At 58.4% G+C, this 230,686-nt stretch carries 177 protein-coding genes, 6 tRNA genes and 3 pseudogenes (1 of these 186 cut by a window edge); 127 read left to right on the top strand and 59 right to left on the bottom strand.

The genetic code is table 11. The features are described from left to right. Nucleotides 1-267: 267 nt before the first annotated feature. A complete protein-coding gene (locus CQ012_RS00010) occupies nucleotides 268-1,908 on the bottom strand; it encodes an ABC-F family ATP-binding cassette domain-containing protein (RefSeq protein WP_105661061.1) in 1,641 nt (546 codons plus the stop codon). A gap of 83 nt (nucleotides 1,909-1,991) precedes the next feature. On the opposite strand from CQ012_RS00010, the gene CQ012_RS00015 reads away from it, so the two are divergent. The 5 genes from CQ012_RS00015 to CQ012_RS00035 all read left to right on the top strand — a co-directional run bounded on the left by CQ012_RS00015 (nucleotide 1,992) and on the right by CQ012_RS00035 (nucleotide 7,550). After that, complete coding sequence (locus CQ012_RS00015) at nucleotides 1,992-2,357, top strand: ArsR/SmtB family transcription factor (RefSeq protein ID WP_105658020.1); 366 nt, start codon at nucleotides 1,992-1,994, stop codon at nucleotides 2,355-2,357. Nucleotides 2,358-2,384: 27 nt separating this feature from the next. Next, nucleotides 2,385-3,629, top strand: coding sequence for an MFS transporter (locus CQ012_RS00020; RefSeq protein WP_105661062.1), 1,245 nt, complete (start codon nucleotides 2,385-2,387; stop codon nucleotides 3,627-3,629). Between the two features lie 310 nt (nucleotides 3,630-3,939). Beyond that, nucleotides 3,940-5,175 carry a CaiB/BaiF CoA transferase family protein gene (locus tag CQ012_RS00025; protein ID WP_105661063.1) on the top strand — a complete coding sequence of 412 codons (1,236 nt, stop codon included), beginning with the start codon at nucleotides 3,940-3,942 and terminating at the stop codon, nucleotides 5,173-5,175. After that, entirely contained in the window at nucleotides 5,172-6,053 is an 882-nt protein-coding gene (locus CQ012_RS00030) for a hydroxymethylglutaryl-CoA lyase (protein WP_286134517.1), read from the top strand. The genes CQ012_RS00025 and CQ012_RS00030 overlap by 4 nt, the downstream gene beginning before the upstream one ends. Before the next feature lie 93 nt (nucleotides 6,054-6,146). Beyond that, the gene (locus tag CQ012_RS00035; protein ID WP_105661065.1) at nucleotides 6,147-7,550 is read left to right on the top strand and encodes a 2-hydroxycarboxylate transporter family protein; all 1,404 of its coding nucleotides are present in this window, start codon (nucleotides 6,147-6,149) and stop codon (nucleotides 7,548-7,550) included. Nucleotides 7,551-7,631: 81 nt separating this feature from the next. Here the strand turns inward: CQ012_RS00035 and CQ012_RS00040 are convergent, their stop codons facing one another. After that, nucleotides 7,632-8,276, bottom strand: a complete 645-nt coding sequence (locus tag CQ012_RS00040) for an IclR family transcriptional regulator (protein ID WP_105661066.1) — start codon at nucleotides 8,274-8,276, stop codon at nucleotides 7,632-7,634. Between the two features lie 210 nt (nucleotides 8,277-8,486). Between CQ012_RS00040 and CQ012_RS00045 the strand changes: the two genes are divergently transcribed. Both CQ012_RS00045 and CQ012_RS00050 read left to right on the top strand, forming a co-directional pair. Beyond that, complete coding sequence (locus CQ012_RS00045; protein ID WP_105661067.1) at nucleotides 8,487-9,581, top strand: isocitrate/isopropylmalate dehydrogenase family protein; 1,095 nt, start codon at nucleotides 8,487-8,489, stop codon at nucleotides 9,579-9,581. 10 nt (nucleotides 9,582-9,591) lie between these two features. Continuing rightward, on the top strand, nucleotides 9,592-10,584 hold the full coding sequence (locus tag CQ012_RS00050; protein WP_105661068.1) for an NAD(P)-dependent oxidoreductase: 993 nt from the start codon (nucleotides 9,592-9,594) through the stop codon (nucleotides 10,582-10,584). A 68-nt stretch (nucleotides 10,585-10,652) separates the two neighbouring features. Here CQ012_RS00050 and CQ012_RS00055 read toward each other — a convergent pair whose 3' ends face one another. From CQ012_RS00055 to CQ012_RS00075, 5 genes are all read right to left on the bottom strand, one after another. Then, nucleotides 10,653-11,315, bottom strand: a complete 663-nt coding sequence (locus tag CQ012_RS00055) for a phosphoribosyltransferase (protein WP_105661069.1) — start codon at nucleotides 11,313-11,315, stop codon at nucleotides 10,653-10,655. 200 nt (nucleotides 11,316-11,515) lie between these two features. Then, nucleotides 11,516-11,962: an HD domain-containing protein gene (locus CQ012_RS00060; protein WP_181148970.1), complete on the bottom strand. Its 447-nt coding sequence runs from the start codon at nucleotides 11,960-11,962 to the stop codon at nucleotides 11,516-11,518. A 187-nt stretch (nucleotides 11,963-12,149) separates the two neighbouring features. Further along, the gene (locus CQ012_RS00065) at nucleotides 12,150-13,658 is read right to left on the bottom strand and encodes a carboxyl transferase domain-containing protein (protein WP_105661070.1); all 1,509 of its coding nucleotides are present in this window, start codon (nucleotides 13,656-13,658) and stop codon (nucleotides 12,150-12,152) included. Then, nucleotides 13,655-14,884, bottom strand: coding sequence for a CaiB/BaiF CoA transferase family protein (locus CQ012_RS00070; RefSeq protein WP_286134265.1), 1,230 nt, complete (start codon nucleotides 14,882-14,884; stop codon nucleotides 13,655-13,657). Before CQ012_RS00070 ends, CQ012_RS00065 begins: the two co-directional genes overlap by 4 nt. Nucleotides 14,885-14,928: 44 nt before the next feature. After that, complete coding sequence (locus CQ012_RS00075; protein ID WP_105658024.1) at nucleotides 14,929-16,290, bottom strand: SLC13 family permease; 1,362 nt, start codon at nucleotides 16,288-16,290, stop codon at nucleotides 14,929-14,931. A gap of 153 nt (nucleotides 16,291-16,443) precedes the next feature. On the opposite strand from CQ012_RS00075, the gene CQ012_RS00080 reads away from it, so the two are divergent. From CQ012_RS00080 to CQ012_RS00090, 3 genes are all read left to right on the top strand, one after another. Beyond that, nucleotides 16,444-17,154: a FadR/GntR family transcriptional regulator gene (locus CQ012_RS00080; protein ID WP_286134518.1), complete on the top strand. Its 711-nt coding sequence runs from the start codon at nucleotides 16,444-16,446 to the stop codon at nucleotides 17,152-17,154. A gap of 465 nt (nucleotides 17,155-17,619) precedes the next feature. Beyond that, nucleotides 17,620-17,949, top strand: a complete 330-nt coding sequence (locus CQ012_RS00085; RefSeq protein ID WP_105658025.1) for a PadR family transcriptional regulator — start codon at nucleotides 17,620-17,622, stop codon at nucleotides 17,947-17,949. Nucleotide 17,950: 1 nt separating this feature from the next. Further along, the gene (locus CQ012_RS00090) at nucleotides 17,951-18,946 is read left to right on the top strand and encodes a permease prefix domain 1-containing protein (RefSeq protein WP_105661071.1); all 996 of its coding nucleotides are present in this window, start codon (nucleotides 17,951-17,953) and stop codon (nucleotides 18,944-18,946) included. Nucleotides 18,947-19,375: 429 nt separating this feature from the next. On the opposite strand, the gene CQ012_RS00095 is transcribed toward CQ012_RS00090, so the two are convergent. Then, entirely contained in the window at nucleotides 19,376-20,272 is an 897-nt protein-coding gene (locus CQ012_RS00095; protein ID WP_105658027.1) for a LysR family transcriptional regulator, read from the bottom strand. Nucleotides 20,273-20,398: 126 nt separating this feature from the next. Here CQ012_RS00095 and CQ012_RS00100 point away from each other — a divergent pair, with 126 nt between their 5' ends. Together CQ012_RS00100 and CQ012_RS00105 are read left to right on the top strand one after the other, a co-directional pair. Continuing rightward, nucleotides 20,399-21,814 carry a M20 family metallopeptidase gene (locus CQ012_RS00100; RefSeq protein ID WP_105661072.1) on the top strand — a complete coding sequence of 472 codons (1,416 nt, stop codon included), beginning with the start codon at nucleotides 20,399-20,401 and terminating at the stop codon, nucleotides 21,812-21,814. 9 nt (nucleotides 21,815-21,823) lie between these two features. Continuing rightward, the gene (locus tag CQ012_RS00105) at nucleotides 21,824-23,137 is read left to right on the top strand and encodes an MFS transporter (protein ID WP_105658029.1); all 1,314 of its coding nucleotides are present in this window, start codon (nucleotides 21,824-21,826) and stop codon (nucleotides 23,135-23,137) included. Nucleotides 23,138-23,216: 79 nt separating this feature from the next. Here the strand turns inward: CQ012_RS00105 and CQ012_RS00110 are convergent, their stop codons facing one another. Continuing rightward, complete coding sequence (locus tag CQ012_RS00110) at nucleotides 23,217-24,212, bottom strand: helix-turn-helix transcriptional regulator (protein WP_105661546.1); 996 nt, start codon at nucleotides 24,210-24,212, stop codon at nucleotides 23,217-23,219. Between the two features lie 94 nt (nucleotides 24,213-24,306). On the opposite strand from CQ012_RS00110, the gene CQ012_RS00115 reads away from it, so the two are divergent. After that, nucleotides 24,307-24,672, top strand: a complete 366-nt coding sequence (locus tag CQ012_RS00115; RefSeq protein ID WP_105661073.1) for a VOC family protein — start codon at nucleotides 24,307-24,309, stop codon at nucleotides 24,670-24,672. Nucleotides 24,673-24,798: 126 nt separating this feature from the next. Here CQ012_RS00115 and hpaD read toward each other — a convergent pair whose 3' ends face one another. From hpaD to CQ012_RS00135, 4 genes are all read right to left on the bottom strand, one after another. Next, on the bottom strand, nucleotides 24,799-25,896 hold the full coding sequence (gene hpaD / locus CQ012_RS00120; RefSeq protein ID WP_105661547.1) for a 3,4-dihydroxyphenylacetate 2,3-dioxygenase: 1,098 nt from the start codon (nucleotides 25,894-25,896) through the stop codon (nucleotides 24,799-24,801). A gap of 63 nt (nucleotides 25,897-25,959) precedes the next feature. Beyond that, nucleotides 25,960-27,453 carry a 5-carboxymethyl-2-hydroxymuconate semialdehyde dehydrogenase gene (gene hpaE, locus CQ012_RS00125; RefSeq protein WP_105661074.1) on the bottom strand — a complete coding sequence of 498 codons (1,494 nt, stop codon included), beginning with the start codon at nucleotides 27,451-27,453 and terminating at the stop codon, nucleotides 25,960-25,962. A 78-nt stretch (nucleotides 27,454-27,531) separates the two neighbouring features. After that, nucleotides 27,532-28,191 carry a GntR family transcriptional regulator gene (locus CQ012_RS00130; protein ID WP_105658033.1) on the bottom strand — a complete coding sequence of 220 codons (660 nt, stop codon included), beginning with the start codon at nucleotides 28,189-28,191 and terminating at the stop codon, nucleotides 27,532-27,534. Further along, nucleotides 28,191-29,714 (bottom strand): fumarylacetoacetate hydrolase family protein, encoded by a 1,524-nt coding sequence (locus CQ012_RS00135; RefSeq protein WP_181148971.1) that lies wholly within the window; start codon nucleotides 29,712-29,714, stop codon nucleotides 28,191-28,193. The genes CQ012_RS00130 and CQ012_RS00135 overlap by 1 nt, the downstream gene beginning before the upstream one ends. A 547-nt stretch (nucleotides 29,715-30,261) precedes the next feature. Between CQ012_RS00135 and CQ012_RS00140 the strand changes: the two genes are divergently transcribed. Beyond that, nucleotides 30,262-31,890 carry a magnesium transporter CorA family protein gene (locus CQ012_RS00140; RefSeq protein ID WP_146112863.1) on the top strand — a complete coding sequence of 543 codons (1,629 nt, stop codon included), beginning with the start codon at nucleotides 30,262-30,264 and terminating at the stop codon, nucleotides 31,888-31,890. 189 nt (nucleotides 31,891-32,079) lie between these two features. On the opposite strand, the gene CQ012_RS00145 is transcribed toward CQ012_RS00140, so the two are convergent. From CQ012_RS00145 to CQ012_RS00155, 3 genes are read right to left on the bottom strand one after another with little or no spacing between them, the layout of a single operon-like run. Further along, complete coding sequence (locus tag CQ012_RS00145; RefSeq protein ID WP_105661077.1) at nucleotides 32,080-33,315, bottom strand: ABC transporter permease; 1,236 nt, start codon at nucleotides 33,313-33,315, stop codon at nucleotides 32,080-32,082. Next, nucleotides 33,312-34,019 carry an ABC transporter ATP-binding protein gene (locus CQ012_RS00150; protein ID WP_105658038.1) on the bottom strand — a complete coding sequence of 236 codons (708 nt, stop codon included), beginning with the start codon at nucleotides 34,017-34,019 and terminating at the stop codon, nucleotides 33,312-33,314. The genes CQ012_RS00145 and CQ012_RS00150 overlap by 4 nt, the downstream gene beginning before the upstream one ends. Further along, nucleotides 34,009-35,088, bottom strand: coding sequence for an efflux RND transporter periplasmic adaptor subunit (locus CQ012_RS00155; RefSeq protein WP_105661078.1), 1,080 nt, complete (start codon nucleotides 35,086-35,088; stop codon nucleotides 34,009-34,011). The genes CQ012_RS00150 and CQ012_RS00155 overlap by 11 nt, the downstream gene beginning before the upstream one ends. A gap of 835 nt (nucleotides 35,089-35,923) precedes the next feature. Here CQ012_RS00155 and CQ012_RS00160 point away from each other — a divergent pair. Beyond that, on the top strand, nucleotides 35,924-43,828 hold the full coding sequence (locus CQ012_RS00160; protein ID WP_146112864.1) for an LPXTG cell wall anchor domain-containing protein: 7,905 nt from the start codon (nucleotides 35,924-35,926) through the stop codon (nucleotides 43,826-43,828). A 167-nt stretch (nucleotides 43,829-43,995) separates the two neighbouring features. Here CQ012_RS00160 and ilvD read toward each other — a convergent pair whose 3' ends face one another. After that, a complete protein-coding gene (gene ilvD, locus CQ012_RS00165; protein ID WP_105661080.1) occupies nucleotides 43,996-45,915 on the bottom strand; it encodes a dihydroxy-acid dehydratase in 1,920 nt (639 codons plus the stop codon). Between the two features lie 85 nt (nucleotides 45,916-46,000). On the opposite strand from ilvD, the gene CQ012_RS00170 reads away from it, so the two are divergent. After that, entirely contained in the window at nucleotides 46,001-46,780 is a 780-nt protein-coding gene (locus CQ012_RS00170) for a helix-turn-helix transcriptional regulator (RefSeq protein ID WP_105661081.1), read from the top strand. 119 nt (nucleotides 46,781-46,899) lie between these two features. Beyond that, a complete protein-coding gene (locus CQ012_RS00175) occupies nucleotides 46,900-48,891 on the top strand; it encodes an ATP-dependent nuclease (RefSeq protein WP_353616141.1) in 1,992 nt (663 codons plus the stop codon). 88 nt (nucleotides 48,892-48,979) lie between these two features. Here the strand turns inward: CQ012_RS00175 and CQ012_RS00180 are convergent, their stop codons facing one another. Then, nucleotides 48,980-49,729, bottom strand: coding sequence for an alpha/beta fold hydrolase (locus CQ012_RS00180; RefSeq protein WP_181148972.1), 750 nt, complete (start codon nucleotides 49,727-49,729; stop codon nucleotides 48,980-48,982). A gap of 116 nt (nucleotides 49,730-49,845) precedes the next feature. On the opposite strand from CQ012_RS00180, the gene CQ012_RS00185 reads away from it, so the two are divergent. From CQ012_RS00185 to CQ012_RS00205, 5 genes are read left to right on the top strand one after another with little or no spacing between them, the layout of a single operon-like run. After that, nucleotides 49,846-50,571, top strand: a complete 726-nt coding sequence (locus CQ012_RS00185; protein WP_105661084.1) for an NUDIX hydrolase — start codon at nucleotides 49,846-49,848, stop codon at nucleotides 50,569-50,571. Nucleotides 50,572-50,622: 51 nt separating this feature from the next. Continuing rightward, entirely contained in the window at nucleotides 50,623-51,906 is a 1,284-nt protein-coding gene (nadA, locus tag CQ012_RS00190; protein ID WP_105661085.1) for a quinolinate synthase NadA, read from the top strand. Then, nucleotides 51,903-53,546: an L-aspartate oxidase gene (nadB, locus tag CQ012_RS00195; RefSeq protein WP_105658046.1), complete on the top strand. Its 1,644-nt coding sequence runs from the start codon at nucleotides 51,903-51,905 to the stop codon at nucleotides 53,544-53,546. The genes nadA and nadB overlap by 4 nt, the downstream gene beginning before the upstream one ends. Beyond that, the gene (gene nadC / locus CQ012_RS00200; RefSeq protein ID WP_181148885.1) at nucleotides 53,543-54,409 is read left to right on the top strand and encodes a carboxylating nicotinate-nucleotide diphosphorylase; all 867 of its coding nucleotides are present in this window, start codon (nucleotides 53,543-53,545) and stop codon (nucleotides 54,407-54,409) included. Before nadB ends, nadC begins: the two co-directional genes overlap by 4 nt. Then, nucleotides 54,406-55,548, top strand: coding sequence for a cysteine desulfurase family protein (locus CQ012_RS00205; protein WP_105658047.1), 1,143 nt, complete (start codon nucleotides 54,406-54,408; stop codon nucleotides 55,546-55,548). Before nadC ends, CQ012_RS00205 begins: the two co-directional genes overlap by 4 nt. 65 nt (nucleotides 55,549-55,613) lie before the next feature. Here CQ012_RS00205 and CQ012_RS00210 read toward each other — a convergent pair whose 3' ends face one another. Then, complete coding sequence (locus CQ012_RS00210; protein ID WP_105661086.1) at nucleotides 55,614-57,041, bottom strand: D-alanyl-D-alanine carboxypeptidase family protein; 1,428 nt, start codon at nucleotides 57,039-57,041, stop codon at nucleotides 55,614-55,616. Between the two features lie 449 nt (nucleotides 57,042-57,490). On the opposite strand from CQ012_RS00210, the gene CQ012_RS00215 reads away from it, so the two are divergent. Together CQ012_RS00215 and CQ012_RS00220 are read left to right on the top strand one after the other, a co-directional pair. Further along, nucleotides 57,491-58,000, top strand: coding sequence for a GNAT family N-acetyltransferase (locus CQ012_RS00215; RefSeq protein WP_181148973.1), 510 nt, complete (start codon nucleotides 57,491-57,493; stop codon nucleotides 57,998-58,000). A 69-nt stretch (nucleotides 58,001-58,069) separates the two neighbouring features. Beyond that, a complete protein-coding gene (locus tag CQ012_RS00220) occupies nucleotides 58,070-58,546 on the top strand; it encodes an SRPBCC domain-containing protein (protein ID WP_105661088.1) in 477 nt (158 codons plus the stop codon). 13 nt (nucleotides 58,547-58,559) lie between these two features. Here CQ012_RS00220 and CQ012_RS00225 read toward each other — a convergent pair whose 3' ends face one another. The 5 genes from CQ012_RS00225 to CQ012_RS00245 all read right to left on the bottom strand — a co-directional run bounded on the left by CQ012_RS00225 (nucleotide 58,560) and on the right by CQ012_RS00245 (nucleotide 62,063). Continuing rightward, nucleotides 58,560-59,153, bottom strand: coding sequence for a dihydrofolate reductase family protein (locus CQ012_RS00225; RefSeq protein ID WP_105661089.1), 594 nt, complete (start codon nucleotides 59,151-59,153; stop codon nucleotides 58,560-58,562). Nucleotides 59,154-59,262: 109 nt separating this feature from the next. Next, nucleotides 59,263-59,946, bottom strand: a complete 684-nt coding sequence (locus CQ012_RS00230; protein ID WP_105661090.1) for a GIY-YIG nuclease family protein — start codon at nucleotides 59,944-59,946, stop codon at nucleotides 59,263-59,265. 122 nt (nucleotides 59,947-60,068) lie between these two features. After that, complete coding sequence (locus CQ012_RS00235; RefSeq protein ID WP_105658053.1) at nucleotides 60,069-60,527, bottom strand: MarR family winged helix-turn-helix transcriptional regulator; 459 nt, start codon at nucleotides 60,525-60,527, stop codon at nucleotides 60,069-60,071. Then, nucleotides 60,511-61,644 (bottom strand): LLM class flavin-dependent oxidoreductase, encoded by a 1,134-nt coding sequence (locus tag CQ012_RS00240; RefSeq protein WP_105661548.1) that lies wholly within the window; start codon nucleotides 61,642-61,644, stop codon nucleotides 60,511-60,513. The genes CQ012_RS00235 and CQ012_RS00240 overlap by 17 nt, the downstream gene beginning before the upstream one ends. Before the next feature lie 185 nt (nucleotides 61,645-61,829). Next, complete coding sequence (locus CQ012_RS00245) at nucleotides 61,830-62,063, bottom strand: hypothetical protein (protein WP_105661091.1); 234 nt, start codon at nucleotides 62,061-62,063, stop codon at nucleotides 61,830-61,832. Nucleotides 62,064-62,150: 87 nt separating this feature from the next. Between CQ012_RS00245 and soxR the strand changes: the two genes are divergently transcribed. Next, nucleotides 62,151-62,660, top strand: a complete 510-nt coding sequence (gene soxR, locus CQ012_RS00250) for a redox-sensitive transcriptional activator SoxR (RefSeq protein WP_105661092.1) — start codon at nucleotides 62,151-62,153, stop codon at nucleotides 62,658-62,660. Here soxR and CQ012_RS00255 read toward each other — a convergent pair. From CQ012_RS00255 to CQ012_RS00260, 3 genes are read right to left on the bottom strand one after another with little or no spacing between them, the layout of a single operon-like run. Continuing rightward, nucleotides 62,641-63,195, bottom strand: coding sequence for a response regulator (locus CQ012_RS00255; protein WP_286134521.1), 555 nt, complete (start codon nucleotides 63,193-63,195; stop codon nucleotides 62,641-62,643). The two genes, soxR and CQ012_RS00255, sit on opposite strands and share 20 nt — an antisense overlap. After that, a complete protein-coding gene (locus CQ012_RS17805; protein WP_286134522.1) occupies nucleotides 63,153-63,317 on the bottom strand; it encodes a helix-turn-helix domain-containing protein in 165 nt (54 codons plus the stop codon). Before CQ012_RS17805 ends, CQ012_RS00255 begins: the two co-directional genes overlap by 43 nt. Before the next feature lie 15 nt (nucleotides 63,318-63,332). Further along, on the bottom strand, nucleotides 63,333-64,682 hold the full coding sequence (locus tag CQ012_RS00260) for a sensor histidine kinase (protein WP_181148974.1): 1,350 nt from the start codon (nucleotides 64,680-64,682) through the stop codon (nucleotides 63,333-63,335). Nucleotides 64,683-64,822: 140 nt separating this feature from the next. Between CQ012_RS00260 and CQ012_RS00265 the strand changes: the two genes are divergently transcribed. Together CQ012_RS00265 and CQ012_RS00270 are read left to right on the top strand one after the other, a co-directional pair. Beyond that, a complete protein-coding gene (locus tag CQ012_RS00265) occupies nucleotides 64,823-65,746 on the top strand; it encodes an ATP-binding cassette domain-containing protein (RefSeq protein ID WP_105661094.1) in 924 nt (307 codons plus the stop codon). After that, a complete protein-coding gene (locus tag CQ012_RS00270) occupies nucleotides 65,743-66,537 on the top strand; it encodes an ABC transporter (protein ID WP_105661095.1) in 795 nt (264 codons plus the stop codon). Before CQ012_RS00265 ends, CQ012_RS00270 begins: the two co-directional genes overlap by 4 nt. A 71-nt stretch (nucleotides 66,538-66,608) precedes the next feature. Here CQ012_RS00270 and CQ012_RS00275 read toward each other — a convergent pair whose 3' ends face one another. From CQ012_RS00275 to CQ012_RS00285, 3 genes are read right to left on the bottom strand one after another with little or no spacing between them, the layout of a single operon-like run. After that, nucleotides 66,609-67,046, bottom strand: coding sequence for a DoxX family protein (locus CQ012_RS00275; protein ID WP_105661096.1), 438 nt, complete (start codon nucleotides 67,044-67,046; stop codon nucleotides 66,609-66,611). Next, a complete protein-coding gene (locus CQ012_RS00280) occupies nucleotides 67,039-67,461 on the bottom strand; it encodes an organic hydroperoxide resistance protein (RefSeq protein ID WP_105661097.1) in 423 nt (140 codons plus the stop codon). Before CQ012_RS00280 ends, CQ012_RS00275 begins: the two co-directional genes overlap by 8 nt. A 34-nt stretch (nucleotides 67,462-67,495) precedes the next feature. Next, entirely contained in the window at nucleotides 67,496-67,948 is a 453-nt protein-coding gene (locus CQ012_RS00285; RefSeq protein WP_181148975.1) for a MarR family winged helix-turn-helix transcriptional regulator, read from the bottom strand. A 219-nt stretch (nucleotides 67,949-68,167) separates the two neighbouring features. On the opposite strand from CQ012_RS00285, the gene CQ012_RS00290 reads away from it, so the two are divergent. The 3 genes from CQ012_RS00290 (at nucleotide 68,168) to CQ012_RS00300 (ending at nucleotide 69,980) form a co-directional block, all read left to right on the top strand. Beyond that, nucleotides 68,168-68,608: a DUF6153 family protein gene (locus CQ012_RS00290; protein WP_105661098.1), complete on the top strand. Its 441-nt coding sequence runs from the start codon at nucleotides 68,168-68,170 to the stop codon at nucleotides 68,606-68,608. Nucleotides 68,609-68,701: 93 nt separating this feature from the next. After that, a complete protein-coding gene (locus CQ012_RS00295; RefSeq protein ID WP_105661099.1) occupies nucleotides 68,702-69,307 on the top strand; it encodes a DUF305 domain-containing protein in 606 nt (201 codons plus the stop codon). A gap of 34 nt (nucleotides 69,308-69,341) precedes the next feature. Continuing rightward, nucleotides 69,342-69,980, top strand: coding sequence for a CueP family metal-binding protein (locus CQ012_RS00300; protein WP_105661100.1), 639 nt, complete (start codon nucleotides 69,342-69,344; stop codon nucleotides 69,978-69,980). Nucleotides 69,981-70,067: 87 nt separating this feature from the next. Here CQ012_RS00300 and CQ012_RS00305 read toward each other — a convergent pair whose 3' ends face one another. Then, on the bottom strand, nucleotides 70,068-73,415 hold the full coding sequence (locus CQ012_RS00305) for an efflux RND transporter permease subunit (RefSeq protein ID WP_105661101.1): 3,348 nt from the start codon (nucleotides 73,413-73,415) through the stop codon (nucleotides 70,068-70,070). A gap of 250 nt (nucleotides 73,416-73,665) precedes the next feature. On the opposite strand from CQ012_RS00305, the gene CQ012_RS00310 reads away from it, so the two are divergent. Then, the gene (locus tag CQ012_RS00310; protein ID WP_105661102.1) at nucleotides 73,666-73,944 is read left to right on the top strand and encodes a hypothetical protein; all 279 of its coding nucleotides are present in this window, start codon (nucleotides 73,666-73,668) and stop codon (nucleotides 73,942-73,944) included. A gap of 70 nt (nucleotides 73,945-74,014) precedes the next feature. Here CQ012_RS00310 and CQ012_RS00315 read toward each other — a convergent pair whose 3' ends face one another. The 3 genes from CQ012_RS00315 to CQ012_RS00325 form a co-directional block, all read right to left on the bottom strand. Continuing rightward, nucleotides 74,015-75,508 carry a malate:quinone oxidoreductase gene (locus CQ012_RS00315; RefSeq protein WP_286134275.1) on the bottom strand — a complete coding sequence of 498 codons (1,494 nt, stop codon included), beginning with the start codon at nucleotides 75,506-75,508 and terminating at the stop codon, nucleotides 74,015-74,017. A gap of 72 nt (nucleotides 75,509-75,580) precedes the next feature. Then, complete coding sequence (locus CQ012_RS00320) at nucleotides 75,581-77,425, bottom strand: ABC transporter substrate-binding protein (RefSeq protein WP_181148976.1); 1,845 nt, start codon at nucleotides 77,423-77,425, stop codon at nucleotides 75,581-75,583. Nucleotides 77,426-77,575: 150 nt separating this feature from the next. Continuing rightward, nucleotides 77,576-78,508 carry a 2-hydroxyacid dehydrogenase gene (locus CQ012_RS00325; RefSeq protein ID WP_105658069.1) on the bottom strand — a complete coding sequence of 311 codons (933 nt, stop codon included), beginning with the start codon at nucleotides 78,506-78,508 and terminating at the stop codon, nucleotides 77,576-77,578. A gap of 173 nt (nucleotides 78,509-78,681) precedes the next feature. Here CQ012_RS00325 and CQ012_RS00330 point away from each other — a divergent pair. The 6 genes from CQ012_RS00330 to CQ012_RS00355 all read left to right on the top strand — a co-directional run bounded on the left by CQ012_RS00330 (nucleotide 78,682) and on the right by CQ012_RS00355 (nucleotide 80,868). Further along, a tRNA-Lys gene (locus CQ012_RS00330) sits at nucleotides 78,682-78,754 on the top strand. 49 nt (nucleotides 78,755-78,803) lie between these two features. Continuing rightward, nucleotides 78,804-78,876, top strand: a tRNA-Lys gene (locus tag CQ012_RS00335). Between the two features lie 506 nt (nucleotides 78,877-79,382). After that, nucleotides 79,383-79,455 (top strand) — tRNA-Lys (locus CQ012_RS00340). A gap of 66 nt (nucleotides 79,456-79,521) precedes the next feature. Continuing rightward, the gene (bcp, locus tag CQ012_RS00345) at nucleotides 79,522-80,013 is read left to right on the top strand and encodes a thioredoxin-dependent thiol peroxidase (protein ID WP_105661104.1); all 492 of its coding nucleotides are present in this window, start codon (nucleotides 79,522-79,524) and stop codon (nucleotides 80,011-80,013) included. Between the two features lie 92 nt (nucleotides 80,014-80,105). Beyond that, a tRNA-Leu gene (locus CQ012_RS00350) sits at nucleotides 80,106-80,190 on the top strand. 117 nt (nucleotides 80,191-80,307) lie between these two features. Further along, complete coding sequence (locus CQ012_RS00355) at nucleotides 80,308-80,868, top strand: MarR family winged helix-turn-helix transcriptional regulator (protein ID WP_105658071.1); 561 nt, start codon at nucleotides 80,308-80,310, stop codon at nucleotides 80,866-80,868. Nucleotides 80,869-80,888: 20 nt separating this feature from the next. On the opposite strand, the gene CQ012_RS00360 is transcribed toward CQ012_RS00355, so the two are convergent. Beyond that, on the bottom strand, nucleotides 80,889-82,337 hold the full coding sequence (locus CQ012_RS00360; protein ID WP_286134523.1) for an SDR family oxidoreductase: 1,449 nt from the start codon (nucleotides 82,335-82,337) through the stop codon (nucleotides 80,889-80,891). 11 nt (nucleotides 82,338-82,348) lie between these two features. After that, the gene (locus CQ012_RS00365) at nucleotides 82,349-83,107 is read right to left on the bottom strand and encodes a TspO-related membrane protein (protein WP_105661106.1); all 759 of its coding nucleotides are present in this window, start codon (nucleotides 83,105-83,107) and stop codon (nucleotides 82,349-82,351) included. Nucleotides 83,108-83,292: 185 nt separating this feature from the next. Here CQ012_RS00365 and CQ012_RS00370 point away from each other — a divergent pair, with 185 nt between their 5' ends. The 10 genes and pseudogenes from CQ012_RS00370 to CQ012_RS00410 all read left to right on the top strand — a co-directional run bounded on the left by CQ012_RS00370 (nucleotide 83,293) and on the right by CQ012_RS00410 (nucleotide 90,121). Continuing rightward, the gene (locus CQ012_RS00370; RefSeq protein ID WP_181148977.1) at nucleotides 83,293-83,781 is read left to right on the top strand and encodes a MarR family transcriptional regulator; all 489 of its coding nucleotides are present in this window, start codon (nucleotides 83,293-83,295) and stop codon (nucleotides 83,779-83,781) included. 12 nt (nucleotides 83,782-83,793) lie between these two features. After that, entirely contained in the window at nucleotides 83,794-84,897 is a 1,104-nt protein-coding gene (locus CQ012_RS00375; RefSeq protein WP_286134524.1) for a polyprenyl synthetase family protein, read from the top strand. A gap of 5 nt (nucleotides 84,898-84,902) precedes the next feature. After that, nucleotides 84,903-85,847, top strand: coding sequence for a phytoene/squalene synthase family protein (locus CQ012_RS00380; RefSeq protein ID WP_105661109.1), 945 nt, complete (start codon nucleotides 84,903-84,905; stop codon nucleotides 85,845-85,847). Beyond that, nucleotides 85,838-85,906: pseudogene (locus CQ012_RS17955) on the top strand (hypothetical protein); the annotation flags it as partial. The gene CQ012_RS00380 and the pseudogene CQ012_RS17955, both read left to right, overlap by 10 nt. Nucleotides 85,907-85,909: 3 nt before the next feature. Then, entirely contained in the window at nucleotides 85,910-87,436 is a 1,527-nt protein-coding gene (crtI, locus tag CQ012_RS00385) for a phytoene desaturase family protein (RefSeq protein ID WP_353616142.1), read from the top strand. Further along, on the top strand, nucleotides 87,433-87,795 hold the full coding sequence (locus tag CQ012_RS00390) for a lycopene cyclase domain-containing protein (RefSeq protein ID WP_105661111.1): 363 nt from the start codon (nucleotides 87,433-87,435) through the stop codon (nucleotides 87,793-87,795). The genes crtI and CQ012_RS00390 overlap by 4 nt, the downstream gene beginning before the upstream one ends. Then, entirely contained in the window at nucleotides 87,785-88,105 is a 321-nt protein-coding gene (locus tag CQ012_RS00395) for a lycopene cyclase domain-containing protein (protein ID WP_105658079.1), read from the top strand. The genes CQ012_RS00390 and CQ012_RS00395 overlap by 11 nt, the downstream gene beginning before the upstream one ends. After that, entirely contained in the window at nucleotides 88,102-88,965 is an 864-nt protein-coding gene (locus tag CQ012_RS00400; protein ID WP_105661112.1) for a prenyltransferase, read from the top strand. The genes CQ012_RS00395 and CQ012_RS00400 overlap by 4 nt, the downstream gene beginning before the upstream one ends. 26 nt (nucleotides 88,966-88,991) lie before the next feature. After that, nucleotides 88,992-89,516: an isopentenyl-diphosphate Delta-isomerase gene (gene idi / locus CQ012_RS00405; protein WP_105661113.1), complete on the top strand. Its 525-nt coding sequence runs from the start codon at nucleotides 88,992-88,994 to the stop codon at nucleotides 89,514-89,516. 80 nt (nucleotides 89,517-89,596) lie between these two features. Then, entirely contained in the window at nucleotides 89,597-90,121 is a 525-nt protein-coding gene (locus CQ012_RS00410; RefSeq protein WP_133834691.1) for a hypothetical protein, read from the top strand. A gap of 81 nt (nucleotides 90,122-90,202) precedes the next feature. Here CQ012_RS00410 and CQ012_RS00415 read toward each other — a convergent pair whose 3' ends face one another. Then, nucleotides 90,203-90,664 (bottom strand): hypothetical protein, encoded by a 462-nt coding sequence (locus CQ012_RS00415; RefSeq protein WP_105658083.1) that lies wholly within the window; start codon nucleotides 90,662-90,664, stop codon nucleotides 90,203-90,205. Nucleotides 90,665-91,283: 619 nt separating this feature from the next. Between CQ012_RS00415 and CQ012_RS00420 the strand changes: the two genes are divergently transcribed. From CQ012_RS00420 to ilvC, 3 genes are all read left to right on the top strand, one after another. Continuing rightward, nucleotides 91,284-93,167, top strand: coding sequence for an acetolactate synthase large subunit (locus tag CQ012_RS00420; protein ID WP_105661115.1), 1,884 nt, complete (start codon nucleotides 91,284-91,286; stop codon nucleotides 93,165-93,167). Nucleotides 93,168-93,170: 3 nt separating this feature from the next. Next, the gene (gene ilvN, locus CQ012_RS00425; protein ID WP_105658085.1) at nucleotides 93,171-93,689 is read left to right on the top strand and encodes an acetolactate synthase small subunit; all 519 of its coding nucleotides are present in this window, start codon (nucleotides 93,171-93,173) and stop codon (nucleotides 93,687-93,689) included. 122 nt (nucleotides 93,690-93,811) lie between these two features. Next, nucleotides 93,812-94,843 carry a ketol-acid reductoisomerase gene (gene ilvC / locus CQ012_RS00430; protein WP_013348730.1) on the top strand — a complete coding sequence of 344 codons (1,032 nt, stop codon included), beginning with the start codon at nucleotides 93,812-93,814 and terminating at the stop codon, nucleotides 94,841-94,843. A gap of 115 nt (nucleotides 94,844-94,958) precedes the next feature. On the opposite strand, the gene CQ012_RS00435 is transcribed toward ilvC, so the two are convergent. Beyond that, nucleotides 94,959-95,615 (bottom strand): sunset domain-containing protein, encoded by a 657-nt coding sequence (locus CQ012_RS00435; RefSeq protein ID WP_105661116.1) that lies wholly within the window; start codon nucleotides 95,613-95,615, stop codon nucleotides 94,959-94,961. Nucleotides 95,616-95,779: 164 nt separating this feature from the next. On the opposite strand from CQ012_RS00435, the gene CQ012_RS00440 reads away from it, so the two are divergent. Beyond that, on the top strand, nucleotides 95,780-96,484 hold the full coding sequence (locus tag CQ012_RS00440; protein WP_131087980.1) for a class I SAM-dependent methyltransferase: 705 nt from the start codon (nucleotides 95,780-95,782) through the stop codon (nucleotides 96,482-96,484). Nucleotides 96,485-96,540: 56 nt separating this feature from the next. Here CQ012_RS00440 and rfbA read toward each other — a convergent pair whose 3' ends face one another. Continuing rightward, complete coding sequence (rfbA, locus tag CQ012_RS00445; RefSeq protein ID WP_105658087.1) at nucleotides 96,541-97,458, bottom strand: glucose-1-phosphate thymidylyltransferase RfbA; 918 nt, start codon at nucleotides 97,456-97,458, stop codon at nucleotides 96,541-96,543. A 105-nt stretch (nucleotides 97,459-97,563) separates the two neighbouring features. Here rfbA and rfbB point away from each other — a divergent pair, with 105 nt between their 5' ends. The 11 genes from rfbB (at nucleotide 97,564) to CQ012_RS00500 (ending at nucleotide 119,312) form a co-directional block, all read left to right on the top strand. Then, nucleotides 97,564-98,580 carry a dTDP-glucose 4,6-dehydratase gene (gene rfbB, locus CQ012_RS00450; protein ID WP_105661550.1) on the top strand — a complete coding sequence of 339 codons (1,017 nt, stop codon included), beginning with the start codon at nucleotides 97,564-97,566 and terminating at the stop codon, nucleotides 98,578-98,580. Then, on the top strand, nucleotides 98,580-100,001 hold the full coding sequence (gene rfbD, locus CQ012_RS00455) for a dTDP-4-dehydrorhamnose reductase (RefSeq protein ID WP_105661118.1): 1,422 nt from the start codon (nucleotides 98,580-98,582) through the stop codon (nucleotides 99,999-100,001). The genes rfbB and rfbD overlap by 1 nt, the downstream gene beginning before the upstream one ends. A 435-nt stretch (nucleotides 100,002-100,436) precedes the next feature. Beyond that, nucleotides 100,437-102,965, top strand: a complete 2,529-nt coding sequence (locus CQ012_RS00460) for a helix-turn-helix transcriptional regulator (protein WP_181148978.1) — start codon at nucleotides 100,437-100,439, stop codon at nucleotides 102,963-102,965. Then, nucleotides 102,962-105,649 (top strand): helix-turn-helix transcriptional regulator, encoded by a 2,688-nt coding sequence (locus tag CQ012_RS00465; RefSeq protein WP_105661120.1) that lies wholly within the window; start codon nucleotides 102,962-102,964, stop codon nucleotides 105,647-105,649. Before CQ012_RS00460 ends, CQ012_RS00465 begins: the two co-directional genes overlap by 4 nt. Nucleotides 105,650-106,217: 568 nt before the next feature. Next, entirely contained in the window at nucleotides 106,218-107,747 is a 1,530-nt protein-coding gene (locus tag CQ012_RS00470; protein ID WP_105661121.1) for a sugar transferase, read from the top strand. A gap of 627 nt (nucleotides 107,748-108,374) precedes the next feature. Next, nucleotides 108,375-108,908: a hypothetical protein gene (locus CQ012_RS00475; RefSeq protein ID WP_146112301.1), complete on the top strand. Its 534-nt coding sequence runs from the start codon at nucleotides 108,375-108,377 to the stop codon at nucleotides 108,906-108,908. After that, on the top strand, nucleotides 108,905-110,170 hold the full coding sequence (locus tag CQ012_RS00480) for a hypothetical protein (protein ID WP_105661122.1): 1,266 nt from the start codon (nucleotides 108,905-108,907) through the stop codon (nucleotides 110,168-110,170). The genes CQ012_RS00475 and CQ012_RS00480 overlap by 4 nt, the downstream gene beginning before the upstream one ends. 33 nt (nucleotides 110,171-110,203) lie before the next feature. Beyond that, nucleotides 110,204-115,660, top strand: a complete 5,457-nt coding sequence (locus CQ012_RS00485; RefSeq protein ID WP_181148979.1) for a PKD domain-containing protein — start codon at nucleotides 110,204-110,206, stop codon at nucleotides 115,658-115,660. A gap of 244 nt (nucleotides 115,661-115,904) precedes the next feature. Beyond that, nucleotides 115,905-116,648: a CDP-alcohol phosphatidyltransferase family protein gene (locus tag CQ012_RS00490; protein WP_105661124.1), complete on the top strand. Its 744-nt coding sequence runs from the start codon at nucleotides 115,905-115,907 to the stop codon at nucleotides 116,646-116,648. Nucleotides 116,649-116,724: 76 nt separating this feature from the next. After that, nucleotides 116,725-118,017, top strand: coding sequence for a Wzz/FepE/Etk N-terminal domain-containing protein (locus tag CQ012_RS00495; RefSeq protein ID WP_146112867.1), 1,293 nt, complete (start codon nucleotides 116,725-116,727; stop codon nucleotides 118,015-118,017). A gap of 2 nt (nucleotides 118,018-118,019) precedes the next feature. Continuing rightward, a complete protein-coding gene (locus CQ012_RS00500; RefSeq protein ID WP_105661126.1) occupies nucleotides 118,020-119,312 on the top strand; it encodes an O-antigen ligase family protein in 1,293 nt (430 codons plus the stop codon). Nucleotides 119,313-119,390: 78 nt separating this feature from the next. Here the strand turns inward: CQ012_RS00500 and CQ012_RS00505 are convergent, their stop codons facing one another. Then, on the bottom strand, nucleotides 119,391-121,937 hold the full coding sequence (locus CQ012_RS00505) for a right-handed parallel beta-helix repeat-containing protein (RefSeq protein WP_181148980.1): 2,547 nt from the start codon (nucleotides 121,935-121,937) through the stop codon (nucleotides 119,391-119,393). Nucleotides 121,938-122,334: 397 nt separating this feature from the next. Here CQ012_RS00505 and CQ012_RS00510 point away from each other — a divergent pair, with 397 nt between their 5' ends. The 5 genes from CQ012_RS00510 to CQ012_RS00530 all read left to right on the top strand — a co-directional run bounded on the left by CQ012_RS00510 (nucleotide 122,335) and on the right by CQ012_RS00530 (nucleotide 129,884). After that, nucleotides 122,335-123,522, top strand: a complete 1,188-nt coding sequence (locus CQ012_RS00510; RefSeq protein WP_105658099.1) for a DUF1972 domain-containing protein — start codon at nucleotides 122,335-122,337, stop codon at nucleotides 123,520-123,522. Between the two features lie 109 nt (nucleotides 123,523-123,631). Next, nucleotides 123,632-124,072: an FAD synthase family protein gene (locus CQ012_RS00515; protein ID WP_105658121.1), complete on the top strand. Its 441-nt coding sequence runs from the start codon at nucleotides 123,632-123,634 to the stop codon at nucleotides 124,070-124,072. Between the two features lie 19 nt (nucleotides 124,073-124,091). Continuing rightward, nucleotides 124,092-124,844 (top strand): hypothetical protein, encoded by a 753-nt coding sequence (locus CQ012_RS00520; RefSeq protein ID WP_105661128.1) that lies wholly within the window; start codon nucleotides 124,092-124,094, stop codon nucleotides 124,842-124,844. Then, on the top strand, nucleotides 124,841-128,368 hold the full coding sequence (locus tag CQ012_RS00525; RefSeq protein WP_105661129.1) for a PKD domain-containing protein: 3,528 nt from the start codon (nucleotides 124,841-124,843) through the stop codon (nucleotides 128,366-128,368). Before CQ012_RS00520 ends, CQ012_RS00525 begins: the two co-directional genes overlap by 4 nt. 70 nt (nucleotides 128,369-128,438) lie before the next feature. Next, on the top strand, nucleotides 128,439-129,884 hold the full coding sequence (locus CQ012_RS00530; RefSeq protein ID WP_146112868.1) for a glycerophosphodiester phosphodiesterase: 1,446 nt from the start codon (nucleotides 128,439-128,441) through the stop codon (nucleotides 129,882-129,884). Nucleotides 129,885-129,909: 25 nt separating this feature from the next. On the opposite strand, the gene CQ012_RS00535 is transcribed toward CQ012_RS00530, so the two are convergent. Next, the gene (locus tag CQ012_RS00535; RefSeq protein ID WP_181148981.1) at nucleotides 129,910-130,995 is read right to left on the bottom strand and encodes a glycosyltransferase; all 1,086 of its coding nucleotides are present in this window, start codon (nucleotides 130,993-130,995) and stop codon (nucleotides 129,910-129,912) included. A gap of 435 nt (nucleotides 130,996-131,430) precedes the next feature. Here CQ012_RS00535 and serA point away from each other — a divergent pair, with 435 nt between their 5' ends. The 4 genes from serA to CQ012_RS17350 all read left to right on the top strand — a co-directional run bounded on the left by serA (nucleotide 131,431) and on the right by CQ012_RS17350 (nucleotide 138,839). Beyond that, entirely contained in the window at nucleotides 131,431-133,026 is a 1,596-nt protein-coding gene (gene serA / locus CQ012_RS00540) for a phosphoglycerate dehydrogenase (RefSeq protein ID WP_105661132.1), read from the top strand. A 575-nt stretch (nucleotides 133,027-133,601) separates the two neighbouring features. Further along, on the top strand, nucleotides 133,602-136,088 hold the full coding sequence (locus CQ012_RS00545) for a glycosyltransferase family 2 protein (protein WP_105661133.1): 2,487 nt from the start codon (nucleotides 133,602-133,604) through the stop codon (nucleotides 136,086-136,088). Nucleotides 136,089-136,212: 124 nt separating this feature from the next. Next, nucleotides 136,213-137,877 carry a class I SAM-dependent methyltransferase gene (locus CQ012_RS00550; RefSeq protein ID WP_146112869.1) on the top strand — a complete coding sequence of 555 codons (1,665 nt, stop codon included), beginning with the start codon at nucleotides 136,213-136,215 and terminating at the stop codon, nucleotides 137,875-137,877. Beyond that, on the top strand, nucleotides 137,874-138,839 hold the full coding sequence (locus CQ012_RS17350; RefSeq protein ID WP_146112870.1) for a hypothetical protein: 966 nt from the start codon (nucleotides 137,874-137,876) through the stop codon (nucleotides 138,837-138,839). Before CQ012_RS00550 ends, CQ012_RS17350 begins: the two co-directional genes overlap by 4 nt. 286 nt (nucleotides 138,840-139,125) lie before the next feature. On the opposite strand, the gene CQ012_RS17520 is transcribed toward CQ012_RS17350, so the two are convergent. Together CQ012_RS17520 and CQ012_RS00560 are read right to left on the bottom strand one after the other, a co-directional pair. Continuing rightward, nucleotides 139,126-139,302 carry a hypothetical protein gene (locus CQ012_RS17520; protein WP_181148982.1) on the bottom strand — a complete coding sequence of 59 codons (177 nt, stop codon included), beginning with the start codon at nucleotides 139,300-139,302 and terminating at the stop codon, nucleotides 139,126-139,128. A 468-nt stretch (nucleotides 139,303-139,770) separates the two neighbouring features. Further along, complete coding sequence (locus tag CQ012_RS00560; RefSeq protein ID WP_146112871.1) at nucleotides 139,771-139,983, bottom strand: hypothetical protein; 213 nt, start codon at nucleotides 139,981-139,983, stop codon at nucleotides 139,771-139,773. 274 nt (nucleotides 139,984-140,257) lie between these two features. On the opposite strand from CQ012_RS00560, the pseudogene CQ012_RS00565 reads away from it, so the two are divergent. From CQ012_RS00565 to CQ012_RS00575, 3 genes and pseudogenes are all read left to right on the top strand, one after another. Next, nucleotides 140,258-141,729: pseudogene (locus CQ012_RS00565) on the top strand (IS3 family transposase). 118 nt (nucleotides 141,730-141,847) lie between these two features. After that, nucleotides 141,848-142,858: pseudogene (locus CQ012_RS00570) on the top strand (integrase core domain-containing protein); the annotation flags it as partial. Nucleotides 142,859-143,145: 287 nt separating this feature from the next. After that, nucleotides 143,146-143,859 (top strand): DUF6270 domain-containing protein, encoded by a 714-nt coding sequence (locus tag CQ012_RS00575; RefSeq protein ID WP_105661137.1) that lies wholly within the window; start codon nucleotides 143,146-143,148, stop codon nucleotides 143,857-143,859. Nucleotides 143,860-144,085: 226 nt separating this feature from the next. On the opposite strand, the gene CQ012_RS17355 is transcribed toward CQ012_RS00575, so the two are convergent. Both CQ012_RS17355 and CQ012_RS00580 read right to left on the bottom strand, forming a co-directional pair. After that, on the bottom strand, nucleotides 144,086-145,924 hold the full coding sequence (locus CQ012_RS17355) for a hypothetical protein (protein WP_146112872.1): 1,839 nt from the start codon (nucleotides 145,922-145,924) through the stop codon (nucleotides 144,086-144,088). 614 nt (nucleotides 145,925-146,538) lie between these two features. Further along, nucleotides 146,539-147,435 carry a hypothetical protein gene (locus CQ012_RS00580; RefSeq protein WP_146112873.1) on the bottom strand — a complete coding sequence of 299 codons (897 nt, stop codon included), beginning with the start codon at nucleotides 147,433-147,435 and terminating at the stop codon, nucleotides 146,539-146,541. 499 nt (nucleotides 147,436-147,934) lie between these two features. Between CQ012_RS00580 and CQ012_RS00585 the strand changes: the two genes are divergently transcribed. The 9 genes from CQ012_RS00585 to wecB all read left to right on the top strand — a co-directional run bounded on the left by CQ012_RS00585 (nucleotide 147,935) and on the right by wecB (nucleotide 161,454). Beyond that, complete coding sequence (locus tag CQ012_RS00585) at nucleotides 147,935-148,942, top strand: NYN domain-containing protein (protein ID WP_105661139.1); 1,008 nt, start codon at nucleotides 147,935-147,937, stop codon at nucleotides 148,940-148,942. Nucleotides 148,943-148,999: 57 nt separating this feature from the next. After that, nucleotides 149,000-150,550, top strand: coding sequence for a methionine--tRNA ligase (metG, locus tag CQ012_RS00590; protein ID WP_181148983.1), 1,551 nt, complete (start codon nucleotides 149,000-149,002; stop codon nucleotides 150,548-150,550). 211 nt (nucleotides 150,551-150,761) lie between these two features. Continuing rightward, nucleotides 150,762-152,018, top strand: a complete 1,257-nt coding sequence (locus tag CQ012_RS00595) for a nucleotide sugar dehydrogenase (protein ID WP_105661141.1) — start codon at nucleotides 150,762-150,764, stop codon at nucleotides 152,016-152,018. Next, on the top strand, nucleotides 151,981-154,791 hold the full coding sequence (locus tag CQ012_RS00600; protein WP_181148984.1) for a glycosyltransferase: 2,811 nt from the start codon (nucleotides 151,981-151,983) through the stop codon (nucleotides 154,789-154,791). Before CQ012_RS00595 ends, CQ012_RS00600 begins: the two co-directional genes overlap by 38 nt. A 32-nt stretch (nucleotides 154,792-154,823) precedes the next feature. Continuing rightward, nucleotides 154,824-156,029 carry a hypothetical protein gene (locus CQ012_RS00605; protein WP_146112874.1) on the top strand — a complete coding sequence of 402 codons (1,206 nt, stop codon included), beginning with the start codon at nucleotides 154,824-154,826 and terminating at the stop codon, nucleotides 156,027-156,029. A 42-nt stretch (nucleotides 156,030-156,071) separates the two neighbouring features. After that, the gene (locus CQ012_RS00610) at nucleotides 156,072-157,268 is read left to right on the top strand and encodes a glycosyltransferase (RefSeq protein ID WP_105661144.1); all 1,197 of its coding nucleotides are present in this window, start codon (nucleotides 156,072-156,074) and stop codon (nucleotides 157,266-157,268) included. Then, nucleotides 157,265-158,944 carry a glycosyltransferase family 4 protein gene (locus tag CQ012_RS00615; RefSeq protein WP_105661145.1) on the top strand — a complete coding sequence of 560 codons (1,680 nt, stop codon included), beginning with the start codon at nucleotides 157,265-157,267 and terminating at the stop codon, nucleotides 158,942-158,944. The genes CQ012_RS00610 and CQ012_RS00615 overlap by 4 nt, the downstream gene beginning before the upstream one ends. Before the next feature lie 68 nt (nucleotides 158,945-159,012). Beyond that, nucleotides 159,013-160,251 (top strand): UDP-N-acetyl-D-mannosamine dehydrogenase, encoded by a 1,239-nt coding sequence (wecC, locus tag CQ012_RS00620; RefSeq protein ID WP_105661146.1) that lies wholly within the window; start codon nucleotides 159,013-159,015, stop codon nucleotides 160,249-160,251. 3 nt (nucleotides 160,252-160,254) lie between these two features. After that, a complete protein-coding gene (gene wecB / locus CQ012_RS00625; RefSeq protein ID WP_105661147.1) occupies nucleotides 160,255-161,454 on the top strand; it encodes a non-hydrolyzing UDP-N-acetylglucosamine 2-epimerase in 1,200 nt (399 codons plus the stop codon). A gap of 55 nt (nucleotides 161,455-161,509) precedes the next feature. On the opposite strand, the gene CQ012_RS00630 is transcribed toward wecB, so the two are convergent. Both CQ012_RS00630 and CQ012_RS00635 read right to left on the bottom strand, forming a co-directional pair. Continuing rightward, a complete protein-coding gene (locus tag CQ012_RS00630) occupies nucleotides 161,510-162,202 on the bottom strand; it encodes a response regulator (RefSeq protein WP_105661148.1) in 693 nt (230 codons plus the stop codon). A gap of 7 nt (nucleotides 162,203-162,209) precedes the next feature. Further along, nucleotides 162,210-163,430: a sensor histidine kinase gene (locus CQ012_RS00635; RefSeq protein WP_286134527.1), complete on the bottom strand. Its 1,221-nt coding sequence runs from the start codon at nucleotides 163,428-163,430 to the stop codon at nucleotides 162,210-162,212. Between the two features lie 195 nt (nucleotides 163,431-163,625). Between CQ012_RS00635 and CQ012_RS00640 the strand changes: the two genes are divergently transcribed. The 10 genes from CQ012_RS00640 (at nucleotide 163,626) to thiL (ending at nucleotide 176,142) form a co-directional block, all read left to right on the top strand. Next, nucleotides 163,626-164,684 carry a 3-isopropylmalate dehydrogenase gene (locus CQ012_RS00640; RefSeq protein WP_105661150.1) on the top strand — a complete coding sequence of 353 codons (1,059 nt, stop codon included), beginning with the start codon at nucleotides 163,626-163,628 and terminating at the stop codon, nucleotides 164,682-164,684. Nucleotides 164,685-164,799: 115 nt separating this feature from the next. Next, nucleotides 164,800-165,894, top strand: coding sequence for a branched-chain amino acid aminotransferase (locus CQ012_RS00645; protein ID WP_105661151.1), 1,095 nt, complete (start codon nucleotides 164,800-164,802; stop codon nucleotides 165,892-165,894). Between the two features lie 357 nt (nucleotides 165,895-166,251). Further along, a complete protein-coding gene (locus CQ012_RS17360; protein WP_146112875.1) occupies nucleotides 166,252-168,219 on the top strand; it encodes a PQQ-binding-like beta-propeller repeat protein in 1,968 nt (655 codons plus the stop codon). Nucleotides 168,220-168,349: 130 nt separating this feature from the next. Further along, nucleotides 168,350-169,114 carry a fumarylacetoacetate hydrolase family protein gene (locus CQ012_RS00655; protein ID WP_105661153.1) on the top strand — a complete coding sequence of 255 codons (765 nt, stop codon included), beginning with the start codon at nucleotides 168,350-168,352 and terminating at the stop codon, nucleotides 169,112-169,114. Nucleotides 169,115-169,215: 101 nt separating this feature from the next. Beyond that, nucleotides 169,216-170,721 (top strand): glutamate--tRNA ligase, encoded by a 1,506-nt coding sequence (gene gltX / locus CQ012_RS00660; RefSeq protein ID WP_105661154.1) that lies wholly within the window; start codon nucleotides 169,216-169,218, stop codon nucleotides 170,719-170,721. Nucleotides 170,722-171,414: 693 nt separating this feature from the next. Continuing rightward, nucleotides 171,415-171,486: transfer RNA gene (locus CQ012_RS00665), tRNA-Gln, on the top strand. A gap of 48 nt (nucleotides 171,487-171,534) precedes the next feature. Then, nucleotides 171,535-171,610: transfer RNA gene (locus tag CQ012_RS00670), tRNA-Glu, on the top strand. A 99-nt stretch (nucleotides 171,611-171,709) separates the two neighbouring features. Then, entirely contained in the window at nucleotides 171,710-173,476 is a 1,767-nt protein-coding gene (locus tag CQ012_RS00675) for a dynamin family protein (RefSeq protein ID WP_105661155.1), read from the top strand. After that, complete coding sequence (locus tag CQ012_RS00680; protein ID WP_105661156.1) at nucleotides 173,476-175,119, top strand: GTPase; 1,644 nt, start codon at nucleotides 173,476-173,478, stop codon at nucleotides 175,117-175,119. Before CQ012_RS00675 ends, CQ012_RS00680 begins: the two co-directional genes overlap by 1 nt. 75 nt (nucleotides 175,120-175,194) lie before the next feature. Further along, nucleotides 175,195-176,142, top strand: coding sequence for a thiamine-phosphate kinase (gene thiL / locus CQ012_RS00685; RefSeq protein WP_105661157.1), 948 nt, complete (start codon nucleotides 175,195-175,197; stop codon nucleotides 176,140-176,142). Between the two features lie 27 nt (nucleotides 176,143-176,169). On the opposite strand, the gene CQ012_RS00690 is transcribed toward thiL, so the two are convergent. Further along, nucleotides 176,170-176,895, bottom strand: coding sequence for an IclR family transcriptional regulator (locus CQ012_RS00690; protein WP_105659150.1), 726 nt, complete (start codon nucleotides 176,893-176,895; stop codon nucleotides 176,170-176,172). A gap of 122 nt (nucleotides 176,896-177,017) precedes the next feature. On the opposite strand from CQ012_RS00690, the gene leuC reads away from it, so the two are divergent. The 6 genes from leuC to CQ012_RS00720 all read left to right on the top strand — a co-directional run bounded on the left by leuC (nucleotide 177,018) and on the right by CQ012_RS00720 (nucleotide 183,613). After that, a complete protein-coding gene (gene leuC, locus CQ012_RS00695; protein ID WP_041649644.1) occupies nucleotides 177,018-178,457 on the top strand; it encodes a 3-isopropylmalate dehydratase large subunit in 1,440 nt (479 codons plus the stop codon). A 14-nt stretch (nucleotides 178,458-178,471) separates the two neighbouring features. Continuing rightward, a complete protein-coding gene (leuD, locus tag CQ012_RS00700) occupies nucleotides 178,472-179,077 on the top strand; it encodes a 3-isopropylmalate dehydratase small subunit (protein WP_013348787.1) in 606 nt (201 codons plus the stop codon). 257 nt (nucleotides 179,078-179,334) lie between these two features. Further along, nucleotides 179,335-180,654: a UDP-N-acetylglucosamine 1-carboxyvinyltransferase gene (murA, locus tag CQ012_RS00705; RefSeq protein ID WP_105659152.1), complete on the top strand. Its 1,320-nt coding sequence runs from the start codon at nucleotides 179,335-179,337 to the stop codon at nucleotides 180,652-180,654. Nucleotides 180,655-180,749: 95 nt separating this feature from the next. Continuing rightward, the gene (locus CQ012_RS00710; protein WP_105661158.1) at nucleotides 180,750-181,433 is read left to right on the top strand and encodes a lysophospholipid acyltransferase family protein; all 684 of its coding nucleotides are present in this window, start codon (nucleotides 180,750-180,752) and stop codon (nucleotides 181,431-181,433) included. Between the two features lie 33 nt (nucleotides 181,434-181,466). After that, nucleotides 181,467-182,501: an NAD(P)H-dependent glycerol-3-phosphate dehydrogenase gene (locus CQ012_RS00715; protein ID WP_286134529.1), complete on the top strand. Its 1,035-nt coding sequence runs from the start codon at nucleotides 181,467-181,469 to the stop codon at nucleotides 182,499-182,501. After that, nucleotides 182,501-183,613, top strand: a complete 1,113-nt coding sequence (locus tag CQ012_RS00720) for a D-alanine--D-alanine ligase family protein (RefSeq protein WP_105659155.1) — start codon at nucleotides 182,501-182,503, stop codon at nucleotides 183,611-183,613. Before CQ012_RS00715 ends, CQ012_RS00720 begins: the two co-directional genes overlap by 1 nt. 77 nt (nucleotides 183,614-183,690) lie before the next feature. Here CQ012_RS00720 and CQ012_RS00725 read toward each other — a convergent pair whose 3' ends face one another. Beyond that, nucleotides 183,691-184,140, bottom strand: coding sequence for a DUF3515 domain-containing protein (locus CQ012_RS00725; RefSeq protein ID WP_105661160.1), 450 nt, complete (start codon nucleotides 184,138-184,140; stop codon nucleotides 183,691-183,693). 141 nt (nucleotides 184,141-184,281) lie between these two features. Here CQ012_RS00725 and CQ012_RS00730 point away from each other — a divergent pair, with 141 nt between their 5' ends. From CQ012_RS00730 to rsmD, 4 genes are read left to right on the top strand one after another with little or no spacing between them, the layout of a single operon-like run. After that, nucleotides 184,282-185,328: an LCP family protein gene (locus CQ012_RS00730; protein ID WP_105661161.1), complete on the top strand. Its 1,047-nt coding sequence runs from the start codon at nucleotides 184,282-184,284 to the stop codon at nucleotides 185,326-185,328. 23 nt (nucleotides 185,329-185,351) lie between these two features. Beyond that, nucleotides 185,352-186,320 carry a DAK2 domain-containing protein gene (locus CQ012_RS00735; protein ID WP_105661162.1) on the top strand — a complete coding sequence of 323 codons (969 nt, stop codon included), beginning with the start codon at nucleotides 185,352-185,354 and terminating at the stop codon, nucleotides 186,318-186,320. After that, nucleotides 186,313-188,499 carry an ATP-dependent DNA helicase RecG gene (locus tag CQ012_RS00740; protein ID WP_105661163.1) on the top strand — a complete coding sequence of 729 codons (2,187 nt, stop codon included), beginning with the start codon at nucleotides 186,313-186,315 and terminating at the stop codon, nucleotides 188,497-188,499. The genes CQ012_RS00735 and CQ012_RS00740 overlap by 8 nt, the downstream gene beginning before the upstream one ends. A gap of 19 nt (nucleotides 188,500-188,518) precedes the next feature. Then, a complete protein-coding gene (gene rsmD / locus CQ012_RS00745) occupies nucleotides 188,519-189,103 on the top strand; it encodes a 16S rRNA (guanine(966)-N(2))-methyltransferase RsmD (protein ID WP_105661164.1) in 585 nt (194 codons plus the stop codon). Here the strand turns inward: rsmD and CQ012_RS00750 are convergent. Together CQ012_RS00750 and CQ012_RS00755 are read right to left on the bottom strand one after the other, a co-directional pair. After that, nucleotides 189,080-189,862, bottom strand: coding sequence for a spermidine synthase (locus tag CQ012_RS00750; RefSeq protein ID WP_286134530.1), 783 nt, complete (start codon nucleotides 189,860-189,862; stop codon nucleotides 189,080-189,082). The genes rsmD and CQ012_RS00750 overlap by 24 nt on opposite strands. Next, on the bottom strand, nucleotides 189,859-191,070 hold the full coding sequence (locus tag CQ012_RS00755; protein ID WP_105661165.1) for an aminotransferase class I/II-fold pyridoxal phosphate-dependent enzyme: 1,212 nt from the start codon (nucleotides 191,068-191,070) through the stop codon (nucleotides 189,859-189,861). The genes CQ012_RS00750 and CQ012_RS00755 overlap by 4 nt, the downstream gene beginning before the upstream one ends. Nucleotides 191,071-191,180: 110 nt before the next feature. On the opposite strand from CQ012_RS00755, the gene coaD reads away from it, so the two are divergent. The 10 genes from coaD to CQ012_RS00805 all read left to right on the top strand — a co-directional run bounded on the left by coaD (nucleotide 191,181) and on the right by CQ012_RS00805 (nucleotide 200,307). Then, nucleotides 191,181-191,651 carry a pantetheine-phosphate adenylyltransferase gene (gene coaD / locus CQ012_RS00760; RefSeq protein ID WP_105661166.1) on the top strand — a complete coding sequence of 157 codons (471 nt, stop codon included), beginning with the start codon at nucleotides 191,181-191,183 and terminating at the stop codon, nucleotides 191,649-191,651. A 55-nt stretch (nucleotides 191,652-191,706) separates the two neighbouring features. Beyond that, entirely contained in the window at nucleotides 191,707-192,609 is a 903-nt protein-coding gene (gene galU / locus CQ012_RS00765; RefSeq protein ID WP_105661167.1) for a UTP--glucose-1-phosphate uridylyltransferase GalU, read from the top strand. A 210-nt stretch (nucleotides 192,610-192,819) separates the two neighbouring features. Beyond that, nucleotides 192,820-193,794 carry an LCP family protein gene (locus CQ012_RS00770; RefSeq protein ID WP_286134531.1) on the top strand — a complete coding sequence of 325 codons (975 nt, stop codon included), beginning with the start codon at nucleotides 192,820-192,822 and terminating at the stop codon, nucleotides 193,792-193,794. 136 nt (nucleotides 193,795-193,930) lie between these two features. Further along, nucleotides 193,931-194,779 carry an ABC transporter permease gene (locus tag CQ012_RS00775; RefSeq protein ID WP_105659227.1) on the top strand — a complete coding sequence of 283 codons (849 nt, stop codon included), beginning with the start codon at nucleotides 193,931-193,933 and terminating at the stop codon, nucleotides 194,777-194,779. Then, complete coding sequence (locus CQ012_RS00780) at nucleotides 194,769-195,656, top strand: ABC transporter ATP-binding protein (protein ID WP_286134532.1); 888 nt, start codon at nucleotides 194,769-194,771, stop codon at nucleotides 195,654-195,656. Before CQ012_RS00775 ends, CQ012_RS00780 begins: the two co-directional genes overlap by 11 nt. 7 nt (nucleotides 195,657-195,663) lie before the next feature. Next, nucleotides 195,664-196,701 carry a glycosyltransferase family 2 protein gene (locus tag CQ012_RS00785; RefSeq protein ID WP_105661169.1) on the top strand — a complete coding sequence of 346 codons (1,038 nt, stop codon included), beginning with the start codon at nucleotides 195,664-195,666 and terminating at the stop codon, nucleotides 196,699-196,701. 2 nt (nucleotides 196,702-196,703) lie between these two features. After that, a complete protein-coding gene (locus tag CQ012_RS00790; RefSeq protein WP_105659235.1) occupies nucleotides 196,704-197,522 on the top strand; it encodes a CDP-alcohol phosphatidyltransferase family protein in 819 nt (272 codons plus the stop codon). Nucleotides 197,523-197,607: 85 nt separating this feature from the next. Beyond that, nucleotides 197,608-198,453, top strand: a complete 846-nt coding sequence (locus tag CQ012_RS00795; protein ID WP_353616143.1) for a glycosyltransferase family 2 protein — start codon at nucleotides 197,608-197,610, stop codon at nucleotides 198,451-198,453. Between the two features lie 66 nt (nucleotides 198,454-198,519). After that, the gene (locus tag CQ012_RS00800) at nucleotides 198,520-198,981 is read left to right on the top strand and encodes an FAD synthase family protein (RefSeq protein ID WP_105659212.1); all 462 of its coding nucleotides are present in this window, start codon (nucleotides 198,520-198,522) and stop codon (nucleotides 198,979-198,981) included. A 48-nt stretch (nucleotides 198,982-199,029) separates the two neighbouring features. After that, on the top strand, nucleotides 199,030-200,307 hold the full coding sequence (locus CQ012_RS00805; RefSeq protein WP_105661171.1) for a CDP-glycerol glycerophosphotransferase family protein: 1,278 nt from the start codon (nucleotides 199,030-199,032) through the stop codon (nucleotides 200,305-200,307). Between the two features lie 84 nt (nucleotides 200,308-200,391). On the opposite strand, the gene CQ012_RS17720 is transcribed toward CQ012_RS00805, so the two are convergent. After that, on the bottom strand, nucleotides 200,392-201,234 hold the full coding sequence (locus CQ012_RS17720) for an IS3 family transposase (RefSeq protein WP_219844341.1): 843 nt from the start codon (nucleotides 201,232-201,234) through the stop codon (nucleotides 200,392-200,394). An 8-nt stretch (nucleotides 201,235-201,242) separates the two neighbouring features. After that, nucleotides 201,243-201,563 carry a helix-turn-helix domain-containing protein gene (locus tag CQ012_RS17725; RefSeq protein WP_219844342.1) on the bottom strand — a complete coding sequence of 107 codons (321 nt, stop codon included), beginning with the start codon at nucleotides 201,561-201,563 and terminating at the stop codon, nucleotides 201,243-201,245. Between the two features lie 484 nt (nucleotides 201,564-202,047). On the opposite strand from CQ012_RS17725, the gene CQ012_RS00815 reads away from it, so the two are divergent. Next, nucleotides 202,048-205,560 (top strand): CDP-glycerol glycerophosphotransferase family protein, encoded by a 3,513-nt coding sequence (locus CQ012_RS00815; RefSeq protein WP_146112877.1) that lies wholly within the window; start codon nucleotides 202,048-202,050, stop codon nucleotides 205,558-205,560. Between the two features lie 76 nt (nucleotides 205,561-205,636). On the opposite strand, the gene CQ012_RS00820 is transcribed toward CQ012_RS00815, so the two are convergent. After that, the gene (locus tag CQ012_RS00820) at nucleotides 205,637-206,845 is read right to left on the bottom strand and encodes a CDP-glycerol glycerophosphotransferase family protein (RefSeq protein WP_146112878.1); all 1,209 of its coding nucleotides are present in this window, start codon (nucleotides 206,843-206,845) and stop codon (nucleotides 205,637-205,639) included. A gap of 427 nt (nucleotides 206,846-207,272) precedes the next feature. Here CQ012_RS00820 and CQ012_RS00825 point away from each other — a divergent pair, with 427 nt between their 5' ends. From CQ012_RS00825 to mutM, 4 genes are read left to right on the top strand one after another with little or no spacing between them, the layout of a single operon-like run. Next, complete coding sequence (locus tag CQ012_RS00825) at nucleotides 207,273-207,794, top strand: YceD family protein (RefSeq protein ID WP_181148963.1); 522 nt, start codon at nucleotides 207,273-207,275, stop codon at nucleotides 207,792-207,794. A 2-nt stretch (nucleotides 207,795-207,796) separates the two neighbouring features. Next, nucleotides 207,797-208,000 (top strand): 50S ribosomal protein L32, encoded by a 204-nt coding sequence (gene rpmF / locus CQ012_RS00830; RefSeq protein ID WP_013348816.1) that lies wholly within the window; start codon nucleotides 207,797-207,799, stop codon nucleotides 207,998-208,000. Between the two features lie 3 nt (nucleotides 208,001-208,003). Continuing rightward, nucleotides 208,004-208,702, top strand: a complete 699-nt coding sequence (gene rnc / locus CQ012_RS00835; RefSeq protein WP_105659217.1) for a ribonuclease III — start codon at nucleotides 208,004-208,006, stop codon at nucleotides 208,700-208,702. Nucleotides 208,703-208,712: 10 nt separating this feature from the next. Beyond that, nucleotides 208,713-209,642 carry a bifunctional DNA-formamidopyrimidine glycosylase/DNA-(apurinic or apyrimidinic site) lyase gene (mutM, locus tag CQ012_RS00840; RefSeq protein WP_105661174.1) on the top strand — a complete coding sequence of 310 codons (930 nt, stop codon included), beginning with the start codon at nucleotides 208,713-208,715 and terminating at the stop codon, nucleotides 209,640-209,642. Between the two features lie 26 nt (nucleotides 209,643-209,668). Here the strand turns inward: mutM and CQ012_RS00845 are convergent, their stop codons facing one another. Next, nucleotides 209,669-210,529 carry a serine hydrolase domain-containing protein gene (locus tag CQ012_RS00845; RefSeq protein WP_286134533.1) on the bottom strand — a complete coding sequence of 287 codons (861 nt, stop codon included), beginning with the start codon at nucleotides 210,527-210,529 and terminating at the stop codon, nucleotides 209,669-209,671. A gap of 104 nt (nucleotides 210,530-210,633) precedes the next feature. On the opposite strand from CQ012_RS00845, the gene smc reads away from it, so the two are divergent. Both smc and CQ012_RS00855 read left to right on the top strand, forming a co-directional pair. After that, nucleotides 210,634-214,206 carry a chromosome segregation protein SMC gene (gene smc / locus CQ012_RS00850; protein WP_105661176.1) on the top strand — a complete coding sequence of 1,191 codons (3,573 nt, stop codon included), beginning with the start codon at nucleotides 210,634-210,636 and terminating at the stop codon, nucleotides 214,204-214,206. 74 nt (nucleotides 214,207-214,280) lie between these two features. Continuing rightward, nucleotides 214,281-215,726: a glycosyltransferase family 2 protein gene (locus CQ012_RS00855; RefSeq protein WP_105661177.1), complete on the top strand. Its 1,446-nt coding sequence runs from the start codon at nucleotides 214,281-214,283 to the stop codon at nucleotides 215,724-215,726. A gap of 136 nt (nucleotides 215,727-215,862) precedes the next feature. Here the strand turns inward: CQ012_RS00855 and CQ012_RS00860 are convergent, their stop codons facing one another. After that, on the bottom strand, nucleotides 215,863-217,932 hold the full coding sequence (locus tag CQ012_RS00860) for a cell wall-binding repeat-containing protein (protein ID WP_181148985.1): 2,070 nt from the start codon (nucleotides 217,930-217,932) through the stop codon (nucleotides 215,863-215,865). Between the two features lie 285 nt (nucleotides 217,933-218,217). Continuing rightward, entirely contained in the window at nucleotides 218,218-219,453 is a 1,236-nt protein-coding gene (locus CQ012_RS00865) for an MFS transporter (protein ID WP_105657693.1), read from the bottom strand. A 176-nt stretch (nucleotides 219,454-219,629) separates the two neighbouring features. Between CQ012_RS00865 and ftsY the strand changes: the two genes are divergently transcribed. Together ftsY and CQ012_RS00875 are read left to right on the top strand one after the other, a co-directional pair. Continuing rightward, nucleotides 219,630-220,811: a signal recognition particle-docking protein FtsY gene (gene ftsY, locus CQ012_RS00870; protein ID WP_105657694.1), complete on the top strand. Its 1,182-nt coding sequence runs from the start codon at nucleotides 219,630-219,632 to the stop codon at nucleotides 220,809-220,811. Nucleotides 220,812-221,249: 438 nt separating this feature from the next. Continuing rightward, complete coding sequence (locus CQ012_RS00875) at nucleotides 221,250-223,382, top strand: acyltransferase family protein (RefSeq protein ID WP_146112879.1); 2,133 nt, start codon at nucleotides 221,250-221,252, stop codon at nucleotides 223,380-223,382. A gap of 64 nt (nucleotides 223,383-223,446) precedes the next feature. On the opposite strand, the gene CQ012_RS00880 is transcribed toward CQ012_RS00875, so the two are convergent. Further along, entirely contained in the window at nucleotides 223,447-224,121 is a 675-nt protein-coding gene (locus CQ012_RS00880; RefSeq protein ID WP_105661180.1) for a DNA-3-methyladenine glycosylase, read from the bottom strand. Nucleotides 224,122-224,230: 109 nt separating this feature from the next. Between CQ012_RS00880 and CQ012_RS00885 the strand changes: the two genes are divergently transcribed. The 5 genes from CQ012_RS00885 (at nucleotide 224,231) to CQ012_RS00905 (ending at nucleotide 230,538) form a co-directional block, all read left to right on the top strand. After that, entirely contained in the window at nucleotides 224,231-224,890 is a 660-nt protein-coding gene (locus CQ012_RS00885; RefSeq protein WP_146112880.1) for a hypothetical protein, read from the top strand. A 261-nt stretch (nucleotides 224,891-225,151) separates the two neighbouring features. After that, nucleotides 225,152-226,372 (top strand): ammonium transporter, encoded by a 1,221-nt coding sequence (locus CQ012_RS00890; RefSeq protein WP_105657853.1) that lies wholly within the window; start codon nucleotides 225,152-225,154, stop codon nucleotides 226,370-226,372. A 234-nt stretch (nucleotides 226,373-226,606) separates the two neighbouring features. After that, nucleotides 226,607-228,709 carry a catalase gene (locus CQ012_RS00895; RefSeq protein WP_105661182.1) on the top strand — a complete coding sequence of 701 codons (2,103 nt, stop codon included), beginning with the start codon at nucleotides 226,607-226,609 and terminating at the stop codon, nucleotides 228,707-228,709. A 120-nt stretch (nucleotides 228,710-228,829) separates the two neighbouring features. After that, nucleotides 228,830-229,960, top strand: a complete 1,131-nt coding sequence (locus CQ012_RS00900) for a YihY/virulence factor BrkB family protein (protein WP_105661183.1) — start codon at nucleotides 228,830-228,832, stop codon at nucleotides 229,958-229,960. A gap of 101 nt (nucleotides 229,961-230,061) precedes the next feature. Next, the gene (locus CQ012_RS00905; protein ID WP_105661184.1) at nucleotides 230,062-230,538 is read left to right on the top strand and encodes a pyridoxamine 5'-phosphate oxidase family protein; all 477 of its coding nucleotides are present in this window, start codon (nucleotides 230,062-230,064) and stop codon (nucleotides 230,536-230,538) included. A 116-nt stretch (nucleotides 230,539-230,654) separates the two neighbouring features. Here the strand turns inward: CQ012_RS00905 and CQ012_RS00910 are convergent, their stop codons facing one another. Continuing rightward, nucleotides 230,655-230,686 carry the end of a CsbD family protein gene (locus tag CQ012_RS00910; RefSeq protein WP_105657701.1) on the bottom strand. 160 nt of this gene lie beyond the right edge of the window, so 32 of the gene's 192 nt are visible here — the last part of the coding sequence; its start codon lies off the right edge, out of view — the gene reads right to left on this strand; the stop codon is at nucleotides 230,655-230,657.

The raw sequence follows: 230,686 nt of genomic DNA on the forward strand, positions 1-230,686 counted from the left end.
ATGCCCAACCCGAGATAGTGCCCGCGGCGGCGGCCGACCAGTCCAGCTTCGGTGACCAGCTTCTTGACGTGGAAGAAGCTCTTGGGGTCGCCCGGCTTGACCGTTGGCCCTTGGGGATGGAGTGTTGCAGTGCTGCTCAAGAAAATATCCTTGGGTACTAGGCGTCGACCTCGCAGTCGAAAGAACTGAAAAACTCGGCTCCCATAGTGCCAATCCTACGTTGGATAGCTGTGAACTTGCCAGTGCAATAAGTGCCCAAGTGAGGCCCTAGAAATGGGCCGTTAGTTGACCCTGTGCAACTTCCCATCGGGCGTCCAGTCGCACATTCTCCAGCAAGCGCCGATCATGGGTGACCAGCAGCAGTGCTCCGGTGTACGCTTCCAGGGCTTCTTCGAGCTGTTCGATGGCCAGTACGTCCAGGTGGTTGGTCGGCTCATCGAGCACCAGCAGGTTCACCCCGCGGGCCTGGAGCAGCGCCATGGATGCGCGGGTTCGCTCGCCGGGGGAGAGCGAATCCACCAGGGCCGAGGACTGGTCGGCCTTCAAGCCGAACTTGGCAAGCAGGGTGCGCACCTCCGCGGCGGAGTACTCGGGCACTTCCAGTTCGAAGGCTTCGCCCAGTGGCAGGTCGCCGGGCAGCTGGGTGCGCGCCTGGTCGATTTCTCCGATATTCACCGAACTGCCCAGGGATGCCGAGCCGCTGTGCGGGGCCAGCTTGCCCAGCAGCAGGTTCAGCAAGGTCGACTTGCCTGCTCCGTTCGGGCCGGTGATGCCAATCCGGTCCCCGGCGTTGACCTGCACCGAAACCGGTCCGAAAGCGTAGTCCCCGTGGGATACCGAGGCCTCGTTGAGCGTGCACATCACCGAGGACCCGCGCTCAGCCGCGGCGATGGAGAACTGCAGGACCCATTCCTTGCGCGGTTCGGCCACTTCGTCGAGCCGGGCGATGCGCGATTCCATCTGGCGCACCTTGGCGGCCTGCTTTTCCGAGGACTCGGAGTTGGCCCGGCGGCGGATCTTGTCGTTGTCCGGCGCCTTGCGCATGGCGTTGCGCACGCCTTGCGAGGACCATTCGCGCTGGGTGCGGGCGCGGGAGACCAGATCGGCTTTCTGGTTCTCGAACTGCTCGTAGGCCTCACGGGCATGGGTGCGGTTGATGGCCCGTTCGGCAAGGTACGAGTCGTAGCCGCCTTCATAGGTGGCTACCTGGTTCTGGGCCAGGTCCAATTCGATGATGCCGGTGGTGCAGCGGGAGAGGAACTCGCGGTCATGCGATACCAGGATCACCGGCGCGCGCAGGGAATTGATGAAATGCTCCAAATGCTCCAGGCCCTCGAGATCGAGATCATTGGTCGGTTCATCGAGCAGCACCGCATCGAAGCGGGAGAGCAGCAGGGCTGCCAGAGCCACGCGGGCTGCCTGGCCGCCGGACAGGGCAGTCATCTCGGTTTCTACCGGGAGGGTGAAGCCGAGCTTGGCCAGCACCTCGGGGATGCGGTCTTCCAGATCCATGGCGCCACAGGCCATCCAGTGGTCGAATGCAGCGGTGTAGGCGTCATCCGCACCGGGCTTGCCGCTGCCAAGTTCTTCGGCGGTGGATTCCATGGCGGTGGTGGCGGCGGCGCAACCGGTGCGGCGGGCCAAATACGCGGTGATGGTTTCACCTGGAACGCGGTCGTGTTCCTGGGGCATCCAGCCGATGAACGCAGAATCCGGGGCGGTGCTCACCGTTCCGGCCTGCGGGGCCGCGGCCCCGGCAAGCAGCGAGAGCAATGTGGACTTGCCAGCGCCGTTGGCACCCACTACGCCGTAGACATCACCGGGTGCGGCGGTGAAGTTCAGATTCGAGAAGAGGGTTCGGTGGGCGTGGCCGCCAGTCAGGTCCTTGGCCACGAGCGTTGCAGTCATGGCTCCAATTCTAGTTCCAGTCGGACGCGGAATATTTCCGGTGTGCCCTAGGCAATACCGGGCGAGAGTATTAGTCTATTAGCATGCATGCAGATAATAAGATTTATGCTCCGGATCCTTCCTCGGATTTCGTGGAGCTGGCCGCGGAAGTCTTCGGCTTGCTGTCCGATGCCACCCGGATCCGGATTGTGCTGCATCTGCGCCGTGCCGGTGAGCTCTCGGTCAACGCGCTCGCGGAACTGGTCGAGAAGAGCCCTTCGGGGGTATCCCAGCACCTGGCCCGTTTGCGCATGGCGCGCATGGTGACCACGCGCCAGGACGGAACCAAGGTCCTGTACAGCCTCACCGATGAGCACCCGGCGCGCCTGGTCAGCGAAGCGATCAAGCAGGCGGAGCATTCGGTATCCAACGGCCAGCTGCCGCTGCACCACGAAGCCCCGCAAGGCTAGCGGCAAAAGATACGGGAGTCGGCAAAGATGCTCGCAGTACTCAGGGACCAGGCGTACGCCAAGCTTTTCAGCGCCCAGATGATTGCGCTGCTGGGCACGGGCCTGCTTACCGTTGCCCTGGGCCTGCTGGCTTTCGATATTGCCGGCAGCAACGCGGGATTAGTGCTTGGGCTGGCTTTGACTGTGAAGATGGTCGCCTATGTGGCCGTTGCTCCTGTGGCCAATGCCCTGGTTTCCCATATTCCGCGCAAACCCGTGCTCATCGGGTCCAACATCATTCGTGGACTAGTGGCGCTCTGCCTCCCATTCGCCAGCGAAGCGTGGCAGATCTATGTGCTGATTTTCGTACTGCAATCAGCATCGGCGACCTTCACCCCCGCGTTCCAAGCGGTCATTCCCTCGATCCTGCCCGATGAGCGGGATTACACCCGGGCCTTGTCGCTGTCGCGGCTGGCCTATGACATGGAGTCGTTGGCCAGCCCGATGCTGGCGGCCGCGCTGCTGACCGTCACCAGCTACCACAACCTCTTCGCCGGGACCGTGCTCGGCTTTGCCGCGTCCGCTCTGCTTGTTGCCGCGACGCGCTTCCCGGCGATCCCGCCGCCCCAGAAGTCGCTCTTCTTCCATCGCCTCACCGGGGGAACCCGGGCATTCTGGGCGGCACCGGAACTGCGCAGCCTGATGGCGCTGAATCTGGTGGTCGCCGCGATCTCCGCCATGGTCATCGTCAACACAGTGGTGCTGGTGAAGGGGGATCTGGGCCGTTCGCAGGTGGATGTGGCGCTGCTGCTCGGAGCATACGGTGCAGGTTCGATGGCGGTGGCACTGGGCATGCCGGGGTTGCTGGAGCGATTCGAAGACCGCAGCGTGATGCTCGCAGGCGCCGTGATGGTGCCGCTGCTGCTGTTCGTCGGTGCCGCTGTGATCGGCTGGGGCGAGGGTTCTGGCCAATGGGCCGGGCTCCTTGGCCTGTGGCTGGCCCTGGGTGCGGCGACCGCAACTATCCTCACGCCCTCGTCGAGGCTGCTGCGCCGCAACAGCACCGAGCAAAACCGCCCCGGTGTTTTTGCCGCGCAATTTTCCTTGTCCCATGCCTGCTTCCTGTTGGCCTATCCGGTGGCCGGCGCCCTGGGCGCTTCGATCCGCCTGTGGGGTGCGGCTCTGGTCCTGGTCGGCATCGGAGTGGTCGGTACGGTGCTGGCATTTGCCTCGTGGCGCCCGGAAACGGTTTCGGCGCACCAGGCTGATCCGATACCCAACGCCAATTCTTGAGCTGTCGTCTTCGGGATTTATGCGCGGCTGCACGGCAACAGGCCGGTGGATCGTGTTCCAAGTACCGTGCAGCGGCGGAGCGGTGCGCTCATCCTGCCACCGCCGGTCGGCCAATTACTAGCTGGCGAGGCACGGGCGCCGATGACAGGATGGTTGCCGTGTCTCGCGGGACGGTGAGATGAATCCACTTATTTCAAAAAGTTCTTGCTGTGTTGTGGCTCACTTGCTACAGTCTTACCGCTAAAAGGGATTCCGATCCCATTCAGTGGGAACACTTACCTTCAGATTAACATGAAAAGGGGTCATTCTGATGGACGATCAGCTGAACCTCGGCGAGAACAACCTTCCGTTAGCAGGCGTGCGCGTGCTGGAACTTGGAAACTTCATTGCTGCTCCCTTCGCTGCCCGGATCTTTGGCGATTTCGGCGCTGAAGTAATCAAGATCGAGCGACCTGATGGGGGAGATGAACTGCGCGACTGGCGCAAGGCCCGCGGTGAAACCTCCATGCTCTTCCGCACTATCGCGCGCAACAAGAAATCTGTCGAGCTCGATTTGCGCAGCGAGCTAGGTGCGAGGGCAATTAAGGAAATCATCAGGACCACAGATGTGCTGATCGAGAATTTCCGTCCTGGCACTTTGGAAAAGTGGGGGCTTGGCCCTGAGGTGCTCAGTGTAATCAACCCTGAACTGGTGATCGTGCGTATCTCGGGCTACGGTCAGACTGGACCCTATAAGGACCGCGCCGGATTCGGCAGTTCTGCTGAATCATTTGCCGGATTGCGCTACATCACCGGCGAACCCGACCGTCCCGCAGGACGGGCCGCCGCCTCCTTGGGTGATACCGTCGCAGGTCTCTACGGAGTCATCGGCGCCTTGATGCTGATGCTCAACAAGGCCAAGGGAGGGAGCAACCAGGAGCAGAACGTCGTTGATGTGGCACTGTACGAAGGTGTCTTCTCGCTGCTCGAATCACTGGTCCCGGACTACGATGCCTACGGCATGGTCCGCGAGCGTACCGGCGGCCGGCTTCCAGGAGTGGTGCCTACCGGCTCCTATACTTGCCAGGATGGCCTGGAGGTGGTTATCGGAGGGAACTCCAACTCGGTATTCACCAGGTTGATGCGCGCTGTCGGGCGCGAGGACCTGGCCAACGACCAGTCCCTTTTAACCACCGAGGCTCGCGGTTCCCGCGAGGCAGAGCTCAACGGAGCCATCGAGGCATTCACCGGATCCCTGCCGCTGCCGCAGGTGCTCGACGCGTTGGATGCGGCCGGGGTTCCGGCGGCTCCGGTCTACGACGCTGCCTCCATCGCCCAGGACGAGCACTACCTTGCCCGCGGCATGATCGAGACCCACGAAGTGAAGGTCGACCAGGAGCCCGAACTGATCCGCTTCCCGGGCGTGGTGCCAAGGATTCCCGGCCACCAGGGCGAGGTCAAGTGGGTCGGCCCGGACCTGGGGGAGCATACAGAGGAAGTCCTCAAGGACCTGGCTGGCTTCGATGAAGGGCAGATCCGGGCCATGGGCAACAAGGCGGTGAAATGATGCGGATCGAAATCACCGACGTGTTCTTGCGTGACGGATTGCAGGACGAACCGGTCATCGTTTCCACGGCCGACAAGGTGAAGATCGCCCGAGCCACCATGGACGCAGGTGTCGAGCGCATGGAGATCGCGTCATTCGTCAACCCGAAGCGCGTGCCGCAAATGGCCGACGCCAGCGACGTGTTGTCCGCGCTGTCCATGGAATCCAGGGTGCGTTTCACGGTCCTGGCCCTGAACGGCCAGGGCATCGCCCGGGCGGCAGCTGCCGGAGCGCGCGAAGTCCAGGTGGTGGCGTCGGCCAGCCAGGCGCACAGCAATGCCAACGCCGGTGCTGGCATCGAGAAGTCACTGGCCTCGCTCGCGGGCGATGTCGCAGCCCACCCGGAAACCGGATTCCACGCCGGGATCTCCACCGCCTTCACCTGCCCCTACGAGGGCGAGATCGACCCCTCTCGTCTCCTGCAACTGGTACGCGCCTTCAAGTCCATGGGCATCACGGACATCGGGCTGGCTGACACCCTCGGAACCACGCCACCGCAACGCCTGATCGACAGCGTGAAGCACATCCAGGACGCTGAACCCGACCTGGCCTACTCGTTGCACCTGCACAATGCCCACGGCCTGGCCCTGGACACGGTGAAATTGGCCATCGATGCGGGCATTACCCGCTTCGATGCCGCACTGGGCGGCTATGGGGGCTGCCCATTCGCTCCGGGCGCGGCAGGAAACCTGTCCACAGAAGAGCTCGTGGATTTTCTGCACGCCGAAGGGCACATCACAGGAATTGATCCTTCAGGGCTCGCAAAGGCCACCGATCTGGCCCGCGCAACGATCTCCAACGCACCACCTGTCCAAACAGATTCCCTCTCCATCCACTAGGCAACCAGGCCTGCCTTCACGGCTGGCCATGCAACGGCCTTCCGCGCAAAGACGCCGGTAGCCTTGCAAGCCACGAAACATCGGGAGAATACGATGTCAAAGACCAACCAGGAAGCCCAGCTTCCGCGTTCCATCCAGGGTGAAGACCAAGACCTTCTGCGGCGGCTGAACGAAAAGGCCCAGCTGCCCAAGGGCGCCCACCACGCCAACCCCCGGCACTTCGCCATCTCGGGCCTGCCGATCTGGCTTTACCTGACCATGGCCGCGGTAGTGCTCATCGCAGCCGTGACCGGCAAGCTTCCCGGCGGCATGTTGCCAGGCTTCGCCGTCGCGATGCTGCTGGGCGGCCTGCTGATCTGGTTCGGCAACCTGTTCCCGATAGTCCGTGACTTCGGGCTGCCGACGATCCTGTGCACCTTCGTCCCGGCGCTGGTGATGTTCTACGGGTTCATGCCGGAGGCGATCATTACCGTGGTCACTGACTTCATCACCACCCACGGGTTCCTTGACTTCTTCGTGGCTGCGGTGATCGCCGGCTCGATCCTCGGCGCGCCGCGCGCCCTGCTGCTCAAGGCAGGTCCGCGCTTCGCGATCCCGCTGGTTTCCTGCATCCTGATCTCCTTTGCTGCAATCGGACTGATCGGAGCCGTAGCAGGATTCGGTTTCTGGAACGCGATGCTCACCGTAGCGGCCCCGATCATGGCTGGCGGCCTGGGCCTGGGGGCGGTGCCGATGAGCGAAATGTACGGCGCCCAGACCGGGCAGGATTCCTCGGCATTCATGGGCGACCTGATGTCGGCTGTGGTCGTCGCCAATGTCTTCTGCATCCTCTTCGCCGGAATCCTCAACGGACTGGGCAAGCGCAAGCAGCTGTTTATCGGCTTCAGCGGCAACGGCGACCTGATGCGCGTGAAGGGAACCAGCAAGGAGCTGTCCAACCCGCCCAAGCGCACCATGGCGAGTTTCCTCACCTTGGGCAAGGGACTGGTGCTGACGGCAGGGCTCTACGTGCTGGGGGAACTGCTCGGCGGGTTCTTCGCATTCCTGCATCCCTACGCCTGGATGATCATCGTCGTGGCCGCGCTGAAGATCTTCGGGTTGCTGCCCAAGGATATCGAGGAAGCCACCACCGACTGGGGCGAGATGATCACCTCGGTGCTGGTCCCGGCGCTGCTGGTGGGCGTGAGCATTTCCTACATCGACATCAACGAGGTCTTGGCTTCGCTGGGCGACCCGATGTTCATCGTGCTGGTGGTCATTACCGTGCTGATCGCCGGACTGAGCGCCGGAATTGTGGGCTGGCTGCTGAAGTTCAACTTCGTCGAAGCGGCCATCACCCCGGGCCTGGTCATGGCCGACACCGGCGGTTCGGGCGACGTGTCGGTACTCAGCGCGTCGGAGCGCATGCACCTGATGCCGTTCGCGGCCCTTTCCAACCGCATCGGAGGGGCCTTCGTGCTCTTCTTGACTACACTGCTGGTGCCATTCATGGGCTAGCGAACCGCGGCGTGCTCGCCAAGGATCCGGTCCACGCATCGATGGCGGGGCCGGATCCTTTTGGTGATTGCCGGGGTGGCGCTACCTCTGGTCGCTGAAGGCCGCGGAGATCCTCGCTGCGGTGCCCGCTACCAGCTGGCCGTGATCGGTGCCGGGGGAGACTTCGCATCGCGAGAGCGGCATGGCCAGGCAGATCGAAGCAATGATGTGATCACTCTGGAGTACCGGTGCGCTCACCGATCCCAGCCCGGGAGTGCGCAGCCCCACGGATTCCACCCAGCCGTGGCTTTCGATCGAGGCCATGGCCTCCTGGTCGAAGGCCAGCAGCCGTCCGCTGGAACCATGCGGCAGGGCGAGGCTTGCTCCTGGGGGCAAGGTCGCCTTCAATTCGTGCCGGGAATCCACGGAGCTGATGCAAACCCGATGATCGCCGCGGCGAATCCATAGTTGCGCCGTCTCACCGGTCGCATCGCGCAGTTCGGTGAGGTGTCCGAGTCCGACCAGTTCAAGCCGGCTGCGCACGAACCGCCTCCCCAGGCTGTAGTTGCCCGACGGCTCGCGCTTGAGGAAGTCGTACTCGACTAGGCTCAGTGCCAGCCGGTGGGCGGTGGAAGTGGACAGTCCGGTTTGGCGGGCCAGCTCGCTGGCCGTTGCATCACCGAATTCGAGCGCGTCGAGGAGCTGGCAGATGCGTTCCAGCTGCCGATTGGTCGTGGGTTCAGTCATGGAGCGGGCCTTTCAGGGTAACGGGTAAACGGGCGGTGGCGTGGTCGGTGCTCGGGGATTGAATCAGTGATTCCTACTGTATGGGAAGTGGATTTCGCTGGCCAGTAATGAATACTGCCCTGGGGTCTAGTGATCCTCGATACATACTGATATTGTATTCCCGCTGAATAGCAATTGAATCCCACTACATAGGAATATCAGGAGGTTGTCATGGCCAATTACAGGATTACGGTCATTCCCGGTGACGGGATCGGGCCGGAAGTCGTCGACTCGGCGCTGAAGTTGCTCGGAGAGGTCCAGGAGCAGTTCGGGTTCACCCTTGACTACGTCACCTACGATTTCTCAGCTGATCTGTACCGGCGCACCGGGCGCAAGATCACCGCTGCCGACATGGACGAGATTGGAAAGAGCGACGCAGTGCTCTTCGGGGCCATGGGGCTGCCCGACGTGCGAGACGAAGAAGGCCTGGAACTTGGAGCGCAGGTCGAGATGCGCGCCCACTACAAGCTGTTCGCCAGCCTGCGTCCGGTCAAGCTCTTCAAGGGTGTTCCGAACGCGGTACGGGCTGAGAACATAGACATGCTGGTGATCCGTGAGACCTCCGAGGGCATGTTCGCAGGTCTGCACGACAAGCATGAACCCAGCGATGTGGAAGCCACCGACCGGATGACCATCACGCGGGCGACCTGTGAAACGCTCTTTGCTGAGGCCTTCGACCAGGCCCGGTCCCGCCGCAAGCGCGGTACCCCCGGCCGGGTGACCCTGCTGCATAAGTCCAATGCCCTGCGCAGCAACGTGCTGATGGAAAAGGTCTTCGACGAAGTCGCAGCGAAGAATACCGACATCGATAGCAGCAAGTACTATATTGACGCCGGTTCGATGTACATGGTGACTGATCCGGGGCGGTTTGACGTGATCGTCAGCGAGAACATTTTCGGCGACATCACTTCGGAAATTGCCGCCGGTCTAGTTGGCGGACTGGGCGTGGCACCTTCGGCTGATGTGAGCCGGACCCACGGGGTCTTCCAGCCGTCGCATGGCAGCGCGCCGGATATCGCCGGCACTGGCAAGGCCAATCCCACAGCAATGATCCTCTCTGCCGCCATGATGCTCGACTGGCTGGGAGAAAAACGCGAGGATGAAGCGCTCGTCTGCGCTGCACGCAGCATTAACTCCGCTGTCCAAGAGGTGCTCGCCACCGGTCCGCGCTCGGCCGATCTGGGCGGGAATGCCAGCACCGGGGAAGTGACCGACGCGGTACTCCGCGCCCTGCAAGCCTCCGCAAGTATCCCGGCCGGATCCTGAAAGGATAATCATGACCTGGAAAGTCCTATTCATCAACCCATTAAATGACTACATCGACGGCCTGAAAGCATCGACTCCCGAAGGGTTCGAGCTGGTGGTATTGCCAGCTGGCACCAGCGTGGAGGAGCTGGTAGCCGAGGCAGCTGACGCAGACTTCATCATTTCGGGCATCGAGGTCCCCGAAGAAGTCTTCCGTGCAGCCACCCGCGCGAAGTTCATCCAGTACATGAGCTCGGGTTACGGCCAGCTGCCGTTGGGGGTGCTCAACGACCTGGGCATTCCCGTGGCGCAAATGAAAACCCATTCGATCTCGGTGGCCGAGCACGCGGTGAGCCTGATCCTTAACTTGTTGCGCCGTATTCCGTCCTCGATGCAGCTTTTGCGCGAGGGCAAATGGCGCCAGGACCTGGATGAAGCCTCCTATGCGGAACTGTATGGCAAGACCGTGGGAATCGTAGGCCTGGGAAATATTGGGCGTTGGGTTGGCAAGGTGGTGCACCATGGCTTCGGTGCCAACGTCGTCTACTACGACACTGCCCAGATCCCGCTGACAGTGTCCGAGCTGATCTCGGCACGGGCGGTGTCATTGGAGACTTTGATGCGCGAATCCGATGTTGTCTGCGTAAGCCTTCCGCTGAATCAGGGGACCGGCAAGCTCATTGGACGCGAGGAACTGGCCATGATGAAGGCGTCCGCCGTGCTGGTCAATGTCGGTCGCGGCGAGGTCATCGATGAAGAGGCATTGATTGACGCCTTGCGCACCGGGAGCATTGCCGGTGCCGGGCTGGATGTCTTCGAACTGGAGCCGCTGGAACTGGGCAGCGAGCTATTGAGCCTGGACTCGGTGATCTGCACGCCCCATATGGCGGGGGTGGGCTGGGAGAATGTGCAGCGGAGGCTGGCCACAGTTTGGGACAACATCGATGCCGTTTTGCGCTCAGAAGTTCCTCTTGGGGTCGTCACCGAAACCAGGCGCGTCCCGATAAGCGGTGCCGTAGGTTGATCCGCCGGTTGGCCAGGCCTGTCTATCCTGAACAGGAAGACCGGTTTGGCTGACTAGGTCCTGGGACCTCACCGCGCGGAGCGCAGCATTTCCAGGACCTGGTCCTGGCCCACTTGCCCGAAGTCCTCGTAGAAGGCTCCGACGGCAGTGAAATTTTCCGGGGTGAGCAGTTGGCAGATGCCATTGACCCGGGGTGCCAATTCGGCAGCCGTTCCAGGCGAAGCCACCGGAACTGCCAGCGTGATGGAGGCGGGATCCAGGTCCTGGATAAGATCCAGCGCGGCCTTCATCGTGGCGCCCGTGGCCATTCCGTCATCGCAAAGCAGCAGGTCGCGCTCGGCCAGATCGGGGCAGTAGTCCTTGAAGGTGCTGGCCAGAGCCAGCAGGTCGGCACCGGTGCCGCGTTCCAGGGATTCGAGTTCGTCCTTGCCGAAATACTGCAGAGCCCGGCGGTAGATCGCCTCGTTGATGTGGCGAGCGCTGCTAATCCCGTACCTGGCAATGGCGCCGAATGCCAGTTCGGGATTGCGCGGCACCCCGAGCTTGCGCACTGCCACCGCGCCCAGTGTGGCCCCGAGGGCCTTGGCCACTTCATGGGCGATGGGCACTCCGCCGCGCAGCAAACCCAGCACGGTGTATTCGCCGGCGGGCAGCAGGGTGGACAGCTTCATGCCCAGCGCGGCGCCGGCATGGCTGCGGTTTTCGAACACTGTGCTTCTGCCTGTTGCCATAGTCCAAGTCTTGCCCAATGGCGCCCGATTGCAAGGGGGCTGCGGGAAATATCCAGCATTCCGAGTTCTGCGCGGTGATCAGGTGCCGCCACCGGATGCCGGCGAAGAAGTGCTGGCCGTGCGTGGCGGGGATCTTGAATGTTTATGGCCAGGAACTATTTCCGGGCAGACCCGGGTTGGACCCAGGATTCCGGGCGCTGCTAGAGACCCAGGAGGGACCGGGTGCGCTGGTATTTCTTGGCCAGCCGCTGCCGGGTAGCCTGATCCAGCTGGCTTGTGCGTTCCGGGTCGGTGTTATCGGCCAGGTCCGCTTCCTTGACCAGCAAGGCCAGCGCATTGCCGCGTACCCCGGCGCAATATTCTTCCAGGCTCTGCCCGGGCCGCTTGCTCAGCAGTTCCACCGCCACGATGACCGTGTCGGGAATGCCTGCGGCACGCAGGTCCGCCGCGCTCACGTCGCAATCCTCGATCACATCATGCAACCAGGCGGCTGCGATGGCTTCTGGCGAACCGCCGAGGTCGCGGGCGTGCCCGGCCACTCGTGCCGGATGCCCGATATACGCGGCGCCGAGCTTGTCGACCTGTCCTTCGTGGGCGCCGGACGCGATGTCCTTGGCCGTATCGATCATCGATTTGCGCTCGCGCATCGTCCGCCTCGCTGGGTAGTTCCTGTCGAGTCCCACTCTACGCATGGCGGCCGGCATTTGGGGAGGTAGCCTGATCCTTGAACTTCCACGTGCCTGCAGGGTGCAGCCGGCCGGCCCGGCGAGGGCAGCCGAGCCAAGGGCCGGTCCAGCAGCCGTTGCCGGACCGGCCCGGTGTCCCAGTGCGGAACTAGCTGGAGGCTTGTCCCAAGTTCTGGAACTTTTTCTGCCGGCGCTCCAACCGATCTGCTTCGGGAATGGCAAGGGCCAGGGAGATTTCCGCAGCAATAGCCGTTCCGAGTTCCTGGCAGAACTCGCGCGGCCGGGTGGCAGCGTCATCGAACTCGTCCACCACGTGGTCCACCAGGCCAAAGTCGCACAGCGAAGCAACGCCGATCTTCTGCTGGCGGGCCATATCCGGGGCATGGCTGGTACTGCGGTGCATGATGGCGCTGGCGCCCTCGGGCGGCAACGGCGAGAGCCAGGAATTGCGGGCTGCGATGGTCCGGTCCGCCGGCAGCAGCGCCAGTGCGGCGCCGCCGGTACCTTGGCCGAGGAGCACCGACACCGAGGGGGACCGCAAGCCGATCAATTCGCTGAGCGAACGGGCAATCTCTCCGGCCAACCCGCCTTCCTCTGCCTGCACCGAGAGCTCGGCGCCGGTGGTGTCGATGATGGTGACCAGCGGCAGGCCGAGTTCCTGGGCCAGTTGCATCCCGCGGCGGGCCTCGCGCAGCGAGGCGGGCCCGAGGCTGGCCGTGTCCGGGTGCCGCGGCCGCTGCTGGCCGAGCACCACGCAGCGCTGTCCTGCGAACCGCGCCAACGCCAGCATCAGCCCGGGGTCTTTCTCTCCCTGTCCGGTTCCGTTCAAGGGCAGCGCGTCGTCAGCTGAGGCCAGCAGCATCCGGGTGTCCGGTCGGCGCGGGTTCCGGCTGGCTTGCACAGAGCGCCAGGCGTCCTCGTCCGCACTGCACGAGATGCTGCCCACCGGTGCCGGGAAAGCGCCGGAATCTCGTACCGGCTGCAGGATCTGCAGTGCCCGGTCCACTAGCTGCGGAAGGTCCTGCGGCGGGACAACCGCGTCGATCAAGCCCTTGCGGAACAGGTTCTCCGAGACCTGGACGCCCTCCGGGAAGTCCTGTCCGTAGAGTGCCTGGTAGACCCGTGGACCCAGGAAACCCAGCAGCGCCCCTGGCTCGGCAACGGTGATGTGCCCCAAAGAGCCCCAGGAGGCCATGACACCGCCGGTGGTGGGATGGCGCAGGTAGACCAGATAGGGAAGTCCTGCCGCCTTGTGCCGGCGGACCGCATCGGTGATGGCGACCATCCCCAGGAAGGCCAAGGTGCCTTCCTGCATGCGGGTGCCCCCGGAAGCGGGCCCCGCCAGCAGCGGCAGTCCGGCCGCCGTTGCGCGCTCGATGGCCGCGACAATGCGCTTCACGGCAGCCTGCCCGATGGAACCGGCCAGGAAGTTGAATTCCGAGACGATCACCGCCACTTCGCGGCCCTGGATCAGCCCCTTGCCCGTGAGCACCGATTCATCGGTGCCGCTTTTTGCGCGGGCGGCATCGAGGTCGGCCGCATAGGATTCGCTGAGCTCGGGCTGCTGCGGCTGGCTGTCCCAGGACTCGAAGGAGTCTTCATCCAAGACGATGGACAGTAGCGCCGACGCGTCAATCCGTTGGGTTCTGGTGCTCATGACTGGTCTTCCTTCTGCTCTTCGAGCCAGCGGTCCACGTCCGCTGCATCAGCATTGAGCAGGGGCGGAGCGGTATGCGCCTTGCGGGTGGTCTCCTTGCTGGTGGCGGCATCGAAGAAACGCAGGGGAGGGCCGGGCAGGCTGACCCTGCCCAGCACTTCGTGCTCCACCTCCACGACGAGCCCTTGGGAGTGGACCTGGTCCCAGTCATAGACCTCCTCGATGGAGCGCACCTTTCCCGCTGGAATGCCGGCTGCGTCAAGGGAGTTGAGCAGCTGCGCCGCATCGTATGCGCTAAAAGCCCGTTCGATCAGCTCATTGAGCGCCGCGCGGTTCTCCACGCGCTGGGAGTTGCTGGCAAAGCGGGGATCCCCGGCGGGCAAGCCGAACCGGGAGGCGAAGGCCTGCCAGAGCTTTTCGCTGCCGATGCTGATCTGCACTTTCCCATCGGCACAGGAATACAGGCCGTAGGGTGCAATGGAGGGATGGTGGTTGCCGATGGCTTGGGGATTCTCCCCGGCCACGGTCTGCCGGGTGCCCTGGAAGGCATGTACCCCGATGATCGAGGCCAGCAGGGAGGTGCGGACCACTTGGCCACGACCGGTCCTTTCGCGTTCCAGCAGCGCTGCCAGCGCCCCGTACGCTCCATACATCCCCGAGAGCAGATCCGCGATGGGCACCCCGACCTTCTGCGGATCCTCCGGGCCGGAGCCGGTAATGGACATCAGCCCGGCCTCGCCCTGCAGGATCTGGTCGTAGCCGCTGCGGTGGGATTCGGGGCCGTCGTGCCCGAAGCCGGTAATGGACAGGATCACCAGCTGCGGATTCAATTCATGGAGCACCTCGACGCTGAAGCCGAGCCGGTCCAGCACGCCGGTGCGGAAGTTCTCCATGAGCACATCAGAGTTCCTGACCAGGTCGGCCAGCTTGGCTTGGTGCGCGGAATCCTTCAGGTTCAGCGCAACAGACTGCTTGTTGCGATTGCATGACAGGAAGTAGGTGGCCTGCCGGTTGTCTTCCGGCCCGACGAAGGGTGGGCCCCAGCCGCGGGTGTCGTCCCCGGTGCCCATCGCTTCGATCTTGATGACCTTGGCACCCAGGTCGCCCATCATCATTCCGGCATGAGGCCCGGCCAGTGCACGGGTCAGGTCAAGGACCACGTAGCCGCTCAGGGGGCCGGTGCCGGTGGCCAGGGTTTCTTCGGGTTGGACTGTAATCGAGCTCAAGAGATACCTCCTAGGAGTGGAAAGATTGGCGGTTCCGCTGGTGCCTACAGCCAGCCGGGCAAGACCAGCAGCGCCCAGGCCAGGACAGGGCCGGCCAGGACGATGATGCCGCCGTAGCCCAGGACCTGCTTGTAGAAGCGGTCCTTGTCGGTGCCTTCCGGGGCGTTGGCAAGGACCAGGGCGCCGTTGGTGGAGAAGGGCGAGACATCCACGATGGTAGAGGCGATGGCCAGCGCGCAGATCAATCCGGTAGCGCTGATCGAGCCCGAGCCCAGGAACGGGATCGCCAGCGGGATGAGCGCGGCCAGGATGGCAGTGGATGATGCGAAAGCCGAGACAACGGCGCCGATGTAGCAGATGAGCAAGCCGGCAAGCAGCGGTGCTCCCAGGGTCGCCACGGCGTTCGAAGCGTATTCGATGGTGCCGGCTTCCTCCAGGACTCCGACGAAAGTGAGCATGCCGCAGATGAGCAGGACCGTGGACCAGCTGATCTTGTTGACCGCCCCCTTCTGGGCAGCGGGGTTGACCAACGCCAGGACGACAGCGATGGTGATCGAAACGAAGCCGACGTCGACCTTGAAGCCCAATGCGATCACGGCCAGGGCGACCAGGCCGAGGATGGTCATTGCCTGGCCGAAGCGCTGGCCCGGGGCATGCGGCGCGGCGCCGTCGCCGGCAGGATCGCGGGGACCGTAGGTTCCCGAGCCGCTGCCCTTGAAATCGACATCGGCTGCCTGCGAGCCCACGGAGACCGACAGGCGGGCCTCGGCAACGCGTTCGGCGATGGCGCTGGCCCGCTGGCCAGCCAGTTTGCGCCCGCCCAGGACCAGGAACAGCACGATGGCGATCACCAGGTTGAAGGCGAAGCTGGTGAGGAACAGGGCGGTGGGGCTGAAGGCGAACCCGGCTTCCTGGATCAGCCCATTGACGATCACGCCGTAGACGGCGATCGGGGAGAAGCCGCCGGCTTGCGCGCCGTGCACGATCAGCATGCCCATCATGAGCGGGTTGATCTCGTATTTCTGCGCGAAGCGCAGGCCGATCGGGGCGATGATCGCCACCGCTGCCGGGCCCAGGGCGCCAATGGCGGTAATGGCTGCGGTGATGGCGAACATGACCCAGGGGATCAGCGAGATCCGGTTGTCGACAAGTTTCACCGCCCGGTCAACCAGGATGTCGATGGTGCCATTGTTCTGGGCTATGGCGAAGAGGTAGGTGACCCCGACCAGGGTCAAGAACAGCCCTCCGGGGAAGCTGGCGAGAATGTCCTTGGCATCCATGCCGAGGAATATCGTGCCGAGCAGGAAGGCGCCAACGAAGGCCAAGGCTCCCATGTTGATCGGGAACATCGTGGCAATTATGAACATCACCGCCAAGACGATGATGGAGACGAGTGCGACAGACATGGGAAATCCTTTTCGGGAGGCTTTGCACTGAATGGTTTTGATGTGGCGGGTGTCACTGGCTCACTGGCCTAGCCTCCTAGACTCTCGGTGTCTTGTCAAGGTAATTTTCGGTGTAAGTTTGAGGAAGAACACATTTTCAGGTGGGGAGTGGTTGTGGCAGAAGCCAAGAAGGCCAGGGCGTTCGCGAAGGTGCAACGCCCTCGGCTCTATGAGCAGTTGATGCAGCAGATCCTGGCTTTCGTCGAGGCTGAGCAGTTGGGGCCCGGTGACCATTTGCCGGCCGAGCGCGAGCTGGCAGAGCAGCTCGGCGTCTCGCGAGCGACCCTGGCCCAGGCCCTGGTGGCGTTGGAAGTACTCGGGGTCATCGACGTGCAGCATGGAACCGGCGCGGTGCTCGTGCACCGTCCGAGCGTCGCCACGGTGCTGCGCGAACTGCGCGAGCACAAGAACCGGTTGCCGGATATCGTCGAGGCGCGCAGTACCTTGGAGGTCAAGCTGGCCGCGCTGGCTGCCGAACGCCGCACCGAGGCTGACCTGCGCAAAATCGATCACGCGCTGGGGGTGATGGCCGCGGAAATTGGCGAGGGCGGCCGTGGCGAGCGCGGTGATGAGCTTTTCCACGAGGCAATTACCGCTGCAGCCAAATCAGCGGTTTTGCAAAAACTCATGACGTTTATCGCCGAGATGGTGCTCGAAACCCGCATCGAATCGTTGGGGCAGCCAGGACGCCCGGAGCGTTCGCTGGAGTCGCACCTGAAAATCGCCGATGCGATTCGCCGCGGCGATTCCACGGGTGCCGCCGCCGCGATGGGCGAGCATATAGAAATGGTCTCCGACGTGGCCCTGCTCAGGGACGGCAGGTAGCCGCAAAGCCGTTCAGCCAATTGCTGCCGGGCGAGGCTGGCCCTTTTCCGCTGGAGCCGTTTTCTTCAATGTCCGGGCGGCTCGAGGTGCTGCCGGCCGCTGGCTTTTGCTATTCTCCCGCGCGCAGTGCGCGGAAGGCCGCCGTGGCTGGAGGTTAGCCTGTTGCGGCAAATTCGCAGTTATCAAAAGGCGATGGGCGATGGGCCGGGCTGGAAAAGCGCGGCCACTGCCGACTATGGACCACGCTGCGCTGGAATTCAACTGATCTTGGCACTCCAGTCCAGTCGCCAGTCCTGCCGCTACGCGATGCGTTACTTGCTGGTTTGCTTGTGCGGGCTCAGCGCCACCGCTCACTTCCGGCTGCAGCCCCCAGTTCTGCAACGAATAGCATTGAACACCCGTTCTCATCTTGTGACAGTAATGTGTGATTGACGATAGTGTGTGGCGCACGGTAATGTGAGCGGCATGGAAGAGTTCGACACCCAACTGCAAGAGCTGCGACGCGGCACCGTTGTGCTCGCTTGCCTGCAGCTGCTGCGCAGTGCAGGATACGGCTACAGCCTGCTGGAGCAGCTCGACGACCACGGTTTCTCCACCGATGCCAACACCTTGTATCCGCTGCTGCGGCGTCTGGAGAAGCAGGGTTACCTCACCAGCGAGTGGAACACCGAGGAGGCCAGGCCACGCAAGTTCTACCGAACCTCGCCTGACGGTATCCGTCTTGCCGACACGTTGACCACGGAATGGCGATCACTGGCAACGGCGATCGCCTCGCTCACCGAAGAGGAGCACTGACATGACTGCCACATTGACCGAACGCTACATCTCGGCCACGATCCGCAGCCTCGAGCCCGGGATGCGGAACGACATCCGCGCCGAACTCGAAGCCTCCATTGCCGACGCCATCGAGGCGCGCGTAGCCCAAGGCGAAGCCGCGCAGCAGGCGGAACGCCGAGTCCTGGCCGAACTCGGCGACCCCGGCATCCTCGCCGCCGGCTACGCAGACCGGCCGCTGCACCTGATCGGGCCGAAGTACTACCTGGCTTGGTGGCGCCTGTTGAAACTGCTGCTGTGGATTGTGCCGCTCTGCGTGGCAGGAGCAATGGCGCTGGGTTTGCTGGTCTCTGGACAGGACGTGGGCGAAAGCATCGTCCAGTCGCTTACCGTCGGACTGCAGATCATCGTGCACGTGGGCTTCTGGACCACGCTCGTGTTCGTCGTGCTCGAGCGCACCGGCGCGGCCACTGGCGTGAAGTGGGATGTCGACCAGCTGCCGGAAATTCCCGAGGATGGCGCGGGCCGCAGCGAGTTGATCGCGTCGCTGGTATTCCTGGGCATCGCCGCCGGCGCGGTGGTATGGGACCTGGTCCGAGGATTCTTCCCCACAGGCGGTGAACCGATCCCGATCCTCAGCCCGGGGCTGTGGCCGTGGTGGATCGGCATCCTGTTCGCACTGATCATCCTCGAGGCCGTCTTCGCCGTCGCGCTGTTCCGCCTGCGTCGTTGGACAACTGCCATGGCGGTGCTGAACACCGTGCTCGCCTTGGCCTTCGCGGCCTGGGCGCTGATCCTGCTGTTGCGCGGCGAGCTCGTCAACCCGGAATTCCTCTCGTTCGTTGCGGTTGCCGGAGGCGACGGGTTCGCCGCCGGAAACGCACAGGCCGCTGGCAATGGCGGCATCTTCCGCATTCTCGCCGTGCTGCTCGGGTGCGGAATCGCGGCCGGCATTGGCTGGGATATCGTTGACGGCTGGCGCAAGGCCGTGCGGGAACGGGGCACAGCCCGGGGCTGAACGCGCTGAATGGCAGGTGGGAGTCCGTGCCACCGTGTCCAGCGCCGAGCTGCCTGCCGGCAATGATACGAGCTCGCGGGTCACTGCCCCCGGCTTGTGTTCCGGCACGGAAGCCCCTCCATCAATTGGGCAGACAGTTGCTCGAAAGGCACCTAGGAAAGCACGTCATCACGATCAGGAAGAGCGCCGTCAACCACGACTGGTCCGAACGCTTCCGGCGCTCGCTCGGCTCCGCCTGCGCAAATACTCGCCGTTCGAATCCCGGGTGCACCCGACGAGTGAAGCCTCCGGCAATCAGCGATCCCTCGGAGGGGCCATCACGGTACATGCGACTGCCTCCGTGCCGCACCGCCACCCATTAGCTGGGGCCGCTGTTCGGCCAGTAGAATCCCATGCCGGCCCCTGCGGCGAGGCCGTCTTCTTCCCGGATCAGTATTCCTGCATCAGGGCCGTGATCTGCTGGATCAGCGCACTGACCAAGGCTGGTTGCCGGCGTCGCGGCATGGTGAGGATCTGTGCGCTGCGTTCGGCCAGAGCCGGATGGTCAATCGGGATGAACCTCAGCCCTTGGCTCAGCCCATCGCGACGAGCGAAGCGGCTGAGCAAGGTCACCCCCGCGCCGGAACGCGCGAACTCCATGGCCGGATTGATGTGATCGGTAGTTAGCGCGATCTTCGGCGTGAGTCCGGCCATGGAGGTGGCGATGTCAAAAAGCTCGCGCTGGGTGATGCCCTTGGCCGGCATGGACATCGGGTACTCGCAGAGCTCGGCCAGCGACAGCTGCGTCCGCTCAGCCAGGGGGTGGTCGGCGCAAACCACGGCATAAGCCGGAGCTGGGCAGGAATGCTCGACGGTTACATGGCGCTGCGGGCCCAGGGCAAAGATCGTCGCGAGATCCGCAGTGCCTTCGATAACCTGCCTGGTGGCCTCGGCCGAGGGCAAGACGCTCAGGTGAACCGTCACCTCGGGATGTTCCTTGCAGAACGCGGAGACGGCGCGAGGAGTCACCGAGGCAGCAAGTCCTTCCGAGCTGGCCACCTCGATGACTCGTGAAGCCCCCGAGGAGAGCTCGCTCAGATCCTGAGCCAGTTGCTCGCCTTCGGAGAGCATGCGGCGGGTATGGGCCAGCAGCAGCACCCCGGCATCGGTCAATTCCATGCCGCGGGCATGGCGGCGGAAAATTGCCGCGCCGACGTGGCGTTCGAGCTGGCTGATCTGCCGGCTGATCGCCGACGCGGAAACATGTTGCGATTCGGCGGCATCGGAAATAGATCCCGTGCTAGCCACCTCATGGAAGTAGCGCAGCGCCGTTGGCAATGTTTGCATTCTCTTGTTCCCGTTCGATCAGCATTTTGCATTTAACTCAAACCTGATGCACGAAACGGCACTGGTTCCCGTCGCGCCCATCTCCTAATGTGATCTACAGTACAACACGCCGAGCGGGGAGAAATCATGCCGAATAGAGAAGATTTGCTAGTAGCTGCGGACAAGTATGTCGACTCGGGGGAGCTGTTCGAGGACTTGTCCGAGCTGGTTGCCTGCCCGACAGTCAGCACCGACCCCAGCCAGAGGGTTGCAACGAACTCATATCTGGATAAGAACTTACGATCGAGGCTCGAAGGCATGGGCTTTACTGTGCGGCTTGATCTGGACTGGCGGGGATCGGGCAATTCTTTCCTGCGCGCGGTTCGCACAGAACATCGGGATTACACTACGGTGCTGTGCTACGGGCATGCCGATGTGGTTGACGGCCAAGCGGGGCAATGGGAGCAGGGGCGCGATCCTTTCGTGCTGGATGCCCAGGGCGAGCGCTGGTACGGACGCGGCGCGGCGGATAACAAGGGCCAGCACCTGGTGAACCTCAAGGCCTTCGAGATGCTGCTGGCCCAGCGCGGGGAATTGGGATTCAACGCGGTCTTCCTGTTCGAAGCCGGCGAGGAAATCGGGTCCCCGCAGCTGGATGAATACGCCGCGGCGCACCGCGAAGAACTCGCCGCAGATCTCTTCATCGCCTCGGACGGCCCCAGATTGTCAGCCCAGGAACCCACGATATTTCTTGGCGCACGGGGTGGGGCGACCTTCGAACTCAGCATTCCGCTGCGCGCGGGCGGCTATCATTCAGGGAATTGGGGCGGCCTGCTGCGCAACCCCGCAACCACGCTGGCTGGCGCGATCGGTGCACTGGTCGATGGGCATGGGCGTATCCAAGTACCAGGGCTGCTTCCCGACGAACTGCCCGACTCGGTGCGCCAAGCGCTCCAATCGGTGCAGGTGGGCGGAGGAGCGCAGGACCCGCAATTGGCCGACGGCTGGGGCGACACCAGCCTGAGCGCGGCAGAACGGCTCTACGCCTGGAATACCCTGGAGGTGATCGCCCTGCAATCGGCCGACGTCGCCCGGCCGGTCAATGCCATCCCGGGTGAGGCCCGGGCGGTCCTGCAACTGCGCTTCGTCGTTGGAACGGATCTGGCGGGGCTGGAAGCGGCGATCCGGCGGGCACTGGACGAGGCCGGCTACCCGATGGTGCAGCTGGCCATGGGACAGTGCTTCCCGGCCAGCAGGACCAACCCCGACAACCCCTGGGTGCGCTGGGCCAGCGAGTCCATCCAGCGGAGCACCGGCGTGCCCGCGGTGGTCTTGCCCAATATCGGCGGTTCGCTGCCCAATGCGGTCTTCGAATCGACGCTTGGCCTGCCGACCTTGTGGGTCCCGCATTCCTATCCGGGGTGCCAGCAGCACGGGCCCAACGAGCACGCCCTGGAGCCGGTGCTGCGCCAAGGACTGAAAATGATGTGCGGGCTCTTCCATGACCTGGCAACGAACACGACCTTGCCGCGCACGGTAGCGGCTAGCAGCGAGAAGATCTAGGACTCCAGCATGGAAAATCAGCAATTACCAGTTAAAGACCAGACAGCGCCGGCCCGACGCCAGTCCACCGCTCGCGGTATCGCCGCAGCCACCATTGGCAATGCGCTGGAGTGGTACGACATGGCCATCTATGCGCTGTTGGCAATCTATATCGGCCACAACTTCTTCCCCTCGGAAAATCCGGCAGTAGAGGTCATCCAGGCTTTTGCGGTCTTCGGTATCTCCTACCTGATCCGCCCTCTAGGTGGACTTGTACTCGGATCCTATGCGGACCGCAAGGGCTTGAAAAAGGGGTTGATCCTCACTATCAGGCTGATGGTAGTGGGTACGGCGATCATTGCACTGCTGCCGGGCTACGACACCATCGGCATCTTCGCTCCGCTGGGGCTCATCCTGGGGCGGCTCATCCAGGGCTTCTCCGCCGGTGGCGAGTTCGGTGCCGCCACCTCGTACCTCTTGGCGCAGGACAAGGGGCGCAAGGGATTCCTGGGCAGCTTCCAGTTCGCAAGCCAAGGCCTGGGCGCGATGATGGCTGCCATCACGGTGGTCGCTTTGACCAGTATCTTCACGACGGAGCAGATGAACGACTGGGCCTGGCGCATACCGTTCTTCATCGGTCTGCTGGTGGGCCCTGCCGGCTGGTGGATCCGTCGCCACGTCGATGAAGCGCCGCTGCCCGAAGCGGCCCCGGGGGATCGGCACAGCGCCAAGAACGCGGTGCATGCCCCGGTGCGCGAGCTGTTCCGCTCGAACAAGGCCTCGGTGTTCATCGCCGGCGGAGCGCTGGCTATTTCGACAGCGCTGAACTTCGTGCTGCAGTACATGCCGACTTTCGGCATCAGCCAATTGGGCATGAGCCCTACCGTTTCCTTCTCCTCGCTGATTATCTCCGGGGCGATCTTGACCTTCGCCACGCCAGTGGTGGGCCACCTTTCGGACCGCTTCGGACGATTGCGCATCATGATTCCCGCCGCGCTGGCGATCATGCTGCTGACCATCCCGCTGTTCCTCTGGTTGATTGCGGGCAAGACCTTCCTGGTCCTCGCGGTCGTAATGGTCATCCTGGGATTGCTCAAGGCTTTGTACTTCGGTGCGCTGCCGTCGGTTATGGCTGATGTCTTCAGCGATTCGTCGCGGGCCACGGGCCTGTCCTTCAGCTACAACACCTCTGTGGCGATTTTCGGCGGATTCACCCCGATGATTTGCGCCTTCCTGATCGAGGCCACTGGCCAGCCGATTGCCCCGGGCTACTACCTGGCGGTGCTGGCCATCGTGAGCATCGCGGCGCTGGGCTCCGCCTTCCGTTTCCGGGCGGTGCGCTGACCCCGCCACTGGTGAAGCAGCGCAGGAAGCACAAGGCCGGCAACCGCAGCGGTTGCCGGCCTTTGCGCGCTCGCGACGATCACGAGCGATCCGGCTCTCGGGGCACCGGTGCGGCGGATGGATCCTGATGGCGCGAAACCAGATCGGTGGCCAGCGCGCGAATCATGTCACGTGCCGCTGGGGGACCAGTTACGTGGATATGGTCGGCAAATTGGAGCAGTTGGCGCACGTCTTGGATTTGCCGGAACACGATAGTGATCGGGTACCACCCTCCTTCGGCTGCGTCCACGTCCCGGAGACGCTCGCCCAAGATTCGCCGGGCCAAATCCAGTCGAGTTGCACGCAGGCGGGCCGTGATCATCACGTCCCCGGGTGCCTCTGTGCGTTCCTTGAGCGAGAGCCACACCGTGCGCAGGGTGGCATCGACCTGCAAGTTTGCCGGCGCCTGCAGGATTTCGAATGAGTAGAGCCGCTCCAACGAGAACAGCCGCTGCTCACCTTGCTGTTCGGCGACGAGATACCAGCGACCGGACTTGGCCACGAGTCCATAGGGATCCACGAGCAGGAACGCTGGGTGCGCCTCGGTACTGCGCCGATACTTGATGCGCAGCTGGCGCCGAAGCCGCAACGCGGTTGCCAGATCCGCGATATCGACCAGCAGGCTCCGGCCCGACATCCAGGCAGAACTATCCACCATGACAATATCGGCCAACGTAGCCCGGGGATGGGCCGCTGGAGCTGCGTCCTGCTTCAGCGCGACCTTGCGCGCCGCCGTAGCATGTGCGTCCCGCAAGCCCAGAAGTTCCAAATGCCGTTCATCGAGCCCCGCCACGGACAAGGCTTCCAGCTCCGGCGGCTCCAGATGGGCCAGATTCAATCGGGAGCCCGGCAGCAAGGCGATTCCTCCGTGGCGCCCGCGCTCGGCGTAGACAGGGACGCCAGCCATGGACAGCGCTTCGACATCGCGCAGGATGGTCCGTCGCGAGACCTCCAGCGTCTGGGACAGTTCCGAGGAGCTGATGCGCTGACGAGTCTGCAACAGCAAGAGCAGGTGCAACAGCCTGGAAGCTTTCATGACCTCCAAGTATCCCAGAAAAGAAGACATGTTCTGTCGTGATTTTCTGGTGGACTGCTAATGTCCACTAATTCATTGATCCCAGGAGTCCCCGATGCCCCGCCCGAACCTGTTCCTCGTTTATGTCATAGATGCCCGGAAAGCTGCCGAATTCTATGGCGATTTGTTCGATATGGATCCCGTCTTCGTCTCGCCGCGCTATGTGGCATTCGCCCTCAGCGAGCAGGTGAGCTTCGCTGTGTGGTCCGGCAAGAATGAAGATGCGGTCCCGGAAACCCCGCGCACCAGCGAGGTGGGTTTGATGGTCCCCGGCTCCGGCGGTGACGTTGACGAAACTTGCCGCCAATGGTCCGCCAAGGGAGTGCGCATCGTGCAAGAACCTTACGACGAAGTCTTTGGCAGGACCTTTGTTGCCGCGGATCCAGATGGCAACCTGATCAGGGTCTCGCCGATGGACTAGGAATTAGCGTGGCCAATAAAAGCAGAATCCCGGGGCATCGGCGAAGAAATTCGCTGATGTCCCGGGATTCTTGTGTTGCAGCTCAGGGAAGCTGCCAAGCTCTGGGTCTAGAAGAGCTTGCCTGGCTTAGAGCTGGTTGCCCAGCTTGAAGCCCTTGGAAGCCTGGCCATGGTACGAGCCGTCTTCGTCACCGGCACGGGTGAAGGAGAAGCCGTCGGCGCCAATGGTGACTTCCAGTTCGGAGTCATCCGTGCGCTCGATGACTTCCTGCACGTTGCCATCCAGGTCCAGGACCTTGGAAGCTTCGGTGTACCACGATGGAACAACCGGGTTGCCCCACCAGTCGCGGCGCTGGTTGTCGTGCACGTTCCAGGTGATGGTCGGGTTGTCCGGATCGCCGGTGTAGTAATCCTGGGTGTAGATCTCGATGCGGTGGTCATCTGGATCCAGGATGTACAGGTAGAACGCGTTGGAGACGCCGTGGCGGCCGGGGCCGCGCTCGATGCGGTCCGAGATGCGCAGTGCGCCCATCTTGTCGCAGATCTGGATGATGTTGTGCTTCTCGTGGGTGGAGAAGGCCACGTGGTGCAGGCGCGGGCCGTTGCCGCCAGTCAAAGCGGTGTCGTGCACGGTGCCCTTGCGGTGCATCCAGGCTGCGTAGGTGGTGCCTTCGTCGTCCTGGATGTCCTCGGTGACGCGGAAGCCCAGGTCCTCGAGGTAGGCGCGCCCGCGCGGCACGTCCGGGGTGACCTGGTTGAAGTGGTCCAGACGGACCAGTTCGCCGGCCGAGTACAGGTCGTAGCGCATGTGCAGGCGCTCAACGTGGGTGGTCTCGAAGAAGAACTCGTACGGGAAGCCCAGTGGATCCTCGACGCGCAGTGCATCGCCGATGCCCTTGACGAAGCCTTCCTTGCGGCGCTCGGTGCGGCAGCCCAGTTCCTTGTAGTAGGCCTCGGCCTTGTCGACCTCTTCGGCGCTGCGCACACGGAAAGCCATGGCCTTCAGTGCTGCCACCGGGCCCTTGGTCAGCACCAGGTTGTGGTGGATGAATTCCTCGAAGGAACGCAGGTAGATCTGGTTCTCGTCTTCGTAGGATACGTGCAGGCCCAGTACGTCCACGTAGAACTTGCGCGAGCGCTCCAGGTCGGTGACGACCAGTTCAGCGTAGGCGCAGCGCAGGATATCCGGTGCTGGAACCGAAGGGGTTGGGATCGGGTTTGCGATCTCTTTGCTCATGATTTGCTCCTTTGCAAGCAAGAAAAACTAGGGGCGGGAAGCGCGTGCTTCCTAGACGCCGAACTTAGGGGAGTGCGCTTCGTTCAGGGTGATCTGGATGGACTGCTGGGTGGTGTAGAAGTCCACCGAGCGGTAGCCGCCTTCGCGGCCCAGCCCCGAAGCCTTCACGCCGCCGAATGGGGTGCGCAGGTCGCGGACGTTGTTGGAGTTCAGCCACACCATGCCCGAATCGATCTGGTGCGCGAAGTTGTGCGCGCGCTTCAAGTTGCTGGTCCACACGTAGGCTGCCAGGCCGTACTTGGTGTTGTTGGCCAATTCCAGTGCTTCCTCGTCGGTGTCGAACGGGGTGATGGCAACAACCGGGCCGAAGATCTCGTCCTGGAAGATCTGCGCATCCGGGGCAACATCGGCGAAGACGGTCGGAGCAACGTAGTTGCCCTCTTCGAAGCCTTCGGCGCGGCCGCCGCCGGCCAGCAAGCGGCCTTCGGTCTTGCCGATCTCGATGTAGCCCATGACCTTCTCGAAGTGGTTAGGGTGCACCAGTGCACCGACTTCGGTCTTCGGGTCACTCGGCAGGCCAACGCGGATGTTCTTGGCGCGTTCTGCGAACTTGGCTACGAAATCATCGTAGATATCGCGCTGGACCAGCACGCGGGAACCGGCGGTGCAACGCTCGCCGTTCAGCGAGAACACGCCGAACACGGTGGCGTCCAGGGCAGCTTCCAGATCAGCGTCGGCGAAGACCACTGCAGGGGACTTTCCGCCCAGCTCCAGGGACAGGCCCTTGAAGAATGGCGCAGCCGCGGTGGAGATGGTGGCGCCGGTGGAGGAGTCGCCGGTGAAGGACACCAGCGGCACATCCGGGTGCTTGACCAGGTAGTCGCCGGCCACGCCGCCGGAACCGAAGATCAGGTTGAAGACGCCCTCTGGCAGGCCGGCTTCGCGGAAGATTTCTGGCCACAGGCCAGCGGAGAGCGGGGTGTAGCTGGCAGGCTTGAGGACCACCGAGTTGCCGGTGGCGATGGCCGGAGCCAGCTTCCAGGATTCCTGCATGAATGGAACGTTCCACGGGGTGATCAGCGCGGCGACGCCAATGGGCTTGCGGTTCACGTAGTTCATCTGGCGTCCTGGGACGCGGAAGGAGTTATCCACCTGCGCGACGATCAGGTCGGCGAAGAAGCGGAAGTTCTCCGCGGCGCGGCGGGCCTGGCCCTTGGCCTGGGTGATCGGCAGGCCGGAGTCGTAGGACTCGAGCAGCGAGAGCTCTTCGTCGCGGGATTCGACGATGTCAGCGATCTTGTGCAGCACGCGGGAACGCTCGCGTGGCAGCATCTTGGCCCAAGGGCCTTCCTTGAAGGCCTTGTTGGCGGCGGCAACTGCCAGGTTCACGTCTTCGGGCTGTGCCGAAGCCACGGTGGCGTAGTTGGTGTTGCTTACCGGTTCCTGCACGTCGAAGGTTGCTCCGCCGATGGAGTCAACGAATTCGCCGTTGATGTAGTGCTGCAGGTGGGTCGGAAGGTTTTCCGGTACGAAGTGCTTGCTCATGGCAGTTCCTTTCGTGCTGTTCCGGTGTTTTCACCGGATGGGTTGTGGCAAATCTATGAAAGTTCTCGGTGCTGCTGGCTAGATGGCGCTAGGTGCCATGCCGGCCGCTTTCAAATAGGCGTTGAGCGTATTCGAGCGGTGGTCCCGGCAGGCGGCTTCGATCTGCGCCGGGGTGGCATGGTTGCCGATCAGATCCAGCAGCGCCTCATGCTCCTGAACCGAGGCGCGAGCCCGGTTGGGAATGTGGGTGAAGCTGCTGGCCCGCATGGCCGCCAGCCGGCGCCATCCGCGCTGGACCAGGTCCAGGATGTGCGGATTGGGGCACTGGCCGTAGAGCAGCTGGTGGAATTCGGTATTCATCCGGGTGAAGGCCACCGGATCGAAATCCTCCAGGCACTGGCGCATGTTCTCGTTCAGCGCCCGTGCCTTGGCAAGCCAGGCGGCATCCATGGCATCGGCAGCCAGCGCGGTAGCGGCCGGCTCGATGACCATCAGGGTCTGCATGGTGTGCAGGTACAGGGTGGAATCCACGTGGGCCACCGTCGCCCCGACGTTGCGGGTGAAGTGCACCAGGCCCTCGGCCTCCAGCCGGCGGATCGCCTCGCGCACCGGAACCACGGAGCAGCCCAGCTCATCGGCAATGGTGCCCAGCACCAGCCGGTAGCCGGGGGAGTATGCCCCGTTGACGATGCGCTCGGATACCAGCTGGTAGGCGGCTTCGGACTTGGAGGCGGTCATTACAGCGACCATGAGTCCAGATCCGGGCTGCCTGCGTCCTTCCAGGCGTTGTACTTGCTCTTCCACGCATCATTCATCGGGAACAGGCCCTCGATGCCGTGGCCGCGCTGGACCATGGCGAAGATGAATTCGTCATTGGATTCGGTCACCGCGGCTTCAGCGGCCACCTCGGCCACCATTGCTGGCGGGATGACCACGATGCCATCGGAGTCGGCCACGATCACATCTCCTGGCTGCACCGATACGCCGCCGCAGGCCACGGTGATGTCCTTGTCCCAGGCCACGTGCTTGCGGCCGAGAACCGCTGGGTGGGCGCCGTTGTAGAAGACCGGGATCTGCAGGTTGGACACGGCGTCCAGGTCCCGTACGCCGCCATCGGAGATGATGCCGGCGGCGCCGAGCTGCTGGGAGCGCAGGGCCAGGATGTCGCCCAGGGTGGCCGAGCCGGTCTCGCCGCGGGCTTCCATGACCAGGATCTCGCCGTCATTGAGCGAGTCGATGGACTGCTTCTGCATGTTGTAGCCGCCGCCGTGGGCCTTGAACAGGTCCTCGCGGTTGGGGATGTAGCGCAGGGTGCGGGCGGTGCCGATCACGCGCTGCATGCCCTTGGTGGCACCGGGGACTTCGATGTTCACGTTGTTCAGGCCGCGCTTGCGCAAGGTGGCGGACAAGGTGGCGGTAGCCACCGAAGCCAGCTGCTCGCGGACCTTGTCGGTCAGCACGTCCTTGCCGGTGATGATCGGGGCCATGCCGGCGGTCTCGCGATCGCCGTAGGCATCTTCCTTGTCCTTGTCGGTGACCTTTGGCTGGTTGCCGAAAGCGGCGAAGGCCGCGGTGCCCTCGACGGCGGTGGTCTCCAGCTTGCCGGTCGTGGCGCCGGAGACCAGATCGGTGACCTCGACCTCGACAACGTCGCCGGGGAAGAAGACGGTGGAGCCGGCCGGGGTGCCGGTGAGGATCATGTCACCTGGCTGCAGGGTCATCTGCTGGGACAGGTCGGCGATGATGGTTGCGAAGGAGAAGAGCAGCTCGGAGGTGTCGGCGTCCTGGGCGAGCTTGCCGTTGACCCAGGTCTGCACGCGCAGCTTGGCAGGATCCAAGGTGGCAGCATCCAGGGCGTTGGGACCCACCGGGGTGTAGCCGTCGCCGGACTTGGAGCGGATGTTCGAGCCCTTGTCCGCGTACTTCATGTCGTGCACGCCGAGGTCGTTCGATGCGGTGACCTGCCCGACGTAGCCCCAGGCTTCGTCTACCGAGACGCGGCGAGCGGTCTTGCCGATGATCAGTGCGATCTCGCCCTCGAAGGCGAGCAGCTCGGTGCCAGCTGGGCGTTCCACGGTGGAACCGCTGGCGGCCAGCGAGCTGGTGGCCTTCATGAAGTAGCTGGGGAACTTCGGGGTGCGTCCGCGCTGCGCTGCACGCGAGGAGTAGCTAAGGTGTACGGCCAGGATCTTGCCTGCCTGCGCGAAGGTCTCTTCGGTTACTGGGACAATATTGCTCACCGTTGATCGGCCTGCTTTCATCGAACATCATCTCGTACATCAAATCGTATACGATCAGTGTGCGCCGAATCTCAAACGGTGTCAAGCGGGCTTTGGAAATCTTTGGAAATGATTACCGTGAAGGCCTGGGAATCCGCAAGATCACGCGGAATTCTCCGGGAGCGGGAATGTTTCGAAATGGACAATTGCGGGGCGCCGGAACGGATGTACTGCAGCACACAATCGATAGCTGGAATCCTGGCTAGCCAGTCGATCTGATGCCGGATTCCCTGCATGGCCATCGTTGCCCTGTAGTCGGCAAAGGATGCCCGACCGGCGCTATCCTCTTGCCAGCTGGGCGGCAGTGGCAAGCTCGCTCGCGAACCGAAGCCGAGCTACGGCAGGCGCTCTTTTGCCGTTCGTGGAAATAGGCCATTTCACTGAGGGTGAGGGCAAGTGGAGTCATGGATTGTTCACGAGAAATATTCCGTTGCTTCCTCCTGCATGCCGGGTAATTGTAGATAGCCTGTATTTATGGGGAGTGTATTTAATATCCGAAACTCGCTGAGATGAGAGCGCAAGGAAAAAGATGTCTTCAGGTCAAAACACAGGCGTGATTGATTCGACGCTGCCGTCGCACCCCACCGAGGTCCACGCAAATAGCTGGATGTGGGGATCCGTGGCGTTGGTCGCCAGAGTTCCGGCATCTTCGATCACGGAACCTGATGGAAACTTGTGGTGGGTCCCGTCGAATGCCGCGGATATCACGTGGAAGATGTTCTGCAAAGATCTGCAAAGCGAAACTTCTGAGTTTCTCCAAAACGACGCGGGAAATCTGCATAAAGCATCAAAAAGCTGGTTCGACAAGACTTCGGTCGGACCTCATTTCCTGGCCATGACTGCCGACGCGAAGCAAGCACTATCGGGTGCTCCAACGTTTGCTTTCGACAACCAGAAGGTAATCAGCAAGCTGACCGGCGCCGGTATCCGGATCGCTGGAATTTCACGTTCTCGTAGTGAGGCGGAAACAGGAGCCGGCAACGCTGAATACGTCGCCTTGCACCTGAAGCTTTCGAAAGAGGCATTGCAAACCCCCGGTTGGGTGACCTCTGCGTTGCACCGGCCGACTCGTGCTGGGCTACTGCCGGGCACAAACATCGATGGCAAGGACTTGCGAGCGGGTGTAAACAACGCCTTGCGTTCAGCAGGCTTGGCAGTAGAACTGAATAATGGCGGCGCTCTGCAATCAAAAGACAAGCAGGATCCATGGGGGAACATCTATACGATCTCCACTTTTATTCCGCAAGACAAGATTCCTCAGTGCCAAAAACACTGGCACGGACCGAGCGCGATGGACAACCCTGCAGTGCGCTGGGCGCATGCACTGAGCATTGCTCAAACCGCCACGCCTAAGCCAACTTTGAGCGACTGGTCCGACCTCGGAGTTAGCAAAGCCCAAGTCTCCCTTGGCCCGTCAATTGGTTGGTGCAGTGATCGGGGGATGGGGATTGTTGCCCAGTCCCGTCCGGATGGCGATCCTGAACACTGGATCGCAGAGACTGGGCATACGGTGGCCTTAGCGCATTCAGTCTTCGTCGATTTGGCGGTCTTGACGATGCAGCAAGATGAATTCTTGACCCAGCGCGCGGCACACCTGGCCAATCTAGCGGCAACCGGAAACCTTGAGGATTCCGCTGCTTCGCTTAAGCGATACAAGGACATTCAAAAAAGGTTTATCGAGTTCCACGGCAAGCGCTGGTTGCAGGAGATACCCGGACGTGAATCTGCAACTCGGGTGCTGCAAGCCATGCAGAACGTGCGCATGCTGGAAGAAAGAATCAAGCATTCACTGATCGAACAGAAATCCATCATGGATTATCTGGAAGCCAACCAGCGCGCCGAAGAAGAGCAGGTGAATCGCGAACGAGCCGAACAACTGCGCGAAGAGGCGGTTAAGCGTGAGAAGTTCAGTCACCGAGTGAATATTTTTGCGTTTATATTCCTGCCGGCCACACTGATTTTCACCGTTACCGGAGGTCTGGGGATCCAGTTATCCACACTTTGGGGAACTATTTGGATCGGCATCGCTGCTGTCACTACTATCGGGTTGATTGCTTGGATGAAGACGGAAGATGGAAAGAGGAAGAAGGATAGAAAACGCGCGTCCGGAGGCGCATCGCGCAGCGACGAATCCCTCCCTGCCGTGAGCAAGGGATAAACAGATCAGCTCAACACAGTTCGCGGCCACTGAGCTGGAGAAGAACCTCTTGGTTTGAGACCTCGGCGACGGAGGCTTTCTCAACGGTCCTCGGCTACCGCAGTTAATCAGCCGACTCACCAGAGGTACGCAGAAGGCGCTGGAACGGAAGTCATGCTTCCGTTCCAGCGCCTTAGCGGCATCTGCATATTAGACGCGAATAGCATCCACAATCTTGACTCGGGCTGCCACCAGCGCGGGAAGCACACCGGTCAGTGCGCCTACGGCGATGGAAACTCCCATGCCAAGTACGGCCGCACCGATAGGGAATGCCGGCATCTGGTCCAGCTCGGTAGCCATCACCATATTCAGCAGATTCTCGTTGGAGACCAAGGCAACGGAGATGAGCACGCCAATGCCACCTGCTACGGCCGTGGCCACGACGCTTTCCATCATCACCGAGAAGAATACGCGTCCGGTTGTTGCACCGAAGCTGCGTCGGATACCCACTTCGCGGATACGCTGCTTCATGGTCACCATGGCAACATTGAGCAGACTCAGGGAACCAAGCAGCAAGATGATGATTGCGATCCCGGCAACCACCATGGTCAACATCTTCAAGCTCTCATCAGCACCCCACATCAGATAATCTTCGCGGTGCGCATCAACTGTGAGACCAGGAAGTTCTGCCTGCATTTGCTGGCCGAAGTGCATGGCCAGCTCTTCGGATCCCTCGATGGGCACCCACAGCTTGTAGCTGACCTCATTGAGCGGAGCTTGCATGCCGAACCAGTGCTCATAGGTGGCCGGCAGCATCCACAGCTTGCCGCCCATGCCGTAGCTAGATGCTTTGGTGGTTCCGATGACCGTAACTGAGACGGTGTTCCCATTGCTCATCAAATCCACGGTTAAAGGCAGTCGCTGGCCTTCCAGTCCCAATTCTTTGATGAAGGTGTGGTCAACCACCGCCGCTGGGGCAAGATTCTGTGCATCTTCGGCTTCCAGCCAGCGGCCGTCAGTAACAACTAACCGGTGCATTGGAGCGTAGTCGGGATCAACCACCATGATCTCGGCATCAAGGCTCAGCCCTTGGGCTGAAGCTTTCTGGTCGTAGCTGCGTCCCATCATGGTGGTGTACTCGACCTTGAACCGGTCAATGGTCTTTTGAAAGGCCTCATCGATTTGGTCGTTGCCCGCAGGACCAGCATCCGAGTTCGGGTCGTAGGCGTAGACAACAATCATTGCTGGCCGACCCTCGCTTTCAAGGCTTTCGGTCATCATCTGACGCGCCATGCCAGCTCCGGCCAATGCCGTAGTCAACGAGGCCACCGCAATGGTGACACCAACCAAGGAGAGCAAGACGCGCAACTTGTGAATACGCAGTTCCTGCCATGCCTCCAGCAGCGCAGCAACAAAACCGGTTCCTAAGCGAGTTAAGGATTTCATCTTGCCGCCACCTCACTGAGCGGATGCAGCCGCCCGCCATCCAACTGCAGCTGTTCTCGGGCCAAGGCCGCAACATTGCTGTCGTGCGTGATGGTGATCAGGGCAGCGCCGGAATCAACCGTGGCGGAATCCAAGAGATCCATCACCGCACGTCCGGTAGTGACATCCAAGGCACCGGTGGGCTCATCGGCCAGTACGACTCGTGGCCGGCGGACCAGCGCGCGAGCGATGGCCACACGTTGCTGCTCACCACCGGAGAGGGTCTGGGGCATTGAATCCAAGCGTTTGCCCAGTCCCACGCGCTCCAAGGACTCGGTTGCTAGCTTGCGCCGATTCCAGAAGTCGCGTCCACCGGCGTACATCAGTGGAGCCATGACATTTTCCAGGGCAGTGCGTCCTGGCAGGAGGTTGAACTGCTGGAAAACGAAACCGAGGTCGCGCCCGCGTGCATGGGCCGCCTGTTTGGCGCTCAGCCGGGTCGCATCCTTGCCTCGCCACAGCAGGCTACCGTTGGTGGGCCGATCAAGCAGGCCAAGGATATTCAGCAGCGTGGACTTGCCCGTACCCGAACGGCCGACAATGGCTATGTGATCGCCTTCGGACACCGTGAGATCAATCCCGTTGAGGATATGCAGCTCGCTGTCGTCGGGCAGCAGGACGCTGCGCGTGACATTCTCGAGCTTCAGCAATGGCTCACCACTCATCTGAGTAGGACTCCATATCCATCATTTCTTCAGGTGCCGGGGTGGATCCTGGGACGAAGCGGAGAATTTCCGTCTCATCCTTCAGTCCTGAAATCACCTCGATGACCTTTCCGTCGGTCACGCCAAGCTCTACCTCGGTGCGGATTTCCTTGCCGTTTTCATCCAGCCTCCACACCGCACCCTGGCCAACCAGGCCGCGAACAGCCGATACCGGTACGGTCAATACGTCCTCGGCGGTGCCTGCATCAATTTCCATGTTCATGCTCAGGCCGTCGAAAACCACGATGTCTGCAGGTACGGCACAAGAAATCTCGCTGCCCGAAGAGCTCTCCGTGGATTCTCCGGATGCCATTGGATCCACCTGCGATACCATGTCCTGGTCGGCGGAGCCGGCGCTGGTTTTCTTCGAAGCGCTGTCACCGACAGACAGGTCCTTGCAGGTGAATGGCTCCGGTCCGCCGTCAATGGTGATCGTTGCTTCGAGGCTTTCATCGAGCAACCGGTAGCGGTCCAGCGGATCGATCGAACCGGCGGCCAAGAATTCTTGGGGCTGGATCGCGCCGAGTCCTGTGCCCTTGGTGACGTCATCGCCAACCTCGATCTGGAAAGCGCCGACCTTGCCTGTGGCCGTTGCGTAGACGTCGTGGTACTTCACCACTGGCGCAGCTTCCTGCGGTTGCTGCTCGTCTTGTGAACCTTCACTATCCGAGTCGTTGGCCTCAACGCTCTCTGGCTGGGATTCGGCGCGGACCTGGAAGATTCGATCGCCGAGGGAGACATTGTCGCCTGGCTTGACGAAAGCCCAATTGACAACGCCGTCCACGGGCGCATTCAGCTCTTTCGATTCGGTGAGCTTAATGGTTCCGGGAATGGACAGCTTGTTCTCTACCGTGGCTTTCTCAGCAAAGATGGTCTCTGCCGGGATCTCTCCGGTGGGGAACAGGTCATCGTCGGCGCTGGCAGTGCCGCCGGCAAACGCGAGTTTCACGAGGCTGACGGCGATCAAGGCGCCGATAACTAGCCATGCAGCGGGAAGGAATATGCGACGGAACGCGCGTCGTTGGCTCATAGGGTTGCTCTTTTCACCATTCAATGATTACCAAAGTGTTCAGCAACTACCAAGCTCAAACGGAGAAAACACGCAACCTTTATCAGATTGAGATTTATTTTTACTTTGCAGGTCAGACCGGGTACTCAAATTAGTAGTTGAAGGTCGTAGTGAATCTTCTCGACGTCCCGGGGTGAGGCGGGGCAGTCTCCGGGGCTCGATGCCGCGGAGCTCTTCGGTGGATGTGGAGCTCCCGAGGCGCAGTGCCATTGCTTCTGTACTGGCCCCGGGGTCGGCAGGATTGTTCCAGGCCGGTTTCTGCCAAGCCTTTCGGGTGCCGCGGGCGAGCGGGGGTGCCGAAGCCGCTGTCGCAGAGCATCGACCTTCATTGCTGTCCGCTAGGGCCTGAATCGTGAATTTGGCAGGTGACAAGCACGTTTAATCCATGGGCAAAGAAGTGCACCGATTGCTTCATTTTCAGCCAAATTTATTTCCTTCCATTTGCTGGCACAAAGCCGAATGCCGGCGTAGGATGTCGGCATATCGTTGTCTTGAATTGGGGGATTTAAAGACGAATTGAAACACTCGCATTCATTTCGCATCTTTAGATGCATTGGGGAACTTATCCTGAGCAGTTGAGCCACATGGGGTGGCTGAATCATGGGCCAGGCTTTCATTATCTGAGGTCAAAGCCTTACTATAGCTCGCTCTTTTTCGGGTGGATCGCTCCTGCACGCCGCGCGATCCACTCAGGACATTCTTGTATGGGGGAGAAATGTCTAGGCATCAAAGGCGTGGCACTTTTGTGCCAAATTTGCGCCGTAAAACAGCTTTAAACAGATTATTAAAAGGATGCTTGGCGATAATTTCGTCGATTTCCTTGTGCTTTGTCATGACCATTCCGGGCATGGCAGTTGCTGCCGAAGCTTCTGTTGGGGAAGAAGTCGAGGCCAAACAGCAGGGGACTGAACCGGAGAACTCTGAATCGGTCCTGGCCACCGGCTCGGCCGAGGAAACCAAGGCCGAAGCCGACGAATCGTCCACGGCTGACACGGGGGAAGAACAGCCAGCTGCCGAAGCAGTAGACAGCGCCAAGACCTCGGCGCCAGAGGAAGAAGCAGCGGCCGAACCCGAGTCCGCCCCTGCACCGGCACCGGCAACTCAGAAGCCAGAAAAGCCAAAAGCTGTGGAAACCACGCAGCCGGCACCCGAAGCGCAACCTGTGGAATCAGCTGCGCCCAAGACAGAGAAGAAGCCAGTGGACAAGGCTTCACCGGAACTTGCGCAGCCGAAGGCCGAAGTTTCGGAATCGGAAGATTCTACCGGGTCCTCGACAGCGGCCCGCGAGCCGATCACGGCCGCTGCCCTTGAGTCAGGTGCTCCGCGGATTTGCGAGTACAACGAAGGAGACGGCTCGGTCGACACCTTCATGCAGAAGTCCGATGAGATGCCCACCTTCGCCAACGGCAATGTCCACGACGGGCTCTATGAGGGCGGTGTGGTTCACCAGCGCTTGGAAATGACATTGCCCGCAGGCGAAAACGAGCTGGTCATCAATTACCAGGTCAAGCAGGCCGGCAAATGGGCCTATGACTATTTGCTCAACGAGACAGTGGACGGCGCGAACATCACCGGCTGGACTGTCGATGAAGGCGCCGGGAACGACCGCGTCGACACCGTCTTCATCACATTGATGGTCGACGGAGAAGAAGGCGACGAGTCAAGCGTCACCCTCTACTTCGATGCGCATATCGCCTCGGAGCTGGATCACGGCCCGGGTACCGGCGCTTCCTCAATCAACGGTTCGCCGTACCACGTCCTGATCTCGTCGTTGAACTGCAAGTCCGTTGGCCAACGCGATAACCAGATCCAGGCCGGGGCGGTCCAAGCAGGTTTCGTGACCGTCATCAAGGACGCGGTTCCTGCCGATGGCACTGATTTCGGGTTCACCCTCGCCGAGGACCGCTTCGGTGACTCGACGGCATTCAACCTCGATGACAGCGCCGATTCCGATACCGGTGCGAGCCTGCCAGATCGCGTTACCTACACCGTGGCGCCATCTACGGTAACCATTACTGAAGTAGACCTGCCAGCTGGCTGGAATCTTTCCTCGATCGCCTGCACCGGCGCCGCCGCCATCCGCAGCGGTTCGGCCATCACCTTCGAGCTGGGCGACAACGATGAAGTCACCTGTACCTTCACCAATACGAAGACCACCTACGACGAGCTCACGGTCCACAAGGATGTGCAGGCATCCTATGACCGCGACTACGACTGGGATCTGGACAAGTCGCTGGCCCAGGGCCAGCAAGCCACAGTGAAGGCCACGGCCACCGGAGTGGACGTCGACTACAACGTGGTCGCCACCGCCAGCGAGGCCCAGGACAGCAACTTCCAGCTCTCCGGCACCATTACCGTGATGAACCCGAATGACACAGAGATGTCCGGGATCACGCTGGCCGACCAGCTCGATGGCGCCAATTGCGTCATCTCCGCTGGCGGATCGCCGATCGCCAATCCGGTGACCATCCAGCCCGGCGAGAATTCCTTCACCTATGAATGCGACCTTCCCGAGGGAACCAGTGCCGCCAGCGCCGGCACCAACACGGTGAGTGCAACCTGGGACCCGGAGGCCTACTATGGCACCGATGGCCAAGCCAGCGCCTCGGCCGACTACGATTTCGCGTCCGTCTCGCCAACGGTGACCGACGATGAAGTCACCGTTACCGATAGCGAAATCGACCTTTCGGGCATCGCCGGCGGTAACACCGTTACAGCCGGGGAAAGCCCGAAGTCCTTCGCGTACACCATCGAGTGGGACGGCGTGCTCGGAGAATGCACCGACTACCAGAACATCGCCAGCCTCGCCGCAGACGACGGCGAAACGCTGACCGACAATGCCACCGTGGAAGTCTGTATCGGCCAGGACCTGGCCATCGAGAAGCTGGTCGTGTCCAGTTTCAACCGCAGCTACGACTGGAGCATCGCCAAGGACGCAGTAGGCGAGCAGCCATTCACCGCGGATCCGGAAACCGGCGAATTCACCGCGCAATACTCCGTCACTGTCACTCCCGAAAGCTATTCGGACAGCGACTGGGCCATGAGCGGAACCATCACGGTATCCAACCCGAATGACTGGCAAGCCATTGACGTGACCGTCACCGACCAGGTCGATGTGGGCGGGGACGCAACCTGCCAGGTGGTCGGCATTGCCGGCGAACCGGACACGCTGGACGCCGATCCGGTGGCACCGGGCTTCCAGGCAACACTGGATGCCTCCCAAACACTGACCTTCAGCTACAGCTGCACCTTCGGATCGCAGCCGAATTACGAGGGCAGCAACACCGCCGAAGTGACGTGGTCCTCCAGCGAGGCCTCCACCGCTTCGGGCAGCGCCACCGAAGTTGTACCGGTGGATGCAGGCGACTGGACGCAGACACCACTGAACCAGACGGTGACCGTGACCGACCCGCTGCATGAATTCGATCCGGCCTGGACCATCAATTACTCCGATGGACCGCAGACTCGGACCTATGAATACACCTGGACGGTGGAGGAAGCCGGCAAGTGCCAGAGCTTCATGAACACCGCCACGATCACCGGAAGCAACCAGCTGGTCAAGAGCGATGACGCCCAAGTCGAAGCGTGCCGCCAGGCAGGGCTGACCGTCACCAAGGACGTGACAGCCTCCTATGACCGCACCTATTTGTGGAGCATCGACAAGCAGCTGGCCGAGGGCCAATCGCCAGATGCCGTCGTCGAGGAAGACGGAACCGCCACCGTTCACTACACGGTGCTGGTGGACAATACCGGCTACGAGGATTCCGGGCAGCAGCTTTCCGGGTCCATTACCGTGGCCAATCCCAACGAATTCGAAGACCTCGAAGTGACGATCAGCGACGAGAATACCCTCTCGGCCGCCTGCACCATCATTGCCGAGGACACGAATCCGGGAATGGAAGGCATGCAGCAGGTGGTGCCGCGCAGCGGCTCGATCACCGTGGACTACAACTGCGATGCATCGGCCGTGGCGGAGGCCGACTACACCGGCCACACCAACACCGCGGTGGTCACCTGGGGTGATGGGCTGCAGGCTGAGAGCCAGCCGGTACCCATCGAATTCACCCTGGATGAGAGCACCGATGAATCAGTTGGCGTCTGGGATGACCAGGCTGATCCTTCCGGGGACCCGGTACTGCTGGGCACGGTCCACTACGCCGACGCCCCGCAGAGCTTCAGCTACGAGATCACCTACGAAGTGCCGCGTGATGAATGCCTGGTCTTCACGAATACCGCGTGGGTGGATCTGGCCGGCGAGGACATCGAGGACTCGCAGGACGTGGGCATCTGCGACCAGAAGAATCTGGTTATCACCAAGGACGTGGACGCCAGCTACGCACGCGACTACGACTGGTCGCTTCACAAGCAGGTGGACCGCAGCGAATTCACGGTCGCCGGCAACGGCACGGTCACCGCGCACTACACGGTAGTGGCCACCGCCGGCGAAGCGCAGGACAGCGCGAAGCAGGTGTCCGGGACCATCACCATCAGCAACCCGAACACGCAAGTCGGGGACCTGGCGGCCACGGTCACCGATGTGCTCTCCATCCCGTCGGCCAGCTGCACCATCGAGGGCACCGATGCGGATGGAAGCGCCGGCGGTTTCCAGCTCGTGCTCGGTGACAGGGAAAGCACCACCCTGGGCTACAACTGCCAGGTCCCGGCGGACACCGACATCACCGCCCAGTACACGAACACCGCAACCGTGGCCTGGGGCCAGGAGCGCCAAGCTGAAACGGACGTCGATTTCGGGTTCGAGCAGGCCCTGCTGACCGACGGCGAAGTCGCCATCACCGATGACCAAACCGTAGAAGGCCAGGAAGTGGTGCTGGGCACCGCGATGGCCGGGGAATCGCCGAAGGCCTTCGAATACGACCTGGAACTGCAGGGCGTGGCCGGAACCTGCACCGAGTACACCAACACCGCGGTGCTCGATGAGGCCACCGGCGAGGGCAAGGAGAACACGGCTTCGGCCAGCACCACGGTGTGCGCCGGAGCAGATCTGGATATCGCCAAGAACGCCGTGACCTCCTTCGACCGCTCCTACCTGTGGTCGCTGGACAAGGAACTGCTCTCCGGGCAACCGCTGGCAGCCAACCCGAATACCGGCGAAGCCACCGCGAACTACCGGATCACCGTGACCCCCGAAGGCCACGAGGACGGCAATTGGGCAATGAGCGGAGAAATCACGCTGGCCAACCCGAACGACTGGCAGGACGCGCCGGTCACGGTGCAGGACTTCGCCGATGTCGGCGGGGACGTGGCCTGCACGATCACCGGGGTGCAGGGCGAAGCGGTGGCTGACATGTCCGCCGAGCAAGCCGGCTTCCAGACGGTGATCCCCGCAGGGGCCCAATGGGTGATGGCCTACTCGTGCACCTTCGCATCCCAACCGGACTACGAAGGCAGCAACACCGCCACCGTGGACTGGGACGCCCAGGCGCTGAGCACGGCCAATAGCCAGGACTCGGACACCGTGGGGATCTCGGAACAGGACTGGAACCAGACGCCGCTGAACGACACGGTCACCATCACGGACAGCGCCCACGAGTTCGATCCGGCGTGGACAGTGGATGTGGCCGATGGGCCGCAAAGCCGGGACTACTCGGTGACGTGGAACGTGGAGGAGGCAGGCACCTGCCAGGTCTTCGAGAACGTCGCCACACTCACCGGCGATGACGGCTTCACCGCGACGGACAATGCGCTCGCCGAAGCCTGCCGCGAGGCGGCCTTGGAGATCAGCAAGACCGTCGAAGCCGCGTACGACCGCACCTACCAATGGCAGATCGACAAGTCCTTGGCCGAAGGCCAAGACCAGGAGATCACCACCAACGGGGCGGCCAGCGAACCGGTGGACTACGTGGTCAAGGTGGAGAACACCGGGTATGAGGATTCGGGATGGGTGCTGGAAGGCCAGATCACCATCACCAACCCGAACCAGTACACGGGCATCGACGCCACGATCCAGGACGTGGTCGATCTGGACGCGGTCACCTGCACCACCTCTGAATCGCTGGTGGGCATCCCGGCCAACGGGACGATCACCGTCGGCTACAGCTGCGATGTCTCCGCGGGAGTCGATCCCGGCTCCTACAGCGGCGGCACCAACACCGCCACGGTCAGTTGGGGCGATGACCGGGCATCGAGCACGCAGGTGCCCATCGAATTCGCCATTGATTCCCACATCGATCGGCAGGTCGAGATCTGGGATGACCAGTCGAATCCCCAGGAGCCGGTGCTGCTGCGCACCGTGGACATCGATGATTCGCCGGTGCTCATCGAGTACCAGCTGGAGCATGATGCTCCGGCCGGTGAATGCATGAGCTACACGAACACCGCCTGGGTCGATATCCAGGCAGGGGAGGATCCGAGGGATGAGGCGACCGTGCAGCTATGCGGCTTGCTCGATCTGATGATTGCCAAAGATGCCGAAGCCAGCTTCGATCGGACCTACCTGTGGGACCTGGAGAAGAAGGTTGACCGCACCGAAACCATCGTTGCCGAGGACGGCACCGCCGACTTCTCCTACACCGTGTCGGCCATCCCGGACGGAGCGGAGGATTCCGGCCATGAAGTGCACGGAATGATCGTGCTGGTGAATCCGAACCGCTTCGCAGCAGCCTCGACGGTAGCCACCATCACCGATGAGATCAGCATCGAAGGGGTCACGTGCACCATCGACGCCGAGGACGCCGATCCGCAAACCGGGGGCCTGCAAGTCGCGGTCCCGGTGGGCAGCGACGGAACCGGCGCCACGGTGCAGCTGCCTTACAGCTGCTCGGGCACCCCCGGCCAGCTGCACGGCAGCAACACGGTTACGGCAACCTGGGGCGAGGGTTCGGTGGCCACGTCAACCGCACCGGTGGACTACCTGCTGGATGCGGAAACCGATCAGCAGGTCACCGTCATCGATGACAAGACCAATCCCGAGTCGCCGGTAGTGCTGGGCGAAGCGATCTGGAATGCCGAAGGCACCCCGGTCGACTTCGACTACACCCTGCGCCACCAGGCCCAGGCCGGCACCTGCACCGAGTTCACCAACACCGCGGTGATCCAGCAGACCGGGGCCGAGGATTCGACCACCGTCACCCTCTGCGGACAGAAGGCCCTGGGCCTGCAGAAGACCGCGCAGGGACTGGTGGATCTGGATTACGAATGGGAGGTGGAGAAGCGGATCGACCAGAGCAAGCTCACCGCGAACGGGGATGGAACCTTCACCGCGCACTACTGGGTTCAGGCTCGCAACACCGCAGCCGTTGAGCAGAACTTGCGGCTGGCCGGTGAAGTGATGGTGCAGAACCCGAATGATTTCGGTTCCATCACCGCCACCTTGGAAGACCGGAGCGATACCGCTGGCACCAGCTGCCGGATCGATATGGAAGATGCCGATGAAGCGGCCGCTGGATTGCAGGTCGTGCTCGATGCCGGGGAGAACTTGGGGGCCCGGTATGAATGCGACCTCGCTAGCTGGCTCTCCACCGATGCCTTCGAAGGAGCAGTCAATACGGTGATTGCCACCTTCGATGACCGCGAAGTGCGTGCCGAGGCACCGATCGGCTTCACGATCGATGCAGTCACGGACGAATCGGTGAGAGTCACCGACGACATGATGGATCCTGGCGCCGAACCGAAGGTGCTCGGAGAAGTCCACGTCCAGCAAGCTCCCATGCAGTTCGAATACGAACAGGTGCTGGAACCCGAAGCGGGAACCTGCACGGTATACACCAATACCGCGGCAGTGCATGAGAGTACCGACGGCAACGGCAAGGACGAATCCTCGGTGGACCTGCAACTGTGCATTGAGCAGGGCCTGATGATCGCCAAGAGCGCCGCCGCCCAGTACGTCAGGGACTACGATTGGTCGGCCCGCAAGGAGGCGAAGGAAACGAAGTTCGAGGTTGACCCGGACGGGCAGGCCACGGCCAAGTACACGGTCCAGGCGATGCTGGAGGGCTACGAAGACCAGGACTTCACCGTCACCGGTGAGATCACCGTGGCCAATCCGAATGACTTCAAGGACACGCAAGTGCTCCTGGAAGACAAGCTATCCATCGCCGGGGCCAGCTGCTCCATCGAAGGATTGGCGGAGGGGAAGCTGGAGCTTGCGGCCGGGGAAACCCGCACCGTGAAGTACAGCTGCACCTTCGAAACACCTGTTGCCGAGGCCGACTACACCGGCCACGAGAACACGGTGAACGCCAGCTGGACCGACGTGGAGGGGACAACCCGCACGGTCAGTGCCAAGGCTCCGCTGGAATTCGAGGCGGCAACGGCCACCGATGAAATGGTGACGGTCTTCGATGACTACACCAATCCCGGCCAGCCGCGGGAACTGGGCACGGCCAAGGCCGAAGAACAGAGCAAGAAGTTCACGTACGAACTGGTCTTGGACGGCGTAGCCGGCAAGTGCCAGACGATGACGAATACGGCCTCGATACCGGAGAAGTCCGGCGAGGATGGGAACAATTCGGATTCGGCGGACGTGGAAGTTTGCTCCGAGGCTCCGCAGGCAGCGCCACCGGCACCACCGGTTCCTCCGGCTCCGCCAGCGCCGGCAGCGCCGGCAGCACCACCTGCCCCGCCAGCACCGCTTGCGGCAACCGGCCTTGACCAGGGCTCGTTGTGGCTGGCAGGGGCTGCAGGGATGGTGATTATCGCCGGAGCATTGATCCTGCTTCGGTACCGTCGCCGGAACCCATAGTCCGCGCGCCAACTGGATGCCGGTCTTGCCTTTCGGGGCAGGGCCGGCATTCGGCGTGCGGGGAACAATCCCTGCTGCTTCGGGGCTAGTGCCTTGGAAACAGAACAGGCCCGGTCCGCTTATTCGCATAAGTGGTCCGGGCCTGTTGCCATGGTCAAGCCTTCTGGCTAGATTTGGGCTGCGCTTTGGGCTGCGGCTTCACGCTCATCGGCTTCGCGCATGGCACGTTCTACGCGATCCACGTCGCGGACTGCACCCTTGTCAGCGGACAACGCCATGGCGGCGTAGGCACGCAACGCAGGGGAGACCACGCGCTCGCGGCTCTTCGGGCGGTAGCCGGTGGTAGCGATCAAGCGCTCGCGGCGTTGTGCCAAGACCTCGTCAGAGACGTTCAGGGTCAGCTCGCGGGTCGGGATATCGATGGAGATAGTATCGCCATCTTCCACCAGGGCGATCATGCCGCCCGAAGCAGCCTCCGGGGAGACATGCCCGATGGACAGGCCCGAGGTACCACCAGAGAAGCGGCCATCGGTGATCAGTGCGCAGGCCTTGCCCAGGCCGCGGCCCTTGAGGAACGAGGTGGGGTAGAGCATTTCCTGCATGCCCGGCCCGCCCTTGGGACCTTCGTAGCGGATGACTACTACGTCGCCTTCCTTCACCTGCTTGTTCAGGATCTTCTCGACGGCTTCATCCTGTGATTCGCAGACCACTGCCGGGCCGGAGAAGGTCCAGATCGAAGGGTCAACGCCAGCGGTCTTGACCACTGCACCGTCCACGGCGATGTTGCCGCGCAGTACGGCCAAGCCGCCGTCCTTGGAGTAGGCGTTCTCAACCGAGTGGATGCAGCCTTCTGCATCATCGGTGTCCAGCGCCGCCCACCGCTCGGACTGCGAGAATGCGGTGGAGGAGCGGACGCCGCCCGGGGCCGCGTGCCACAGGTCGAAGGATTCCTCCTTGGCCTTGCCACTGCGGATATCCCAGTCATCGAGCCATTCGCCCAGGGTTGCCGAGTGAACCGTGTGCACGGTTTCATCCAGCAGGCCGCCGCGGCGCAGCTCGCCGAGGATTGCGGGGATGCCACCGGCACGGTGGACATCTTCCATGTAGTAGATGGTGCCGTTGCCGGCAGCGTTGGGTGCAACCTTGGCCAGGCACGGGACACGGCGGGACACTTCATCGATCTCATCGAGGCCGAATTCCACGCCGGCCTCGCGGGCGGCGGCCAGCAGGTGCAAGATGGTGTTGGTGGAACCGCCCATGGCGATATCCAGCGCCATGGCGTTGCCGAAGGCCTTCTTGGTGGCGATGCTGCGTGGCAGGACCGTCTCGTCGTCTTCGCCGTAGTAGCGGTTGGCGATATCGACTACCAGCTTGCCGGCGTTTTCATACAGGTCCTTGCGGGCCGTGTGGGTAGCCAGGGTGGAGCCGTTGCCCGGCAGGGACAAGCCCATGGCCTCGGTCAGGCAGTTCATCGAGTTGGCGGTGAACATGCCCGAGCAGGAGCCGCAGGTTGGGCAGGCCGACTCTTCGATGCGCAGCAGGTCTGCATCCGATACGTTCTCGTTCACGGCCTCGGAGATGGCGTCCACCAGGTCCAAGGTGCGCACGGTGCCGTCAACCAAAGTGGCGCGGCCGGCTTCCATCGGTCCACCGGAGACGAAGACCGTAGGGATGTTCAGGCGCAATGCGGCCATCAGCATGCCCGGGGTGATCTTGTCGCAGTTCGAGATGCAGATCAGCGCGTCGGCACAGTGGGCATTGACCATGTATTCCACGGAGTCGGCAATGAGGTCGCGCGATGGCAGCGAGTAGAGCATGCCTCCGTGGCCCATGGCGATGCCGTCGTCCACGGCAATGGTGTTGAATTCGCGGGGGATGCCACCGGCGGCGGTGATGGCGTCGGAGACAATGCGGCCTACCGGCTGCAGGTGGGTGTGCCCTGGAACGAATTCAGTGAAGCTGTTGGAGACAGCGATAATCGGCTTGCGCCCGAGGTCAGCGCCGTTCACGCCGGCTGCGCGGAACAGTGCGCGAGCGCCGGCCATATTGCGGCCATGGGTGACAGTGTGTGAACGAAGTGTGGTCATACCTAAAATCTCACCATATATTTGCCCTCAAACCCAGACGGTGACGATACTAGTAGTACTACTACCATGCAATGAGGTTTACCCCGTGACTCCAAGTCAAAGACGTCGCGAAGAACTCGCCGCGTTCCTCAAGGACCGCCGGGCCCGGGCTGACAGGGCTTCCCATGGACTGCCGGAGATCGGACGCAGCCGGGTGCGCGGCCTGCGCCGCGAAGAAGTCGCCACCTTGGCCGGCGTTTCTGTTACCTGGTACACCTGGCTTGAGCAGGCCCGCGACATCAATCCCTCGCGCCAGGTTCTGCAGTCCTTGGCACGGCTGTTCCGGCTCACCCCGGTGGAATCCTCGTACCTGTTTTCTCTGGCAGGGCACGGTGAGCTTGACCCGATTGGCACCGGCGGCATGACTCCAGCCCTGCAGCGTTTGCTCGATGCTTTGCAGTTCCCGGCCTTCCTGCTCTCCGCCGACTGGACCATCCTGGGCTGGAATGAGGCCTATGAACAGCTGTATCCGCGGGTGGCTTCACTGGACAGCGAAGATCGGAACCTGTTGTGGCTCGTTTTCACCGATGCGCAATTGCGTGAGATGCTCCCGGATTGGGAAGTGCAAAGCCGCGGTTTTGTGGGAAGCTTCCGTGCCGAAACGCGTGGATGGCTCAGCCCATCGGGGGACAGCGGCATTGTTGCCCGGGTCTCGGCGGCCTCCCCGGAATTCGCCGCTATCTGGAATGAACGGGACGTTGCCGGTTTCCGTACTGGTGAACGGGTGTTCCGGCACCCTAAATTGGGGCTGACGCGCTACGAGCAGCACAACCTGACGCCGACGGAAGCCACGGACTTGACCCTGTTGATGTACACGCCGCGGTAATTCGACAGCATTCAAGGATTAATTTCCAATATTTCATGATCAAGGACCAGATTGGCCATTTATTGTACCATTTAATAAAATGCCGAATTATTCTATGGAAATTTTAGGAAGGTGTGAGCGTGCGAATTAGATGGTTTGAGATTGATAATTATAGGGGAATTAGAAATGCCAAGGCCGAGAACCTTGACGAGAGTCCTTTGGTGCTCATAACTGGGCGAAATGGTACCGGGAAAAGTCTGGTTCTGGAAGCAATCGCAGCCGTATGGTCTGGAAATATTAATCTTCCGGATTTGGTGGGACCATATGGGGCTAGTCTCCGAATAAGAATTGCCGTGAAACTAGAACAATCTGAGAAAGTGGCAATCGACTCTTGGCGAGATGCAAGGGGGATGAGCCGAGCGGAGCATAAGGCTGAACACCTTCTAGAAGTTATGTCTTTGAACTCTGAGGAATCTGGCTTCTACTCGGAGCAAGATGAAGTTCTGGAAACACTGATGAATCCAGTCTTTTCTCGATCACATCCTTTTACTAGTATCGATCTCCTTTCGGCCAGACGGCAAGTTTCCATTGATACAAGTACATCTGTAGATCTCAAAATGCTAGATCGTACATCGGTAGCTGATGACCGTCGAAGGATGTACGAACAGGAAATCCGGTGGAAATCTTCCATGCAGATGCCGGATATTGGCACATATCTCACGTCACTGGATTACAGGGATTTCATTGCAGCGCGTGATGGTCATGCCGAGCGTGGAGAGTATGACCGGCTCGCGGAGATCTTTATGGAAGCAACTGGCAAAGGCATTCTTAAACCTAAGTTTGATCCGATGGCAGTTGAAACCTTCATTAACGTTCATTTGACGTCCGGTGCAACTCACAGGCTCGAAGACCTATCGAACGGTGAACGTGAGATGTTGGGAATGCTGTACTATGTGAGCCAGCTTTCCGCGAACGGCGGGGTGCTGTTGTTGGATGAGCCGGAGAAGCATTTGCATCCATCGCTTCAGCTCGCAGTGCTAAAAGCAATGATGCATGTAGCTGATAGGGGGCAGCTACTGGTAGTGACGCATTCAGCTAATCTTATTTCCGCGGCACAGATGGACAAGGTGCTTGTGGTAGAAGGTGCTTGGAATGTCCCTGGTAATCAAATTACGAAGATTATGGATGCCGATGACACGGCCGGATTGCTCGCGGAGCTTGGCGTCACTAAGCGAGAGCTATTCCAATTTGATTTCATGGTAGTGATCGAAGGGGAGCATGATAAAGCTCGCTTGAGCTTGGCTTTCCCTGACTACTTCGCCCGGGCGAAGGTAATCGTTGCGGGGAGTAGGGAAAACGTGTTGAAACTACACGGTTCAATGGAAGCATTAGGACTCCCGATACCTTGGATATGTATTATTGACCGTGATTTTTATCTAGAAGCTGAATATCGATCCCAGTCAAACAAGGATAATTTGTTTATCTGGAATTTCCGAATGTTTGAAAATGTCTTCCTTGACGCTTCTCTTATAGCGAAGGTTTTGGAGCCCACAGGTGCCGAGATTGGAGACGTAGAGAGGTTTATGGAGCAACTTGCCGAACAGAATAAAAATGCCTCGTATGATCAATTTGTTGAATATGGAATCCGCCGCCTACAGGTCAGTTCAACATCAAGTGAAACTCCCAGGAAGGCGATTGATAGGGTTCATGGAAGACTAATTGCTCAGTTCGATGATTTGAGTTTTAGGGTCGATAATTATTCGGTTATGCGAGGCGAAATTGAAGAATTTATCGATGAACTCTGGAATGATGACTGGCGAAAGGTAGTTTCCGGGAAGAAGATTCTTGCGGGTGTGCAGAAAAAATGGAATGCATTCAGTAGTGCCGCACTACTGGTGAACGCCGTCCTGATTAAGTCAAGAGAATCAAGCGAAATGATGCCGTTGGAAATGACACGTTTATCAGAAAAATTCAAAGAACTTAGCTCCGCCAGAGAGCAGACGGGTAACGTGATTAGTGTAGTTGAAAACGTGGAGTTGGATGAATTAGTCAATTCGCGATCTATGTCAATAATGGATCGACCGAAAGGGCTGAACGGAGATGACGAATTCAACAATTCTTACGGTTGCTGATTTGCAGATGGTTGGATGCATTTCAGGTGTTGATTGAATTGGTTTCAGGGCGCACCTATAGGGCAGCTAAATGGTTTTGAAAATGCGCCTAGGACTTCGCGAACTCAAGGGCTCTCTCTTTGAACTCGCGACTGGTCACAGCGTTGGCGTGATTGCGACCTGACAGCCACAGCACTTCATTGCGTGTTCCTACGTCTTTCAGGAGGCGACGCAAATGCGGCATGGTCGTCGCGAGATCGTCCTGGTCTCCGGCGACCAGCAAGGTTGGAACTGACGGCACCTTGGCTGCCGGATCGTAAGGCTCGGATTTGATTGCTTCTATCAGCTCAAAGAGCGCTGATAGATCATTGGACGGTTCAGCCTCGGCAATCCGCATGATGGCGGCGGTGTAGTCGTCATGGATCTTTTCGCCCGTCTCGACGTAGGCGCGGGCCTGGCCCAATTCGAAGGCGGCCAGCGGATCACCGGCTCCTGGACCCCCGATGACCAGATGATTCACCAAATCCGGATTGAAAGCGGCGAACTCCCAAGCCAGCCGGGAACCCAAAGAGTAGCCGATGACGTCTACGGGACCATCATCCAGATCCATCACGATGGCAGCGAGGGCCTGGCGAATCTGGCTTGGCGCCCAGCTGCCGTCATTGCGGCGAGGATCTTCTCCATGGCCGGGCAAGTCAACCAGAAGGACATCTCGTCCTGCATCAGTGAAATATTTCAGCCAACGCGAGCGGTCCCAATTCAGTTCGCCGGATGAGGCGAAGCCGTGGATGAAAAGCACGGATGGGCTTTTCACCTCAGTGTTTGCGCGAACCACTCGAAGATTCAGATCCAATGTCATGCCATTGATCATAGGCCATTCTCCCTCGAAATGTGGTCTGGGCTAGCGCCTGAAGAGCGTTAATGTCAGAATGACTCTAACGAATCCGAATGTGCTGAAAACGAGGCAAATAAGAAATGTCATCCGTACCGGGTTGGGCGAATGTCGACGAACGCCGCAACCTCCCACCCGCTCTTGCGGTCTCCACTGTGATCCTGGGAATCCGTGAAGGCAAGGATGGCGGACCCGACAAACTCTGCTTGCCAGTGGTACGCCGCATTCGCCAACCCCACACCGGAATGTGGGCGCTGCCAGGCGGACCCGTTGATCCGCGCGAATCCCTCGGCCAAGCGGCCGGGCGCAACCTTGACGAAACCACGGGCCTGCGCCCCACCTACCTGGAACAGCTCTACACCTTCGGCGATATCGACCGCTCGCCAACCCACCGCCTAGTCACCATCGCCTACTTTGCGCTGCTGAACGCAGATCAAGTGGGCGCCACCGTCCAAGACGACAACGTGGCCTGGTTCGATATCGATGACCCGCAGATTGCCCAGATGGCTTTCGACCACCGGGAGATCTTGGACTACGCCATGTGGAGGCTGCGCAACAAAACCGAATACGGGCAGATAGCCCATCGGCTGCTCGGCGAACGCTTCACCCTGGCGGCCCTGCGCGGAGTCTATGAAGCCATCCTCGGACGCCGTCTGGACCCTGCGAACTTCCGCCGAACGCTCAAGAGCACGGCATCCATTGAGGAGACCGACGAATATCTGGCTGGCGGACAGCACCGGCCACCACGGCTATACCGCTACGTTGGCCACGGACCTGACCCGTTGGAAGTCGACCCGCTGCACGACTAGCAAGCACCATCCATACTTTTCACCGTCATCCTGCAAGAAACGGACGAACCCATGAGCACCCAAATCACTGACAACGCCAACGCCTCGGTAGCCCAGAACATCGCTCGGCTCAATCTGCTGGCTCCGGCTTCCACCTGTTCCACCGACCTGGCCTCCAACCCGTGGGACACCCCCGCAGGCTACGGGCCAGGTGCCTCCCAAGCGGATTCGATTCCAGCGGGTTACCCGGTGCAGGGTTCGATCCCGGAGGAATACCTGGAGGCCAGCGACGCAGAGCTTGATACCCGCATCAGGGCAGCCAAGGAAACCCTGGGGGACAGGGCAGTGATCCTCGGGCACTTCTACCAGCGCGATGAAGTCGTGAAGTACGCAGATTTCGTGGGTGACTCCTTCCAGCTGGCCAACGCCGCATTGACCCGCGACAAGGCCGAAGCCATCGTGTTCTGCGGGGTGCACTTCATGGCCGAAACGGCAGATATTCTCAGCCGTGAGGACCAGTCGGTGATCCTTCCGAATCTTGCAGCAGGCTGCTCCATGGCGGACATGGCAGACGGTCCGAGCGTGCAACAGTGCTGGGAAGAGCTCACCGCCCTGTATGCAGATGAAGCCGATGACGGGCGGATGCCGGTCATTCCCGTGACTTACATGAACTGCTCTGCAGAACTCAAGGCCTTTGTCGGTCGCAACGGAGGACTGGTCTGCACATCCTCCAACGCTGCAACTGTTCTTCAGTGGGCTTTCGAGCGGGGACGCCGAGTCCTGTTCTTCCCGGACCAGCACCTTGGACGCAACACCGCTAAGGCGATGGGCATTTCCCTGGAGCAAATGCCGATGTGGACCCCGCGCAAGGAATTAGGCGGGAACGAAGCCACCACCCTGCTCGATGCCAAGGTCATTTTGTGGCACGGCTTCTGCTCCGTGCACAAGCGCTTCAACCCCGCGCAGATCGCCAAGGCGCGTGAGGATTTCCCCGGCGTGCGCGTGATTGTGCATCCCGAATGCTCCATGGAAGTTGTGGACGCGGCAGATGAAGCAGGCTCTACCGACTACATCCAAAAGGCTATTGCCGCTGCTACCGAGCCAACTGCTTTTGCCATCGGCACCGAAATCAACATGGTCAACCGGTTGGCTGCCCAGTACCCGCAGCACAACATCTTCTGCCTGGACCCGGTGATCTGCCCCTGCTCCACGATGTACCGAATCCACCCGGGCTACCTTGCCTGGGTGCTCGAAGAGCTGGTTGCCGGACGAGTGGTCAACCAGATTTCCGTGCCGAAGGAACAGCAGGGGGATGCAAAGATCGCCCTGGAGCGCATGCTAGCTGCCAAGCCATGAGCCAGGGGCAACAAGAACCGAAGAAGCTGGTGATCGTCGGCTCCGGTGTGGCCGGCCTGTGCGCTGCCTTGCAAGCCGTAGAGCTGGGCATCCAGCCGGTATTGCTGACCAAAGGCAAACTGGGGGACTCGAACTCCGAGCTCGCGCAGGGCGGGCTATCAGCTGTTACCGGAGCATCCATGGCCCAAGGCGACTCCGTGTCCAAACACGTTGCCGACACGCTCAAAGCTGGCGCTGGCCACTGCGGCGTGGGGCCGGTGGAACACCTGTGTACCTCAGGCGAAGAGCTGGTGCAGGCTTTGGAATCCTATGCAGTGGCCTTTGACCGCGACGCAGACGGTTCCTACCAGCTTGGCCTTGAAGCCGCGCACAGCGCGCACCGGATTCTGCATATCAACGGGGATGCCACCGGCGCTTCACTGGTGCAAACCCTGGTTGGTGCCGTGCGCCAGCTGGAGACTGCCAAGAAGCTCAGTATTATCGAGGACGCGCTTGCCACCGAACTGCAGCTGCAGGACGGAAGAGTCTCAGGGGTGCACTACTTGCGCCACGATGCACAGCAGCTGCTCCCGTCCAGCGCAGTACTGCTGGCTACCGGCGGACTGGGCCAGTTGTACTCAGCGACCACCAATCCCCGAGGAGCAACCGCCGACGGCCTGGGACTGGCTGCCCGGGCAGGTGCCGTCATCGCGGACGCCGAATTCGTCCAGTTCCACCCGACACTGGTTGACCCGGCCCGATATCCCGAAGCCGGGATGGTTTCCGAAGCCGTCCGTGGCGAGGGCGCCATCCTGGTCAATGACGCAGGGCAGCGGTTCATGCCTGGAATTCACCCGGATGCTGAGCTGGCACCTCGTGATGTCGTGGCCCGAGGCATCCATGAGCAGATCCAAGCCGGACACCAGGTGTACCTTGATGCGCGGGCCGTGGAAGAAACGCGCGGCTCCGGATTCCTCGCTCGCCGTTTCCCATCCATCACCGCCAAGCTCGCGAATTGCACCGTGGGCGGCTCCGGCCTGGACATGGCTCATGACCTGATTCCGGTAGTAGCGGCCCAGCACTACTTCATGGGCGGGATCTACACCGACACGTCAGGACGAACCTCTGTCCCCGGTCTTTATGCGGCCGGCGAATGCGCCAACACGACAGTCCACGGCGCCAACCGCCTAGCCAGCAATTCCTTGCTGGAGGCCATGGTTTTTGCGCGGAACGCCATTGCCGCCATGGCCGGCGAAGCTCCCGACACCGGGTGCGATATCAGCAGGCTGGTGGTCCAGGAGATCAGCGCGCCAAGCCCGGAAGCACCCCTGGATCTTGAACAGTTGCAAACGGCAGCCAGCAGCAAACTTGGTGTCTACCGCACCGGCGTGCAGCTCGAAGAAATGGTCCAGCTGCTAGCAACGAGCGCGCCTGTAGCTGCTACTGCCCGCGAGCAATCGGAACTGCGCAACCTGTGGACCACCGCACGGATCATCGCCGCAGGTTCCATGGCACGCACCAAAAGCCTGGGTGCGCACCATCGCTTGGATTCAACCGAATTCACCAGCAGCCAGCCAGATGAGGGTGTGCGCTATGGCTGGACTCTGCACCCAAGCGAGCTGGACAATGAAAACCTTTTGAGCAAGGAATTGAACGCGTGAACACTTCGACCCATCCGGTACCGAAAGCGGCCATGGACCGCATCATCGAGCTGGCGCTCGCCGAGGACAATCCCCGCGGCGACATCACCGCGCTGACCATCGTTCCCGAAGGTGCGACAGCGACTGCTGTGGTGCAGGCCCGCCAACCAGGCGTACTCTCCGGAGGTGCGGTATTCACCCGGACAATGCAGCTAGTGGATCTGCAGCTGGAGGTGGAACAGCTGATTGCCGACGGAGACACGTTTGCCGCCGGTGACAGCCTGCTCAAGGTCACCGGGCCGGCGGCGAGCTTGCTGACCGCTGAACGCGTGGGGCTCAATCTCCTGCAGCGCATGAGTGCCATCGCCACGGCGACCGCTGAGCTCGTCTGCCTGGTTGCGCATACCAAAGCCCGCATTGTCGATACCCGGAAAACAACGCCGGGACTTCGCGTCCTTGAACGCTACGCCGTGCGCTGCGGTGGAGGAGTCAACCACCGTGACAACCTGTCGGATGCTTTCATGGCCAAGGACAACCACCTGGCTTTGCTGGATAACGGAGAGCAGCTTACCGCTGCCCTGAAATCCGTACGTGCGCGGCTGGGGCACACCACGTCGATGGAAGTTGAAGTGGATTCAATTGCGCAGATTCCAGCAGTGCTCGCCGCCGGGGTGGATATCATCATGCTGGATAACTTTGATCCGGCAGACATTCCCGCAGCCATTGAACTGATCAACGGGCAAGCAGTGGTCGAAGCCAGCGGAAATATCAACGCCGCAACAGTCGTGGCTGTCGCTGAAGCTGGTGTTGATGTCATTTCCTCGGGGGCCATTACGCACTCGGTGAAAGCGATTGACCTTGGACTGGATATGGTTATTGCATGATCTACATGGATGCCGCATCCACTGCGCCGCCTCGCCAAGACGTACTCGACATGCTCAATCCGTTGCTGACCAAAGATTTCGGCAATCCGGCATCATTGCATGAAGCAGGCCAGCAGGCCAAGCGGGCTAACGACTGGGCAAGAACCCAGGTGGCTAGCCAGCTGGGCGTGGCAGCAGAGGAAGTCTATTTCACTTCCGGCGGCACCGAGGGGGCCAATGCCGCCGTGATCGGGGCGGCCTTGGCCAACCCCCGCGGACGCGTGGTGGTCTCCAGTTCCATTGAGCATCCAGCGGTACTGGAAGCCTGCAAGTACCTTGTTGAATTCCACGGATTCGAACACCGCATCATCCCGGTATCGGCCACGGGGCTGGTCGATCTGGATGCGGCCGGCCAGCTGATCGATGCAGCTGTTGCCGTGGTTTCGGTGATGGCAGCGAACAACGAAGTCGGCACCATTCAACCGGTAGTGCAGGTTGCCCAACTGGCCCGCAACGCTGGGGCGATCATGCATACGGACGCCGTGCAGGGCGCCGGCTGGATCGATCTCAAGCCGTTGTGCGCCGCAGTGGACGCATTGAGCATTTCCGGGCACAAGCTCGGCAGCCTCAAGGGCAGCGGAGCACTGTACCTGTCCGCCAAGCATCGCTTTGTGCCGCTGCTGCACGGTGGCGGACAGCAGGGCGGAATGCGTTCGGGAACCGAGAACCCGGCCGCTGCCGTGGGCATAGCCGCGGCATTGCAGGCAGCGACCGCACAGCGCGAAGCAGGACTGGGCGCAAGCTTTGGCCCGTACCTGGTTGAACGGATTCTCAAGGAACTCAATGCCAAGCATCCGGGCAGCGTCCAGCTGACAGGGGATCCGGAACATCGTGTTGGAGGCATAGTCTCCTTCGTTTTCCCGAAGACCGCCGGTGAAACTGTGCTGATTGAATTGGCCCGCAGGGGAGTCCTATGCTCTTCAGGTTCTGCATGCGCAGCAGGCTCGACCGATCCTTCGGCGGTACTCACTGCGATGGGCTATGAAGAAGAACTGGCCCATACTGCTGTCCGTCTTTCGTTCATGCGCACCGCAAAAGAAAATGAGATCAGCCAGGTGGCCTCGGCTGTAGTTTCCTGCGTCTCCGGGCTCTTAAGCTGAAAATCCTGCTTCCCGGAACAGAAAAGTTCTTGGAAGCAGGACTGCAGCCAGCCGATGCCGGCGCCCTAGCGCAAGTACGTGCCGGAGACCCAGCCGTTCTTCCCGGCATACTTCACCGGGTACCAGCCGGACTTCTTCGAGCCGCGGATGGTCACCGTCTTTCCTTTGGGAATAGTGAGGATGACACGCTTGCCTGTTCCCGCACCACTGCGCATGTTCAGGTTCGCGATGGTCTTCTTGGACGAGGACTTTGAGCTCTTGGGATTGGTGGTCTTCGGCGCAGTCCCGGAGGAGGAGAAATTGCTCAGGTAGGTGCCCGAGACCCAGCCATTCTTCCCTGCGTACTTCACCGGGTACCAGCCGGACTTCTTTGCGCCGCGAATGGCGAGCTTCTTGCCATTCGGAATAGTCAGCACGACGCGATGGCTGGTGCCTGCCCCGGCACGCATATTCAAGTTCGCAGTGGTCTTGGCAGACTTGGCATTGCTGGTGCTCTTCTGAGGCGAGCTCTTCTTCGAATCCTTCTTCGGTGCTGCCGGCATCGAGATGTTCTTCAGGTACTTGCCCGATACCCAACCGGTTTTCGAGCTGTAGCGAACCTGGTACCAACCGGACTTCTTGGATCCGGTCAGCTGGACGCTCTTGCCTTTCGGGATGGTCAGCAACAGTCGGTTTCCGGCGCCTGCCCCGGTGCGCATATTCAGATTCGCGGTGGTCCGCGCGGTGCCCTTGGACTGCTTGGGAGTGCTCTTGGCTTTCTTGCCAGAAACCCCATAGTAGGCTTCGAGGCTCTTGGCGCCAGAGTTCTTCACGCTCTTGGCCAAGGAGGTACCCAGGTAGCGGAAGTGCCACGGCTCGTAGGAGTAGCCCGTGACAGATTCCTGGCCCTTCTGGTAGCGCATGATGAAGCCGTACTTGTGTGCGTTCTTGCCGACCCACTTGCCCACGGGAGTGTTGGCGAAGCAGGCCTGCAAACCGCAAGCGCCGTTGGCATTTCCCACGTCAATGGCCAGGCCAGTCTGGTGCTCGCTGGTGCCCGGTACAGCGGAGATGCGTGATGCGTAGCTCTTGCCATAGATGCGGGTGTAGTAGTTGAACAGCTCAGCCTGGCGGTTGTATGAACGATAACCGCTGACAGCCCGGATCTTGACACCGTCCTTCGCAGCTGCCTTGGCCATCTTGCTGTAGGCCTTGGCCGCCGAGGACTTCAGCCGGACGTTGGTGCCCTTGACCGCTACCGTCTTCGGTGCGTACTTAACGGGACTGAGCGGGTACTTCTTGTTGACGAAGACGTCATCCTTGCTCGGATTGCGCTGGATTTTCTTGGCGGCAATCTGCAGTCCGCCATCAACTGCCAGTGCCTGAGCCTGTACCGCTGAAGTTGCTGGAGCAGGGGCTGCGGCTAGTGCCGGGGTTGCCGGAAGCACTGTTGCAAGCAGTGCGGCCGACAGGACGGCAGCCATTGAAGTCTTGAACGCCCGAGGCAGTTTCATGGAACTCTCCGATAGAGGTGACAAGCGATGCGACCATCATTCCATCATCTATCCATGACTCGTTCAAGACGTTACTGCAAACGTTAGAGAAGGAATAGTCTCGTTGGGCGCATCTTTTGAATCAACTAGCGCGGCAGTTCCGCACTTGGCGCCAGAGGCCGGCAACCAGTTGCTGCTGGCGGTGTGGATATGGATAAACGGCCTCCCACTTGAGCCACCGCAAGTATTCCATGGGCCGTGGCCGCAGGGTCTTCGCAACTGGGTTTTCCAGTCGGCCAGGCGTGCCGCAAGGAGCACGGCCTGGGAAAATGCTCGCTGAACTTTGCTTGCAAGAAGTCGCAATCCTCACGCCAGCCGCCAGGAAAATGCCCCGTTCCTGGAGTCAAGTTGGTGGAAGAACACGAAGGGCCAATTTTTCTAGCTCGGCGAGATTTGGTAGGTTTGCGTGCATGCGTATCCGTCCAGAAGTCTTCGATGACCGAGCTGCGGTGTATGCAATAACCCATGCTGCGTTCTCCGGCATCGATCCGATGGTTGAGCCTGAGGAAGTCGGACTGCTGCAGCGTCTATTCGACTGCGACCAGTACGATAACCGTTTCTCAATCGTTGCCCTGGATGACACAACGGTCATTGGGCACGTCATCGCTACATGGGGAGAAGTGAATGGGGAACCCTTGCTGGGACTTGGCCCGCTAGCTGTCGCCCCGGAATACCAGCACCGAGGTGTCGGGTCGATCCTGATGCAAGAAATTCATGACAGGGCCGAGCAAGAAAGCATCAGCGGTATCGTTCTGCTGGGCGCCCCTGGCTACTACCGCCGCTTCGGCTACGAATCGGCGCAAGGTCGCGGGATCCTGCCTACGCGCACCTCATGGGGCGAGCACTTCATGGTGCGGGTCTTCGACGATAACCGCCTGCCGCGCGGCAACTACCGCTATGCCAAGCCGTTTGGCGTCTAAGCGCTAATTTTCGCTGGGAATTTTCCCATATCTATTGTCACTAGTGCTCTTCGGGCGTAAACCTGTCTTATGGAACCACATGAAGAGCTTCGCGAACTGTCCTTCACCGTGTCGGGAATCATTTCCAAATCGATCAGGCAAGTATACGAAGCTGTGGCTGATCCAGAACAGCTTTCCCATTACTTCACTACCGGCGGAGCATCCGGGCACATGGAAAACGGTGCCACCGTGACCTGGGACTTCCATGATTTCCCCGGCCCGTTCCCGGTCAAGATCGTGGAAGTGGAAGAGCCAAAGCGTATTGTCCTGCAATGGGGCGGCCAGCAATCCACTGTTGCCGATGGCATGAATACCGTGACGTTCGAATTCGCTTCACTGGAAGACAGCACCCGAACCAAGGTGACCATCAGCGAGGCCAGCTGGGTGGCGACCTCCGAAGGAGCCAAGGCTGCCTTTGGGAATTGCGAGGGCTGGACCGGGATGCTGGCCGCGATGAAGGCGTGGCTGGAATACGGGATCAACCTCCGCGAGGGGTTCTACAAATAGCCGGGATTGGCAGCTAGCGGCGGCGCTGGTAGTATACGTGCGTGGCAAGCGTCGTTTCGCGCCGTGACACGCGGTCCATATGCGTTTCTATGTCTTCAACGCTGATCGGTTCGCCATGCCCGAGGCGGATGGGCGCGATATGCAGCCGCAGCTCGTCAATGAGGCCGGCTCGCAAGAACTGCACAATGGTGTTTGCTCCACCGGCGATGGCCACTGGATTCTCTCCCGCCGCTTCCTGGGCTTCGGCGAGGGCTTCCTCGATCCCATCGGGGACGAATTGGAAGCTGGTCCCGCCCTCCAGGCAGAGCATCGGCTTCGGATGGTGGCTGAGCACGAAGACCGGGGCATGGTACGGAGGGGTCTCTCCCCACCACCCGATCCAGTCGGCGTCTTCCTCCCCGGCTGGAGGGCCGAACATCTTGCTCCCCATGATGAAAGCCGAGGCCTGGGTAATAGCGGAAATTTCCGCCTGGTTCTCTTCGAGGCGCTCAAACTGCCAGCGGTGCAGGGCTTCGGCTCCTTCGCCCAGCGGATTATCCATGCTCTGATTGGGTCCAGCGCAGAATCCGTCCAGGGAGACGGTGACATCGCAAACTACCGAGCCCATGGCAAATGCCTCGATTCAACCTACATGCCGGCGGGAGAGTGGCTACTCCTACAATGAACCTGCCCGGAGGCAGAATCAAGCCCAGGTTCGGGACAATGCACCCAGACGCCTAGCTCTCCACGTCTTTTGGCGCACCGGCAACATTCCACAGCGACAAGTGGTATTTCCGGATCAGCGCTGCTTCCAGGAGCAGGGCCGCCTTGCGGTGGATGCAGGTGACCCACCGGCCTTCAAGATTCAAGCGGTCAATGGCCAGGCGTGCCACTTGCTGGATTGAGCGGGATTCACCGCGGTCCGCCTCGATTGCCAGGTCCCGCAGCCACTGGGGATCCGCTAGTCCTTCGTCAAAAGCGTACTTGCCCATGCCGGAGGTCGCGCCCTGGCCGCTGGAATAGATCTTCAGTCTTCCGCGAAGTCCCTTGCCGCTGCGTTCACCAGCCTGGCCCACGTAGATTGGCTCATGGTCCGAGGCGCCCGCGCGGCGGAACATGTAGACGCCCGGGGCCACTGGCGCCGAGTCGGCGGTGGCTTCAAAGGAGTCCCACGGCGACCAGTCCAGGGATTCAATGACCTGGTCGTCAATGGGCGTGAGGGAAATTTCCAGCCCCGGCGCGCCGGCGAACTGAAGCTGGGTCTGCAAAGCGGCGGAGACATGCCAGTTGCCACCTGGCTGAGGCGGCTTCTGGATGGCGCCCTTGGGACGATGCTGGCGCAGATAGCTGCGCAACTCCTTGGTTTCTACGCCAAGGGTGCTGGCAGCTTCTTCCAAGCTGAATAGCTTTTCGTCCTTCAAGAGTGTTCTGCCTTCTGTGCGCCGGGATTGAACAGTTGATGCTGAATCAATTTAATCCCATGGAATGCCCGGGAGCCCGGAAGGAGCTGCCTATGGCATGTCCTTCCGGGCTGGGGCAAACGCTACTGCACCGCTTCACGCAGTTTGGTGCTCAAGCGTTCCAACTCATGGAATTCTTCTTCGGTCAGTGCGGTGCCCAGCAAATTGTGCAGATGCTTGACGTGTTCCCTTCCGATTTCCTGCTGGAGCTTGCGGCCTGCCTCGGTCAGCGAGAGCTGCATGGCACGGTGGTCATCCGGGTCGGCCTCGCGAACTACCAGCCCCTGGTCTTCCAATCGGGTGACCATGCGGCTGAGGCTGGGCTGCGAAATCAGCAACTGCTTGTTCAGGTCTACCATCCGGCTTTTGCCGCCGGGGCAGGTGCGCAAGTTGAACAGCACGTCGTACTCGCGCATGGACAGCTTGCCGAACTCCGGCATTGCGGTGATCTGGCGCATGACCGCCACCTGTGCCCGGAAAAGCGCCTCCCAGGCATCGGTGGCGACCTTCAATGAGGCTGCTGGATTACTGGTCCCGGTCACTTGCTACAGGCTCCTTGGTGTTTGCTTGCTCAGCTTCCAGTTTAGCGTCGCGAGCAGCAACCAATCCCGCATGGGTAGGAGCCGGGGTAAGGTCCTTCGGTGCCCGGGAATCCATTTCCTTGCGCAGTTCAGGCAGCACGTACTCGCCGAACAGGTCCAATTGGTTCAGCACGGTCTTCAGCGGCAGGCCGGCATGGTCGATGAGGAACAGCTGGCGCTGGTAGCTGCCGAAGTACTCCTGGAAGGACAGTGTCTTCTCCAGCACCTGCTGCGGGGAGCCAACGGTCAGCGGGGTCTGGGAGGTGAAGTCTTCCAGCGACGGGCCATGGCCGTAGACCGGGGCGTTATCGAAGTACGGGCGGAATTCCTTGACTGCCTGCTGGGAATCCTTGGCCATGTAGAACTGGCCGCCCAGGCCAACCACGGCCTGGTCGGCGCGTCCGTGCCCATAGTGCTCGTAGCGCTCGCGGTATAGGTTGATCAGCTGCTGGTAGTGCTCCTTTGGCCAGAAGATGTTGTTGGCGAAGAAGCCGTCACCGTAGTAGGCGGCGATTTCTGCTACCTGCGGGGTGCGGATCGAGCCGTGCCAGACGAATGGTGCCACGTCATCGAGCGGGCGCGGGGTGGAGGTGAAGTTCTGCAGCGGGGTGCGGAACTTGCCTTCCCAGTTCACCACGTCCTCATCCCACAGGCGGCGCAGCAGGTGGTAGTTCTCCACGGTCAGGTTGACCGAGTCCTGCATGTTCTTGCCGAACCATGGGTAGACCGGCCCGGTGTTGCCGCGGCCCAGAACCAGGTCCACTCGTCCATCTGCCAGGTGCTGGAGCATGGCGAAGTCCTCGGCGATCTTCACCGGGTCATTGGTGGTGATCAGCGTGGTCGTGGTGGAAAGGATGATGCGCTCGGTCTGGGCGGCAATGTAGGCCAGCGTGGTGGTAGGGGAGGAGGAGAAGAACGGGCGGTTGTGGTGCTCGCCGATGGCGTAGACGTCCATGCCGATTTCTTCGACCTTCTTGGCGATCGCCACCGATGCGTCGATGCGCTCTTTTTCGGTAGGGATGCGGCCGGTAGTCGGGTCGCGGGTGATGTCGCTGACTGAGAATACTCCGAATTGCATGTCCACTCCTGTTTTCCTGGTGCAAGCGTTATGTCCTGCCACCAATTTATATGCGTATGCATGTAATAACAAGTTGATGCGTCAAATATTCCCGGGCTCCTCGGAGATCTTTCTTCCTGGGGTGCACCGTCCGGCGGGTGCCCGCCGCACTGCCGGCAACGTGCAACGAGTCAATGGGCAATGAGTCAACGGCGGGTGGGGATGAAACCTGCACCCCAGAACAAGTTGCCTTGCTCGTGGGCCGGTTCCAAAGAGGGCTGCCCTGGCGCGCACCGGCAATTGCGCCTGTGCTTGCGCAACTGGCGCAAAGCCCGTCGCAGCTGGCGCGCAGTCAGCGCGGATCCGGTATCCGTACCGGACTGCTGCTCCTGGATGCGAGCGAGCAGGATGGTGCATGGCGGAATCTGGGTTGCGGTCATGAGTTGGCCTTTCGTAGAAGTTCATACGACAGCCAACAGGCTCCAGCTAACTTGAGGTCAAGCGGCCGGACCTGAATAATTCCTCATATGACATCCTCCAGCCAGTCCGCAGTTCCAACAAGGAAAAGCCAATTAGGCATCGGGGATCTCGCTCGGCGCGCGGGGGTATCAGTGGCGGCGATCAGGTACTACGAGTCGCGGAACCTGATTTTCTCCACGCGGACCAACGGGAACATGCGCGTGTTCCCCAAGCACACGCTGCGCAGGCTGGCGATTATCGCTGCTGGCCAGCGCGTGGGCCTGACCCTGGCTGAAATCGCCGGCACGTTGGGCGAGCTGCCCGAGGACCGGGCGCCACGGCAGAACGAATGGGAACAGCTCAGCATGCATTGGAAGAAGATCATCGATCGCCGCATGCTGCAGCTCGAATCGCTGCGGGATTCGCTGGATGGATGCATCGGCTGCGGATGCCTGTCGATCAAGAATTGCTCGCTGGTCAACCCCGGAGACGAGGCCGCCGCGGAAGGCGAAGGCTCTCGCTGGATCCGCAAACTCGATGCGAACTCCAACCACGGGGTTACCGGCGCCGTGGAGTGACGATTCCGCCCTGATAGGCAATCAGGGCGGCCTCCACGCGGTTGCGGGCACCGAGCTTGAGCAGGATCGCGGTCATATGCCCCTTGACTGTCGCCTCGGTGAGCACCAGCCGGGCGGCAATCTCCGCATTGGACAGGCTCTGGCCCACCAGCGCCAAGACCTCGCGTTCGCGCACGGTCAAGCCGTGGACCAGGGACCGGGCCCGGGACTGCGCGGCGGTGTCGATCCCGCGCACCTTGTCGATCACCCTCCGGGCAATGCGCGGGGAGAGCGCTGCTGCGCCTTCGGCCACCGCGTGGATGGCGCCAAGCAGTTCCTCGGGTCCCGAGCTCTTGAGCATGAATCCGCAGGCTCCGCCGGACATGGCCCGGTCGATGTATTCCTCCTCACCGAAGGTGGTCAGGACCAGCACCTTGGTTTCCGGAGCCTGGCCCAGGATGGCTTCCATGGCTCCCAGTCCGTCGAGCTGCGGCATGCGGATATCCATCAGGATCACCGAGGGGTCCAGGCGCGCGGCCAGTTCGATGGCGCGCACCCGTTCTCCGCTTCCCCGGCAATGAAGATGCCCGGGTCGCTGGACAGGATCGCGCGCAGCCCGGCGCGGATCAGCGCATCGTCATCCACTAGCAGGACGCTGACGGGGGTGTCCATGCTCATCTGCAGTTCCTTTGGCTAGCCGGCGGGGTAGAGGTGGTCGGTGGAAACCAGTACGTTTTCGGTGAAGCACAGGCGGAACATCTCGCTGCCCAGATCCAGCAGCCCGGTCCGGGCCGCATAGTAGCGGCACTGCGCATCCCCTGGCGGTGCCGGCTCGTCGATCACGGGAAGCGGCTCATCCAGGCCCGGGGCGTGGACCAGCGAAGCAACCTGCCGTGCGTCCATGCCCACCGAGAGCTTCTGGAAGTCCGAGGGGTGCGGGGCGGTGGCCTGGTAGGTGGCATGCTGCAACAGCAGCAGGGCCGCGGCAATCACCGTGACGGCGAGGGCCGGCATCAGCACCAGCATCGAGGTGCTCGTGCGCTTCACCGGCGGCTGCACCCCGGCAGGCGCCTGGCGCGGGGATGCCTGGGCAATGGAAGCGCGCAGTTCGAAACGCTCCTTGGTGCGGTGCACCGCCAGCGAGCCTCCGGCAGCTTCGAGGGTGCCGCGCAGCGAAGCTATCCCGGTGGCCCCAACCCGGCTGGGAAGCAGGGGGCCATGCAGCGGATTGGAAATGCTCAGCACCGCCTGCTCCGAGCGCGTATCGAGCTCGAGGTCCACCTCGGCGTGCGGCGCGTACTTCGCCGCATTGGTCAACGCCTCCTGGGCCACCTGGCGCAGCACCGCGGCCCGCCGGATGGACCCGGGAGCCTGGGGCGAGGGGCCCTTCCGGGAGAAATTGATCTTCATGCCCTTGGCCCGGGCCTGTTCGACCAGCTGCTCCAGCGATGAACCTGCCGGGCCCAGCGGCGCTTGTTCGCCGTCCTCGTGCAGCACCCAGATGATCTGGTGCAGATGCTCGATGGACTCATCGGCCTGCTCGCGGATCCGCTTTGCCTGTTCGTAGGCCGGCATGCCCTGTTCCAAGGACACCTGCAGCCCGCCGGTGGACAGCGCCAGCAGCGCCAGATCATGGCCCAGCTGGTCATGCATGGCTTCGGCAATGCGCGCCCTTTCCCGCAGCTCGGCTTGCACCACCACATGCCGGCGCTCCTGGCTGCGGAACAGCACCGCATTGCGCCGCGCCCGGCCCGCCCACCAGGGCAGCAGTGCAAAGAGCACCAGGCCGGTAAGGATATTCAGTGCGAAGGCCAGCAGGCTCAGGTGCGAGGACCATGCCAGCGTCACCCCGGAGGCCAGCGTCCCTGCCCCGAGGGCCAGCAATCCATGGGCCAGCGCGGAAACATGCCGTCCGGCCAGGTAGCTGCAGGCCGCGGCCAGGGGAGCGAGCACAACCCAGGCCCCGTTCGTGGAGATGGGAACCAGGTAGGCGCACAGGGCCAGCAGCAGCAACAGGACCGGCTGCTTCCACGAGGTAGTCATGATCAACATGCTACGCAGAATCGGCGCAGCCAGACACCGACCAAGGTAGGGGTTCGGGGCCGCGCGTTGGCCGACTTCCAGCCGGTGCGCGGCGGCCCGGGCGAATCCTAGGGTTGAGCGCAGAACCAAAGGAGCACACCATGATCGCACTTGAAGCGCTGAGCAAGGACTTCGGCGCCACCCGGGCCGTCAATGCGCTGACCGCCACCATAGAACGCGGGCAGGTGACCGGATTCCTCGGACCCAACGGGGCCGGCAAATCGACCACCATGCGGATGATCCTCGGACTGGACGCGCCCAGCAGCGGGCGGGCACTGGTCAATTCGGTTCCCTACGCGCAGCTGCGCTACCCGCTGCAGGTTCTCGGAGCGCACATCTGCGGCACGGCGGGGCACCCGGGGCACACCCCGCGCACCTTCCTCGCATCCCTGGCGCAAAGCAACCGGATCCCGGCAACCCGGGTGGATGAGGTGCTGGCCGACGTCGGGCTGCAGTCCGTGGGCGCCCAGCGGATCGGCGGATTCTCGCTGGGCATGCGCCAGCGCCTGGGCATCGCCGCGGCGCTGCTGGGCGACCCCGAGATCCTGGTCCTGGACGAGCCGATGAACGGGCTGGACGCCGAAGGGATCGTCTGGATCAGGCAGCTGCTGCGCGCCCGGGCGGATCGCGGCGGGACCGTCTTCGTCTCCAGCCACCTGATGAGCGAGGTGCAGCAGGTCGCGGACCAGCTGATCCTGATCGGCCGCGGAGAGCTGATCGCCCAAGCCCCCACCAGGGAGCTGATCAGGCAATTCACCCAGCAGGTCATTACGGTGCGCTCGCCGCAGCTCGCGGCGCTCGCCGGGCTCCTGCAGCAACAGGGCATCGAGCTGAACACTGCCGAGGACCGGCTGGAGGTCATCGGCCTGCCGCTGGAGAATATCGGCGCGCTGGCCTTCGCCCATGGCATCGAGTTGCATGAACTGAGCGTTGCCCACGGATCGCTGGAAAACGCCTACAACCAATTGACGCATGGCATGGTGGAGTACTCCGCCGAATCAGCTAGGGGAGCGGGAAGCAAATGAGCACGCTGCAGATCAAAGAGTCCGCATCCGGATACCTGGGCGCAGAGCTGCTGGCGGCGGCCCGCGCCGAGGCCGCTAAATTCTTCGGGCTGCGGTCGCTGCTCTGGCTTTATGCCTTGGGAATCGCATTGTCCATCGCCCTGGGGTGGCTGCTGGGTGCCAGTGCGAAAGCCAGCGGGGACAATGGCTTCGACGCGGCGATGCCTGCCCCGCTGATGGTTTTCGCAACCCTGCAATTCGGCCAGTTGTTCTTCGCTGCCGCCGCGGCCCTGCACATCACCAGCGAGTACTCCAGCGGCACCATCACCACCTCCTTGCAAGCGGTACCGCGCCGCGGGCTGCTGCTGGCAGCGAAGGCGCTGCTGCTCTCCGGGCTCGGTTTCGCTGCCGGAGTGGCGTTGATCGGCGTGGGCACCATTCCGGCAGCGCTCAGCGCGGGGCCGTACGGTACCTTCACCTTCTCCGATCTGGTTTCGGCCTGCCTGGGCGCCGGAACCTACCTGGCGCTGCTGAGCTTGATGGTGCTCGGGCTCGGGTTGCTGTGCCGGAACTCGGCCGGGGCAATCGTCTCGGCGATCATGCTGGTCATCGGGCTGCCGCAGATCCTGCAGCTGATTCCTTTCCAGTGGGTGCAGACGGTGGCCGACTACCTGCCCAGCAATGCGGCGACGTTCATGGCCACCGGCGCCACCGAACCCTATGGGCCGGCAGCCGCGCTGCTGGTGCTGGCAGGCTGGGCGGTGGCCCTGCTCGGAGCCGGATATGTTTCGCTGAAGCTGCGCGACGCCTAGCCGCAGGCAGCGCACAGCGGGGTATCGGGCGTGATGCCCGATACCCCGCTGTGCGCACGTGGCTGGCGTTGCTAGGCCTTGGACCGAAGCTGGGCCCGGTCGCGCCATGCGGCGGTGCTCCACAGGGCGAGCGCTACCAGCGCTGGCTGGAAGAAGAGCCGGGCAAGCCGTTTCCCGTCGGTGTCCAGGCCGAACGCATCGCGTCCCTCCTGCCACTGGGCGAGATTGCCGGGGAACACCGCGACGAAGAAGAGCGCGGCGATCCAGCCCACGGCGACCCGCTTCTTGAGCAGCGCCAGCAAGGAAAGTCCCAGGCCGATTTCGGCGACACCGGAAAGGATGACCGTCAGGTCCGGATCCAGCGGGACGAAGTCCGGGACCTGGGCGCGGAATTCCTCGCGGGCAAAGCTCAGGTGGCTGACCCCGGCGAAGCCCAGGAATGCCCCGAGCGCACTCCGTGCACCGTGCCGGGCGATTCCCAGGGGTTTCGCCGCGGGAGACCTAGTCATCGCTGACGCTGACCAGGACATCGATGTTGCCGCGGGTGGCGTTGGAGTAGGGGCAGACCTGGTGGGCCGCGTCAGCCAGTTCCTGGGCCAGCGCAGGTTCCATGCCGGGAATGATGACTTCCAGCTCAACCGAGAGCTTGAACCCGTTCTCTCCCTCGCGGTTCAGGTGGACTCGGCCTCCGACGCTGGAGTCCTCGATCTTGACCTTGCGGCCACGCGCCACCATATTCAATGCCGAGTGGAAGCAGGCGGCGTAGCCCGCGGCGAACAGCTGTTCCGGGTTGGTACCGGCTCCCGAACCGCCCAGTTCTGCCGGGGAGGCCAGGGCCAGATCGAGCTTGCCGTCCGGGGTCTGGACGCGGCCTTCGCGGCCTTGGCCGGTGGACAGGGATTCAGCGGTGTACAGGGTTTCCATGAAACTGCCTTTCGATGAGGGGGAAATCTGGTAGCTATTGTCCGGAGGCTTGGTCCGGAGCGGGGATTTGCTGCATGGAGGCGGTGATGCGGTGCAGGGATGCCAGCAGCTCTTTGGCGTTTTCCATATCCGACAACCCGGTGCCGCAGGCAATCTGCGCCGGGATATGCGCCAGTTCCTTGCGCAGGGATACGCCAGCGGGGGTCAGGCGGACGTTGACGACGCGGCTGTCCTGGTCATCGCGTTGGCGTTCGATGAAGTCCTTTTGTTCCAGCCGGCGCAGCAGCGGGGACAGGGTCCCGGAGTCCAGCTGGAGCATCTCGCCGATTTCGCGCACCGGCTTATCGCCTTCGGACCACAGTGCGACAAGCACCAGGTACTGGGTGTAAGTCAGCTGCCAAGGGGCGAGCAGCTCGGTATATGCGCGGGTGGTGGCCCGGCTGGCCGAGTAGAGGGAGAAGCACACCATGTCGTCAACTATTGCCATGGAATAATGATTGCACGCAATTCAATTGTGCGCAACTTAAATTATCGATTCGCCAGGCGTGGCGCTGCGCGGACCGCAGGACGGGGGCTTTGAATTCGAGCCGGACCGGCACTGGAATCGGGGGACAGTGACGGGCCGGAGCACCGGCAGGGATCTTGTCCCGCCGGCTGATGGGGGCATGTTTCGCGCCCTTGCGTTGGCGTCGCTAAGCTGGGATCCATGAGCATCGGCAACTACCTGGCGAAGGCCGGAGGGCGCACCTGCCCCCGCCTGGCGGTAGTCCGCTCGCTGCTGCTGATCAGCGCGGTGCTTTTCGGCTTGTTCTCGATGCATGTGATGCATCATGGAGCCTCGGCGCAATCCCCGGCCCCAGCCCCGGTCGCGCAGGCGCATCCGGCTCACACCCAGCCCGCGCACCATGCTCCGCCAGCCGATGCGGGCGGCGGGGAGCAGGGCTGTACCGACTGCCCGATGGGCCATGAGATGGCCGCCGCCGGTTGCGTCTTGGCGTTGCTGGCCATGCTGCTGTTCCTGCAGCCGCCGCAGACCGTAGCCGTTCTCCGGGCGGTGTTCCCGCTGACCTTGTGCGTGGCATCGGAACTGCGGGGGATCGCGCCGGATAAACCTGATCTGGTTGCGTTGGGGATCTGCCGAACGTGAGAACTTGGCCGGTCGATGCACTGGCCTCCAGCTAGTTCCAGCGCCGCCGCAGGCGTACGCCGCTCACGTTCCAGATCCACTAGGAGAATCACCATGAACAAGCAGACCCTCATTTCCAGCGCCCTCGTACTGGGTGCAACGCTCGCCCTCGCCGGATGCGCAGGGGAACCAGCAAGCACCGAGGCGCCGAGCGCCTCGGCCTCCGGTTCGCATTCCGGGCATTCCATGGACCAGTCCGCGTCGGCCAACGACGCCGATATGGCCTTCGCCGCGGGCATGAAGGTGCACCACGAACAGGCGATCGAGATGTCCGGCATCCTGCTGGGCAAATCCGGGATTCCCGCCGAGGTGGCATCCCTGGCCGAAAGGATCCAGGCTGCGCAAGGCCCGGAGATCGAACGCATGGACCGCTGGCTTTCCGAGTGGAATATGTCCGGCGGGATGGATCACGGGAGTATGGACCACGGCGACGGGATGGTCCCGGAAGAGGGGATCAAGGCGCTGGAAGACGCGACCGGCTCCGACGCTGCCCGGCTCTTTCTCGAGCAGATGATCATGCACCACGAAGGCGCCGTGGAGATGTCCAAGACCGAGATCAGCGAGGGAAGCTACCCGGCGGCCCTCGACCTGGCCCAGCAGATCGTTGATTCCCAGACCAGGGAAATCAATGAGATGAAGCAGCTGCTTGAGACGCTGTAGCCCGGAATTGGAGACAGGAAGGTTGGGAGTGGCCATGTCTGGAATATTTGCCGGCGGCAAGAGCTACCGTGCCCGCATTGCGGCCACGGGCGCCGGTTCGCTGCTCGCGCTGGCCGTGCTGGCCGGATGCAGCACCGCTGCGGCACCCGTTGCGCAGCCCGAGCCTACGGTGGTTGCAGCAGAGGACACCGGTCAGTTCCTCGCCGACCTTGGACTGGAAGGACTCGACGCCAAGGCGGCCATCGACCGGCTCGATCGCTTGCCACAGGAGCAGCGGCCGGAGAACTTCACTGCCATGGTGCAGCCAACGCAGCTGGTGCTGGCCGATGCGTCGGGACGCACCGCGAACCTGCCGCTGCCGGAAGGCCAGTACTATCTTTCGGCCGCGCCCTATGTGGACCAGACGCACAGCTGCCATTTCCATAGCCTCACCACCTGCCTTGGGCAGCTGCAAGGCAAGGAAGTGGGGGTCAAGGCCGTGAACGCCGAGACCGGGGAGGTGCTGGTGGACCAGGGCATGGAAACCTTCGACAACGGATTCATCGGCCTCTGGGTTCCGCGGGGAATCACGGTGGACCTTGAATTCATCTACCAGGGGAAGAGCGCCAAGACCACGGTGTCCACCGCCGGGCAGTCCAGCGCAACCTGCCTGACGGAGCTGCGGCTGGTCTAGGGCCAGCGGCCGCGGACAGCGCGCAAACGGACTCGGGCCTGCAACCACGAAGGTGGTTGCAGGCCCGAGTCATGGCGTCGCCAAAGCCTAGTCGTTGGGCTTGGGCGGTGCCTGCTTCATCAGCTCTTCGAAGGCCCGGCGTTCCTTGCGCGAGACCGGGATCTGGCCGGTCAACGGGTTGACGACCTGGCCAGCGGCTTCGGCAGGCGCGGGCTTAGCCGCGGGGCTCTTCCCGGCATCTGCGGTCTTCGAGGCCTCCGTGGCCGCGGCTTCTGGCGCAGCGCCCGGAACGATCTTGGCGCTGGCGCTGTCCATCGCCCGGGACAGGTCCTGGGCAGCGATATGCTGCTGCGCCGAATGCTTGCGCGCGCGGCGGGCCTTGGCGTTCTTCTCCTTGCGGGACTCGACCAAGCGGTAGAGCACCGGCACCAGGATCAAGGTGAGCACGGTGGACGAGACCAGGCCGCCGATCACCACCACGGCCAGCGGCTGGGAGATGAATCCGGACTGGCCGGTCAGGCCCAGGCCCATCGGCACCAGCGCGAAGATGGTAGCCAGGGCGGTCATCAGGATCGGGCGCAGGCGCTGGCGGGCGCCGTGCATGATGGCATCCTCCAGGGACATGGCCGGTCGCTCGGCGCTGTCCTGGCGGTACTGGTTGATCAAGTCGATCAGCACAATCGCGTTGGTCACCACGATGCCCACCAGCATCAGCATGCCGATCAGCGAAGGCAAACCCAGCGGGATCCCCGAGATCAGCAGCAGGCCGATAGCGCCGGTCGCCGCGAAGGGAATCGAGACCAGCAGGATCAGCGGCTGGATCAGCGACTTGAAGGTGGCCACCATGATCACGTAGACAATCGCGATGGCTGCCAGCAGCGCCAGGTACAGCTGGTTGAAGGACTCGGCCTGCTCGGTTGCCGCGCCGCCGATCTCCGCGGTGGCGCCCTCGGGCAGCTGCACCGAGTCCAGGCTCGCGGCGACGTCCTTGGACACCTCTCCGAGCATGTTCTCCACCGGAGCCAGGGTGACCGTAGCGATACGCTCGCCGTTGGAGGTGGTGACCTGCTGGACCACCTTGGCACGCTCAACGGTGGCCAGATCCTGCAGTTCCCTGATGCCGGTGGCGGTAGGGATCTGCAGCTCGCGCAGCTTCGCCAGGCTGTCCAGATCCATCCCCTCGCCGATCTGCACCGTCATGTCGGTGTAGTCCAGGCGCAAGGTGCCTGCCGGAACAGGGGAGACCTGCGAAGCGACCATGCCAGCGAGCTGAGTCTCGGTCAATCCCGCCTCGGCAGCCTTCTGCGCATCGATATCGATGGACACCTGCTCGCGTTCGGCAGAGAGGTTATCGGAGATTTCGGTGACGTTCGCGGTACCTTCCAGTGCTTCGCGCATCGTGGAGGTCGCCTCGCGCAGGATCCCCTCGTCCGGGGCCTTGATCTCGATGGTGACATCGCTGGACATCATGGCCGAGGAGTTCGAGCCGAAGCTCAGGTCCAGGTCCTCGGCCAGGTCCAGGCCTTCCACCTGCTCGCGAACCGTGTTCGTCAGCGCTTCCTGGTCGGCATCGGCATCGGTGATCACGGTGAAGCTTGCGGTATCCGAGCCGGAGGAGAACATGGCAGCCATGCCGCTGGCGGTGCCCACGGTCAGCTGGACATCTTCGATTCCCTCGATATCAGCGAGCCCGGTCTCGATCTTTGCCGCTTGCTTTTCGGTGGTTTCCATGGAGGTGCCCGAAGGCATCTTGGCGGTGATGGAAATGGAGTTCTCGCCGGTGGAGCCCAGCAGGTTGGTGTTCAGCAGCGGGGTCATGGCCACGGTGCCGGCAAGAACCAGCACCGATGCCAGCAAGGTGATGACCGGGTGCTTCTGGGTCCCCTCCAGCACCGGAATGTAGGCACGCTGCAACCACGACTTGTCTTCGGCCACATGCACGGTATGGGTTTCGCCGCTGCCCGGGCGGTGCGGCAGGAACCAGTACGCCAGTACCGGAACAATGGTCAGCGATACCAGCAGCGACGCCAGCAGCGCGATGGTCATGGTCAGCGCGAACGGGCTGAACAGTTCGCCGGCCATGCCGCCCACCAGGGCGATCGGCAAGAAGACCGCCACGGTGGTCAGGGTCGCCGCGGTAATGGCGCCGGCCACTTCCTTGACCGCCAGCAGGATCGACTGAGCCTTGGATTCGCCATGGGACAGGTGGCGCTTGATGTTCTCGATCACCACAATCGAGTCATCCACCACGCGGCCAATGGAAATGGTCAATGCGCCCAAGGTGAGCATGTTCAGCGTGTATCCAAAGGCATTCATCCCGATGAAGGTGGCCATCAGGGACAGCGGGATGGAGATCGCGGTGACCAGGGTGGAGCGTACCGAGAACAGGAACACCAAGATGATGATTACCGCGAAGCCCAGGCCCAGGGCGCCTTCCAGCGCCAGGTGCTTGATCGAGTCCTCGATGAAGGGTGCCTGGTCGAAGATCGTGGTCAAGGTGGCCTTGTGGCCCAGCTCTGACTCCAGCTCGGCAAGCATTGCGGTGACCGCGTGCGAAATGGCTACCGTGTCTCCATCGGGAGTCTTGGTGACCTGGATGGACAGGGTCTCCTCGCCGTTGGTGCGGGTAATGCTGGTGGCCTCATCGGCCTTGACGGAGACCTCGGCGACGTCCTTGAGCAGCACCGGACCGCCATCGGTGACCAGCGGGATCTCCTTGATGGCCTCCAAACTGTCCGGGGTGGAGCCGGCGATGACCGGCAGTTCCAGGCCATCGACGTCCATGTTGCCAATGGGCATGGGGGAGCCGGCGTTCTCGATGCCGTCCTTCAGATCCGTGACGGCCAAGCCGGCATCGCGCATCTGGTCGTCTTTCGGGATCACCGCAATGTGCTGGGAGGCGCCACCGGAGACCGAGGCCTCGCGGACCCCCTCGATCTTCTGCAGCTTGGGCAGGGTCAGGCGCTCCACGTCGTCGTTGAGCGCTTCCAGGGACTGGTCCGAGGAGACGGCCAGGGCCAGGACCGGGAAGTCCGCGATGGAGCCGGCGAAGGCGGTAGGCTCGACATCCTCGGGAAGCTGGGCCTTGGAATTGGCAATGGCCCGTTCCACCTGGGTCCGGGCACGGTCCATGTCCGTGCCGTATTCGAAGGTCAGCGAGATGCGGGTGAAGCCGGTCTGCGAGGTAGCGGTGGAGGATTCCAGGCCCTCAACTGCCTGCAAAGCGGTTTCCAGCGGTTCGGCCACCTGCTCGTCGATCACCTCGGGGCTGGAGCCCATTTGGGTTGCCATGACCGAGATCTGGGGGAATTCCAGGGCGGGGATCAGCTCCTGCTTGAGCGATCCCATGGAAATCACGCCGAAGACGGCGGCGAAAACCGTGATGAGCGCAATGAGCGCCCGGTTTTTCAATGACAAGATGGCCAAGCGCTGCATGCGGGTGTGGTCCTAGCTGTGTCGCAGTGGGAGGGGCTGATCTCAACTTTAGTTGGTTGCCATTGCTCAACAGTCACCGGGAGATGTAAAGCACGCAAAATCATCCCAATGGATTACCCCGAAGCTGCCTGGGGCCCGCCCGCCCGCACGTGCCCATGCTGCCGATGGCGCGGCGCGCGCAGCGCTGCTGGAGCGCCTGCCCGATTCTTAGGGAAGGCGGTGGCTGGTGGCCGCATGGAATACTGGGGACATGAGTCTGCAGATGCCGATTGCGGTGCAAGCCACCGCGCAGCAAGGGATCCGGCGGCTAATCAGGATCCGGTACCGCTATTTCAGCTACGCCCTGCGCTACGCCGACGGGCGGGAAGTCTCCGGCCTGGGCTGGGCCGAGGCCGATAAATTGCTGCAAGGGCACCGGTATCCCGCCGATGCCTCGTGCACGCGCCACGGCGCCGAACGCCATTGCCCCGACCTTGGCGCCGGTGCCTGGGTGGACTACCCCTACGGCGAGCCGCTGGACCGGCCATAGCCCGACCAGTGCCCGAATACGCGAGAACCGCCCACCAAAGCTGGTGGGCGGTTCTCATTGTGCTTGGTGCCTACAGTCCCAGGGACTTGTCGGTGGCTGCCTTGACCTCAGCGTAGAGTGCTGGGTTCTCGTTCAGCTTCTGGCCGTAGGAAGGAATCATGTCCTTGAGCTTCGACTCCCAGCCTGCGAACTGCTTGGGGAAGCAGCGCGACAGCAGCCCGACCATGATCGGGGTAGCGGTCGAAGCGCCTGGCGAAGCGCCGAGCAGGCCGGAGATCGAGCCGTCCGAGGAGGTGATGACCTCGGTGCCGAACTGCAGCACGCCGCCCTTCTTGGCATCCTTCTTGATGACCTGCACGCGCTGGCCAGCGGTGATCAGCTCCCACTTGGAACCATCTGCATCCGGGAAGTACTCGGCCAGCGCCTCGTCCTTCTTGGAGCGGGACTTGAGAACTTCCTTGATCAGGTAAGTGGTCAGATCCAGGTTGTCCTTGCCTACAGCCAGCATCGGGATGATGTTGTGCGGACGCAGGGACAACGGGAGATCCAGCTGGCCGGTGGACTTCAGGAAGTTCATCGAGAAGCCGGCGTAGGGGCCGAACATCAGCGAGCGCTTGCCGTCGACAAAGCGGGTATCCAGGTGCGGTACCGACATGGGAGGAGCGCCCACCGAAGCCTGGCCGTAGACCTTGGCGTGGTGCTGGTTGATGACGGTCTCATCGGTGCAGCGCAGGAACTGACCGGAGACCGGGAAGCCGCCGAAGCCCTTGATCTCGTCGATGCCGGCCTTCTGCAGCAGCGGCAGTGCGCCACCGCCGGCACCGACGAACACGAACTTGGCCTTGACGTTCTTGACTGCGCCCGAAGCGTTGTCCTTGACGCTCAGTTCCCAGCCGGCGCCCGAACGCTTGATGCCCTTGACCTTGTGGCCGTAGTTCACCGAGGCGCCAGCGGCGCCCAGCGAGTCGGTCAGGTCCCGGGTCAGGCGGCCGAAGTCGACATCGGTACCGGAGGCAACGCGGGATGCGGCAACCTTCTGCGAGGCATCGCGGCCCTTGGCCACCAGCGGGGTCCACTGGTTGATGGTGTCCAGGTCGTTGGTGATTTCCAGTTCCTCGAACAACGCATTGGGCTTCAGTGCCTCGTAGCGGGTCTGCAGGTACTTGGAGTGGTCCTCGCCGATGACGAAGGACATATGCGGCAGGGCGTTGATGAAGCTGTTGTCGGCAACGCGGTTGTTCTCGACGGCCCACGAGTAGAACTGGCGGGAAACCTGGAACTGCTCGTTGATGCCAATGGCCTTGGCCGGATCGACCGATCCGTCAGCCTTGGCAGCGGTGTAGTTCAATTCGCACAGTGCCGAGTGGCCGGTACCTGCGTTGTTCCAAGGGGAGGAGGATTCCTGCCCGGCCTTGTCCAGGTTCTCGAAAAGACCAATGGACCAGGTTGGTTCCAGCTGGTTGATCATGGTGCCAAGGGTGGCACTCATGATGCCGGCACCGATTAGTACTACGTCAAAAGATTCGGTTGACGTTTCAGAAGGCACGAGGATCTCCATCGACAGTGATACTTTGCTCTCTCCCAGAGTAGACCTATATCCCCGGGGGTTAGAAATCGTTAACTGGGTTAACGGTCACTAACTTGAGATAGACGGCGAGTTTGCCATCTGCACATCCGCGTAGCACTCATTGAGCATCGGCGAGGGCGGATAGAAGGTGACGTTGCCGTTAAACGCCAGCGCAGAGATCGGAAAGACCAGTGGGAGCGCGGGCAGATCCGCGTTCAGGGTCTTGAGGATATCGGCATAGGCGGCGGTCCGTTCCTCCCCGGAAGGGATGGAACGGGCCAGCATGATCTGTGAGTCAAGTAACGTCGAGGTGTATCCGAACTCATTCTCCTTGGCCGCCAAAATGCCGGAAAGGAAGTCGTCTGCCGAACGGTAGCCGCCGGAGAAGCCCAGCAGGTGCAGTCCCTCGAAGTCCTTGGACTGCACGGTCTGCACGTAGCCGTCGGTCCATGCAATCGGGCGCGGCTTGATGCGGATCCCCACTGCGGCGAGGTCCTCGGCGATCTGCGCGAAAGTGCGTTCAGGCAGCGGCAGGTAGTTGCGCGAAACCTGCAGCGGGTAGGCGAACTCGATCTGTTCGCCCTTGTAACCCAACTCGGCCAGCAAGGTCTTGGCCTTCGACGCATCGTGGTTCGGCGTATCTTCCGGTGCCGGAATGCTCAAGGCAGAGGGCAAGAGGGTCGAAGCGTGCTTGGACCCTTGCAGGAACAGCTTCTCAGCCAGCGAGCTGCGGTTGACCGCGTGCGCAATGGCCATGCGGAATTCCGGCTTGGCCAGCCACTTATTGCGCTGGTTCATGCCGAGGTAGAGCACGGAGAAGGGATCGCGCTGGACAACCACCTTGGCATTGCGCACCAGGGTGCGCATGATGTCCACCGAGACCATGTCGAAGCCGTCGATTTCATCGGCCAGCAGCGCGCCTTCGCGGTTGTAGGGCGAAGGAACAGCAGAGATCAGCGCAACCTCGGGATGCGCGGTGTTATTGGACAGCCGCGGTTGATTCCAATAGTCCTTGAAGATCTCCAGACGCACCACATTGTCCTCATGGGAAACGAAAGTGTATGGCCCGGTACCCACCGGGTGGGTGGAGAGCGACTCGGCCGGGTTCTGCCCGGGACCGCCGGTCAACGCGCTGGGCGCGGCAATGGCCATGCCCGGCAACGTCAGCGCTTCGATCAGCCCTGGCAGCCGGCGGCGCAGATTCAAGGCGACCAGGTACTTGCCGGTTGCCTTGACTGATTCGAAATAGCTTGCGGAACCGGCTGCGGACTTGCCCTCGAAGAGCTTGGTGTCGAACTTCTTGGTCAGCTCTTCAAGCTGCTTGGTGCGCAGCTGCTGGGTGGCCAGTTCCTCTTCGCTGGCGTCGGCAGCGCTCTTGAACTCTTCTTCAAGTTCCTTAGCCGTTGGAAGCTTGGGGATGTCGCTGTCGAAGTGGAAAACATTGGCAAAGCCCTGGCTGGATGAAGCGCGCAGCTGCGGAGACAAGTTTTCCCAGCGGTTGAAGTTGGCGACAACTGCTTCTGCGGTCAATTCGGTGCCGTCGTGGAAGAGCACGCCTTCGCGCAGGGTGAAGGTGTAGCGCAAGCCATCAGGGCTTTCGGTCCAGGATTCGGCCAGGCCCGCTACGGCGCCACCGGTATCGGGATCGATATCGACCAGCGTCTCGTACACCTGGCGGGTGATCCGGAAGGATTCGTTATCCGCCACGATGGCCGGATCGAGCTTGACCGGGGGAGCGGCTGCTGCCAGGCGCAGGGTCCGGGGAATGCGCGGCGCACTGGCCGAGGCTGAGGGCGAAGCGGAAGCCGCGGGCCCTGGCTTTCCGGTGCAGGCGGTCAGTGCCAGTGCGGTAGTCGCCAATGTACCGGTCAGCAATGCGCGTCGTGATACGAGTTTCAATGGCAATTCGGGCACTGGGATGACTCATCTTCCTATGGCAGGCGGTACTGCTTCGCGCAGGGAACAAGCAAGTAAATGTGCGCAAAGGTATTTATCAAAGATAGCGCACCACGGCCACGGCTCCGGGAGCCAAAACTCCCGGAGCCGTCAACTGTCGCTAAATTGTTAGCTGCGGTGCACGAGGTTCTCGCCGTCGTTGCCCGCGGCCCAGGCCTGCACCTGCTTCTTGAGCAACTTCACCATGCGCGGGAAGAACGCCTTGGTGTTGCCGCCGTTGTGGGGAATGACCAAGGCATTAGGGTGCTGCCACAATGGGTGATCGGACGGCAGGGGTTCTGGATCGAATACATCCGATGCCATATTCAAGCGGCCCGAAGCGACTTCTGCCACGATTGCCTCGGTATCCACCACCGGGCCGCGAGCGACGTTGACCACGGTTGCACCGTCGGGAAGCTGGGCCAGCAGATCAGCGTCAACCAGATGATGGGTGGAATCGTTGAGCGGCACGATCAGGATCAGCACTTCGATCTCCGCCGCGCGCGCTGCGAGATCAGAAGTTGCGAAGACCTCGCCATGCTCATCGGTGCGGGCCGTGGAGCCGAAGCGCAGGAGGTTGACCTCGAAGGGCTCCAGGCGCTTGCGGATCTCTTCGCCGATGCCGCCCACGCCAACCAATGCCACCGTCCGATCAGCCAAGCCGGGCCACTGCTGGGGATTCCATCGGCCCTGCTGCTGATCTCGGACCGCGTGCGGGTAGCCGCGCAGGGATGCGATGGCCAGGCCGATGGCCATCTCGGCGGTAGCCGCCGCGTGGACGCCGGCCGCGGTATTGATATCTGCGCGATCGCCAATCAGGTCAACCATTCCGTCGAAGCCGGTGGTCTGCGTCTGGACGATCTTGACGTTCGGTGCCTTGCGGATGTTCTTCAGCGTCTGGGGATTCGACATATAGGGAAGAATGGCAATGTCGATTTCTTCCAGCGCAGTTCCGGGGGTGCTCTCCAGGTCCCAGAGCACAGCTTTGAGGTTTTCCGGGATCGGACCGACCGCATCAATCAGATCTTGTGTCGGGAATGAAATCGTTCGTTGGGTGCTCATGGAAACACTGTACAAACCCCATCCGCGCTTTGGTAGTAACCCCTAGTCATGTCCTGTAATGAAGGTCACCGCAGAATACTGGCCCCCGAATTTGCGCTGAGGGAAATTGCTGGTAAAGTTTTATCTCGTTGCGAAAGCGCGAAGCCCGAAAAGCTTCTAGAACATCGCAGCGGGCGCCTCTAGCTCAATTGGCAGAGCAAATGACTCTTAATCATTAGGTTCCGGGTTCAAGTCCCGGGGGGCGCACGAACAATTTGTTCGGTTCACCAGACAACTTGTTTTCATAAATAAATACGCGCTTTTAGCTCAATTGGTAGAGCAAATGACTCTTAATCATTAGGTTCCGGGTTCGAGTCCCGGAGGGCGCACAAAACAAAGGTCAGGCTTCGGTCTGGCCTTTTTTGTTTGTCCCGGTGGACCAGCCAGCGCTTGACGCGGAACCACTTTGGCCTGTGGTCGCCGGTAGGCTGGCCCGCGCCGGAGCCGGGAGGGGATCGGGGAAAGGATTCGAGGCCACTGGCGGGAAATTGACCGGCTGGCGGCTGGTCCTTCGGGCGACGCCGCATTGCGGTTTCGTGGAAATCATTGCTGCAGGTGCGCCCGGAGTGCTGTGCGGACCGGAGCCGAGCGGGAGTGCTGGCCGCGAGTGGCAAATCCCGGATTTGCCCCGCCGGTGGATAGTGAGGTCCGGATCGGAAAACTATGTGTGTTTTAGATTACTTTCAAGCCGGACAAATGTGATATCATTAATCTGACTTGGACTTTTATGTTCTCAGGTCGGGTACTGGCCGATTTTTGCTTTCGCATCATTTCTGCCTATGATTGTCTACGTCGCAAAGATGAGTTCTGAAAAAGAACTAGTCAGAGCGAGGAAGCGCTTTTAGCTCAATTGGTAGAGCAAATGACTCTTAATCATTAGGTTCCGGGTTCGAGTCCCGGAGGGCGCACAGTAGATCCGATCTGATTCGTCAGGTCGGATTTTTTGTATACCGCAAAGAAAAGAGGATCAGCTCATGAGTGCTTCCGAAAAGACGAACCGTCTGTCCATCGGTGACCAGGCCCCTGATTTCACCTTGCAGGACGCTGCTGGCAAGTCTGTTGCCTTGGCCGATTACCGCGGCAAGAAGACCATCGTGTACTTCTACCCAGCCGCATCCACCCCGGGCTGCACGAAGCAGGCCTGCGATTTCCGTGATTCGCTCGAATCCTTGCAGTCCCTGGGGTACGCAGTTCTGGGCATTTCCCCGGACAAGACCGCCAAGCTGGAAAAATTTGTCGCCAAGGAAGAACTGAACTTCCCGCTGCTCTCCGACGAGGACCACGCAGTAGCTGAAGCCTACGGCGCCTGGGGAGAAAAGAAGAACTACGGCAAGGTCTACGAGGGCCTGATCCGCTCCACAATCGTGCTCGATGAAGAGGGCAAAATCGCGCTGGCGCAGTACAACGTTCGCGCCACCGGCCATGTAGCCAAGCTGCGCCGTGACTTGGGCATTGATCCCAAGTAGACCCCTTGTTTGGCTGATTTCATATCAGGCAGAACTTCCGCTACACTAAATGAGGTCGCCTTCGAGGAAACAGTGTTTCCGGTGTAGCGCTAGCGAGTATGGCGGAATTGGTAGACGCGCTGGATTTAGGTTCCAGTGTCTTCGGACGTGAGAGTTCAAGTCTCTCTACTCGCACCAACTGAACCCTGCGGTCTGATTCCATCGGCCGCAGGGTTTTTGCATGCATCCGCAGCGGTTGACCAAGCGTATGATCCAAATAAGGCAAGCGGCCGCGATCCGAGGAGGAGGGGCACCATGGCAGCCAAGGAACTGCCCACCATGTATGGGCTTTCTGAATCCGATCCTGGCCAGGACCTGATCAAGCGGGCGGGCATAGCCCCTGCCAATCTGGAGCAAATCGACCGCATCATGGCTGAAATGGGCCGGATGCGCCAGATCGAACGCCGCATCATGCGCAGCTCCCAGCAGTTCATGAAACTGAACGAAACCGACATGCGGGCGATCCGCAAGATGATCTCCGCCAAGCATGCGGGCCAATCCGTCACCCCGGGTGCGCTGAGCCAGTATCTGGGAATTTCCAGCGCATCGGTCACCAAGATGATTGACCGCTTGGAAGCCCACGGCCATGTGCGGCGCACCAGGCATCCAACCGACCGGCGTTCGCAATGCGTCGAGGTCACCGAGGAAACCCACCTGGCAGCACGGGAGCAAGTGGGGCGGCACCATGCCAAGAGATTCGAAGTGGCCAACGCGATGAGCCCCGAGGAGCGGGACGTAGTGATCCGGTTCCTTGCCGGGACCTCCGATGCCTTGGAAAGCAGCCTCGATTCAACGACTGCCGGCGAAGCGGACTAGTACCGGGACGTGCTGGATCCTCAGCCAGCCGCCTGCTTTTCCGCATCGCGCACAATGTTCTTGATGGTGACCGGGAAAATGGCCCCATGGAACGGGTATACCGCCCACCAGTAGCAGCGTCCGGCCAAGCCCCGCGGGAAGAACACCGCTCGCTGGATCAGTTCGCTTCGCCCGTCAGCTCGCTTGTCGATCCGGTAATCCAGCCATGCCTGGCCCGGGGCACGCATCTCCGCGCGCAAGCGCAGCAAGCTGTTTTCCTCCAGGGCTTCCACGCGCCACCAATCCACCACATCTCCTAGTGCCAGCGTGCTGTGCGAGCGGCGTCCGCGCCGCGACCCCACGCCGCCTGCCAGTTTGTCCATCAAGCCGCGCAGCTTCCACAGGGCGGGGAAGGCGAAATACGGTGATTCCCCGCCGAGCCGATGCAGCACGCTGAAGAGCTGCGCCTCGGTTGCCGTGGTGCTGATGCGGCGGATGTCGGTGTAGGCCTTGCGCCCTGACCAATCCGGATCAGAGGGCAGCGGTTCGGCGGGTGCCGAAATCGGCTGGGCGGTAGCCCAACTGGTTTGCACCGCGTCGGCATCCATCTTCTCCAGTGCCAGCTGCACCGCTCGCGGATAATCGCACAAGCCCTGGGCCGGCGGGGCAATCAGCTTATCGATGTCCCGCGAGCCCATGACGCAATCATGCTGCAGCGACTGCACCAGCGCGGAAGCCAGGGTGTGCGGCAGCGGCGTCACCAGATTCACCCAGTGCGAAGCCAGCCGCGGGGTGAGCAGCGGCAATGGCCAGACTTTCGGCTCGCGCAGGCCGGCCACCTGGGCATAGATCTTCATCAGCTGCGCGTAGCTGTAGGTGCCGGGGCCGCCGATGTCATAGGTTCCCTGCGCGGGCTGCGCCAGCTCGGCGCAGGCCGCCAGGTAGTGCAAGGTGTCGCGGATGGCGATGGGCTGGACCTGGTTCAGTACCCAGCGCGGGGCCGGCATCACCGGCAGCACATCGCTCAGGTGCCTGACCATTTCGAAACTGGCCGAGCCGGAGCCGATCACCAGGCCCGCCTGGAGCACCAGGGTGCTGGCGGCCGCTGACAGGATCTGCCCCACGGCCACGCGCGAAGCCAGATGCTCGCTGAGTTCACCTGCAGGATGCAACCCGGAAAGGTAGACCAGCTGGCTGACGTCCTGTTCGCGTACGGCCTGCGCCATGACCTGCGCGCACGCTTTTTCCTGAGCCGCGAAATCCCGGGTCCCGGACATCGAATGCACCAGGTAGTAGAGCAGGTCCGCGTCCTTGCAGAGCTTGGCCACTGCGTGCTCATCTTGCAGGTCGCCCTCGACGATCTCGACTTGGCTGCGCCACGGGGTATCGCGCAGGCGCTGCGCGTCACGGGTGAAAACCCTGACCTGGTGCCCGTTGCGCAAGAGCAGGGGCACCAGTCGTCCGCCGATATATCCGGTTGCTCCGGTCACTGCTATCAGGCTCATGGAGTTCGAACACCGCGCTTGCGCCAGGCGATCACCATGGATCCGAGCAGGAGCAGCGCGGCGCAGCCCAGCGCGGCGTACCCGGCCAGTTCAGACTGATTGGTTCCGGACAGCCGGCTCACGCCGATCCAGCCCAGGCCCCAGGCGATGGCCAAGGCGGTGAAGATCCTGCCCGAGTAGGCGGTGGTGCCCAGCCCGATGGCCGCTGCGACCACCAGCAGTGCCACTGCCGCTCCTGGTGCCCAGGAGGCGTCCTGGCCAAAGCCCAGGGAGAGCAGCCATGCGGAGGTGTTGGCGATGCTGGCTACGCAGACCCAGCCCAGGTAGATGCCGAAGGTCAGCCACATGATCCAGTATTCGGTGCGCGAAGACGGGGTGCCTGTCACCATGATGGTCAGCATCCAGGCCAAGCACGCGACGAGGATGAAGATCACCGCGACGCTGGCCCCCAGCCAGCCCAGCTGGACCACGGTAATCCATGCGGCGTTCAGCAATGCGGAAAGCAGCGCGGGAATCCGCAGCTTGGCAGCCCAGGCCGAGCGGCGTCCGGCGGGGGTGAGCTGGAAGATGCCGTAGACGGCCAGCCCGGCGTAGATCACGCTCCAGATGGAGAAGGCCGGACCCGCGGGGGCCAGCAGCGTCGAGTCAGCGCCCAGATAGCCGCCGGCTGCCTGCTGGACCGGAGTTCCGCCCAGGGCCCCGCTTCCGATGAATGAAACGGCAATGGCCAGGACCAGGGCAATCGCCGTGAACACCGGCAGTGCCCAGGATGTTGCTGACGCGGGGGCTCGACAGGGAAAATTCGGGGAATCCGTGGAACTGCTCATCGTGTGCTCCTGATGTCGGTTGAAAATTTTCCCGCTTCGAGTCGACAAAACGAGATAGTTAAACCATGATGTATCTAGAAAAGCTAAATATCAACTACGCGAGAGAAGTTATCATGGATTGTTCACGTCCGCTGATTGCCTCGGAAGTGTTCCGGTTGTTGCTCAAGCTCCAGCGGTCCTATGCACTGAGCGAAGCGCGCCTGCGCCACAGCCTTGACCTGAACGATACAGATTTGCGTGCGGTGAACCTGCTGCGTTCCATGCAAACGCCCAGCTCCGGGGAACTGGCCCGCGAACTGGGAGTGTCATCGGCAGGAATCACCTCGGTCCTGGACCGGCTCGAAGTCCGCGGGATGGTTGAAAGAAGGCACCATGCCGCGGACCGGCGGCGCACCCTGGTAGTCCCGGGGCGCAATTTCCCGGTGTCCACCGGGCCAGGGCAGGTGCTGCTGCGCAAGCTGCACACGTTCTACGCGCAGCTGGACGAGCCGTCCCGCAGGAATCTGGGCGCCCTGCTCGAAGAAGCCCGGCGAGAGCTGGAAACGCGGGACACCGTGACCAGCGAAGAGAACCAAGCAAACCCCACCACATCCTTTCAGTAGGGAACCATGAGAATGCACACCACCACACACCAGGCCCCGCAGGCCGCAGCGGCTGGCGCGCCAGCCTCAGGCGGGCTCATCGATGCACCCACCCGGCGCGCCATCAGCGATCGGCTGGAACTGCTGGCCACGCAGGCCCAGCGCCGCAGCGCCGCCTACTCCGCGCAGACTGCGCTGCTCTGGTCCCGGATCTCCGAACGGCTGGCTACCGGCAAGCTGATGCGCCCGGGGCTGGTAATGCTCGGCTACCGTGCCTTCGGCGGCCGCAATGAGGCCCGCGCCATCGACCTGGGCTGCGCCTTCGAGTTGCTGCACGCCGCCTTGCTGATCCACGACGACGTGGTGGACCGCGACTTCGTGCGCCGCGGGGAAAAGACCATCTCGGCGCTCTACCGCGACCACGCCATCGCCAGCGGCCGGAACCGGGCCGATGCCGAGCATGCGGGCAATTCCGTGGGAATCATCGCCGGGGACCTGCTGATCAGCGAAGCGATCAAGCTTGCGGCCAGGGCCTCGGCCGGAAGCGACAGCGAGGCCGGGGTCCAGCAGGCCTTCTTCCAAGCCATCGAGCAGGCAGGGGCCGGAGAGCTCGAGGACCTGCTCTACTCGCTGGCCCCGGCTCCGGCCACCACCAGCCAGGTGCTGCGCATGGAACAGATGAAAACCGCGGCCTACTCCTTCCAGCTGCCGCTGCAGGCCGGAGCGCTGCTGGCCGGGGCGCACCCCGGGCAGGCCGAGGCCCTCGGTGCAGTGGGCTGCCAGCTCGGGGTGGCCTACCAGATCATCGATGATGTGCTGGGCACCTTCGGTGACCCGGCACGCACCGGCAAGCCGGTGGAATCGGACTTGCGCGAATTCAAGAGCACCATCTTGCTGGCCCTGGCCAGCGAGCAACCCGAATTCGCCAAGCTGCTGGGCGGATTCCGCGAAGGAACAGTGGATGCCGGCCGGATCCGCCAGGAACTGGCCGCGCAGGGGGCCGAGCGCTTCGCCCGGCAGCTGGCCCAGCAGCTGTGCTCGCGGGCCACCGGCTCCGCGGCCTTCCTGGACCTGCCCGAGGAAGCCCGGACGCTGCTGCGCGAATGCACCGGCCTGATCCTGGATCGAAGCAGCTGAACGCCATGAATCCTGACAATTCCCCAAACAGCACCGCAGGCACCGCCGCCTTGGAGCACTATTCGCGCACCGCCCAGCGCAGCGCCAGGGTGGTGCTGGGCGAATACTCCACCTCGTTCTCGCTGGCCTGCAGGCTGCTGGATGCCGCCAGCGCCCGGCACATCGCCAATATCTATGCGCTGGTGCGCCTGGCCGATGAAATCGTGGACGGGGTGGCCTGCCAGGCCGGCCTGGACAACCAGGCCATCGCCGCCTGCCTGGACGAGCTGGAAGCAGAAACCCTGCGCGCCATGGAACGCGGGTACAGCACCAACATGGTGGTCCACGCTTTCACCATTTCCGCCCGGGCCACCGGCATCCACGCCGAGCTCACCGCCCCGTTCTTCGCCTCAATGCGCGCGGACCTGGGCACCGGGCAGCATGATGAGCGCAGCTTGCAGGACTACATCTACGGCTCGGCCGAAGTCATCGGGCTGATGTGCCTGCAGGTCTTCCAGGCGATGCCCGCCGCGCCGGACTTGACGCCTGCCCAGGCGCAGCGCGCCAAGCACGCCGCCCGCAGCCTGGGCGCGGCCTTCCAGAAGGTCAACTTCCTGCGCGACCTGGCGGAAGACAGCGAAGATTTGGGACGCAGCTACTTTCCCGGCCTGGACCCGGCAGGATTCGATGAGCCAAGCAAGGCGAAGCTGGTTGCGCAGATCGAGCAGGACCTGGCCCAGGCCCGTGCCGGCCTGCCCTACCTGGCCCCGTCCGCTGCCCGGGCGGTGCGCCTGGCCCATGACCTGTTCCGCGAACTGAACTCCCAGCTGGATAAGGCCCCGGCCTCCCAGCTGCTGCGCACCCGCATCTCGGTCTCCGCCCCGCGCAAGGCGCTGATCGCCGCCCGCGTGCTGCTGGGCACCCGGGGCACCACCGGCCGCAAGCCAAGAATGGAAGTAGCAAGCAGATGAACCACGCACAAAGAGAAGTCGTAGTCATCGGGGGCGGATTCTCCGGCCTGGCCAGCGCCGGGTTGCTCGCCGCCCGGGGCTGCAAGGTCACCTTGATCGAGCAGCAGCCGCATCCAGGCGGTCGCTCCGGACGCCTGGAGCGCGACGGGTTCCGCTTCGACACCGGCCCCTCCTGGTACCTGATGCCCGAGGTCTTCGAGCACTGGTTCAAGCTCATGGGCACCAGCGCCAGCGAACAGCTGGAGTTGCGCGAACTGGCCACCGGCTACCGGACCTTCTTCCAGGACCGCGAAGAACCGGTGGATGTCGGAACCGGCGCTGCGGCCAGCGGACTCTTCGAAGCCCTGGAACCGGGCAGCGGCCCAGCCTTGGAGCGGTACCTGCGCACAGCGAAGGAGGGTTATGAATTGGCCTTGGAGCATTTCCTCTATGACGATTTCAGCTCGCTCACCTCCCTGCTGCACCCAAGGATCCTGCGCCGGACCCCGCAACTGGCCCAGCTGCTGGCCTCCAGCCTGGAAAGCCATGTCGCCCGGCGCTTTTCGAGCAACGAGATCCGCCAGCTGCTCGGATACCCGGCGGTGTTCCTGGGCTCCAGCCCGAGCCGCACCCCTGCGCTCTACCAGCTGATGAGCCACCTGGACCTCACCGACGGGGTGAAATACCCGATGGGAGGCTTCGCTGCCGTTGCCGATGCCATGGCCGAACTGGCACGGAAACACGGCGCGGCCATCCATTTGGGCGCCACCGCAACGGCCATTGAAACCAGCGCAGGAAAAAATCCACGGGTCAGCGCGGTGCGCTGGATCGACGCGCACGGCAGGCAGCAGCGCACCCCGGCGACCCATGTGATCGCAGCCGCCGATGTGCGCCACCTGGAAGGCCATTTGCTGCCCGAGGAGCTGCAGACCCATACCGCCAAGAGCTTCCAGCGCAAAGACCCCGGCCCCAGCGCGGTGCTGCTCTGCCTGGGCATCAGCGGCAAGCTGCCGCAGCTGGAGCACCACAACTTGCTGTTCACCACCGATTGGAAAGAGAATTTCTCGCGGATTCGCCAAGGGCGGATGCTGGAGGCGGAAACCAGCATCTATGTCTGCAAGCCCAGTGCCACCGACCCCTCGGTGGCCCCGGAAGGCTGCGAGAACCTGTTCATCCTGGTTCCGGCTCCGGCCATGCCCGAATGGGGGATCGGCGCAGCCGATGGGGCAGGAGATGCCGCGGTGGAAGCGGTGGCCGACGCGGCCATCGACCAGCTGGCCGCATGGGCTGGCATCAAGGATCTTCGCGAGCGGATCGTAGTGCGCCAGAGCATCGGCCCGGGGGACTTCCTCCAGCAGTACGGCGCCTTCAAAGGCGGTGCGCTGGGCCTGGCCCATACCCTGGGGCAAAGCGCCATGCTGCGTCCGGGCAACCGCAGCGCCAAGGTGGGCGGGCTGCACTATGCCGGCAGCACCGTGCGCCCTGGAATCGGCGTGCCGATGTGCCTGATCAGCGGGGAACTGGCTGCCAAAGCGGTGCTCGGGATCAAGGCCGCGGGGCCCATGGACGAAAACTTCGCGGCCACGGTGCGGCAGGAGGCAGGAGCATGATCTACCTGGGCATCTTGCTGGCACTGCTGGCCTGCATGGGGCTGCTGGACGCGAAGGGAAAGCTCTTCATCTTCCGCCACCCGGTGCGCGGGATCCTGGCCCTGGGGCTGGGCACCGGATTCTTCGTGCTCTGGGATGTGCTGGCCATCAGGCAGGGCATCTTCCTGCACAAGGAATCAGAGCTCATGACCGGAATCATGGTGGGCGAGCAGTTCCCTGTGGAAGAAGTCTTCTTCCTGGTCTTCTTGTGCTATTGCGCCATGATTGCCTTCACCGGGCTGCCAGTGCTGGCCGGAATGCTGCGCAACCGGAACCAGAAAGCACCCAAGCGCACGTTAGGGGAGAACCATGTTCCTTGAATTGAGCTTCTGCTTCCTATTTGCGGCCATGGCCGTCTTTGCCGCCGGTCTGGCCGCCAGCAAGCAGCGCCTGCGCTCGGTCGCCAAGCCGCTGGGCGCTGCCATGGCCTTGATGCTCGTGCTCACCGCGATCTTCGACAACCTGATGATCTACGCCGGGCTGTTCGGCTACGGCAGCGGGACGCTGTCCGGGGTGCATCTGGGCCTGGCCCCGATTGAAGACTTCTTCTACGCCGCCTGCGCGGTCTTCCTGGTTCCCGGGCTGTGGTGGCTGCTCGGTGCCCGCAGCCACAGAAAGGACGCTTCATGATCCGCGGAATCGTATTGAGCTCACGCCCCATCTCCTGGGTGAATACCGCCTACCCGTTTGCCGCCGCCTATCTGCTGGCCGGCGGCGGGATCGATTGGCGTTTGGTCCTGGGCACGGTGTTCTTCCTCTTCCCCTACAACCTGCTGATGTACGGCGTGAACGATGTCTTCGACTACGAGTCGGACCTGCGCAATCCGCGCAAGGGAGGAATCGAGGGGGCGCTGCTGTCCAGGCAGAGCCATAAGGCGCTGCTCGTCGCCTGCGTCCTGTGCGCCGCGCCGTTCCTCGCGGTGCTCGTGGCGGCCGGGGATGGCGCAGCCAACCTCGTTCTGGCCGTGTCCATCCTTGCGGTGCTGGCCTACTCCGCACCGCGGCTGCGTTTCAAGGAAAGGCCCGGGCTGGACTCGCTGACCAGCGCGGTGCACTTCGTCTCTCCGGCGGTCTACGGGTGGGTGCTGGCTGGCGCCAGCGTGCAGGCCGAACAGTGGCTGGTCTTCGGCGCGTTCCTGCTCTGGGGGATGGCCAGCCATGCCCTGGGCGCAATCCAGGATATTGTTCCCGATCGCCAAGGCGGGCTCTCCTCGATCGCCACCGCCTTGTCGGCCCGCACGACCATCTACCTGGTCTTGGCCGCCTACCTGCTGGCCGGAGCGCTCGTGGCGGTGGGCCTGTCGGGCCTTGGCCGCTGGGCGGCGGTGCTGGCCCTGGCCTATGTGCTCAACGTCCTACCCCATCTTGGAATCAGCGATGCAAGCTCGGGTACGGTTAATCGAGGATGGAAGAGATTCTTGTGGATCAACTACCTGTGCGGTTTCCTGCTGACCATGCTCCTGATCTTTTCGGCACTTTTCACCTACTAGACCCGGATGGGGATTCAAGGATTTCAATGGACGTCATTTTGCTTTCGGATCAAGGCCAGCCTATTGGCACGCACCCGAAAGAATTGGTTCACACCACGGATACCGTGCTGCACCAGGCATTCTCCTGCCATGTGCAGAATCAAGCTGGCCAGGTGCTGGTGACGCGTCGTGCCCTGTCCAAGGTGACCTGGCCAGGGGTCTGGACGAACTCCTTCTGCGGGCATCCCCAGCCCGGCGAGAGCTTCGAAGAAGCCATTACGCGCCACGCGGCCCATGAGCTCGGCTTCAAGGTCAGCCGCATCGAATCGGCGCTGCCGGACTTCCGCTATCGCGCCGTGGATGCCTCGGGCATTGTGGAAAACGAAATCTGCCCGGTCTTCACCGCGATAATCGGCAGCGAGATCTCCGCTAACCCGGACGAAGTCATGGACTACTGCTGGGTGGATCCGGCACAACTCGGTGAAGCCCTGCGCGCCACCCCCTGGGCCTTCAGCCCGTGGCTGGTGATGCAGGCTGCAGGGATGTCCCTGTACCAGGTCGAGCAAGGCTGATTCCGGGCCCGCCGCCGGCGTGGAATCCGTGCAGGGTGATTCCTGTGGAATTGTCCGGGTCATTGGCTATGCTCGATTGCATGGTGCTTCAAGTAATTTCTGCCGGTATCCAGCGGCACGGCGCGGCCATCCATGCGTTACGCAGGGCCAGTGTGGTCGCCGGTGGCCTGGTGCTGGCTTCGTCCCTGGCCAGCTGTGCCCCGCTCCAGTTCGAAGCATCCGCGCAAACTCCTAGCGTGAGCCAGCAGATCGCGGCCTTGCCGAAGTATGCCGACAACCTCCAGGAAGTCGAAGGGCGCCAGGAATGGGCGGATCAGAAGATCTTCCAGTACCTCAATGGCCAGGGCGCCGCAGGCTTCCATTCATTCGCCCAGGATTCCATCCAGTACGCCACCGTGGGGTGGCTCTCTCCGGTCCAGGGCGTGCTCGCCATTGTGGTGGAGGGCAGTGATTGGATCGCGGAGGGCAGTGCTGCCGGCTATGCCGAGCGGGTCATGACCTCCGTCGGCTACGAATCAATCGAGTTGGACCGGGTTGAGATCCTCACCGTCGAAGGGCAGCTGCTCGCCTCCGACTACCGCGGGAATCATCCCGGGGCTTTGTAAGCGAAAAGGCCATCTCGCCGCGTAGCTCGTAATGGAGCTAGCTGGCGGGATGGCCTTTGCTATCGGGAATTCTCTTGCTGGCTATACGAAGTTCTCGGTGCCTTCGATGGTGTTCATGAAGTGGTCCATGAAATCAGCGAAGTCCTCTGCATCTGATTTCTGGTCAATGGTGGCACCAATGCTGATGGCATCATCGACATGCAAGTCGATGCTCGGCGCTTCGGGAATGCTGAAGCGGAACACCCGGCCCGAAGAGATCGCGATTTCGTAGCCGCCATCGCTGAGCTCGGCGAGCTGGTTCACATTCGTATTGTTGATGTTGATCGCATCCTCGGATGCTTCCAAGCTGCTGGCATTCACTGGCGCAATAATCAGTTCCGCTGGTTGGCGCCGATATCCAATGACCTTGAGCCCTCCGGAGCCGGCGATGCCGGTGCCCGCCACGAGATTGTAGCTGGCGAAGTTGGGGATCTGCGAGTCGAAGGCCTCATGGAGGCGGGCCTTTACCTGCTGGGTTGGATTTTCGTCTGGGCGCTTGTCCATAACTAATACTCTACCGATAACTTTGGACAATTTGACCAGTCGCAACATTTATCGAAATGTGTCATCGGCTCGTCATGGGTTATCTGATTGGTCATATTGACTTCTAGAATGGGATTAATGAGCCAGGATGCTGATTGAGTCGCCAAGCCATGCGCCCGTGTGGCCATCGACGGAACTCATGCCTTTCCCGGCTCAACGCTGCAAGCGAAACCAACTGCATGGCAGGGGATTTCCTTGGAGCAAGGGGTGCGCAGCGCGAGCGATGCGCATTCCCGGCAGTTGGTGCTTGTCTCCAGCTAATCCCGTTTCGACAGGCGCTTTTGGTGCCTATGAAGCGAAAAAACCAAGTCTTGTTTGCGGTGTCGCGTCCAAGGCTTGGACATCCATCTCATATAATGAGATAAACAGGGTGTCTAGTTGCTCTTTGCCGTGAGGTGGAGAAAACTAGAGGCATGCAAACAAACACCGATGTACTACTAGTTATCAGGCGCGGAGCCTGAGGCACTGTCCAACACCACGGACAGTACGTCGGTAACGCGCAAGCCCCCTTTCGTCAGTAGTGACGGCCGCGGGGCGTTTTTTATGCGCAAACGAAGAGATAGATATGGAAAGGATCCCGATGAGCAACTCAACACCCGCCAATCCGGCGTCGGTTGCGAAGTCAATCAATCGAACCAAGGATGCCGCCGCCGCTGTCTCTTCCGTCGTGGAGGCTTCGAACCCGGTACAGGGTCCGAATAATATCGTTGCTCCCACACAGATGACGGGCTCACAAGCCATCGTCCGCTCGCTGGAAGAACTGGGCGTCAAAGACGTCTTCGGATTACCAGGTGGGGCCATCCTTCCCACCTATGATCCACTGATGGATTCGACCAAGATTAACCACATCTTGGTCCGCCACGAACAGGGTGCCGGCCATGCCGCACAGGGTTACGCCATGGTGAGCGGGGAAGTGGGCGTATGCATCGCTACTTCCGGACCAGGCGCAACCAACCTCGTCACCGCACTGGCCGATGCCAATATGGACTCGGTACCAATGGTGGCAATCACCGGTCAGGTCAATAGCGCTTTCATTGGCTCTGACGCATTCCAGGAAGCAGACATTGTCGGCATCACGATGCCGATTACCAAGCACGCTTTCCTGGTCACCAACGCGGAAGACATTCCGCGCACGCTGGCCAGCGCGTTCTACCTGGCGCAGACCGGCCGTCCCGGTCCGGTGCTGGTGGATATCACCAAGGATGCCCAGCAGAGCGACATGACCTTCTCATGGCCGCCAAAGGTCGACCTGCCTGGCTACCGTGTGGTCACCCGCGGACACAACAAGCAGCTGCGCGAAGCCGCCAAGCTCATCGCTTCGGCAACCCGCCCGGTGCTGTATGTTGGCGGTGGCGTGATCAAGGCCAACGCCCATGAGCAGCTCAAGGAATTCGCGGAATTCGTCAACGCTCCGGTGGTCACTACGCTGACCGCACGCGGTGCCTTCCCGGACTCGCATGAACAGCACGTGGGCATGCCAGGCATGCACGGTGCCGTCTCTGCGGTCACCGCACTGCAGCAGTCGGATTTGCTCATTACCCTCGGCGCCCGCTTCGATGACCGCGTCACCGGCGTGCTCTCCACCTTCGCGCCGAACGCGAAGGTGATCCACGCCGATATCGATCCTGCGGAAATCTCCAAGAACCGCGTGGCCGATGTGCCGATCGTCGGCTCGCTGGATGAAATCATCCCGCAGCTGCACGAGGCCTGCGCCTCGCGCTTCGAGAACGAAGCCCAGCAGGATCTGGCTGGCTGGTGGGGACTGCTCAACCGCCTGCGCGAAACCTACCCGATCGGCTACACCGAAACCCACGATGGCCTCTCGGCTCCGCAGAACGTCATTGGGCGCATCGGCGAGCTGACCGGTCCGAAAGGCGTCTACGTGGCAGGCGTGGGCCAGCACCAGATGTGGGCAGCGCAGTTCGTCAAGTACGAGCGCCCGCGCTCGTGGCTGAACTCCGCCGGCCTGGGCACCATGGGCTACTCGGTGCCTGCCGCCATGGGCGCCAAGGTGGCGCAGCCGGACCGCGTGGTCTGGGCCATTGACGGAGATGGCTGCTTCCAGATGACCAACCAGGAACTGGCTACCTGCGTGATCAACCGGATCCCCATCAAGGTTGCCATCATCAACAACTCGTCGCTGGGCATGGTCCGCCAGTGGCAGACCCTGTTCTACGATGGCCGCTACTCCAACACCGATTTGAACACCGGCCACGGAACCGCCCGGATTCCGGACTTCGTGAAGCTGGCCGACGCCTACGGCTGCGTGGGCCTGCGCTGCGAACGCGACGAGGATATCGATGCGACCATCCAGAAGGCATTGGAAATCAATGACCGTCCGGTAGTCATCGACTTCGTGGTCTCGGCCGACTCCATGGTGTGGCCAATGGTCCCATCGGGAGTCAGCAACGACCAGATCCAGATTGCCCGCGGCATGACCCCTGAATGGGAAGAGGAGGACTAGGACATGGCAAAGCATACGCTTTCGGTACTGGTTGAAGACGTTCCCGGCGTGCTCACCCGCGTCGCCAGCCTCTTCGCCCGCCGTGCCTTCAACATTCACTCGCTGGCCGTTGGTCCCACGGAAATTGCCGGCATCAGCCGCATGACCGTGGTGGTGGACGCCGAAGGGGATTCCCTGGAGCAGGTCACCAAGCAGCTGAACAAGCTGGTCAACGTCATCAAGATCGTGGAACTGCTGCCGGAAACCTCGGTGCAGCGTGACCACATCATGATCAAGGTGCGCGCCGATGCGGCGACGCGACTGCAGGTCACCCAGGCCGCGGAGCTGTTCCGCGCATCGGTGATCGACGTATCCACGGACTCGCTGGTCGTTGAGGCCACCGGCAATGCGGCGAAGATCGAAGCACTGCTGGCAGTACTTGAGCCATTCGGCATCCGCGAGATCGTCCAGGCCGGAACGCTGGCCGTGGGACGCGGAACCAAGTCGATGAGCGACCGTGCCCTGAAGACGCTGTCCGCCTAAGCGCACAACGACTTCAAGAGACACGAACTACAAATTTAGGTATTTGGCACCTAGCTTAGAAGAAAGCAACAGTGCCTAAGCACAAGACTTCTTTACCAGAAGCACAAATAAGGAGAATTACAGTGGCTGATCTGTACTACGAAGACGACGCAGACCTCTCGATCATCCAGGGCAAGAAAGTAGCTGTCATTGGCTACGGCTCCCAGGGCCACGCCCACGCACTGAGCCTGCGCGACTCGGGCGTCGAGGTTATCGTCGGCCTGGCTGAGGGCTCCAAGTCCCGTGCCAAGGCCGAGGCCGAAGGCCTGAAGGTAGCTACGGTTGCCGAAGCAGCGGCTTGGGCAGATGTCATCATGATCCTGACCCCGGACCAGGTCCAGGCCCAGGTCTACACCGAGTCGATCGCCGAGCACCTCGAAGAGGGCAACGCGCTGTTCTTCGGCCACGGCTTCAACATCCGCTTCGGCTTCATCCAGCCACCAGCCAACGTCGACGTTGCACTGGTTGCTCCCAAGGCACCAGGGCACACCGTGCGCCGCGAATTCGAAGCCGGCCGTGGCATCCCTGACCTGATCGCCGTGGAGCAGAACTTCACCGGCGGCGCCAAGGAACTGGCACTGTCCTACGCAGCAGGCATCGGCGGCACCCGTGCCGGCGTTATCGAGACCACCTTCACCGAAGAGACCGAAACCGACCTGTTCGGCGAGCAGGCTGTGCTCTGCGGTGGCACCTCCCAGCTGGTCCAGTACGGCTTCGAGGTCCTGACCGAAGCTGGCTACAAGCCGGAAATCGCCTACTTCGAGGTGCTGCACGAGCTGAAGCTGATCGTTGACCTGATGTGGGAAGGCGGCATCGCCAAGCAGCGCTGGTCGATCTCCGACACCGCTGAGTACGGCGACTACGTCTCCGGCCCACGCGTGATCACCCCAGAGGTGAAGGAAAACATGAAGGCTGTGCTGGCTGATATCCAGTCCGGTGCTTTCGCCAACCGCTTCATGGAAGACCAGAAGGCCGGCGCTCCGGAGTTCAAGGAACTGCGCGCCAAGGGCGAAGCCCACCCAATCGAGACCACCGGCCGCGAACTGCGCTCGCTGTTCTCCTGGATCTCGGATGCATCCTCGGATGATTACGTAGATGGTTCGGTAGCCCGCTAATCATGCGGCTGCCTGCATAATCTGCACACAATAAATCGACCTCGGTTGCTTCCCATTTGGGAAACAACCGAGGTCGATTTTTCAGTCTGCTGGGTCGGATACCAGCCAGGCAGGTTTAGAGCTTCGAAGCCCGGTAGCCGGCCTTGCGCGCATCAGCTGCAGTCTTGAAGCATTCTTCTGGCTTCGTGATGTTGTAGAAGCGCTGTCCCTTGACGTGGTACTTCCACTCCTTCTGGCTGCCGGTGCGGTTGCCCTTCACCGGGTACCCCGCAGGGCAGTTCTTCGCCTTCCCGCTCATCTTCACGGAACGCTTGGCGGCCGCCTTCTTCACCAGCAAGGTCTGCGTCTTCTGAATGGTCGAGGTCTTGCCCTTGAGCTGGTACTTGACCGTGGTGGTGACCTTGTAGGTGCCCGCTGCGAGCTTGACGGACTTCTTCTTGCTGGCGACGGTCTTCTTGCCCTTGACCACCTTCAGCAACGCCGACTTGATCTTCACGTTCTTTGCCTTGGAATAGCTAGGCTTGATGGTTGCCTTGGCTGAACCCTTGACAGTCTTCGTGCCAATTTTCTTGATCGTTACCGCAGGAGCCTTTTTCTTCGCAGCAACGATGCTGGCAGATGAAATGCTGGTGGGCAACGGAGCGGCCGAGGCCGCGGAGACACCGGAGAATACAAGTGCTCCCGAAGCGATGACAGCGAGTGAACGCTGAACTAATTTATTCAATTTCTCCCCATGGAAAGTCGAACGAGCATGGGCACTGATCGGTCCCATGTGCTGATTCTAATCTGGACTGGGAATAGAAACTATGGCTGGACGCGATTGTGATCGATTGCGGCTATTGCAGTCAAAGCGTTACTCGATCAGTCGAGTGTTTTCCCAATGATTAGTTGAAGCCTTTGCTAGGCTCGGGCAAAACCATGCAAAGGAGCGCGCCCGTGCCACAGGAAAGCAACTACGACGATTTCGCCCAGGACTACGCTGACGAGAACGAATTCAGCATGCTGAACGCCTACTATGAGCGGCCGGCCACCTTGGAACTGGCAGGAGAGGTTGCCGGCCGGAACATCCTGGATATCGGCTGCGGCGCCGGCCCGCTGTCGGAACAGCTCATGAGCCGTGGAGCGAGCGTCTCGGGCTTCGACACCAGCCGGGCAATGGTGGACCTGGCACGCCAGCGGCTGGGCGAAGATGCCGACCTGAAAGTGGCGACATTGGGGGAGAAGCTCCCGTATGCCGACAACAGTTTTGACGATGCCATTGCTTCCTTGGTGTTCCACTATTTGCCGGACTGGGACTACGCACTGGAGGAAGTCCGCCGGGTCCTCAAGCCCGGCGGCCGGCTCATCATGTCGGTGAACCATCCGATTCTCTACCCGTTCAACCACCGAGGCAAGGACTACTTCCAGCTCACCCAGTACACCGACGAAGTGACTTTCAAGGGGAAGCCTGCCGAACTGACCTATTGGCATCGGCCTTTGCATGAAACTATGAAGGCACTGATCTCCGCAGGGTTCGCGGTGGAGCGTGTTTGGGAGCCGCCGTATGCCAAGGATGCGCCCGAAGGCGTGATTCCAGAAGCCTTGCGTGAACGCGACGCGTTCTTGAGCTTCCTGTTCTTCTCGCTGCGCTCGACGCGCTAGCCAGCGCACTGCTTCCGGGTGCCAACGGCGTCCGGAAGCCGCGAAGCCCTCGAATATCAGCTGATAGCCGGCATAGCGGCAGGACGCGTTGAATGATGGGGATCGACGAAACTGTTTTCTGCCAGCTGAAGCAAGTAATCGCCATACCCGCTCTTGCCCAACTCCCGGCCCAAAGTGCGCAACTGGTCATCGCAGATGAACCCCTGGCGCCATGCAACTTCCTCGGGAGAACCGATCTTCAAACCCTGCCGCGCTTCGACAGTGCGCACGAAGTTGGAGGCGTCGTTGAGCGAATCGAAGGTTCCGGTATCAAGCCACGCAGTTCCGCGGGCCAGCACCGTGACGTTGAGGTTGCCCTCTTCGAGGTACAAGCGGTTGATGTCGGTGATCTCAAGCTCTCCACGGGCCGAAGGCTGCAATGTCCGGGCTTTGCCAACCACGGAATTGTCGTAGAAGTACAATCCCGGAACAGCGTAGTGGCTTTTCGGGTCCAGCGGCTTCTCTTCCAGCGATACGGCCCTTCCGGAGCTATCGAACTCGACGACGCCGTAGGACCTGGGATCCTTGACCCAGTAGCCGAAGATCGTCGCGCCGGTCTGGTCGGCGTAGCTTCCCAACTGGGTGCCGAACCCCGGTCCATGGAAGATGTTGTCACCCAGCACCAGCGCCACGGATTCCCCTCCGATGTGCTCGGCGCCAAGTATGAACGCTTGGGCCAGGCCTTCAGGCCGGGCTTGCACGGCATAGGACAGATTGATGCCGAACTGCGAGCCATCGCCGAGCAAGGACTTGAACTGCCCCTCATCCTGCGGCGTCGTGATGACCAGGATGTCCCTGATTCCAGCGAGCATCAGCGTGGTCAGCGGATAGTAGATCATCGGCTTGTCGAAGACAGGCACCAATTGCTTTGAGATGCCTCGCGTGATCGGGTGCAAACGAGACCCGGTTCCCCCAGCTAGAATTATTCCCCTCATGGCTATCGAGCCTAATGAAGCGGGCAGCGATCTTGTCAGAGTAGTCATACTCGAGAATTGCTAGGAAGCTGCTTGGCCGCGGTGCCCACTGGCTACATTGGTGAGATGAAAAGAATCCTTGTAACTGGGGGAGCAGGATTCATTGGGGCAAATTTCGTGCACCATATGATTGCGCATTCCGACAGTGAAATCACCGTATTGGATAAGATGACCTACGCCGCCAACCGGCAGTCGCTGGAAGGCTTGGACAGCAAACGCGTCAACCTTGTTGTTGGCGACATCTGCGACTACGTGTTGGTCAACGAACTGGTGCCGCAGCATGATGCTGTGGTCCACTTCGCGGCAGAGACGCACAACGATAATTCCTTGCATGACCCGCGCAGCTTCGTGAATTCCAATGTCTTGGGAACTTTCGAACTCCTGGAAGCCGTGCGCAACCACGGTGTGCGCCTGCACCATATTTCCACCGACGAGGTCTATGGAGACCTGGAACTCGATGATCCGCAGCGCTTCACCGAAACCACGCCCTACAAGCCATCCAGCCCTTATTCGGCTACCAAAGCCTCCAGCGACCTGCTGGTCAAGGCCTGGGTCCGTTCCTTCGGGATCGAGGCGACGCTATCCAACTGCTCGAACAACTACGGGCCGTACCAGCATGTGGAGAAGTTCATCCCGCGGCAGATCACCAACGTCCTGGGGGGATTGCGGCCCAAGCTCTACAGCAATGGAACAAACGTGCGCGATTGGATCCACGCCAGCGACCACTCCTCGGCGGTGCAGCTCATTCTGGAAGCGGGCCAGACCGGGCGCACCTATTTGATTGGTGCGGACGGAGAGAAGAGCAACCGCGAAGTGCTCGCCCTGATTCTGGAGCTGATGGGCAGGAAAGCCGATGACTTCGATGCGGTGGCCGACCGGGCCGGCCATGACCTGCGCTATGCCATCGATTCCACGGTGCTGCGCACCGAGCTTGGCTGGCAGCCGCGGTACACCGACCTGGTGCAGGGCCTGGAGCAGGCCATTGGCTGGTACCGTCAGCACCGCTCCTGGTGGGAGCCGGCCAAGGCACAGACCGAGCAGCGCTATGCGCAGCAGGCCGATGCGTTCAAGGTTGCCAGCTGATGGGCGGCGCGGCACAGCTACGGGTAGAGGACAGCCCGATTCAGGGACTCAAAGTGGTCAGCCTGCCGGTGCACCGCGATGAGCGCGGCTGGTTCAAGGAGAACTGGCAGCGGGAGAAAATGGTGGCTGCGGGTTTGCCGGACTTCCGTCCGGTGCAGAACAATGTCTCCTTCAATGGCCAGCGCGGGACCACTCGCGGATTGCACGCCGAGCCATGGGACAAATACATTTCGGTGCTGTCTGGGGAGATCTTCGGCGCCTGGGTGGACCTGCGTCCCGGGCACGGTTTCGGCAGGCTGTTCACCGCTCAGGTGGGCGAAGGCCAAGCGGTCTTCGTGCCCCGCGGGGTGGCCAACGCCTTCCAGACCTTGGCCTCGAATACCGTGTACTCCTACCTGGTCACCGAGCACTGGACCGAGCCAGCCCGGTTGGAATACAGCTACGTCAATCTGGCCGACCCGGATTTGGACATCCCCTGGCCCATCAGCTTGGATGAGGCCATAGTTTCACAGGCGGACAAGGAGCACCCACCGCTGGCGCAGGCGAAACCAGTGCAGCCCAAGAAAATTGCGGTGCTCGGCGGGAACGGTCAGCTCGGACGTGCCTTCGCCCAGCTGGCGAAGTCAGATGAACGGATCGCTTTGTATACCCGCGCCCAGACCGACTTGCAGTCCCCGGGCTTCGCGGCATCGCTGGACCTTGCAAATTGCAGCCACGTGGTCAACGCGGCGGCGATGACCTCAGTGGACCGGGCGCAAACCCCTGCGGGCAGTGCCGAAGCGTGGCAGGTCAATGCCGTGGCCGTGCGCCAGCTGGCGTCACGATGCGCCGAGCGGGGGGTGCCGCTGGTGCATGTGTCCACCGACTATGTGTTCGATGGCGCGCAACGCGAGGTTGATGAGTTGCATCCGATCGCGCCGCTCGGAGTCTACGGCCAAAGCAAGGCCGCCGGCGAGCAGGCCGTGCTGGCCCACACCAGAAACTATGTGGTGCGCACCAGCTGGGTTATCGGGCAGGGCAACAATTTCGTGTCTACCATGCGCCGGCTCGCCGAGCAGGGAATCGCGCCCAGGGTGGTCGATGACCAAATCGGCCGGTTGACCTTCGCCAGCGAGCTGGCCCGCGGCATCATGCATTTGATTGATGCCGGCAGCGCCCCGGGGACCTATCACCTGCAGGGTGGCGGCGAACCCGCCAGCTGGTACCAGGTTGCCCGCGAGGTCTTCGCCTTGTGCGGCCATGACCCGGATTCCGTGCAGCCGGTTTCCACCCGGGAGTATGCCTTGGGCCGGCCGCAGTTGGCACCCCGGCCGGCGAACAGCACGCTGGACACCGCAAAATTGCAAGCGACCGGCTTCGCGCCGAAGCCGTTAGCCGACTTGCTGGATCAGTTCCTTGGCCAGAATCGCGTAACGCCATAAAAACCGGGTAGGTAAAAATCGGGTGTGGTCCCAGTGAATGGCAGGTGAACGGCCAGAACCCCTCATCTAGGCTCGGCAATCCTTCCCAAGGTGCGAGTTATTCCAAGTCAACTAGAAAAGTCATGGGGACTAACTCGTTGTTCCCGAGTGAAGGCGAAGTGTTGTGCAATCACTGGGAAAAGAAGAAAAAGTGACTGAGCTTCATTTATCCTGCCGAACCCAGTGTTCTCGCTGCCTTTAAGTCCTAGGATGGGGAAACACGAGGAAGAGTCCTGACAGATTCTTTCACGGTTAATTTGGGGGAACGAACCGATTGGGGCGGTTTGAATAATGGAATATTCACGAATTCTCTCGCTGGCGGGCACTCGCAATGCTCGATCGCAGCGGGGAGATAGCAAGACAACTTCGAAACTTTCGCGGATTTCGCAAGGCATTTTGGGCAGGGTCCTGAACGACCCGCATTGCGCCGGAGCTGTGGTCTCCGGACCACCGGGCAGCGGTCGAAGGGCGCAGCTGGAAACCGACTTGGGCCAGATGGCTGAGCCGCCGAAGCTGATCCGGTTGAACGGAAGCAACTTCGGCACGAAAGTGCCTTTCGGTGTGCTTTCATTCCTGCTTGCCCAAGTCGACGTGGCCGGAGCTTCGAGCCGTCATGAGCTGATCCACCAGCTGGGCCGGGTGCTGTGCACCGACCAGCGCTCGTCAATGGTGGTGCTCGGGCGGCCTGAATTGATCGACGAGCAATCCAGCTCCTTGCTCGCCCAGCTGGCCACGATGGGCAAGATCAAGCTTTTCGTGATCTGCGAACACGTGCAGGATCTTCCTGGGGACCTGTTCGCCTTGTACCGTTCGGGCCGGCTGGCGCACCAGCGCGTCGAGCGCATGGGCAGCATGGAAACGCACGCTTTCGTCCAGCAGGAATTGGAAGGGCGGGTCTCCGCCTACGCCTCGGCAACCCTGTGCTACTTGGCCGGGGGCAACCGCTCGCTGATGCTCAAGCTGATGCACAGCTGGCGCGAAGACGGCCAGCTGCTGCAGCGCAACGGTACCTGGGCCTTGCGGATGAACGCGCTCGATTCCGGGCCAGCGATGCAGGCCCTGCACGCTTCGCTGGTCCATGGGCTCGATGACGGTGAACGCGAACTGCTCGGGGCCCTGGCACTGGGCGGGCCGGTGGAACTCAACCGCATCCGGCGTTCGGGCCTGACCTGCGAGCTTGACGGCTTGCTGAACCGTGGCCAGGCCAAGTACCTGCCCGGCGCCGCCTACAAGGTAGGCATATCCAATCCGCTGCTGTCCCTGCTCGTGCGCGCCGAATCCAGCAACCAGGCCCACCCTCACGGTGTGGAACTGCTGGCCAAGCTGCACAAGGACCCATTGGCTGCCCGGATCCTTGCGCAACTGAAATCCCTGAACGACCTTGGCGACTACGAATCGCAGCTCAGGGTGGCAGAAGACTTCCAGCAGCAGGGCTATCACGCCGAATGCTGGCCAACTGACCCGCGCACCCGGGTGGCCATCGTGGAGATGCACGTGCGCGCGCAGGCCATGCTCGGCCAGCTGTCCAACGGACTCGAAGCAATCGACCTGGCCAGGGCGGGACTGGCCCAGGCCGTCAGGGAGTCCGGTCCGCGCGAATCCCTGGATACCGCATTCCAGGAACTGGAACTGCTCAGCACGTTCGCGACCTTATTCAGCACCGAGATGACCAAAGAAACGAGCATCGCTGGCAGCAGCGAGTCACTGCTGTCTTCGTCAGGCTGGATGAGCGAGTCATTGCACCTGCGGTCCCTGTCGTTGCAAGCTGCCAGCTGGGCGGCGCAGTCGCGACAGGCCGATGCCATGAAGCTGGTCAGTTACGTGGACGGGGAACTGCGCAATATCCGCTTCAACGGCCCGACGGTCTCGAATTTCCATTCCGAGGACGCAGCAGACATAGAGTTCCAGCTGCTCCAGGCCGAATTGCTCTCCGGAGTCTGGAACGCGGCATCAGCCCGCGCCCAGCGCCTGGCCGAAGGGCAGTACATCAGTCCCTTGCTCATTTCCTACGGGGACATCATGCGGGGGATCCTGCTGGGACTGGGCAATGACTACGACGCTGCCTTGCGCCTGCTGGAACCGAACCTGCACCAGATGCAAGTGGCCGGAGACCGGGGAACCGAAGCGCTGATTGGGTCGGTCATTGCCTATGCGCTGGCTTGCTCCGGGAGGCGGGTGGAGGCATCCGCACTGGTATGCCCTGAATACGGGACCCCCGGAGCGATGCAGATGCCGCTGAGCTTCTACTCCTGGGCGGCAGAAGTCTTCTCCTGCCTTGCGTTGGCCGAACTCGGCTCGCCGCAGGCTGCAAGGCTGCGGCTGGCAACCTTCGCCCAGCGTGCCCGCGGCGGCCAGCACACCCTGCTCGAAGCGCTGACCTTGGGGTTCGCCGCGCGGCTGGGAGACCAGCTGGTGCTGCCGCAGCTGCGCAGCGCCGCCAGACGCTGCGAGGGCCTTGTCGGACAGAATCTGGAGGCGCTCGCAGACGCGGCGGCGGCCAAGGACTCGCCGCGCTTGGCAGCGGCTCTGGACAGCATGGTCGAGGCCGGGCACTTGCTCATGTCCGTGCCATCGAACAACGAGTTCGTCACATCAATGGAAGCCAGGGATCAGCGCAAGCTTGCCCGGGCAGTCAACGGCCGCAAGCGGGCCTCGGCTCCGCAGATCCAGCAGCACGACGAGCTGCAGTTTGAAGCCATCGAACAGCAGCCGGGCTGGATGCGCGAGTTGACCAAGCGTGAGGCCCAGATCGCCAAGATGGCCATAACTGGCAAAACGAATTCGGAAATTGCAAAATTCAATGGCGTCTCGATTCGCACCGTGGAGGGGCATCTGTACCAGGTATATTCCAAGCTCCAGGTCCGAAATCGCCAGGAGCTCACTGCGCTTGACCGCACCAGCCGCCGTACCGCAGGGCTGCGATGAAACAGCATCAACTGATTACCAAGACCAGGCCAACTGAATACAACCGGCTGCTGCAGATCCTGCAAAGGCCAGGTCCCGCCGGCGTCTTGCTGCTGGGCGAGCAGGGCGTGGGCAAGACAAGCCTCGTGGAGGCAGTGCTTGCCTCCTCGGGCGCGGGCGAGCCGGTCATGACGCTGTATGGCACGCCGTCCTTGAGCACTGTTGCCCATGGTGCCTTGTCGCCATATCTTGGGGCCCTGGAGAGCATCGACGAGCCGGTGAGCGTGCTGCGCGAACTGAATCGGAGCCTGCTTTCCAGCCGCGGGCAGCTTGAACCGCATATCGTTGTCGTCGAAGATGCGCAGTTCCTGGACCCGCAGTCCTGCTTTATCCTCTCTCTGCTGGTGGAAAACGCCGAGGTGAAGGTGCTGGCTCTGGGCAGCGGGTCGTTGGAAGCGGATAGCCCGCTGGGCGCGCTGGCCGAGCTGGGATCCTTCACCACCATGGCCCTGCAGCGCCTGGACCGCAAAGGAGTGCGCGCGGTGGCCGAAGGCGTGATCGGACGCAAGCTCGCCGAGGGCACGGTGAGCCTGATCGACGTGGTCACCGGCGGTAACCCCAGCTTCGTTGAAGCCTATGCTGCATCCTGCCTGGAACAAGGCACGCTTTTCCACGATGACAGGTTGCTGCAGAGCCACGGGCTCCACGAGCCGGTATGGATCGTGGCCCGCGCACTTCCGGAAATCGATACGCCAATGTTGACGCTGGGCCGGGAAATCACCCGGACCCTGTCCGTTCAGGAGCAGCAGTCGCTGTTGCTGTTGGCTTTGGCTGGCCCGCAGCCCCCAGAAGTGCTGGAGCAGTGCGGATTGCCTTACCAACGGCTGCTGAAAATCGGTGAGCTGATGCAGCAAGGCCCGGCAATGGTCTTGAAATCCAAGCTGATGCAGCGGATCGTCCGCGCCTTGGCCACCGAACATGACATCGCACAGCTGCATGACCTGTGGGTTACCGCGGCGGTCTCGCTGGGAAAAGAGCCAAACGCCCGCGAGGTGCTGTGGTCCTTGGAAACCGGTAAGCAGGTGCCCATGAAGTTGGTCCTGGATCTGGCCGAGCAGGCCGCTCGGGAACTGAATTTCGGGTTGGCCCTGCGTCTATGCGTCCTGGGTAAGCTCGCCCGGCATCATGGGCAAGGAGCGCTGCTCGAAGCGCGGATGCTGCTGAGCATGGGGCGGCACCATGCCGCGCGCGCGCTGTTGCTGCGCCTGATCGATCAGCTGACCGATCTGGCGCTGCTGGGGCAGGCCTACGCCTACCTGCTGGAGGTCACCACGAATATCGGAACCGATGGCGTCGAATTGGGGCGGATCCTGGACGATTGGAAGCATCGGGCCCTGGGGCACGCGGACGCAGAAGAGGTAGCCAGCTTCTTGGCCCTGCATAGCGCAGGGGCCAGGGTCCTGGATTTCTGGCTCAGGGTCAATACCGCCCGCGGTCCACTGCCGAGCGTTTCCGAGCTGCAAGAATTCCTGGAGGACCGGCTGCTGCCCGCGCAGGTGCGCTTCATCGGCATGATGGTGCTCAGCGACCTGCACACGTCCGCCGGCCGGTGCCAGCAGGCCTTGGATCTGATGGAACCGGCTTTGCAAGACCTCAAGGAGTACCCGGCCCCGCAGTCCATGTACGAGGTCCGGGTGTTCTTCCGCATTGGCTGGAACCTGCTGTTCTTGGGACAATACGAGCGCGCCGCGGCATTCATCGACTCCTACCGCCATGCCCGGCTCCGTTCCATCCAGTACTACCAGGGGGCAATCTCGCTGCTCGACGGCGTCAGCCACCTGCTGCAAGGCAGAGTACAGCTCGCCATGGCCAAAATGGCCGAGGCCGTGACGGAACTGCAGATTGCGGACACCACTCAACTGCTGGCCTTGGCCAGTAATCTGTACCGGCTGTTGCTGGCCCGGTTGGGCTTTCCGGTGCCTGAAGCCCTGGTCACCGGGCCCGAGTCCTTCAGTTCCAGCGGTACGATTTCGCTGAACGGACAACTGGGCGAGGAGTCGTCGAAGCAGCGCATCTTCGCACGGGCCTTCGCAGCGGGACTGGGCCATCCGTATCCGGGTGAGTCGCTGGAGTGCTTCCCGCTGGTGGAACGCGAATTCCTTTTCAGCATGACCCGGCAGCTGGGGGACCAGGAGCTGGCCGAATCCCAGATGGGTGAAAGACTGCGTGCCTTGGCTGCGGGGCAGCAGGGATCGCGAGCGGCGTTTTTGGCGCGCCTGATGGACTTGCGAGGCTCAGAGCTTGGCGAGCCGCTGGAGCAGCTGGCCCAGGACGCCCTGGCCAAGAAAGAATACCTGGTGGTGATCGAGGCCTGGGCCCGGGCGGCCGAACGCTACGCCCAGTCCGGGGACCAGCGGCGCTGCGGCGCCTTGCTGCGCCGGGCCGCCCAACTGATCGACCAACAGGGGATGGACCCGGGAAAGTACATCGCCCGTGTCCTGGCGCTGACCGAATTGACCGCCCGGGAAGCGGAAATCGTCGGTTTGGCCCGGCAGGGATTGAATAACGCGCAGATTGCCCGGACCTTGACGGTCTCGCAGCGCACGGTGGAGGGGCATCTCTACCGGGTATTTTCGAAGTTGGGGATTACCGAGCGCGCGGAATTGGATCACGCAGGGCTTGAAGCGGGTACAACCGGCAGGTAGCACGTGCCGGTTTGCGCAAACTTGGAGTAGGTACCACCCGTGCCCGGCCCAGCACAGGTGGGTAATGTGATTTGCGGGAGCTGGAGACTTACGCAGGCGTTCTTTTGCGAACGAGTGCCTATCCGTAGGGTGCGCGGTCGGTGCCGTGGCGGCGAAGCTCTTCCCTGAAACGGGGCCGGCGGCCAGCGAATCCGCGAGGATTACCCCCAGCGCTACCGCCGGTCCCTTCCCGAAAAGGCCCTGTATCGGCAACCCCTCTGCGCCGGTGCAGGGTTTTTCCATGCCCGGAAACTTCCTTCCAAGTAGCGAGCGAGTATGAACCAAGTGCCGTGTGAGTATTTGAAGGATATGCAGGCCATCTTTTGAGTGTTCTTCCACTCGTGCATCGGATGCATTCGCATCATAGGCTCAAGGTCGAGAACGGCAGCCGGGCTGGTGGGACAGCGCGATTGCCATGTGTATTGGGGAACTCGCTTATTTCTTGGGGGAATACAGATGATTGACGTTGTGTTGCCGGTCTGCGACCACCCTTGCTGCGTCGAATCGCTAGCCAGGGTGGGAACAAGACATGTCGCAAATTAGCAGCAGGCTGCGCGAAGATCGCGTATCTTCTCTCGGCACCTGGACGTTCGCACCTCCAAGGACAAATCAGGAAACCGGTACCGCCAGTGCCCGGGGCCGCGCTTATCTGCGTCGGCTTTACGGCACTGATCTGCTGGTCATTTCCTTGGTGAGCTCCTTGCCGGCAATCACGCAATTCCAGAGCTCGCAGATGCCGCAGTTCATTGCGGGTAGCACGCATTACTACGTGCTGGCCGGGTTGCTGCTCACCTTCGCCTGGATGGCCAGCTTGCTATCCTTCAAGGCCCACCGGCTGGGAAGTGTTGCCGTGGGGATGCAGGAATACAAGATCATGGTCTATTCGGGGCTGGCACTGTCGGGCTTCATGGGGGTACTTATCGTGCTCACCGGCCAGGACAGCCTGAAAATTTTCCTGGTCCTCTCTTTGCCGCTGGGACTGCCCGCACTGCTGCTGAGCAGGTGGACCTGTCGCCAGTGGCTGAGCTGGCGCAGCCGAAGCGGCTACGCCTTGAGCAATGTGCTGATCTACGGCCAGCCCACCGACGTCCCGTACGCCGTCCGCCAGATTTCCAAGAAATCCGGGCCCGCCTACCGGGTCGTTGGCGCGCTGATGGACGGCGCGGCGGATCCGGAAGCCGAACGCGATATCCGCAAAACCGATCCGACCCTTCCTCTGGCCTACGACACCGGCGCCATCGAGCAGGAAATCCAGCGGTTGCATGCTGATTCGGTGATCGTGGCCGGACCATTACCCGGTGGCAATGAAGCCTTGCAGCAACTGGGCTGGCGGCTTGAGGGCACCGGGACCAGGCTCATCGTGGCCTCCTCGATCATCGGGGTTGCCAGCCGCCGCGTGCGGACCAGCCCCGTGGATGGGATGCCGCTGCTGCATGTGGAACTGGCAAAGTTCACCGGAGCGCGATACCTCTGCAAGCGCGGCTTCGACATCGTCTTCTCGCTGCTCGCCTTGCTGGCCTTGTCACCGGTTTTCCTGGTGATCGCCTTGCTGATCCGGCGCGAGGGCCCGGGGAAGATCTTCTTCCTCCAAGAACGGGCCGGACAGGACGGCCGCCCCTTCAAGATGATCAAATTCCGCACCATGGTCCACGATGCCGAAGCGCAATTGGCCGCCCTGCAAAAGCTGAATGAAGGGGCAGGGCCGCTGTTCAAATTGAAAGACGACCCGAGGGTCACCCGGTGCGGCAACTGGCTGCGCAAGCATTCATTGGATGAGCTGCCGCAGTTCCTCAACGTCCTGCGCGGGGACATGTCGGTGGTCGGACCCCGTCCGGCGCTGTTCGCCGAAGTGGAAACCTATGAGGGCCAGGCCCGCCGCAGGTTGCTGCTGAAGCCGGGGGTGACCGGACTTTGGCAGGTCTCCGGACGGTCAAACCTGGAGTGGAAGGAAAGCGTGCGGCTGGATCTGTACTACGCAGAGAACTGGACCGTGCTCAGCGATTTGCGGTTGATCTGGCGTACCTTCCAGGTCATGATCAAGCCCGACGGTGCCTACTAGGAGCCAGGATGAGAACTTGCAGCTTGCCCGCGGGCACGCCGTGGCAGGGCCACTGGGACAAGCAGATATCGGGCCGGATCAATTTGCAGCCAGGATCCGCAAGCATGCGCTACCTCTCATCGGGTGCCAAGCGCAACCAATGTTCGAAAACAAAGCAGTACGGATTCTGTGGGGGATCAGAAAATGCGTTCGTTGCGAGCACATGAGCCTGGAAGCACTCGGGCTATCAACAAGAATTGCTCTGGCGGGACACCGCCGGATGCGCATCAACCAGTCCATCCGATTTCCTGCGCGGGAGAATTCCCGCTTGCGAGTTCCGGGTGGGCTCATGAGGCGGAGTCGGCGGCATGTCAGTCGCGCGAAAACACGACTTGCCCCCCAGCTGCCGCCGACTCCTTTGCCACGAAACCCGCCGGACGGATAAGAATTCTGTCAACGCTGGCGATGCTCTGCTCGTCGATCTTCTTGCTTGCAGCGTGCACTTCAGCTGCGCCCCAGGCGAGCGAGCTGGACAATGCGGCGCCGCAAGAACAAGCACCATCACCGTACGCACCGCCAACTGGGAAGCCCCAGGCCAATCCGACGAAGGCACCGGAAGACAGTGCGCCGCAGCTGGAAGCTACCAAAGTGCCCAGCGACGAGCCAACACCCGAAGTAGAGAAGCCAGCGGACTACAGCGGGATAGCCTTCGAAGCCGGCGATGGAAAGCTGCCGGTGGTGAAGCGCTCCGGTGAAGCAGTCAGGGCCGCAGACCGCATGCCGGCGAATATGAAGGATGCGACACAAGCCAGCTATCGGGACGGCGTCAACGTCACGGTTGCCGCGATCGGCAATGGCATCGTGAAAAGCGAGGGACCAGGCTATTTCACCGGAGCGAAATACCGGGTGTACGAGGTCCGGATTAGCAATGGATCCGGTGAGGAACTGGACATCTCCAGTGTGATCATTAACCTCGTGCCGGGCAAGGGCCAGCAGGCAGCACTGCCGCTATACGGCGAGGTCGAGGCCTATGACTTCTCTGGCACGATCGAGGCAGGAAAGCAGGCCAGCGCCCACTACGCCTTCATCGTCCAAGATGCCGGCGCCGTGGCAAAGGTGCAGGTGGATCTGGACAACCAGCACGCTCCAGGGTTGTTCACGTTGAAGGCAGAGAAGAAATGACTCTAGCCAGAACCCTGCTGAACAAGGTTGCCGGTGTAGCTTCATCTTCCACGGCACAGGCAATCCAGTCCCTGACGAGCCTGATTGTGCTGATGCTGGCCGCCAAGCTTCTCGGGCTGGAGGCGCTGGGCCTCATTTCGACGCTTTACGGAGCGCTGATCCTTGCAGCCGCCGTCATCTCCGGCTTTGTCGGCGACTCGCTGACGGTACTGGACCGGCATGATCCGCATGTGCGGGCCGGACTGCGCTTCTGGCTCGCGTTGCTGGCCCTGTCCCTGGGGGCCATCGGAGCGTTGCTTTGCTGGGCGGGTACCGAGCTGGGCTTGCTCGGAGCTGTGCTCTACGGCCTGGCAGTGGTTGCCTACGTCGCTGAAGAGCTGGTTCGGCGCAGTTACATGGTGATCCTCAGCTTCGGAAAGCTGATCGCGGTGGACCTGGTGGTATTGGGAACCACCAGCATGGTGCTGCTGGGATTCGGCGTCTTCTCCACCTTGACGCTGGAAGCGTTCTTCTTGGCGGTCCTGGCCGGGCAATGCGCCGGAACCGCCTTCGGTTGGCTGCGCCTGCCAAACAGCGAAAAAACGCCGGCCCGCCGTCCGGCGCAAATCCGGGCTGTGGCCAGATTCGGAATCTGGCGCTCTGCCCTGCAAGGACTGCGCCCGGCCCAGCTGACCGTGATGCGCGTGCTCGTCACCGCCCTGATCGGCCTGGCCGCAGCCGGCGCGCTGGAGGCGGCTAGGCTTTATGCTGCTCCTGCGATGCTGCTGGTCACCGGCACCTGTGCCTACCTGTTTGCGTCACTGGCCCGCGACCGAGATGCCGGTCCTTGGCGCCAGCTGAAGAACACTGATTCGGTGGTGCTCAAGCTTTTGCTGGCCACCGCAGGCTGCGCGGCCATTGGGCTGGTGCTGCTGCCTTGGGGCGGACCTCTGCTGACGGGCATCCGCCCGTCAGGTCTTGCTGTTACCGGGTGGCTGGCGTATGCCAGCGCGGTGGCGGCATCCACGCCGTATGGCCTGCTGGCTGCGGTACACGAGAATGCACGGCCGGTATTTGCTATCAGGTTCATGGACAGCATCCTGTCCGTGGTGCTGATTGCCTCGGTCCTGGTATTCACTTCGGACTACCGGCTGGTTCCGTGGGCCGCCGCCGCTGGTGCCTTGGCCGGCGGCTTGGCCATGCGGCGGTGGCTGCAGAAATCGGTTGCCGTGCACTTGCCCCGGCAGGGGCAACCAGCGGGCCGATTCGCCCAGCAGCGCTGACTTGGCAAAGCCCCGGTATCAACAATGAACGGAATGGACATGGAAGAGCAGCAGATAACGGCAGGCCGGCGCACACCCGTGCGGCGATTCACACGGGTGCTGGCTTCGGTCGCCGCGGCTGTGCTGGTCATTGCCGGCCTGAGCGCAATTCCGGCGACAGCCGCTGGCGAAGAGGAAATCGAGCTGCCCGAGACGGTCAGCGCAAATCATCTTCCTACCCCGCAGCTGAACGGGGTGGCTTGGGACCTGCGTGTGCGCGGGAATGTGGCTTATGTGGTCGGTTCGTTCACCCGGGTACGGCCAAGCGGTGCGAATCCTGGCGGCGCCGGGGAAGTGGTTCGCAATAACGCCATGGCCTTCAACATCACCAACGGGCAGATCCTGCCCTGGAACCCGAACTTCAACGCTCCAGTCATGGATATCGAGTTCTCTCCGGATGGAAGCCGTTTCTACGCAGGTGGACAGTTCACCGCCGTCAGTGGCCAAGCCCGCAGCAAGATCGCTGAATTCACCACTTCCAACGGGGCGCTGACTTCCTTCTCCGCCAGCGTGGGCGGGTCCGTGGAAACCCTTGCAGTGACCAGCGACGCTGTCTACCTGGGCGGCTCCTTCAACTCCGTGGCCAACCAAACCCGGCGCAATGTCGCCAAGCTGAACCGCGCCAACGCGGAACTTCAGGCGTGGGCACCGGCCACCGATGATATCGTCCACGGCATCATCGCCACCGACCAGAGCGACCGCGTGGTCATTGGCGGACGCTTCCAGACGATCAACAACGAGCCCAAGGTCGGCATCGGCGCCGTGAATGAGACCACCGGCCAGCAGGCGGCATGGAGCTCCACTCCGGTCCCGGCGCGGATCGATGACAATGCCCGTGCATGGGTCGTGGACCTGAAACTGGAAAACGGCGTCATCTACGCGGCGAACAACGGCATGGGCTGGCACTGGTTCGACGGCCGATTTGCCGCCGATTACGCCACCGGAGACCTGATCTGGCTCGATAATTGCTATGGATCGACCTCATCGATCAGCATCATGGGCGACGTGGTCTACTCGACCCCGCACGCCCACGACTGCTCGTCGGTCAACGGGTTCCCCGAGGAGAATCCGATGATCTGGAAGCGCGCGCTGGCGGAGACTGCCTTCGCCACCGGTACGGATGCCACTGCGCCGTCGAATAATTCGCTGGTGCGCAACCAGCCAATCCCGACCTTGCTGCACTGGTATCCCTCGATCAATACCGGTACCTACACCGGGCAGTACCAAGGTGGCTGGGCCATGGACAATAACGGGGACTACCTGGTTCTCGGCGGCGAGTTCACCAGGTTGAACAACACCAACCAGCAGGGCTTGGCTGTCTTCCCCAAGCGGTCGCTGTCGTCGAATTCGATACGGCCCGAGTACACCGCGGAGCTGAAGCCGTCGGCGATCTCCCAACACAGCGGTTCCGTGCGCGTGGCCTGGCCGACCACCTGGGATATCGATGACGAAACGCTCACCTACGAGCTGCTGCGCGATAATTCGCTCACCGCCATCGACAGCCAGGACGTGTCCTCCATCTGGTGGAAAAAGCAGTCGCTGGGCTTCCGCGATGACAGCGTGGCTCCGGGCAGCACCCACACCTACCGGGTACGCGTCTCGGACCCGTGGGGCAATAATTACATCGGTCCGCGCTCGGATCCGGTGACCGTCAGCAACAGCGCCGAGAGTCCGTATACGCAGGTCCTGCGAGAGACCGGCGCGGATATCTACTATCCACTGAACGAATCCGATGGCAGCGTAGTCTTTGACAACATCGGCTTCGTCGATGCCGACGCCAGCGCGGCCCTGCAGCGCGGCCTGCCCGGTGCGATCAGCGACGATGACGCCAGCGGGTTCAGCGGGCAGTCGCTGGCGAGCCGAAATGCCGCGACCGCGCCGGACACCTTCACCACCCAGCTGTGGTTCAAGACCGAGAGCGACCAGGGCGGCAAGCTGATTGGCTATGGCAGCTCGGCCACCGGCGACTCCGGTAGCTACGACCGCCATGCCTGGATGGACAATTCCGGACGCCTGCACTTTGGCACATGGCTGGGGTGGGCGGCAACGGTCAGTTCCTCGGCGAGCTACAACGACGGGCAGTGGCACCAGCTCACCGCAACCCTGGGCCAAGCCGGAATGCACCTGTATGTTGACGGGCTGAAGGTCGCCGAACGCACCGATGCCAGCAGCGGCCAGGCATACTCCGGCATGTGGCGCATCGGCGGGGACAACCTCAACGGCTGGCCGAACCAGCCGTCGAGCAAGGCCTTCAACGGCGAGCTGGACGAGGTGGCGATCTTCAACGAGCAAATTGACGCAGCCACCGTGCTGCAGCTCTTCCAGTCCACCGGGCGCACTGCGGACATTCCCGAGCCTCCAGCCGATGCCTACGGCATCGCGGTCTACGGCGATGAACCGCAGATGTACTGGCGCCTGGATGAAACCGGGGGCAACGTGGCCACGGACAGCACCATCGCCCGCAACGACGGAACCATCAACGGCCCGGTCCGCTACGCAGAAGATTCCGCTATCGGCCACGGCACATCGCTGGGCTTCGGGGAGTCCGATGCCGCGGTGGTCTCGAACCGGGCGGTGCAGAACCCGACAGTGTTCTCCACCGAGGCCTGGTTCCGGACAACCACGGGCAATGGAGGCAAGATCATCGGTTTCGGCAATGCGGCCAGCGGCCTGTCCTCCAGCTACGACCGGCATGTCTACATGCGCAATGACGGCACCTTGGTCTTCGGCGTCTACACCGGAGCTGAAAATCTGGTCACCACCGGCCGGGCCTACAACGACGGGGACTGGCATCATCTGGTTGCCACGTTGTCCGGCGAGGGCATGAAGCTGTACGTCGATGGCGCGCTCACCGGCACCAACCCGCAAACCGCGGCCGAGCCGTTCAACGGCTACTGGCGCATTGGCGGGGACCGGGTATGGTCCGGAGCCAGCTCCGCATGGTTCGATGGCGAAATCGATGAGGCCGCCGTCTACGCCAGGGCACTGAGCCAAGCCGAGGTCAATGAGCACTACGGGATTGCCGGCGAGCCGAACCAGGATCCGCTGGCCGACTTCACCAGCACCAGCCAAGGTCTGGCGGTGGCCTTCGACGCCAGCGGATCAACCGATGCCGACGGCACCATCGCCAGCTACGCCTGGGACTTCGGCGACGGGCAAAGCACCACCGTGCAGACCGAAGGAGTGCTTCATGAATACGCCCAGGCCGGCACCTACACGGTGGTGCTGACCATTACCGATGACCGCGGTGGCACTGCCACGAAGACGCAGCAGGTCGAGGCCAAGGCGGTCAACCAGCCGCCGGTGGCCGCGATAGCCAGCGAACAGACCGGTTTGAAGGTTAGCCTGAGCGGTTCCGGATCCGAGGATCCGGAACAGGGAGAGCTGTCCTACGAGTGGGACTTCGGCGATGGCAGCCAGAAGGCCTCCGGCCAGGACGTGGAGCATGCCTATGGCGCAGGCGGAGAGTACACGGTGACCCTGACGGTGACAGACAGCGCTGGGGCCACCGCCCAGGCGCAGAGCATCCTGACGGTGGAAAACTCCGCTCCGCTCGCGGCCATGGAAGTGGTTGTTGACGGCCTGGGCATCCAAGTCAACGGTGCTGGCTCCGCAGACCCCGAGGGCGGGGAACTGGACTACGCCTGGGACTTCGGCGACGGGACCGAGGCCACCGGGGCCGAAGCCGCCCACGAATACGCGGAACCGGGAACCTACGAGGTCACCCTCGTGGTCGCCGATGAGCACGGGGCCACCGGCACGGTGGCGAATTCGGTGCAAGTGAAGGTGCCGAACACGGCACCGGAAGCTGCCTTCGAATCCACCGTCGACGGACTGGCCGCCGTCTTCACCGCCGCTCCATCGCAGGATGCCGATGGGCAGATCGTGTCCTGGGAATGGGACTTCGGCGACGGGACCACCGGGACCGGGGCCGAAGCCATGCACCAGTACTCGAGCAGCGGCACCAAGACCGTGACCCTGACCGTCACCGACAACGAGGGCGCCACCGGCACCGCTTCCAGCGAAGTCACCGTGCAGGACCCGGCCGAGCTGGATCCGACCGCGGCCTTCACCTGGGAAGCCGACGAGCTCGCGATCACCGTGGACGCCTCCGATTCGCTGCCTCCGGCAGCCGGCGGGGAGATCACCGGATACCTGTGGGAGTTCGGCGATGGAACCCAGGCCAGCGGAGTGGCGGCCAGCCACAGCTACGAGTCGGCCGGCACCTACTCGGTGACGCTGACCGTCCAGGCAGGGGAGCGGGAAAGCACCATCAGCCAGGTGGCCACGGTTGCCGCCGCCCAAGGTCCGCAGGCGCAGTTCAGCACCACGGTACGCGGACTCGCACTGGGCGTCGATGCCTCGGGCAGCACGGCCGGGGATTCGCCGATTGCCGGATACCAGTGGGACTTCGGCGATGGGCAGAACGCTCTGGGAGAAACCGCGCAGCATCGCTACGCCGAGGACGGCCGGTACACGGTCACCCTGACGGTCAGCGATGGGAACGGGCTGGAATCACGCACTGAAACCGAAGTGGATGTCCAGAATTCGGCACCGGTGGCGGCCTTCGCCCTGGAAGTGAACGGACTTGAAGTCCAGGTCGATGGCGCCGCCTCCAGCGATGCTGATGGTCAGATTGCCACTTACGCATGGGATTTCGGAGACGGGAACACCGCCAGCGGCCAGAATGCCTCCCATGAGTACGCCGAGCCAGGCGGCTATCCGATCAAGCTGGTGGTCACCGACGAGGACGGCGCAAGTGCCGAGCTGGTCCAGCAAGTGCAGGTCGCGGTCGTCGCCGAACCGGCCCTGCTGGTTTCAGATGCATTTGGACGCACCGTTTCCGATGGCTGGGGTGACGCCGATACCGGGGGAACCTGGACGCGGCAAGGCTCATCGTCCAACTTCAGCGTGGCCGGAGGCACCGGAACGATCCGCATGTCCTCCGCCGGCAGTGGACCGCTGTCGTGGCTGCCAGCCACGGTACGGGAAGGCGACATGCGCATCAAGCTCAGCCGCGACAAGGCTGCCACCGGCGGAGGCATCTACCAGACGGTGACCATCCGGGATATTCCTGGCGTCGGGGCGTACCGCGCCAAGGTCAGGTTCCTGTCCAACGGCTCGGTGGCGGTGACCCTGGAGAAGGTTGTCTCCGGCAGCGTCAGTGCGTTGAGCGCCGAGACCGTCATCGGCCAGGTAGACGGTTCGCCGGGCAAGGCCGTGTGGCTGCGTTTGCAGGCTCAGGGCAGCAGCTCCACCAGCTTGCGGGCCAAGGCCTACAACCAAGGCCAGGATGAGCCGGTGAACTGGCAGCTCAACGCCACCGACTCCACCGCCGCACTGCAGGCCGAAGGCCGTTTGGGGTTGTCGGTCTACCTCTCCGGCTCGGCGGGTAACGCGCCGGTCAACGGCGGGTTCGATGATCTGGAGGTGCGGGAAATCGCCGAATGAGCCCGGCCGTTCGCGGTTCGTTGCGCCAATGCGGTGCGAATCGCGAGCGCTGGCTCAGCGGCTTCGCCTAGGAATGGGAATTCGATGGATAGAACAAGGGAAATGAACTAGATTGTACTCAGCTTGGGTTGTCCCCTGGGGATGCGCTGCACAAATGCGGCGCTTGGGGACAGGGCTGAATATCGGGGGCGCTTGCGGCCGATCGCGGCCGCAAGCACATAAGAGTTCACTGGGGAGGACTCACATGCTGCAAGAACAACAAGGATACCGTTGGGCAGTCGCGGAACTGCGCCAGCGGCAGAAAACCAATAAGGGAGCGCCAGCCTACTCGCGCTTCGTCAACAGGCCACTGGGCCGCCGGCTGGCGGCACTGGCCTATCTGCTTCGGCTAACGCCCAATGGCGTCACCGGCATCAGCGCTATATGCACGGCTGGCGGACTGGCGGTGATCGCGCTGCTGGAACCGTCCTTCGGCTCTTCGCTGCTGATCACGGCTTTGCTGGTGCTCGGCTACGCGCTGGATTCTGCTGATGGGCAGCTAGCCCGTCTCCAAGGCTCCGGATCCGCTGCCGGCGAATGGCTGGACCATATTGTCGACGCGATCAAGACCGCCGCCCTGCACGCGATGGTGCTGATCTCGTGGTACCGGTTCTACCCGGTAGAAGGCGCATGGTACCTGGTGCCCATTGCCTACCAGGTCGTGGCCTGCAGCCTGTTCTTCTCCATGATCCTTACCGATCAGCTGCGCCGGCTGAACTCCGGGAGAACGGGGCACTACCTGCAGGGCCAGGGCAAGAGCTCGGCCCTGTATTCATTGGCCGTCGTGCCTACCGACTTCGGCCTGATCTGCCTGGCCTTCCTGACGCTGTGGCTGCCATCGGTGTTCATTCCGGTGTATGTCCTGCTGCTGCTGGCCAACGCAGGCTTCCTGGCGCTGGCCCTGGGCAAGTGGTACCGGGAGGTGAAGGGCCTTGGCCAAAGCGCTTGATTACCAAGAACATCGCACCTGGCCAGCTGCACCGGAATTGGGCTGGGGACAGCATGCGCATCGGGAGGCGGCAGGCATGGATCTGAGTGATTTCCTCTTCGTGCTGCGAACCCGCATGTGGTGGATCGCGGCCAGCACCCTTGCCGGGATACTCGCCTCCATCGCCATCACCCTGGGGATGACCCCGGTCTACACCGCGAAGTCGACCTTGTTCGTCAGCGTCAATTCCAGCCAGGACACGGCCTATGCCCGTGGCCAGTTCGCGCTGCAGCGAGTGGGGTCCTACCCGCAGCTGGTCAATGATCCGCAGCTGATCAACCAGGTGATCCGCGAGCTTGATCTGGATCGCAGTTTCCAGGACGTCAAATCCAATGTGAGCGCCACCAATCCGGTCGATACCGTGCTGCTGGCCGTGACGGCGAAGGCCCCGGAGGCCCAGCAGGCCGCGGACATCGCCAATACGGCTGCCGGGTTGCTGGCGGAGTCCATCCAGAAACTGGAGAACACCGATCCCAAGAAGCTCGAAGTCAAAGCGGAGCTGTCCGTGCCGGCCGCGGCACCGCAGTACGCCACCGCGCCTCGCAAATCCGTGAATCTGGCCCTGGGCCTGGTTTCGGGAGCCAGCTTGGGATTGCTGCTGGCCCTGGCGCTGCACAAGTTGGATCCGAGGATCCTGCGCGGCCGCGACGCCGAACGGCAATTGCGCATGCGCGTGCTGGGCACCGTGGCAGCCTGGTCCAAGGACGGAGCCCGTGCCAACCCGACTGGCATCCAGGTCGGTTACCGCCAGCTGGTATCGAACCTGCTGATGGCCAATGACGGGCGCCTGCCGCAACGCATCCTGGTGCTCAGTACCCGTGCCGATGCGGTTCTCGATGGGCAGCAGCTCGCCCAGACCCTGGCGGCCATGGGCAAGCGCTCGGTGATCGTGCAGGCCGACCGTCAACTGGAGCCGCTGCGCCGCGACGAGGCAAGTGGAACGGGCCTGGCCCAAGTGCTCGCTGGCACCAGCGAGCTGCATGATGCGCTCACTCATATCGAATCGGTGCCGATGGGCTACCTCCCTGCCGGACCGCAACCTGAAACGCTGCGCCGTTTCGATGTGTTCGCCGGATTGGACAGCTTGATCGCTTCCCTCGAAGAGGATTTCGATGTAGTGATCTTCGTAGCCAGCATGGAGGGCCAGCCGGTGGACGCCACCGCAGTGGCCCTGCACAGCGATTGCGTGATCCTCACCGGACGTGAACGGCGAACCACCTACCGACAGGTTGCCGATGCCCTGCAGGAGCTGAACGCTGTGCGAGTCGGAGCGACCGGGCTGGTGCTGGTGCGCAAGCCTTCGCGCTTCCGGCACCGGCGGGGTACCTGATCATGCCTCCGGCCGTCAGCGCGTCCTGGACGCCGGCGGAGCAGATTCCGGTGCCACGGCGCTACCGGGTTCCGCGTCTGTGGCAGCTGAACCTGCTGTGGATCCTCATGGTCTTCAGCGTGGTTGCCTGGCGCCAGGGAACGCTGTTCACCGGCGGATTGGACCTCGTGGTCGTGCTCAAGGCGCTGTTGCAAGGCGCCGTGCTGTGCTGGGCGATCCTGCTGTGGATGTGGAGTGGTGCCCGTCAGCCGGTAGGCGTGCGCAGTATCGCGCTGCTCGCTCCGGTTCTGGCCCTGAGCGTGATCGGGGCGATGGCAGAAGGCAATGTCATGGCCTCGGCCATCATCGCGATCCGCGTGGCGATGCTGGCAGCGACGGTGCTGTTCGTCATGCGGGTTTTCCCGGCCCACCAGGTGCTGCTGGCCATGTGCGTCGGTTTGGCCGCGGTGGGCATCATCAGCGCGGGGACCGGGCTGGCGCTGGGCGGAGGCGGGCGCCTAACAGGCGGCATCCCTCCGCTGAGCCCCAATGAGATTGCCTTGCTTTCCGGCATCCCGGCACTGGTTCTTTTCCACCAATCGCTGCGCGCGCATGTGCGGTGGTGGCACGTGGGGATGCTGGTGTTGCTTAGCGCCATCCTTCTGCTCTCCGAGTCGCGCACCGCTCTCATCGCGGCTGCTTGCACGGCAGCTGGCATGCTGCTGATGCTCCGCCGAATCCCGTTGCAGACCATCGTGGCGGCGCTGGCGGCCCTTCCGCTGGTGTTCTACCTTGCGTTCCTGACTCCGGTTTTGCAGAATCTGATGGCTCGCGAGGACAGTGCCTCGGTGATGACGTTGAACTCCCGGACTATCAGCTGGTCGGTAGTGCTGAACCTGCCCAATGATTCATGGCAGAGATGGATCGGTGCGGGATTGAGCCAGAAGACCATTGCTGTCGAAGGGCAGTACTGGGACGAGCAGGTTTTCGATTCTTCGTGGATTTCCTTGCTGGCGCAAACTGGAATCATCGGAACGCTGCTTGTGGCTTTCTGGGTTCTGCTGACGGTTTTCGCCGCATTGCGTTCAAGCAGGCTGCGCAGCTTGCTGTTCCCGCTGCTGGCATTCGTGATCATCCGCAGCGTGATGGAAAACGGGCTGGTAGATGCCGGTGCGCTATTCCTGATTTTCCTGGTGTTCGCCCTGATGCTGGAGCCCGCCAGCAGCCGTGCGGCCTTGGACTGGGAACACGCTGCACCCCTGCAGCGCAAGCAGCCGCCGGAGCCGCCGGATCCGCCGGTGGCGATGGGCAACTGAACCCGAATGCACCGGATCCCGGCTGGGCACAATGCCGATCCGGGATCCGTTGCTTGTACTGACAGGGTGGCCCGGAGCCTAGCGCGGGTAGCTGCCGATGAGCTTGGAAGCGGGGGCCTGTCCTATCAGGGAGGCAATATCGCTAGGCAATGCGGTAGCCTGGCTGTTCTTGCCCGTAACGCTGGTAGTCGGATTATTGGTACTGCTCAGCACCGTGCTGGAGGTGAGTTCAAAGGAATTCAGCTCTTGTCCGGTGGACTTGGCGAAGGCCGGCAAGGTGGTGAACACCGCGGGGTTTCCAGCGCCTTTGGACCAGACGGAGGACCACTTCGGATTCGTGGAGTTGACGCGGTGATAGGCATTGGACGCCAGGGAGATCTTCATCTGTTCTGCCGTGTAGCTGCCCGAGTAGTCCTCGACGGCAAGAATTGCGTTGCCACCGCCGGTATTGGAGAACACGTTGTTCTTCGCGACAATGTTCTTATTGATCCAGGTCATGGTGGTGTCAGGGAATGGCTGGCGCGGATCGTGCCCGGGGTCGGACTTGTTCGCTGCGCGGCGCGCATCCTGCACGATGTTCAGCACCCGGCTCTTGCCGCTGATGGTGTTGTTCCAGATCTTCACATCGCTGGTGTTGTTCAGTTTGAAGGCGAATCCGGAATTCTTGGTGATGCGGTTGTTGGCCACCACTGCTTTTGCGGAGATCTCCAGCGACAGTCCGTGCCCGGTATTGGAGATCAGGTCATTATTCAGGATCTTGGAATCGTAGACGGATTCATCCAGCCATAGTCCCGGACCGTAGTTGCTGTTGAGCTTGGAATCCTTCACCGTCACGCCCCGGGTGCGTCCGATCTTCAGCCCGCCGGAGACAGGCGAAGTGTTGAACCGCTCGTGGTTATTGCCTGTGGAGGCCAGTTTGTTGACGACCAGTCCGTCAGCGTACACGGCGTTCATGCCCAGCATGCCGCTGCGCTGGATCTTCACGTTGCTCACGGTGTTCTTCACAGCGCTGACGTTCAAACCCGTGGTTGCCGTATCCTCGATGGTCAGGTTCTGCACAGTGATGCCCGGCTTCTCCGCGGTGACCGCACCCATGTCGGGCACCGAAGGAGCGAACTTGCGCACATTGATACCCGAAACGCTGGAATTGCCGCTGCGGATGCTCAGGGCCTTGACCAGCGTAGAAGCGCGCACGGACTTTCCGGTTGGGTCGGTACCGAGGTGCAGCTTGTTATTGGCGCGGTCCACATGGAAGGCACCCGGTTTGAGCTTGGCAACCGAGGATACCTGGGTCTGCTTGGTCCCGTTGATCCATACCTGGTCGGGGTGGGCTGCCATGGGATAGCTGGAATTGATGAAGCCCCATGCTTCAGCCGTATTGTCTGTGGCTCCCCGGGTGTAGGTCGGGCTGGTATCGAAATCGTAGTCCCAGCCGGATTTCACCCATCCATTGCTCGCGGCGGAGAAGCCCGTGATTGCCTTGGAACCATCGAGCCAGACGGTCTCTCCCGGGTATTCGCGCAGCTTGAGGCTCTTGCCTGCGGGGATCACTACCGACTCATGGTAGCTGCCACCACGCACCACGATGGTCTGTCCGCTGGAGGCTTTGGAAATGGCCTTGGACAGGGTGCGCAGTGGCGCTGAGGCGGTACCGCCGGAGGCATCATTTCCGGATGCCGAAACATAAAGTGCTGTTGAAGGGATGGCGCCCAGGGTTCCCGCCTGCGGTGCCTGCTCGCCAACGCTGACCTCTTCGGAGTGGGGAACGGTTCCTTCGGCATCAGGTGCAGGTTCGGGAATTGGGGAAGGCGATGGGGCAGGTGCCGGTTCCGGGGCCTGCATCGCCGGTTCGGTAGCTGAACGCGCCACCAGATTATCAACGTGCAGACCGGAGTTGCCGGTGGCGCTGGCCGAAAGGTAACCGCCTATGCGCAAGCTGCCTTTGGCCGAGGCCAGCGCTGTGGATGCATCTTCCGATTCCAGCTGCCATTCGGGGGTTCCGCTGCCAGCTGCGAAGGCTCGGGCCTTGAGCGACGCGGTGCCGCTTCCGGTGACGGCGAAGTCAACATGGTACGCAGTCCCCGGGCGAGCCGCTGCGCTGATCTGCCGAGAATCGAGCACGATCTTTTTACCGCTGACGGTCCGTGAAATTTCCAGGGACAGATTGCCAGTGCTTTGCAGCCGAAGCGAAGCGGTGTATTGGCCATCTGCGGTACTTCGGGCACCTAGGTGCGCATAGGACGAACCCGTGCTGGGCAGCGAGTCGAAGGAAATATCGACGCCGGCCTGCATGTCGGCAGCGTTGATGGCGGCGGTGGCATGGCTGAGCTTGCCGGGGACCAAGGTAATTTCACCCTGGGAACCATCTACGGCGAAACGGCTTGGACTGTTGGCTAGGTAGGGGATTCCACTTGAAGCAGAGCCCCAGCCGGAGCCAACTGTGCGGTTCATGGCATCGGCGACCAATGTGGTCGAAGCGGCCACGGGCACCGGGTTCAAGGAGGTGGCGACGATGCCGCACGCGGCGGCTAAGGCCAATGCCGCGATCAGGCGCGGCCGCTGGGAAGATTGGCCGGATGTATCCGGACCGAGGGGCAAGAGGTTCTTGGGGGAAACGTTCTGCAAAGGATCCTCGGAGCTTAACCCGTGCTCCCCAGCAAAACAGGCCCTGCTCATTCAATATAGACGATGGTTTAAGGGTCACGCGGGCCCTGCTGTAAATGGTGGCATGGAATGAACCGTTATTCAATCGTGATGTTTCTCTCTCGATCCCTGGACTTCGAGGTTGACGAGGAAACTTCCCCAGTGGCCAGTGAGTATTCCAAGTACCCCCGAGCAAGTAATTCGCGGGTAACGCAAGTACGGGTGCACTCGTGTGCCGCAACGGCACGACACATATGCTCGGTAGATGAGAAACGCATGCTTGCGGCATGTTCCGGAACTCGCCGGTGATTTTGGGGATCGACGCTGGTGCGGCAAGCAAGCGAACGTTGATTCTGCTGTTTAAATTTGGGGGAACAGAATGCAACGCACCGAGCACCATGACTCGCGCGCCAAGCTGCGCATCGCCTTGATCGGCACCAGGGGAGTACCTGCACGCTATGGCGGTTTCGAGACCGCTATTGAAGAGGTAGGGCGCCGCCTGGCCGATCAAGGGCACGAGGTGACCGTATATTGCCGTGGCACTGCCAAAGACGAGCGCATGAGCGAATACCAGGGCATGAAGCTGGTGCATTTGCCTGCCATGAGGCGAAGGAGCCTCGAGACGCTGAGCCATACTGCACTGTCGGTGATCCATGCCCTCTTCAACCGGCCCGATGCGGCGATTGTCTTCAACGCGGCCAATGCCCCGCTGCTCCCGCTGCTGCGTTTGGGAAGGATTCCCGTCGCCACGCACGTGGATGGGCTGGAATGGAAACGGGCCAAGTGGGGACCTATTGGCCAGAAGTACTACCGGCTATGCGAGCGCCTCTGCGTCTGGTGGAGCAGGGAATTGATTGCCGATGCCCTGGGTATCGCCAACTACTACGCGGCGAAATTCTCGCGGGCAACGAGGCTCATCACCTATGGGGCACCGCAAATTCCCGAGGCTGCTGCAGTGAAATTGGCTGAGCTCGGCTTGGAATCCGGAAAGTTCCATCTGGTAGTGGCCCGCTTCGAGCCGGAGAACCACGTGGAGATGATTGTCCGTGGCTACAGCCAGTCGCAGGCCAGGCTCCCGCTGGTGGTCGTCGGTTCGGCGCCCTATGCCGAGCAATACACTCAGCAGGTTCATGCCGCGGCCACGGAACAAGTCCGCTTCCTAGGCGGGGTATGGGACCAGCAGCTGCTAGATGAGCTCTATGCCCATGCACTTGCCTACTGGCATGGCCATTCGGTCGGCGGTACCAACCCATCATTGCTCAGGGCGTTGGGTGCCGGTACGGCGATCAACGCCTATGACGTGAACTTCAACCGCGAAGTGGCCCAGGCAGCCGGCGAATACTTCAATGACCCGCAATCCGCGTCCAGGCTCTTCGACCGCACCGAATCAAAGGACGATGCCGTTCGCCAACGCGCCCAGCTCGCACGAAAGCGCGCTAGCGACTATGACTGGGACGATGTTGCCCGGGCCTACGAAAAGCTGTGCTTGGATTTGGCCGGTGCCGGAGAGCCTTCGGTGGAATTCGACGCAGAACCGTCTGCGGAAATTGGCCGCCGCCGCGCCTGAGGCTGGCACGAGAATTCTGGGAAACAGTAAAGCGTCCAGGCCATGGGGATGGCCCGGATGCTATGGGGAATCGAATCAGCAACTGGTTCATGAGAAATTGGGGAAAATAATGATCACTGGGTACGCCGCAGGTGCTTTCGACCTGTTCCACGTCGGGCACCTGAATATTCTCAGGCAAGCCAAGTCCAGATGCGACTACCTGATTGCCGGTGTGGTCAGTGATGAAAGGCTGCTCCAAACCAAGGGGAAACGGCCGGTGATACCCGAAAGCGAACGACTGGATATCGTCTCCTCGATAGGCTTCGTGGATGAGGCGGTTCTCGATTTTCATCCGAACCGATTACTGACGTGGGAGGATGTCAGATTCGATGTGTTCTTCAAGGGAGATGACTGGAAGGGCACCCGCGAAGGAAAAGGACTAGAAGAGCTCTTTGCAACCGTCGGGGTGAGAGTCGAGTACTTCCCCTACACCGTGCATACTTCCAGCACCAAGCTCAGAGTGGCCTTAGGGCAACTAAGTTCGCCATCTATCCAGGTCCAGCGGGCCTGAGCGCAGAACCAGACAGATCATGCAACGCGCACAAGCAGCAGAACCTCCGGCCTGCGGCCATGTCCCAGCCAAGATGCGCATCGTTCCGATGCTGCTCTTGCTGGGAATCGCCCTGGTTTCCTGCACGGTAGAACCCCAGACTTCGCCGCAAGCGGCCATGCCTGGGGAACCAGCCGAAACTACATTGGCGACTATCGATCAGCAGCTGCACGAATCAGCCTTGGCGGCGCCCTCCACCAAGGCGGGCAAGGCCGCTGAAAAATCCGAGGATTCAGCTTCTCCTGCCGAGAAAGCAGAGAAGTCCACATGGAAAAAGGACAAGGATGCGCAGAAAGTGGCGCCGGATGCCCAAGCGGCTGGCAAGCCGCCTGCCACAGCCAAGGCAGTGGACCTTGCTGAAGAAGTCCAGGCGGGCCCGCATGCGCAGATGCGGATCAAGCGCATCGAGCAAACCCAGTCCGAAGCAGAAGGCATCGGGCAAATCGCAGGGGCCGCGACACTGGTTGAAATCGAGTTATCCAACGACGGAGTCACCACGCTGGACTTGGGCAAGACCCAAGTGCGCTTGTTCTACGGCGACGGCAGGGAACCGGCGGCCGTGCTCACCGACACACGCAGCACCGTACTTCCTCCACAACTGGCGGCAGGCAAGCAGGCTACTGCCACCTATCTCTTCAGCGCCCAAACAGAATCAGCGTCTGACGTGACCCTAGAATTCGAAACCGGCGCAACCAAGAAAATCCAACAGCTCGCAGGTGAGGTATCGCCATGATCCGCAGATCCGCCCCGGCCATCGCCCGATGGGCCATGACCATGATTGCTGCAACCGCGCTGATCGCGGCCGCCGCATTAGCCACGCCGCCGCAGGCACTTGCAGATAGTGTGCCCGCGGATCCGTCAGACCCGCTCACCCCTGCGACCGTCACCGCCGATGCCCTCCCGACCGTCCAGATCGATGGCGTGGTCTGGAGCCAAGTGGTCATTGGCAACACGGTATATGCAGGAGGAAGCTTCGCTACCGCGCGTCCTGCAGGTGCGGCGGCCGGGACGCAAACCGCAACACGCAAGAACATCCTCGCCTACGACATTCGAACCGGAGAACTGCTCAACAGCTTCACTCCGGAATTCAATGCCCAGGTACTCACTCTTGCTGCCTCGCCGGACGGCAGCCGGCTCTACGCTGGCGGCGACTTCACCACCTTGGACGGGCAAAGCGCTTCGCGCATTGCGGCACTGGACCCGGTGACCGGAGAGCGCATCGAGGAATTCGACCCGCAGCCTTCAAATTCCGTGCGCAGCATTGTCGCCACGAACACCACGGTGTACCTGGGCGGTTCGTTCTTCCGCATTGGCGAAGCCTGGCGCGAGCAAGCGGCTGCGTTGCGTGCCAGCGACGCGGCCCTCCTGTCGTTCAGGCCAGTGGTCGGTGGAGGGCACGTCGAGTCCATGTCGCTGTCGCCCGATGGGACAAAGCTGGCCTTGGGCGGCAAATTCACGCAGGTGAACTCGACCAGCGACTTCGCCAACGGCCTGGCCGTCGTGAGCACCGAGACCAGCGGGAAGTACCCATATCCGGCAGCCTCGCATGTCCGCAACGGCGGGGAGACTGGTTCCATCACTTCCATTGCCACGGATCAGGACACTTTCTACGCCAGCGGCTACACATTCGGGCGAGAGACCACCCTGGAAGGCGTGGTGGCCATCAAATGGGCAGACCTCGAAACACGCTGGGTGGAGGACTGCCACGGGGATACCTACTCCGTGCACGCCACCGGAGACCTGCTCTACCTTGCCGGCCATCCGCACTATTGCGGAAACATCGGCGGATTCGCCCAGGAACCCAACTGGCAGTACAACCGCGCCATGGCCTTCAGCAAGGAAACAGCAGGGACAATTGACCGTGAAATCCACGGATATACCAATTTCGAAGGACTGCCGCATCCGCGGCTGCAGACCTGGTTCCCGGCGTTGAGCACCGGCACCTATACCGGGCAGAGCCAAGGACCATGGAGTGTCACAGGCAATGACGAATACATTGTCTATGGTGGTGAATTCCAGCGGGTGAACTACAAGAACCAGCAGGGACTGGTCCGCTTCGCTATCCGCAGCCTGGCCCCCAATGACAGGGGACCGCTGCCAAGCGGCGAGGACTTCGTTCCGACCCTGAGCTCCACCACTGCAGGCGAAGTGCGCATCCGCTGGCAGGCAGCCTCGGACATGGACAACGAGACCCTGGCCTACAAGGTGATCCGTGACGGGGCGAATAACGCGCCCATCCACACGGTCCAAGCCGACTCGACCTTCTGGATGCGCCAAGGCATGTCCTTCGTGGACAAGGACGTGGAGCCGGGAAGCACGCACAGCTACCGGATCTTCGCCGTGGACCCGACGGGGCGGGAGGCACGCAGCACCACCGAAAGCATCACGGTGGCGCAGGACACCGTTGCCTCCACCGCATACGAAAAGGTCATCAAAGCTGACAAGCCCAAGGCCTACTGGCCATTCGGAGCAGCTGACAACTCCACTGCCCTTGACGCCACCGGAAGCGAAGACCTGCAGCTCGCAGGAAATGCAGGAGTCGATTCCTCATCAGCTATTGCCGGGGGAAATGGCCGCAGCCTATCCCTGGGCGGCAGCGGGGCGCAGGACATGGTTCGCTGGCAGCGTCCGCAGGAGTTCACGACCGAACTGTGGTTCAAAGCTTCGCCCCTGCAGCGTGGCCGGCTCATCGGCTATGGCAATGGACAGAATGCGGACTCGACCGACCATGACCGGTTGACCTATGTGAATTCCCTGGGACGGTTGTCCTTCGGCGTGACCGAACGCGGCGCTCGCCGGGTGATCAGCTCGTCCGGGATCTACAACGACAACAGGTGGCATCATGTGGTCTCAAGCCTGGGAGAAGATGGCATGCGCCTGTACGTGGACGGGCAGCAAGTAGCCTCGCGTGCAAGCACCAAATCCGCATTGGAACTCGACGGCTTCTGGCGAGTGGGCAATGACCGTGTCAGCGGATGGAGCTCGGCGCCAACTGGCGGTTTCGCCGGACGGGTCGATGAAGTCGCGGTCTACGGCAAGCAGCTGAGCCCGGCCGCGGTGGCGAACCACTACCAGGCTGGAATCGGACGACCTGCCAATGCCAGTCCGACGGCTGAATTCACCCATGAGATCCAGGGCCAGCAGCTCACCGTGGATGCATCGGAGTCCACGGATCCCGACGGCACCATCGCCAGCTATGGATGGGATTTCGGAGATGGAAACAGCGCCGAAGGCATCACCGCCGGGCATAGCTACGCAGAACCCGGGACCTATCAGGTGAAGCTGACGGTCACCGATGATGCCAACGGGACGGATACGGCCACGAAGCAGGTCACCATCCTGCCGCCGCCCGAACCCAACCAGCCTCCGGAAGCGGCCTTCGAAATTACTGAAGTGGACGGGCTGAAGGTTACCGTTGATGCCTCGCAGAGTTCTGATCCCGATAATGATGAGCTCAGCTACCGCTGGTCCTTCGGCAACGGCAGCGACTGGGTGGAGGGCGCAGCCATTGAATTGTTCAGCTACAGCGAACCAGATGAGTACACGATAACCCTGGAAGCCAGTGATCCGGACGGCTTGGTGGATAGCCACACCGAAACGGTGAAGGTCTCGCTACCGCCAAGGCCGGTGGCAGTTGACGCCTTTAGCCGCAATGTCACCGGCAATTGGGGCGCTGCCGATACCGGTGGCACGTGGACGCGGACCGGATCCGCGGCGACAGCCAACGTCGCTGGGGGAGTCGGCCAGCTTCTGGGCCTGAATCCCGGTTCAGGGCCGGCGATCTACCTGCCGGTGGTCGACAGCACCACCACGGAAGCTGCTGTCCAGGTGCAGCTGGATAAGCAGCCGACCGGCAATGGAACCTATGTGTCCTTCTCGTCGAGGTATCTGGGCAATGCGAACCAGTATTACCTCAAAAGCCAGTTCACTTCCTCGGGCGGCATCCAGATCCAGCTGATTCGTGCCGTGGGCGGTGCGGAGAGTGTTCTGGCCACGCAGTACCAGTCCTCCTTCGGCTACCAGGCTGGCGAGGCGGTCCACTTGAAGCTGTCGGTGACAGGAACCAACCCGACGCAGCTGGCGGCAAAGATCTGGGCTGCCGCAGACAGCGAGCCAGCCGACTGGCAGCTCAACGCCAGCGACTCGACCAGCGAGCTGCAAGTTCCAGGAGGCATAGGCCTGCGCCTGTATCTCTCCGGCTCGACATCCAATGCACCGGTGACCGCGTCCTTCGACAACCTGTCCGTGATCGGTTAGCTAGGATCCGCACAATGCCAGACCCGCCAGAGCCCAGGCTTTGGCGGGCCTGGGCTGCCGAGGGGGCATCATGGAAACCGGAACTGCAGGGCCGCTCGCGGTCAGCCGCCGCACGTTCCTGGGCTTGGCTGCCGGCGCATTGCTGCTGGCCGGGTGCTCAGGGGAATTAGTGGCAAAGCGCGCCTCGCCCAAGGCGGTCAGCGCGGCAGACCTGCTCGGGCAAGATCTTTTCTACATTGCCCACCGCGGGTCGGGGGATAACTGGACCGAGCATACGCTGCATGCCTACCGGCAAGCCCTGGCCCATGGCGCCCAAGCCATCGAGATCTCGGTCCACCGGAGCAAGGACGGCCATTTCATTTGCCACCATGACGCCAGCCTGGAGCGCCTGTGCGGAGTCCCGCGGCTGATCAGCGAAACCGCGTGGGACGAGCTCCAAGCACTGCGCAACGATGCTCGCCAATGGCTTGGACCGAATGCTGCGTTGGAGCCCTTGGCACGCCTGGAAACCGTTCTGGAAGCACTGGCGGACCAGGCCGTCCTCTTTATCGAGGACAAGAGCGGACAGCATGCCGCCGAGCTGATCGAGATGATTGCTGCTTCCCCGGTTCCTATCGAATCGACGGTGTGGAAGCAGCCGGCAACCGGCACCGGAGCCGAATTGGCATCGGCCGCCGGGATGAAGACCTGGGGCTACTTCGCCCCGGAGAATTTTGGCGGCATTGAACAGCTTGCTGGGGGTTTCGATGCACTAGGCATCCACGATTCGGCTGATCTGGGCACCATTGAACGCGCAGTGGCCACGGGGCTTCCTGTGATCTGCTGGGAAGTGCACCGCAGAAGCCAGAGGGACTGGCTGGCACGGCAGGGCGTGCGGGGAATGATGTGCTCGAACTTGCCCTACGTAACTTCTTCACCGCAAGCCGTGCCTACGGTTGCAGACGGCTTTACCAGCGGCCTGCGGGCCGCGGGTGATCTGCCCGATGCGATCACCTGGAAAGCGCAGCCACAGATCTCTGCCGCAGAGGGCATTCTCACGCTTGGCGACTCCCGCAAGGCATCCTATGCCCTGGGATCTATGGCCTTGGCTGGGGCCGGCAATTGGCGTTTGAAGGCCCAGATCCGCTGGCCGCAGCGGGGAAGCGGGAACCAGATTGCCGGGCTGGCCTTCGGACTGCCAACGGATGAGCCCTACCGGGCATTCGAGGAATCGCAGGCAGACGGATTCCACCTCCAGCTCGAAAGCCACGGCGAAGTATCGCTCTGGCGAGCAGGCGGGAAAACTCCGCACAAGCTGGGAAGGGCAATGTGGAATGCGCCTTCTGGAGGTGAATGGGCGCAGATCGAGCTGGTGATGGCGGATGGACGGATCCTGGCCGAATGCGGTGGCGAGGCATTGGCAGCGGAACTGGGCGAATCTGTTGCGCCAGGCTACCTGAACCTGCTGAACCTGATTCCGGCCGGGTATGGGGTGGACTTCCGAAAGGTGTCGCTGGAGCTGGAAGCGTCGGCGTAACCGGGCCAGAGCATGGAGCTGGAGACTATCCGGAGGCAAGAAGCGATTTCAAGGCGGAATCCATGCGCTGTCCGAAGAGCTCGGGGTCGTGGAATTCTCGCGCCTTCACCGCCGACTGCTGCGCCGAAACTCTGAACTGCTCCCACCCGCTGCGGATCATCTCGATGGCCGCCGCCAGCTGTTGGGGATTTCCTGGTTCAACGAGTACCGCGCTGGAATACGGTTCCACGGCTTCCTGCAAGCCGCCGATGCGCGAGGCAATGACCGGACGTTCGGCGAGTATGGCTTCCACCGCGGTGTTCCCGAAGGATTCTTCGAGCTGCGCGGGGACCACAGCGATGTCCGCGGATTCATAATGGGGCCAAACATCGGATTGGAATCCCAAGAACTCTACAAGTTCGGGTCGCGGCAGAGCCTTGACGCGATCTTGGAGCGCCTGTTCGAAGGATTCGTAGCCTTCGAATACGGCCCCGACCAGGCTCAACGACACGTCCACGCCTTGCTGTTGCAGGATCGTGACGGCATCGAGCAGCACCAGCAATCCTTTTCGCTCAGAGAGCCGTCCAACGTAGAGCAATCGCAAGGGGCCGTTAAGTTTCTGCCGGGCCGGCGCTGGATGCGGGGGTCCTGCGATGCCGTTGTAGATGACTTGGCTGTTCTTCTGCGCCCAAGGCACGTGCTGGAGGTACGCGGCATTGGTGAAGCGGCTGTTGGCGATGATCCTGTGAGCGAAGGTCCCGGGCAGGGACAAGCCCAAGCGCATCGGTTTGGGGGAATGGGATTCGGACTCGTGCACGTGCAGGGCAACCTTGTGCCCCGACAGGCGGGCATAGGCGACCCATAAGGGGATGATGGTGGTGTTCACCAGGACAGCGGATGGCTTGGTGCTCTTGAGCAATGCATGCATTTGGCGCACGCCTTGGAAAGTGTCTTTGGCAAACCCCACGGCCCCGCGCGGGGTGAAGATTGACTTGCGCAGCACCGGCGTATTGCAGACCACTACCTTGGCGCCCTGCTCACGCAAGGCCGACGCCAGCAGACCCTCGGCAGGAAGTCCGACGGTGACCCTCCAACTTCCCCGCAACAAGCCTTTGACGTCCTCCAGCAGCATTCTGTCGGATCCATACATTTCGGAACCTGGATGCGCTACCACGATCGTTCGGTTCGATGCCTTTGCCCCCATGAAATGATCTTCCCATTTGAAACTGATATCCGATAGGAGCAGTCAGTCGCAGATCTTGTATCCAAGTAAAAGTAGGGGGACCGCAAAAAATACCCGCCAGCGATGCGGCGAAGTCGATGTGGATCCGGAAACACAGGGATGAGAGAGATGGCATCCTGAGTGGAAACGTAATGTTTCGCACCGGCATTCGATACATCCTATCCAATAAGTGAAAGTTTTCACAAAGTCGGTTCTTCCCTGCGTAACATGCATGAATTCGAGGGAAAACGGGGGATGCATAGCGCTACTCTGGAAATGTAGGCAGTGGAAAACAGCTGCCTCCATGCAAGCATCAGCCCAAGAAATCGCAAAGGTGCCACACCCGTGTCTGACAACAAGCCAATCGTACTTCTGGCCGAACAACTCTCCCCAGCAACCGTTGCTGCTCTCGGCCCCGACTTTGAAATTCGTCAGACCGACGGAGCTGACCGCTCCCAGCTGCTCGAAGCCATTGCCGAGGTAGATGCAATCCTCGTTCGCTCCGCAACCCAGGTGGATGCCGAAGCTATCGCCGCAGCAAAGAACCTGAAGGTTATCGCCCGTGCCGGCGTGGGCCTGGATAACGTAGACATCAAGGCCGCCACCCAGGCTGGCGTCATGGTGGTCAACGCTCCAACCTCCAACATCATCTCCGCGGCTGAATTGACCGTGGGCCACATCGTGTCCCTGGCACGCCGCATTCCTGCTGCCAACGCATCGCTGAAGAACGGCGAATGGAAGCGCAGCGCCTACACCGGCGTTGAACTCTTCGAGAAGAAAGCCGGCATTATCGGACTGGGCCGCATCGGTGCACTGGTTGCTGCCCGCCTGCAGGGCTTCGGCATGGAGATCGTTGCCTACGACCCATATGTCACTCCTGCCCGTGCAGCACAGCTGGGTGTCACCCTGCTGACCTTGGACGAGCTGTTGGCTGATGCCGACTTCATCACTATCCACATGCCAAAGACTCCGGAAACCCTGGGCATGCTGGGCAAGGATGCCTTCACCAAGATGAAGAAGTCCGCATACGTGGTCAACGTGGCCCGTGGCGGTCTGGTGGATCAAGACGCGCTTTACGAAGCATTGAAGAATGAAGAGATCGCAGGCGCTGGCATTGACGTGTTCGTCAAGGAGCCAAGCACCGATCTTCCATTCTTCGAATTCGAGAACGTCACCGTCACCCCGCACCTTGGCGCTTCAACTGATGAAGCTCAGGAAAAGGCTGGCGTCTCGGTTGCCAAGTCGGTTCGCCTGGCACTGGCCGGCGAATTGGTCCCGGATGCTGTGAACGTTGCCGGCGGCGTCATCGATGAGAACGTGCGCCCTGGCATCCCGCTGATTGAGAAGCTGGGCCGTATCTTCAACGCATTGACTTCCGGCTCGCTGACCAGCATTGACGTTGAAGTTGCCGGCGAGATCGCTTCACTGGATGTCAAGGCCCTGGAGCTCTCGGCACTCAAGGGCGTCTTCATGGACGTAGTTTCGGATCAGGTCTCCTACGTGAACGCGCCGGTCTTGGCTGAGCAGCGTGGTGTTGCTACCCGTCTGATCACCACCCCCGATTCGCCTGAGTACCGCAACCAGCTGACCATCAAGGGGTCCACCAATGAGGGCACCCAGCTTGCTGTGGCGGGCACCTTGACCGGGCCTAAGCAGATCGAGAAGCTCGTAGGCATCAACGGCCACGAAATCGAAATCCCTATTTCGGATCACATGATTGTCGTTCGCTACGCGGATCGTCCAGGCGTCGTTGGTTCGCTGGGCAACGTGCTGGGGGAGCAGGGCGTCAACATTGCCGGTATGCAGGTATCGCGCGATGAAAAGAAGGCGGAGGCCTTGGCTGTCATCAACATTGATTCCGCACTGCCGCAGGGCGTTCTGGATGTTGTGGGTGCGGCGATTGGTGCGAGCGTGGCGCGAGAGATCAATCTAGCTGGGTAAGACATTCGTAGCTCGACTAAATACGAGTTCCATTAACTCGTAATTCGTAGAAAGTTCCAAGAAGGGTATGGCACAGGCTGGATGTGCCATATCCTTCTTGCGCTCTACATACAAGTGGGGGGACAATCGAAATTCATTTTGAGAATCCGGCACGCTTCGATCTGGTCGGGGAGCAATAGCATCTCGATCAATACTGTCAAACGGGAAATTGTTCCTTCGAGCAATTAAAACGGAGGAATTGAATTTCCGTGCTACGTATCGAAAATTTCCTTACGTAGTAGAAAGTTCTAAGATTTTTCGCGTCGTAACTTGGGTGTTTATTCCGCTTATAAACCTGATGATCTTACATCAGGCGATGCTTTGATTTCAAAGTTTCCAACTTTACGTCTGCTATGTCGATGTTTCCAGGCAGAATTGGTCCTGACGAACAATAACAATGCATACCGATAATTCCTGCTCTTCCTAAAAGTCGTTAGCGCGGACCGTGTAGTTTCGCACATGAATACTAACTAGCCGATAGTTAGTTGCTGGGCACTGTTGCGACTACAGCGGTATGGACCATCCTTTACTAGACTATGATTAGAGAGAATCAAGCATGGATGAAAGTTGTGCCGAAGTTGAACGCTAATTACTATGAACTGCTGGAATCATACGCATGTCGTATCCGTCGAAACATGCCCCAAGCGGAAGAACACGCGCTTCTTACCAAATCAATGAAGTATCGCGATGTTTTGGCCACCATCGTAGTTGGACAAGGAATTACCTACGACGAACTTTCTGAAAATCTTGATGACTTCACAAATGGTGAGATCGACTTTGCTGTTCTTGCGTCCTTGGGAAGGATCGTGGCCCTGCAGAATATCAATACCGAAGATCGGGCAAACGGACGAAAAATCATTCATGCGGCGAATGAAAATTTACCTCGAACGAAACTTTTCCAGAAGTACAGGCAACTCGAATTCGAACTGATCTTCGAATCAGCTTCATATTCCGAAGCGGTGGCACATTTGAATGCAAACCCGGAACTGAAAGAGGTTCAAGACGGGTATCTAGAAGTGGATATGTATAACCCGTTCTTAGGTTTGGAAAACAGTGAGTATACGCACTGGCAACAAGGATTTAATAAGATATTCGAATCTTGTGGCAGAATTCCAGTCGCGTTATCTGGGGAAGCTAAGAGACCATTTGACCGTTTGACGGCAGCCAATGATCTGAATCGAATAACTGACGGCCCGCTTGTTTCAGTCATCATGACCAGTTACGACCCCGAGCCGGAAGCTTTTATAGCGGCAGCACGTTCCATTTTGAATCAGACCTGGAGAAATCTTGAGCTAATCATTATTGACGATGCAAGCCCGAACCGCGAAAGTGAGCTCTTAGAAAAACTAGCTGGAGAAGATGCCAGGGTTAAACTCGTGTTATTGACGGAGAATGGAGGAACGTACCGCGCGCGCAATGTTGGTTTGGAAGTCGCCACGGGAGAATTCGTAACGGGACAAGATTCTGACGATTGGTCTCATCCTGAACGAATAGAATCTCAAGTTAAATACATGCTCGAGGACCCAAAAGCTGCTGGTGTGATGACCTCGGCAGTTCGCACGGATGAAAACCTAAGTCGGATTATGCCAGGCCTTAGTCCAACACGAAAATGCGAAGTTAGTTTTATGACTCCACTCCATCTAGCACGTGAGGTTGGCGGTTACCTAGATGCACGTAAAGCAGCTGATAGTGAATTTAGGCAACGCGTAGAATTTTATTCTCAAAGAAATGTTGGAGTAATCCACGATGCGCTCTATATCATTCGTCTAATGCCTAATTCGCTGTCTCGTGGTGATTTCTCTTCAGGTTGGTCGCATCAATCACGTCGTGCTTTCTGGAATGCAGCCCTGTATTGGCATTCGAATACTCCGTCACTAAGTCTGTCCGTGAAAGACGAACCGAAGGTTCCGCTACCGATCCCACATCGTTTCCAAATCACCAAGCCCGCACCCAGCGAGCTGGATATCGTCTTTGCTGCAGACTGGCGTGTGTCACATGGATGGCAGCGAGCTGCTGTCGACGAAGTGAAATTCCTTGTTGCCAGAGGTCTGCATATCGGTATCATGCAGATGGAATCACCAAACTCAAACGCCCGTACTTCTACGAAGCCGAACTTACAGATACAACAACTGATCAATAATGGGACAATAACGCAGGTCACTTCCGACCAAGAAGTAAAAATTGCGAACCTGATCTTCCATGATCCGTCCATCATGCAATTCCCGACTTCGCAGGAATCCAATCTTCGGGTTGGAAAGATAATAATGGCTCCGTTTGATCTCCCCTCTGATAACAACGGTGAAATCATTCGATATTTATATGATGACTGCACTCGAAACACGCAGAATTATTTTTCCGCTAATGTAGAGTGGTCATTCCTAAATAGCATGTCGCAGGTTGTAGGTGAGGCTGAAGGCTCTGGAGTTTCGGTACTGCCAGGAGCATGGCCATTGGTCCTCCATCTGGAATCTTGGACTGGAAAGAATAACTTAGGTATTAACAGTCCTCAAAAAATACCGATTCTAGGACGTAGCTGCCAGAATAATTATTCGGGCTGGCCGATGAAAGAAACAATTCAACAATTGTGGCCAACAGACGATTCTGCTGAAGTCTGGATCTTAGGTGACGCTCGCGGAGCGCTCAGAAACCTCAATGACAAATATTATGCAGATAACTGGGTTTCATTCCGAGAAGGCGAGATTCGTCCGGTGGATTATATGAGGGCGATCGACTTCTTCGTTTACTTCCCGAGCGAAGATTCGGACGAAAATCTTTGTAGAGAAGCATTTGAAGCCGCTGCTACTGGGAAGATTGTCATTCTCCCTGAAAAATTCCGTGATGCGCATGGTGATACTGCACTTTATAGTACTCCGGAAGGAGTGGCCCAACTGCTTGAATATTACTGGCGAAGTCAAGAATCATATCAAGTGCAGGCCAGAAACGTTAGAGACACATTGACTCGAATGTTCGCAGACGGCGAAGTCTTAGAAGAACACTTCCGAAACCTTTTGACTTTGGCATAGATAAGGGATCACATTGATAAAAGTTTTTGCAAATAAAATCAAATTATTCTTAGTGTTAGCTGCAGCATTGACTACTGTTGGAATAGTGTTTGAACTAATCGGAATATCGTCGATAAGTAGGATCATGATCCTCTTGGTTGCCCTAGTAGCTGCAACCATGGGTGGCTTGACATTTTATAAACTCATTCAGATCAGGAACGAAACTGATCGGTTGACAACTAAAATACTGAAAATTGATAACCGAACCGGAGAACTCTTGGACTTCTCCGGAAAAAGTCACCGCGAAATACTTCGACGCCTCGAAGGAGTTGACCAAATTTCGAATCGTCAAGTTAAAGAGATAGAGAAGCAATCGCGAGCAACACGTGAAGAGTTACGTACGAATTTCAAGTCTCTTCATACTACCCAGACTGAGTATGATCGTGATGTGAAATTCGGGATTTCACAGCTGAAAGATTCTGCTAAAAATACCATTGATTACACAGTTCAATTGAATGACATTGAGCTACGCGTCCGCAAGTTAAGTAATCTGTATCAGGCGGACGCCAAAAATTTACGTGAGAAAAATTACGAAGTTTTGGAATTGATTCGCGCAACGAATGAAGTTGGCATTCAGAATCACAACGTTATTAATCTCCTGGAACGCAGGATCATAAATAAGCTCCGTGTCAACCCTGAGCTAACTAATGTACGTGCACGAGTCGAACGAATGGAACGTCGTTTAATTGGATTGATGGAACGTCTACGTACTGAATCAGATGATTCAGTTAACTTGTTATCTGTTTCAATTCAGACAGAAATCGAGAAAATCAATGGACTTCTGCTTTCAATACGCGACGAACAAGAAGTGTCGCTCTCGAAACAATCCACTCACTTAGAAAAATACGTGACCGCTGGAAATACATCCATTGGCGAGGCGCTAGCCACGCGTTCCGAGGATATTGAATCGCATCTCCAACAGCTCAAGGAAACTTTTAATGCTCGCATTGAGGAGCTCCTTGCTGAATTTGCGCGTCTCGGGGAACAAACTCAAAACGTTAACCTGAGTGAGGAAACGACCGCAAAACTTGCCGAAGAGTCGTCACGAAACAGCCTCCACAATCGACGACAATTGCGCAGGCACATCACTGAGACTGTCCGTGACAGCACGAGACAAATGGAAGCACTTGTTAAGTTGGCACCACGACTGGCTGAAGTTAATCCCTTGGTTCCGCCGACAGGTGGGTATGCGTTAGATGCGCAGGCCCTATTGCACCTAATTGATGTGTTAGAACGTGTACAGCCAAAGTTGATCGTAGAGTTCGGCGGCGGTACTTCAACAATATGGATGGCGTACATCTGTGAGAAGTTCGGTACGCGCATTATTTCGTTTGATCATCTCGAAGAGTACTTGTCACGAACACAGACTGAAGTCGATCGACATGGTTTTAGCGATATGGTCGAGCTTCGTTTGGCACCTTTGGAGGAAATTCAAGTTGAGGGCGAGAACTATTCATGGTATTCGCTCGCTGAATTAGACGATCTCGAAGATGTAGACCTGCTATTTATAGACGGACCACCAGAATCTACTGGTACCAATGCACGGCGCCCAGCCATGCATGTTATGACGGCAAGACTTAATGACCATGCGGTCATCGTTCTTGACGACACCCATAGGGAGAGTGAGCAAGATACGGTTCAAATTTGGACATCATCATTCCCCAATTATCAGGTGGTGGATGCAAATATCAGCCGCCTGACGGTGTTAGAAAGTACCGGAGAGAAGAACCAGGAAAGTATTTTGGAATGAAATCAAATAACGCATTATCTGGCCAGATTTCAACTTTCGATGAAAAATTCTGGGTAAAGGACGATATATTCGTTAACACACGGAATGACCTTGCCGCTACGGATGCAATTCATCTCGTAGACTGCACGTATCTTGAATGGCAGGATATTCTTTCGACTGAAAAATCGCCATTTGATAATACCGACGGTGAGTTTGAACAACAGTTTCGGATAGTTCCCGACGGCATTCATGCAAAAAGATTGCATTTGGATGCCCTACTTGTTCGTCGCGATTCTAAGAAACTTCTCGTCGTGTTTCATGGCGCCTTAGATCGCGAGAAGTACATCCTGCCGCGATTTGAGTTCAAAACTAGTGTGAAACGATTTGATGGATCGGTGCTATTCATTTCGGATCCCTCTTTGCAAACTCATGATGAGTTGGGACTAGCATGGTACGTCGGAGATGAAGTCGACAATGGTCATGAGATGATTACTACTCTTGTACGAGAATTTGCAAGACACCTCGGAACAGAAAAGATTGTCCTGACTGGAAGCAGCGGTGGAGGTTATGCGGCTTTATCGACCTCGTTTCATATTGAAGGATCGGTAGCTCTTCCTTTTTCCCCACAAACGAGTGTTGAAGGTTACTACCAGGGGCATCGGACTCGTCTATTGTCTTCCGCTTTCTCAACGTGGCCTGATTTGAAACAGGGATTATTGTCTAATGTAACTCGCTTTGACCTAGGTGCGCTTTACGGGTCAAATGCAGCACGAAATAAAGTCTGGTTCATCCAGAATACTGGAGATAAATTTCACATACTAAATCACTGCATACCATTTGCTAAATCATTGGGCATTGACTTCTCTAAAGGCGATTACCGTAATGACAATATACGGTTTGATTTGATCCTCTACCGCGACGGCCATAAACCGCCATTGCCAAGGACGATGAATGATTACATCTCAAAAGCCTTCGATCTTTAATAAATTCAAAATTTCTGAATTACCTCCAAGCTCTATTTGGAATGGGTCGTTCCACGGTGAAATTAAACTTCGTGCTTCAGGCTATTAATTGCTAAATAGCGTTTCTTGGTAGTGCTGTTCTGGCAACCCGGTAGGACCGCCTCCGGGCAGGTGGTAGTTTGAATCCGGCTAGCTGGCAGCGGCGGACGCTGCCTTTGATAATGGCTCAAAACCCCGTCAGGGGTTCTGAGCCATTACTCTATTGAGGGGAAGGCTCGGGATGAGCGGTCAGGCAACGGACCGCATCTTATTCCCAGAAATCAGCTGACTCCCGTGCCTTCTCATGCTTCAGCTTGCGCATATCAGCTTCGCCCAGCAACAGCCACCTCGTGTTGTTCGCCAACCGATTCACGATTGAATCACCGGCAACACGGTCAGGCAAAACCTGCACCCAATACGACGGATCAGTCTGGCTGACGATCATCGTCGGCAGCTTGTGCTCCCGGTCCGCCTGTTTAGCAGCTGTATTCGGTAGCGCATGTGTACCGATCCGGTAGCAGCAGTGCGTGGATCGGATAACACCGAAAAATCGTCACCGAGCGGGTCCCAATCGTTGCGCGCGGGTCCGAAGATCTATCACGACAGGTACTGGACACTGTTGCTGACGCGGTCTCGGTGTGGCGTAGTCTTCCTGAGCCGTTCCTAAATCCTCGGCATGGAATCAGGTGCACGACTTTCGTCTCTCGACCCAATCACAGTCGGCTTGAAGGGCTACGCTGCTTTTCCTGGGCTTTCCTCTCGACGATACGCATTGCCTCCAGGAAGCGAGAGCTTACTGCAACAAGCCCCACGGAGGCTCTGAGTTTTTCGGTTGTCTGGCGTCGCAGCCAAGAGATTTTATTGTGCTTGAGCCAGTCTCTGCAGCGGGTGACATCGACGCGCTACCCGATCGTTACATCGACGCTATCCGATGCGCGCACAGGCGCTTCCAAATACTTCGTCTATACACCGCCAGCACTCCGTAAACATCGCTAGCGATGTTCTGGTCCAGGCCGACTGTTAAGAAATCATCAACGGTCAACAGGTCCGCCTCACGCAGCCGCTCCAGCAACGCATCATGATCCCGCCCGTTCTCGCGGGCATTCAGCAGATTCCTAGCCAGCACGTCCATCCTGCTGAATACGGCTAGTCGGTACCACCAGTACGGCTAGTCGGTACCACCAGTACGGCTAGTCGGTACTTGAATTCCGGCTTGTCCTGTCTCAACGCACCGTCGACACACGATCTCATGACATCGTGGACAGCATGTCTCAACGCATCGTAGACACCCTCAGGATCCGGATCGTGGCAGATTCCCTGTCTGTCAGGCTTGAGTGAGACCACCGATTCATAGCAAGTTACCCTCCCCAGACAGGACGAGAATAGGACTAATCTCCACCATGAGCAACGCCCCCATCCACCCATCGGCCAGCACCATGCCGGAGAATGGGACCATGGATTCCACCCAGCCCCGCCCGGACCAGCCGCGAAGCCGTACCATCACCCCGGCCCGGAAACTCGCTCACCTGCAAGGCTACGAAAACGCGATCTAAAGCGGGCAGGGTCGCGGCTACCTGCGCGCCAACGGACTATATTCTTCGCAGATCGTCGAGTGGCGCAGGCTCCGCGATGCGGGAATCCTCGACGGAAACAACCCCGCCAACAGCACCAAAAGTGGCGGGAAGCTGAGCAAGGAACAAGCCGAAATCGCCCGGTTGAAAAAGCAGCTCGCGGCCAGCGAGCAGCAGCTCGCCACCACGCAGACCGCCTTGGACATCATGGGAAAAGCACACGCGCTCTTGGAACAAAACTCAAAGAGCGCGGATTCCAAATCGCAGCACAAGACATCCCTGCCGATGCCTACCAGCAGCTGATCGACAGCGGCGTTCCCACGCGGTGGGCCAGCACGCTGGCAGGGGTCAGTCGGGCCACGATGCACCGCCACCAGCAAGCTACGCGAGCACCACAGCCGGTTGCTGCAGCGCCGCGTCCAACGCCGGCGAACAAGCTCACCACGAGCGAAGAAGCCCTGATCCTGGAAACCTTGAACAGCGAGCGGTTCATCGATCAGGCGCCCGAACAGATCGACGCGGTCCTCTTGTCTGAGGGCACGCATTTGTGCTCGGTGTCCACCATGCATCGGCTGCTGCGCCGTGAGAAGCAAGTGGCAGAACGCCGCCAGCAGGCCCGCCACCCAGCCCGGAAAGTTCTGGAACTGGTCGTGTACCAGCCAGGTGAGGTGTTCACGTGGGACATCACGAAATTGGCTGGCCCAGCCAAGGGCACCTATTTTGATGCCTACGTGATGATCGATATTTACTCGCGCTATATTGTCGGTTACCAAGTCCATGCCCGTGAATCCGGTGAGCTGGCTAGGGAGTTCATGGCGCAGGTGTTCGCCACCGACCAGATCCCCAAGGTAGTCCATGCCGATTGGGGGACCTCGATGACCTCGAAGCCGGTCGCTGCATTGCTGGCGGACTTGGATGTGCTGAAGTCGTATTCGCGGCCGAAGGTCAGCAATGATAATCCCTATTCAGAGACTTGGTTCAAGACCTCGAAGTATCTTCCGGTGTTTCCGGAACGGTTCGGTTCGCTGGCTGATGCCCGGGATTTCATGGACCGGGTCGTTCAGGCGTACAACGGGCATCACCGGCATTCGGGGATCGGCTTCCATACGCCGGCAGACGTGCATTTCGGGATGACCGGGCATGTTGAGGACCAACGGCAGGCCGCGCTGCAGGCTGCGTGGGACGCGCATCCTGAACGGTTCGGTCAGCGTAGTCTGCCGAAGAAACTGCAGGTGCCTGAAGCGGCGTGGATCAACGAGCCAATGAAGCTGGAGGAGCGTGAAGAAATGATCGCTGTTTAGCACCCGTTGGTCTCACTTGACTTGAAAATTTCCGGTTTCAGTGTCCACGAAGTCACGAGATTTCACACCAGGTAGCCGGACGTCCGGTACCAACAAACCCTATCCAGCACGCTATTTAGCAGCCATGGCGCTTTGGCAACTCGACGCCTTCGAGTACAGGGCCCTCTCCGATCAGGTGGTGACCGTCTACCGACTCATCGACGATGCGACCCGATTCGACGTGGGCTCCAGCGCGTACGCACGGCATGAGAACAGCGGCGACGCGCAACAGGTGCTCGCAAACGACATCATTGACTACGGGCCGCCCAAGGAAGTCCTCAGTGATAACTCCAAGGCGTTCAACCAGCTCCGTGGTGGAACCATCGGCATCGTGGAGGCCTATTTAGCGTCCCAGGGAAGCATGCCGATCACGGGGTGGCCGGGCAGGTCGACGACTCAGGGCAAGAACGAACGTTCGCACCAGACCCTTCAGCAGTTCCTCAAAGCCAACAGGCCGCAGAATCCTGCGGACGTGCAGAAGCTGCTTCGACGCTACCGTAAACACTACAACCAGCGCCGCCCGCATCAGTCCTTGAATCAGGCAACCCCGCAGAAGGCCTGGGAGCTGCTGGAGCACACGCCGGTCACCGAGCCGATACCGATGGTGGTGCTGGAAGCCAAGGCTGCTGAATACCTGATGAAGCGTAGAATCGGCAGCTCGGCGGTGAATCGGGCTGACCTTGTCGTTTCGAAAACTGGCGACATCCTGAAGAAGCTCACGGAGCAACACGAGCCTGATATGGACCGGGAAAGCCATCAGCTACTGGTACGGGTCAATAAGGACAACTGCCAAGCCTATTATCGGGGCAAGCAGATCTCACTGCCTCAGACCTATGCCGACCGGCAGTTCCTGAGGACGATTACCGACGACGAATTCATCTTGTCGGAACCTGATACCGCGAAAGTGGTGTTGAGCTTCCCTTTGCCCATGGTGGCATTGCGTGTCCATCAGTGGTTTGTGTCCTCGTACTCGATCAGGGGAATTCACTTGGCGAACCAGACAAAGCAGTGGTGCCGGAAGGCCGCCGAGTACCGGGCCCAGTACGAGGCTCGGGAAGAAGACATGCCCGAGGTATTTGATTATCGGTAGTTGGTTGTTGCCGGCGGCGCTCGAAGGGGAGCCGCCGGTAGTTGTGTACAAAGTATTGAGATCGGTTGTCCACGAAGTCACGAGATTTCACACCTTGTAAGGAGAACGGCGGTACCCGCTTGTAAGAACAGAGGTACCTTCAAACGCTATTCTGCAGCCATACCGCATTCATCGAATGCATCCTACCGATACACCCTACTTGGCAGTAAATTGCAACATGCTTGTGTCATGAGCGAGAAGGCCCCTAACTCGCAAATCGTGCTTGGGATTGGATAGGATGTACGTCTATGAAGCGAGTTTTTATTTACGGTGGGTGCACGAGCCGCGATGCTGTTGATTACTATCCCCAACACGGTTTAGAACTCCAAGCGTACGTTGCGAGGCAATCACTGATCAGCGCGTTCAAACCAGCAGCCGTAAACGAGTTTAATACACAGTTCACAGAATCGAACTTTCAACGACGAATGTATGAAGGTGATATCCAAGGGAACTTGGCCGCGACTATAAGAAAGAACGCTCCAAAAATCGATGTTCTGGTCTGGGACTTGATGATTGAGCGTAACGGAGTCGCACGTGTTCGATCAGGCGGCCTAGTAACACGTAATGGTGTTCCAAAAAAGGAAGGTATGGAAGCCATCGGCGGTGCATACGCATTTGCATCCGACGGTCATTTCCGCCTTTGGACCTGGGCATTGGACAGGTGGGTGACATTGCTGGATCAGATGAAATTAAAGGAAAAAACGATACTCAATGCTACTCCTTGGGCTTTGATAGACAATAAGGGGCAACTCGTAAAGTCGCAGGGCGGGATGACGGCAGAATTTTTCAATAACAATATTGAAAGGTACTGGGATGCTGCAGAAGAACAGGGAATCAAAGTAGTGCGCCTACCTCAGGACGTTGCTGTCGCTGACACCGAACACAAATGGGGGAAAGCATTCTTTCACTATGTACCGGAAACTTATGAAGCGCAGCTTGATGCTATAACTAAAGTGATCTAAATATCGTTTGTATTCTTTCGGAGGTCAACTACACACCTTAGCTCAGCTACTCCGGAGCATACTCATAAATAACTAGCCAGGTCAATCTATAATAATATAGAAAGACCTGGCTTTGCACTCCCTGAACATAACATTCAAATAATGCGTATTCAATTTCAATTCATAATAAGATTTATAGTTTAATATAAAGCTCATTATGATCATCGGGACGCCTTAGTTGGCGAATTCAAAATTTCTTTGGACTGCAAAGAAGTCGGCTAGAATTTTGTTCGTCGGACAACCAGAGGAAACTGGACAGTAAAGCGTATAGAGTTCGTATTCTAACTCTGGTGTTTGCCGGCCGTTTAACTAAGATGTCAATTTCGTTCAGATTAAATATTTTCGCGAGCTCAACCTGATCACGCGTGCGAATGACTAGTGACACTGCTTGTCGGGCGTGAGCGCGGCCAGCTATTTGGGATGCACGGGATTTAATTTTCTTGGCGTACTCGACGTCTTCTTTAGTCGTCTTCGGAATCGCTAACACTCCGGAATTGATCGGTAACGGCTTACTCGATGATGCGTCGTCAAACTTCGGACGTACGTGGTTATATGAAATAGGCTGTGTATAGCCGTGTTTACTTGTGACCGACTCACCGAATTTTATAGAGTCAAAAGGAACCGAAAGTAGTGGTTCGCACATTCTTTTCATTAACTCAAATCCAATTAGATTATCCATCCGCTTCTTGAGTCCCAGTTTGAATGCAAGTTTAATCCCAGAGGGTGAATAAAGGGGGTCAAAGCGATTTATGTAACGATTCCAGTTACTTGTTATTACTCCGACAAAGTAACGATTTCTAATTTGAAGGTACAGGAAATCAGGTAAATCATCTTCGGCGACTCCGAGTTTTCTTCCTTTGTCTAGTTCAGCATCGATTTTCGATGCGTAACTGCTAATGAACTTACTGGAGAATAAACCAGATCCATCTGGCGAGAATAGGTAAGGGCCCCAAATCGTTGATCCGAAATATTCCCCGGTCAATTTCCCACTATCAAGTCGACCAATTCGAGTTCCGTAAAATGACCTGAACGTTTCGCCATAGCCGCCACTTAGTAATGTGACATCGGATTCCTGGTGCCCAGCGCTAGGGCCGGTTGGGAGTATTCCGCTTGATACCAACATTGAACTTAGGAGTGCTCCACCGTAATCAGAAACTTGGTAGTCGCTCGGTGTTCCGTTGCGTAGAGTCATTATCGCGCCGACTTTTGCCGCGGCGGATTGAGCTATTTTCGTGTCTTCTTGCACAGGGTCACCCTTACAGAAGAAGCGAAACTGATCCACTACTCCTTGGGATTTCGCAGCTGCAAGAACGAGCCGGCTATCAAATCCACCTGTTAGATGAGCAATCCTCTCCGCAGAGCCGCTATTTGCCGCGGCTCGCACATTTTGTTGGATCTCAATCGTGGCTAAATCTAATAGTTCTTCAGCTGACAGCTTTGTGTTGAAGAATTCCTTTGAGTCCTCGTAATAATTAATAGAAATACCACTCCGTGAAACGGTTGCGTATTGCAACATGTCCAGAGTGGAGACTTCGATGTAACTACTCTTTGTGAAGCCACCATTGCTCGATACCGAGAGTTCTAGCGCATAGTTGATAGATTTTGTAAGTGGGAGATTTAGTCGAGCAGTTAGTTTCTCTATAACTTGAAGATCGCCAGTTAAAATATCGACGCCAGAATTAGAATAGTGAAAGAGGATTGCTTCACCAAGGAGGTCAGGTAATGCGTATAAAGTATGAGAAGAATTATTCTTCAAGTAAGCGATTCCGGCTCCACGGAATGAACTGCTAAATGTAGCTACTGGTTCGTCCGTGTCCAACGAGGGGAGTAGTTGTTCGAATAGATCTGAATTAGATTTGACGAATTTTTCATTCAACACACCGTTGCCTTGAAATCCAAGTACGGACCATTTGCCATGGTGAACGATATTGGATTCCGAATAGAAATAACAGTTATCCGAAAGATGCAGGTCGTCAATTGAATCTAATTTATTATTACTCCAAATGACGGCTGGAAAGTTTTTCATTATATCCTCACTTTTTACAATTTAAGATGAATCATTTTCGGATCATCTTCATTTCCGTGAGCGGAATCATCTTCTTAATGTAATCCGGCTAGCGGTAACTTCGAAAATAATAAATTGTTTATAGTCAATTATTATTATTTGAGATTGTGAAGACGACCAGTTTTGGCCCGATCGTTTGATCGGGTCTCACTGAAACGCTTGGCATGGCTGCGCATTTCATTACTCTTATAAAAAGTACAGTCGTGTCAACATGGATCTGGCTTGATTCGTATTGTAACGAGTATATGCGATTCTGACGGTACATTTTGAAACGATGATAGATGATTTCTGCATTCGAGTAGTCGCGGAACACTGGAGTGACGTATCTGACTCGGTACACAGGCAACCTGTCGAAATCCTCTCACGATGTCAGTCTTGTAAGGTTAGTTCACCGAGAACCCAGTACCTTTCCAAACTTCCCACTTCGTGGTATGCCGTGTGGCGATCTAGTTTCCACTAGAGGATTCGATTCATCAGCGATTGACGATAATAAACGTATGGCTTGAGCGGAACCCAAGCCATACATCTCACTGTTGCTTTGCTTCATGCATCTAAAGCCGCCATCCTAGAATCGGCTAAAAACCGCGTTTGCTGCGCCAAAATTCGAGAGCTTTAGATAGGTGTTCGTCGTATTCGGCAGGAGTTATCTTCCCATGTCCCGAGACTTGTCCCCTATAGAGGGAGAACATCATATTGCCACGAGGTGAGACGCCATCGTCGGAGCGCAAGCCGGTGGCATCCTTAAACGGCATGTAGTGGTTGGTTACATGCGATGTATCTTCGACACTTTGTGCATAGTAGACAAAGTTTTCTGGATTTCTCTGATGGTAGTGCCGAACCATATCGAATCGTTCCGGGAAAGCCTGAAGTAGCGAGTGTCGATTCCAACCGGGCCATGCTATTTGGAAGTAAGTATTAACTACTGATTCAATGTAATTTGCGATGTTAGTTTGTGGCTCTTGGACAAATGCCATTGACCCTGGCATCATGGCAGAAATCCTGAGTGCAGCATAGCCACCACCAGAACCACCGATGAAGATAACGTGCTTGGAGCCGGTTTTTCCTTGCGCCTTTTTAATGGCTTTTAAGATGGGTAACGCTGGGTCAAATCCGGCGCCGCCTAGATACCAGGACAGCAACATTTTTTGATCCACATCCATTTTCATCGTCGGATCGGCGAAGGCAATTAGCGCAGATGCTCGTCCTCGCATAGAACTGATTCGCGAAAACTTTGGATAGAAATTGTTGTTAGGTAGGTTTGCTCCCATGAACGTGACAACTAATTCATCATTGGAACCGAGCTGCGCATAAAAATCCAAGGAAAGTCCGTTGCCAAGCGGCACTGTGTGTAAAGCTGTCCGTTGGCCAGTAAAATTGAGCGAGTTCGTCCCACGCTGATGTACTAAGGGCACTCGGAAGAATTCGTTGAATTCTTCTTTGAGTTTGGTTTTGGGATTAATCAATACAGTCACCGTTCAAGGATACAGCGTCTCCAATTGAGGTTGAATCAACAGTTCGCGGGTTACGTACGATGTTGTAATCGCGGTTCTGCAACTTGGAACGTTCCAAGTCACTATTTGGGATCACATAGGATAATTTGGCCTGCGGTCTGTTTAAGGTACATGCGAACTTTCAGTCGGCACGTGGTTGCTCTCTTTTGAGGTGCAGCCTTATGCGGTATCTACCACTCAGCCAAGCGTGAGAGGTTGTTTACAACTCGGTGAAGGTAAGTTTATGTGTTGCAACTTCTTAGGCGATTCTCGGATCGACGGATTGACTGGTGGATGTGAAGATATCCATTCTTAAGCGCCCGAGTGACATTGCGTACGAATAGTACGAGGTCAGGTACGGGTGACGTTCAATCGACCACCTCATCGAAGTGAATCGAACGACGTAGCCCGATTGTCAAATACCGATTTGAAAATATTCTCGTGACGACGTCTCTTGCCTTGTTGTCAGTAGTATCGAAGCATGATGAATCAAACTGCAATATTTATTGATGCCGGATTTCTGCTCTCATTAGGCGGTCATCGTGCCGCCGGAACAACCTTACGATCAGCCTTTACAACACATTACGAGGCGCTGGTACGCGGGATCGTGCAAACCGTAAAGAAGAACACGGGTCTTAACAACCTCCGTGTTTATTGGTACGACGCCTCGAAAGACGGGCTATTTACTGAACAGCATAAGCGGATTGGTTTGATACCCGGCGTTAAAGTGCGCCTAGGCCGTATCTCCTATAACGGCGAGCAAAAGGGCGTGGACCTGAGACTGGCGCTGGACCTAGTAGGGGTTGCCCGTAATGGTTCGGCATCAATTGCTTACTTGGTATCCGGCGATGACGACCTCGCCGAGGCCGTCGAAGAAGCGCAAGACTTGGGCATGAAAGTAGTGTTACTGGGCGTAGCGAAATCCGATAGCCGTCTTGGGGTAGCCTCGGTGGCTGAACACCTGGCTTTGACCGCTGACTACATTGAAATCGTTCCGAACCAACTATTGGATAGCGCATTCACTAAAGTTCTCGAATGGGACAAAAATCATTCTGAAAAGACGTCTCTAATTGCTAGTGCATCTTCGGAAACAGAAGCAAAACCAGCCGCGAAGACGTCGATTCCTACTCCTGCCGTCATGGCTCAGAAGCCAGTTATCAAACCAGCCGTTGAACCGGAGGTCGAACCTGTGGTGATCTACTCCAGTGGTGGTGAAAGTTCTGGCTATCAGGGTTCCGCGGCTTATGAGCAACAAGAGTTGAAGGTTGCAGAAGAGATCGGCGCTAAGGTTGCTGAATCCTGGCTTGCCTTCACGACACAGTCTGACGTAGTAGAACTCATTGCTGACAAGCCGCAACTGCCACCCGAAATAGACAGGACTTTGCTCAAGGATTGCGCTCAAGTGCTAGGGGAATGGAAAACTGATCAGCAGATCATCCGCCGCACGCTTCGAGGTGCCTTCTGGGAGTATTTGGACAGGATCATGTGACGAGTCAGTACAATCTGGAAATCCGCTTTCTGGCGCTAGCTAAGGTAAATTTATATCGTGACTTCACAGCAGAAACCTTTTTACATCACCACGGCTATTTCTTACCCGAATGGTACCCCGCACATTGGGCATGCCTACGAGGTAGTGGCTACCGACGTCATGGCTCGATTCAAGCGCCTAGATGGTTTTGACGTCTTCTTCTTGACTGGCACCGATGAGCATGGCCAGAAGATGATGCAGACCGCAGAGAATCTTGGGGTCACGCCGGCTCAGCTGGCCCAGCGTAACTCGGATGCATTCCAGGCCATGAATGATGAGCTGGGTACAAGCTACGACCGCTTCATCCGTACCACTGATGCAGACCATCATGCGGCTGCGCAGGAACTCTGGCGCCGCATGGAAGCCAATGATGACATTTACTTGGATAAGTACGCAGGATGGTACTCGGTACGCGATGAGGCCTTCTACACCGAAGACCAGACGGAAGTGCGCGAGGACGGTATTCGTTATGCCGTTGAAACCGACACCGAAGTTGCTTGGACTGAAGAAGAGTCCTACTTCTTCCGCTTATCCAAGTACCAGGACAAGTTGCTGGAGTACTACCAGAACAACCCTGAATTCGGCGCGCCACGTTCCCGCTTCAATGAAGTAGTACGGTTTGTCGAAGGCGGTCTGATGGACCTTTCGATCTCTCGAACAACTTTTGACTGGGGCATCCCAGTACCAGGCAACGAGAAGCATGTAATGTACGTCTGGGTAGACGCCCTGACCAATTACCTGACGGGCGTTGGATTCCCGGACGTTGAGTCTGCTTCTTTCCAGAAATACTGGCCGGCGGATGTCCACGTGATCGGCAAAGACATCTCTCGATTCCACGCGATCTACTGGCCAGCATTCCTGATGTCTGCAAAACTGCCATTGCCTAAGCGCGTCATGATCCATGGATTCCTGCATAATAACGGCGTGAAGATGTCCAAATCCCTGGGCAACACTGTTTCCCCAGATGATTTTGTGAACCGTTATGGCTTGGACCAGGTACGCTACTTCTTCTTGCGTGAAGTTCCGTTCGGTGCCGACGGCAGCTACAACCACGAGACCATCGTTGCCCGTATTAACGGTGACCTGGCCAATAACTTCGGCAACCTTGCACAGCGTTCACTTTCGATGGTCGCAAAGAACTGTGGGGGAGTAGTCCCGACCCCGGGCGAATTGCTAGAAGCTGATCAGCAGATTCTGGAAGCAGCCGGCAACCTGCTGGAGATCAACCGCGATGCTTTCTCGCGTCAGGAATTCAGCAAGGCACTTGAATCCGTTTGGCACGTTCTGGGCGATACCAATGCCTACTTCGCTGAGCAGGAGCCATGGAAGCTGAAGAAGACCGATCCTGAGCGTATGGCTACTGTCTTGTACGTGACCATTGAGATTGTCCGCAAGGTGGCATTGCTGCTTCAGCCAGTATTGCCCCAGGCCATGACTTCTATGCTCAATGCGTTGGCAGTTGGCGAAGGTTCGGCGCGGACCTTCGAGTCCTTTGATAGCGCTTTGGTCCCAGGCACTGAGCTGCCAGCTCCTTCTCCTGTGTTCCCACGCTACGAGGAACGGGAATAAGTAGTTTTCTGGGCCGTGTTTTAGGGCAATCGACGTTTACTGCGTAGCAGATGGTCGCATAGAGCGAATAATTCCAAATACGTTAGAATGGTCGAGGCTTGTTTGACTCGACTGAGGACTTGTTGTGATTGCGGATACAAATTCGGGTCAAGGAATTGAACTCACAATCATGCAAAGAACGAAAAATATTTGAAAGAGAGACATAGGAAATATGCAAAAACTTGTAGTCGTAGGCCAGGGATACGTTGGCCTTCCACTTTCCCAGGGTGCCACACACGCCGGACTTCAGGTCACGGGCCTCGAATTGAATAAGACTGTCGTTGAGAACCTCAATAATGGAATCTCACATGTTGACGATATCTCTAACGATGACCTTTCTGTTTTACTCGGCAAGGGCTACCGCGCAAGCAACGATCCATCTGTTATTGCAGATGCTGACGTCGTCGTCATCTGTGTGCCTACTCCGCTTGGTGAAGCCGGTAGCCCAGATTTAGGCGCAGTTATCGGAGCAACGAAAACCATCCGTGACAACCTTGCAGGCGAGACTCTGGTAGTTCTCGAATCCACAACTTACCCAGGCACAACCGAAGAAATTTGCCTGCCAATCCTAACCGAGAACGGTGCAGTGCTTGATCAGGACCTGTTCTTGGCATTCTCGCCTGAACGCATTGATCCGGGCAACCAAACCTACGGTTTGAAGAACACCCCCAAGGTAGTCGGTGGAATGACTGTCGAGTCCGGTGACCGCGCGGTTGCATTCTACAGCCAGTTCATTGATTCTGTGGTCCGCGCCAAGGGTGCCAAGGAAGCTGAAACTGCAAAGCTTCTGGAAAACACTTATCGCCACATCAACATCGCCTTGGTTAACGAAATGTCCAAATTCTGCAACGAGATGGATATTGACCTCTGGGACGTCATCAATGCTGCTAAGACCAAGCCCTTCGGTTTCCAAGCCTTCTACCCAGGCCCAGGCGTCGGTGGACATTGCATCCCAATTGATCCAAACTACTTGAGCTACTCGGTTCGCAAGTCACTCGGGTATCCATTCCGTTTCGTTGAACTTGCTGAGGAAATCAATAACTCGATGCCACGCTACGTCGTAGATCGAGTGCAGAACGTTCTTAACGAGTCCGGTATGGCTTTGAAGAATGCCAAAGTTCTTCTTTTGGGTGTCACTTACAAACAGGATATTGCTGACCAGCGTCACTCGCCGGCGCTGCCGGTCGCAGAAGTATTCCTGGAGCGCGGTGCGGATGTCTCTTTCCACGATCCAAAGATTGATGAGTGGTTCGTTGGCGGGCAGTCCTTCGCGCGCGTCGACTCGCTCGAAGAGGCCGTTGCGAATGTTGACGTAGTTGTGCTGTTGCAGAACCATGCAAGCTACAATCCAGACGCCCTGGCAACATCCAGCAAGGCATTCTTCGACACTCGTGGTGTTTCTGCAGGCAACGCTGCAGTACGCCTGTAAGCCGAGAGATTTACGGATGCTAAGAAAATTACACGGTTTTCAGCCCTGGCAGATTGCCATACTCGCAGCGAGTGCATTCGGTTTCATTCTGGCCGTAGTTGGAGGGTTGTTGAAGCTGAATGTACTAGTAGTTATCGGTATCGGTGCCGCGGTTCTCGGTACCTCTGGACTGCTCCTACTGTTCAGCCGTCAAACTTGGCGTCAGTTAAAGAAACTCGACGCAAAAGTCGGCGAGCTGTCCTACGGCGTTGCTTCCATTGATTTATCACCGGTTTCAGCTCATACTGATGGATCTTCTTTTCCTCCGACTGCCGGACCATTGCCAGCAATCGGACTCGACAATGAATGGGCACGCCGAATGCCGCACATTCGGTCAGATATGGAGACATTCGCGCTTCGTTCCAAGAGCACTCGTATCCGCGACTCGATAGCACTTGCCGCGACCAAAGGGACGCTGAAGTATAAGCCGCTTCGTGAAATGCTCACGGTTACAGACATGGGAATGATCGATCGCAATCGATTGGAAGTCGTCCGTTCATGGGATAAGGACATGCTGCTGACCCTGGCGCGTTTGGCCGCTAACCAACGTGCGTTTGAAAGCGATATGAACGATTCCGTGCGCCTCTTCAATTTGGTGGAACGCTACTTCGGTATCAAGGCTCTCGGTCGGAACGACCGACTAATTTACGTTGAGGTGCTGACTGAGACTGGAGAACTAAAGAAGCAGCGCGAAGCGATCAAACGCTTTGGCATTCGCAACAAGTTTCCAGTTCAAGGTGAGCTTCTGCGCTTAAATTCAGTACACCATGTTGATAACGGCGTTACTGAACGATGGTTGGCTGAACTTAACTTGCTGTTCCGAAAGGAAGGTCTCGCAGAAGTTCACTTCGCCGGATCTGACTCCAACGCGGCGATCGACCGTTTACGAAGCGACACCAAGAAGATTACCGACGGACCGAAAGTTTCCGTACTTGTACCGTCATTCCGTGGTGGAGTGCTCCTTAAGACTGCCTTAATTTCCTTATTAGAACAGACTTGGGACAATCTCGAAATTATCGTCATTGATGATTGCTCGGGCGAAGAATACGAACAGTATCTTGTCGAGGCAGAATCAATGAGCACCAAAATTAAGGTCTTGCGTCAGTCGGAGAACCTTGGTGCCTATTGCGCGAGAAACGCAGGACTAGCAATTGCGCAGGGCGACTTCATCACTGTTCATGACGATGACGACTGGTCTCACCCTGACAAGATAGCTCTTCAGGTGACGAATTTGATCGAGAATCCTGACCTACCGGGTAACATGTCGTTACATGCTCGTTCCACAGAAGATCTGAAGTTCCTGCGTATTAACAACAATCCACAGTTCGCCCAGCCAAACTTCTCTTCATTGATGGTCCGTCGATCTTTGTTCGACGAGATTGGTCCTTGGGATACGGTCAACCGCGGTGCGGATGCTGAATTCCGAGATCGTCTCGTACGGCGGTTTGGAACACCTATTCAGTCAGTAGGGCAGATGGCGCTTTCCTTCACCCGCACGCGTGAAGGTTCACTTACTGCAGGCGAAATGAGCCGAGGATTCGTTGACCCATCGCGTCTTCTTTACCTCGCAAGCTATACGAAGTGGCATGGCCAGTTCGCAGAGAGTCCTGAGAGTATCCATCGAGGGCAGAATCGTGAATATATGATTCCCTCCACGATGGAAGCCGGCAAGCGCGGTGCTGATCTCGGAACATTCGATGTTGTCTATGTGACAGATTTCCGGTTCCCAGGCGGGACGACCACTTTGACCCTTGCGGAAATGAAAGCAGTTGCACAAAGCGGTAAACGCGTCGGATTTATTCATTTGGAGTCTCCGCTAAATAAAGCATCAACGCCGATTAATGATGGTCTCTTCACGCAGCAGAACAGTGGCAAAGTTGAGCAGCTCAGCTTAGGCGACGTTGCTCATGTCCATGTTTTGATAGTGCGTCACCCATCAGTGGTGACTTTCTTGGAGCGTGCCGATTCCAAGATTTCTGTCGACCATTCTCTCTTAATTGTGAATAACCCGCCGGTCAATAAGGGTGGCAGTGGCATGGTCTTCGATTTGGAAGTTTGCGTTGATAACATGGATCGCCTTTTTGGCACTGAAACCTACGTTATTGGTGAGTCCGATCTGACTCGCAAGCTTTCAGTTCCTTTGGCTCCAGCGTCTAGACTGTTGGAGAGCACCTGGCCAGGCGTGATAGCAAGCGGAAGTGTTCCGTCACCTGATTTTGAGAAGAAGCCTGTTCTCGGACGGCACTCAAGGGATCATGTTTTGAAATGGCCTTCGACCCTAGAAAAGTTCCGTTCAGCATACGTATCGGATAGCTATGAGACAGAAATTCTCGGCGGCGCTACAGAACTTCGTAAGAAGTTGGGTGAGGTAGCAACTGAAGGTATCACCGTTCATGAATTCGGCTCCATGGAAGTTGATGACTTCCTAAGCACAGTCGATTTCTGGGCGTACTTCCACGACGACAAGCTAACTGAGTCCTTCGGCATGTCTACTGCGGAAGCCATGGCGGCGGGAAAAGTGGTTATTCTTCCAAGGTACATGGAAACGACGTTCGGTGATGGCGCTGTATACGCTGACTCCCATGAGGTTCATAGCGTTATTATGCGATATTGGTCCGATCGTGATCTATATCTTGAGCAGTCGGAAAGGGCTAGGAAATACATCGCTGATCGCTACGGCATCGATGCGTTAATGAAGCGTCTCCAGTCATTTGATGATCAGGAAGTCGCTTAAGTAGTCCTGAGACCAATGGGAAGCATATCTACATGAGTTCAAACTCATTACGGGTGATTGCGCGCAGTCTTCGAATCAAATTCGATAGGCTGCGCGCTATATCCACGTATAAATACATGTTTAGTGGAAACGTTGTTGGCTTGACGTTTTCCAAAGGATCTGAAAAGCCACATGTGCTTTTCGTGACCAGTAACGGTGCTGGTATGGGGCATATAACGAGATGCCTAGCTATAGCCAGTAGCGGGAGGGCGGCATTTCAGTCGTCCTTCGTAACCCTCTCCACTTCCGCAGAAGTCATCGGGAAGCAGGGATTCGAGTATCTGCATTTCGCGAGTTCCGGTACTACTGGTCAACCTGCCCGTGTCTGGAACAATAATTTTTACCACTTCTTCAACCAATTATTGCGCAGGAACAAATTTGACGCCGTAGTCTTCGACGGAACCTGGATTTATCGAGGACTGCGCGACGTGCTGGATAATAATCCGGACGTAAAGTTAGTTTGGTTACGCCGTGGTCTTTGGAAGAAATCGGCTAGCGTGGAACAACTGCCAGAGATGGAAGCTTACTGCACGAAAATTCTAACTCCTTGGGATATTGGACAGCATCTAGATCATGGCGCGCTGTCCCGGGTAAACACTCAAACCCCTGTTCGAGGAATCGTTCTATCGGAAGGAGCCTTACTCTCCCGCGAGGTAGCCCTTGACGAGCTGGAGCTGGATCCCTCAAAGCACTACGCACTCATTCAGCTTGGGGCCGGAAATATCAACGATATTTCCGAGACTCGCAAGAAAGTGATCGAAGCGATTCAGAAACTATCGAACGGTCTAGTTATTCCGGTCATTGCTTCGTCTCCATTAAGTGGGCAAACGCAGAGCGAATTCAGTTTAAAAACTATACGGAAATATCCGATTTCTCCTTATTTGCTAGCCTTCGATTTTGTCGTATCTGCAGCTGGATATAACAGCATTCATGAATTAATTAGGTGGAGCATCCGATCACTGGTAATACCAAACTTGGATGCCAGCACGGATGACCAGAAAGCCCGTGCTTACGCTTTGCAAGACGGGGAAAATCACTTTACAGCGTTGACGGATGCGGAGATTGAATCGGGAATTTCTGCATTGCTCATTAAGAATGTAGAGGCGTCAGAGCCCCAATCCTCCGACACTGTGTATTCGAAATTTATTGATTCTGGTGACAACGCTGCACAGGTTATTAGTGAGACCGTGGGATTGTGAAAACAGATTATGTTCGGATGAATGGAATAGACGATAACTAGTATGAGAATTCAGTTGCTGACTCATTCATTCGGGTCCGAGATTTCTCCGCCGCAGCGGCGTTGGTCAACGTTCATTGAATCTTTTCTTGAGAACGGGGCGGACGTCGACGTTGTTGCGCCCAATCGGAAACAGGGAAATGCCTGGACACCATTCAGCGACGGAGTCCTAGCAAGAGTAAGCGGAAAGTTTGCTTTATACTCGTTCGCGTTCCGTTTTAAGGCACTGCGTTGGTATTCGAAAATAGTCGTACAGTTCTTAATGATCATATTTATGATCCCTTGCGCCTTACGTGCGCCAAAACCGGATTTATTGATAGTAACCGTACCTGCTTTACCCACACTGGTAGCTGGATACGTTGTTTCTAAATTGCGCAGTGTTCCGATGATCGTTGAAATGCGCGATGCATGGCCAGAGCTCTTGGAAGAGTCAGGCATAATCCGTTGGAAAGCTGTTGAGCGAATGGCCGTACGTAGCATTAGGCACATGCAGAATTCAGCATCAAAGGTTATTGCCGTGACTCCGGGTCACGCAGAAAAATTGTTTGCTCAGGGCTGCAAAGACATTGATGTCGTAACTAATGGTTATCGATTCAAGAAATTCAAGAAATCCAAAAGCCGGAGTTACTCCAATAGTCGTCGATTACGTGTATTGTACCTGGGAAACCTAGGGGAGAGCCAAGGACTACAGAAGGTGCTGGATATAGCGGCGGTTTCAAAAAACTGGATGGATCTTCGAATTGTTGGCAGTGGATCGGCGCTTCCTTTGTTGCGAAAGCGAGCGAACGAGTTGGGTCTGGGCGATATCTTTAACCCTCCGGTTAAGGGTGAAGAAGTTCTAGCTTGGTATGACTGGGCAGATAGTTGCATTGTTTCACTTCGGGAAGATTGGGAAAGCTTTGAGTACACTGTGCCGTCCAAACTCTTCGAGTTAGCAGGCTACGGATGTCACGTCACCGGCTTAGTAACTGGCGAAGCGCGAGGATTAATTGAAAAGTATGGCCTTGGTTCCGTTTATTCGGGCGATGTGCTGTCGATAGCGCAGGCCTGGTCGGCGGACGCTCCGAGAATTGCCGGTTGGCAACCAAACCCGAGAGTTCTTAGTGAATTCAAGAACCGCTTCGACTTAGAGCGATTGGGTCATGAATACTTTAATCTTTTAAGATTACACCGGCAGCAAATCGAAGGAAGAGAATCATGAAATCCTCTCTTAGGATTCGCGGACTGCTAGCTTTATCCCGCATAGGATTAAATGGCGTACGAGAAGATCCTATTCATTTTGCTTTACTAGTTTCTCGTAGGTTCGCATCCAGCAAAATTTTCCTTCAAGTCACTATGCGAATAGGGCGAATTCTAGAAAATAGAGCCCTGTCGAAAACTGGATTTGCAAACCGAATGCGTAGCTCCATACATCTACTGGAGGGAAAGCCGAATGAGGCTTTCAAAGTGTTGGAGGGCTCTGAAGATGCAAAAACTCAGTGTGCCCGAGCCAGGATTCTTGCTTTCTTAGGTGAGTACGAGATGGCTTTTACTACGGCGTTCAAGGCGGGAAGAAGAGGCCGGCGACTCGCCAGGCAGTATGGTGCGGAAAAAACAGTACTTTCAACGCCCGTACTGCCTAAAATGGCGTTGGCTAATGGTGGGCGAGTGAAGGGACGTAAAGTATTGCACCTGCTTAGTAATTCCTTGCCTTTCACCAACAGTGGATACACCCAGAGGAGTCATAGCGTACTAAAATCGATTCAGAACGCGGGATGGGATGTTTTCCCATTTTCGCGCGTAGGCTATCCCTGGATTGTAGGGGTTTTACCCAGTCTGGAAACCAACGAGATCGACGGAGTCACTTACCGCCGCCTTTTACCGAAGACTATTCCAGATACAGTAACTGAACGCCTAGACGTTCAGTCGCACCTGTTATCGGAACAAGTCAAAGAGATTGACCCCTCGGTCCTTCACACGACGACTGAGTTTTTAAACGGTATCTCTGTCAAAGAAGTCGCGGAGAGCTACGGTATTCCTTGGGTCTATGAGGTACGGGGACAGCTTGCTGACACTTGGCTTTCTGGCTGCGACGATCGTAGCCGCGACTCTTTCCGGTACGTTAGTTTCAGAGCTCGCGAAGCTGAGATCGCCAAGTCAGCTGACGCTGTTATCACTCTTGGCAGCACCATGAAGAACGAATTAATTGCCTCCGGCGTGGACCCAGACCGTATACTCATCTGTCCTAACGCCGTGGGAGAAGAATTTATAGAGAATGTTCCTGAAAAGTCCGCTAGTCGCCAGGAGCTTGGCCTTGATGACGAGATGCAATTGATTGGCACTGTATCGAGCTTGGTTGGTTATGAGGGACTCGACTTGCTTGTTCGTGCGTTCGCTGGGCTTGTTCCGAACAATCCTAAACTGCGTTTAGTGATCGTAGGGGACGGCACCGAACGGACTCGACTTATTGATCTAGCCGCTGAACTTGGCGTTAGAGACCGAACAGTATTCCCGGGCCGAGTTGAGAAGAACCGAGCACGCCTATATCATCGAGCGTTGGATGTTTTTGTTGTTCCTCGTCGTGATTTAGATGTGACACGTGCTGTAACCCCGCTCAAACCAGTTGAAGCGATGGCGTTTGAAGTGCCGGTGGTAGCTACGGATCTTCCAGCATTGCGAGAGATCGTCGATGATGGGGTAGATGGTTTGCTCTTCAATGCCGGTGACCAGATAGATCTTGCTGAAAAGATACGAATTTTACTGGGTGACGAGGCAGTAAGAGAAACGATGGGTCGGGCCGGTCGTCGAAAAGTATTAGCGACCAGAACCTGGGCCGCCAATGCGGAACGTATAACCGCTCTGTACAGTTCGTTGTGTGATGAGAGAATTAAGCAGTAGCCATCTTTTATCGCCGTAGTAAGCGCTAGATTGACTAAGCGCAAATATACTTTGGAAGTTGAGTAAGAATGTCGGAAATTGATGTCTGTGTCGTGGGCATGGGTTATATAGGTTTGCCCACTTCAGTTGTATTGGCCAAAGCCGGCTGGCGAGTACATGGAGTAGACATTAATGAGAAAGCCGTCGAATTATTAAGTAACGGCGTCGCGACGTTCGAAGAACCGGGCATATCGGCGGCTTTGAAAAGTAGCGTCCTCAGCGGGAACCTCACTGTAGGTTCGGTTCCGAAGGAATCCAAGGTATACATCATTGCGGTGCCTACGCCCATCGATGCAAATTTTGAACCAGATACTTCCTACATTCGGTCGGCCGTTGAATCAGTAGCTTTGTTGGCGAAAGCGGACGACTTATTCATTTTGGAGAGTACTTCGCCTGTAGGGACGACGGAAATGATTCGCGATATCTTGCATGATCTGAGGCCCGACCTCACCAATGCGTTGATGTACTTTGCCCACTGTCCTGAACGAGTCATACCCGGTCGCATGATGAAAGAAATCATTAGCAATGATCGCGTCGTTGGGGGAATCGATGCAAATTCCGCAGAAAAGGCAGCGAACCTGTACCGTTCGTTCTGCGAAGGAGAAATACATCTTACAGATGCACGAACAGCTGAACTTACCAAGCTAACGGAAAATTCGTTCCGCGATGTCAATATTGCATTTGCTAACGAGCTTTCAATCGTGGCAGATCATCTGGGCGTTAACGTTTGGGAAGTCATTGAGCTGGCCAATAAGCATCCTCGTGTTCAGATTCTTCAGCCTGGCCCGGGCGTAGGTGGGCATTGTATTGCTGTGGATCCTTGGTTCCTCGTTGCTTCAGCACCAATGAAGACATCTTTAATCCGTTCTGCACGCAGAGTCAATGATTCCAAGCCTAGGTTCGTAGTGGATAAGATCGCGACGTACCTACGTGAGACTAATCGCGAGAGCGTGGCGCTCTTGGGACTGGCTTTCAAAGCAAATGTAGATGACCTTCGCGAGTCACCTGCTGTAAACATCGCCGTAGAATTGGCGGAACATTTTCCAAATGTAAGGCTTAGCATTGTCGAACCGTTCGTCGATGAGCTACCACGAGCGCTTCAAAACTTCGATAATGTACACCTTGTTGATCTTCAGGTTGCCTTTGATAACGAACAATTGATTGTATTGTTAGTCGATCACGACATTTTTAAATTGATTCCGAAGAGTACTCTGGAAGCCAAAGACCTGGTGGATACACGAGGTATGTGGAAAGAATTGGATATCTAGTCCGTGAAAGCAAAAAAACTGCTGGTAATTTTCGGAACGCGTCCGGAAGCAATTAAGGTCGCACCTATAATTCGAGCAGCCAAGTGCTCCCCCCAGTTGGAATGCGTGGTTGCGGTTACCGGTCAACATCGAGAGCTGTTAGATCAGGTGAACACGCTTTTTGGAGTGGTTCCTGATTTTGATTTGGACGTATTCACTACGGCTCAGTCTCTGAATCGCCTGGTTGCACGAATTATAGATGGTTTGGATGGTGTCTTTGACGCATGTGAACCGGACGCCGTGTTGGTGCAAGGTGATACAACGAGTGCTGTTGCTGGTGCCATTGCGGCTTTCTACCGAGGGATTCCAGTCGTTCATGCGGAAGCGGGGCTGCGGAGCTATAATTTGCTTTCGCCTTTCCCGGAAGAAGCTAACCGCAAAGTTGCGAGCCAACTCGCCACGCTTCATTTAGCGCCAACTATGTTTAACAAGCGAAACCTGTTGAACGAAGGAATCAGCGAAAACGCCATCGTAGTTACAGGCAACACAGTGATTGATGCCCTGCTCGAAACTCTCTCAGACGAGATCAGTTTCTCCGACAGGCGTCTTAAGGATCTGGAATCTTCGGGGCGACGCATTGTCACCGTGACGACTCACCGTCGTGAGAACCATGGCGAACGAATGGCATCTATCGCGAATGCAATATCCGTAATCGCTAAGTCAGCTCCCGATACGGATTTCGTATTGCCATTGCACTGGAATCCTGCTGTACGTGAACGCATTATCCCCGCAACTGCAGGGCTTCCCAACGTTATAGTTACTGATCCATTGAATTATGCTGAGTTCACCAAGCTACTTAGCCTCTCGTCTGTTGTCCTTACCGACTCGGGTGGGGTTCAGGAGGAAGCTCCGAGTTTAGGCAAACCCGTCCTTGTAATGCGTTCGAATACGGAGCGTCCTGAAGGTATTGTTGCGGGCTCTGTAAAATTGGTAGGAACTGACACTGAGGACATAGTCCGTGAGATGCTTATACTCCTAGAAGACCAAGCCGTTTTTGATTCAATGGCAACCGCAGTGAATCCGTATGGGGACGGCAATGCTTCCTTTAGAAGCATTGAAGCCATTAAGGAGCTGCTCGGTGTCGGGCAACGCGCGGAGGAATTTAATTCTTGGAATCCTAGCGAAGAACAATTAGTGCGTGCTGCTCGCATGATTCACAGGTAGAACCTTTCCATAAGGCCTAAGGTACGGTGTGGGCCGGTGTCTGGATTTCTAAGACTCAGACACTGGCAATACCAGTTTGGTAGGCGATGACTACCGCCTGGACCCGGTCACGAGCTTCCAATTTGGCCAGAATATGACCCACATGGGTTTTGACTGTGGCTTCTGACAGGAATAGTTTTTCTGCGATTTCCGGGTTGGAAAAGCCTTCTGCAATCAAGCCAAACACTTCCCGCTCGCGAGGTGTCAGCGATTCAACAGCGGCAATGAGGTGATCCTTGTGCTGTGACGAGCTCTTCTTGAGCATTGGAGCCATGTGATCCAGCAACCGTCGAGTGGTCGATGGCGCTATGACGGCATCTCCTCGATTGACGGTGCGTACTGACTCCAAGAGTTCTTCGGGGGGCGCATCCTTCAAAAGAAAGCCGCTGGCGCCGGCTTGAATGGCGCTTAGCGCATATTCGTCCATGTCGAAAGTCGTCAGCACGATGATCTTGGGACCATCCGCAGCCTTCTTATCTGGATCCAGTAGGCGTTCGGTAGCTTCGATGCCGTCCATTTCCGGCATTCGCACGTCCATCAAGATGACATCCGCCTGTGCCATCAGTGGTGCAGCTAGTGCTTCACGGCCATTGCCAGCTTCAACAATGACTTCCATATCCTCTTGGGAATTAATGAGCATTCTGAAGCCACTGCGAACCAAGAGCTGATCATCGACCAAGCCGACCTTGATGGCATCTGTATTAGGCATTTGAATATTAGTCCTCGGTGTAAGGGATGGAAACATTAACGGCGAAACCGCCCCCGGTCCGGGGGAGTGCAGTGCAGGTACCTTCATATAATGCTACGCGTTCTTTCATGCCCTGCAGACCTTGCCCTACGCCTTCCAGGACGATGGAACCGGCACCTCGCCCATCGTCGCTGACGCTCAAATTCAAGCCCCGGGAAGTCCACTCAATATGGACTTGGGTCTGTGTGTCAGGACCAGCGTGCTTAATGACATTCGTGAGCGATTCTTGAACGCATCGATAGATTGTGAGCTCCGCGCCTGCCGGTAGTTCTTTCCGCGGGGTTCCAGAGGTTTCGAGATGGACATTCAGTCCGGACACGGCAACGCTTTCTACGAGTTCAGGTACGTTTGCCAATGACGGAAGAGGGCGATTCTCCAACTCCTCATCTTTGCGTAGAACTCCCAGAAGCCTGCGCATTTCTTTCAGTGAAGCGCGGCCAGTATCTGAAACTGTCTTCAGGGTCTCGATTGCAATCTCCGGGTCTTTCGCCGCCGCATATCGTGCCCCGTTAGCCTGGGTGATGATGACAGAGAGCGAATGGGCCACGATGTCATGCATCTCGCGGGCAATGTGGTTTCTCTCGTCGGAAGCTGCCAGAGCGCGCTCGGTGAGGCGTTCCTTCTCGAGGCGTTCGGCATGATCCCTCAGGGACTTCATGGCCAGACGCCTCGTTCGCGCTAAGTCACCGAAGGTCCAAGAAAGGGTGACAACCAATGCAAGACCCACGAAAGAGATCATCATGTCGAAGGTAAAGACGGGTGATGGATCAGGTGAGTACCTTGAGGCCCCGAACATGCTGAACGTCGCCAACAACGCGCCAATCAGACCCAGCCCCAGCGTGCTGAATGACTGCCAGCGTTTCCCGTAGACAGCCATGGTGTAAACCATAATTGGAACGGATACTTGCGAGAACATCATTAGCCCATCAAAGCCCAGTTGCAATAGATGTCCGATGGCGACAACGAGGGTCGCTGCCCATGGGCAGCGGCGCCGCACCATCAGCGGCGCTGACTGGAGAAGAGAGAGACTCAGCACGGCGAGAACGGCGGCAACTGACATTGAAGAAGCGAGGCTGAGGGCTGCTGGAATGCAGAACAGCGTGTACAGCAGGCCGGTGATGAAATCTACTCGTCCGGGATTCTCGCGGATCCAACCGTCAATTCGACGGTGGGGATTGGCAAAGATCAAGAGTTCCTGCAATTCGACGTGTTAGTAACTGTTGATCCTTATAGCGAAGCAAAGGATCTGTTTATCTAAGGTTATCGGCAACGAAGACGGCGATGCCTCATGCCCAGGGAGGAAATATGTCGGCGAAAACTAATCGGATCTCATTATTTGAGATGAACTCTCAAATGGCGGACGCCAGTCGATAGAATCTGTGCCATGGGAAATGTAATTGATATTGCGGTCATTCCGGGTGACGGTATTGGCCCAGAAGTTGTTGCCGAAGCGGTTAAGGTTCTGAAGTTCGTCACTAATGGTGGCAAGAACGAGATCAAGCTGACCGACTACAAGCTTGGTGCAGAGCATTGGCTGGCGACTGGCGAAACACTTCCGGATGCGACGCTGGGAGCTCTTAAGAAGCACGATGCCATTCTCTTCGGCGCTGTTGGCGCTGCCCCTGGAGATACGCGCATTCCGTCCGGAATTATCGAGCGCGAAATGCTTCTGAAGCTCCGCTTCTCGCTGGATCATTTCGTGAATCTGCGTCCGGCTAAGCTCTATCCTGGAATTGAGAGCCCCCTGGCTAACCCCGGTGAAATTGACTTCGTGGTGGTTCGCGAAGGTACCGAAGGCCCGTATGTAGGCAACGGTGGTTCGGTGCGCACAGGCACCGCGCATGAAATCGCTACCGAAGTATCGGTAAATACCGCCTACGGTGTGGAACGTGTTGTGCGCGACGCCTTCCGCCGTGCATCAGAGCGTGAACGCAAGCGTGTCACCCTGGTGCACAAGCACAACGTGCTGGTGCACGCGGGGCATTTGTGGAAGCGCACGGTCGAAATGGTGGCGCAGGAATTCCCAGAGGTTACCCACGATTACCTGCACGTGGATGCGGCTACCATCTTCTTGACCACGGACCCATCGCGTTTCGACGTGATTGTCACTGACAACCTCTTTGGCGACATCCTCACCGACCAGGCCGGCGCCATTACCGGTGGTATTGGCTTGGCCGCCAGTGGCAACATCAATATGGACCGTACCTACCCATCGATGTTTGAGCCGGTTCATGGTTCCGCTCCGGATATTGCCGGCCAGCAGAAGGCAGACCCAACCGCGGCGATTCTGTCCGTGGCACTGATGCTTGATCACCTCGGGTTGGCTGAAGAAGCCCGCACAGTTGAGCAAGCTGTTGAAAAAGAGATCACTTCACGTCAAGAATTGACCGATAATCGCACCACAAGTGAAATTGGCGATGCAATTGTGGCATTACTGGCATAAGCTGAAAGTGACGTTTCTGGTTAGCTAATAACCAGTAGCAAATTCCACGAACGGATGTTCCGCAGAGGCGTGGAGCATCCGTTCTTTGTTTATTGAACTAGGAAGTCCAGGGTAGATGGAATTCACCGAAAATCTCTCAACGAATCTCAAGAGCGAACAGGACCGAGCCGGCGTCTTGGCTAATCCTGGGTTCGGAGACTTCTTCACTGACCACACCGCAGTTATCGACTGGTCAGCAGACGATAGCGGCCGTAACGGTGAATGGCATGATGCTCGAATTGAGCCATACGGCCCTATCGCCATGGACCCGGCGGCTTCAGTACTGCATTATGGCCAGGAAATCTTTGAAGGTCTCAAGGCCTACCGCCATGCCGATGGTTCGGTATGGACTTTCCGCCCGCAGGCCAACGCTGCCCGCATGAACAAGTCGGCTCAGCGCCTAGCACTCCCGCAGCTGGATGAAGATGTTTTCGTCGACTCGCTGCGCAAGCTGGTAGCAACGGATATCGATTGGGTTCCTACCGGTGACGGTGAAGCCCTGTACCTGCGTCCATTCATGATTGCTACCGAAGCATTCCTTGGTGTGCGTGCAGCGCGTGAGGTTTCCTACCGCGTCATCGCATCACCAGCAGGCAATTACTTCGGTGGCGAACTCAAGCCAGTGGCCATTTGGGTGTCGAAGAACTACGCACGAGCAGGCCGAGGCGGTACAGGTTCGGCTAAGTGCGGTGGCAACTACGCGGCCTCGCTCGTAGCCCAGCTGGAAGCTGAAGAAAACGGCTGCAAGCAGGTTCTGTTCCTTGACTCCTTCAATGACAATGCCGTTGAAGAGCTCGGGGGCATGAATGTCTTCTTCGTAACGAAGGACAACAAGCTGGTGACCCCAGCGTTGACCGGAACCATTCTTGAAGGCGTGACCCGTTCGTCGGTCATCCAGCTCGCGAAGGATCGCGGCATGGAGGTGGAAGAACGCAAGATCACCTTGGATGAGTGGCGTGAAGGCATCGCCTCAGGCGATATTGCCGAGGTCTTCGCTTGCGGTACAGCAGCGGTGATCACCCCAATCGGCCTGCTGAAGAACGGCGAAGAGCTCATTGGTGAGGAGAATGCTGCAGCCGGTGAGGTGACCATGTCCATTCGCGAAGAACTGCTGGGAATCCAGCGCGGTACCGTAGAAGACCGCCACGGTTGGCTGGAACGGTTGGCCTAACAGTGGGGGTGTCGCATTTGCCATAATTGCGAAAAGCTTGGCGCCCACAGTAATGGAACTTCTCGTAGGTTCGAGGCAATTTTTGAAAATTTGTGCATGGTGCGCCGAAGGACTTATCTTGGCCCCGCGCATAGTTCATTTTTCGAAGTTTTGAGGTTATAAGAGGTGTCGTCAGACTCGGAAAAGCTCTCTAGAAAAATCACCCGCAGGACGATTCTGGCTTCTACGCTTGCAATTGGTTCATCGATGGCAAGCGCCTCGACTATCAGTGACGGTAGGCACGGCTCAGTAAGGAGAGAGTCGGGCGAGTCGATGTGGGAATCCAGGGAGATAGACCTACTGGCACCGCTTGTTCGCGTGAATGATACGCGAGGTATTCTGAGAAAGCATGAGAATGCTTTTCCAGTTGCCGAAGTTTCAGAAATTCTGGAATTAACGAATATCGACGGCACCGGGAAATCTTGGTTTGCTGTAACTTTGATTGGCATCTCCAACCAATTACAAATACTGGATCCGTCGAAAGAGAGTCCAATCTATGTTATTAGTATCCCAGAAGGCCATGATGGTGGAATCGGTTCCATGGCATGGGATTTTTCAAGAAGGCGTTTATTTTTAACTAGTGCTAACCAGATTTATAGTTGGAGCCCGAACGAGCCTGACGGAGTTTCCAAGGTAACCAGTATTGAAGAAGCTACGTATCTGTATGGGATCAACGTCGATTCCTCAGGCAGGATTTGGATGGGAGGTTATCCGACTGGGGCCGTGTATAAATTTGACCCTGTACAGAATAATTGGGAGTCTACGGGAAAGTTAGCACCTGACACGGATTATGCGAGAGAGATTCTTCTCGACCAGTTCGACAATGTTTGGGTCGGCACTGGTTCCAAAAACCCGCGATTATTTGTTTTTTCTGTGCACAATTTGAATCAAGTGCATGAAGTCTTGCTACCTAGCCCACAAGAAAACGGATTCGTAACCAGTTTGTATTCATTTGACGTATTCATTGTTGTGAGCGTCAGTGGAATCACAGAACAGCTAATTTATAATCAGCGCACTAGAGAATGGGATCACCGACTGTCTAGAGTTTGGGCAAAGCGGAATGCATCAAATAGTGTCCGTTTTGCGGCTAATGAAGTTTTCTACAGCATTACCGACGGATCGCTCTACATGACGCGTATCAATAATTGGACGGACGTCCGCATCGGACGCATTCCCGAAGGTTCAGTGCTGAGCATCATTGCAAATAACGATGATATTTTATTGGTTTACAAAGAAGCCGGCGGATTGCAATTGATCAGTGTCCATCCGAAAAGTTTGGACACCAAGGGAACTATCAACGTTTCACTTGTAAGCGGGAATTACGCAATTCAGTCCTTACTTGGAACCTCATCGGGAAAGATTTATCTTGGTGCCTTTATGGGAAAAGGTATTAACTCTATTGATGGTGATACCGGTGAGCGCTGGTCCTCCCCGGATGCGGAATACCGCATCAATCAAATTGAAGGCATGATTGAAGCAGCGGGGAAAATATTCATCGGATCTTACGGATACGCGGATCTGATTAGTGTTAACTTGACCCACCGGGATGATCCTGGATCGTATATTCTACTCGAACGTCTGGATCGAAAGTATCATCAATCCCGCCCGTTTGGTTGGGCGGCAAACTCGGAGAGTGTATTTTTTGGTACTGTTCCGGACTACGGTCGTTCGGGGGGTGTCTTTGGGAAGATTTCACTGCTAAGCAATGAAATAGAGTGGGTTATGGACGGGAATGGCAAAGGGTTTGTTGACTCCCACTCTGTTATCGGGCTCGTTGCAGATGAAGAGTTCGTGTACGGCACGACGTCAGTTCGGAACGGCTACGGTACGCCTGACACCGAGGGCCAGGCCAAAGTATTCAAATTCGACATTGCCAACAAGCGGATGAGTTGGATCACGAACCCTGTGATTGGCGCAGGGGCGTTATATTCTCCGAAACTTGTCGACGGATGGTTGCTTGTCGCAGACATTGAGGGCGTAGCCGTCATTGATCCGGATAATGGCTCGATGGTCAGGAAGCATCACTTATCGAATACTGAAAATTCGAATAGGCGACCTGGTTGGGCGAGCGCAGACATGGCTGTTAGTGCTAGCGGAAAACTAGTCCATAGCGCAGCGGATGTAACCACCGTCGTTGACTTCATATCTCACACAAAGTCAACTATTGGTAGCCGGGAGAGTCCTTGCAAATTTGGGAATCGAATTACTGCGTTACCGGATGGTCGGGTGTTCGGAGTGTATAAAGATACAAACTTGGTGGAACTTGATTTGCTACCGAGTCGATAATTTGCGGTATCCGATTGACATCCAAGTCAATTTTCGTCAGGTCGCAAGACGGCAAATATTCAAAGAATTTCTGGTTCCGACAGAATGATGTCAGATACCATGTAAAACTCAATGTACTAGGCTTGTATTCATGCGCATTGCACGATTTGTAGTAGATAGCGACCCGCTGTACGGCGTCGTCGACGGTAACGATATTCATGTTTTGGCTGGAGATCCATTTTTCCAGGGGATCAAGACCACTGGTGCTACGCACTCCTTGGATGATGTTCGGTTGGTAGCCCCGATCATCCCTCGCTCAAAGGTGGTGGGCTTTGGCCGCACGTACCGCGAGCACGCCAAGGAACTTGGAAATGAAGTTCCTGCTGAGCCGCTGATGTTCTTGAAGCCGAATACTTCCGTCGTCGGCCATGGAGACCCCGTCACCCTGCCGGCGTTTTCAAATGAAGTTTCCTTCGAAGGTGAACTTGCCGTGGTGATCGGCCGTATTTGCAAGGACGTTCCAGCCGACAAAGCGCAGGACGTGATCTTCGGCTACACGGTAGCAAACGATCTGACCGCCCGCGATGCTCAGCGCACCGATCCGCAATGGGCTCGTGCCAAGGGCTTTGATGGTTCTTGCCCGCTGGGCCCGTGGATTGAGACCGAGATTGCCGACCCGGATGATCTGGGAATTATCAGCCGCGTCAATGGAGAGGTTCGCCAAGATGGAACTACCAACGACATGATCTGGCCAGTCAACGAATTGGTTGCTCGTGCTTCCGAAGCTTTCACCTTGCTGCCAGGCGATGTCATCATGACCGGCACCCCGGCGGGCGTCGGCTTAGTAAATGCAGGCGACGTTGTAGAAGTGGAAGTCGAAGGTATCGGTTCATTGAGAACCGTCTTCCGTCGCTAGGAACCATCACTGATGTTGTGAGGCTTTCGATCGCTAATGTGATCGGGAGCCTCGCGCTTTAACTGCAAGTTTCTTTGCAGAAGGCATAGAATGAAAACATCATGACTGATCTTTCGTTGATTCCCGTTGTTACCGAAGATACCCCGGTACGCGTTCGTTTTTGCCCATCCCCAACTGGTACCCCTCACGTAGGTTTGATCCGTACTGCCCTTTTCAACTGGGCCTACGCGCGTCACACCGGCGGCAAGATGGTCTTCCGCATCGAAGACACCGATGCCAAGCGTGACTCCGAAGAAAGCTACAACCAGCTTTTGGATGCTCTGGCATGGTTGGGTATCGATTGGGACGAGGGCGTCAACGCGGGCGGTCCGCATGAGCCATACCGCCAGTCGCAGCGTGGTGGCATCTACGAGGACGTCATTGCCAAGCTTCGTGCTGCAGGCCATCTGTACGAGTCCTACTCGACCCCAGAAGAAGTTGAAGCACGCCACAAGGCAGCCGGCCGTGACCCGAAGCTGGGCTACGACAACTTCGACCGCGAGCTGACCGATGAGCAGAAAGCTGCGTTCAAGGCCGAGGGCCGTGAACCGGTATTGCGTGTTCGCATGCCGGATCACGACATCACCTTCAACGACTTGGTACGTGGCGAGATCACCTTCAAGGCTGGATCCGTTCCCGACTACGTGGTGGTGCGCGCCAACGGCAAGCCACTGTACACCCTGGTCAACCCAATCGATGATGCGCTGATGGGTATTACCCACGTACTTCGTGGCGAAGACCTGTTGTCCTCGACCCCACGCCAGGTCGTCTTGTATGCGTTGCTGCACGATATCGGCGTTGCCCAGTACATGCCGCGCTTTGGCCACCTGCCATACGTTATGGGACAGGGCAACAAGAAGCTCTCCAAGCGTGATCCAGAATCCAGCGTATTCCTGCACCGCGACAATGGTTTCATCCCGGAAGGCCTGCTGAACTACCTCGCGCTGCTTGGCTGGTCGCTAAGTGCTGATGAAGATATCTTCTCGCGTGAGCAGCTGGTAGAAGCCTTCGATGTAGCAGATGTGTTGTCCAATCCTGCCCGCTTCGATGTGAAGAAGGCAGAAGCAATCAACGGAACCCACGTGCGCATGCTCGAAGCACAGGATTTCCGTGATCGTTTGGTTCCTTACCTGAAGGCCGCTGGCCTGGTGGGCGAAGAGCTGACTGAACGTGAAAACGTCATCCTGGACCAGGCTGCACCACTGGTGCAGGAACGCATTGCCCTGTTGGGTGAAGCGACCGACATGCTTGAATTCCTCTTCAAATCTGATGACGAAATTGTCATTGACGAGAAAGCGCTCAAGGGAATGCCGGCAAACCTGGTTGAGGTTGTCGATGCTACCGTCCAGGGCCTCGAAACCCTTACCGAATGGAACGCCGAAACCATCCAGGCAGCACTGCGTACGAAGCTTGTGGACGAACTGGAACTGAAGCCTCGTCAGGCATTCGGTCCAGCCCGTGTTGCTATCTCCGGAAAGCGCGTATCTCCACCGCTCTTCGAGTCCATGGAAATTCTTGGACGAGAGTCGAGCCTCAAGCGTTTGCGCGCATTTGGTGAGTCCCGCTAGCTATTCGCCGAAAGCCCGCTGAGAAGCAATTTGAACGCCTCGGATGGTTCCAGTCCTGTGACTGGTTCTGTCCGAGGCGTTCTCTTTGAGTTTGATGACGCGCGCGTAGATTTGCAAACGCCCGCAATCCGCGGTTTCTCGTTCATGTCGGAGCTGGAATGACGGCAGCTTTTGCTGGTGAGGGCGATTAAGCCCGGGAGAGGTGCATCGCAGGCAAGATCACGTTTATGGAAAAGCGAGCAGTGCGGTTGCTGCGTGTGTACAGTTTGGCAAGATTATTCGCGTCAAGAGGAGAAGCCTAGGCGCCTTGGATCGCTGGATACGATGCAACCGGTGCTCCTAAACCCCATTTGTGCCCCGTTCCTTGGCTGGTGCGCTGAACTAGAGGGTCTGCCGGCACAGGCGCTTTGCATAGGGGATGACCCTGTTGGCGGCTATCAATGTGCCGTTGACGCGGGACTCCAGTATTTTCTCACGGACAGTGCTTCACTTCACAAGAATTTCCCTGCTTGGCTAGTGGCGGATTTGGGATGACTGGCAGCTGTTCTTTGCTGATTTTCCGCGGATTCTGCGTGGGGCACCGGTCGCGAGGCTCGATTTGTGTACTGAACATTAGGCCGGTATAGTTTTATCTCGTGCTACGGCAGTGGCCGGAATGACGCTCAGCTGAATTCCGGAAAGGCCAAGTCACAGTGGGATATGGTGTAATTGGCAACACAACGGTTTCTGGTTCCGTCATTCTAGGTTCGAGTCCTGGTATCCCAGCGCTTCACCAAAGAGATTTGGTGAGCTGAAGATTAATCTTCAGCATACGGCCCCATCGTATAGCGGCCTAGTACTCCGCCCTCTCACGGCGGCAACACGGGTTCGAATCCCGTTGGGGTCACCACAGTAAAACCGCGGACAATTCCGCGGTTTTTGCGTTTCCCGGACAAAATCTGCATCAGGCTCGCGGGTTTCCCTGTTGGCATGAGGCAAGATAGTTCTCATGGAGTCGAATTCAGATCTGGCTAAGAGCTCAGGGCAGGAAACTGCCTCGCAAACCGAAATTGGCAGTGATTCCGCGGCGCGTTTGAGCGAGCTCCAGAAGCTGCTCGAAGAGCTTTCCTTTGTAAATGGCCAGCCACGAGAAGCCTCTGCGTTCGAAGAACTGCGCAACAAGGCATTGCATCAAATCTCGGACTACCTGATTCCACGAGTTTCGAATCTCGGCGCACCGCTAACGGTGGTCGTCGGTGGCTCCACGGGCTCGGGCAAATCGACTCTAGTCAATTCCCTTCTGGGAGAACCTGTCAGTCTCTCCGGCGCCGTGCGTCCGACCACCCGGACTCCGGTCTTGGCTTTCAACCCTGTTGACCAATCCTTCTTTGAATCTGAACGGATTCTTCCCGAACTTAAACGCGTAGCCGGACGTGGCTTCAATGCCGATGCCGGAGCAGCCAGTAATCATGCGCTGTTGATGACGCCCCGTGAGCAGGTACCACGAGGTTTGGCCATCCTCGATGCCCCGGATATCGACTCGGTTTCCGACGAGAACAGGGAATTGGCGGGCCAGCTTCTGAACGCAGCAGATCTGTGGATTTTTGTCACCACAGCCAATAGATACGCCGATGCTCTTCCTTGGGATATGCTCACCGAAGCCGGCGCACGGAAAATTACCGTCTGCGTCGTCTTGAACAGGGTGCCACCTGGAGCCGAAGACGATATTGTTCCGGATTTGAAACGCCTGTTAAGCGAGAAGGACCTGGATCCGTCGTTGCTGCATGTCCTGAACGAGACGCAACTGGATGACCAGAAATTGATTCCAAGTGAGCACGTGGAACCCTTGCTCGCGTGGCTGAACTCACTGGCAGCAGATTCCGCTAAACGGCAGCAGATTGCGGCCCAAACACTTGACGGCGCGTTGCGGCGCACCACCGCAGATGTCAGTGAGCTTATCGCTGAACTGCAAGAGCAGGAGAAACAGCTCGTTGAATTGCGCGCCCTTACCAATGAGCGCTTTGAGCAATCGCTGGCCAGAATTAACGATTCGCTCAATGACGGCTCATTGCTGCGTGGCGAAATCCTGGCCCGGTGGCAGGACTTCGTAGGAGCGGGCGAGCTGCTGCGCGGAATCGAAGGCGCCATTGGACGGATGAGGGATCGTGTTGGCGCATTCTTGACGGGAAAACCGCCAGCGACCCATCGTGTTGAACAAGCCATCGAATCAGGCCTGCACATGGTCTTCATTGCCGAGGCAACCAAGGCCTGCCACGACGTTGACAGGTCGTGGAAGAACACGCCATTTGGCCAAGCGCTACGCTCTAATCTGCAATCGCCGCGCCCGCCACAGGATCTCAATGAGCAAGCTTCGGAAAGCATCCGGCTTTGGCAAAAAGATGTCTTGGACATGATTCGGCAGGAGGGCGCCGGGAAGCGCAAGACGGCCCGCATGGCGGCATTTGGAGTCAACGGGGTGGCGGTCATCCTGATGGTCGTGGTCTTTGCGTCAACAGCGGGCCTCACCGGTCTGGAAATCGGTATTGCCGGCGGCTCCGCATTGGTAGGGCAGAAACTGCTGGAAGCAATTTTTGGCGAGGATGCGGTACGTCGCATGGCCACCAAAGCCCGCAAGATGCTTGACACCCGGGCACGGGATCTACTGGATAGGACCTCGTCGATCTACCTGGACGAGCTAGCCGCAAAATCGCAGCCGGAGCTTGCCGATCGTTTGGGCAAGATTACCTCAGCCTTGAGCAGCAAAGGGGCTCACTAATGTCCGAGCGCAAGATTCTCAGAGCAGTCAGCGGTCTCAACTCTCAAATCAACAGCATCGTGGAAGCGATGCAGCTTGCAGAACCATATCTGGAACCAGAAACCATCGATCTAGCCGCGGACGTTATCACGCGTGCTGAATCTCGGCGCCAGCTTTCATCCGAACATGTGGTTGTAGGACTTTTCGGTGCCACAGGCAGCGGAAAATCAACGATGTTCAACGCTTTGGTAGGGCATGAGTTGGCGGCCACGGGTGTCATCCGCCCGACTACTACTGATACTGTCGCTGCAATCTGGGAACCAGAAGGATCAAGCGAGTTACTGGACTGGCTGGAAGTTACTACTCGTCACGTCATGGGCGATCAGGACAGCCGGGCGCAACCTGGAAAGAAAAAGAAGTTCGACTCCGGTCTCTTGCTGTTGGACCTACCGGACATGGATTCCACGGCAGTGGATCACCACAAGATTGCTGCTCGTTTGGTGGGCCAAGTGGATTATCTGGTATGGGTGCTTGATCCGCAGAAATACGCCGACGCGTCAATACACCATGGATATCTCAATTCCTTGCGCAGCCAGCAGGGGAACCTGCTGATCGTCCTGAACCAGATTGACAAGGTTGCAGAACAAGAACGCAAGCAAGTCGTCGATTCCTTGCGCGGCATCTTGGCAACGTCCGGCTTGGAGAACCTTCCCATCGTTTGCGCTTCTGCTGCCACGGGTGAAGGCGTCGCAGATGTGCATGCCAAGATTGCGGCCGCGGCGAAAAACAAGGCACTTTCCACGCGTCGGCTCCGCGCAGACGTTGATCAAGTCATCCACCGCCTCAGTGAGGAACTCCAGGTGGAAAAGGTGCGCCTGCCTAGCCAGCTGCACCAAGCGGAGCTGGAGCGTGTGATCGCAAAAGCGCACGGCGCCCAGTACATTGCTGACGCAGTGGAGACCTCCTACCTGCTTCGGGGTGCTTCGCGAACAGGATGGCCTTTGACCACGTGGCTGGTCAAGCTGCGCAACGATCCGCTGAAACGGATGAATCTTGGGCGCCGGCATGAAGGCCCTGAATTGTCCTTGACTTCGCGTCCAGAGCTTTCTGTCGCGGAGACTGCGGCTATCGAACATGGCATCGACCAGTACGTTTCCGAGGCTTCCAGTGATCTTCCGGACAGCTGGAAAGAGCCACTGCGTGAAAAGGTGCACGCGAATACGGAGGTACTAGATGACGGCATCGATGCGGCTATAGCCGGCACACCGCTGGGTGTTGAACGGTCCTCGTGGTGGTGGCCGGTAGTCAAAGTCATCCAATGGGTGGCACTTGTTGCTGCCCTGGGCGGAGCCTTGTGGCTCGCAGGCTATCCGGTGGCTGGATACTTCCAATTCGACCTGCCACCGGCTCCCCGGGTCGAAGGAATCGCCGTCCCGACGCTGCTGGTTTTCATAGGGATACTGCTGGGTATTGTCCTTGGCCTGGCTTGCTCGTTTGTCAACCGAATAGTCGCTAAAGTTAAGCGTAGGAAAGCGTTGAAGAACATTGAACGCTCGGTATCCCACTTGGTCAGGCAGGCCGTGATTGATCCTGTTGACCAGCATTTGGACACCTTCAATAATTATTCAGCATTGATCACCTCAGCTGCCAAGAAAGCCGATTAGAACTCTGTGACTATAAACCAACCAAACGTTGATGCAACGGTAGGTGACCTTGGGGAACAAGGCATCCTGGACGCGATGTTGCCGCTGCTTGATTCTGAACAAGCAAGTCTCGGGCCCGGCGATGACGCAGGCGCGCTGCGCGTGTGCGGAACGGAAGTTCTCGTCTCCGTGGATACCCTGGTTGAGAATCAAGATTTTCGGTTGATCTGGCCCAGCGGGCTAGAGCACAGAGCCTATGACATCGGGTGGAAATCCATTGCACAGAATGTTTCGGACATTAATGCAATGGGCGGTCACGCTACTGGCGCCGTGATTTCTTTGTCCCTGCCGAAGGACACTTCCTTGGAATGGGTCAGGGACTTCAGCCGCGGCGTTGCCGAGGCCATACAGGGACTTGGCGCACAGGAACTTACCATTCTCGGGGGAGACCTCGGGAAGTCCCAAGAAATTTCCGTTACCACTACCGTTCTGGGCGAATGCGAGCATGGCAAGGTCCTGAGGAGCGGAGTCCAAGTTGGCGACCGCATTGCCGTGGCAGGACGTGTCGGTGCTGCTGGGGCAGGGCTTTCGGTCCTTGAGCATGATCGCAACGAACAAGGCTGGAGCCGGGCGGTGCGCCGGCTGGTCCAGGCGCAGTGCCGTCCCGTGCCACCGTTGGAATCCGGCCCGCGTGCCGCGGGAGCTGGTGCTACAGCCATGATGGACATATCTGATGGGCTGATCCGTGACGCTGGGCGCTTGGCCAAAGCCAGCCATGTGAATCTCGAATTAGAGTCTTCCGCGCTGCAGGATTATGCTGTTCGCTTGGAAGCCGCGTCAGAACTGACCGGCACCGATCCGATGTCGTGGGTACTGTACGGCGGCGAAGATTTTGGACTCCTTGCTGCCTTCCCAGAGGGAATTGAAATCCCAGAGGAATTCACCGTAATTGGTGCTGCCAAGCCGGCTAATGGTCGCCGCGCAGTAGTGAAACTTGATGGCAAGGTCGCAAAGCCTGAGACAGGTTTTGACCACTTCGGCTAGCTGCACCGAACGTGCTTGATGAGCTGGCTACGCGCGGTCATTCTGGATGCGCAGCAGTTCGGAAAGCTCGTGGGCGGCGCTAGTCACGGCTTCGTGGTGAATCTTCCCTGGCTGGCGCGTGAGTCGTTCAATCGGGCCAGATAAGGACAGGGCCGCAATGACTCGTCCGGACTGCCCGCGAACTGGTGCTGATACGGAAGCAACACCTGGCTCGCGTTCGCCCAGCGACTGGGCCCAGCCACGCCGACGGACGCCAGCCAGAATTGTCGGCGTGAAGCGCGCGTGATGCAATCCATCGACCATGCGTTCATTGTCTTCCCAGGCGAGCAGAATCTGGGCTGCCGAGCCGGCTTTCATGGACAGCTGGGTTCCAACAGGAATTGTGTCACGCAGGCCAATTGGACGCTCAGCACTGGCGATGCACACACGGTAATCGCCCTGCTTGCGGAAAATCTGCGTGCTTTCACCGGTGAGGTCGCGAAGCTTGATGAGCACGGGGCCCGCGGCGCTGACCAATCGGTCTTCGCCAGCGGCGCTGGCGAGTTCCACCAGACGGTTTCCCAGTTCAAAGCGGCCATGCATGTCGCGTCCCACCAATCCATGGTGAACCAGCGATTGCGCAATGCGGTGCACCGTAGGACGCGAAATCTCGGTGAGTTCCACCAGCTGGGACAAGGAAGTGGGACCATTCTCCAATGCGTTGAGAATGGCTGCTGCCTTGTCCAGTACGCCTACGCCGCTGCCTGTTGTCATAGTTCCAGTATCACGTCTCAGTATTTGAGATTCAAGTCCGCATACTGGAAAAGTCGATCTATGAAGTGTCAAAGTTGGAGTATCAAATGTTCGTAGCTTGAGGAGTGTGTCGCATGTCCGCCATGCAGTCGCCCCAGACATTGGCAGAAAAAGTCTGGAATGCACATGTTGTGCGCCGAGGAGAAGGCGAAGGTGAAGCCCGCCAGCCGGATTTGATCTACATTGATCTCCACCTGCTGCACGAGGTGACCTCGCCGCAGGCCTTCGAGGGCCTGCGCCTGGCTGGCCGTCCGCTGCGTCGTCCAGACCTGACGATTGCGACCGAAGACCACAACACTCCCACGCTGGATATTGACAAGCCCATTGCCGACCTGACCAGCCGCACCCAGATCCACACCCTGCGGGATAACTGCAAGGAATTCGGTGTTCGCCTGCACTCCTTGGGCGACAAGGAGCAGGGCATCGTTCACGTGGTAGGTCCGCAGCTGGGTCTGACCCAGCCAGGTATGACTGTTGTCTGCGGTGATTCGCATACTTCGACCCATGGCGCCTTCGGAGCCCTTGCTTTGGGTATCGGCACCTCAGAAGTCGAGCATGTCATGGCCACCCAGTCGCTGAGCTTGAAGCCATTCAAGACCATGGCGATTAACGTCGAAGGCACCTTGAAGCCTGGTGTTACCTCCAAGGACATCATCTTGGCGGTCATTGCCAAGATCGGTACCGGTGGCGGCCAGGGATACGTGCTGGAGTACCGTGGTTCAGCGATTCGTTCGCTGTCCATGGATGCCCGCATGACCATCTGCAACATGTCCATCGAGGCTGGCGCCCGCGCCGGCATGATCGCTCCGGACGAGACCACCTTCGAATACGTCAAGGGGCGCCCGCACGCACCGGCAGGCGAAGACTGGGACGCCGCCGTCGAGGACTGGAAGCAGCTGCACACCGATGAAGGCGCGCGCTTCGACGCTGAAGTCTTCTTGAATGCAGATGAACTTGAACCATTTGTCACCTGGGGTACCAACCCGGGCCAGGGTGTATCGCTGTCTGAGAATGTGCCTTCTCCGGAAGACTTCGAAGACGAGAATGATCGCAAGGCCTGCGAGCGTGCTTTGAACTACATGGGTCTGACCGGCGGCACTCCGCTGAAGGACATCCGCGTGGATACCGTCTTCCTGGGGTCCTGCACCAACTCCCGCATGGAGGACCTGCGTGCAGCAGCTCAGGTCATCAAGGGCAAGGAAAAGGATCCTGATGTCCGCATGATCGTGGTACCCGGCTCGGCGCGTGTTCGGCTGGAAGCCGAAGCAGAAGGCCTGGACCAGATTTTCAAGGATTTCGGTGCTGAATGGCGCTTTGCAGGTTGCTCCATGTGCCTGGGCATGAACCCGGACCAGCTGGCCGAGGGGGAGCGCTGCGCGTCCACCTCCAACCGCAACTTCGAAGGACGCCAGGGCAAGGGCGGACGTACCCACCTGGTGTCGCCGCTGGTGGCCGCGGCTACCGCAATCCGTGGAACTCTCTCGTCGCCTAGCGACCTTGTCAACGCACCGGCTTCGGTCTAGGAAGGATCACCGTCATGGAAAAGATTGTCAGCCACACCGGTATTGGTGTTCCACTGCGCCAGAGCAATGTGGACACGGACCAGATTATTCCTGCTGTTTATCTCAAGCGCATCACCCGTACCGGATTCGAGGATGCGTTGTTCGCGGGTTGGCGACGGGATGAGAACTTCATCCTGAACCAGGAACCTTTCAATACGGGCTCCGTGCTGGTGGCAGGTCCCGACTTCGGCACCGGTTCTTCGCGCGAGCACGCTGTCTGGGCGTTGAAGGACTACGGATTCAAGGCTGTGATCTCCGCTCGTTTTGCCGATATTTTCCGTGGGAACTCGGGCAAGCAGGGACTGGTTGCTGCTGAAGTGGCCCAGAGCGATATTGAATTGATCTGGAAGGAACTGGAGAACAATCCCGGCACCACGGTCACCGTTGACCTGGAATCGCGTACGGTCCAGTGCGGTTCCATCTCGGCACCGTTCCAGATTGACGACTACACCCGCTGGCGCTTGATGGAAGGCCTGGACGATATCGGCCTGACCTTGCAGCATGAGGAGGATATCACCGCATACGAAGCCAAGCGTCCTGCGCATAAGCCGCAGACTTTGCCGGCACGAACCGCAGGCTAAGCAACGAGTTCAAAGTAATTGGAATGGTCCGCTCCTCCCTGACGTTGTTAGGGGTGAGCGGATTATTGCATTCCTGATGGAATGAATTTCGGCAGAGCATAATAGGTCTGTCTGAAAGCATGCTCACAATGTGTGCGCCACGAGATGATCTGGGCATACTGGCAGGTACAGAGGCGGTATGCTTACTTAGTCCTGCCAGTTCGAAAGCCTAGAGGCTTCGGCGGGCGATAACGACTACGCGATGAGGTAATTCATACATGGGTAAGATCCTGACGATCCATGGTGGTGTCCCGCTCAAGGGCACGGTACGAGTCGGCGGAGCAAAGAACCTAGTGCCAAAAGCCATGGTCGCGGCTCTGCTTGGCGATACCCCTTCGGTATTGCGCAACGTACCGGAGATCAAAGATGTAGCTGTCGTGCGCAGCCTACTTGAAATCCACGGTGTCAAGGTTGACCAGGACCCTGAAACCGGCGATCTCACCATGGACCCTACCCAGGTCAAGACCGCCTCGAACCAGGCGATCGATGCCCATGCCGGTGACTCGCGTATCCCTATTCTTTTCTGCGGACCATTGATCCACGCCCTGGGCGAAGCGTTCATCCCGGATCTGGGTGGCTGCCGCATCGGCGACCGTCCGATTGACTTCCACCTGGAAGTGCTGCGCGACTTTGGAGCGATCGTTGACAAGGCTGCCGATGGCATCCGCATCTCGGCCCCTAATGGGCTGACCGGCGCCAAGGTTGAACTGCAATACCCAAGTGTCGGCACCACCGAACAGGTACTGCTCTCGGCCGTTCGAGCCAAGGGTGTCACCGAAGTCAGCAACGCGGCCATTGAGCCAGAAATCCTAGACCTGATCTCGCTGCTGCAGAAGATGGGCGCCATCATCTCGGTGCACCGCGACCGCGTGATCCGCATCCAGGGTGTTGAGAAGCTTACGGGCTTCGATCACTCCGCTTTGCCTGACCGCAACGAAGCCGCGTCATGGGCCTCTGCCGCGCTGGTCACCAAGGGCGACATTTTCGTCCAGGACGCGACCCAGCGTGATTTGACTGCTTTCCTGCACGTCTACCGCCAGATAGGTGGTGAATTCGACGTCAAGTCCGACGGCATTCGCTTCTATCACCCAGGTGGAGACCTTAATCCACTGATCCTGGAAACCGACGTCCACCCGGGCTTCATGACTGACTGGCAGCAGCCGCTGGTAGTGGCCCTGACCCAGGCCAAGGGTGTATCGGTCATTCACGAGACCGTGTATGAGAACCGCTTCGGATTCACCGATGCGCTGGTTCGCATGGGTTCCACCGTCCAGGTTCACACCGACTGCCTTGGGTCCACCCCTTGCCGCTTCGGACAGCGCAACTTCAAGCATTCTGCTGTTGTCGTAGGCCCAGCGCAGCTGACCGGTGCCGACATCGATGTTCCTGATCTTCGTGGCGGTTTCTCCCATTTGATCGCTGCTCTGGCTGCCGAAGGCACCAGCAAGGTCACCGGCATTGAGATCATCAACCGAGGCTACGAGCACTTCATGGAGAAGCTGCAGGCCCTGGGCGCAAATGTCGAGCTGAGCAACTAAAGGGGATCCGAATCGTGGTAAAGATTCTGGCCCCTGGCGAATCTGCTAAGACTAAACGGGTTTTCTCGCTATTGGCGGGCATTGTCCGTTCTGCCATGAACGGTTTGATGGGCAAAACGTGGAAGGGCTTCGAAACCCTCCCTCCAGGCGGGTACATCCTCTGCCCCAATCACCTGACCGAGATTGATCCGTTGGTTGTCGGCCATGCTATTTACAGCAATGGCCGGCTGCCACGCTGGCTGGCCAAGGAATCCTTGTTCAAGATCCCAGTGCTCGGATGGATGCTGCGCGAGACCGGACAGGTTCCGGTGTCACGCAGCGCATCCAATGCTGGCGAATCGCTGGCCGCGGCCCGAAAAGTCCTGGACGCCGGCGGGGTCATAGTCATTTACCCGGAAGGGACGCTGACCCGCGACCCTGCTCTGTGGCCAATGGTAGGACGAACCGGTGCCGCCCGTTTGGCCCTGCAGACTGGCGCACCAGTGGTACCGATGGCTCACTGGGGCGACCAGGAACTGCTGCCGCGCTATTCCAAGAAAATGTATCCGTTCCCGCGAAAGCACGTCACCGTGTCAGTTGGCCAGCCAGTGGATCTTGATGACTTGCGTGATGGCCCGCGGACTCGGGCAGTGCTGCAAGAAGCCACCGATCGCATCATGGACGCGATCACCGCACTGACCGCTGAACTGCGCCAAGAAGAAGCACCAGCTGCACGTTGGGATCCCAGCAAGCATGGACAGTCGAAGACTGGCCGCAATTTCGATACCCCGGATAACTAATTACCTTGATCAACACCTTCCAGAGGACTGACATTGACTAAGCCGCTACCACGCAAAATCGCCGTCATGGGCGCTGGCAGCTGGGGGACAACCTTCGCCAAGGTGCTTGCTGATTCCGTTGCAGACAAGGGCATCAACGTTCAGATTTGGGCCCGTCGCGAAGACGCCGCCACTGAAATCAATGAACGCCACACCAATTCACGCTACCTGCGCGAAACCAAGCTTCCGGCCAACATCTCGGCATCATCGGATCCGAAGACCGTTCTCAACGACGCTGACCTTGTCGTCTTGGCGATTCCGGCTCAGTCGTTGCGCCAGGAATTGGCGAAGTTCAAAGAATTCTTTGAACCCGGAGCGGTCTTGCTTTCACTGATGAAGGGTCTTGAACGCGGGACCGATCTGCGCATGAGCCAGGTGATCGCCGAAGTCACCGGGCTGCCTGCAAAGCAGATCGCTGTGCTGTCCGGACCAAACCTGGCAATGGAAATCGCACGTGAGCAGCCAACTGCTTCGGTCGTGGCCTGCACCGATTCTGATATTGCGCAGTGGATTGCTGAACTGTGTTCCGCTGCATACTTCCGTCCTTACACTAATGACGATGTCTTGGGTGTTGAGCTTGGCGGAATCGTCAAGAACATCATCGCCCTTGCTGTTGGCATGTGCGATGGCATGGGAATGGGCGATAATACCAAGTCCACTGTCATCACGCGTGGCTTGGCTGAAACCACTCGCTTGGTCCTCGCCTTGGGCGGCCGTTTGGATACCTTGGCAGGTCTTTCTGGCCTTGGCGACCTTGTGGCTACCTGTTCTTCCTCGCTCTCCCGCAACAACACTGCGGGACGCCTGCTTGGCCAGGGGCTCTTCTTGGAAGAGGTCAATGACCGCATGTCGCAGACTGCGGAAGGCATCAAGTCAGCACGTGCCGTATTCGACTTGTCCCAGGCCCATCACGTGGAAATGCCAATCACCGAAGCGGTGGTCATGGTCCTGGAGGGCACCTTGAGCGTTGAAAATATGGCTGCACGCCTGTTGTCGCGTGAATTGAAATCTGAAGGAGAACGTCACTAATGACTGAACGCAAGCTCCGCGTCCTCTTGCTCTTCGGTGGCCGTTCCTCAGAGCACTCCGTTTCCTGCGTTACTGCGGCCGGCGTCATGCACGCTATCGACCGCGAGCGTTTCGAAATTGTTCCGGTGGGCATCACCCGCGACGGCGGTTGGACCCTGCTGGACGAGGATCCAGAAGGCTGGGCACTGAATACTGGCAAGCTGCCAGAAATTTCCTCGGTGGATCATCCGGTGCATCTTTCCACCGACGCGCAGAAGACATCCTTGCTGTCCTACTCGGACTCCACGGTGGCAGATCTGGGCGAGATCGACGTGGTCTTCCCGTTGCTTCATGGTCCGTTCGGCGAGGATGGATCAATCCAGGGCATGCTGGAAATGGCTGGCGTTTCCTACGTTGGTTCCGGTATCGCAGCCAGTGCGATGGGCATGGACAAGCATTTCATGAAGGTTGTCTTCGAAGGGGCAGGCTTCAAGGTAGGCCCGTACGAAGTCATCACTAACAAGCAGTGGCTGCGCAACAGCGAAGCTGCCATGAAGCGTTGCGAAGACCTGCAGTACCCGTTGTTCGTCAAGCCGGCACGTGCAGGATCCTCGGTAGGCATCACCAAGGTAGACGAGCCTTCGGGGCTTCGTGCCGCTATTGAGATTGCCCGTGCTGAAGATCCCAAGGTGATCATCGAGCAGGGGATTGTCGGCCGTGAAATCGAATGTGGTGTTCTTGAAGGCCGCGGCTGCGAACCTTCGCGTGCCTCATTGCCAGGCGAAATCGCGGTGGCAGATAATGAGCACACCTTCTACGATTTCGAAGCGAAATATGTTGATGGCGCCGCGGCCGAGCTCAGCTGCCCAGCAGATCTGAGCGAAGAAGCCACTCGCGAGATCCGCGAACTTGCAGTCAAGGCCTTCGACGCTATTGATGCAGAAGGCTTATCTAGAGTTGATTTCTTCTACACTCCTGAAGGGGAGTGGATCATCAATGAAATCAACACCATGCCCGGCTTCACGCCTTCAAGCATGTACCCGCAGATGTGGGCCAAAACGGGAATTGAGTACCGTGAACTTATTGATGAGCTGATTGGGCTGGCTACCGACCGGAATATCGGTTTGCGCTAATCCGGGAATAGCCGTCAAAGCGTGAGGGTGTGTTGAAGAATCAACACACCCTCACGCTTTGCTTGTAGGCGATCCGCTTACAATTTCACTGACTTGTCAACGCTGACGCACTTCTTGGAAGCCGGGATCTTCTGGGCTGCATCCGACAGCGTGGCCAGCACGGTACTTGACGGGATGACGTTAGGATCCAAGACGACTTCGGTCGCTGGCGTCCGGCCATAAGTAGTCAACGTCCAGATACCTGATTCTTCATCCTCATTCGCTACCCAGTCGACGTCATTCACGGATACACAGGGGTCAGTAGTGGGTCCTGGAACTTCGACACCGCAACGCAAGACAACTTTTGACGGGTCGCCCCAGGCCGAGGTTGCCTGCGAGGTCGTTGAACGGCGCTCGGCATCATCGATGGCTTCAGGCAGGACGACCATCATTTCGGCACAAAGCGGGTTGGCTGCGTCCGGGGCAGCATCCACGGAAGCGACTGATGCGCAGCCTGCAAGTACTGGTAGTAATAAAGTACCGCTCATCACCAATGCCGAAGTTTGAGCAAGTTTTCGGTTAAGTTTTGGTGACAGTCGGGCTTTCAAGCTGATTTTAGACACGTTATAAGACTACATCGGCACTCTGAAAGATAGGATGTACAGAGTTGAAACTGTGAAAGGTAGCAAATGTCCTTTGAAGAGCACCCAGCGCGACCGCGCAAAAAGAAAAAGCGCACCGGGCGAGCCATCGTCTTAAGCGTGCTTGCCCTCGTCATGGTCGCGGCGCTTGTTGCCGCCGGTTACCTTTGGAACCTTGGCAGAACTTTCGACTCTGAAAGCCAGACGATTACGGATGCCTTCCCCGCGGAAGAAACTCGTCCTGAAGTCAATGACGAGTCCAAGGACGCCGTCAACATCCTGCTGCTCGGAAGCGATACTCGCGCAACTCGTGAGGCGGATGAGGACAGCGAAGACTTTGGTACTCTGCCTAACGGTGGCCGCTCAGACACCATGATGCTGGTTCATATTCCTGCAGACCGCGAGAATGTGTTTGTCACCTCCGTCATGCGCGACACCTGGCTTGATATTCCGGGCGTAGGAACTGCCAAGATCAACCGCGCTTTTGCCAGCGGTGGAGTGCCCAAAGCAGTCGAAACCCTTGAGGGGCTCTTTGGCGTTCGCATTAACCACGTCGCGTCCGTCGATTTCGAAGGATTCAAGGGTCTAACCGACGCAGTGGGCGGAGTTACCGTCAATAACCCGCGAGGCTTCAAGCAGTCAATTGTTAATGGCATGTACTTCCCAGAGGGTGTTCAAACCCTGGACGGTGAACAGGCACTGGCATTTGTCCGTGAACGCAAGTCCTTCCCAGGTAGCGACTACGAGCGCGTCAAGAACCAGCAGCTTTTCGTCAAGGCTTTGCTTGGTCAGTTGATGTCCAAGGAAACCCTGACCAACCCGGGTAAGGTCTCTGAAGTTGTTTCTCAAATTGCACCGTTCATTGCAGTTGATGAAACTCTGGATTCTGGCAAGGTTGCCTCTTACGCTTCCTCCATGCTGAACCTGCGTTCGAACGATATGGAATTCTTCACCCTTCCAAACAAGGGCCCGGGACGTTCGGCCGACGGACAGTCAATTGTCATTCCGGATATGGAAGTGATTGAGAAGTTTGGCAAGGCACTGCAAGAAGACAAGATGGCAGAGTTCGTAGAAACTACTGACCTGTCACGATAACTCCACTGAAGGACCAACTTTCCATGACTCCCCAAAAACTCGATACCTCGGTGCGTGCCATCAGAGAATGGCTCGCACGGAGTGTCAAGAGTCTCGGGAACCATTCTGACCGGCTCAATGCCATCAACGTTTTCCCGGTAGCAGACGGAGATACGGGCAGTAACCTGTATCTGACTGCACGGGCAGGTCACGATGCAGTGAGTAAACTGGAAAGCGACGACATCGGTGGCTTCTTAGAAGTTGCTGCGCGCGCGTCAATGGAATCGGCGCGCGGCAACTCTGGAACCTTGCTGGCTGTGTTCCTCAGCGGTCTGAGTGAACCGTGGGTCGGTTACGAGCGGCTTACCGCTCCGCTGCTAGCTCTTGGGCTTGAACGTGCCAAGGTGCGCTCCTGGTCAGCACTGAGTGAACCAGTTGAAGGCACCATGCTCTCCGTGATCAACGCCATCGCGTTGGCCGCAGGCTCAACCCTTGCTCACTTGAAGTGTGATTTAGAGAGCCGTGCAGCGTTGGACACGGTATTGACCCAGATGAGCCAAGCGGCTCGATTGGCAGTGAAGGGAACTGAAACAGAGCTCCCGTCCCTCGTTGAAGCCGGTGTAGTAGATGCGGGCGCGGTGGGCATGCTGATCATCATCGATGAATTTTGCGCTGCTATTCGAAGCGACGCCACTGATTTTGAGTCCTACGAGAAATTCCATGGCTATCAGGTCCAGGATCCGCATGTTCATCTGAACAATGACACTGAAACCGGCGTCGAAGTCATGTGCACTGTATCTCTGGATGCATTAGGCGCCGCTACTCTGCGCGGTCAGCTAGATGCTATGGGCAATTCCGTGATCATGTCACCGGTAAACCAGCTTGAAGAAGACACTTACCGTTGGCGCGTACATGTGCATGTCCCGGAGTCTGAAAAAGCCTTGGACCTGATCAAGAAATACGGTGACCCAGTGAATATCAGCGTCACCGATCTGTGCACCCACGATGGCTGAAACAACGTTGACAACGTTTGAGAATGCAGAACTCTCAACATTCCTCGGAAATAAGAACGCCACCGCGCTGGAAAAGGCATTCGGCTACAGCACAGTGGGGGAGTTCCTCTGGCATTTTCCGCGGCGCTATGTCGAAGTAGGCGAACTTACGCCGATTTCAGAGCTTCCCTTTGACGAGCACGTCACCGTTGTAGCCCAGGTGGTCAACGTTAGCCAGCGACAGATGCACTCGCGTCGCGGTTTCATTTTTGAAGTGACCGTTAGCGATGAGCTCAGTGCAGGTGGCCAAGAGCTGAAGATGACCTTCTTCAATGGTTACCAAGCCCGAACGGACCTGGATATTGGAACTATTGCAATGTTCAGCGGCAAGGTTGGCTGGTACCAAGACCATCTGCAGCTGAGCCAGCCCGAATACGCGATCCTAGATGAGGCATCACAAGCGGATCCGCGCCCTATCCCGATCTATCCGGCTTCGGCGAAGATGCCGAATAAGCGCATCAGGGATTTGATGGCGTTGTTGATGGAACAATTCACAGATCAGAATCTTCCTGAATTTCTTCCAGCAGAACTGCTACGCACCCATCATTACCCAGTACGCCATCAAGCGTTCATGGATCGACATTTTCCCAAAGAAATCAAGCAGGCTTACGTGGCTCGACAGCGCTTTGCCTTTGAAGAAGCCTTCATGCTGCAGCTGGCATTAGGGGAACACGGTCGCCAGCTGGGAGCGCAGAAAGCTATCGCGCGTCCACAGGTGCCAGGACGACTGGCCGATAAATTTGATGCCATCCTGCCGTTTACCCTGACTGAAGACCAGCTCCTTGTCGGAGAACAAATCTCTGCCGATCTGGCACAGCCACATCCGATGCATCGGTTGCTGCAAGGAGAGGTGGGCTCCGGCAAGACCATTGTCGCGCTACGCGCCATCTTGCAGGTGATCGATGCCGGAGGACAGGCGGCGCTCCTAGCGCCGACAGAAGTCCTGGCCGCCCAGCACTATGCGTCTATCAAGAAGATGCTTGGCAACCTTGCAGAACCCGGATTGTTCGGCGAAGGTGAAGGAACTGGAGTCGCGCTCCTGACAGGTTCGGCAAAAACTGCACAGCGTCGCGAAGCTCTATTAGGTATTGCCAGCGGTGAAACAGGACTGGTGATTGGGACGCATGCCCTGCTGGGCGATCAGGTGCAATTTGCTGAACTTGGCCTAGTCGTCGTGGATGAGCAACATCGTTTTGGCGTTGAACAGCGCGATGCCTTGCGGGCTAAGGCGGCCGGCTCTGTTCCGCATACCCTGGTCATGACCGCTACGCCGATCCCGAGAACCGTCGCTATGACCGTGTTCGGCGATTTGGACACGTCGACAATCAAGCGCCTGCCCGCGGGGCGCGCACCGATCCAAACGCATATTGTGCCCATGCAGCTGACCGGTTTCCGGGACAGGTTGTTCTCAAGGATCATTGAGGAAGTCGGGAAGGGCCACCAAGTCTATGTGGTGTGTCCAAGAATTTCGGACACGACAGCGGAACAAGGCGTTCTCCTAGCGACCTATGAAGATTCTGCCGGACAAACCATGAGCGTCGAAGCCATGCAGGAGTTGCTGGGTGGGATGCCTGAATTTGTTGGGATACGTACCGAAGCGCTGCACTCGCAACTGGATGCAGCAGACAAGCAAGAAACCATGGATTCCTTTGCACGTGGCGAAATTGACGTGCTGATTTCTACGACTGTCATTGAAGTCGGTGTTGACGTTCATAATGCGACGTTGATGGTGATCATGGACGCTGAGCGCTTTGGCATCTCGCAGCTCCACCAGCTGCGTGGCCGCGTAGGCCGTGGCGGATTTCCCGGGACGTGCCTCATGACCACATGGTTGGACGCGGACCATCCGTCGGTAGGACGATTGAAGACGATCGAGTCAACAATCGATGGCTTTGAGCTAGCTGAAGCAGACTTGGCGGAACGCAAAGAAGGAAACATCCTCGGCGTTCAGCAATCGGGTAGCCGATCGTCGTTGCGGGAACTGAGCATCATCAAGGACCGCTCGCTTATTGAGCGGGCTAGAACCGATGCGGGTCTCCTCCTTGCCGATGGCAACTGGGGACGTCAACACCCCGGACTCCTGGCGGTTGCCGGGAATTGGCTTGATGAATCCACCAAAGAATATTTGAATAAGAACTGATTGAAGGTAGATCTAGGCAATGAGCCGAATAATCGCTGGAGCCGCTGGCGGGCGTCCCCTGAAGTCCGTACCTGGTGATGCAACACGCCCTACAACGGACCGGGTCAAAGAGGCTCTCTTCTCCCGTTTGGAAAGCTGGGATATCCTCTCTGGCGCACGAGTACTGGATCTCTTTGCAGGATCAGGGTCGCTAGGCGTCGAGACAGCCAGCCGCGGGGCGCGGCAGGTTGTTCTGGTAGAAAAGGCGCCCAAAGCGGTCTCTGTTTGCCAGCAAAATGCGGCACTGGTGAATAAGGTTCTGAAGACCGATACAGTGACGGTTCAGCGTGGGAGTGTTGATAGCGTCCTCGATGGGTATTACAACGCGGTTTCGGGAGTGCCCAGCAAGACCTTTGACGTGGTCTTGCTGGATCCTCCTTACCCGCTGACTGAAGAAGAACTAGCTGTCACGCTCGAGAAGATATCCAGAATCCTAGCTGAAGATGCCACCGTGATCGTCGAGCGTTCCGGTCGTTCACCAGAACCAACATGGCCGAGCGCCATGGAGAAGTTCGCCGACAAGAAATATGGCGAAACGCACCTATGGTTTGCAGAACCCATCTAGATCCATCGAATGGCGAACCTCTGACGGGTATGGTCCCGCTGCCTGGCATTGGAGTATTAGATCGTCCCGGAATCGTTGGCGGGACGCTGTCAATATCAAGTTCCCGGGGAAGCGCTTGGTAAACATTTCCGGACTTGAACTCAGCATCACGAATTCAAAGCTGGAACCTGCTGCCTGAATTTGAGAACAGGTGAAATCCAAGGGAGGATCATCGCCAATGTTCACGAACAGCAATCCGTCATTGGCCAACGAATTCTTGAGTTCTGCATAGTAGCCGTCGGTGGTGAGGTGTTCTGGTGCGTCCGGCCCAGAGAAGATATCCAGTACGATGACGTCAAACTTTTCATCGGCCAGTTGTTCAGCAAGCACGCTCCTTGCATCGGCAACAATTGGAGACAGGTCGCAGCCTTGAGGCAAAGGCAGATGCGTGAGAACGAAATCAAGAAGTTCCCGCTCAATGTCTACCGCTACGTGAGTACTCGAGGGATAAACCACACTCGCCCAGCGAGCCAGGGTCAAGGCGCCTGCGCCGAGATGCAGCATCTTCATTGGACGCTCTTCTGGGCGCAGGACCTTCAGATGATTGGCAATGCGTGCGAGATATTCGTAAAAGACTTCTTCAGGATGCGAAAGATTGACATGCGACTGGGGTGCGCCGCCGATGGTGAGTATTTTTGACCCGGGGACCAAGTCATCGTCGTAAATCGTGGCGTGTTCCTGGACGAAACCAAGCCACCGTTTAGCCAGCTTTCCTGTCAATTGGAGAGCACCTCTGGCAGGCGCTGCAATCGCTGAACTGCATCGGAAATCACGTCAGGCTTTTTGCAGAAGGCGAAGCGCAGTAGGCCCTGGTAGTCATTTCGGTTTTCGGGATGGACAAAGGCCGACATCGGTATCGCCGCAACTCCGAGGTGCTCGGGCATCATTCGTGCCACTTCAGCAGCATCATTCAATTCAAAGCCACGTACATCAGCAACCAAGAAGTAGGTACCCTTTGGGCGAATCACCGGGATGCCAGCTGTTTCCAGACCTGATGCGAGAATTTCTCCCGACTGTCCGAGATCGGCGGCGAAGCGCTCAAAGAAGGCGTCTGGAAGTTGCAGGGCTTGCGCGACGGCAGGTTGGAAAGCTGGGCCCGAGGAGTAGGTCAGGAACTGTTTCACTGTACGGACAGCAGTAATCAGTTGGCGAGGACCGGTTGCCCAGCCTACTTTCCAGCCGGTAAAGGAGAAAGACTTGCCCGCTGAAGAAATGGTAATGGTTCGTTCTGATCCACCAGGCAAGCTCGCGATGGGAACATGCCGCACACCGAAAGTCAGATGTTCATAGACTTCATCGGCGATGACGATGCAGTCGTGCTGATGTGCCAGGGCAATGATTTCTTGGAGCCCTGAAACATCTAATACGGTGCCAGTTGGATTATGGGGATTGTTCACGAGGATTACCCGCGTCTGGTCAGTGACCGTACGCCGAAGTTCATCCAAATCTGGTTCGAAATTCGGAGCCTTGAGCTGAACGACCTTATGCACAGCGTTGGTCAACCCAATCATGGCTGCATAGGAATCGTAATAAGGCTCAAAGGTCACAACTTCATCGCCAGGTTCCAGGAAAGCCAGCAGAGAAGCGGCGATGGCTTCAGTTGCGCCTGTGGAAACGACAATCTCAGTCTCCGGGTCAAGCTTCAACGAATAGAACCGTTCCTGATGCGCAGCGATAGCTTCGCGGAGGTTCAGGGTCCCTGAACCTGGTGCGTATTGGTTAGCGCCATTTTGAATTGCGTCGATGGCAATTTGCTTGATTTCTGGTGGACCCTCGGAATCGGGAAACCCCTGGCCTAGATTGATGGCCTTGTGATGATTCGCTAATGCGGTGATTTCTTCAAAGATCGTCACTCCGGGCTGTCCATTGGAATCTAGTAGGTTGGCACCATATGCGGTTCGCTGCCATGGAGTGAATTCAATGCTCATGAGTCCATTATCGTCTTGTACAGAGGAACGAGGGTATTAAGTCATGGAATCTTTACGAGACATTCACACCAGATCGCTAATTTGACATGAGTTCTTGATAGATTCAGTTCATGCGAAGAGCGGTATGCCCGGGTTCTTTTGACCCAATTCATAATGGACACGTCGAAATCATTGCGCGTGCGGCGAGCCTTTTTGATGAGGTGATCGTGGCAGTGTCCACGAATTACTCCAAGAAGTATCGCTTCAGCGAAGACGAACGAGTCGCCATGGTGGAAGAAACTGTCGGTGGACTGCGTGGGGTTTCCGCTGTGCCGATGGGCCAGGGGCTGCTAGCTGATTTCTGCAAGGAGCAGGGAGCGGAAGCAATCGTCAAGGGATTGCGTAGCACTGTTGACTACGCCTATGAGATTCCCATGGCCACGATGAATCGGCATCTCACCGGTGTTGAAACGGTCTTCCTCCAGGCCGATACGCGATACACGCATCTTTCCTCATCTCTGCTCAAGGAAGTACAGGCTCTTGGCGGGGACGTCGATGAATACTTCCCGCGCGCTGTAATAAAGAGGCTTACTCATCCGTAGGTAGTTGCGCAATACAGTCGCCACTAACTAATCCGAAGATAGGGGATTCAACACTATGTCTGCACCTCGCGCCATTACTAAAGCGGTCATTCCGGCAGCCGGTTTAGGGACACGATTCCTTCCAGCAACAAAAGCAATGCCCAAGGAAATGCTCCCAGTTGTAGACAAGCCAGCGATTCAATATGTTGTCGCCGAAGCTGCTCGTGCTGGGCTTAATGATGTCCTGATGATTACCGGACGAAACAAGCGCGCTCTTGAAGACCATTTTGATCGTGTTCCGTCACTGGAAGCTTCTCTGGAAGCAAAGGGTGATACGAAGAAGCTCGCGCTGGTGCAAGATGCCACAGCGTTGGGGGATATCCATTACGTACGGCAACGCGATCCTCGCGGGCTGGGTCATGCAGTCCTATGTGCCAAGCAACATGTAGGCGATGAACCATTTGCGGTTCTTCTCGGCGATGACTTGATCCATGAAGATGATGACTTGCTTTCTTCCATGATTGACATTCAAAAGTCGACTGGCGGTTCAGTTATTGCTCTGATGGAAGTTGATCCAAAACAAATCAGTGCTTATGGATGTGCAGATGTGTCCCGGGTAGCGGACGCCGACTACGTCAAAGTTAATGGGTTGGTTGAGAAGCCGAGCGTTGAAGAAGCACCGAGTAATCTAGCTGTCATTGGACGTTATTTACTGCATCCCCGTGTATTCGAGATTCTGAAGCACACGGCTCCCGGACGGGGCAATGAAATTCAGTTAACGGATGCTCTCCAAGAGTTGGCGACTGCCGACGGCGAGGGAGCTGGTGTCCACGCTGTAGTTTTCCGAGGTCGACGCTACGACACCGGCGACAAACTAAGTTATTTGCAAGCGAACATTACCCTTGCTGTGGAGAACGAAGAACTTGGGGCCAACTTGAAGACTTGGCTGAAGAATTTCGTCAGAACTCTAGAAGACTAGTTCTTGACCTAGGCTACTCAGGATAATCACATTTATCTTGGGTAGTCTTTTTCATTGCGCGAAGTCACCCCGGCTGTCGTTGACTTTGGGGGATCGTTGCCCGGTGGAGTAGGAATGAGAATAGTGCAAGACCAAGATTCAGTCTTTTTGTCGCGGAGTGCGCGGACTCGATCTGAACGTCGGAAAAAGAAGAGAACACAAGGCGTTGTCGTGTCTGTAGTTGTGGTGCTCCTGGTGGCAGTGCTCAGTGCAGGCTATGTTCTTTTTGATCTGCAGCGACAGTTCAATACAAAATCCAATACCGTGGCTTTAGGATTTTCAGACGCCGAGGAACAAGCTCGCCCTGTCAAGGATCCTGAAGATAAGTCCATGAATGTCTTATTACTGGGCGTCGATCATGCAGATGAAGGTACAGCCAATGCTCAAGCTCTTGATGAGGCTGTATCGCAACGTAGCGATTCGATGATGCTTGTTCATATCCCTGAAGACCGCTCACAGGTCTATGTTATGTCGATGGTTCGAGATATGTATGTGGAGATTCCTGGGCATGGGATGAACAAGCTCAATGCTGCGATATCGCTTGGCGGGGTCCCCCTATTGATGCAAACGATTGAAGGACTTCTTCAAACCAAGCTTGATCATGTAGCCATGGTTGATTTCGAAGGGTTCCGTGAATTATCGACTGCTCTCGGTGGGGTGACTGTCAATAATGAGATCCCATTCACGGCAAACGACACGGACTATTTCTACCCAGCCGGCGACATCACACTGGAGGGCGATCGCGCACTTCGATTTGTGCGTGAGCGAAAGTCGTTTACCAATGGTGATTACCAACGTGTCGCGAATCAACGCAAGTTCATCGCTGCAGCAGCAAATCAGGTGCTCTCCTCAGGAACATTAACTAACCCTGTCAAGCTGTACGACATCGTCGACAAGGTATCTCCTTATCTGACCTTTGACGACGACTTTGATGCCGCAACATTGGTCGGACTTGGACTGCAACTCAAAAATGTGGACACGGAGAATATGGAGATGTTCACCATGCCAACCGCTGGTACATCGACTAGCGCGGATGGGCAATCGATAGAATTGGCAAGCGAACTCGCTATTGCTCAAATTAGCGATGCTTTGCAAGGCGATGCAATGGCTGACTACCTTCACGAAAACCCGCCTGAAACACCGTAAATAGTAGATGTGGGATGTACTACATCATGCTGAAGAGCGAAAACCAAAAGAACAGCACTCCATCTACTAGACTTTGTACATCTATGCTTAGCCGATAATGCATCAAGTAGCATTCGAACAAGAGGACATAATTCGCATGACAGTTGCAGATGAGGCCGAAAAATACGGCTTGCACCGTGTTGGTGCAAGGCCGACATTGGCCAACTATCTGAAGCAGACATGGCAACGCCGCGAGTTCATTTATGAACTGGCTAAAGCACGCGTCCAATCCCAGAACCAGAAAAATCGCTTGGGCATGATCTGGATTGTCTTGAAGCCGACTTTCAACGCACTCATGTATGGATTCATATTTGGCGTGTTGCAGGGGCCAAATAAGGCACCGGATTTCCCAGTTTTCGTCATCATTGGTGTCTTCTTGTTTGAGTTCTTCACTACATCCATGAATGGTGGAGCAAAATCGATTACTGGGAATAAATCCTTGGTGCAGTCCCTTGCGTTCCCTCGGTTATCTCTGCCGGTAGCGCAAGTAACTCAGAATTTCCTAACGCTGATGCCAATGCTGGCCGTAATGTTCATTTACGCGATGATCCTGGGAACGACACCAAAATGGACATGGCTTGGCATCATACCGCTGCTAGCTTTGTTCACAGTATTCAACATGGGCATTGCACTAATCTGTGCTCGCGTCACTGTGCACGTTCGAGACTTCACGCAGATTTTGCCTCTTGTAGGTCGTGTTCTGTTCTATACGTCAGGCGTCCTATTTAGTGCCGATCGTTTGCTGAGCCATTGGCCTTGGATGATAGCAATTTTCGACATTCACCCCCTCTATCAAACTCTTCAAATTGCTCGTGGACTGGTGATGAACCAGGCCGAATATGATTCTTGGGCATGGTGGGTGGTCGGCGGTTGGTCACTCGCTACACTTGCATTTGGCTTACTTTACTTCTGGAAGGCTGAGGAGCGTTACGGTCGTGCGAATTAGTTTTGACGATCTGATTAATCCAGATCTCCACCCTGAATATGAACCCGCACCTATCTTCTCTGATGACACGTCATTTATTGATGTGGTTCAACCTGAGGATATTGAAAATTCAAGGCTCAATATCAATGAGTCACGGCAACCAGTAGTGATCGTAGACAACCTTCATGTTAAATATGAAGTGTTCTCGAGTGGTAAGGCAGTTGGCAACGCAGGCGCAAGAAGACTTCTGCAGCCACAGTTGAAAGGTGTACGAACCGTACATGCGCTAAAAGGTATTACTTTTGTTGCGTATGAGAACGAATCCATAGGTGTAATCGGTTCGAACGGCTCCGGCAAGTCGACTTTGCTAAAAGCAATTACTGGTCTAACCCCACCTTCCAGCGGCGCGGTCTATGCACGTTCGCGCCCAAGTCTGCTTGGAGTGGGGGCAGCCCTGATCCCGGATCTATCCGGCGATAAGAATATCACCCTGGGCGGGCTTGCGCTGGGCTATAGCCGTGAGCAAGTAGAAGAAATGCGAGACGAAATAACTCGTTTTGCAGAGCTGCAGGAATTTATTGATCTCCCGATGAATACTTATTCATCGGGTATGAGCGCAAGATTAAAATTTGCTATCGCTGCGTCCAAAAAGCACGATATTTTGATTGTCGACGAGGCATTGGCGGTCGGAGATGCAAAGTTCCGCAAACGAAGCGAAGCGAAGATTCGCGAAATTCGAGACAGTGCAGGCACTATTTTCAACGTTTCGCACTCTATGAGTTCGATCAAGGAAACTTGCAATCGAGTTATCTGGATCGAGAAAGGTGTCCAAATGATGGATGGCGATCCGGACACGGTGATCAAGGAATACCAGAAGCATCTGAAAGCGAAGAAATAAGGCCCGAATGACTGAATTTCCTGGCGTCACTTATGTCATGCCTGTGCTCAATGAAGCGGCCTATCTGGAAGAGGCAGTGAGCTCGATCCTGGCACAAGAGTATGCAGGTGAGAAGGAATTGGTTCTAGCGCTAGGCCCTAGCCAAGATTCTACTAACGATGTTGCCAAGCGGCTGTCGGCAGCGGACTCGCGAATCATTCTTGTTGACAACCCCTTGGGTAGGACTCCGATTGCGCTTAACCTGGCCATTCGTGCTTCTAGCATGCCGATTGTCATTCGTGTCGATGCTCATAGTGAAATTCCAATGCATTACACGCGACGCGGTGTGGAGACTCTCTTTCGTGTGAATGCGCACGACGTCGGGGGACTGATGGACGCCAAGGGGCGTACACCCGTCCAGCGCGGAATCGCAGCTGCGTACCATTCGAAATTCGGTTTTGGCGGACCTGCTTACCATTCGGGTGCACCGGAAGGTCCTTCTGAATCGGCCTATCTGGGAATCTTCCGACGCGAAGTATTCGACGAAGTCGGTTATTATAACGAAGAACTTTGGCGTGCCCAGGACTGGGAGCTATGCCTCCGCATTCGCCAGGCGGGACATACGGTTTGGTTCGACCCAGAGCTAAAGGTCGGATACTACCCTCGCGAGAACTTCGGAGCGTTAATCAGCCAGTCCATGGCCTCTGGGACATGGCGGGCGGAAATTGCGCGGCGCTTCCCCGAAGGTAAGTCGTTGCGCCATGATATTCCACCACTATTGCTCTTGGGGGTTGCAACGGGACTGGCTGCAACTGTAATTGAGCCACTAGTCCGCGAAGCAGCCCCAACTGGTGTGAGCGTAGTTTTGAACTTGGCCAAGGCCGTGCCTGCGGTCTATGCAGTGATCGCGTTGGCTGCGGGGCTGACTAGCAACGCGAAAGGATTGAAAGACAAGTTGCTGGCAGCATGTGCTTTCCCCGCAATCCATTTGCCTTGGGCTTTTGGATACATCAAGGGCCGTTTTTGCGGGGCAGCCGGCACTGTCGACAAAGGGCGCGTTAGGTAATCATGGTTGAACGTCCAAAGAATCCAACGCTCGAACAGCTGCGTGCGGTCTGCCAACCTCCGGAAGTCCGTGCGCGTAAGAATGCCGAGCACTGGACAGCTGAGCTGTACCTGCGCCATATCTCCATTTACCTCACCGCAATACTGGTGCGCACGCGTATCAGTGCCAATGGCGTTACCGGCTTGATGATTCTTGCGGGTTGGTGCATGTCCCTAGCGCTGTTGATCCCTGGCATCTGGGGACCGTTGCTGGCAGTAATCTTGTCGCAGCTCCAGCTGTATTTTGACTGTTCTGACGGAGAAGTCGCACGTTGGAGGGGAACTCAATCTCCCCGCGGTATTTTCATTGACATGGTTGGGCACCACACAACAGAGGCGCTGATCCCAATTGCTTTGGGCTACCGGGTCTTCATAGAACTGTCTGCGGATGATTCCTCAGTTGAGCAGGCCTGGCCTACACTGTTCATGGCCGCTTGCCTGTCGGTTCTTCTGGTCCTGAACCGTTCGCAGTCACTCATGGTTCATGCGGCCAGAGGCATGGCGGGTCTCGGGAAATTGCCGGATACCGCCGCCGCCAGATCTGTTCCAACAACTTCACTCGTTGGAAAGCTGCGTTCCTTGGCTCGCTTCTTGCCATTCCATAAGCTACTGCACGCAGTGGAACTATCGCTGATCATTCTTGGATGCTCAATTATCTCCGTAATCGTTGGTATTCCAGGAGTCGCTGAAAAGTGGATGATCTGGATCCTGTTGCCTGCATGCGTCTTGGTGAACTTTGGGCATTTCCTTTCCAATATGGCCTCGTCCCGACTCAAAGCATAGTTTGACCTAATTCCGTATATCCCACCGCCTTAGAGGACAAATGCCTGCAGAGATCAAGCCGACCATCGGCGTAGTTGTGTTGACCATGGGTAACCGCCCGGTTGAGCTCCGACGCGCCCTGGCATCTTTGCTGGCCCAACGTTCAGTGCAGATTGACGCTGTAGTCGTAGGCAACGGATGGGATCCAACGGATATCCCTGAAGGGATCAAGACTCATTTTCTTCCAGAGAACTTAGGCATTCCGGCCGGCCGCAATGCTGGAGTGAACCAGATCAATGGCGAATACTTGTGCTTCCTCGATGACGATTCATGGTTCATCGATGAAGACTTCTTGATTACGGCTGTCGAACGGTTCAAGCATTACCCTCGCATGGGGCTATTGCAGCCGCGCATCACTGATCCGGAAAACGAAGACCAGAATCCACGACGTTGGATCCCGCGCTTGAAAAAACGAACGGCAGTGGAACCAAGCAAAGTTTTCCACGTGGGGGAAACTTGCCTAGTGACTACCCGCAGAATTTTTGATTCCACGGGTGGCTGGGCAGGGGGATTCTGGTACGCGCATGAAGGCATCGAACTTGCCTGGCGTGTATGGGACACCGGCACTTACGTCTGGTATGCCGGCGACATGCAGATTGGCCATCCAATCGTGGATCCACGACGCCACGACGAGTTCTATCGTTTGAATGCCCGAAACCGGGTATGGCTGGCTCGCCGTAACTTGCCCGTGCCGCTGCGTTGGATCTATCCAACAACCTGGATGCTCATTGAGTGCTTGCGGCTGCGACACAACAAAAGCGCGGTGTCCCAGTACATAGCCGGATGGCGGGCAGGTTGGACCGGAAGCCCCTGGTACCGTGAACCACGGCCTAAACTTAGATGGAAAACAATAGTTCGCATGACCCTCGCGGGTCGTCTGCCTATTATCTAACGACGAATACAAGTAAGCGCCACCAGCTAAGCAAGCGAAGCTATTACCTTACTTCGAAAGGGACCCATGACTAAAACTGTTTTGACGTACGGAACTTTTGACCTGTTCCATATCGGCCACCTGAATATCCTGAAGCGTCTCAAGGAGAAGGGCGACCGCCTAGTTGTTGGCGTATCCACTGATGAGTTCAACGCCATCAAGGGCAAGAAGCCTGTAGTTCCTTTCGAACAGCGTCTCGAGATCGTCCAGGCCATCAAATACGTAGACCTCGCCATTCCCGAAGAGAACTGGGAACAGAAACGTACTGACATCAAGAAGTACGATGCAAAGGTCTTCGGCATCGGCGAAGACTGGAAGGGCAAGTTTGACGACCTCGGTGATGAGGTCGAAGTTGTCTACCTTCCACGTACCTCCGGTATCTCGACAACCGAAATGAAACGTGTCCTGAGCGAGTTCGATGAGCGACACGTCACGTCGTTAAAGAACACATTGGACACTTTGAGCCAGATCGTGAAGGAACTGAGCTAGTAAACTCGTTTAGTTGTAAGTTGTTGTTTTCGAGATTTGAAAGTACTCATGGCTAGCGAGCACATCACAGACTCCATCAAGTCCAGCGTAAAGGGCGCCCTGCAAAAAGTGGGGCGACGTCCGGAAGCAAAACGGATATCCCGTCTGATGGGGCTAACCGGTCGCCCGTCGGCCAATGTGAATGTCGGTGTATCCAATATTCCGGTACCAGGATCTGTAGCGGTTTACTTCGGAGATGGCGCTGACAAGATCTATCAGGTGACTCAGTGGCTTCCGGTGCTTGAAGAACTGCATGAGAAAGAAGAAATACTACTGGTCTTCCGTACTTTGAGTGCTTTCAAAGCAGCGGAGAAATTTACCGACCTGCCAAGGATCTATGTACGCCGATTGACTGATCTCATGGATCTGTATGATGACAATGACCTGAAGCTGGTCATATACACCAACAATTCGCGCACGAATTTCCAGTCCCTGGATCACCCAAGGCTTGTTCACGTGCATGTAAACCATGGTGAGAGCGACAAACTCTCGATGGTTTCGAATAAGGCCAAGGCCTACGACAAGGTTTTTGTCGCAGGCCCTGCCGCCATCAAGCGCCACGAGGCAATGTTGATTGACTTCGAGCTCAACAAATTGGAAGTCACCGGTCGTCCGCAGCTGGATATCAACTTCGAACTCGAATTGGAACCAAGCGAGAAGTTCGATGTCATGTATGCGCCGACGTGGGAAGGGGAAAACGAAGACAACAACTACACCTCGTTGGACAAATACGGTGTTGCCATTGTCGAGTCATTGTTGGAGAACCCTTCTTGGCGCGTCGTCTACAAGCCCCACCCACGAATCCAGGAAAGCAATACTCCTGGCGTAGCTCAGGCACACGCACGCATTCTGGAAATGATCGAAGCTGCCAATGAAGCCGGCGCAGAGCACGTGATATCCGAACAGGGCAATATCTTGGCCATGTTCGAGTCGACCGATGCGCTGATTACCGATGTTTCCAGCGTAGGCCTGGACTACCTGTACCTCCACCCGGGCAATCCGTTAGTCATTTCCGACCGACGTACCAACCGCGAAATTCTTCACCGCGATGCACCAGTTGCGCAGGCCTGCCACGTAGTAGACCAAGATAGCGTGAAGAACGTTGGAGACCTGCTCGCCGATGCACTGACTTGTGACGGACACAAGGATCAGCGCATTGAAATGCGCCAGTTCTACTTTGGCGAGCTGAACCGAGGCGATTCAACTAAGCGATTCCAGGACGTCATTCAGAAGCTGATTCTTGAACGTCAAGGAAAGCTGGAGAACTTCCGGGGTTGGCACAGCTAGAGTTCCGCTGACTCCTTGGTCCCAATTCGTACTATTCGAATGAACTGGGTCCCAAAAGTTGGACGAGCTAAATAATAGTCCTGCTTAGGCTGCAAGGGTATGGCATCGATATTCCATCGGTGTCATACCCTTCAGTCGTTCCTGACGCCGACTGACGTTGTACCAATCGATGTACGTCTCAATCTCCACCTTGAGATCCTCGAAATCTGCGAAGTGCTCTCCATGGAACATCTCCGACTTGAGATGACCGAAGAAATTCTCCATGACCGAGTTGTCGAGGCAGTTCCTTTTACGAGACATGGACTGCACCGCACCATGCTCCTGCAGCAAAGCCTTCCACGACCAATGCTGATACTGGAATCCTTGATCCGTATGGACCAGCAGCTTCTTGTCGAAATCTTTCGAACCTAAGGCTTGAGCCAAGCTCTGATTAGTGAACGCCGTAGTTGGTGACGAAGCGATCGTGTAGCTCAAGATGCTGTGGTCAAACAGATCCATGATGGGAGACAAATACAGTTTCTCCTGGTCAACCCTGAACTCGGTCACGTCACTGACGTAAACAGTGTCCGGTGTATCAACGTCAAAGTGCCGCGCGAACAGGTTTTCAGCGATCTTGCTCTGCTCGCCCTGGTACGAGTTGTAGCGTCGCTTAGGGCGCGCTTTGGACTGAAAATTTAGGATTCTCATGAGCTTACGGACCAGCTTCATGCCGATGGCCCATCCTTGAGCGCGCAGGTCCATGTGGACTCTTCGGTACCCGTAGCGTCGTTTGCTGTTCTCAAACGACGTGGTGATGGCTGCTTTGAGGTCCGCATACGGATCTGTCTGATCCATCAACTTCAGATGGTAGTAATAGGTTGACCTGGCTAAGCCAGCTACGGCCAGTAGGTCTGCGAGGTCGTGTTCTGACTTGAGGGTGACAATCACCTGGGTTTTCAGCGATGCCCCTGATCCCTCAAGTCTCGGAGTTTTTCCAGGTAAGCGACCTTGGCTAGCAGTCGTTTATTTTCTTGGCGGAGCTTGTCTTCTTCGCTCAAAGGCGATTTAGGTACGGAGCCTTTTGGGCGTCCTTTAGGTTTGGGCATCAGTGCGTCGTCGCCGCCTTTTCGCCATAACCGCACCCAATCGGCAACCAACACGTCGGAACTGACGTTGAACTTCGCGGCAAGTTCCATGGCAGTTTCACCTGCAAGGAACCGGTCAACGATTTCCTTCTTGGTCTCGAAGGAATACTGCTTTTTTGCTGGTTTCACCATGAGGCATAGCCTGCCATGTAACCGCCACTGATTGTAGAGGCGCTTGCTCGCGGATGTACCGACTTTAATCACTGATGCCACAGACCTATATCCATAGCCTTGCTCGAAGAGTTCCACGAGTTGCTCGCGTTGGTACTCGGATAGTGTGCTTCGTGCGTGCATGAAAATGCTCCCCTAAAGTTGTTGACTTTTACAGTCCAACTTTCGGGGAGCGGTTCAGAATTGGGACCAATTGCTTTAAGCGCCAGATAATGACAACGCTCCAGTCGAAGCAGACTCTATGGTCATTTGCAGGTGTCCGTGGCGGTTTCAAACTGATTCGAGAGCCCACGGGCGGTAATCTTAGACTGTGGATCACATGAAATGACGGCCACTGCCGTGTGGTGCTAGCGGCCTATTCATGTTGTACACGCGTGATTTCCAAGCTGTTCCGCTGAACGACTTACGCGGGGGATAGCAGCTAAAACATTGAAGGACACTATTCGTGGCAGTTGAAATTCGAGCTATGCAAGACTTGGCGCAGTCAGCGATGCAGACTTTGCGTACCCAGCGGTTGAAGCGCAAAAAGTATCGCTACTACAGCGGCTACCAAGAGCTGAACCTTGCAATTCGTGATGAAGTTCTGCATCTGGACGCTACCGTTGCCCACCCCGTGCAATCAGTTTCGGTATTACACGGTAGCCACATCGTTCTTTCTGTTGCGCCACTTCCGGTTGATCTAGTCAAGAATGGTCACGATGAATCCCATCGAATCCATGCTGAGATCTCTCTGGATCCCCTTCTTGATCGGTGGCAAGGCTATCGCGAACTCGCTTCCAGTGACGAAGAGCCGGAATCCAGCGTTCCTGATTCGGATGACGCAGATGACAACCAAGTGACTCTAGAAAATGACCTGTACGCCGGTACGGTTCGTCTTGCACTGACCTTCAGCTCCGAATTCGATCAATTGCCTCCGGGAATCGCATGGTTGCAGCTAACTGAAGACGGTGAACTGCTCAGGCGCAAAGAGGTCCGGGAACGGATCGACGCCGGGGAACTAATCCTCAACGGCCCTGTTATCGCCCACCGTATTCTGGGGCGGTTCTCGTCGACTACTTTTAGCCATGACACGGTCTATAATTCAGGCGAACGCAGCGTAGGACTTTATATCAATAAGAAGGCCGAAGTGGCTTTGGCCCTGAACCGCCCTCTACGCTTCAAATATCGAATTCGTACTGACATCACCCGGATCCACGACGGCATGCTGTCGTTGGGCGGAGTTCTGGAAACGCAGAGCGACCGGTTGTCCTCAGTCACTTTGCAACTGGTTGGACGTAAATCGGAATTTGCAGTTGAAGTTCCAGCGGAGCTGGTTTTCGACGAAAAGCATGCAGCAAAGCGCTTTGGACGTGCTATCTACAGCTGGTCTGCAACCCTGGATTTCAAATCTGCTGACTGGGAGGCGATCGATCGTGGCGATAACTACGATCTCTATCTGCTGGCGACTTCGAATTCCAGCGGTGAGCTTGCACGCATTCGAGTGACTCGTACCCCGTTTGCCGTGCGCAGCACGACGCGTGCAGATGCGGTGACAATCGGTGAAAAGACTCTAGCGATTTCTCCGTATTTCACCTTCAAAGCAAAATCAACATCGGTGATTCTGGAAGTGTTCGACAAAGAAGCCTTTGCCGTACTTGCTAACGCTAAACAGCGCAGTTTCCCAATCAGCCAGCCATCGGATTCGAAGCCGATTTGGATCGTCGGCGAACTATCCTACAAGGCTCAGGACAACGGGCTGCATCTGTTCAAATACCTGCGCAAAGAACGCTCAGATATTGATGCATACTATGTCATCGATGAGAAAGCTCCCGATTTGCGGAATTTCGATTCCATGGATCACGTCGTTTTCCATGGCAGCAAAGAACATTTTGAATTGGCTATTCGTGCGCAACGAGTCATCGGCACGCACCATGCCGATTACTTGTACCCAACAAGGCACCATAGCTTCTCGTCGCGTTGCCGCGCTACTCGGGTGTTCTTGCAGCATGGCGTCATGGGAACCAAATGGATGGTTCCCAACTACGGCAAGAATTCACCTGGCTTTGCGACGGACCTTTTCATGGTTTCCTCTGAGCGCGAGAAGCAGTACATCGTTAAGGACTTCCTCTACTCGCCTGGCGAAGTCAAGGTCACCGGGCTATCGCGGTTCGATTCCTTGCTGGCGACGGATTTGAGTGTTAACGAGAACATGCTCCTGATCATCCCAACGTGGCGTGATTGGTTGCAGAATGAGGAAGTTTTCCTAGAATCGGACTACCTCGAGCAATGGAAAAACCTGCTTAATTCGGCGGAACTTGCAGAATTAGTCCAGAGGTATGGCCTGGAAGTTGTTTTCTGCCTCCATCCCAACATGATGCAATTCAGGGATCATTTTGCTGGCGCGCCCGCTCGACTAATTGTCCAAGGTGAAATTGACGTCCAGGAACTAATCAAGACCGCGGCAATCATGGTCACGGATTACTCCTCAGTGAACTTTGACTTCAGCTTCCTGCACAAGCCTGTTCACTACTACCAGTTCGATCGCTCTCGCTTCTTGGGACCGAGCGGATCGCATTTGAACTTGGACGACGAATTGCCAGGCCGCATTGCCTTTGACGCAGAAACATTGCTGGATGATCTTTCACGTACCCTGCAACGAGGGAAAGCCATGGAAGACAAGTACCGCCAACGTGCTGACGTGTTCATGACCCATCGGGACCAAAACAATTCGCAACGCATAACGGAAGAAATCGAGCGAGCCGAGCTGCGCGGCAGACCCAACGTTGGCTGGCGTGCCGAATTGCCGGTTAAGTTGAAGAACAAGTTCCGTAGGAACAAGCGGTACTTTGACGTCATGCGCAAGCTATACAAGTTGTACAAGCTTGCTCCCATGGAAGAAGACCTCATCGTCTTCGAATCAGGTCTCGGGAATCAGTACGGCGACTCTCCTCGGTATATTTACGAGGAATTGCTGCGACAAGGTGACACACGTCGCAAGGTATGGGTTTACTCGGGAAAGCACCGCTTCTCCGATCCTTTGACGACTACCGTTAAGCGATTGTCACCGGAATATTTCTGGCACCTCGCACGGGCAAAATACTGGGTGAATAACCAGAGCTTCCCGCACTATGTGAAGCGTCGCGCGAAGGGAGTGTTCCTGCAGACCTGGCACGGAACACCACTCAAGCAGATGGCACTCGATGTTCGCGAAGTTCAAGGCCGCGATGAGGGGTATCTTGAGCGTGTTACACGAGCAACGCGCCAATGGACGCACCTCATTTCGCCTTCTCGCTACACTAGCGAAATCATGCGATCCGCCTATGCATTCTCAGGCGAAGCCGTGGAGCTTGGCTATCCCCGAAACGACATCTTGACCGGTACCGACGTTGCTGAGCAAGAAAAGCGTGTACGTGATGAGCTTGCGATACCCCCAGGAATCAAGACCGTACTTTACGCGCCGACATTCCGTGACGATGCGGCTTCAAGCCGCGGTAAATTCAGATTCGACCTGCCAATGGATCTGGAGGAGTTCGACCGTCGTTTTGGCGAAGACACCATCTTGATGTTGCGCATGCATGTGCTGGTATCAAATGCCGTGTCGATTCCGGAGAGCCTGCGGCACCGCATTATCGATGTCTCGAGTCATCCAGATATTCAGGAACTGTACCTTGCTTCTGATGTATTGATTACTGATTATTCGTCGGTGTTCTTCGACTACTCGCTGTTGCGACGACCAATTATCTTCTATGCCTACGATCTGGAGAACTACCGGGACAATCTGCGTGGTTTCTATTTGGACTACGAGAGTGCGTTGCCTGGCCCAATTGTTGAAGAAGAGAGCGACCTTTGGGATGCACTATCGTCAGCCTTGGCGGGGGCTGATCTGCCAGGGGTGAATCGAGACGAATTCATTGAAAAGTTTGCCCCAAATGATGACGGACATGCCGCGCGGCGCGTTGTTGAGCGCTTCTTCAAATAAGGAAGACACCGCAGCTTATTGAAATTGTGTTGCCGGGCCTCTTGCAGGCCCGGCACCACTATGCTGCTGAAGCTGGCTAGTGATCAGTGACGCTGTCTTCTTGCACTAGCGCCAGCGTTTCTGCAATGAAACGTTGCATGCTGGCACCGGGAGAAACGTCGCCAAAGTAGTAATTGACCAGTCCTCGTAGCTGCGGGTTGTTGCCGGCCAAGGCTTCTCGCGCCAGCCGGCTGATTTCCGTTGCCGCCGCAACTGTAAGGGCAGGCACCTGTTGCAGCGCTGGAGATTCATCAACGGTAGCCTCGGTGGACACCGGTTGCGTCACGAACATTGGTTTCCCTGTCGCCAAAAAGTCATAAGCAACTGCGGAAATGTCAGTCACGCAAAGGTCAGCAGCCGACCACTGCCAGCCCCAGTGGGTCGAGTCATCGAAAATGAATTGGGCTGCCGAAGTTTCGTTGTGCACCCTCAGCTGTTTTCGGATTCTTTCTACGCCTTGCCCATAGGGTTTCGCACCCAGTCCAGAACGTGGATGGGGACGAAAAATGACGTTGAATCCACCGTCCTTGATCAGGGCGTCAATTAATTGTTCACCGTGGGATAGTACTGAGCCATAATTCATGGAAGGCCGGTCGCCTTCCCACGTTGGGGCATAGAGAAGCGTTGGCAGTTCCTTATTCAGGTCCACCGGCGACGCATAATCCACATCTATTTGCGGACGCCCAATTAACCGGCATCGCAACGAAGCGTCGAAATTGCGCAAGTGATTTACGAGGCGATCTCTAGCTGCTTCACCGGCTGAAAATACATAATCGTAGGCCTTGAGCTGGTTGGACCACATGTAGGCTTTTTCGCTTTCGCCATGGCAGATGAAGACATGATTAGGCGCATTGAACCGCATGATTTGAAAGTTCCGGATATTTTGATTCACGTAGAACACCACACGTAGATCCTGGGAATGCATGAATCGCTCAACATCTTCCACGGCGGGGGCGAAGTGAATCGGTAGCGGACATTCCTTGCGCAGTGACAGCGCAGTATCAGGACTTCGCACGATGATTACCACCGGCACGAATTCTGCCAAGGCTAAAAGCGGTTCGTACCATTGCCTGATCTGGTAGGCGTTGGCCATCTCATCGGGAAAGTGCAGCGCTACCTTGTACCGGTCAGCGTCCACGGGCAGGTGACGTAGTTCTGTGGCGTGGTTCTGAATGAACTTCAGGTGTCGCCGTGTCTCAAAGCGCGATTGCACTTTCTTGACGACGCTATTGACGGTTCGTAACACTTTCACAGAGAATCCCTCACCACTTAATTCGAAGCATGACCAAGCATAATTCGCTGGGCAGGCTTTCTTCGGGACGTTTGCTATAAGCCGTTTTGCGTCGCGCTCGCCCCTGGCGCTATTCCGATTCTTCTTTGAAGTCCGCGGCGCGGATTGCAAGGTCGGGAATGTTGGACTAGCAACGCGTGCAAGTAGGGATTGGCAGGTCGTCTACGATATGCTGTGGTGAGTGCAACACCGGCATCGAGCTCTGAAAACTGGTTTCAGTTTGGGAACTTGGGCTACGGCAAGCTAAGATGAAATGTCGGACTATGTTTCTATAGGAGTCATCATTAGCGAAAAGCGTTCTGATCGATCGTCACACGGCGAACTCGATCGCAACTCGCCTCTGGTTTTTTCAACCAGGGAGCTCGGCCGTTCGCCTGGCTCAATGAAAACTCTCAATGAGCAGGTTTCGGCACCCGCAGATGTGGGAAATGCACTCATCGGTATTCGTGGAGGATCTGAGCTTGACTTAGATCTTCGCTTTGAAGCCGTGCATGAAGGAATTCTGGTATCGGGTACCGCTACAGCGCAAATCGCTGGGGAATGTGGACGATGCTTGGAGCCCATCGAGTACGACTTCGAGGCTGATATTCAAGAGCTCTTCTATTATGAAGAGAGCGAAGAATTCGAAGACGATGATGATGTGGATCAGTATTGGGTGGTCGGTGACTTGATTGACATCGATCCGGTAGTACGGAGCGCAGTGGTTACCGCCCTGCCGTTCCAGCCGGTTTGCCGGGAAGATTGCTTGGGGCTCTGCAGTGAATGCGGAATCAGTCTCAACGATGACCCTCAGCATGATCATGAGATTCTGGATCCACGTTGGGCAGCGCTAGCGCAGCTGTCCGACATTGTCGCAGAGGATGCGACAAATGATAAAACGTCAGACAAGAGAGAAGAGAAGTAGTCGTGGCTGTTCCAAAGCGGAAGATGTCCCGTGCGAATACTCGTGCCCGCCGTTCTCAGTGGAAGGCTACCGCACCGAACCTGGTGAAGACCGTTGAAAACGGTCGCGTAACCTACAGCCTGCCTCACCAGGCTAAGGTTGTCACCGACTCGGCTGGTACCGAATTGTTCCTTGAGTACAAGGGTCGCAAGGTCGCAGACGTCTAAGACATGTCTTCAAAAGAAGAACTTATGAAGCGTCTCGGAATCAATATTGATTCCGAGACGTTTCGTCTTGCATTTACCCACCGCTCATATTCCTATGAGAACGGTGGCATTCCAACGAATGAACGCCTTGAATTCTTAGGTGATTCAATTCTTGGCTTCTGCGTTGCAGAATACCTATACGCAACTTTCCCGAATTTGCCAGAAGGCGATCTCGCGAAGCGGCGAGCGGCTATTGTCAGTACCCGCGCCTTGGCGATCATTGCCCGTGATTTGGAAGTGGGGGAGCACCTGCTCCTAGGACGTGGGGAAGCCCAGTCCAACGGAGCCAATAAATCCTCCATTCTGGCAGACACCATGGAAGCAATTCTTGGGGCCACCTACTTGGTTCAAGGCATGGAAGCTGCGCGTTCGTTTGTGCTTCGCTTCGTCACTCCACTGCTGGAAGATCATCGGCTGCTGGGCGCGACGACTGACTGGAAAACTGTAATCCAGGAAGAAGTAGCCTCCCAAAAGCTAGGCGAGATGCACTACCAGGTCACTGGTTCCGGTCCTGACCACGCACGCACTTACCTTGCCGAACTCCGCATCGGAAACGAGGGATACGGCCAGGGGCATGGGCCATCCAAGAAGGAAGCTGAGCAGGAAGCGGCACACAAGACTTGGCTGTTGCTGCATCCAGGTGAGCAACTACCTAAGGGATAGCGTTTAGTTCATGCCAGAACTGCCAGAAGTTGAAGTGGTCCGAGAAGGACTGGATAAGTGGGTTCGCACTCGAACGGTACTAACCGCTCAAGTGCTGGACCCGCGGTCCGTCCGCCGTCATACCGACGGCGTTGAAGATTTTGAACAGACATTGAGCGGTTGCTCTATCGCTTCCGTGGTTCGCCGGGGCAAGTTCCTCTGGATGGACCTCGAAGGCCTTTCAACTCCGGCAGCATTGGTTGCCCACCTCGGCATGAGCGGCCAACTTCTTGTCGAAGAACCTGATGCTCACGATGAGAAACATCTAAAAGTCAGGCTCTCACTCAGCGAGAGATCTGATTTCCCCAGCGAACTGCGTTTCGTAGACCAGCGAATCTTTGGGGGAATGTTTATCTCCCCACTGGTTGCAACAACCGATGGGTTGCCTGCCGGAGCCGGGTCGCTAAAAGCATCGATCCCACAGGCGGCTGCTCACATTGCCCGAGACGTGATAGATCCTCACCGCAAGCCCGAAGACCTGTACGTCGCGCTTCGCAAAAAGACGACAGAACTCAAGAGAGCCATTCTGGACCAGGGGATCATTTCCGGAGTCGGCAACATCTATGCGGATGAAGCACTTTGGCAAGCAGGCCTTTCAGGTTTGCGCAATACTGGCACTATCAGGCGTCCAGAAGTGCAACGCCTCAATGATGCTTTGGTTGATGTGATGACACGCGCCCTCGCCGCTGGTGGTACGAGCTTCGATTCTCTGTACGTGAATGTTAACGGCGCTAGCGGTTATTTCTCCAGGTCCTTGAACGCCTACGGGCGCGAAGGCAAAGCCTGTTTGCGTTGCAGAGAAAACGGCCGTGAATCTCTGATTAGACGTGATCCTTTTATGGGCCGTTCTTCCTACAACTGTCCCGTGTGCCAGCCGCGACCACGCCGAACAAGACGTTAGCTGGCACATCAGGAGCTTTCCTCAAGCTATGCAATCTGCGATTTGAGCACTTGTTCATTGAACGGCGCCCAAGTGTCAACAGCCCACTGGCCAAAGCCTTTATCGGTGAGAGTCACGCAGGCCAGACGATGCTCCGGGTCTACCCAGAGGAATGTACCGGACTGACCAAAATGCCCGAAAGTGGTACCTGGATGGCTTGCGCCTGTCCAGTGCGGCGCTTTGGACGATCGGATCTCAAACCCGAGTCCCCAGTCATTCGGGTTCTGCCGGCCATAGCCGGGCAGAATTCCAGCGAGGTTCTCGAAATGCACACGCGTTGCCTCGCTCAATGTTTCTTGCGCCACGATAGTTGGGGTCAAAAGTTCGGCAGCGAATTTTGCCAGGTCGGCAGCGGTGGATCGGCCATCCTTTGCGCAGCTGCCGGCAATTTCTGTATCAGCCATCCCCAGGGGAGCGAAGACCGCTTCCTGGGCATACTGGGCCATGCTGATTCTGGTCTGTTGTTCCAGATGCTCTGCGAGCTTTTCAAAGCCGTAGTTGGAGTATCCGCGTTTAGTCCCTACAGCAAAGCGGATGGTTTCCGAATCAAAATCGTAGCCTGCGGTGTGCGCCAACAGGTGGTGCACGGTTGAACCCTCTGGCCCTGCAGGGTCTTCGAGGGTGATGGCTTCTTCTTCCAGAGCAACCAAGAACGTGTAGGCACTGAGCAACTTGGTCACCGAAGCCAAGGGGTAAACACGTGCAGTATCGCCGTGCTGGTCAACGATTGCACCATTGCCGTTCACCACCACGGATACCGCGTTGTCACTTGGCCACTGGTCAATCTGCGTCAGAATGCTCATAGAATGATCTATCCCTCGATTTTCTTCCTCGGATTTTGCGAGCACAACCAGATAATCCCCAGTGCGCTTCGCTAGAATTGCCACAAGGATTGGGTTTGATTGCCCAACCCAACTTTAGCGATTTGGCCCAAACATAGGAACTTCACGCCGTGCATCTCAAGACTCTCACCGTTCGCGGATTCAAGTCTTTCGCATCGGCGACCACTTTTGAGTTTGAACCGGGTGTCACGGCTGTTGTAGGACCTAACGGTTCCGGCAAGTCCAATGTGGTTGACGCGCTGTCCTGGGTCATGGGTGAACAGGGTGCCAAGACGCTTCGCGGCGGCAAGATGGAAGACGTGATCTTTGCTGGCACTTCTGGCCGCCCACCACTGGGCCGTGCCCATGTGTCCCTGACAATCGATAACTCTGATGGCCAGCTGCCTATCGACTACGCAGAAGTCACTATCTCCCGCACGCTGTTCCGTACTGGTGGCTCCGAATACGCCATTAATGGAAGTTCGTGCCGTCTTCTGGACATTCAAGAGCTGCTTTCGGATTCCGGTCTGGGTCGAGAAATGCATGTCATTGTCGGACAGGGGCAGCTGGACCGCATCCTGCACGCTACTGCTGAAGATCGGCGTGGCTTCATCGAGGAAGCGGCCGGCGTGCTCAAGCACCGCCGGCGCAAGGAGAAAACCCTGCGCAAGCTTCAAGCGATGCAAGGAAATCTGGATCGCCTTGAAGATTTGAGCGCCGAGGTTCGCCGCCAATTGGCTCCGTTGGGACGGCAAGCGAAAATCGCTCGCCGTGCGCAGACGGTGCAGCTCGATGTCAGGGATGCAAAGTCCCGCCTGCTGGCAGATGATTTGGTCACACTGAACAACAAGCTTGCCCAGGATATTGATGACGAATCCAAGATCCAAGCTCAGCAAGAAGACGCTGCGGCACGCCTGGAACGCATCAAGAAGCACATCGCTGAACTGACTGCCCAGATGGAAACCATTACCCCGCGACTGGTTCAGATCCAGGAAACGTGGGTTTCGTTGAGCACGCAGGCAGAGCGTTATCGATCGCTGGCCGCGTTGGCTCGTGAACGCGGGAAATTGCTGGAAAGCAATGAAACCCATTTCGATTCCAGCCGAGATCCTGAGCGTTTGGAAGCTCAAGCTGAGCGAATGAGCGAAGAACTTGAGGAACTTGAAGAAGCTCTTGAAGACCGCCACGAGATTCTTGCCGAAGCTGTAGAGGCTAAAGAGCAGGCCGAGGAAGCATCACGCGCCGAACAGCAGCGAATGGCTGCCATGCTCCGTGCCGCAGCGGACCGTCGAGAAGGCATGTCACGGCTCGCCTCGCAGGTGGCTTCCGCACGCAGCCGTGTCGACGTGACCCGGGCCGAAATATCCCGACTCCAGGAAAGCGTCCAGTCCTTCGACTCGGACCTTGAACTGGATTTGCGCTCTCACGCAGAAGTTGCCAGTGATCTTGAAAAACAATTGGCTGGCGAAGCCCAACTGAATATCGATTTTGAGAGTTCAGATCGGGAACACGCAGCATTGTCAGAAGAGCACAATGCCGATAGCCAGCGTGAACGCGAGCTATCGGTGCGTGTTTCCGGATTGCGTGCTCGCCTTGAAGCCCTGAAGCTGAACTCCAAACCAGATGATCAGTCGTCACAGCTTCTTGGATCAACATCCGGACTGCTCCTCGGTCGTTTGGGGGAGCTGATTACGGTTAATCCGGGATATGAACAGGCCATCGCCGCGATTTTGCGTGACAGTGCCGAAGCTTTGGTAGCCAAGAACCTCGGTGATGCGTTGGATCTCATCGAGGACCTCCAACAGCAGCAGGCCAGCCAGGTATTCCTGCACGCCGAAGTTCTGCCAAGTGGTGCAAAGGCTACTGCAATGCCTAATGCCGTCAGCGCTCGTGAAGTTGTAGCTGCCGATGGCCCGCTGGACAGCTTGCTTGATCAGCTTCTTGTTGGCCATTACATCATTGAGGAAATGAGCCAAGCACCTGCGGCCTTGGTGCAGAACCCATCTGCGCTGCTCACCACCTTGGATGGCATCACGGTTTCGGCAGTCCGCAGTTCCGTGGGGGACTCAGCAGGCGCTTCCCTGATCGCGCAGCAGGCCTTAGTGGAGCAGACGGAAACTGAACTCTCCCAGTGCCAGGAAGAACTTTCCACAGTCGAGCAAAGATTGGCTCAGCGGGGACCAGAGCTTTCCATCGCTCAGCAACAGCGAGATGAAGCCCTGTCGGCGCTGGCTGAATCTGAGGCCACCATTGATGAATTGTCGTCGTATCTGGCACGTCTTGGACAGAAACTTCGCAGCGCGCGATCGGACAAAGCCAAGCTGGAAGAAAAGCTCGAAGCAACGCTGGAGAAGCTCGAAATCGAGCAGGAATCTCTGGAAGAGATTACCGAGCGCATGGAGCTAGCTTCAACGGATCAAGATGAAGAAACCGTTGATGACGCGGCACGAGCAGCTCTTGCAGATGCTGCAGCCGCGGCACGACAGCAGGAATTAGAAGCCCGTCTTGCCTTGCGCAGTAGTGAAGAGCGCGTTTCTGCGTTGCGTTCGCGCGTTGAGGGTCTGCGCCGCACTGCGGCAGCTGAGCGCAATCACCGTGAAGTTGCAGCTCGTCGAGCGGAGCAGCGCAAGGCGCAAGCGGCCAATGCGATCCGTATTGAGCAAGCCGCTGAGCGCGTCCTGCGTTTCATTGAAGTATCGGTATCGATGGCAGGCCAAGAACGCCAAGTGCTGGCCGGCAAGAAATCCGAACTGGAATCCATGCTGGGCAGCCAACGCAAGGAAGCGGAGCAGCTCTCCGCCGAGCTGGCCCGTCTTGCTGATGCTGTGCATCGTGATGAGATGGCCCGTGCGGAACTGCGGATGCGCATCGAAAATCTTGAGACCAAGGCCCTGGAAGAACTGGGATACACCCCTGATCACCTCATCGCCAACTACGGTCCAGACCAGTTGATTCCGGAGGCCCTCGACGAAGATGACAAGTGGGGCGCGCTGCGGCAAAACGTTGATGAAGAAGGCAATCCTGTCGGCACCCGGGCATATGATCGCGTCGAGCAGGAAAAGCGGCTGAAGAAGGCCGAACGCGACCTGGCGGCCTTGGGCAAAGTCAATCCGTTGGCACTTGAAGAGTTCGCTGCTTTGGAGGAACGCCATAAGTTCCTCTCCGGCCAGCTCGAGGATTTGAAGAAGTCCCGAGGGGATTTGCAGCAGATCATTGCCGACGTTGATTCCCACGTCGAGCGGGTGTTCACCGAGGCCTACAACGACACCGCCGTTCAGTTCAGGCGGATCTTCGATCGCCTCTTCCCAGGCGGCGAGGGCCAGTTGGTGCTCACCGATCCCGAAAATATGCTCACCACAGGCATCGAGGTGGAAGCACGTCCGGCCGGCAAGAAGATCAAGCGGCTCTCGCTGCTCTCCGGTGGCGAGCGTTCGCTGACTGCTGTCGCGTTGCTGGTCGCCATCTTCAAGGCTCGCCCGTCGCCGTTCTACGTGATGGACGAAGTGGAGGCGGCCTTGGACGATATGAATTTGGGACGCCTGATCACGATCTTCGAAGAGCTGCGCGAGTCATCGCAGCTGATTGTGATTACCCACCAGAAGAAGACCATGGAAGTAGCTGATGCCCTGTACGGCGTCACTATGCGCGGAGACGGGGTTTCTACAGTGATTAGCCAGAAAATGGAACGAGCTGTGACGACGTAGCTATTGCGGTAAAGTAGGGATTTGCAGGGGCGAACTTGCATGCTCCGTAATTCACTGTCTCTACTGAGGATGACATGGCATTTTTCCGTAAACGTATCAATGATAACCCTGCTGTTTCGAAGAGTCCTGCACATCGGGAAACAGGGGAGGAGGATGTCCTCCCGAGCGGGTCGATGCTCCAGGGATCTTCTCCATTGGTGAGTGTGGTTATTCCCGTTTATAACGCCATGCCGTTCCTTACGGAACTGCTTAATTCTCTGGAAGCCCAGGACCTGGAACCAGAAGAATTTGAAGTCATTGCAGTGGATGATGGCTCGACGGATTTTGGCGGAGAGATTTTGGATGTCTATGCGAAGCGAAATTCGAACTTCATCGCCTTGCATCAAGAGAACAGTGGTTGGCCGGGCAAGCCGCGCAATGTAGGCATTGAGAATGCGCGTGGAGAATATGTTTTCTTCATCGACAGTGATGACCGGCTCGGTCCCCAAGCGCTCAGGCGCATGACTTCATTTGCGCTGGAGCATGACGTGGATGTCCTCGTTCCGAAAATGGTCGGTTTGGACGGCCGGAGAATTCAAGCGAAGCTGTTTGAAAAAACAATTCTCGATGTGGACTACGACTTCATTCTGCGGACCCTTTCGCCGCAAAAGATGATCCGGCGACGGCTTCTCAATTCGCATGGCATCCGCTTTGTCGAAGAAAAAGTCAGGCTTGAAGATGGCATCGCCATGGTCGAAGCCTATTCCGCTGCTCAGCGAATAAGCATCCTGGGCGATTACAACTACTACGAGATCCGGCTAAGGTCGGACGGCCAAAATATTAGTACGCAGCAAATCGATCCTGCCGGTTACGTAGGTTCCTTGACCAAGATCGCGGAAACTATCGCGACGTACACTGGGCCGGATCTGGAAGTGGCCAGGAAGCGCATTGCCGGATTGTTCGTTCGCAAGGGTTTGCGTTTCTATGACGGACAACGTTTCCTGCGTTATACCGCCGAACAGCGCGCAGCATGGATGTCGAGCCACAAGAGTTTCTTGGAAACCTTCCATCTGGATAATTCTGCAGCGCTCTTCAAACCGCAAGAGGCAAAGCTGGTCGACGCCATCCTCGCCGGCGGCTTGGAATACCTGGAGCAGCTTGCCCAGAATAAAATGGAAGCTGAGAAAGCGCCTGCAGTTGTTTCGGTCGAGAATACTGCTGAACGCATCTGTCTGGTCGTCGATTTTCCAGTCTCGGGACCGTCGCCAATCGGCATTCATATAAGGGATCGAGACACCGAAACCGTGGCAAGAGGCGAGCTTGCAGTTGACGAAAGCGGATCGCGGCTCACTGCATCTTTCCCGCGTGCCGCCGTGCTTGAATCGATTTCTCGCTTGGGCAACATCTTCATCGAGTATCAGGGCGTTCCTGCAAAGCGGATCAGGATGGGGAAAAGCGTTGCGAGCCAGGAATTCTCGGGTTTGCTGGTCTACGCAACGGCCAATGGATATATGAGCATAGATGCTCGCCAAGCTAAGTAGCACCGCGCTATAGGGAGCCGGGGTGCCAGCCTTCCCTGGGACAGGCTCCCTCCTGCAGAACACAGAGAGGCTCGTAGTTGCCTCAAACAGCAACTACGAGCCTCTGTGCAGCTAGGCGAACCCTAACTCGCAACGCCTACGAACACGTATTGAGGGTTCCGTCATTTCGGTAGGCAACAGTCTCGTCGAGAACCAGCGGACCACCTATGAGCACGTTAGTCCAACCTTCCATGCCGGTCAGCGCTGAGCCTATGGACTTAGGCAGGCAGGACTTTTTAGCCAGCAGCATTGGCGCGCCGTTGTAGCCTGCAGCAACGGCACCGCTCAGTCCGTCGGGGAAGCTCTTGCCGTTGGCAATGAACTGGCGCTGCGCACCATTTGGCCAGAAGGCCTTGGCGATGACAGCACTGGTGTCATAACGCGTTTCTCCGCCGTAGCGAGCGATCCTGGCATTCGGAAGCGCTTTTCGGATCTCGTTTTCCGCATTTCTGGAGATCGCCAGTGGTCCACCAGCCAAGTACACGGTGGAGGGATTCAGGCGCTTGAGCTGCTTCAAGATGGTGCTTGGCACGTATTTCTTGCTGCTCAGCAGCAATGGAGCCTTGCGGTCTGCCGCGACAGCTGCCATGGACAGGGCATCAGGGAACGAGCGTCCAGATGCCACAAACACGTTCTTTGCAGAAGACCAATTCGTAGCAATCTCTGCGCTGGTTCCATAGCGCGTGTTTCCTGCTTCTCGGGATACCGGTGCATACTTCTTCAGCTGCGTGAACGTCTTGCTGCTGACTGCGGTTGGGCCACCTGCAATGATGATGCGGGACGGATTGAGCCGCTTGATTTCCGCAGCCACTGCGCTCGGCAGATAGGCCTGCTTGGTCAGCAACAGCGGTGCATTGTGGCGGTTGGCCAGCGAGGTAACTGATAGTGCGTCAGCGAAGTGCTCGCCGGAAGCCACGACAACAGTTTTGGCCCCGTAGGGGAAGGTGTGCTTGGAGATCGCAACAGGCGTTCCATAGCGGTTGGAGCCAGACATGCGTGATGGGCCCAAGCGGGTCGGCCAGACATCCATATTGCCAAAGTAGCTGGTAGTCAGCTTGTACTGCGTGCTGCGGCGGTTCTTCGCAAAGTCGCGCAGCGACGTCAGATCGCCGTTCCACACGTTGGCATCCACATTCTTCGTTGACCCCAACAAATTGGAGTTGGAAGAATACTGCCAGACATTGAACGTGGTCCAGCCTTCAGGAAGTTCGCGGGGATTCTTCGCAACGTCAGCGGTGGGGAAGATCGAGACGTGCAGTGGCCAGGACTTGAACGCTACAGAATCGCCCGTGCACTCATCCCACCACGACTGGGCCGTGTAGATCATCGGCAGGCGACCGGTCTTGGCCTTGACAGTATTGCCGAAGTCCTTCATCCAGGTAACCAATTGGGAGGGCGTCATGCCGTAGCACATATCGCCCTTGCCCTGCGGATAAGCGGTCTTGTTGTACGGGTTCCACTCGATATCCAGCAGTGGGGGCATGGTGTACCCGTCATTGGTCCAACCGCCACCGTTGGCCATGAATTCCCTGGCCTGAACGGCACCGGAAGAATGGGCAGGCATGGCGAAATGGTACGCACCGCGAATCAGGCCGGCATTGCGCGACTTGGTGTAGTTCTGGCTGAAATTCGGGTCCTTGTACAAGGAAGAAGGCCACGACTGGGTGGCCTTGATGTAGGCGAAACGTGCCCCGTTTGTCTTGGCAGTGGACCAGTCCACGTCGCCCTGATGGCGGGAAACATCGATCCCAAGGGTGCCGGGTGGACGCCAGGTCCGCAACTCATCAAGTGAAGCCGGCGCACCCACCTGGAACGGAACGGATGCCGCAGAATCATTTGAAGACAGCTTCGCGAGATCCGCTAGCTCGTCCATGGTAGGGATCGTCGCGTCACCGGTTTCGGCAATTCGCTTGGCTCCCTGGCCCAGCTGGGCATCGAGGTGCTCGAGCTCCATTTCGGCCAGCGCCTTGTCGGCTAGCCGTACGCGTTCTTTCTTGGAAAGATCATCGTCTTTGGACAGTGCCTTGGAAATTTCTTCAGCTGCTGGAGTGGCAATAGCAGCCGGCGCACTTGGTGCTGGCGCCTCGGACTCAACTTCGCTGGTGCTGGTCCCAGTGGCCTCGGCCTCGCGAGACGGCGTAGACGATGGTTCCGGCGCATCAGCCACGGTAGCAGTGGGCGAGGGAGACTGAACAGTTTGAGCGGAGGGCTCTTCTGTTGGCGAGGCGAACCCCGGACCAGCAGAAAGCGGGATGGAAAGTGCGGCTATAACCGCAATTGATAGAGCTTTGGATCGTCGCGTCCGGATAGCCGGCATGGATTCCCCTGAATAATCGAGTGCAAGTGAAATGGCGAAAGCCTTTGCTAGTATATCTACCCGATGTTTCCCGGCAAGATTCCGGGAATTAATATCGCCGCCGATGCCAAGGGAAATCTAAAACTGCGGAATTGCTTAATCGGCCAATTCCACCGGTTTTATTGTCTTTGGAACCAACAGCCAGGCAATCACTCCGACCAGGCCCACGACAGCCGAAATGTTGAAGGCCAATTGGAAGCTGATCATGTCGGCCATGGCCCCGGCCAGCAGCGGGCCGATGATGGAGCCTAGATCGGTGCACATCTGGAATCCGGCCAGTGCCTTGCCGCCGTTGCGGCCGGAACCAATCACGTCAGCCACGGACGCTTGCTGTGCTGGGCCCAGCAGCCCGCCGCCAATGCCTGCCAGGACCGAGAAGACGATGAAGCCAGCCAGGGACGTCGAATACCCCATCGCGCCAATGGACACGAGCAGGACACTCATGCCAATGACCACGGGGATCTTGCGTCCAATGCTGTCTGTCAGGCGACCGGAGAACACCAGTGCGCAACCATTGCCGATGGCAAACACCGTCATGGAGATTCCGGCGGCCGTGGCACCCATGGTTTGGCCGAACACGGCCAAGGCGAAAAGCGGGATCATGCTGTTGCGCACGCCGAACGCCAGCCAGCCGTAGCTGAACCCGGAGAACAATGCCGCCCGGTAGGCGGGGGAGACCAGCGCCTCGCGGGTGGTCACCACTTCAATATCGGAATGCCTTGATCGCGGGTTTGCCGCATCTGCATCCAGATCGCGGCGACGGCCCAAGGCCATGTAGACCACGCCTGCGGCAATCACCAGGGCGGTACCGTAAATCAAGAACGGAATACGCATGCCCAGCGGGGCAAGCAAGGTTCCAAGAACCGGGCCGAAGACGTTGCCCAAGAGGAATGAGCCGGCGTACAAGCCTGAGATGCGTCCACGGGATTTCTCCGGAGCCAGGCGCGCAATTAATGCCATCGCTGAAATGGTGAACATGGTCGAACCGAACCCGCCCAGTCCACGAGCAATCAATAGCTGCGTATAGTCCTGGACCACCGCGCAAAGCAAAGTCGATACCGCAACCAGCAGAACGCCAGTGACGTAGATCTTGGGCTCGCCGAGCTTGCCTACCAGAACGCCTGCTACCGGTGCGAAAATCAAACGGGTAAAGGCGAAAATGCTGACAATAATCGTGGCGGCCGCATTGCCGACATCAAAGCTCACTGCATACTGGGGCAAGATGGGGGCGATGAGCCCGAAACCCAATGCGATGATGAATGCCGCAACCAGCAATACGCTGATCTCTTGGGGGATGGGCGCCTTGGCAGCACGGGTGGTTTTCAATGCCATATCAATTGAACAGATGGTTCTGCCGCTCAGCGAGCAGTAACCCTCAGCCTTTCTGGAACGACGAGCGGGGCTAAGCAACCCACCTGCCAGTCTAGCCTTGAATGCAAAATGTGCTGATGCTGGTGCTGCCTGCCATATGATCCCTAAATCGTTGGAGATATGAGACGATTTAGAGCGTGTCTGATTCGCTTATATTAACCATCATCATTGTCGCGGTTGTTGCCGTGGTGGCCATTGGCGTCATTGCCTTCGTCACCAAGGGCCGCAAGCCCAAGACTCCGTATACGTCAGAGCGCGATGCAGACGACTTGCCAGCTGGCCAGAGCGCTGAGGGCGATACTGATGCCGCAGCGGACACTGCCGGTGCAAGCGATGCGCCTGTCGCGGTCCAAGAGCCTGCCGCACCTGCTGCGCCACAGCTCGATGTTCCAGAACCAGTGCAGGGCCGTCTGGCCCGGCTGCGTGCGCGACTGACCAAATCCAACAGCATGTTCTCCAAGGGCCTGCTGGCCCTGCTCAGCCAAGACTCGATTGACGAGGATGTCTGGGAAGAGATTGAAGAAAATCTGCTGATGGCAGACCTGGGTACCGAGCCTGCGCTTGAGCTTGTTGACGCACTGCGTGAACGAGTGAAGATTGAAGGCAGCAAGGACCCGGCTCGCGTCAAGGCAATGCTTCGCGAGGAACTGCTCAAGCTGGTGGATCCTAGCCTGGACCGCAGCTACCTGCCTGAACCGCATCCGGACCGCCCAAGCATCATCATGGTGGTCGGGGTCAACGGTGTTGGCAAGACCACCACCATCGGCAAGCTGGCGCGAGTACTCGTTGCGGAAGACAAGGACGTCCTGCTGGGCGCCGCCGATACCTTCCGTGCCGCCGCCGCCGAGCAGCTGGCTACCTGGGGCGACCGCGTGGGCGTGCCTACCGTGCGTTCCGAGATCGACGGCGCCGACCCGGCCTCCGTTGCCTTTGAAGCCGTTTCCGCGGGCATCGAGCAGGAAGTCGACATTGTCATGATCGACACCGCCGGCCGCCTGCAGAACAAGGTCGGCCTGATGGACGAGCTGGGCAAGATCAAGCGTGTGGTCGAGAAGAAGGCCACCATTGACGAAGTCCTGCTGGTGCTCGATGCGACTACCGGGCAGAACGGCCTGCAGCAGGCCAAGGTCTTCTCCGAGGTTGTCAACGTTTCGGGTATCGTGCTGACCAAGCTCGATGGCACGGCCAAGGGCGGCATCGTCGTGGCTATCCAGCGTCAGCTCGGTGTTCCGGTAAAGCTCGTGGGATTGGGCGAGGGCCCGGATGATCTCGCGCCATTCAATCCGGAAGACTTCGTGGACGCACTGCTCGAAGGCTAATCGATAATTCCATATTTCCTGATCTCCCCGCCATTTGAAATGGCGGGGAGATCTTGTTTAAGCGGGCGCTGCGCATCTGCAATTCCTGCACAGAGCGGTTTTGTTCCTGTTGGGCCATCGGCGCACACAGGGCTTGGGATCAAGGAAATCTTGCAGTGAGGTCGATCACACCGCCTGATTCCGGGTCCGGAGCTTTCCTTGGAACCCCCGCGGAAAAGATCAAGTCAGCGAGCGAATAGAACTTTCCCGGCGCCTTCTGGCCGCAGCTCGCCCAAGGAAGCAGTGACCAGCGTTACAGAAAACGTCCAGACTGCTTGGGTAAAGATGTTTTCTGGGGAAGTGTGTCCCTTCAATCTGTACGCACTGCATGAGGGATACTCCGGTTGGTTCTGGATGCCCCCGTGCGGTCAGACCAGCCGGTAAAGGATCCATCCAGAAGTGTCGTCGAACCAAGACCTGCCCATACCAGTCAAGCAGGACCCTAAGCCCAGGGCTTTCCGCATGGACATCCAGGGCCTGCGCGCCATCGCCGTAGGTGTTGTCGTGCTGTACCACTTCTGGGGGCACTATCTGCCCGGCGGCTTCGTCGGAGTCGACGTGTTCTTCGTGATCTCGGGATTCCTGATCACTTCGCATCTGCTCGCCAAGCCGCCGAAGAACATTGGCGATGTCGTCAATTTCTGGATGAGGCGAGTCAAGCGGCTGGTCCCTGCCTCCTTCTTGGTGATCCTGGCCAGCGTCTTAGGCATCTGGTTCTTCGCACCGTCCACGGTGTGGCAGGACTGGGGGCTGCAAGCGATGGCCGCGACGTTCTACTTCCAGAACTGGTACCTGGCACTGACCAAGGTCGATTACCTTGCCGAAGGCGAAGCTCCAAGCCCCTTCCAGCATTTCTGGTCCCTGTCTGCAGAAGAGCAGTTCTATTTCTTATGGCCAATTCTGATCGGCGTGCTGATCTTAGCCGCAATCAAGTCCGGAATCAAGCCGGCAACCGCCGCGTTGGCCGGAATCAGCGCCGTCTTCTTGATTTCCTTCGGATACTCGCTATACGCAACCGCGACTGAACCGGGCAGCGCGTACTTCTCGACCTTTACCCGAGTCTGGGAATTCTCGGCAGGCGCCCTGGTGGCGGCTTTGGGAGCGCGTGCGCATGCGGCCAAGAAGGATGCGATGAGCTTGATCGGGTCGTGGGGCGGAGTCCTTGCCATCGCATTCAGCGCGGTGGCCTTTACCGGGCAGATGCCGTTCCCCGGATACATCGCAGCGATTCCCGTATTCGGCACCGCACTGATCCTGCTCTGCCATTCCACGCATAAGTACTCGCCGAACATGTTCTTGAGCAGCAAGCCGTTCCAGTTCTTCGGTGACAATTCCTATGCCATCTACCTCTGGCATTGGCCGCTATTGATCCTGATGCCGTTCATGGTGGATGACTTCAAATGGCCCCAGAAGATCATTGCCCTGGCCTTGACGCTGGTTTTGGCTGTTTTGACGCAGAAGCTTGTCGAGGTTCGATTCCGTAAGTTCATTGACGCCTCGGTACTGCTCACGGCGCCACGCTTCCTTGCCACGGGCAGCCTCGTCTTGGCTTTGGTTGCCGGAGCTTTCTACCTCAACACCGAACGCATTATCAATGACGCCCAAGACGTCGACAAGGCCTTGGCCCAGGTCGAAAAGGAGCTGGGCGAAGACTGCTTCGGTGCCGCGTCGCTCAGTGAATCATGCGGTGAAGCAGTGAATATCGAGACGGCCTACCAGCCGGTGGCTCCCGCCCCGGTAGTTGCGAAGACCGACAAGCCGGTTGTCTACAAGGATGATTGCTTCGCCAGCCAGGACGCCGACTACAAGGACCGCCCGGTATGCAACTACGGTGATGGCAAGATCAAGGTAGCACTGGTTGGAAACTCGCATGCAGGCCAGTGGATTCCTGCCTTGGAACCGATGGCGAAGAAGAATGGCTGGAGTATTGATACCTATTTGGCCAGCCGTTGCGCCGTCATGGGCGAACCCCAGGTCTTTGACTCCGAGGCACGGGAAAAGGGCTGCGCTGATTATGGCAGCTGGGTGACCAAGCAGATCGAAAAGGAAGACTATGATCTGGTGATCAGCTCCAACCGCCAGTCCCTTCCGGTTTCCGGATACGAAATGGAAAACACCGCTGAGCCTGCCCAGCAGGCCTACGAAAAGATTCTCCAGGACTGGGCCGGCACCGGCGCCGCTGTAGCGGTCATCCGGGATACGTCCTTCCCGGGGGAGACCGTGGAGAATGTGCCTGACTGCGTGGCCTCCAGCGATGGCGAATTCAGCGAATGCAGTGGCGAGGCGAAGCAATGGATCCCGGTGGATCCGCAGGTAGATGCGGTGAAGGCCCTGGACAAGCCGAATATTATTGATGTGGACATGAATGACCAACTGTGCGAGGACGGACGCTGCTTTGCGGTAGTCGGTGGCATTGTGGCCTATTGGGACCACTCGCACTTGACCGAAACCTTTGCCGAGTCCCTGTCCCAGACCCTGGAATCCCGGCTGAAGAAGGAACTGGATTCGAAGGAACTGTTCCCGGCAGCATAGGGCTTTGCGGCACCTTGCTCGATAGGCTCTGGCTTCAACGCATTAATTGCGTTGGGGCCAGAGCCTATTTTTGTTTCCTAATGCCCGTGACTGCCCCGGGAGCATCGCGGCCCGGGCGAAATGCGGAAACGCTTGGCTCATCGGGCAGCCAGAATCGCCAGGGGAACTGCGGACCGCCGGCTATCCCCGCGACGCCAACGCGGGGTCCAGTGCGCAAAGCTTCCGGGAGACCAGGGGCAGCATGGAGGGTAAAGGGGGCAGCGAACAGATCCAGCCCGTCATGTTCCAGTCTTGTGAGGCCCAATGCGGTGGCCAAGTTCCCCGGTCCACGGGCCAGCTGGATTTCCGGGATGGGATTGCGGGCGTAGCGGATGGGCCGCTTCTCCAGTCTTCGTGCGTGGGCCAGGTCGGCGCCGGAAATAATTTCGCCAGAACGTATCAGCACCCCGGACGCAGCTCCTGGTGGTGAGCAGACGAAATTCAGGGCGTAGTGCATTCCATAGGTGAAGTACACGTACGCGTGCCCGGGTTCCAGGAACATGGACGCGTTGCGTTCGGTTTTCCTGTCCTTCGAGTGGCTGCCCGGGTCATAGGGCCCTGCGGTTCCCAGGCCCATGTACGCTTCGGTTTCGGTGATGCGCACGCTGACCGGTCCGTCAATGGAATCCACGGTGAGCGTGGCCCCGAGCAACCGGGGCGCAACGTCCAGGGCATCGGGCAAGAAGAAAGATCGGTCCATGCTTCCAGTGTGCCTGCTCCAGCTAAATTGTCCCCGGCCCCTGTAAGGATCATGGGTACTTGAAACTTGGGGGTTCAAGCAACTCGCACTCGTGAAATGGGGAATGAGCATGAAAAGGTTCTTAGCAACTGCAACCGCACTGGCCGGAATTTTATCGATGGCTGCCTGCGGGGTATCGGCAGAAGAGTTCGAGGCTGCGCAAGCCTCGAGCGCAGCAATATCTGCTGAAAAGGAAGCACTGCAAGCCCAGCTGGCAGAAACCGAAACGCAATTGGCCCTGGCCAACGAAGAAGCAGCAGAGCTTCGCGCAGCCGAGGAAGAACGCGCAGCAGCCGCAGAAGCCCAGAAGGCACGCAAGGCGAAGGAAAAGGAAGACAGGGAAGCTGAGGCCGCGGCGGAAAAAACCAAGGCCAACAAGGCCAAGAAGGTCACTAAGCGGGCTCTGGCGCAAATCGTGAAGCAACCGGACTCGCACATTGATGAGAACGTGATTCTCTACGGCCTGGTCACCCAGTTCGACTCCGCGACCGGTCCCTGCACCTTCCGTGCCGAGCTGAGCCACGCGCAGGTGGGCAAATACGACTACGAGCACAATTCGATGTTCACTGCCGGTGACGGCCTGGAGGACTGCGAGGCGCTGGATGACATCGTGGCAGAGGACATTGTCCAAATCACCGCTACGGTGACCGGATCCCTGAGCTACGACACGACCATCGGCGGATCCACTACGGTGCCGAAGTTCCAGGTCGTGAAGATCAAGCGGCTATAGCCGCTGCCGGCGTCCACCTTGCCAGCCCGGCATCAGCAGAAAGCACTTTCTGCTGATGCCGGGCTGTTCTTTTTGACCGTCGGCCAGCAGTACCGTGAACTGTTCGAAACGGCGGCGAAACATTGCCGAGAAGCAAACGTTACCCCCGGCAGGAACTTGATACACAGCGGAAACGAAGCAGCGCGTGTTCGGAAACATCGGGCGCGTTAGATAGTCATAACACCACCGATACACCGAATACCTTGAGGGGAAGTGATCCAGATGGAGTTGGATGTAGCCAGCTTATGGATCCTGATAGCTGCCGCACTCGTATTGCTGATGACACCGGCACTGGGACTTTTCTACGGCGGCATGACTCGCGCCACCGGCGTGGTGAACATGATGCTGATGAGTTTCTCCGCCGCGGCGATCACCGCCGTTGTCTGGGTGCTCTGGGGCTACTCGTTCTCCGCCGGGGAACCAGCCATCGCCGGAATCGTCGGCAATCCAATCAGCGACTTTGCCATGCACAACACCGAGCAGTCCGAATTGCTCGCCGCCGGATTCGCCGGTACCTTCGCCATGATCTCGGTAGCCATCATCTCCGGAGCCATCGCCGACCGTGCCCGCTTTGCGCCATGGCTGTTCTTCGTCCCGCTGTGGGTCACCCTGGTGTACGCACCGGTGGCCTTCTGGGTCTGGGGTGGAGGGTTGCTCTCAGCAGACGGATTCCTGGGCAGCATCTTCGGCGAAGCCATTGACTTCGCCGGCGGCGCAGTGGTCCACACCAACGCGGGTATCGCAGCCCTGGTCCTGGCCCTGAAGCTGGGCCAGCGCCACAACTTCCACGATCGTCCGCAGCCGCACAACACCCCGCTGGTCATGCTCGGTGCCGGCCTGCTGTGGTTCGGCTGGTTCGGTTTCAATGCCGGTGCGGCGACCACCGTCGAGCAGGCTGGACTCATCTGGGTCAACACCCTGGCAGCTCCGGGTGCGGCCGTCCTTGGCTGGATCCTGGTTGAGAAGCTTCGCGGTTCCCGCCCCAGCTCGCTGGGTGTCGCCTCCGGCCTGGTGGCCGGCCTGGTCGCCATCACCCCTTCTTGCGCAGATGTCGCCCCCTGGGCCGCGATGCTGCTGGGCGTCCTGGCTGGCGCCGGGGCAGCCTGGGCAGTGAACCTGAAATGGAAGCTGGGCTACGACGACTCGCTGGACGTTGTCGGCGTGCACCTGGTCGCCGGCTTGATCGGAACCCTGTTCCTGGGCTTCTTCGCCCTGCCAACCGAGGAGAGCGCTGGCGGACTGTTCTACGGCGGAGGCGTCGCCCAGCTGATCGCCCAGGCAGCCACCCTGATTGTGGTCATGGTCTTCTCCGCGGTGATGACCTGGGTCATCGCCACGGTCATTGGAAAGTTCAGCCCATGGCGTGTCGCGGCAGATATCGAAATTGCCGGGATCGACGAGGCGGAGCACAACGAAAATGGATACCAGCTGGTTTCCAAGTAAGGAGCGGAATCTGGAAAATAACGCAACACAAGCACGAGGGGCAGGGCGTTTCTGAAACGTCCTACCAGGACCGCCGGTGGGCCATGCAGCCACCGGCGGTCCTGGCGTGTTCACGCCCGGTGGCGGGCACATGTGTAAATCATGGGAATCGCCTAGTGCGCTGGCATCAGCGGTGCACCGGCCCCTAGCGTGGCATTCACCAGCCGATTATTCCCAAGCAGCTAGGAGAGTGCCATGGCCAGCGAACCACAACAGCAAGCAAGCCCGGGAGGGGAACCGGTCTTGTCCGGCCCCGGCCAGGACAGCGAATTCCTGACCACCAACCAGGGAGCTCCCGTCAGCGATACCGACCACTCGCTGAAAGCCGGAGAGCGCGGGCCCACGTTGCTGCAGGATCACCACCTGCGCGAGAAGATCATGCATTTCGACCACGAGCGGATTCCGGAGCGCGTGGTCCATGCCCGCGGGGCTGGCGCCCACGGCTCCTTCATCAGCTACGGCAACGCCTCCGAGCTGTGCCGGGCCGATTTCCTCAAGCCGGGCAAGCAGACCCGGGTCTTCGTGCGGTTCTCCACCGTGGTCGGTTCCCGCGGCTCGATGGACACCGCCCGCGATACCCGCGGCTTTGCCACGAAGTTCTATACCGAAGAGGGCATTTTCGACCTGGTGGGCAACAACATCCCGGTGTTCTTCATCCAGGACGGCATCAAGTTCCCGGATCTGGTCCATGCCGCGAAGCCGCACCCGGATACCGAGATCCCGCAGGCGCAATCGGCCCACGATACCTTCTGGGATTTCGTCTCCCTGCATACCCCTGCCCAAGCCCACGTGATGTGGCAGATGAGCGACCGCGCGATACCCCGCTCGCTGCGCATGATGGAAGGCTTCGGCGTGCACACTTTCCGCATGGTCAACGAGGCGGGCAAAGCGTCCCTGGTGAAGTTCCATTGGAAGCCCAAGCTCGGCGTGCACTCGCTGGCCTGGGAAGAGTCCCAGCTGGCCGCCGGCGCGGATCCGGACTTCCACCGCCGCGATCTGGCCGAAGCCATTGATGCCGGCGCCTACCCCGAATGGGAACTGGGCGTGCAGATTTTCCCCGATGACGGCTCGGGGGTCTTCGAGGGCATCGACCTGCTGGATCCGACGAAATTCGTGCCAGAAGAGCTGGCCCCGGTCCAGCCGCTGGGCAAGATGGTGCTGGACCGCAACCCGGAGAACTACTTCGCGCAGACCGAGCAGGTGGCCTTCCACCCCGGGCATCTGGTTCCGGGCATCGATATCAGCGACGACCCGCTACTGCAGGCGCGGCTCTTCTCCTACCTGGACACCCAGCTGACCCGCTTGGGCGGACCGAACTTCGCGCAGATCCCGATCAACTCGCCGAACTCGCCGGTCAACGACATGTTCCGCGACGGTTTCCACCAGCACCGGGTGCCCAAGGGCATCGCGCCGTACAAGCCGAACTCGCTGGATGGCGGCTGTCCGTACATGTCGCAGGTGGTTTCTGGCCAGCAGCCTCCGCTGGACTTCCCGCAGCCTGTGGCCTCCGGGAAGAAGGTGCGTTCCGAGCCGGCCAGCTTCTCGGACCACTACAGCCAGGCCCGCTTGTTCTACATCAGCCTCTCGGCCGTGGAGCGCGCCCACGTGCAGCAGGCCTACTCCTTTGAGCTGGGCAAGTGCACCGATACCGCGATCCGCCAGCGGCAGGTGGAATGCCTGGCGAAGATCGATACCCAGCTGGCCGCCGGGGTGGCCCAGGCACTGGGCCTGCCGGCGCCGGCCGCAGTGCAGCTGGATGATCCGGTGGCCAGCCCCGCGCTGTCCCAGATCGGGAAATCCTGGCCGGTGGACGGGCGCAAGGTCGGGGTGGTGTTCAACAGCGGAAACCACCAGCATGTGCCGGCAATAGCCCTGGCGCTGGCCGAACGGGGCATGTCCCCGCTGCTCGTTTCGGCCTCCGGCGGCGAGGTGGCCCCGGACCTGCCCATTGACCGCACCTACCTGACGGCGCGCTCCATCGAATTCGATGCGCTGGTGCTCGTCGGCCCGCTGCCGCCGGCCCCGGACGCCGCGGTTGCGCTGGATGCCAAGGCCGGCGCCCTGGGCGCAGGCGGGGTTCCCATCGACCCGCGCGTGGCATTGCTGGTCGCGGAGGCCTACCGGCACAACAAGGCCATCATCACCCTGGACGGGCTCTCCGATGGCTTGCTGCAAGCGGTGGGCTTGGAGGATGACGCGCCGGGTATCGCACTGGTCGAGCTTTCGGCGGTGGCCGAAAGCGCGGAGCAGCTGCTGTCCACCCACCGCGCGTGGGAGCGTTTCCCGGTCGCCGAGTAGCAGCGCGGCCCCGCTGGCCTAGCAGGTGGCGCGGCAGGTGCATGATCCGGTGCGCCTGCCGCGCCAGCCTGGGCCGGCGGCAATCAACTGGCACAGATCGCTGATGAAAAGAGGTGCAAGATGCCTTCAGGAACCGATAGCCATGCCGGGAACGGGAACGCGGCCGAAACCGCTGCCAAGGCCCGGCACGCTCCTGGACCCGATGCCGAATCCAAACCCGATTCCCCGCCGGATATGCACTCCAGGTCATGGAAATACGCGGCCAAGCGCTCCATCAGGGAATTCTCCCGGAAGAAATGCACGGATATGGCGGCCTCGCTGACCTATTTCGCGATGCTCTCCATCTTCCCGGCCCTGCTGGCGGTAGTCTCCCTGCTCGGAGTTGCCGGCCAGGCGGAGAACATGACCCGCAACATCCTCTCGCTGATCGAGGAACTGGCCAGCAAGGAAGTGGTCGAAACCCTGCGCCAGCCCATCGAGCAGCTGGCCTCGGCCCCGTCGGCAGGCCTGGCCCTGATTGCCGGTCTGCTCGGTGCGCTATGGAGCGCCTCGGGGTATGTCGGGGCGTTCGGACGGGCCATGAACCAGATCTACGAGGTGGCCGAAGGCCGGCCGTTCTACAAGCTGCGCCCGCTGATGCTGCTGCTGACACTGGTGCTTCTTGTGGCCGTGTCCGTGCTGGGGATGCTGCTGATCGTCTCCGGTCCGCTGGCCCAGGCGCTGGGCAACGCCATGGGGCTGGGCGAGGGCGCGGTGGCGATATGGAATATCGCCAAATGGCCGGTGATCGTGCTGTGCGCGATTGTGCTGGTGGCAGTGCTCTACTATGGGGCTCCCAATGTGAAGCAACCGAAGTTCCGCTGGATCAGCCTCGGCTCGGCCATCGCGCTGCTCGTGCTGGCGGTGGCGACCGTCGGCTTCTTCTTCTACGTTTCGAACTTCGGCAACTACAACAAGACCTACGGCGCCATCGGCGGGGTCATCGTGCTGCTGCTGTGGCTGTGGATCGCCAACCTGTCGCTGCTGTTCGGCGCGGTCTTCGACGCGGAAGCCGAGCGCGGGCGCCAGCTGCAGGCGGGGATTGCCGCCGAGCGCTCGGTCCAGCTTCCGCCGCGGGATACCAAGGCCAGCATGAAGCAGGAGGAAAAAGAAGAGCAGGACATCAGCGACGGGCGGCAGCTGCGTTTCGCCAGCGAGCTGGACGCCGAAGAGCAAGCGGATCCGGATTCCAGGCGGAACCCGGAAAGCTGAGCAGGAGCCGAAGCTGGCCATCGCCTGACGCCCCTTGGCGCGGGCCGGCACCTCGGTAGCGTGTGAAACAACCAGATCATTCCAAGACAAAGGAGCTCATCATGGCCAACGACGAGGCAAGCAAAGTCATCAGCATCATCCAGGACCTGCGGATCGCCATGGTCTCAACCCTCAGCGCTGGACGGCTGGCCAGCCGGCCCCTGACGCTGATTGAAGCCACCGACGAAGGAGAACTCTGGTTCTTCTCTGCCGCCGACGCCGGGATTGTCCAGGAAATCCGGGCCCAGGGACTGGTCAATGCCGCGTTCAGCGGATCCAAGGCGTGGGTGTCGGTCAGCGGCCACGCCGAGGTGGTGCTCGATGTCGCCAAGAAGAAGGAACTGTGGAACGCCGCGGTGGAGACCTTCGCCAGCGAAGGCCCGGAATCTGCGCAGACTGTGCTGCTGCGCGTCGATGCCGACTCCGCCGAATACTGGGAGAACCCCGGCGGGGCGGCGAGCCTGGTGGCCGGCTGGGTGAAGCAGAAGCTCACCGGAAAACCTGCCGAGCCCGGGGACTCGAACAGCGTCGAACTCTAGGGCGCCGAAAACCGGCAACGGCCGCTGCTCCGAATTCCCGGAGCAGCGGCCGTATCGCTGTGCACAGAGCTATGCCCCATGGATTCGTATCCATGGGGCATAGCTGGTGGTGCGGTTTAGGACAGGTCGTCCTTGACATCCTTGGCGG

Source organism: Arthrobacter sp. MYb214 (assembly GCF_002979865.1).
Classification (GTDB): domain Bacteria; phylum Actinomycetota; class Actinomycetes; order Actinomycetales; family Micrococcaceae; genus Glutamicibacter.

Excerpts from the sequence above, each read along its gene's own strand:
- CQ012_RS00520 (WP_105661128.1), top strand. The coding sequence starts at position 124,092 with ATGCAACGCGCACAAGCAGCAGAACCTCCGGCCTGCGGCCATGTCCCA.
- CQ012_RS00010 (WP_105661061.1), bottom strand. The coding sequence starts at position 1,908 with ATGACTGCAACGCTCGTGGCCAAGGACCTGACTGGCGGCCACGCCCAC.
- CQ012_RS00065 (WP_105661070.1), bottom strand. The coding sequence starts at position 13,658 with ATGAGCACCAGAACCCAACGGATTGACGCGTCGGCGCTACTGTCCATC.
- CQ012_RS00015 (WP_105658020.1), top strand. The coding sequence starts at position 1,992 with ATGCATGCAGATAATAAGATTTATGCTCCGGATCCTTCCTCGGATTTC.
- CQ012_RS00880 (WP_105661180.1), bottom strand. The coding sequence starts at position 224,121 with ATGGACCGATCTTTCTTCTTGCCCGATGCCCTGGACGTTGCGCCCCGG.
- CQ012_RS17350 (WP_146112870.1), top strand. The coding sequence starts at position 137,874 with ATGAAATCAAATAACGCATTATCTGGCCAGATTTCAACTTTCGATGAA.
- CQ012_RS00805 (WP_105661171.1), top strand. The coding sequence starts at position 199,030 with ATGGCTAGCGAGCACATCACAGACTCCATCAAGTCCAGCGTAAAGGGC.
- CQ012_RS00110 (WP_105661546.1), bottom strand. The coding sequence starts at position 24,212 with ATGAAAGCTTCCAGGCTGTTGCACCTGCTCTTGCTGTTGCAGACTCGT.
- ilvN (WP_105658085.1), top strand. The coding sequence starts at position 93,171 with ATGGCAAAGCATACGCTTTCGGTACTGGTTGAAGACGTTCCCGGCGTG.
- CQ012_RS00310 (WP_105661102.1), top strand. The coding sequence starts at position 73,666 with ATGAGTCTGCAGATGCCGATTGCGGTGCAAGCCACCGCGCAGCAAGGG.
- CQ012_RS00185 (WP_105661084.1), top strand. The coding sequence starts at position 49,846 with ATGTCATCCGTACCGGGTTGGGCGAATGTCGACGAACGCCGCAACCTC.
- CQ012_RS00465 (WP_105661120.1), top strand. The coding sequence starts at position 102,962 with ATGAAACAGCATCAACTGATTACCAAGACCAGGCCAACTGAATACAAC.
- CQ012_RS00040 (WP_105661066.1), bottom strand. The coding sequence starts at position 8,276 with ATGACTGAACCCACGACCAATCGGCAGCTGGAACGCATCTGCCAGCTC.
- CQ012_RS00035 (WP_105661065.1), top strand. The coding sequence starts at position 6,147 with ATGTCAAAGACCAACCAGGAAGCCCAGCTTCCGCGTTCCATCCAGGGT.
- CQ012_RS00295 (WP_105661099.1), top strand. The coding sequence starts at position 68,702 with ATGAACAAGCAGACCCTCATTTCCAGCGCCCTCGTACTGGGTGCAACG.
- CQ012_RS00355 (WP_105658071.1), top strand. The coding sequence starts at position 80,308 with ATGGCAGCCAAGGAACTGCCCACCATGTATGGGCTTTCTGAATCCGAT.
- hpaE (WP_105661074.1), bottom strand. The coding sequence starts at position 27,453 with ATGAGCAAGCACTTCGTACCGGAAAACCTTCCGACCCACCTGCAGCAC.
- CQ012_RS00155 (WP_105661078.1), bottom strand. The coding sequence starts at position 35,088 with ATGAGCCAACGACGCGCGTTCCGTCGCATATTCCTTCCCGCTGCATGG.
- CQ012_RS00610 (WP_105661144.1), top strand. The coding sequence starts at position 156,072 with ATGAGAATTCAGTTGCTGACTCATTCATTCGGGTCCGAGATTTCTCCG.
- CQ012_RS00300 (WP_105661100.1), top strand. The coding sequence starts at position 69,342 with ATGTCTGGAATATTTGCCGGCGGCAAGAGCTACCGTGCCCGCATTGCG.
- CQ012_RS00535 (WP_181148981.1), bottom strand. The coding sequence starts at position 130,995 with ATGCTGCTGGAGGACGTCAAAGGCTTGTTGCGGGGAAGTTGGAGGGTC.
- CQ012_RS00420 (WP_105661115.1), top strand. The coding sequence starts at position 91,284 with ATGAGCAACTCAACACCCGCCAATCCGGCGTCGGTTGCGAAGTCAATC.
- CQ012_RS00050 (WP_105661068.1), top strand. The coding sequence starts at position 9,592 with ATGACCTGGAAAGTCCTATTCATCAACCCATTAAATGACTACATCGAC.
- CQ012_RS00085 (WP_105658025.1), top strand. The coding sequence starts at position 17,620 with ATGGAAGAGTTCGACACCCAACTGCAAGAGCTGCGACGCGGCACCGTT.
- leuD (WP_013348787.1), top strand. The coding sequence starts at position 178,472 with ATGGAAAAGATTGTCAGCCACACCGGTATTGGTGTTCCACTGCGCCAG.
- CQ012_RS00130 (WP_105658033.1), bottom strand. The coding sequence starts at position 28,191 with ATGACCGCCTCCAAGTCCGAAGCCGCCTACCAGCTGGTATCCGAGCGC.
- CQ012_RS00145 (WP_105661077.1), bottom strand. The coding sequence starts at position 33,315 with ATGAAATCCTTAACTCGCTTAGGAACCGGTTTTGTTGCTGCGCTGCTG.
- CQ012_RS00245 (WP_105661091.1), bottom strand. The coding sequence starts at position 62,063 with ATGACCGCAACCCAGATTCCGCCATGCACCATCCTGCTCGCTCGCATC.
- CQ012_RS00470 (WP_105661121.1), top strand. The coding sequence starts at position 106,218 with ATGTCGCAAATTAGCAGCAGGCTGCGCGAAGATCGCGTATCTTCTCTC.
- CQ012_RS00100 (WP_105661072.1), top strand. The coding sequence starts at position 20,399 with ATGCCGAATAGAGAAGATTTGCTAGTAGCTGCGGACAAGTATGTCGAC.
- CQ012_RS00900 (WP_105661183.1), top strand. The coding sequence starts at position 228,830 with ATGCCTTCAGGAACCGATAGCCATGCCGGGAACGGGAACGCGGCCGAA.
- CQ012_RS00545 (WP_105661133.1), top strand. The coding sequence starts at position 133,602 with ATGATTAGAGAGAATCAAGCATGGATGAAAGTTGTGCCGAAGTTGAAC.
- CQ012_RS00400 (WP_105661112.1), top strand. The coding sequence starts at position 88,102 with ATGATCCGCGGAATCGTATTGAGCTCACGCCCCATCTCCTGGGTGAAT.
- wecC (WP_105661146.1), top strand. The coding sequence starts at position 159,013 with ATGTCGGAAATTGATGTCTGTGTCGTGGGCATGGGTTATATAGGTTTG.
- CQ012_RS00785 (WP_105661169.1), top strand. The coding sequence starts at position 195,664 with ATGACTGAATTTCCTGGCGTCACTTATGTCATGCCTGTGCTCAATGAA.
- CQ012_RS00775 (WP_105659227.1), top strand. The coding sequence starts at position 193,931 with ATGACAGTTGCAGATGAGGCCGAAAAATACGGCTTGCACCGTGTTGGT.
- CQ012_RS00725 (WP_105661160.1), bottom strand. The coding sequence starts at position 184,140 with ATGAGCGGTACTTTATTACTACCAGTACTTGCAGGCTGCGCATCAGTC.
- CQ012_RS00285 (WP_181148975.1), bottom strand. The coding sequence starts at position 67,948 with ATGGCAATAGTTGACGACATGGTGTGCTTCTCCCTCTACTCGGCCAGC.
- CQ012_RS00575 (WP_105661137.1), top strand. The coding sequence starts at position 143,146 with ATGAAGCGAGTTTTTATTTACGGTGGGTGCACGAGCCGCGATGCTGTT.
- CQ012_RS00740 (WP_105661163.1), top strand. The coding sequence starts at position 186,313 with ATGGCTGAAACAACGTTGACAACGTTTGAGAATGCAGAACTCTCAACA.
- nadA (WP_105661085.1), top strand. The coding sequence starts at position 50,623 with ATGAGCACCCAAATCACTGACAACGCCAACGCCTCGGTAGCCCAGAAC.
- CQ012_RS00325 (WP_105658069.1), bottom strand. The coding sequence starts at position 78,508 with ATGAGCACCCAACGAACGATTTCATTCCCGACACAAGATCTGATTGAT.
- murA (WP_105659152.1), top strand. The coding sequence starts at position 179,335 with ATGGGTAAGATCCTGACGATCCATGGTGGTGTCCCGCTCAAGGGCACG.
- galU (WP_105661167.1), top strand. The coding sequence starts at position 191,707 with ATGTCTGCACCTCGCGCCATTACTAAAGCGGTCATTCCGGCAGCCGGT.
- CQ012_RS00240 (WP_105661548.1), bottom strand. The coding sequence starts at position 61,644 with ATGCAATTCGGAGTATTCTCAGTCAGCGACATCACCCGCGACCCGACT.
- CQ012_RS00645 (WP_105661151.1), top strand. The coding sequence starts at position 164,800 with ATGGAATTCACCGAAAATCTCTCAACGAATCTCAAGAGCGAACAGGAC.
- ilvD (WP_105661080.1), bottom strand. The coding sequence starts at position 45,915 with ATGACCACACTTCGTTCACACACTGTCACCCATGGCCGCAATATGGCC.
- CQ012_RS00280 (WP_105661097.1), bottom strand. The coding sequence starts at position 67,461 with ATGGAAACCCTGTACACCGCTGAATCCCTGTCCACCGGCCAAGGCCGC.
- CQ012_RS00290 (WP_105661098.1), top strand. The coding sequence starts at position 68,168 with ATGAGCATCGGCAACTACCTGGCGAAGGCCGGAGGGCGCACCTGCCCC.
- CQ012_RS00205 (WP_105658047.1), top strand. The coding sequence starts at position 54,406 with ATGATCTACATGGATGCCGCATCCACTGCGCCGCCTCGCCAAGACGTA.
- CQ012_RS00675 (WP_105661155.1), top strand. The coding sequence starts at position 171,710 with ATGGAGTCGAATTCAGATCTGGCTAAGAGCTCAGGGCAGGAAACTGCC.
- CQ012_RS00140 (WP_146112863.1), top strand. The coding sequence starts at position 30,262 with ATGTCTTCAGGTCAAAACACAGGCGTGATTGATTCGACGCTGCCGTCG.
- CQ012_RS00525 (WP_105661129.1), top strand. The coding sequence starts at position 124,841 with ATGATCCGCAGATCCGCCCCGGCCATCGCCCGATGGGCCATGACCATG.
- CQ012_RS00655 (WP_105661153.1), top strand. The coding sequence starts at position 168,350 with ATGCGCATTGCACGATTTGTAGTAGATAGCGACCCGCTGTACGGCGTC.
- CQ012_RS00735 (WP_105661162.1), top strand. The coding sequence starts at position 185,352 with ATGACTCCCCAAAAACTCGATACCTCGGTGCGTGCCATCAGAGAATGG.
- nadB (WP_105658046.1), top strand. The coding sequence starts at position 51,903 with ATGAGCCAGGGGCAACAAGAACCGAAGAAGCTGGTGATCGTCGGCTCC.
- CQ012_RS00795 (WP_353616143.1), top strand. The coding sequence starts at position 197,608 with ATGGGTAACCGCCCGGTTGAGCTCCGACGCGCCCTGGCATCTTTGCTG.
- CQ012_RS00370 (WP_181148977.1), top strand. The coding sequence starts at position 83,293 with ATGGATTGTTCACGTCCGCTGATTGCCTCGGAAGTGTTCCGGTTGTTG.
- CQ012_RS00415 (WP_105658083.1), bottom strand. The coding sequence starts at position 90,664 with ATGGACAAGCGCCCAGACGAAAATCCAACCCAGCAGGTAAAGGCCCGC.
- CQ012_RS00865 (WP_105657693.1), bottom strand. The coding sequence starts at position 219,453 with ATGGCATTGAAAACCACCCGTGCTGCCAAGGCGCCCATCCCCCAAGAG.
- CQ012_RS00585 (WP_105661139.1), top strand. The coding sequence starts at position 147,935 with ATGATGAATCAAACTGCAATATTTATTGATGCCGGATTTCTGCTCTCA.
- CQ012_RS00060 (WP_181148970.1), bottom strand. The coding sequence starts at position 11,962 with ATGCGCGAGCGCAAATCGATGATCGATACGGCCAAGGACATCGCGTCC.
- rfbD (WP_105661118.1), top strand. The coding sequence starts at position 98,580 with ATGGGCGGCGCGGCACAGCTACGGGTAGAGGACAGCCCGATTCAGGGA.
- CQ012_RS17805 (WP_286134522.1), bottom strand. The coding sequence starts at position 63,317 with ATGAGCATGGACACCCCCGTCAGCGTCCTGCTAGTGGATGACGATGCG.
- CQ012_RS00270 (WP_105661095.1), top strand. The coding sequence starts at position 65,743 with ATGAGCACGCTGCAGATCAAAGAGTCCGCATCCGGATACCTGGGCGCA.
- CQ012_RS00730 (WP_105661161.1), top strand. The coding sequence starts at position 184,282 with ATGTCCTTTGAAGAGCACCCAGCGCGACCGCGCAAAAAGAAAAAGCGC.
- CQ012_RS00395 (WP_105658079.1), top strand. The coding sequence starts at position 87,785 with ATGTTCCTTGAATTGAGCTTCTGCTTCCTATTTGCGGCCATGGCCGTC.
- gltX (WP_105661154.1), top strand. The coding sequence starts at position 169,216 with ATGACTGATCTTTCGTTGATTCCCGTTGTTACCGAAGATACCCCGGTA.
- CQ012_RS00150 (WP_105658038.1), bottom strand. The coding sequence starts at position 34,019 with ATGAGTGGTGAGCCATTGCTGAAGCTCGAGAATGTCACGCGCAGCGTC.
- coaD (WP_105661166.1), top strand. The coding sequence starts at position 191,181 with ATGCGAAGAGCGGTATGCCCGGGTTCTTTTGACCCAATTCATAATGGA.
- CQ012_RS00135 (WP_181148971.1), bottom strand. The coding sequence starts at position 29,714 with ATGAAAGCAGGCCGATCAACGGTGAGCAATATTGTCCCAGTAACCGAA.
- CQ012_RS00220 (WP_105661088.1), top strand. The coding sequence starts at position 58,070 with ATGGAACCACATGAAGAGCTTCGCGAACTGTCCTTCACCGTGTCGGGA.
- CQ012_RS00215 (WP_181148973.1), top strand. The coding sequence starts at position 57,491 with ATGCGTATCCGTCCAGAAGTCTTCGATGACCGAGCTGCGGTGTATGCA.
- CQ012_RS00030 (WP_286134517.1), top strand. The coding sequence starts at position 5,172 with ATGATGCGGATCGAAATCACCGACGTGTTCTTGCGTGACGGATTGCAG.
- CQ012_RS00895 (WP_105661182.1), top strand. The coding sequence starts at position 226,607 with ATGGCCAGCGAACCACAACAGCAAGCAAGCCCGGGAGGGGAACCGGTC.
- CQ012_RS00225 (WP_105661089.1), bottom strand. The coding sequence starts at position 59,153 with ATGGGCTCGGTAGTTTGCGATGTCACCGTCTCCCTGGACGGATTCTGC.
- CQ012_RS17355 (WP_146112872.1), bottom strand. The coding sequence starts at position 145,924 with ATGAAAAACTTTCCAGCCGTCATTTGGAGTAATAATAAATTAGATTCA.
- CQ012_RS00055 (WP_105661069.1), bottom strand. The coding sequence starts at position 11,315 with ATGGCAACAGGCAGAAGCACAGTGTTCGAAAACCGCAGCCATGCCGGC.
- CQ012_RS00720 (WP_105659155.1), top strand. The coding sequence starts at position 182,501 with ATGACTGAACGCAAGCTCCGCGTCCTCTTGCTCTTCGGTGGCCGTTCC.
- CQ012_RS00515 (WP_105658121.1), top strand. The coding sequence starts at position 123,632 with ATGATCACTGGGTACGCCGCAGGTGCTTTCGACCTGTTCCACGTCGGG.
- CQ012_RS00095 (WP_105658027.1), bottom strand. The coding sequence starts at position 20,272 with ATGCAAACATTGCCAACGGCGCTGCGCTACTTCCATGAGGTGGCTAGC.
- CQ012_RS00045 (WP_105661067.1), top strand. The coding sequence starts at position 8,487 with ATGGCCAATTACAGGATTACGGTCATTCCCGGTGACGGGATCGGGCCG.
- rsmD (WP_105661164.1), top strand. The coding sequence starts at position 188,519 with ATGAGCCGAATAATCGCTGGAGCCGCTGGCGGGCGTCCCCTGAAGTCC.
- CQ012_RS00825 (WP_181148963.1), top strand. The coding sequence starts at position 207,273 with ATGAAAACTCTCAATGAGCAGGTTTCGGCACCCGCAGATGTGGGAAAT.
- CQ012_RS00755 (WP_105661165.1), bottom strand. The coding sequence starts at position 191,070 with ATGAGCATTGAATTCACTCCATGGCAGCGAACCGCATATGGTGCCAAC.
- CQ012_RS00210 (WP_105661086.1), bottom strand. The coding sequence starts at position 57,041 with ATGAAACTGCCTCGGGCGTTCAAGACTTCAATGGCTGCCGTCCTGTCG.
- soxR (WP_105661092.1), top strand. The coding sequence starts at position 62,151 with ATGACATCCTCCAGCCAGTCCGCAGTTCCAACAAGGAAAAGCCAATTA.
- CQ012_RS17520 (WP_181148982.1), bottom strand. The coding sequence starts at position 139,302 with ATGATCGTCAGCCAGACTGATCCGTCGTATTGGGTGCAGGTTTTGCCT.
- CQ012_RS00115 (WP_105661073.1), top strand. The coding sequence starts at position 24,307 with ATGCCCCGCCCGAACCTGTTCCTCGTTTATGTCATAGATGCCCGGAAA.
- CQ012_RS00180 (WP_181148972.1), bottom strand. The coding sequence starts at position 49,729 with ATGACATTGGATCTGAATCTTCGAGTGGTTCGCGCAAACACTGAGGTG.
- CQ012_RS00105 (WP_105658029.1), top strand. The coding sequence starts at position 21,824 with ATGGAAAATCAGCAATTACCAGTTAAAGACCAGACAGCGCCGGCCCGA.
- CQ012_RS00275 (WP_105661096.1), bottom strand. The coding sequence starts at position 67,046 with ATGACTAGGTCTCCCGCGGCGAAACCCCTGGGAATCGCCCGGCACGGT.
- CQ012_RS00375 (WP_286134524.1), top strand. The coding sequence starts at position 83,794 with ATGCACACCACCACACACCAGGCCCCGCAGGCCGCAGCGGCTGGCGCG.
- CQ012_RS00390 (WP_105661111.1), top strand. The coding sequence starts at position 87,433 with ATGATCTACCTGGGCATCTTGCTGGCACTGCTGGCCTGCATGGGGCTG.
- CQ012_RS00890 (WP_105657853.1), top strand. The coding sequence starts at position 225,152 with ATGGAGTTGGATGTAGCCAGCTTATGGATCCTGATAGCTGCCGCACTC.
- leuC (WP_041649644.1), top strand. The coding sequence starts at position 177,018 with ATGCAGTCGCCCCAGACATTGGCAGAAAAAGTCTGGAATGCACATGTT.
- CQ012_RS00075 (WP_105658024.1), bottom strand. The coding sequence starts at position 16,290 with ATGTCTGTCGCACTCGTCTCCATCATCGTCTTGGCGGTGATGTTCATA.
- CQ012_RS00550 (WP_146112869.1), top strand. The coding sequence starts at position 136,213 with ATGATCCTCTTGGTTGCCCTAGTAGCTGCAACCATGGGTGGCTTGACA.
- CQ012_RS17725 (WP_219844342.1), bottom strand. The coding sequence starts at position 201,563 with ATGGTGAAACCAGCAAAAAAGCAGTATTCCTTCGAGACCAAGAAGGAA.
- CQ012_RS00025 (WP_105661063.1), top strand. The coding sequence starts at position 3,940 with ATGGACGATCAGCTGAACCTCGGCGAGAACAACCTTCCGTTAGCAGGC.
- CQ012_RS00615 (WP_105661145.1), top strand. The coding sequence starts at position 157,265 with ATGAAATCCTCTCTTAGGATTCGCGGACTGCTAGCTTTATCCCGCATA.
- CQ012_RS00680 (WP_105661156.1), top strand. The coding sequence starts at position 173,476 with ATGTCCGAGCGCAAGATTCTCAGAGCAGTCAGCGGTCTCAACTCTCAA.
- CQ012_RS00630 (WP_105661148.1), bottom strand. The coding sequence starts at position 162,202 with ATGCCTAATACAGATGCCATCAAGGTCGGCTTGGTCGATGATCAGCTC.
- CQ012_RS00410 (WP_133834691.1), top strand. The coding sequence starts at position 89,597 with ATGGTGCTTCAAGTAATTTCTGCCGGTATCCAGCGGCACGGCGCGGCC.
- CQ012_RS00305 (WP_105661101.1), bottom strand. The coding sequence starts at position 73,415 with ATGCAGCGCTTGGCCATCTTGTCATTGAAAAACCGGGCGCTCATTGCG.
- CQ012_RS00485 (WP_181148979.1), top strand. The coding sequence starts at position 110,204 with ATGGACATGGAAGAGCAGCAGATAACGGCAGGCCGGCGCACACCCGTG.
- CQ012_RS00380 (WP_105661109.1), top strand. The coding sequence starts at position 84,903 with ATGAATCCTGACAATTCCCCAAACAGCACCGCAGGCACCGCCGCCTTG.
- CQ012_RS00510 (WP_105658099.1), top strand. The coding sequence starts at position 122,335 with ATGCAACGCACCGAGCACCATGACTCGCGCGCCAAGCTGCGCATCGCC.
- rfbA (WP_105658087.1), bottom strand. The coding sequence starts at position 97,458 with ATGAGGGGAATAATTCTAGCTGGGGGAACCGGGTCTCGTTTGCACCCG.
- CQ012_RS00640 (WP_105661150.1), top strand. The coding sequence starts at position 163,626 with ATGGGAAATGTAATTGATATTGCGGTCATTCCGGGTGACGGTATTGGC.
- CQ012_RS00480 (WP_105661122.1), top strand. The coding sequence starts at position 108,905 with ATGACTCTAGCCAGAACCCTGCTGAACAAGGTTGCCGGTGTAGCTTCA.
- CQ012_RS00530 (WP_146112868.1), top strand. The coding sequence starts at position 128,439 with ATGGAAACCGGAACTGCAGGGCCGCTCGCGGTCAGCCGCCGCACGTTC.
- rnc (WP_105659217.1), top strand. The coding sequence starts at position 208,004 with ATGTCTTCAAAAGAAGAACTTATGAAGCGTCTCGGAATCAATATTGAT.
- CQ012_RS00710 (WP_105661158.1), top strand. The coding sequence starts at position 180,750 with ATGAACGGTTTGATGGGCAAAACGTGGAAGGGCTTCGAAACCCTCCCT.
- CQ012_RS00790 (WP_105659235.1), top strand. The coding sequence starts at position 196,704 with ATGGTTGAACGTCCAAAGAATCCAACGCTCGAACAGCTGCGTGCGGTC.
- mutM (WP_105661174.1), top strand. The coding sequence starts at position 208,713 with ATGCCAGAACTGCCAGAAGTTGAAGTGGTCCGAGAAGGACTGGATAAG.
- CQ012_RS00090 (WP_105661071.1), top strand. The coding sequence starts at position 17,951 with ATGACTGCCACATTGACCGAACGCTACATCTCGGCCACGATCCGCAGC.
- idi (WP_105661113.1), top strand. The coding sequence starts at position 88,992 with ATGGACGTCATTTTGCTTTCGGATCAAGGCCAGCCTATTGGCACGCAC.
- CQ012_RS00495 (WP_146112867.1), top strand. The coding sequence starts at position 116,725 with ATGGATCTGAGTGATTTCCTCTTCGTGCTGCGAACCCGCATGTGGTGG.
- rfbB (WP_105661550.1), top strand. The coding sequence starts at position 97,564 with ATGAAAAGAATCCTTGTAACTGGGGGAGCAGGATTCATTGGGGCAAAT.
- CQ012_RS00020 (WP_105661062.1), top strand. The coding sequence starts at position 2,385 with ATGCTCGCAGTACTCAGGGACCAGGCGTACGCCAAGCTTTTCAGCGCC.
- CQ012_RS00490 (WP_105661124.1), top strand. The coding sequence starts at position 115,905 with ATGCTGCAAGAACAACAAGGATACCGTTGGGCAGTCGCGGAACTGCGC.
- CQ012_RS00800 (WP_105659212.1), top strand. The coding sequence starts at position 198,520 with ATGACTAAAACTGTTTTGACGTACGGAACTTTTGACCTGTTCCATATC.
- CQ012_RS00265 (WP_105661094.1), top strand. The coding sequence starts at position 64,823 with ATGATCGCACTTGAAGCGCTGAGCAAGGACTTCGGCGCCACCCGGGCC.
- CQ012_RS00595 (WP_105661141.1), top strand. The coding sequence starts at position 150,762 with ATGCAAAAACTTGTAGTCGTAGGCCAGGGATACGTTGGCCTTCCACTT.
- CQ012_RS00260 (WP_181148974.1), bottom strand. The coding sequence starts at position 64,682 with ATGACTACCTCGTGGAAGCAGCCGGTCCTGTTGCTGCTGCTGGCCCTG.
- CQ012_RS00435 (WP_105661116.1), bottom strand. The coding sequence starts at position 95,615 with ATGGGACCGATCAGTGCCCATGCTCGTTCGACTTTCCATGGGGAGAAA.
- thiL (WP_105661157.1), top strand. The coding sequence starts at position 175,195 with ATGTTGCCGCTGCTTGATTCTGAACAAGCAAGTCTCGGGCCCGGCGAT.
- CQ012_RS00500 (WP_105661126.1), top strand. The coding sequence starts at position 118,020 with ATGCCTCCGGCCGTCAGCGCGTCCTGGACGCCGGCGGAGCAGATTCCG.
- CQ012_RS00885 (WP_146112880.1), top strand. The coding sequence starts at position 224,231 with ATGAAAAGGTTCTTAGCAACTGCAACCGCACTGGCCGGAATTTTATCG.
- CQ012_RS00855 (WP_105661177.1), top strand. The coding sequence starts at position 214,281 with ATGGCATTTTTCCGTAAACGTATCAATGATAACCCTGCTGTTTCGAAG.
- CQ012_RS00690 (WP_105659150.1), bottom strand. The coding sequence starts at position 176,895 with ATGACAACAGGCAGCGGCGTAGGCGTACTGGACAAGGCAGCAGCCATT.
- CQ012_RS00605 (WP_146112874.1), top strand. The coding sequence starts at position 154,824 with ATGAGTTCAAACTCATTACGGGTGATTGCGCGCAGTCTTCGAATCAAA.
- CQ012_RS00905 (WP_105661184.1), top strand. The coding sequence starts at position 230,062 with ATGGCCAACGACGAGGCAAGCAAAGTCATCAGCATCATCCAGGACCTG.
- bcp (WP_105661104.1), top strand. The coding sequence starts at position 79,522 with ATGAGTGCTTCCGAAAAGACGAACCGTCTGTCCATCGGTGACCAGGCC.